This is a genomic window from Roseburia sp. CLA-AA-H209, from assembly GCF_020687575.1.
GTDB lineage: Bacteria > Bacillota > Clostridia > Lachnospirales > Lachnospiraceae > Roseburia_C > Roseburia_C amylophila.
This window is the reverse complement of record NZ_JAJEQU010000004.1, coordinates 1-209,844: the sequence shown is the minus strand read 5'-3', so window position 1 is coordinate 209,844 and position 209,844 is coordinate 1. Positions and strand designations below refer to the sequence as shown.

Genomic DNA, 209,844 nt, shown 5'->3' with positions numbered 1-209,844 from the left:
ACATCAGTTTAAACTCATAACTATAACGCATAAAAACACCCTCCTTACTGGTTGTCCAGTAAAGAGGGTACATATCACTATCAGATTTCTCCCATCGGGGCTTTGTTATTTCTTTTATTTCACATAATTTTTGTCTACGTTGACCACGATATGATACTGTTCGCCCAGCTTTTCCTTTACCTGATGCTCCAGTTCTTTTAACACTGCTTCATCACTGGAACGGTAGCCAAATGGAATCACTACATCAAAGATAAGATTGGTATGGGTCGGTCCCTGAACCATACGGAAATCATGCATAGTAATGACCTCATCAATATCCTTCAAAATACCTGTAACCGTTTCTTTTATCTCGGTCAGTTCCTTGCTTCCGGTAATCACCGGATCCATATGTATGACAGCCTCACAATTCAGTTCCTTTTTCAATTTCATTTCTACATTGTCTATCATATCATGTATTACAAGGATATTCATTTCTGCCGGCACTTCCGCATGTAGTGATACCATCAGACGTCCCGGCCCATAATCATGTACGACTAAATCATGAATACCGATAATCATTTTTTCTTCCAACACCAGATGTTCTATCTCTTTTACGAATTCTTCCTCCGGTGGCTGTCCCAGCAGTGGATTTAAAGTCTCCTTCGCTGCATTAATTCCACCATATAAGATAAACAGTCCTACCGCCACACCACAGTAGCCGTCAATATTGACTGACGTAAATTCTGCAATCAATGTGGTGATTAAAACCACAGATGTGGTAATGCTGTCGCTTAAGCTGTCCATGGCCGTTGCCCGCATAGCCGCTGAATTAATCTTCTTTGCGACTCTCCTGTTGTAGAAGGTCATATACAGCTTTACAGCAATCGATATCAGCAGAATCACGATAATTAATGCAGAGCATTCCGTTGCTTCCGGATGAAGAATCTTTCTGATGGAATCCTGTATCAGTTCCACTGCCATAATTAAAATAACTGCAGCAACCACAAGCCCGGAAACGTATTCCATTCTTCCATGTCCAAATGGATGCTCCGGATCCGGCTTTGCTGCTCCCAGTTTAAAGCCCAGCAATGTTACAATGGATGAGCCGGCATCCGACAGGTTATTAAATGCGTCCGCTGTAATTGCAATGGATTTACTGATGGTTCCCGCAATAAATTTTCCTGTAAATAATAATACATTTAGCAAAATACCTACAATACCACATAAAATACCGTAGGCAAGCCGTACCTTCTCCGGCTTATCATCTTCCCGGATAAATATCCTGGCTAATAATGTTATCATAAATCTTCTCCTTTTGCTCCCTTATTCGTTCCGCACTAATTCAATATTTTAAAATTCTTCAGTGGCCAATATCGGAAAATCGCTTTTCCAAGTATTTTACTTTTCTTCACATAGGTATTGGTCCAGTATCTTCCATCATAGGAGTTATTCCGGTTATCTCCCATTACAAAATAGCTGTCCTCCGGCACTTCAAAGGTATACGGTCCTGTAGCTACCGTCCATGTCTCTTTGAGATAATCCTCCTCTAAGAGTTCTCCGTTGACATATACTTTGCCACCTTCTATCTTTACCGTATCTCCCGGACAGCCAATGACACGTTTTACATAGTTCTGGCTCTCATCATCCGGAAACTTAAAGATAATGATGTCTCCCCGCTCCGGTCCGGAAAACAGATATGACCATCGGAATCCAATCAGCTTATCTCCGGTCATGATTGTATTTTCCATGGAACCGGATGGAATCTCTGCATTAATTAACACAAAACGATTTAAAAACATAGCAATCAGCACCGCTGCTACAATCGTAATTACCCAGCTTAGAAATTCCCCTGCCACAGAAGCTGCATTCTTTGTATCGGATTTTCTTCCTTTCTTCCTGCGTCTGCCGCCTTCTGAATATTCCTCTTCTGGTTCTTCTAATTCTTCCCGGTTGTCCTCTGGCTCTTCCGGTTCTTCGATATTCTCAAAGTCATCTATATATTCTAATTCTTCATTTCTTTCTTTTTTCTGCATCTAAATTGCCTCCGGTCTCTTTCCTTCCCGTTGTTCGTTCTATTATACTCCAAACAGGAAAGAAATTCCACCGGAAATGCTTTGCGAGTTTCTCGTGTAAATTAAAACATCCCCGAAACATAACGTTTCGGGGATGTTTTCTATGTGTTCAATGACATCCACTCGGCTAAGATTCAAACTTCGTCTGCGACTCGTTTTCATCAAGTCTCGGGATGGGCTTTCACACTAAGTTCACGCTTCGCCTATGGCTCGCGTTCTCTAAATGTTCAATGCCTAGCAAACGCCCTGGGCAAGCATCGCTTCAGCTACTTTTTCGAAGCCTGCGATGTTAGCTCCTGCTACATAGTTACCTTCCATGTTGTAACGTTTTGCAGCATCATCAATGTTATGATAGATATTTACCATAATCTGTTTTAACTTAGCATCTACTTCTTCGAATGTCCAGCTTAAACGCTCTGAGTTCTGGCTCATCTCTAATGCAGAAGTTGCAACTCCACCTGCGTTAGAAGCTTTACCACAGATGAACCATACTCCGTTATCCTGTAAGTATTTGGTTGCATCTAAGGTTGTAGGCATGTTAGCACCTTCACAAACTGCTTTACATCCGTTTGCTACTAACTGTTTTGCATCATCGATAAGGAGCTCGTTCTGTGTAGCACATGGAAGAGCGATATCACATTTAATCTGCCATACACCACGGCCTTCATGATATTCTGCACTCTTTCTTGCAGCAGCATACTCAGTAAGACGAGCACGTTTTACTTCTTTTACTTCTTTTAATAATGCAACATCGATTCCTTCCGGATCATAAATCCATCCGGTAGAATCAGAACAGGTAACAACTTTTGCACCCATCTGCTGCGCTTTCTGGATAGCGTAGATTGCAACGTTACCAGCACCAGATACAACAACTGTCTTACCTTCCATAGATTCACCATGGCATTTCATTAATTCTTCTGTAATGTATAAAAGACCATATCCGGTAGCTTCTGTACGAGCTAAAGAGCCACCATAGGTAAGTCCCTTACCTGTCAGAACACCTTCGTACATTCCACGGATTCTCTTATACTGTCCAAACATGTATCCGATTTCTCTTGCGCCTGTTCCGATATCTCCTGCCGGAACGTCAACGTCAGCGCCAATATATTTGCAAAGCTCGGTCATAAAGCTCTGGCAGAATGCCATTACTTCACGGTCTGATTTTCCCTTAGGATCAAAGTCAGAACCACCTTTACCACCGCCGATTGGAAGTCCTGTTAAAGAGTTTTTAAATACCTGCTCAAATCCTAAGAATTTGATGATTCCGATATTTACGGAAGGATGGAGACGAAGACCTCCCTTGTACGGTCCAATAGAATTGTTGAACTGTACTCTGTATCCTGTATTAACCTGAACCTGTCCCTTGTCATCTACCCAAGGTACACGGAATTTAAGCTGTCTATCCGGCTCGGTTATTCTCTCAAGTAATGCTTCTTTACGATATTTCTCCTCATTTGCTTCGATTACCGGTCTTAAAGACTCCAGTACTTCTTCTACTGCCTGAAGGAATTCTGGCTCAGAAGCGTTTTTTGCTTTTACTCTTTCTAATACTTCATCAACGTAGCTCATATTATATCTCCTTTACATATTAATTTGAGTATTATATATACATCAACACTACTATTTTAGTATGAAATGAATTTTTTCGCAACGTTTTTTTCATATTTGTGTCAAAAACTTTATACTTTTGTGTACTTTTTCTTCTTTTTTGCAAGTTTTGTACCAGTAAAATTCATTTTTATAATTAAAAAGAAGTAGAAAACAGTTTTTTATTTCCCTTCTCTACTTCTTTTTTTGTATAAATATACTATTTTTTATTTTTCAAATATGATTCATATTTCTTCTGGAAGAACTTCACCAGTTTTCCCAGTGTTCCCAGTGTTCCAATCAGAATCTCACTCTCCTGGTCAGTCAGGCTCTCCTTGATATCATGTATCATATTGCTGTGAAAACGTGCATGATGCTCATATGCCCGGACTCCGGAATCGGTGAGTGATACACGGACCACCCTTTTATCCCTGTCATTTCTGCAACGTTTTACATAACCTTTCTGTTCCAGTGCTTCAATTGCTTTTGTCAGGGTTCCTGTTGTAACATTCATCTTCGCCGCCACTTCCGACATCCGCTTTGGTTCATCCAGACCAATTGCTTCAATAATATGCATATCATTTCCGGAAATGTTCATGAATTCTCCGGAGATTAAGCATTTTTCCTCAATTTCCATCAAATCATTAAACAGCTTTACCAGAATGTCATTTAAGGTTTTATCCGCATTCATTCTTATCTCCTTTTACCAGACCAGTACCGCTGCGCCCCATGTGAGTCCGCCGCCGAAACCAGCCAGTACAATTTTATCTCCTCTATGTATCATACCATGCCGGTTGATATTATCAAGCAAAATCGGCACACTTGCTGCCGAAATATTGCCACATTCCGTCAAATTTACCGGGAATTTCTCCATCGGCTGTTTCAATCGTTTTGCTACCGCTTCAATAATTCTTAAGTTTGCCTGATGTAATACGAAAAGTGAAATTTCCTCTGCCTCTAAATCCGCCTCTTCCAGCACCTTTGTAATGGTTGCCGGAACTGTGCGGACAGCAAATTTATAAACCTCCTGTCCATTCATGCTTACATAACCCAGCGGACTTTCCATCTTATGATATGGATTATTGACCGGACGGTTCTCACATGCCAGTACCAGTCCATTCGCACCGTCTGAGCCCTGCACCACATGACAGATATTTTCTTCGTCTGCCCGGACTACCGCTGCTCCTGCGCCATCTCCAAAAAGAACACAGGTACTGCGGTCATTCCAGTCCATAATTTTAGAAAGTACTTCTGCTCCGATTAAGAGTGCATTTTTAAATCTGCCACTGGCAATATATGCCTGTGCTGTACTCAATGCAAATAAGAATCCGGAACATGCTGCACCAAGGTCAAAGGCTACGGCATTCACTGCTCCGATTTCCCTCTGCACTTCACAGGAAAGTGTCGGCACAAGATGATCCGGTGTTACCGTCGCTGCAATGATAAGTTCCACTTCTTCCGGCTTCATGTCTGCATCTGCAAGTGCTTTTTTTGCAGCTTCTGCGGCAAGTGATGTTGTTGTCTCTTCCGTTGCAAGGTGTCTTGTTTTTATTCCTGTTCTGCTGGAAATCCATTCATCGGAAGTATCCATAATCTGACTTAAATCGTCATTGGTAATTTTTCTTTCCGGTAACGCACTTCCAGTTCCACATATTCGAATGTTCATGCTCTGCTCCTTTAAAATTTACGGAAACGTTCATAACGTGCTTTTGCAATCTCTTCTCCGCTTTTTCCTTCATATGATTCTAAAAATTCGCGGATACATTTATGCATATAAACTGCAATGGAACTCAATGCCTCATCATCTGCTCCACCATACTCCGGTATAATTTTCTCGATAATGCCAAGTTCTAAAAGATCCTTTGCTGTTATCTTCATTACTTCTGCTGCTTCTTTGGCACGCTTGCCATCCTTCCAGAGAATAGATGCAAAGCCTTCCGGAGAAAGTACGGAATAAGTTGCATTCTCCATCATGCAGACTTCATTTCCAACTGCCAGTGCCAATGCACCGCCACTTCCGCCTTCTCCTATCATAAAGGTAATAACCGGAACTTTCAACCCTGACATTTCATAAAGATTTCTTGCAATAGCTTCTCCCTGTCCGCCTTCCTCTGCTTCCATACCGCAGAATGCTCCGGCTGTATTAACAAAGGTGATAACCGGACGATGGAATTTTTCGGCCTGCTTCATCAGGCGGATTGCTTTACGGTATCCTTCCGGAGATGGCATTCCGTAATTATGACGCATGCAGTCCTTCATGTCCTTTCCCTTCTGGATTCCGATTACCGTAACCGGTTGTCCGTCAAGGTATGCGATACCGCCCACAATTGCCGGGTCATCCCTGTAATAACGGTCTCCATGAAATTCTATGAATTTGGTAAAGATACTGTTGATATAATCCTCTGCGGACAGACGGTCTACCTTACGTGCCATCTTAACCTTTTCCCATGCACTCTTTTCTTTTGTATTGTAAGCGCGTTCCCGCATCAGCTCTGTCGGTCTTCCGTCTACTTCAGTTGCCGGGTCAAATTTGGCATATCCACTTACTTTATGCATACGAAGGATTTCATACAGACGTTTCTTTAAATCTTTCCGCTCTACAATGGCATCCACAAAACCATGCTCTAACTGGAACTCTGCTCTCTGGAATCCCTCCGGCAGTTTCTGTCCGATGGTCTGCTCAATTACTCTTGCTCCGGCAAATCCAATCAGTGCGCCAGGCTCTGCTAAAATAATATCACCTAACATAGCAAAACTTGCTGTTACACCTCCGGTTGTCGGGTCAGTTAATACGGAAATATATAAAAGTCCGGCATCGGAATGTTTCTTTAAAGCTGCCGCTGTCTTTGCCATCTGCATCAGGGATACAATACCCTCCTGCATTCTGGCTCCGCCGGAACAACAGAAAAGAATAACCGGAAGTTTTTCTTCCGTAGCACGTTCTACTGCCCCCGCAATTTTCTCTCCGACTGCATGGCCCATGCTTCCCATCATAAATCTGGCATCGCACACACCAATGACTGCATCTTCTCCGTAAATCTTACCTTTTCCTACGGTTACTGCTTCTTTTAATCCGGTTTTCTCACGGACTGCCGTCAGCTTATCGACATAGCCCGGAAAATCCAGCGGATTCGTTCCATGCTCTTCGGCAAACCATTCTTCAAAGCTCTGTGGGTCTAATACCATCTTCAGGCGGTTTCCGGTTTTTACGCGGAAATATGCTCCACACTCATAACAGACATAGCGGTTTCTTACTACCTCTGCTTTGTTTACCATTTTGCCACAGGCTTTACAAAGTACTTCCTCTTTCTTTTTTTCTTCCTGTAAAATACCTTCTGTGGCATCCTTTACAGCTCTATTTTCCTTGATTTTATCCAGTAATCTGCTCACTTTACTCACCACTTCCAATCGCAAATGTCAACTCTGCTGTTGCAGCTATTTTTCCATCTACTGTTGCAGTTGCCTTTCCAATTCCAATCGGTCCCTTTACTTTTATGATTTCTGTCTCTAAAACAAGTACATCCCCCGGAACCACCTTTTTCTTAAATTTTGCATTGCTGATTCCTGCAAAATATGCGGTTTTTCCTTTGAATTCATCCTGACAGAGCATTGCAACCGCGCCGGTCTGTGCCAGTGCTTCTATAATTAAAACACCCGGCATTACCGGTTCTCCCGGAAAATGTCCTGCAAAATAAGGTTCATCAAAGGTAACACATTTTTTCCCTACTGCACGAAGTCCCGGCACCAGTTCTTCAATCGTGTCAATCAGAAGAAACGGATGACGATGTGGGATGATTTCCATAATTTCTTTCGTTGTCAGTACTGACATTGTTCCCTTCTCCTTTATGCCTGATATTTTTTCAGAAGCAGACTTGCATTATGTCCGCCAAAGCCCAGTGAATTGCTGATGGCATATGGCACTTCTTCTTCATATGCCTCTTTGCAATAATTCAGATCCAGTTCTTCATCCGGTGTCTCATAACCTACGGTTGCATGAATGTAACCTTCCTCGATTTCCTTTACACAGGTCAGGCACTCGATGGCTCCTGCTGCTCCAAGAAGATGTCCAATCATGGATTTGGTGGAATTAATCCGGATATCCTTTGCATGCTCACCAAACGCCAGCTTGATTGCTCTTGTCTCAAATAAGTCATTATGATGGGTGCTGGTTCCATGGGCATTGATATAAGTAATTTCTTCCGGATTTACACCGGCATCCTTCATTGCATTTATCATTGCGGTTGCTGCGCCTGCACCATCCTCTGCCGGAGATGTAATATGGTATGCATCCGAAGAACATCCATATCCGGTTACTTCTGCATAAATCTTTGCTCCACGTTTTTTGGCATGTTCTAATTCTTCCAGAATTACGATTGCGGCACCTTCTCCCATAACAAATCCACTTCTGTTTTTATCAAACGGAATGGATGCATGTTTTGGATCATCTGAAGAAGTAAGTGCGGTTAAAGATGTAAATCCTGCTATTCCAAGCGGAGTAATGCAGCTTTCTGTTCCACCTGCTACCATCACTTCTGCATCACCATATTGGATGGTACGGAAGGCTTCACCAATTGCATTCGTTCCGGATGCACAGGCGGTACTGATATTTAAGCTCTTTCCTTTTAATCCAAACTGAATGGATACATTTCCTGCTGCCATATTGGAAATCATCATCGGGACGAATAACGGATTTACTCTTCCCGGTCCCTTTTCCAATAATTTGCTATGCTCTCTTTCGATTGCCTGTAAACTTCCGACTCCGGAACTGATGGAAGTACCCACACGGTATGCATCCTCTGCTTCCATGGAAAGTCCGGAATCCTCCAGTGCTTCTCCGGCTGCCGCTACGGCAAACTGGCAGAATGCTTCCATTCTCTTTGCAGAGCGGAAATCCATATATTCTTTTGCATCAAAATCCTTTACTTCTGCTGCAAGATGACATTTATAGTCTGTTGCATCAAAATGTGTAATCTCTCCAATACCTACCTTCTGCTGCTTTACTGCAGACCAGAATTCCGGCACATTATTTCCAATCGGGGTAATTGCACCCAATCCTGTTACTACAACTCTACGATTCATGTTCTTATCCTCTCTATCTAAACAATCCATCTCTCGTCATTCGTCATCCGCTGTTCTTTCTAGCTTTTTCATCAGCCAGTATTATTTCTGCATCTACATAGTCATTCCGCCATCTACAGCCAGCACCTGTCCTGTGATATAACCTGCCTCTTCGGATGCTAAGAATGCAACTGCTGCCGCAATTTCTTCCGGCTTTCCGATTCTTCCAAGCGGAATGTTATGAAGCATATTTTCTTTTACCGTATCCGGTAAATCCTTTGTCATATCGGTCTCAATCATTCCCGGTGCTACTACATTTGCAGTAATACCGCGGGAGGAAAGTTCTCTCGCAACACTTTTAGTCAATCCGATGACTCCGGCTTTGGCTGCACAATAATTTGCCTGGCCGGCATTTCCGGTAATTCCGGATACGGATGATATATTGATTATCCTTCCACTTTTCTGTTTTAAGAAATAGCGGGATGTATGATGAATGGTATGGAATACACCCTTTAAGTTTGTCTCATAGACTGCATCAAATTCTTCATCATTCATCTTCATCACAAGATTATCTCTTGTAATTCCTGCATTATTTACAAGAATATCCAGATGTCCGTATTTCTTTATGATATCTCTGAGCATGGTCTGACATGCCTCGTCGTCTGCCACATTGCACTGATAGGATTCTGCTCTGCCACCCATATCGGTAATCATTTTTACCACTTCTTCAGCCCGTTCTTTGCTGCCATTGTAATTTACAATTACCGTTGCTTTGTCTTCTGCCAGACGAAGTGCAATGGCACGACCAATCCCTTTGGCTGCGCCGGTTACCAGTGCTACTTTATTCTCCAACATAAGCTTTATAATCCTCCAGTTTTTCAATGCTTACCGTTTTGACATCCCGGTTGATTTTACGCATAAATCCAGATAAAGTATGTCCCGGTCCGATTTCTACGAATTCATCATAACCGTCTGCTATCAGACGTTCGATGCTCTGCTGCCATCTTACAGAAGAAGATACCTGCTTCTTTAACAGCTCTTTTACCGGTTCTGTTGTGGTAACGTAATCTGCTGTCACATTGGTTACATACGGAATGCTAAATTCCTGCAGCTTTGTATTTTCCAATACTTCTGCTAATTTTTCTCCGGCTCCGGTCAACATGGCGGAATGGAACGGTCCGCTTACTTTTAACGGAACCACACGCTTTGCTCCAGCTTCCTTTAATGCTGCACCGGCTTTTTCTACTGCCGCTTCTTCTCCGGTAATTACAATCTGTCCCGGACAGTTATAATTTGCTATAGATACAATTCCTTCGGTATTGCTGCATACTTCTTCAATTGCCTTCGCATCCAGTCCTAAAACGGCTGCCATTGCTCCGCCGGTTGGTACTGCTTCCTGCATAAAGATTCCTCTTGCACGAATGACACGGAATGCATCTTCCATACTCATGACACCGGATGCAATCAATGCACCGTATTCTCCAAGGCTTAATCCTGCACAAGCTGCCGGTTCTTTTCCAGCTTTCTTTAATGCTGCATAAATTGCTGCCTCTGTGGTCAGCATGGCAATCTGTGTATACTCTGTAATATTGATTTCTTCATTTTCTTCAAAACAAAGCTTTGCAATATCAAGTCCGGTTACTTTTGAAGCAAGCTCATATACGGCTTTACTCTCTTCACAGGCATCATAGAAATCTTTGCCCATTCCAATATACTGCGCTCCCTGTCCAGGGAACATGAATACAACCTTACTCATTTTCTTCTCCTTATTTCCGATTCATCAGACGTTCTGCCTCTGATACGATAGAAGTAATAATTTCCTTACAGGACAATTCATCCTGTATCATTCCGGCAATCTGACCTGCCATCAGACTTCCATTTACCACATCGCCGTCCATCACTGCTTTGCGGAGGGAACCAAGGGTAAGCTGTTCTAATTCATCTAATGTTGCACCTTCTTTTTCCATCTTCAGATACTCACGGCTCATCTTATTACGGATGACACGGATTGGATGTCCGGTACTGGAACCTGTTATTTCAGAATCAATGTCTTTGGATTTTATCAGCTTCTCTTTGTAGTTTGCATGTACGATAGATTCTTTGGCTGCCACAAATCTTGTTCCCATCTGAACTGCTTCTGCACCCAGCATAAATGCTGCAGCCATTCCTCTTCCATCTGCAATTCCTCCGGCTGCAATCACCGGTGCATCAATGGCATCTGCCACCTGCGGCACCAATGCCATGGTTGTAGTGGAACCGATATGGCCACCGGATTCCATTCCCTCTGCCACAACAGCATCTGCGCCACCGCGGACCATAAGTTTTGCCATAGCTACACTTGCTACTACCGGAATTACTTTAACACCTGCTTCTTTCCAGAGGCTCATGAATTTGGCTGGATTTCCGGCTCCTGTTGTGACAACCGGAACCTGCTCCTCAACTACCACCTTTGCCACTTCCGGTGCATTCGGATTCATCAACATGACATTTACACCAAATGGTTTGCTGGTGCGTTCCTTCACCTTGCGAATCTGCTCCCGAACCACTTCAGGTGGAGCACTGGCTGCACCGATAATACCAAGTCCACCTGCTTCAGATACTGCAGCAGCCAGATGATATTCTGCAACCCATGCCATTCCGCCCTGGATAACAGGCTCTTCTATTCCTAACAGTTCTGTGATTCTTGTTTTCATATTTTATTCCTCAACGCCCTTTGCTTTTAAGTAGTCAATAACATCTCCTACAGTTGCGATTTTCTCTAAATCTTCTGACGGAATCTCTACACCGAATTCTTCTTCCATGCTCATAACCAGTTCAAACAAGTCTAAAGAATCTGCTCCTAAATCATCCTTGAAATTGGATTCTGCTTTTACCTCTCCATCATAGTTTAACTGCTCTTTGATTAATTCTGCTAATTTCTCTAACATTATTTTGTTCTCCTTTTTTGTCTTTTCTTTGATAATACTTTGAGTTGCAAATATTTTGATTATCAAATTATTTGCAACTCAAAGTATATACATAAGCATTTCTGTTGTCAACTATATTTTTACCGACTCGCGTAAACTACGAGAAACACGCTTTGCGTATTTCTCGAGTTATCGCGGTGCTCGCCAAAATCTGCTGAGAAAAGAAATTCGCTCAGGCAAGCCTGGCTCTTTCTTTTCTCTCAGATTTTTTCTCGCTACTCGCGTAAAAAAGACAGTGTCGGAACTTTTCTGTTCTTTCACTGTCTTATGTTAGTTACTTCTTTTATTTTTTATCACTTATGCAGCTTTCTTACGATTTGATACTACAAAGTAAACACCTACTAATAATACTCCGATGCATAAGAAGAATACCGGATTGATACCGTCACCTGTCTTCGGTGTGCTGTCCTTCTCATGGCTGCCCGAAGTTACTGTCTTACCGGAATTGCTGTTCTTGGTTGCGCCAATCACATTTCCGCCAGTCACTGCTGTGCCTCCACCGGTTACTGTAGTAGCGGAACCACTTCCGTTGTTGCTGTTGGAAGTATCTGTTGAACCATTGCTATTGGAATTATTTCCATTATCCGGAGTCGGCTGTGGATTCTCTCCTCCAAGGCTCTGGAAACTGATTCCATTTCCGGTTGCATATACCTGTGCCTGTGTTCCTGAATAACCGGAAATTGTGGATGGACTCCAGCTGCTCTGGCTTCCAATTGACGTTACACTCGCCGGAATCAAAATTGTACTGATACTGCTGCCGCTGAACGCATCTGTTTCAATGGTATTAACAGAATCCGGAACTGTCAGTGAAGTAACCGACTTGCAGTTTGCAAAAGCACCTGCTCCGATGGTTGCAGTACTGGTCGCAATTTTTGCACCGGATTTTCCCTCCGGGCAACGGATTAACCTGGTCATTGCTTTGTTATATAGACATCCATCACTGGATGCATATGTACCATTTCCTGATGCAACACCGATGGATGCCAGTCTGCTGCAGCCGGTAAATACGTTGCTTCCGATGCTGGAAACGCCAGCCGGAATTGTAATTCCGGTTAAAGAAGTACAATCATAAAATGCTTTATCCCCGATGCTTCCTACGGATTCCGGAATTGTAAACTGGGATAATGAACTGCACTCTGCAAATGCCTGGGAACCAATGGATGAAATTGAAGTTCCAATAGATACACTGGTAAGGCTTGTACAGTTATAAAATGTCTCTGCCGGAATAGAACCGATATCTCCTTCTATGCTGACAGAACCAAGGCTTGTACAGTTATAGAAAACTGCGGTTCCCATTCCAGTCACATAAGATGGAATCGTTACACTTGTAATGGATGTATTGGATGCAAATACACCACTTGCAATTGTAGATACTGACTCTGGAATTGTAATTGCTCCACCGGCTCCGCTGTAGGCAACCAGTGTTCCACTGTCATCTACTGTAAATCCATTTTCATCTGTTGTCTCGTCTGCCCGGACTGTCTGTCCCGGCATCACTGCCAGCAGCAAACATACTGCTGCAAAAATAGAAAATCCTTTTTTCAATATCTGCATCTCTCATCTCTCCTAGCTTTATCTGCTTGATACATTATACTTCTTATCTGCTTACTGTACACGCTTTGCCAGTATAAACATTCTTCCGTCCTGTGTATAATTATTGCAGGTAGAAAGAGTCAGCAGCTGGTCTCCATAAGTACTGTCTATCTCTGTGCCATATACAGAAAGCTGTGCCACATTATTTAAATATTCCTGATATTCTTCTTCGGAATCTGCATTCAGAAAATTATAATACCGGAATACATTTTCATCCTGATACTGGACCTCCGATAATCCCACTTCAATAATTTCATAGACTCCTCTTTCATAAAGAGTATTAAATTCTATCGTCTTATGGGCATTGTAGAAATCTTCGTCCAGATATTTCTTTAATTCGCCAAACATCATTCCGCTTTTCATATTATGTCCGTAAATGATGATATTGGTATCCCTGTTTATGTAATCATTTCTGGCATCGATAAAAAGGGTGCCATTCAGGTCGTCATTTTTATCAAAATCATGTTTCAGATAATAATCCGGTTCTTCCTGTGAAGACTGCATGACCGGATAATCAATATCCGTATCCGGAATATGTAACCATCCGATTAATTCCGGATTTTCCGCATACAGGGAAACATAATCCTCTAACATAATCAGTGGCTGCTCTGTTGTCTCTCCTGTTTCAGTTGCATCTTCTGTGATTTCCGGATTTATCTGCTCCGTTCCTGTTACAAGGTGCTCTACTACATTATTCTGTTTCTTATTCTGTAAATCCTTAAGCCTGTTAGCAGCTTTATAATCCGCATATTCCGAAATCGCATAATATCCGATACAGGCTGTCGCAACAATGATGCATACTATGCCGACCACCTTCTGCCAGGTAAAATGAAATGGCAGCTTTGCTTCTGCTTCCGCTTCTTCCTTGGCAATTTTTTCTTCTATCATGTTCTGCGAACTATCCGCAACAATATCTGAAATGCACCAGAAGAACGATTTTCCGATTTCACTTTTAAAACGGATTTTCTTCGTGCGCATCATGGTATACAACCGGATTGCTACTTCCGGATCATAAATATCCAGTTCATCGGTAATATACTTGATTTTCTTTAAATCTTCCTGCGCCTGCCTGTATTCCCTTAAGGTTTCGAATTCATAATCACCTATTTTATAAATCTTTTCATCCATAATTTATGATTCATCTGCCTTATCTTCTCATGGTCCAGGTAGTTTTATTATAGGTCATTTTGTCATCTTTCGCAAGATTTTTCCGCAAGATATACACAATGTACCACTTCTTATTTTTATATCGTCTATATCTTGCGCTTTCTTTAGTCTAAATTGGATTTTTCCAGCAAATAACGGAACATCTGCTCCGCTGCTTCCTTATGTTCGGAGCCAAGGGCAATACCAAGAATACATTCCTTTTCATAATAACCGTGTTCAACCGGCCAGCTTCCGGCTCCAAGACGGATGCCTGCTGCAAAAGTATCTCCGGTGTCCTTATCCTCTACATAGAAGATATAATCCTTTAACTGTTCCAGCTCGTCTTTGGAAAAGTACTGCGTCAAATCTGCTATGGCACCAGACTGGGCAAGATTTTCAAAAACCATTTCATCGGCACCCAAAACATCTACTCCACCGCCTGCAATCACTGTCTGCAGGGACTGATAGGAATAGAGATTACTGGTATCTGTGCTGGTTAAATCCACATAATATGCATCATTTACCACAACCTCCTGGACTGCTGTATCATACCCATATTGCTCCATGAATTCTGAGAAATCCGGTTCTTCATCTGCCGGCATACTCTTTGCATTTACTAATACAATCTGGGAAATATCTTCCTTTGTGGTCATATAATGATGTACCGTCATACCAATCAAAATAATCACTGCAACTACTGCCAGTATTACAAGTCTGTAATAGTCCCAGACAAATCCGATCCGCTGTTTCCAGGTCATTGTCTTTAAATCAGCTTTCTTTTCCATATTATCGCCTTTCTTCCTCTGCCGGAGCTGTATTATCTCCTGTAGTGTCATTTTCTATGGTGTCATTCTCTGCTGCATTACCCTCTGTCACATCTGTGCCACTCTCCGCATCAGCATCATTGCCTGTGCCAAGAGGTGCCACAAAATCTGCATACGGTAATTCTTTATGTAAATTTTCCATATAATCATACCAGATTTCTCCCGGATAGCTGGCTCCTGTCAGTCCTGGAAGTTCTGCCGGAATATCATATCCAACCCAGACGCTGGTGGTGTAATACTTTGTATAGCCTACAAACCAGCCATCCTTATTGGAATTGGTGGTTCCTGTTTTCGCTGCACTGGCAGTCTCGGACAATGCCAGTCCCTTTGCTGTTCCCTGTGTCAGAACACCCTCTAATATATTGGTCATCCAACGGGCTGCATTGGTCTTATAAACCTGCTTTTCATCGACAATTTTCTGATAGATAGCGTTTCCGTCTGCATCCTGTATCTCTACAATGCAGGTAGGCTCCCGGTATTTTCCATCATTTTCTATGGTGGCATAAGCCGCCGCCATTTCTACAGGAGAGACTCCATTAGTAAATCCACCCAGGGATGCGGCAGGTCTTTCATCCTCCGGGGACAGCTTTGCGAAATTCATCTCCTTCAGATAGGAAATTCCTGTAACGGGAGTCATCTCTTCTAAAAGATTCCACGCCACTGTATTAATGGAATTTTCTACTGCATAACGTAAGGTTACGCTGCCAAGATACCTGCCACTGGCATTTTCCGGTCCATCCTCAATCGGTGCATCTTCCACCACAGTATCCGGGGTATAGCCCCGCTCCAACGCCGGTGTGTATACAATCAACGGTTTGATGGCACTGCCCGGCTGCCGGTAACTCTGATAGGCGCGGTTTAGCATATGCCCGTCATATTCCTGACTTCTGCCGCCTACGATTGCCTTTACAAAACCGGTCTCATTGTCAATGCATACTGCCGCACTCTGCAATGTATAAATGCCCTCTTCATTGACATCGGTAAAATCCTGCAGCTTCTCATCCACTGCATTCTGAAGCTGCTCTTCCATATTTAAATCAATGGAAGTATAGATTCTATAGCCTCCTGTATAAAGAGACTGTTCGCAGGTTTTATACTGCTCCTGATAGGCATCTTCATAGGTCTTTCGATCTTCCTCCGAAGAAAAATCTGTCCGGAATTCAAAGCCCTGCTGCTCCATCAATGCCCGTGTTGCACAATAGCAGGCATAGGTCTCTACTGCATCATAACGCTTTGTTGGCTCTGCTGTGCTGAGTACAATCGTTTCCTGTCTGGCATCCTTATATTCCCTGCGGCTGATTTTGCCATCCTCATACATGTTTTTTAAAATGCGGTCACGTCTTCCTAACGTATTATCCGGGTTCTTATAAGGATTATACATCGTCGGATTATTCGGTATCGCACAAAGATATGCCATCTGGGACAATGACAAAAACGAAACATCTGTATCAAAATATCCCCGGCTCGCCGCCTGAATGCCATAATATCCATTTCCAAAATAAATATTATTAAGATAAAACTCTAAGATTTCATCCTTGGTATATTTCTTTTCCAGCTCTGTGGCAATGAATATTTCTTCCATTTTTCGCTGCCACGTTCTGTCATTATTTAGGAAAATGGTTCTTGCAAGCTGCTGCGTAATGGTACTTCCGCCCTGGGTTACTTCTCCGTTACGCACCATTGCCCAGACTGCACGGATAATTGCCTTAAAATCGATTCCGCCATGACTGTAAAATTTTTTATCTTCAATACTTACCATAGCTTCTTTGACTTCTTCCGGTATCTCATCACTGGTCAGATAGCTTACATCCTTGGTGCCACGAAGTGACATGATTCTCGTTCCATTCACATCATAAACCTGGCTGGTCTGCTCCGCCCGAAATGTGTCCTTCGTCGACTCTTTTACAAACCGGACTGCCTCTTCATGCATGGCACTGACCTGACTGGCATACCCGCCAAAATAGTAATACGCCAGCCCGCCGATTACCAGAAGTATCAGAACTATCTGCAGCTTTACAAAAAGCCAGAAACCACGGTATTTCTTTTTCCTTTTTTTCTTCTCTTTATGGGACATGGGATTCCTCCATATTGCTCTATTTTACACTGTTCCATAAAAAGTTACAAGGCTACTGTTCCATTTGTCTTCCTAAAAATCCCGCCGCTGTAATAGCAAGCTTGCTTTCGGTTTCTCCCATTTTTGCAGTTTCATTTTTCTCATATAAAACAACTGCTCCGATGGCATCTCCTTCACAGATAATCGTGCTGATTGCCTGGTCATGATAGTTCCCGGTATCATCTAAGGTAATTCGTACAAATTTGCTGTCTCCCTGCTGTGCAAGAATATTTTTCCGGTCTTCGATCAGTTCCTCTAACTGCCTGCTGATTGGCTTTCCTTCGAATTCCTTCTTTCCGTTTCCTGCAGCCGCAATCACATGGTCCCTGTCGGTAATACATACCAGATGCCCGGTGCTCTGTGCCAGGCTCTCCGCATACTGTCCGGCAAACTGGCTCAGTTCTCCAATGGGAGAATATTTCTTAAGAATGATTTCACCTTCCCGGTCTGTAAAAATTTCCAGTGGGTCACCTTCCCGGATTCGCAGTGTCCTGCGGATTTCCTTTGGCACTACAACTCTCCCCAAATCATCTATTCTACGTACAATTCCTGTTGCTTTCATTAAAAATTCCTCCTGTTTCCTACATACTTTCCATTTTTGTGCTGTATGGGTAGTATGTGGAAAACAGGAGGAATTATGCAAGCCTTCCTCGTATTTACATTTTTAAATCACTGGTGTTTTTATTAGCCAAAATCAATCTTTTTTCATTTTTGGCTAATAGTTCATTTATCCAATAACCAATCCGCAATATCGACTATCTTGATTCCCTCATATTGATATGCATCATGTCTCGTTCTGGCAATAACATACTTAGGGTATGCATCTTTAATCTGCAGTAGTGGTGATACCTCTCTTTCAAAAGTCTTATCATCACTTATGTTATCAGATACCTGAATATAAATTTTTTCGCTACGTTTAATTGCAACAAAATCTATTTCCTTTTTATACAATATTCCAACGTAAACCTCATATCCCCTACGAAGCAGCTCAATTGCCACAATATTTTCAAGTATTCGACCATAATCCATGTTTTTTGTTCCAAGTTTTGCATAACGAAAAGTATGGTCACTCAGATAGTATTTATCATTGCTCGACAAATATTTTTTTCCTTTAATGTCATACCTTCTTACTTTGTAAAATGCGAATGCGTTGCACAAATACTGCATATAAGAGCCTACAGTCGTATGATGAATTTTTTCATGCATACTTCCTAATGTATTTGTAATACTACGGGCAGATGACAAATTTGAAATATTATCCATTAAAAAGTCCACAATTCTATCCATAAGCTGCACATTCCGTATTTTGTATTTTTTCTGATATCCCGTATAATCAGAGTATCAAATACATCAGCCACATAATCAAATTTAGCTTCCTGATCTTTATAAAGATAGGAACCTGCCATTCCACCTTCAAGCACATACTCATCTAATGCCTCATACTGATTCTTTAATTCAAAATACTCCATATATTCCCCGAATGAAAAAGGATACATTTTTATTTCAAAAGTACGTCCGGTAAATAATGTTGCCAAATCAGAACTTAGTAAAAAAGCATTAGAACCCGTAATATAAATATCATATTTTTCACTTGCATGCAGTCCATTTACTGCTTTTTCAAAATCCTTGCACATCTGCACTTCATCAATAAATACGAAGTTTTCCCTGCCTGCCACATAATGTTCATTTACATAATCATATAATGCACGATATGTTAGCAAGTCATCATAATCCGGTAAATTAAAATTAATCTGAATAATGTTGCAATCTGGAATTTCTTTTTCAACATATGTTCTAAACGCTTCCAGCAATTTAGACTTTCCACTTCGTCTTACACCTGTAACAACTTTGATATCCGGAGTTCCAAGTACATTAATTAACTTATTCAAATACTGTCGCCGTTCTATCAGTTTCATGTACACCCTTCCTTTATACATATTATGTGCTTATTATATTGTGTATATTAGCCAATATCAATCTTTTTTCAATTTTGGCTAACAGTTGTAACTAAACACATATTATATATTGTGAAATTAAGTTCCTACTTACTACTGTTTTTCTCTTCTCTTTAAAATCGCCATAAATCCAAGGCATAAAATCAACTGCACAATGGATGACATCGGTGTCGCCAGTCCAATTTCAAATAAGGACGGATTCGGACGAAGACTCATAAAATAGGACACCGGAACACGGACACCAAAGGCTCCGATGATTCCCTGAAGCATGACAAATCTCGTCCTGCCGATTCCATTATAAAATCCGGTGTAGCAGAAAAAGATTGCGGTAAACATGCAGTCAATGGCGTATGCCTTTAAGTAATCTGCCGCCGCCAGAATAACCGCTTCATCTGAAGAGAAAATGGATGCCAGTAAATCCTGCAGCGCAATCGGTGCTCCAAGCCCTGTCATTTTCTTAAGAGATGGCTGGTGCATTTCTGCCTTTCCTTCCGGTTTAAGATTGTAAATGCAACAACACAGATGATTGCGGAAAGCAGGGAGCCTGCTGCCGTTGCCAGTCCCATTGGGAATAAGGTATCCGGGAATAAAGTCGAAGTCAGATAAACGCCCGGAATTCTTACCAGTGTAATTGCAATGATATTATGTAAAAATGAGATGCCGGATTTGCCGCAGGCACAGAAATATCCGCTGAAGCTGAAATGAATTCCTGCGAACATGCAATCCCAGACATATCCCCTTAAGTATTGACCTCCCAGACGTACCACTTCCGCTCCCGATGCATCCGATGCATCTGTAAATAAGGCCACCACCGGACTGGCGAAGAACTGCATGAAGATTCCTACGATAATTCCAAAGCCCACTGTAATCATCACAGCATAGCGCAGTGTTTCATTGGCACGCTGCCTCTTTCCCGCTCCGATATTCTGTGCACCAAGTGCAGATACTGTTGATAACATGGAGGACGGAATCAGGAACAGGAAGCTTATTATCTTTTCCACGATTCCCACAGCCGCTGCATCATTTAATCCACGCTGGTTCGCAATGATGGTGATAATCATAAATGCCACCTGGATGAAACCGTCCTGCAATGCAATGGGAATACCGATTTTTAAAATCTGTCCCATTACATTTCGGTTCGGTCTGAAATCTTTTCTGCTAAGAGAAAATTTCTCCCGCTGTCTTATAATCATAACGAGGGAAATCATTACACTGATGACCTGAGCGCAGGTAGTTCCAAGAGCTGCACCTGCCGGTCCAAGATGCAGACCGCCGATAAATACATAATCCAAGACAATATTTGCTGCACATGCAATGGCAATAAAGTACATCGGACTCTTGCTGTCACCCATGCCACGAAAAATTGCACTGATAATATTATATGCTGTAATAAAAGGAATCCCGATAAAGCAGATGGTAAGATAGGATATCGTTCCCATTACTGCTTCCTGTGGTGTAGACATTACTGTTACAATTGGTTTTGTCAGCAAAAGCAGCACAGTCATCAGCACAAGGGCAACTCCCATAAATAGGATTACCGTGTTTCCAATTCCTTCTGCCACCCGTTTCTTATCTTTGCTTCCAATCGCCTGTCCGATACTGACCGTTGTTCCCATGGCAAGTCCCACCAGCATAACTGTTATCATATGCATGACCTGTGAGCCAATGGATACCGCCGTAGTGCTGGCAACTCCTTCAAACTGCCCGATGATAAATAAATCTGCCATTCCATACAATGTCTGTAAAAAATAAGATAAAAGGTATGGCAGCGAAAATATAATTACATTTTTAAATACACTTCCTGTAGTAAGATTCCGTTCCATCATTTCATTCTGCTTCCTCTATGCCAGCGCTGCGCCCAGATGACGGGTCAGCAAATCCACCAGCCATGCATGGTCTTCTGCTGACAGCTCACTCTGTCTTACCAGAATCACCTGATTGGACAGATTTCTGATATAAATATAATTTTCATAGAATCCCCAGTCCTTATAGGCAGTCCACAGATTCACACCCTCCGCTATTTCTGATTTTATGCTGATGCTTTCTTCACTGAAAATATACTTGCGGTGGCCACTTACCAGTGCCTTCTGTGCATTTGCGTAAAATCTCTTAAGTCGTGCTTTCTGCTGTACCTTTTTCCCGCCGCATGCAAAATATAGAAAAGCTGCCCAAAGAATCATAAAAAGTGAACCCATTTCTGCCCTGCCAAGCATAAAGCTTAACATTCCGGACGGCAGACAGATTATGCACATAATCACAGAAGTAATCGTTACCACTTTTCTTCTCTTCCGGTATACATCCGATTGCAAAGTTATTTCCAACAGCGCATCCTGCTCTTCTTTTCCGATTTCAATTTCATATTCTAACATCTCTGTTCCCCCATTTTCTTTTTTTCTAAAAACATTGTAATGAACACTGCTTATTCTGTCAAACACTATCGGTTGTTATCTTTGCTGTTCTGCTTTTGCATGAAACTCTGACTCCTTTTGAAATTCTGGGAGCACTGCTGATACTAATCGGTGCGATACCGACTTCTATAGAAAATGCCTCATAGACGCATAAAATGTCTATGAGGCATTATAACTTTACTCGGCAAATATCTGCTCAATTATTTTATCAAACTCCAATGTGTGATATCTTCTTTTTAATGAATCGAGATTGTAAAGTGCCTGACCATTTATCAGTCCATTACAAGTATCATTATCATCTCCTTTATTTTTTGCTACAGCTCCCGAAAATTCCAAATCATCTGTATCAGAAAGCCATAAGGATGTCAGAAATCCTTCACACTGAATTCCAGGCATTGTATATCCATACATTCTTTGTGGCATAGATAAACCGTGCTGCATTCCTAATGTTACAATTTTTCCCAATATAGCCAGTTTTTTATTCCCGCTATACTCTGCAATTCGCATTAAATCTGGTACGAATTCTACAAATTCATCGTCCACATAGCTACATCCCGGAATAACATCACACCCTGCCCAGCCAGTTGTTCCAAAATCATTCTTTCCAAGAAGTGTATTTTCATCAAACGGAATATCCCAAAGATAAGTCCATGATGCAAGAATCTGTGCTGCTGATTTTGCGCCATACAAATATCGTTCTTTTTTGGTAGTTTCATAAGCCAACAACAATGTCCGCATATTATACATTACTCCAACAGCATCTATCTTTACAGACTTTTTATGTGTTGTATCATTTAATCCTCCCAGATATAAAACATCTTCTATATAATGTTCCATAATAAAATCAGCAGCTTTACACAATGCACTTCTATATTTCTCATTACCGGTGTATTCATGTACTAATGCTAATACTTCTCCCGGAAAAATTGTTCCTGACCCCTGCTCTATCACATTACTTCCAAACCATTCTTCCGGATAAGTCATTGGAGTACCTTCCATCGTATATGCCCGATACCAGGAGCCATCTGTATTCTGAATTTCAATCATTTTATCACAAAATGCAACCACTACATCCAGCCAGTCTTTATGTAATGTTCCATTTTCCTTTTCCTCAAGAAAACAGAGCATTAAATAATACATAGCCTCCGTCATAGTCCGGCAATAATTTCCTTTTGTTCCTTTTAATTTTTCTGCAATTCCCATCATTGCACCTACGACCTGATTGCCCAGAAATTTTTCTAATTCTTCCCTGTTTTCCGAATACTGAAATGGCATTAATACGCCAGTCCACCAATAAACAAATTCTTCTTTTTCTACACTGTACATCGCATTCGGCAAACCACTTTCTGCAATACAGTGTTCCACAAAAAATTGTATTGTTTTTAATGCCCTTTCCCTATATTCTTCCTTTCCTGTTTCTTCTGCAGCCCGAAGCATTTCATAGCAAACCATAGTCTGATTTCCGGAAAATCCATATTCCAGTACGTTTTGATTTCCATAATTTTCTCTCGGCGAGAAATGACACACATAACCACAAGGATGATTTTTCTTTTCCGGAAAATCTCTAAAACTATTGTGTAATAAGTCTCTTCTGTATGGTATTGTTTCTTCTAAACTAAATGGATGCCTGATATCATCATTAAGAATTCGTTCCATCTGAAATACGCTCGTCTTCCACGATGCTTCTGTCAGATTTTCAGCTTCTCCAAACTGCAGGATATATGAAACTTCCAATTCTTCTCCCTGTTTTATCTTTCGATATGCAGCCCACTCCGATCCATCTACATTTAAGCAAAATGAATTTCTTTCATAAAATGGATAATCACAACGTAACAAAAATTCTTCCATTCTATTTGCAGACGGTGCAATTCCCAGGGATCCAATATCTGTATTATGAACAAAATGCCTTTCCGCTATCTGTTTTCTGGTTATTGTAGTATCCACCTTTGGAATATCTGCCCGAATTAGTGAAATAAATTGCTTGTCATTTTTTGCAAATCCTGTCACTGACAAATTTGGATTTCTATCATCCTTATAATCCTGCTCGAAAGTTCCAAGATAATCATCCTGTCCATTCTGGTCTGTATCATTCTTATTATAAAAAGCTCCCGGTATTACAAATTGATAATCGTCAAAATTTTTTGCATGTTTTGATTTACAATGGAATTCCGTAGATATCCGGATAGCAGTCTCTTTTTCTGCTGAAATGCAGGCCACCTTTCTGCTCAATTTTATATTATTTGTATTTTGTTCCCACATATCAGTAATATGAAATCTATTTTCTTTATTTACTTCTACGTCTGCTTCTGCAATATAAATGTTTTTTTCATTTCTTATTACATCATACTTTGCTTTCTTGTTTCTTTCCTTTAAAATCTGAATCTGAACCGGCCACGGTACTTCTATTTTTATTCCGTCCCTTTCTATTAAAACTTCATTTTTTTCTAATCCCACCGGAAATTTAAGTTCCATCACATCATCCCTTCCTTTCCACTAATTCGATACAAATTTGATTTTTCCTACCTGCTATAAGCTTTTCTTCCAGTTCAGCCTGATGTAGCACAACAGAGGTACTATTTATCTGATTCTTCCATACTTCTCCATTTATGCTAAGTTCACCCAACTGATATTCTCCATAATCCAAATGTTTTCTGTTATAAAAAGAAACACATACTTCTTTTTCCGCAAATAATGTGTCTACTGTTAAAACTTCACCGGAATCATACTGCTCCTTTACTAGTTTTGGTTCAATTAATAAGTCTCCAAGTTGCCCACGTATGCCATATACCTGTGTCAGCATCAGAAAAATTGTCCAGCTTCCTGCACCAGTAACATAGGAATACATTCCCCTTCCTCTGCTACTGATATACTCCGGCACACCAGGATATATTTGTGCTATTTGTGTATTTGTAGAAAGTTCATAAATAGATTTTATAATCTGATAACCTTCCCTTGCATACCCTCTGCTATATAACGCATAAGCATACATAGTTGTCATATGACTAAACATGCCACCATTTTCTTTTTCTCCATAAATAAGTGCAAATCCTCTTCCAAAATTCCAGGTATTATCTCCCAATGGTAAGGTCAGCCTGATTCCTCCGGTATTTTTATCTGGAAGATAATTATTTACAGCATGGATTGTTTTTTGAACCTGTTCATCCGTTGCCGCCCCTGACATAATAGAAAAGGTCTGGGCTGTCAATCCAAATCGCAATTTTCCATCTCCAAGAATTCCATCAACTGCATTTCCATCATTGTTATAATAACCATTAAAAAAGCCTTCTTTTGATGATAATTCAATCCATTCATTTTCTCGTACCTGCTGTAATAATTGTTTTCCTTTCCAGCGCAACATATCTTTTAATTCTAAAACCGGTATTTTTTTCTTTTTTCCGCTTATTCCAAATCTTATGTGTTCATAATATTTCTTTAATACTTCCACTTCTTTTTGGGGTTCCTTTTCCTTTAATCCCTCAAGCAGTATTTCCATTTCTTCAAATACAGAAATCGTTTTTCGGTCTTCTTTCTCTATTTGAATCTCAAGTAAATCTGCTATATCACATATATTTTTTCCATAAAAAGCCGTAAATGGTATTGTTTCCCCTTTATCCGGAGCCATATCCAACTGATCATTCCAATCTCCATCTTCAAGCTTTATATTCCCATGTTCTCCAATATTTAAGCTGCAAATTAAATTTTCTAAAAGTAAATGCTCTAATATTGTTCCGGTATAACATTCACCATCCTTTGTCTTTTGACTATTTCCATCTTCTTTTTTCCAATTTGTGTCAATCCTTTTCGCTCTTTCAATTTGTGCATCTTTCCAGTAAGACACTTCTTCATCTAATATAGAAATATCTCCAGTTTGATTCATATATAACAACAGTGTAAATAATGGCCAGACACCATGATCCATCCAAACTCTGGATATTTTGTTTCTGTCTGCCTGAAAATTGCCCTCACCGTCCAAAATAATAGTTGCATTACTTCCATCCAGTCTGACACCTTTCATGTTATGAACAAAAACACTTCGAACCCGCATTGGATTTTGTAATAATAATGTCAGATAATCCTGCCACAAATCTCTCCACCCGCGACCACCTCTTCCATAATCATGATATGGAAGAAATGAACAACCATATATTTTTCTTAAAACAGGCTGTATACTTACCCACCTTAACCAGCCATCAAACTTATCTGAATTGCCTTGAAATTTTATCTTGTCAGCTTCTCCATTCCAATGCTCTTCATTTTGTTTCCACGCAGCTTCAACCTTTTCTTTACTGTTATACTTTTCAAACTCCTTGTTAAAATTTTCTTTTTCAGTAATTCCAGCGCAGATAATATATTCTTTTTTTTCGCCTGGTGCTAACCGTACCTTTGCAAAACGCATTGCGCCAATGCATTCCATACCATCTTTCCGATATGTCATATCATGTTCTGGTATACTATTTTCTACTACTGTTCCAGGCCAGTCCAATGTTCCTCCCTTTCCAATAAACTCCTCTACTGTAGGGAACATTTCTACTGCTGCCTGCCCGCTTTCATCTGATCCATATACAAAATAACTTGTATCATTCGGTTCATGACCTCTTTCATCATGGTGTATCGTTGGCTTTACAACAATCCCGTTTTCTTCCAATGTTATCCTCTGCATCAGTGATGTTGCATGTCTATGATCTCTTAAATTATCTGCCGATCGTCCAAAAATAGGAAATGCCGCTGTTGGCACAAATTCCAGAATTTCTGACCCATAATTTTCCAGAATAACCCTGTTAATTTCTACTACATCCTCATTTGCCGGACAAAACGTTGTAAAAATACAGTTTAATTTCAATTCAGGGATTGTATAATACAAGCTGTGATATAGCAATCCGCACTCTATTTTATTCCATTTTTCTTCATCCTTAAAACAATGCTCTGCTCTCTGTCTTGCAGAATTTCCCACCACAGAAAATGCTCCCTGCTCTTTTGTATAAACCCAGAAATTTCTTCCAGAACGATTATTATGTAAGTCCTCTACTGAAACTGGCAGATACAAAAATTCATTTTGATTCTTTTTGGCATCTCCATTTAAGCAGGGTGTCACCGATGCTTTCATTCCAGCCTCATTGCATATAGGAAAATATAATTGATTTACTTCCCGGGCATTTTCACAAACAAACGTCCCTTTTTTGTCAATAAAATTCCACTTAAATCCGTGTTCCATTCTTTACTCCTTTTTCTTAACCCTTAACCGCTCCTGCCGTTAATCCTCCTACAATATATCTTTGGAAAATTAGTGCTAATACCATTGGTACAACTGTAGCCAGCAATCCTGCAGTCATCATCATTCCATAATCAATTCCATACTTTGTTCCAAACTCTGATACCGCAACCGTTAATGTCTTCGAAGTTTTTGATGTAGTAAAAATTAATGCATACAGAAATTCATCCCATGCCATAAGGAATGCAAGAACACCTACTGCAACATATCCCGGTAATGCTGTCGGCATAATAATTTTCCAAAACACCTGATTCCAACTACAACCATCTACCCGTCCCGCTTCTTCAAGTTCAAATGGAACCGATTTAAAATATCCGTTCAAGACCCAGATTACATAGGCAAGAACTGCATTTGTATTAATTAATATTAATGTTCCCAAATGATCCAGCAGCCCCATCCGGCTAATCATGATATAATACGGTATTACCAATGCAATTGGTGGTAGCAGCTGAAAAAACATTACTCCAAATAACATTGGTTTTTTCATTCGAAAGCGTAATCTTGCAAACGCATAGGATGCCACTGCACCTAATACAAGACTAATTACTGTTGTTGTACCCGCAACAATGCAACTGTTTTTTATTGCCATTCGGAATACTTCAACTTGTTTTGTTGGATTTTTATCCCACAATAACATTTTGTATCGTTCCCAGGTAATTGATGTAGGCAGTATTTTGTCACTACTTAACAATTCATTTTCTGATATGATACTGGATATAAACATCCAGATAATTGGCAATAGCGTCCAAAGAACCAATAATATCACTGCCAAATATAATAATATCCTTCCTATTCTTCTCTTTACCGTTCGATTCATATCTTAATCCTCCGTTTTTCCTGCTTTCAGGTAAAGAAGGCTCAATAACAATATAACAACTGCTATAATTACGCATATTGCCGAACCTTTACCATAATGTAAGTAATCAAAGATTTCATGATACGCATAAAAGCTTACTACCTGTGTACTGTCATTTGGTCCACCTGACGTCAACGAATATACAATATCAAAAACTCGAATCGTCTGAATTGTACGCAAAACAAGAACCACTATATACATTGGCTTTAATGCAGGAAAATACACTACCTTAAATCTCTGCCATGCATTTGCCCCGTCTATAATTGATGCCTCCTTTGCATCATTAGACACGGTCTGGAGTCCTGCAAGCAGCATAATGATAACAAGTGGAAGCATCTTCCATGTATCTGATAATATAATCATATTAATTGCAAGCTTACCACTTCCAAGCCAGACTATATTTTCATCTATCAAATGTAATTTTAATAATACTTTATTCAAAATTCCTGCGTTCGCATTAAAAATCCATTTCCACAAATTTGCATTTACAATCGTTGGCACTGCCCATGGAATCAGAATAATTCCACGCACAAAGCCTCTTCCCTTAAAATTTTGATTCAGCAATAATGCTGTAAGTGTTCCCAATATAATCTGAATTATCACTGATACAACTGAAAAATATAAAGTAATTTTTAAAGAATTCCAAAATGCATGGGTACTCATAACTTCTGCATAATTCTTTAATCCAACAAATTTCGTTACAAGACTACCTGGATTTACATCATTTAAGCTGAACCACAATGTAAACAAAACAGGAAATAATCCTAATCCCATGATAATCAGCATGGCAGGAGTAATCATTCCATAAGCAGTTCTTGCTTGTGATATACTTGATTTATTCTTCCTCTTCATATTCTTACCCTCATATTAAAAATGGCAGGCAGTTTACCTACCTGCCATTCTCTATTTAATTCACAAAACTTTCTGATACTTCTTCTGCCTGATTTAGTGCATCCTCTATTGAAGTTGAACCTGACAGTGCTGCCGAAAATAATGGTTGTACTGTATTAGACCACTCACTATAATCAGCAAGCTGAGGTCTTGGATGTGTTGTTGCAAACTGCGGATAAAACTTAGCCAGCTCTTCATGTTCAGCCACCAGATTCTCATCTTTATATAATGCATCAATTGTCGGCAGTACATTATAATTCTCATATGCATATTTCTGAATATCCTCACTAGTAAATAACTCAATATATTTATATGCATACTCCGGATATTTTGAGGTAGATAATACTCCGAAGCCACCGCCACCAGTTACTGAAGCACTTTCTGCTTTATCAGTTCCAGGCATTAAACATACATCTACATTTCCTGCAACAGTAGAATTTTCTGGATTATTTGCATATCCATACACATAAGCCCAATTCATAACAAATGCTGTATCTCCTGCCATGAATGGATCCAGGCAATCTCTGTCCGTGTAGGTAATTGATGCCGGATCTGCCCATCCATCCTGCATAGAATCATACATAAACTGTACTGCATTATTTGCACTTTCACTGTTGATGTCAAATGAGCCATCTTCTTTCTGCCATGTTCCGCCAAAACTGTAAATCATGGTTGTCAAATCACAAATCAAACCTTCTGCCTGGGATGCTCCCCACGCAATACCATACTTGCAAATGCCTTTATCCATCATATCCTGAGACATTTCTTTTAATTCATCCCATGTTTTTGGTGGCTCCTCATATCCAGCATCCGCTAACATCTGCTTATTATAAAACATCCATTTTCCACCATTTGCAAACGGAATTGCTTCTGTTTTTCCATTATAAATCATCTGATTTAACGAACTCTCAATCAAACTGTTTTTTACATCTTCATCCATATATTCACTTAAGTCTATGGTTACTCCCTTACTTTCAAATTCTGCAACCCATGGAATATCTACATAGCAAACATCCGCATCGCCTCCACCGGTCCATGTTGTAGTAATTTTTTCGTGTGTACTATCATAGGACTGACAAATCAGATTCACTTTTACACCATACATTTCTTCGTACTTCTTTCCAGCATACTCATAAAGTCCTTCTTCGTCGGTTGAACAAATAACGCTAATGCTTTCCGGTTTATCTCCGGCTTCTGTTCCTGCTACTTTGTTATTTTCTGTTTCAGCGTTACCACAAGCTGTAATTGATACTGCCATTGTCATACACAACAGTACTGCAACTAATCTCTTCATTCTTTTTCCTCCTTTTATACTAATACTTTTTTGTTCTTCTCCCCTGGCGCCTTTTACTTTATTCTCCTTGCTTTTTGTAGTTTAAATATAACGATTTTATATTCATGATTCAATTTCATTCTTGCTTTATTTTTGCACTATTTTGCGCAAGACATTTTTAATTAAAAAAAGACGAAATATACTAATCACATTTTGTATATTTCGTCTCCTTTATATACTACTATATTTTAAATTCTGGAATGATGATAACCCTCACAGTTGTTTATTTCTTCATTTCCACTTATTTTACGGTATCTGCTTGGTCCCATAGAATATACTTCCTTAAACTTCCGGTTAAAATAGCTCAATCCTGAGAAACCAGATTCATATGCCACTTCACTGATGGGGAGTTTTGTGGAAAGCAATAATTTTTCTGCAGATTTTAATCGGATATGATTTAAATACTCTACAAATGTATAATCTGTTGCCTGTTTAAACACTCTGCAAAATGTATACATACTCATGCAACACAATTCTGCTACATTTTGTAACTCTATATGATTTTGATAATTTTCTTCTATGTAAGACAACGCAGGTCTGACTTTTTCCAAGGCTATCATAACTTCTGTCGCAGGTCTTCTGGCACAAATATAATCATTTCGCATAAAGTATACCATTAGTTCCATAATATACGCAGGTATCCGAATCTCATATCCCAAAATCTTCTTTTTATATTCTCCCTCTATTTTCCACATAATGGATTCTACTTTTTTACTTCTCAAATTAAAATGTCCAACTTTTCGAAACGGATCTAATAATATACTTGGAATGTGTTGATATTCCTTTGCCACAGAAAAATAGGGTAAAATAGGTTCCATTTGAAACTGTAACAACAATATTTTATGTCGCTTTGTAATTTTTTCCGTTTCATGTGGTTCTTCCCCAGAAATGACCGTGATGTCGCCTGGTCTTGAAATAATCTTCTCCCCACCAAATCTTACATATGCTTCACCCTCTAACTGGCACAAAATTTCCCATGAATGATGCCAGTGCATCGCACACCCCGTTAAAGTATAAATTCCTGCTGAGAACGGTAATTTTGCCTCTTCAATATAAAAAAGCTCCGAAGAGTGAAACTTATTTGCAGTTGATATGGGTTCTTTGATTTTTATAATTTCTTTCCTGTCTTCCATTTTTCTCCTGTTAATCTCTCCCATCCAAGCTATAATTTTTTTGTCAAATCCACCAATTTTTCTACTCTGTAATCTGCCTGCTGCTCTAACTCTCTTAATTTTTCATTGGTTATGGCATCTTCCGGATGATACCAACAGGTTTTAAATCCTGCAGCATGCCCTCCTGCAATATCTGCTGTCAGGGAATCACCTATCATCAGGCATTCTTCCGGTTCAATTCCAGGCAATTCTTCCATACATTTTTCAAAAAAACGAAGGCTCGGTTTCTCTACGCCAACCTTTTCCGAAACAAAGCAATGTGTAAAATATTTACGCATGCCGCCTCGTTCCAGGCGGTTTAGCTGCTGCTCATACGGTCCGTTGCTTGCTGCACAGAATATGTATTTTCCTGCTAAAGCTTCCAATGTTTCCAATGCACCGCTCACCGGCACTGCACTATTATGAAGATAGCTTCGGAACACATGCTCCATTGCCACACCATCGGCTTTTAATCCCAGCCGTTTTAATATAATCTGCCAGCGGACATAGGGAAGGTCTTCCCTTGATAATTCACCCTTTTCGATTTTGTCCCAGATAATATGATTTTCTTCCTGAAAAACATCAAACATTTCCGGTTTAAACTCCAGCCCCAAATCTGCAAATGCCTGTTTCATGGAATCTTCTGCTCCCGCATCAAAATCAAGCAGTGTATTATCAATATCCCAAAAAAGGACTTTTATATTCTGGATTTTATTCATCCTTTATTTCCTCGTCATCCTAAGGTTTTATGCTATGCAAAATGCAATACATCTATCAACAGCAGCCAGACTAATCCATAATAGGTTACTACTGCTACCAGGTCATTAATTGTGGTAATCAATGGACCGGATGCCACTGCCGGATCAATCTTAATCTTATGAAAAAGCATTGGAATCAAGGTTCCCACAAGGCTTGATATTACCATTGCTATCATCAGTGCAAGGCCCACGCATCCTGAAATAATAAATGCATGACTCACCGGATTATTCTTTAACAACCAGACATATAATCCGATAAAGGAAAATGCCAGTATCCCCAAAAAAAGCCCGTTCATAAACCCAACACGCATTTCTTTTCCTACCAGATGACGTTTCTGTTTTGATGTAAGATTTTCATCTACCAGTACACGAATGGTTACAGCCAGCGACTGTGTTCCTACATTTCCTGCCATGTCAAGTATCAGCGACTGGAAACACATGACAATTGGAATTACGGCTACAACGGTCTCAAAAATTCCTACTACAGAAGATACGCCCATGCCAAGTACCAGTAAGATAATCAGCCATGGCAGACGTTTCTTCATACTCTCTACCAGCGTTTCCTGTAAATCTTCTTCGGCGGTCAGACCTGCTAACTTTGCGTAGTCATCACCCATCTCATCATCCACAACTTCTACGATATCCTGAGATGTGATAACACCTAAGATTTCATCATTTTCATCCAGTACCGGAATGGAGTCCTCTGCATAGTCCTTCATTCGCTCGATACATTCACTGATCTGTTCATGATCCCGCAAATACGGATAGGATGTACTGATGATATCTTCCAGTGCATTATTTTCACGGGCAATGATTAAGTCCTTTAAATCGATGGCTCCATAGAATTTGCCTGCTTCATCGGTAACATAAACTGTCAAAATGTTATCATTTTCTCCCGCCTGACGAATCAGCTCCCGCATAGCCTGCCGGATGGTAAGATCATTCTTAATCACAATGAAGTTCGTGGTCATCTTGCTACCAATTTCGTCATCCTCATAGGACTGAATCATCTTAATGTCATGACTGGATTCTTCATCCAGCAACTCTACCAGCTGTGCCTGCTTGGAATCATCCAGTTCGTCTAAGACATCTACCGCATCATCGGAGTCCATGTAGGAAATAACCCGTGCCGCTTTATCCAGATCCAATTCATTCAGATATAGATCCGGGTCATCAATATAAGTAAAGATTTCCGCAACCTGTTCCGCTCCCAGGATTGGGTATAATCTCTTTCGTTCTTCTTCGTCCAGACGCACAAATGCATCCGCAATATCATTTTCATGATAATCGGATAATTTATCCCGCAGTTCCTCATTGCTCTTCGTACTACGGATTATCTCTATTAACTCTTCTACATAATTCTGCTCTTTTAATTTCTCGTCCACTGCTTCTGCCTCCTTATATCATTTTCCTGCGGCAGCAGTCACGATGATACCCGCACAATTACAGGAAACACATATCGCATTTCCAGCGTAAAAAGAGCAATTGTCCTGTATGGATTCTTACCTGAAATCCATGGCCAATTGCGCCAAAATCATCTTCTGTCTGCCACCGCAGATACTACTTCGCCCAGTACTATCGCAACTGTCCATGCATTTCACCTCCTGATTCATTCTCTTTTTCCATTCTAATCCTCGGAATGAATCAAGTCAAGATTTGCTTTGTCTGATATTTGTATAATCTTTGTAAAATATATATTTTTTTATTCTATTTCTTCCATAAATATTCCAGGCAATTGTGAATGAGGGATTGAGAAGAGTTGCCACAATAATATTACGTTAATTCGCAGTGGATTTTCTTTCGCTACGAAATACCACAGTTCTAAAATGCGGGGTTTTCTTTTGGTTATAAAAACAGTCTTTCCAATGTTTGTCAGAATCGCTGTACGGTTCGTCGAAGTACAGATGCCTGATAAGGGCTGTTATGGGCATCTGCTCTCGACGGACGGTGCAGCGATTCTGACAAAGCAAGCGGAAAGACAGTTTACAAGCAAGAAAACCCCGCATTCTAAGAACTGTTGGCATTTCATATCGGATAAAGAAAATCCTCTGTGAATCAACATAATATTTTCCGTGCAAAATCTATCTCTCTTTCGCAATTGCCTGCTATATTTATCGAATATTTGTATAGTCTAAGAAAAAGCACATACAGCTTGCCCGCTCACTTCCTTCATTCCGGTAAATGTGCGGCTGGTCTGTTTCAAATTTGTAGACCTGGCTCTTTTCCACCTTCTGGCTGTGGTCATGGCATTCTATGGTCAGCGTGCCGTCAATTACCGTAATATATTCTCTCGTCCGCTCGCCGTGGCTTCCACTGGTGTATACACCGCCCGGCTCTACGTCAATCCGGTAGATTTCTACGGACTGGGAGTCCTCAAATGGAAAGCAGGTAAAGACCTTATACTGTCCCTCCAGTTCCTTGGTTGGAATCATTTCTTCCGGCTTCACCAGACAGAAATCCACACGGGGAGCTTCAATCAAAGTCTGAAATTCAATCCGCAGTCCGCTTGTAATCTTTCCAAGCACACCCAATGATGGATTTGCCGTTCCCTTTTCTATCTGCGCCAGCATACTCTTACTTACACCGGTCTGCTCTGCCACCTGATCAAGACTCATTCCCTTGGACTGACGCAGTCTCTTTAAATTTTCCGATACATTGTGCGACAGATAATCCATACATTTTCCTCTCTTTCCATTTGAAACTTTTCGCATCAAATTTTTATGATATTAACCGATGTTTTTGATAAAGATATCTGTTTTACAGTGCCTTGCGGTATAACATTTCTATATCACACTGACGGGATGACCGTGGGTTCACTGCAATATTGCCGCTCTTCATGGCATCTGCTGCCATTGCTTCTATTTTCTCTTCGATGGTCTTCCGGCTGATGCTTCCTGTTTTGCCTGCCTGATTGATGGCTTCCGTAAGATTTGCCGGAATTCCGATGGCTTTGCATAAGGAACGGATGGCATCCACTAACATCATCGGTTCAAATTCATCTTCATGGGCCGGAATTTCACTGATGTAGTTATAAATTTTATAATACCTTCCATGGTCAGCTAAGGCATTATACTCCGCTACTACCGGAAGCAATACTGCATTGGCAACTCCGTGTGGCACATCAAAAAATGCACTGACCGGATGGCTCATGGCATGTACATTTCCAAGTCTTGCAAAAGAAAATGCAATTCCAGCAAACAGTGAGCCTACCATCATTGCCTCTGCCGCCTCCACATCGGTGCGGTTTGCCACAAATCTCCGGATATTTTCTCCGATGAGCTCCATTGCTTTTTCTGCCATGGCATCGGAAAATGGAGAAGCCGCAGTTGAAATATACGCCTCTTCTGCATGGATAAATGCATCAATTCCGCAGGCTGCCGCCACACTGGCTGGTGCCGTTGTAATCAGGTCTGCGTCCAGAATAGCATATGCCGGCAGCAGTTCATAAGAAAATACCGTCAGTTTATAGTCTCTGCTGTGGTCAGTAATTACAGAAAATGCTGTTACCTCAGAACCGGTTCCTGCTGTAGTCGGCAGTGCCACCAATGGAATAATTTTGCCCGGCACTTTATGTGCTCCTTCGTATTCGGTAATGCTTCCACCGTATTTTGCTACTACACCGACTGCCTTTGCTACATCCATCGGAGAACCGCCGCCAAAAGCTACGATAAAGTCTGCACCGGAAGCCTGAAATGCTTCTGTCGCTGCTTCCACGGTTGTAACGGAAGGATTTCCTTCGATATCCGTAAAATCATCCACCAAAATTCCTTCGGCTCTTAAAGATTCTGCAGCTTTCTCCACCAGTCCCTTCTTCTTAAGATGCGGTCCGGATATGATAAATGCATGCTTTCCACCCATTTTTTTTGCAACTTCCGGAAGTTTTGCCATAGAGCCTCTTCCTACGATAATATTCTGTGGTACTGAAAAATTAAATTCGTTCATAGCTTTTCCTCTCATTTTCTGTCGGTATTTTCAGAACTTACTACTCGACTTTTCTATATTCTGCTTTCTTCACTCTATACATTCCATTATCCTGCCAGCCGCGCCAATACACGGTCGATTGCCACATCGATTACCTGATCCAGCTCCACATCATCTGCCTCCGGCATCAATGTTGCTGCATCTTCATCTGAAATAAGCTGTACCAGACTGCCAAAGGACTCTTTGTATTTCTTTTTACAGATTACAAAGAATACAACTCCAAGCAAGCTCCAGGCTCCAACCATCAACCACTCCGGAAGAATCAGGCTGCCGCCGGTTCCCGGAATGCAGTACATACATACCATAAATCCTGACATTAAAACTGCCATTACACCCACAAATTTATAACCAGGCACTTTATACGGACGAGGCATATCCGGTTCTTTCTTTCTTAAAATCAGAAATGAAATGGATACCATACAATAAGCAAGACAGCATCCAAAGTTACCTGCATCACAAATCCATACCATCATGACACGTCCCGCAAACGGTGCTAACATCGTAAGAATTCCCATCAGGATTAATGCATTTAACGGGGTCTTATGCTTTGGATGAAGTTTTGCAAAAGTTCTTGGAATCATATAGGATTCTGCCATGGAATATAAAGCACGGGAACCACCAATCATAAAGGAGTTCCAGGAAGTAATGATTCCGCACATTCCACCAACAATAATTACTTTTGCCATGACCGATGTTTTAAACGCTACTGCCATGGCATCTGCGGTTACAAGACCGGTTCCTGTCTGTGATGCTGCAATGGCATCCGGCTTTAATACCAGACCTACTGCAATGATAACCAGTGAGTAAAACAGCACTGCCAGTACAACAGATAATATCAGCATTTTTCCAATTTTCTTCGGTGGAACATTGATTTCCTCTGCCGCCTGCGGGATAACATCAAATCCGATAAAATAAAATGGAGATAATACCGCAACACTAAGCACTGCCTTGATTCCACCTCCGGTTGATGTGCCGGCAAACATCTGTCCGTTAAGATTATCCACACTTCCATTGATGACGGATGCAACAATCAACAAAATCCCTGCTCCACCAATGATAATAGTAAGAATGGTCTGTAAAATAGCTGCTGTTTTGGCTCCAAAAATGTTTATTATCATAATTAAAAATGCAACGATAATTGCTACAATCAGCCAGGAAGCATAGATATCAAATCCAGCTACCGTATAAAGATATCCCTTTAAAAATCCCGGCCAGAGATAGGTCAGAATCGTTGGAAATGCACATGCTTCAAAGCAGGTAACTCCGACATATCCCAGGACGATTGCCCATGTACAGATAAAGGAACCATTTGAGCCCATTGCCCGGTAACTGAACACATGCTCACCACCACACTGTGGCATGGCTGCCGTAAGTTCTGCATAAGTCAATCCCACAAAGAATATCATGATTCCACCAAGAACAAATCCGAGAGCTGCTCCAAGAACTCCGCCTTTCTGAATCCAGCCACCGGAGGATACGACCCAGCCCCATCCAATCATGGCACCAAATGCAATGACAAGAATATCCCAGGCATTAAATACTTTATTGAATTCTGTTTTCTTCTGTTCCATATTTACTACCTCCTATTCCTGAAATACTTTTCCGGCTACTTCTTCAATCAACTGTGCAGTTCCATCCACACCCAGCAAATCGCTGTTAATCAGCATATCCCTGTTATGTCTGTCTCCACGATTGCTTCCGGTCAGTGCCATATGTCTTTTGTGATAACGTTTATCTTTTTCCACAATCAGCAATTTTGCATCATCTGCCGAAAGATTGTGGCTTTCCATTACATTCTTTATCCGGATTTCATCCGGTGCATAAATGAAAATGCGTAATATTGGTTTCTGTTCTTTTAAAATATAATCAGCAGAACGTCCTATAATCACACAGGACTCTCTTGCTGCGAGTTTTCGAATAATTGTTTTCTGGACGTGAATTGCACGTTCTGTCAAATCAGCGTATTTGGAGAAAGAGCCCCTGACATCGCCTTCTGCTCCTTTACCGGCAATGGTCACTCCTTCTTCTACCTTTTCCATAATATCTTTGGGAATTCCTACTTCTTTGATAATCTCATCTACTGTTTCACGGTCATAAAACTTGATGCCTAAATCCTGTGCAACCTTTTTCCCAATCTGATTTCCTTTTGCGCCATATTCGCATCCTATTGTAATAACAAGATGTTCCATTTTGCTTCCCTTCCTTAATGTATATACATGCGTTTTTTCTCATCCATACGAACCTGCCACTGGCAGCTTCGTATGGATGCCTGACAACTATCTGCATAAAAAAGACGAGGGCGCACTTATTTTCTGTGACATCCTCGTCTTTTCTGTTTCTTATTTTTATCTTTCTGTTATTCTTCCGGTGCCCGGTTTGAAGGACACAGATTCCTAAAATTCTTATTTTTCCAGTGATTTTACCGTTTCTTCAATGATTGCATATGCCTTGTCGCATTCTTCTGCGGATACGATAAGTGGCGGCACCATACGAATGACATGTGCACCGATAGCTGTAATCAGAAGCTTTCTGTCTAAGCAGCCATGTTTTACATCTACACCGGAAATGGTATCATCAAATTCTACACCAACTAATAAGCCCTGATGTCTTACTTCTTTGACATGTGGTAATTTTTCTAATTTTGCTGAGAAATAATCTCCCATCTTCTTTGCATTTCCAGCCAGGTCATTGTCTAAGAGCTCCCCCACCTCAGCCAAAGCTGCTGCACAGCTGATTGGATGTCCACCAAAGGTTGTTCCATGGGAACCAGGTGTAAATGCTTTGGCGACCTCTTCCGTTGCACAGATTGCACCGATTGGCATTCCGCCGCCAAGACCTTTTGCCATGGATACGATATCCGGTTTTACGCCATAATTCATATAGGACATTACTGCACCGGTTCTGCACCATCCGGTCTGTACCTCATCTAATAATAAGAGCATTCCTTTCTCATCACAAAACTCTCTTAAGCCTTTCATGAATTCCATGGTTGCCGGATGTACTCCACCTTCACCCTGTACCGGTTCAATCATAATTGCGATTGTATTTTCGGTACATGCATTTTTAAATGCCTCCAGGTCATTGTATGGTGCATAGGAGAATCCGTAAGTCATTGGTCCGAATCCTACCTGGCAGCCATTTCCCGGCTGACCGGTTGCTGACATTGCTCCAAATGTTCTTCCATGGAATCCCATTTTAGCAGTTACGATATGATATTTATTTGGACCGTATTTTTCAATTCCATATTTACGGGCCATTTTAATCATTGCTTCGTTTGCTTCTGTTCCGGAGTTCTGATAGAAAATTTTATCCATGCCAATGGTCTTACAAACTTTTTCTGCTAACAGTGCCTGTGGAATAGTATATGGATAGTTGAAGGTGTGCATGATATCGTCTACCTGATCTTTGACTGCTGCTACTACCTTCGGATTACGGTTTCCTGCATTGTTTACAGCGATTCCTGCATAGAAGTCAAGATACGGTGTTCCTTTCTCATCATAGAGGTACATGCCCTCTGCTGTCTCAGCCAGAAAATCGAAACGCTCATAAGTCTCAATCATATATTTATTTACTTTATCTTTAATGTCCTGTACGCTTAATCCTGTGTCTTTTAATTTCATAATTGAATCCTCCTTGACATATTCTTTACTCTTTTTTGTTTTCTCTTTAAACCGGTTTGTTTTGTTCAATGGACTTTCTTTCGCAACTCTAGAAACACACTTTGCGAGTTTCTAGAGTTTTCGCGGTGCTCGCCAAATCTGCATGCAAGCATGCGATTTTTCTCGCTACTCGCGAAAAAAAGGCACTTACCGATTGGTAAGCGCCTTCGCTTTTGTTTGTCTATTATTTTGAACAGTTATACAATATCACGTCTTTTTTGCTCTGTCAATATTTTTTTACAAAAAGTTGTATTTTCCTGTTTTTTCTGCTTTTTTCAGTCTGTTCATTAGAATTAATAGAATATATTGTGTTACTTTGTGTATTATATTGTACATTTGTATTATTCATTCGTACACTATAGTATCGTTTTGTCTTTATACACTCTCTACTCCGATATAAGCTTCGATTCTATCCCGCTGTAAATGCTCTCCGATTACAATAATAACTTCCTGGCCTTCCTGAATCGGTTCCATCCGCACTCCGTTATGGGTAGCATTAAGTTGTATCCAGGAATTATCTTCTGCTTTTATAAATCCCTTAATCCGAAATACTGCTCCGCAGGAACTGTCTTCTAAGATTTCTTTTGCAACCTTCTGCATTTTTTCTGCCGTCATAGGTACATTCATAAAATACTGTGACTCGAAACCGGAGTGTTCCTCCAGATCCATTTTCTCATAATTTTCCATCACATAGCCACTGCTCATAATCCAATGTAAATCTTCCGAAGTAAGCTGCGGTGTACTCTTACGCAGAATCTCTTTTTCAATTCTTCTCTTACAGTGTATCTTCTCCAATGCTTCGTTGATGTGTGCAACCGTTGCATCCATTTCTTCTGCTGTAGCTTCATCGGCATGGCTTAATAGAATGCAGCCTGCATCTGCCACCTCTGATGCCAGAATAAAATCTGCCTCATCGGACAGCTCTTTTTCCAGCTTGGCATCTACGATTGCAATTACATTTCCAATCTCATACCACTGATCCAGCGGTTCTTCCCGCAATGCATCAAAGAATTCGTCCACATCAAAAATTCCGGATGGTTCCACCAATACTCTGTCATATCCGCACATGCCCATGGCAATTAGCTTTGTCTTAAAACGTCTTCTGTGGCAGTCCTTATCACAGCCTCCGGCTACCATTTCCAACTCACAGTTATCTCCCATCAAATCCTGCAGCAGCATCATGTCCACATTTACTGCGCCATAGTCATTCTCCAAGATTCCAATATTCATGCCCTGTTCCATCAGATACTGGGCGTATTTTCTTATAAATGTTGTTTTACCGGAACCTAAAAAGCCGGTAATTAAGTCGATTTTTACCATGTTTGTCCCTTTCCACTTTTCTGCTGACACACAAGCCTTTGAACTGCTCTTATTCTATCATATGGAAAAGGTATTGAAAATACTTCATGGCTTCATCCTATTAGATAAAGCCATGTTATCATTTCTTTTATGTAAAATTTCTTCTATGTAATATTTTTTCTATGCACACAATTTTCTTTTCAGTATTCCTATCTCATCTTCCGTCATTCCGATATTCGTAAAATACTGTTCCGCCGTGCCATATTTTTGCTGGAAGAATGCCAGTGTCTTTTGCATTTCCTCCTGGGGTGATTTCAGCATATACTCCGGGATTTCTACTCCATACTGCTTCATCTGTTCCCGTTGTCTATCAAATACTTCCTTCATATACTGTTCACTGACACTATAATCTTTTACGATAATGTCATCTTCCACACCTGCCAGTTTCAGCAGCAACATGGCTGTCACTCCTGTGCGGTCTTTTCCGGCTGTACAGTTAAACAATACACACCCCTCCGGATATCGGCACATGGTGTGGAAAATATGCGCATACTCTCGCTTGGAATGTTCCAGTAACTGAACATATAATGCTCCCATGCTCTCCGGCATTTTCCCCTGAAATCCGGACGAATTCATTTCATCCAGCATCGGAATATTATAATAATCTACTTTTTCATCCTGTTCTAACGCACATGGTGCCTTTTCCCGCTCCATTCTGCTACGTAAATCAATCACTGCTTTTACGCCATAAGAAAGCAGTGTCTCCTTATCCTTCTCATCCAGCTGATGCAGACTGTCTGCCCGCAAAAACTGATGTCTTCTTAACGGCTGATGGGATTTATTTTCATAAGTGCCCAAATCACGTACATTATGAGCTCCTTTGAGATTTAATGGTTTTGCAATTTCCTGCTGCACTATTTTAACCCCCATTTCATAAAAGAATTTACAATATTTTTCTGCATTACCAGATAGAATACCAGAATCGGTATACAGGATACTGTTGTTGCTGCCATCAGCGAGCCCCATAAGTTTACATCCGAACTTACAAACATTTTTAAGCCTATCTGAAGTGGTGCATCTTCAAGCCTCTTTGACAACAGCATTGGCCACATATAATCATTCCAGGAATTAATGAATAAAAGAATTCCCAGTGACGAAATGGATGCTTTCATTGTCGGTATTACAATATTCCACATAATCCGGAGTTCCCCGCTTCCATCCACTCTTGCAGCTTCAATCAATGCCCTTGGAAAAGATTCAAATGCCTGATACATGGAAATACATGCAAATGCAGATGCCGCATAAGGCAGAATAATTCCAAGAATATTTCCATTTAATCCGAGATTGTTAACCAAGGTATAATTTGGCACCATAATTGCCTGAAATGGTATCAGCCAGGTCAGTGTCAGGATTCCATAAATCAACTTTTTCCCTTTAAAATTCCAACGCATCAATCCATATGCTGCAAGCACGGATGTCACCAGCTGACATGCAGTTTCTGCTGCACTGATTGCAATAGATTTCCCCATCATTTTTAAAATCGGCATCTGGGTAAATGCATAAAAATAATTTTCCAGTGAGAATTTCTTTGGCAACGGGAGATAATTAAAAATTTCCGATTCTCCCTTTAAGGAGGATATTATCATCCAATAAAGTGGAAATACTGCAAAGAATGACAATGCAATCAAAAGCAGGTGTTTCATAACAGTACTGATACTTTTTCTCATCTCATTCACCTCCTAATTATCATAAAATGCCACTCTGTCCGAAAGCTTCTGCAACATCAGTGCAATAATTCCAAAGATTACCAGGAACAAGGTTGCCGCTGCCGCACAGGCACCTACATTCATATCTCCAAATGCAAATTTATACATCATATAATAAATATTCGTTGAAGTAGAGAATGGTCCTCCCTGCGTCAGCACATCAATGTATGCAAAAGACCACTGACTTGAAAACAGAATACTCATCATTAGCATCATCATGATTGTTGGAGATAATAATGGAATCGTAATATGAATAAAGCTCCGGAACCGTCCGGCACCATCCATTTTAGATGCTTCATAATACTGGGTATCAATTCCGCTTAATGCAGAAGAAAACATCAGTGTACTAAAACCTATCATTTTCCATCCGGAAATCAGAATAATCATTGGCATAGCATATTTCTGGTTGGAGAAAAATGCGATATTTTCCGTTGTGATTCCAAAAACCTGTAATAAATGATTGATAAGACCATTTGATGGATGTAACAACCATTGGAAAATAACACTGACTGCCACCGGTGCCATAATCATAGGAATAAAGAATAATGTCCGGTAAATTCTCTTTGCCGCGTTATTCAAATCCTGTGTAGCCGTTGCAATAAAGATTGGCAGAATAATGGAAAATGGTAACATTCCAAGCACATAAAACAATGTATTTTTTAATGCCGGAACAAAATCCTTATTCGTCAGCAATTTCTGGAAGTTCTGTAATCCTACATATTCCGGCACCGTACCCGGAACCATACTCCATTTGTACAAACTATACTGGATGGTTTCTAACAGTGGTTTATAATGCCAGAATAAAATCATAAGAATAGCTGGTGCCAGAAACAGATATGGCTTCAGTTTTTCTGCCTTCTTTTTCTGTTTTAAGAAAGCCGCTCCGGCTTTCTTAAGAGCAGCTTCCTTTCCTAATACTTTTTTATTTTCTAAACCAATTGTACTTACGCCTGTATGCATCTGTTTTTCCTCTTTTACTGTAATAGCTGGTTGATATCATCCTGTGCTTTGTCTAATACTTCTTTTACATCTGCATCCGTTGTAATAGCTTCTACTGTTGCATCACGGAAAATTGTGAATGCTTCTGTTGCCACATCTCCAGGCCAGATTGTTACCGGGCGGATTTCTTTCAACTGTTCCAGGTTAATTTTTAACAATGGGTTTTCATCTACATAAGATTTTAAGTATTTCGGGTCGTCTGCCAGTTCGGTACGCAGTGGTAAGTATCCGATTTCCGATGTAATAATGGTATAACCATCATTTCCTGTTGCATATTTGATGAATTCCCAGATTGCCTGTGCTTTCTGCTCGCTGTCCGGGCGGACTGCAAGACAGCTTCCTGAGTTAACCGGTACTGCATCATTGCCATTTAATCCAGGCATTGCTGCCCCATATAATTCCCAGTCGCCTGCTTCAGATGCACTCTTAAATCCACTTAACATGGAAGTTGACTGAATATGCATAGCAAGATTTCCTGCCATAAACTGCTGTGATAATTCAGAATCAGTTCCCTTTGCAGCACATCCTTCGGTATAGAATTCTTTCCATAATTCAAATGCTTTTACGGTATTATCATTTGCAAATACAGCTTCTGTTTTATCTTCATTTACCATATCTGAACCAGCTGTATATACAATACCTTCTGTTACCCAGCCATTGTCCGGAGCCAGTCCAAATCCATCCACGCCTGTTTTTTCCTTAATGGTTTTTGCCATTTCCAGCATTTCATCCCAGGTCTTTGGTGGCTGGTTCGGATCCAACCCTGCTTCTTCAAATAATTTTCCATTGATGTAAAGAATCGGTGTACTGAATGTAAATGCCAGTCCATAGGTCTTGCCATCAATTTTTCCAAGGCTTAATGCATTCTCAGAAATTCCTTCAAAGTGTGCCTTTAATTCATCCTCCGGAAATACATCTTCATATGCCTGAATTCCTAAGGATTCTCTAGAGCTATCCAGTGTTCCAAATGTATGCTGGATAATATCTACCTGATTACCCGCCTGAATATCTGTCTTAAACTTTGTCATGTCATCCGGAACGCCTTCCACGATAACACCCTTTTCTTTTCCAATCGTATCATTAAATTCATTAATCAGATGTTCCATTCCATCCTTCATACTCGGATAATTTAAACTGTAACTATAGAAAGTTACCTTTACCGGATTTTCCGGATCTAACAGGTTATCATCAAATGACACTTCACTGCTTTCTGCTGTTGTATCCTGTACTTCATTATTATCACTCTTGATTCCGGATGGTCCACATCCCATCATAGCCGGAACCATCATACATGCTGCCATTCCTAATGCAATTATCTTATTCCATTTTTTCATCTTACTGTTCTCCTCTTTTCTTCATCAGTTTCATCAACACTTCCATATCTATTGCTGCAAGCACTTTCTGCTCCTTTGCCTGCTCTACATGCATCTGCCAGCTGTCTTTTGTAAATGTATAAATGCTATAGCCGGTTTTCTCCACCATGCAGAATTTCTCCGGTGTAATTTCTGAACCAAATGCTGTAGAATCTGCTGTAAGCTGTGGTATCTTTTCCAGAAAATCCACGCTGTTTTCATGCGTATGGCCACAGAAAATTGCTCTTACATCACTGTTTTTTATTATTTCCTTCAACTCATCACTGACCTGCATGGAGAATGCATCTGTTCGCCACACAATCGGATGATGAAATGCCAGAATTGTTCCATATTCTGTTGTTTTATTCTTTAGAATTCCTGCAAGCCATTCTTCCTGTTCTTTGCTGATAGTTCCTGTTTCCTGCCCTTCTACTGCTGAATCCAGAACTACAATTCTTAAATTTGCAATTTCTTCCACATGGCAATAGGCTGTTTTTTCTTCCAATCCCATACTCTCAAAGAATGGCTTCTTCCGGTCATGGTTTCCCAGTGCATATACTGCCTTGGTAGTCGGCAATGACTCCTTTACAATCTCAAAGAAGTAATCATAATCTTCTTTTGTTCCTTCATGAATCAAGTCTCCGGTAAATAATACGAAATCCAGTTTCTGCTGCTCTAACTTTTCTAGACAGTTTCTTAACGTATTCGATGGACTTTCACATTTTTCAAACACATCCTTCATGGAACTGTTTCCATAATCTTTACACAGATGTGTATCCGAAACATGTGCAAATCGAATAGCTTCCATAATCTTGTTCCTCCTGTATTCTCTTAACCATTTCGTTTACAATATGGAGTATAAAGAGGCTCCGTAAAATATACACACTGTTTTATGTTAAATTCATGTAAAATATACACACTGTTTAATTTTTACTGTTTTAAGTTTTACGAGTATGAATGTCAACTGCCCAAAGCTCTCTTTACGATTTTTGCATAGAAAAAACTGGCGTAATACCATGTTGTATTACACCAGTTCTCTTCTGCTGTCATTTTTCTCTTATTTAAGTTTTTCCTGCTGAATTCCTTCCCAAATATGTTCTACTAAGGCAGAATGATAGTTCTCATTTCGAACTCCTTCCAAAAGCGTATTCATAGCTGCTACCAGCACATCAATTGCAGGAACTCCATATTTTACAGGAATTGCATCACTGTTACCACAGATAATCTGCAATGCCCCAAGTGCCCCGTAAACAACGGATATTCCTGTCTCTGTCTTCTTCAATCCTTCTCTTACGGAACCATCTTCAAAGTTCTCCACCAGACTTCCTACCATGGCACCTGATGTCATTCCCGTTGTCTCATACAGTTCTCTTGTATACTCCGTATCCGGATATAATTGATTATTTAAATATTCCTTGCTGAAATGAAAGAAAAACTTATAATACTCCGGCATCTGAAGATAAACATCCACCAGTCCCCGCAGATAAATTGCCATTTTCTCACAGGTAGTATATTCCGGTTCTCTCATCCTCTCTAAAATACTGCCTAATGCTTTTTCACTAAAATGAATATAGATTTCCCAGACAATTTCATCCCTGTTTTCAAAATAGCGATACAGTGTTGCCCTTGTTATCCCACATTCCTGTGCAATCCGGCTCATACTGATTTCTTTTATCTCATATTCCATAAACAACTGTTCCGCTGTCTCTAAAATCAGGAAACGCTGTTTATCACTGTGCTTTACATATTTATGTTCTTTCATACCTCAATCTCTCCTTATACCATTTTTCTTTTGCATGTACCATCTCATCCTTTTTTCCCGAAAAAAGAGTTATGTTAAGGATAATGAAACTATGTAAACTTTAATACCCTGCCCTTGTAAAGCAGGCGTAAAATAAATATCATTTGCAGCATTTAGCAGTTATCCCTTGTCACTTCTCAGATATCCCGCTCCAGCCGCCGTAAGAGCTCCTGGTATGCCTCCATTACTTTATCATGATGACTTCGGATATAAACCGTATCCGGAATGTCATGATTCTTGATGGCATACTCTAATCCCTTAAACTGCCCAGACAACTCCATGGCTCCGATATTCGCAGACATATTTTTCAGTCCATGCACATGAATCTGATACTGCGCCCAGTCCCCTGCCTCATAATCCTGCTGCAGAGTATCCACCATCTCATCTTTCAGATAGACTTTTAATATCTTAAAATAAAACGCTTCATCTCCCATGCATACGGACATTCCCTGCTTCGTATCAAGATACGGAAAACGCTCCTGCAATGATTTCTTATTTTCATCTGCTCCACCGTCAGAATTTTTCTTTTCCACTGCCTCTGTCTGCTTGTCCACCAGAAAACGTTCCAGTATCTTCCACATCTTCTCTTCAAAAATCGGTTTGGAAATATAATCGGCAAATCCATGCTGCAGATACATTTCCTTTGCTCCTTTTACCGCATTGGCTGTCATGGCAATTACCGGTGTAGTTTTATTCTGATGATTCATTCGCTTCATTTCCTCAAAGGTGGCAATGCCATCCATATCCGGCATCATCTGATCCATGAAAATAAGATCATAGTGCTGTTCTTTCATCAGAGTCAGTCCTTCTTCCCCACTGCCTGCCACATCCACGATTGCACCAGTCTGCAGCAGCATCTCTTTTGCCACAATGCGGTTCATTTCCATATCATCCACCACAAGGATATGCACGCCGGCAAACTGGGGTACCGGCATCATAGCACCGACAGAAAGCTCATAGTTTTCGAAAATCTGCTTCATATCACCAATGCCATCTTCGCAGATGACCTTCTGCGGTATAATTGCCGTAAATGTTGAGCCTTCACCATACCGGCTTTCTACCAGCACTTCTCCGTGCATCATATCTACCAGACGTTTCGTCAGGCTCAGTCCCAGTCCGGTTCCCTCGATATTGCGGTTCTTATGCTCTTCTAATCTTGTGAAATTCTGGAAAAGGTTCTCCATATCCTTCTTCTGGATTCCAATTCCGCTGTCCTTTACATCGATACGCAGGTTGATATTTTCCTCGTCTATCCTGCTATAAGAAATTTTTAAAATTACATGACCACGCTTGGTATATTTTACCGCATTGGACAGGAAATTATTTACAACCTGGCGGATGCGGACATCATCTCCATATAAAATGGATGGAAGATTCTCATCAATTTCCATATACAGATCCAGATTCTTTTTCTTGCAGTTAGAGGCAACTATCGTATAGCAGTCGTTAATGAGGGAAGCCAGCTCATAACCCTCGCAAAGCAGCTCCATCTTTCCGGATTCAATTTTGGAAATGTCCAAAATGTCATTTACAATGGCAAGCAGGGTTCTGCTGGCCCGCTGCATATTTCCTGCATACTCTGCAATCTTCTCCCTTGGCAGCGTATCAATCTGCCGGAGCAGGATACTGTTCATTCCCATAATACCGTTGATTGGCGTACGGATTTCATGGGACATATTCGTAAGAAAATCGGTCTTCGCCCGGTCTGACACCCGGAGCCGCTCTAAAAGTTCTTCTTCGTAAGTAATATCCACCAGTGTTACGATAGTGTTCTGCATCTCGCCATATTCATCGCAGACCATCGAAGACGTTACCGATAAAATCTGATTGCCCTGCAGGCATTTCACCTTGCAGTGCTCTAATTTTCCCTGATAAAGCTGTTCTGCAAATTCTTCCTTTTTGCCCCCGCAGGCTACCAGTTCTTCAAAAGGCTGTTCCACATCTGCGCCAAACAACACTTCTGCATTTGTATTATGTAAAATATGTGTTCTCTGATAATCATATACCATCACACCATAGTCAATCTGATTAAACAGATAATCTGAAACTGTTAATTTTGATATTCCAAAAGTATCATACCGGATACTAAAAAATACAGTCATTAAAAATGAAACTGTTACACCATAAACCGAACTGGGATAAGATTTAATTCCATAAAATGGCAACACCGTATCCGGAATTGCCGAAAGAAGCATAATTGTATTTCCCAGAATGATATATGCCACATATTTTCTCTGACTTTTACGCATAATTTTCTTCGACCAATATAGTACAATATAGATGCAGCACAAAAAGCAAAGCATAATATACATCCAGTGATAAAACACGCTGCCATGAAATTCTGTGGTAAAGCAGGTTCTTCCATTGACCCTGTAAAAATGGCGGATCCGCATACTTCCAAAAGAAACACCATCCACCAGAGATGTCAGTATTCCTAATCCAACCATCAGGCCATATCCCTTTATTTTTACACCAGTCAGACACGCCACATAAATTACAATCGCAATGACATATAAATTAAAGCCCACAATTGTCATGCAAAAGAAATCCTGTGCCAATCTGTCATCCGTACAATTTCCATACAATGCTGAACCCAGTGCCCAGATTCCTCCTCCTATTCCCAGAAGCAGGATACAAATCCGCCCCTTGTTTTTCGTATTATTAATAAAAAAATAAAAGATACCAACGCCAATACATATAGTTGCACATGCTACCAAAAGCACTGTCGTAATCATTCCTGCTTCCATCAATTTTTCTCCCGAGTTGTTTTACTTCATTATATATAAAATCCAGTTTATTCGCAATAAAACAATCCCTGTGGAAGCTGTCACCAGCATTTTCTTATTGCCGCAAAAAAGCAGGAGCTCCGTTCCTGTTTCGGTGTTCCTGCTTTTTTCTGTCTTTTTCTAATTTTCCAACTCTGTTCCTACTTTGAACTTTTATTTCAAACTTTTTACTTCAAACTCTTATCCCAAACTCTTATTTTAATTCTCCTGCCGGATGTATCATATCCGGTGTAATCAGCTCTTTGATAATCAGGTACTGCTCAATGGTTTTTACACAGTTCTGCACGCCGACCCGCTCACTGTTTAATGTCATGTCATAATTGACCGGGTTTGTCCAGTAATTTCCATGGGTGTAATATTCATAATAATCTGCCCGGAATTTATCCGTCCGCTCTATGGTTGCATTAGCAACCTCTTCGGTCACACCCATATTTTCCATGGTACGGTTCACGCAGAATGCTCTCGGTGCCTCAATATAGATGCTCACCACATTTGGTTTGCCCTTCAGTACATAATCGGCACATTTTCCGACGATGACGCAGGACTCTTTTTCTGCCAGATCTTTGATAATTTCACTCTGATATTCAAACAGCTTGTCATCCGATACGAATTTTTCATTTCTGGAAATGTAACGTCTTGACCGTGGCAGCCCTCTTAAAAAGCTGGAAAATCCACTGGTCTCCCTCATTTTTTCATTTACTTCCTGAAAAATATTCTCATCCAGTCCACTGAGCTGGCTTGCCAGTGTTAAGATTCGGTTTTCATAACAGTGAATACCTAACTCCTTTGCCAGCTGGGAAGCAATCGCCTTTCCACCTGTTCCGAATCCTCTTGCAAAGGTTATTACAAAATTCTCCATATTTTCTGTCCTCCTTTAACCTGCTAAATAACGACTTAAGAATTCCCGTGTTCTCGGATTCTTCGGATTGGTAAACAGTTCGGATGGTGCTGCATCCTCTGCCACATAGCCGGAATCCATGAAAATGGTTCTGGTGGACACATCCCTTGCAAATGCCATCTCATGAGTAACAATAATCATTGTAAGTCCCGTCTTGGCAAGCTCTTTCATAACATTTAATACTTCTCCTACCATTTCCGGGTCCAGTGCAGAAGTCGGCTCATCGAAAAGAAGTACTTCCGGATTCATGCAAAGAGACCTTGCAATGGCAACCCTCTGTTTCTGTCCTCCGGAAAGCTGTGATGGTTTTGCATTGATATAAGGAGCCATTCCTACATCCTTTAAATGTGTGATTGCCCGGTTAAATGCCTCTTCTTTGGAAATATGAAGCACTTTTCTGGTGCAGAGCATGCAGTTCTGCAATACAGTCATATTGTTAAATAGGTTAAAGGACTGAAATACCATTCCCACCCTGGAGCGGTATTCATTGATGTCCTTCTGTACATTCCGGACTTCCTTATCATGGTAAAGGATTTTACCAGAGGTCTGCCGCTCCAGTTTATTGATACACCGTAGCAGCGTTGATTTTCCGGAACCGGAAGAACCAACTATACAGATAATTTCTCCTGCTTCTATATCAATATCTATTTTTCTTAAAACCTCATGATTCCCAAATGATTTGCTCAAATCCTTGATTGAAATTACTGTCTCTCCCATATCCGTTCCTCCTACTGATTATCCATATACTCAATTGCCAGTGCGTAATCTGTCTTGCCCTGCATTTTCTTTTCAATAAATTTGAAAATCTTATCAAAGACAAAGCACAATACAAAGTAAATCACTGCAATTACCAGGTATGACTCGAAGTATTTGTAATAATTTCCTCCAACTGTTTTTGCAGCCATGAAAAGTTCCTGTACTGCAATTACATTTAATACAGATGTCATCTTCAGGTTTGTCAGGAATGTATTTGCCATCTCCGGGATAATATTTTTAAATGCCTGTGGCAATACCACATACAACATTGTCTTAAATGGCGACATTCCCATTGCCCATGCGCCTTCACGCTGCCCCATATCAATGGAGCCGATTCCGGCACGTACTGTCTCACCCATGTAAGCTCCGGTATTTAATACCGTTACCACAATACCGGCAAATACCGGTGTCATTTCTACTCCCAGCATTTTTATTCCATAGTATACAATCATTGCCTGAACAATCATTGGAGTGTCACGGAAGATTTCCACATATACGGTAAAAATGATTTTCAAAAGCCGCATCAGAAGCTTCTTGAAAACATTATCACCCTCGCTGATTTTTGCATCATTTACAAGTCCAACAATATAGCCTAACACAAAACCAACCAGCGTTCCGATTACAGCAATTTCCAGCGTAAGCCAGGTTCCTTTGATAAACATACTTGCATATTTCTGGGCTAAAAATATCATCCACTCTAACGAATTACTCGGATTTTCTACTAACATATTTCTCTACCTCACTTTATCTATTACTCAGCTCACGCTGGAAATATTTCTAGTTTGCTGCCGGCTGCTGTGTCAGAACAGTATCCATCAGCTCATCCATTTTGGCTTTATCATTCCAGCCAATGGCATCCATCGCATCCTGGATTTTATCTCTTAATGCGGTATCATCTTTTCTGGTAGCGATACATACATTTACCATTTCATCATCACCGGTGAAAGAATCATCTGCATCTAACTGAATAATCACAAGATCATCATTGGTAAGTGCTGCTGACTGTGCGGTTGGCAAATCTACGACACATACATCTGCAACACCATTGGATATTGCCATGAAACATTCGGATGTTGTCTCATAATTTCCTGACTGCTCTGCACCTTCAATCTGGTCCAAAAGAGGTACCCAGCCGGTTCCTAACTGTGTTGTTACTTTACATCCGGTTCCTGCCAGATCAGAAAGTCCTTTTACATTTTCATAAGCACTTCCCTTTTTTACTACGATACAGTTATCTCTGTAATAATATGGTTCTGTAAATGAATAAGAAGCTTCTCTTTCTGCTGTTTTTCCCATTCCTGCAATGATTACATCATAATCTCCTGCATCTAATGAGATTCCAATGGAAGACCATTCTACTTTATGAACCTCTAAATCCATTCCCATCTCATCAGCAAGCTTCTGGGCTACTGCCACATCATATCCATATGCATAATAGTCAGATCCATAAATCGGAACCGCCTTGCTTCCATCCGGTGTTGTATCACTGTCCTGTGTCCAGTTAAATGGAGCATATGCACATTCCATTCCAACTCTTAATACATTCTTATCAGATGTCTCTGCTGTCTCTGAGGTTTTCACATCTGTATCGGATGTTTTTGTATCTGATGAACCACATCCTGCCAATGTAGATATTGCCATAACTCCTGTCAGTACCAATGCTAATAATTTTCTTTTATTCATAATATGTTCCTCCTTAAATGCAAATGTGAAGCCGACTTTTGTTTCTCTAGAGTATCAAAAAAGACGCTTGAGATTTCTTTCTCTCAAAGCGTCTTTGCTGATAGACAGTATAGTATACTTTCTTTTTCTTCTTTTCAACTTTCAAAATGCACAATTTGATTGTGCACTTTGCACAGTATCTTAATTAAACATCAATCTTTTTACCAGAATACAGTTTACAATATCGAGATATTCCATGGAATCTTCCAGGTCAACCTCCAATATTTCTTCTATCTTCTTCAGGCGGTACTGCAGGGAATTCCGATGGATATACAAAGCCTCTGCTGTCTTTCCCACATTAAATCCACTCATATAATATGTCAGCAGTGTCTCCACCAGAAATGCCCCATTGGTCTGGTCATACATCTCAAGCTTCTTTAATTTGTCATTGCAGTAGTCCAATATCTCCTGCTGATTTCCATTGTTAAACATATATTTATAAATGCCCATGGAACTGGCACTAAGCACTTTTTTATTAGTAGGATTCGGCAGATAATCTTTCTTTGGGATCAGATTTTTTGCTTCCTGATAGCTCTTGCCAAATTCAGACGGATCCGTATAGGCTGCGCCCAAAATACAGGTACTGTGTATCAGCCCAGCGAACTGCGGGCGGCTGTCCAGTTTCTTTAGCAATTGTTCAATCTGCCGTTCTGTCTCCTTATCCTCCGTTGCCTCAAACAGCAGCACAAATTTATTTAAGAAACGCATATACATCGGACGATTTTCCATATGCATTACTTCCCGGTTCAGACAGTCCGTATAATAAAGATAAGTATGCTCATCCTGCTCCAGGTTAATTCCATATTTCCGGTCAATTACAATGATTCCAACACGGTATGCCCGGTCGAAAGCCAGTCCAAACTGGCTGGATATTTTTTCAATATATTTATCATTTACTTCATATCCAAACAGTAGATTATATAAATAGTCCCCGGTACGCTTATTTGTAATATTGGTTTCCAGTATCAGCTGCCCGATACTCTGTGCAATATCCACGAAGGTTGCGCCTTCCCAGCGGACATAGAACAGTGGCAATTTCAATTCAACCGCTTTGTCTATCATTTTCTGTGGAATCTTCTCCCGGTCATCCACAATCGATATTGCAAGCCCGGAAATTCCCAGTGCATTCAGTTCTACCATTGTTTCAAAGGTCTTCTCGATGTCAAACCGCAGATAATCCACTACAATCAGTGCAAAGTTGCCAGGATTCATATGATCTTCATATGGCTTCGTCTGCACAAAATATGTCCAGGACACCACTCTGTCCAGCCCCACTTCCCCTGTCAGCAGTTCTACTCCATCCAGATCCAAATTATTGACGTCTCTACAAGTAACCATAATGTCTCCCTCTGTTGGTTGTGTGCAAGTTGCAAAAAACCCGGAGAAGTGCGAACACTCTCCGGGTTAATTTTACTTATTTTAGCAATTCATTGCAAGAGCAAAGATTACTCGATAACTGTAGCAACACGTCCTGAACCTACAGTACGTCCACCTTCACGTTATTTGAATACCGTATTTCTTCGTATTTTCTATGCTTTTTGGTGGCAAATTTCGCAGAAAACTGCTGTTTTTGCATTCTGTATTTCAATTTGTTCGATTTCTTGGCACCGTTTTGGCACCGCATAGAAATTATTTATTTAAGTTAACTATAACATCCCAAGTACACATAAACAACTTGTCTTCTAATGGCATCTATGAACGATTGTTGGTTTCATAATATTATAATTCTCATTATTCATTCTATCTGTTTCAGTTAAAATTAATCACATACAAAGGAACAACAACAACAGTGACACAAAAGAGTAAAGTTCCTATTTTGTATATTACATTTCTTTTCCAAAAAAGGTAGTACATTATGAATTGCAACACCGTACACGTTGTAAAATAAATTATCCATTTTAGCTCCCACTGAACAATTTCTATTATTTGCTGAAAGTTAAATTCAGTAAAGACTACACTTACAATAAGTATCCAAACAAATGGTATTAACATAATAAATTCGTACATCACTAATGCCAATACTCCTTCTTTTACACTAAATTTCCGTATAAAAAATGTAACTCCCATTGAAAGTATACATAATAAAAATGTTCTATAATAATCTGAGAAAATTATTTCTACTATCATATTCCCATCTCCATGAACAGTAAGTTATTTACAAATTCAATTTGTCTTTTATTATCAATTATATACTATTGCCATCCACCCTTATCTTCATTCTGATACACAGTAAGTACACCATAATACTTTGCTACCACGCCTCCATCCTGCGTATACTTCCCTACATCTTCGATTCCATATCTCAAAAGGAAGTAATCCATATCATGCAGAATTTTATATATATCATTTGCATATTCCATTTCGTGAGTTTCGGTTGCCAAATTAGTCAAATCTATCAATCTCTGAAGGTCTGCGTACAGTTCCTCATTATGAATTGACTTCTGCATATCTTGAATCAAGTTTACAAAATTTGCTCCGTCAAATCTATTATAAACCATTACGGGTTTACCATACTTTTGATAAAATTCACTTTCCGTAATACCTTCTTCATTCATGACTGTTATTTTATTACTGTCATACGCCCACCCAACTTGAATATCACCTTTCTGGTCGAAATAATTCCAAGCAAGACTGTCTTTATCTTCTAGTTTATCAAAGATGCCATCATTCAGATATGCTCGTTCCATTTGAAGATTTGCAACTTTAATATTCTCTGTTAATCTTTCCTTCTCATCGTCAGTCATTCCGTCCAATACTTTTTCTCTCATAGCAAAAACTTCTTCTTTCGTAGGTGCTACTGGTTCTATTTGGACATTATTTTCCTCTGTTTCTTCTTCAATAATTAGACTGCTTTCTGTTTCCGTACTCTCCTCTATTACTGAATTTCTTATTTCTTCATTTTGTTCTGAACATCCAACCAAAAACATCATACACAGTATAAACAAAACACATCTCTTTTTCATAAATTACTCCTCTCGCTTTTAATAGGTATCCATTGATGCCAATATCTCAAGATTAGCTTTTTCGTACTCGTTTAACACACTATCATCAAAATCTTCTGCTTTACAAGTTGGATTATACCACACACAACCCATAAAATAATTATACAAATCTTCATTCTTAAAAATATAACCATGCCTTGCATATATTTCATTTTTTGCCAAGTGAATAACTAATTTTGGTTCATTTTCAAAGTTCTCTTTTGTATAGTATTGCTTATTAGTTGCAAATAGTGGTTCATTTACATTTGATACATCTCTGGCTTCTCTGACATTTTCCCAATAATCAACTATTTCCAAATAATATGCACTGGCTCTATAATATTGACTTCGTTCGTCAATCGTATTTTCTAACTCCTTTTCTCTACTTTCCGCTTCATTTTCCCTTATCAACTCATAATAACCACTAATACCATAGTCACTTCCTCCATCTGCCTCACAATAATTTAATATCTCTACATAAATGCTATCATTTCTAAATTGCATATGTAATGTGCCACTATTTCCCCAACCATCATCAGCATAATCAAAAAGCAGCTCGTTCTGTTCTATCTCTCCACTAATATCTTCAACAACAGCAAAGCGTTCAGTCATTTCCTGTTGAGCAAACAGCGTACCCGTAAGTCGATTACTTTCTGTAATTGTACAAGATAATTCTACTCCACCTTCTGACAAAATCTGGTCATGCGTTCTTCCATCATTTGACCAATTCCCCGTATACACTTCATAAATTACGCCATCTTCTTTATTTTCTATCTCATTCTCTGTCTCTGATAAAAAATTTTCTTGTTTTTCATCATTAGAACATCCTGTTCCAAGAACTATCACAAACAACAGTACAACTATATATTGAAATTTTTTCATAGTCTACCTCCGCACCACTTTTAACAGTATTATATCATTTAGCTCTTGTTTCTGCTATTCAAAATTATTAAGGGCAGTCTGAAAACTGCCCAACATCACACATACACTATATCTTTCAACACCACTTCTTCCGCACAGTGCCGGATATTGTTCATCATTCCTACCCACTGCATTTGATTCTCCGACTTCAACTGCGCCGTCACTCCCTGCTTTGCTTTCATCTGTTCCACCAGTCGCTCCATCATCTGATAACATTCTTCGTCCGTCTGGTGCAGATATTCATTTAAATTTCCATCCAACAGCAATTCCAGATACAATGCTCTATGGTACTCTTTCAGATACTCTGCTCTCATTCTTCCGTATCTGCCAATTTCATAATGCGTTCCCTCCGGGAGCCGGAGATCTGGATAATACAGACCATCCTCTCCCAAAGTGTAACTGATTCCGTTTTCTCCAATGATGTGCTTTCTCAACACTTCTGTTTCTTTGATTTTATCCGTCATATCCATCTATCTCCTTATCTGCTCATTCTGTTCTGATAGCTTCTCTGCAATCGCTTCTGCTCTGCCTGTAACCGTTCCGCTTCTTTCACATTGTCAATAATATCCTGTATTTTGTCAGCCCCGACATACTGTTTCACTCGTTCCAAATCCTCCGCTTTCTCCTGCAAATGCTCCATTGTGCTATTCTGCTCCTTGATTTTATTCTTATACCATGCAATATCCTCTCCCTGCTGATTTACCTTTGCAGTCAGCTTCTTCACCTGCTCCATCAGACCCACACACTTAATTGTTAGGCTTTTTACAAGTTCCTTTAATCTTGTAATCAATGGTAATGCCACCTTTTCACGATAGGATTTCGCCGACTGCATCACTCCCGGCTCTGGAAGCTGCCATTGTTTTTCCTCGTCATAGGCTCTCACATTACGCTCCAGAGCGACCTTAGAACCTGCCATAGCTTCCAGTTCTTTTTGAAGCTTCTGCTGTTGCTTTTCTAATTCCCGGTTGCCGGACAACCGCCTTTCCTTTTCCTGCTCCAAATCCTCATTCTCGAAAATCAACTGACTGTTTTTTGCCAACAAACTGTTATAACTCTGCTTTGTATCTACATACGTTTTTTCCAGTTCTGCATTATCTGCCTTAATTTCCTCGTTCTGTCTTTGAAACTTATCTCCCATCTCTGCCAATTCTTCCGCACGAGCAAGCTGACTGTCCACCATTTTACTTGCTGTCTGCAATGCAATTTCTGATTGTGCAAGCTGAGAATCTAGCTCTCCTGCTTCTCATAATCCAGCACCGACAGATGTTTATTGTGCGTACCCTTCTGCAGCCATTCAACACCATATCGTTCCATGACTGCCGCAAGTTCCTTTTTCTCTGATTCTATCCACTGGTTCCATTCTGTTGCTCCTCTGGTGCCGCCTTCAAATCCCTGCTCCGCCAATGCCCCTTTCAGCGAAACCCTTGTATCAAGTCCTCGCTTACTCCCGGTAATGACCGGAACAAAATCAATATGAATATGCGGTGTTTCCTCATCCATGTGCAGATGTGCCGAGAATACATGAAGATTCGGATTCCTGCTTTGAAAGTCTGTCATGAAGTCAATAAGTATCTGCTTTGCCAACTGCCCCTCCTCACTCCGTGCATTCATGTCATCTCTGTTACCTATCTGGAAAATCACTTCGTAAAACAGTTTCTCCTGCTTCCCCTGCCGGATTTTCTCATAATAGTTTTCAATCTTCCGGTCACTGCGTTTCTGCTTCGCATTGTACCGTTCCAGAGCTTCGTCAAACAGTTCATGATACACTGCCTTTATATCCTCGTGACAAAATTCCACATTGTCCCGGCTCCTTTCTTTATCTACATTCTTTGCTGAAAATGCTCTTGTATTGTGATTCACAGAGCCTTTCCCCATCATTCCGCTAATCGTTCTCTCCAATAAAACCACCTCTCATCTCTTTTTATCTGTATCTTTTAGTGCCGATAGGCACAGGCTTTGTTACTTTCGTCGAAAGTAACGCAAAAGCACTTTTGACAGCTTCGCCATCAAAAATGCAACCCGATAAATCGGGTTTTGCGTCCTGCCGGAAGCTTTTTCTGCCTGCGGCAGTTGTGCCCGTTCCGGTCACATTGTCATCGCTGTCACCGCACCATTTTTCCTTAATCGTTTCCTACGGGTGCGTGCCACGCTCCCGTTTTATTCGTCTAAGGAAATTACCATCGGAAGCTGTCCGGCACACCACGCCTGTCTAGATATTCCCTGCGTGCCTTTTCCTTTTCTTCCTCTGTCGGTGCAGTTTTATACTGCGTATACAGCTCTCTCATTACCAGGGCATCCATCTTTTTCTCCAATGCCTTAACTATCTCCGGCTCCGTTTCTTCCTGCCCTATGAGAAAATATCTCACGAGCAAAAAGAACAGTTCCTGCGAAATCTGCACATTCTTCATTTCAATCGACCAATCCTTTCTGCAAGACCGCAACAACGCAATGTCTATATCTTTTGCAACCTTGCAATCTTCAAGACCGCATTTCTGTATACTCTGCATTGTTGCGTTCTTCCTCTATTCCTGCTTTACCTTATCCAGTTCCCAGTACCAAGCGTTATTGATTTTTCTTGCCCGGATACCCAGCTCTTTCTTTGCGTTTTCCAGTGTTCGTTTGGAAATTCCCAGTTCTTCTGCCCGGTCAAAGATTTCGTTGCTCAAAACCGCATTCTGTGTTTCTGCAAGTTCCCGTAACATCTGCTTTGCCAGCTCCATTTTATTTGCCTTTGGTGCAATGCCGCCAAGCACCTCATCCACAGTAATCTCATAATCTCCAATCCACTGAAAGCCTTCCTCTGATAAGGCAAATGCCTTCGGGTGCCCGAATGCCGCAAGGTTATTTTTTATCTGGACAACAGCTCTGGTATTCGGTTCTCCCTCTACCCGTCCGACCAGTAACACGCTTCTTGCCACTGCAAAGAAATCTATGGAACCCATGCCCCGGTATGCCGCTTTATTGCCGGAAGCCTTATTCATATGACCGATAAGGATAATTGCACACTTTGTTTTCTCTGCCAATGCTCCTAATTTCTTTGTCATATCCCTTGCTTCGTTTGCTCGGTTCATATCCATGCCACCGCCCAGATAGGCTTGTATCGGGTCTAAAATCAAGAGCCTTGCACCAGTCCTTACAATCGCTTCTTCCAAGCGTTCATCTACCATAGACAGTGACTTGTCACTCTCATCAATAACGATAATTCTCTCGCAGTCTGCTCCGGCAAGTTCTAATCTTGGTTTTACTGTATCCGCAAGACCATCCTCCGCAGTCTGGTATATTACATTGACCGGCTCTGTGACTTTCATATTTTCATCCAGTGCTTCGCCCTTTGACAGCTTTGCCGCCAGATTCAAGACCATTGTTGTCTTTCCGTCACCCGGATCACCCTGAATAATTGTCAGCTTGCCATAAGGAATGAATGGATACCACAGCCACTCAATCTCCTGCGACTGTACCTCTGACATTCTAATCATCTTTAATTCAATCTTCTGTTCTGTCATTTTCTCCTCCAATTTTAATTTTATAATTGCTACCGGAGAAAACCTCTGCTATACTTAGCTTGTATATACATAGGATAACAGAGGTTTATCCGGTTATCTTTAGTCCTGACAGTTGCCGCTGTTGGGACTTTTTTCTTGTTCATTATCCAGCAAATCTGCAATTCTCCGTTGCTGATTCGGATATAAGTGACCATAAGTATTTAGGGTAATTCTTATATCCTTATGCCCTAATCTTTCCTTTATCAGAATCGGCTCAATCCCTTTGTTGATGAGATATGCTACATGTGAATGTCTTAAATCATGCACTCGGATTTTCTTTACTCCGGCTTTCACCATATTGTGCTTCATCTTATGCTGTACTGCTTCCTGCACAATAGGGAAAAGTCTTTCATTCTCCGGCATACCGTAATGTCCTTCAATAAATTGCTTTATTTCCTGCTTCAAAAATTCCGGTATTTCTATTGTTCGCACAGATTGTTTTGTCTTTGGTTCTGTAATCACATCCTTTCGTTCTGTCCTATAGTACGTTTTTGTGATGCTGATTTGATTTCTTTCAAAGTTTATATCTGCCGGAGTTAATGCAAGTAGTTCTCCAATTCTGCATCCAGTCCAGAAAAGAATTTCAAAGATGAGATAATATCTTGTTCCCGGTTCTATAGTTTGAATAAACTGCTGATACTCCTCTGTTGTCCAGAAATCCAAGCTTCTGCTGTCCGAGTTTCCCATCCGCTTTACCTTCTTGCAAGGATTTGTATGCAAATCGTAAATCCTTGAAGCATGAGTAAACAAGCTGGTTAGCTGATTTTGTATCATTCGCAGATATGATTCCGAAAAGCCTTTTGTCTGCATTTCATTCTGCCACTGAATAATCTGCGAAGCTGATATTTCACTCATCATTTGATTTCCAAAATACGGAATAATATGCTGTTCCATCATATAACGTTTGTTTTTCATGGTACGTTCTTTGAGTTCATTCTGTTTGTCCTCAAAATATACCTCCATAAATTCACTCAATTTCATATCCATACTTCGACTGCTATTGAGTTTTTTCTGTCGCTCATATTCCAGAGCTTCCTTTTTTGTGGAAAATCCTCTCTTTCTTCGTTTTTTCTTTTCGCCCTTTGCATTCGTTTCAAACCACTGGGCAGTCCATTTCTTCGTGTCTTTTTCTTTGTAAGCCATTCCTTTCTTCTCCTCTCTTAGTTCGCAGCCAGATCGTATCCGAACATCTTTTTTGCCCAATATGCTCTTGGAATCCGTCCTGCCATTGTGATATATCCCTGCTCCGCAAGTTCCTTATTCATTGCCTTAACCAACTTGTAAGCATACGACTTGGAACAATCCAGTTCCTTAGCCACATCATCCGCACTCATCATATATTGATAGTTCGCCATATATTCATCCTCCCTTCTCATTCTACAATTCCGTTACAACTCTTGTATTTTTGTTGTGTACGGTTTTCGTAAATTCATATTATCACTGTCCGTAAATAATGTCAATACTTCGTAAATATTATTTTACGGTTTTCGTAATTCTAAAATTATGTAATTTTTACTTTTATGTTTTTCGTAAATGTGATATGATAATAATTGAATTTATGTTTTTCGTAATTACTTTGTCTATGAAAATAGGAGGTTGCTTATGGGCGATGGAAAGAAATTAAAAGAGTACCTTGATGAAAAAGGTACAAATGTACGCAGAATTGCAAAAGAAACCGGCATTAGTGCCACCACGTTATACACGATTATTCAAAAAGATTCCAATATCCGCTTTGACTTTGCGCTCCGACTTGCCAATGCTTTAGATATTGATGTGAATGAGATATGCTCTGCAAGTCCTTTCTCTGGAGCTATTACCGAAGAAGAAATATATCCCACTCTTCCAGATGGATTGAATGGAGCCTTGGATGCAAGCAGAGTCAAAACCTACTTGAAAAACTCTCTCTATCCACTTATGTACCTATTCGGTAAAAATAGTATGCCGGATGTGGATAATCTTTTGACTTCCTTTTATCAGTTGGATGATGAAGCAAGGAAAGAAGTGGTCGAAACGATACAATTCAAACTACAATATCACAGAGACCCCGAACGGGCAGAACAGGTAAAACAGATTAAGGGATGGTAAGAAAAAAGCTCCGTTGAATAGCAAAATTCGACGGAGTTTTTTTTTGCACCATTTTGGCACCGCTCACACCCATCTTCATTATTATCGCATGTAAAAAGGGTTCCGGAGAAATCTCCGAAACCCTTGAATTTACTGAATAATATTTAATTACTCGATGATAGTAGCAACACGTCCTGATCCAACAGTACGTCCACCTTCACGGATAGCGAAAGTAAGACCCTGCTCCATAGCTACTGGATGGATCAGTTCGATAGTCATTTCTACGTTATCACCAGGCATACACATCTCTGTACCTGCTGGTAATTCACAAACACCAGTTACGTCAGTTGTTCTGAAGTAGAACTGTGGTCTGTAGTTATTGAAGAAAGGTGTATGACGTCCACCTTCATCTTTTGTTAAAACGTAAACCTGAGCTGTGAATTTTCTGTGGCAAGTAACAGTACCTGGTTTAGCAAGAACCTGTCCACGAACGATCTGGTCACGGTTAACACCACGAAGAAGTGCACCGATGTTATCACCAGCCTGAGCCTCGTCTAACTGTTTACGGAACATCTCGATACCAGTTACAACTGTCTTCTGAACATCTTCCTTAACACCAAGGATTTCAAGTTCGTCATTCAGATGTAATGTTCCTCTTTCTACTCTACCTGTTGCAACAGTACCACGACCTGTGATTGTGAATACGTCCTCAACTGGCATTAAGAAAGGTTTATCTGTATCACGCTGTGGATCTGGGATATAGCTATCTACAGTATCCATTAATTCCATGATCTTGTCGCCCCATGGTCCGTTAGGATCTTCAAGAGCTTTAAGAGCAGAACCCTGGATGATTGGGCAGCCTTCAAAACCATATTCCTCTAACTGCTCTGTAACTTCCATTTCTACTAACTCGATTAACTCTGGGTCGTCTACCATATCACATTTGTTTAAGAAAACAACGATGTAAGGTACACCTACCTGACGAGACAGAAGGATGTGCTCCTTTGTCTGAGCCATAACACCATCAGTTGCAGCAACAACAAGGATAGCGCCGTCCATCTGAGCTGCTCCGGTAATCATGTTCTTTACGTAGTCAGCATGTCCAGGACAGTCAACGTGTGCGTAATGTCTCTTCTCTGTTTCATACTCAACGTGAGCTGTAGAGATAGTGATACCTCTTTCTCTCTCTTCTGGAGCTTTATCGATGTTAGCGAAATCTGTAGCTGTATTACCTGCAACTCTTGCTGCTAAAACTGCTGTAATAGCTGCTGTTAAAGTTGTTTTACCATGGTCTACGTGACCAATGGTTCCGATATTACAATGTGGTTTGGTTCTTTCAAACTTAGCTTTTGCCATTTTAAAACGTCCTCCTTAATTTTATGCCCTTTCTGGGCGCTTATTTTTACATTTTAATAAGTCACTCGGCTATTTCTGATTATATAAAAAACTTGCGAGTTTTTCAAGCATTTTTATTATTTTGCTTTAGATGCAACAATCTTGTCCTGTACAGACTTCGGAACCTGCTCATATTTCTCGAAGAACATTGAGTAGTTACCACGTCCCTGAGTTCTGGAACGTAAGTCTGTTGAGTATCCAAACATCTCAGCAAGTGGAACATATGCTTTAACCATTTTTCCACCACCGATGTCATCCATACCTTCGATACGTCCACGACGAGAGTTAATGTCACCAATAACATCTCCCATGTACTCTTCCGGCATAGTAACTTCAACTTTCATGATTGGCTCAAGAATTACAGGAGCTGCTTTTGCCATAGCCTCTTTGAAAGCCATGGATCCGGCAATGTGGAATGCCATCTCAGAAGAATCGACCTCATGGTAAGATCCATCATATACGGTAGCATGAACACCTACTACTGGGAATCCTGCAAGGATACCAGCTTTGGTAGCTTCTTCGATACCTTCGCCTACTGCAGGGATGTATTCCTTAGGAATAGCACCACCAACAACTGCAGAATCAAACTTGAAGAGTTCATCTCCGTTGGCATCCATCGGCTCGAATTTAACTTTACAGTGTCCGTACTGTCCACGTCCACCAGACTGTTTTGCATATTTGTATTCCTGATCAACTGGCTTTGTAAATGTCTCTTTGTAAGCAACCTGTGGAGCACCTACGTTTGCTTCTACGTGGAATTCACGAAGCAGACGGTCAACGATGATTTCCAGATGGAGCTCACCCATACCAGCGATGATGGTCTGTCCTGTTTCTGTATTTGTATGAGCACGGAAAGTAGGATCTTCTTCTGCAAGTTTTGCAAGAGCTTCACCCATCTTACCCTGTCCAGCTTTTGTCTTAGGCTCGATAGCAAGCTCGATAACTGGCTCTGGGAATTCCATGGACTCTAAGATAACCGGATGCTGTTCATCACAGATGGTATCACCAGTAGTTGTAAACTTAAATCCAACGGCTGCTGCAATATCTCCAGAGTAAACTTTTTCAAGCTCTGCTCTCTTGTTTGCATGCATCTGAAGGATACGGCCTACACGTTCTTTTTTATCTTTTGTTGCATTCAGTACGTAAGATCCGGAGTTCATTACACCAGAGTAAACACGGAAGAATGCAAGTTTTCCTACGAATGGGTCAGTCATAATCTTGAATGCAAGAGCGGAGAATGGTTCATCATCAGATGAATGTCTCTCTACTTCATTTCCTTCAAGGTCAACACCCTTAATAGCTGGGATGTCTGTTGGAGCTGGCATATATTCTACGATAGCATCCAATAATTTCTGAACACCCTTGTTACGGTAAGCAGAACCACAACATACCGGAACTGCTGTACACTCGCAGGTACCTTTTCTGAGGGCAGCCTTCATATCTTCAACAGATGGCTCTTCTCCCTCTAAATACTGCATCATAAGGTCATCATCTAACTCGCAGATTTTCTCAACCAGTTCGGTATGATATAATTCTGCGTCGTCTTTCATATCATCTGGGATGTCTGTTACAGAGATATCATCTCCCTTATCATCATTGTAGATGTAAGCTTTCATCTCAAACAAATCAATAATTCCCTTAAAATCATCTTCCTTACCAATTGGTAACTGAAGAACAATTGCATTTTTACCTAATCTTGTACGAATCTGATCAACAGCTCCGTAGAAGTTTGCACCTAAGATATCCATTTTGTTAATGAATGCCATTCTAGGTACGTTGTATGTGTCAGCCTGACGCCATACATTTTCTGACTGAGGCTCTACTCCACCTTTTGCACAGAACACGCCGACAGCGCCGTCCAGTACACGAAGTGAACGCTCAACCTCAACCGTAAAGTCTACGTGTCCAGGAGTATCAATGATATTGATACGATGCTCTAAAGCACCTTTCTTTGGCTTTGTAAACTCTTCCAAAGTCCAGTGACATGTCGTAGCGGCTGAAGTAATGGTAATACCTCTTTCCTGCTCCTGCTCCATCCAGTCCATGGTAGCAGTACCTTCATGAGTATCACCAATCTTATAGTTAACACCGGTATAATAAAGGATACGCTCTGTCAATGTTGTTTTACCAGCATCGATGTGCGCCATAATACCAATGTTTCTGGTTCTCTCTAACGGATATTCTCTTCCAGCCAAGGTTTTTTCCTCCTAATTTTCTTAACCGAAAAAATATGCTCTCGTTCTGATTAGAAACGATAGTGTGCAAAAGCTTTGTTTGCTTCTGCCATCTTGTGCATATCTTCTTTTTTCTTTACAGATGCACCAGTATTGTTTGCTGCATCCATGATCTCATTTGCCAGTCTTTCTTCCATTGTCTTCTCGCCTCTCTTGCGTGAAAACAGTGTAAGCCAACGAAGAGCCAGAGCCTGACGACGGTCCGGTCTAACTTCGATAGGCACCTGGTAAGTTGCTCCACCGATACGTCTAGCCTTTACCTCAAGTACTGGCATAACGTTGTTCATAGCTTCCTCGAATACTTCAAGAGCTGGTCTTTCAGTCTTCTCTGCAACTCTGTCAAATGCACCGTATACAATCTTCTGTGCAATACCTTTCTTACCATCTAACATAATGTTGTTGATAAGCTTGGTAACCACTTTGTTATTGTACATCGGATCTGCTAATACGTCTCTTTTCTGAGTATGTCCTTTACGTGGCACGTTACTTCCCTCCTTAATCATGTTTTGCATCACAGGTCATTGTGCCTGTCATGTAGTATTTGTTTCGATTAATTCAACGGTACTCACATGTGTCTCTCTAAAATGTGTTCGTGCGGAAATATATCGTATGTGACAATAATTCCAACACTTACCTTTAGCTCTGTTTGTGATACTATTGGTGTACGCTAAGCTTATTTAGCGTCTTTTGGTCTCTTAGCGCCGTATTTGGAACGAGCCTGTTTTCTGTTAGCGACTCCTGCTGTATCAAGAGTTCCACGGATAATATGGTATCTTGTACCTGGTAAGTCCTTAACACGACCACCACGGATAAGAACAACACTATGTTCCTGTAAGTTGTGTCCCTCTCCTGGAATGTAGCTTGTTACTTCGATTCCGTTGGAAAGACGAACTCTGGCGATCTTTCTAAGAGCTGAGTTAGGTTTTTTAGGTGTAGCTGTCTTAACAGCGGTACAAACACCTCTCTTCTGAGGAGCAGAAGTATCAGTTGCTTTCTTCTTTAAAGAATTGTAGCCCTTCTGAAGTGCAGGTGCAGTAGACTTCTTAACAGATGTCTGACGTCCTTTTCTTACTAACTGGTTAAATGTTGGCATTATTTTCACCTCCTGTGCTATTATTTGATAAATGTGCATTTGTATGCACACTAATTCAGTATATAAGCCGATTCGCCACTTGTCAAGCAAATTTTTCGTGCAAGCTACGAGCCAGAGAAAAAAAGAAGGCTTTCAGCTGTTCAAATTTATTTGATAACGGCTGAAAGCTTTCTTTTTGATGTGGCGACAGCCACGACTGAGATGGAGCGCAGCGGAATCGAAGTTCTCTGGCTCGCTGGCTGAGGCTTTCTGATGATGTGGCGACAGCCATACTTCCATGCAGCGTCAGCGGAATCGAAGTTGCGGTTCTCGTTCTTATGCCTGAATCTTTCCGTTCATGTGGCGACAGCCATACTTCCATGCAGCGTCAGCGGAATCGAGGTTCTCTGGCTCGCCGGCTAAATCTTTCCTTCCAACCTCACCGGCTTCCTTACCTCTATCAGATTTCCATCTAAATCATAGAAGCGCACTACCTTTTCTTTATACCACATTTTTTACTCCCGCTGCTCCACTACTCTGAGGCTGTCCTTTTCCACCTTGCACATAAGAAACAATACTTTTACGCCTGCTGCCCGCGCTTCTTCTAACGCATCTTTAAACTCCGGGTGTGTCTCTTCATTTGCCCGGACTTCCGTTACGCCTTCCATCTGAATCACAAATGCCACAGCACATTCATAACCGGCTTTTTTTGCTCCAATCAATTCCCGTAAATGCTTTACCCCTCGCTCTGTTGGTGCATCGGGAAAATAACCGATTCCCTGCCGTTCTAAGGTACAGCCCTTTACTTCCATCAGATATTCCTGCATCCCTTTCTTCATATAGAAATCAATTCTGGAATTTCCATATTTATACTCCGGTTTCACTACATCATAATTCTGTGTTTCAAGCCATTCCTTTGCCACCTTATTCGGTGCCTGACTGTCAATATTTATTAAGCCAAAATTTTCTTTATAGACCGCAATCAGATCATAGGCTGTCTTTCGTGCCGGATTGTCTGCCACTTCCAGATAAACTTCCGCATCCGGAAGCAGCAGTTCCCGGCACCGCCCGGTATTCTTTACATGTACTGTCTGAATCTCATCGTCAATCTTAACATGGGCTATAAAACGATTCGGGCGGTCTACAAAGCTTCCTTTTACTACTTTTTTATATTTCAATATTCTGCCTCATTTCGTTTTTATAAGATATTCCATTTTTAAAAAGTCAGACGCATCTTGTTCCACACCACGTTTCCATGAGTAGATTCCGATACGCCTTCATTTTCAAAACCAAATTTCGCATAGTAATGTATCAGCTTATCCTTGCAGGTCAGCACCAGCCCTTTTCTTCCCTGGGCTTTTGCATCTGCAATAGCTCTTTTTAATAGCTGCTCTGCCAGACCGCATCTTCGATATGCCGGGATGGTATTCACACCGAAAATCATCTGCCAGTCACCCTGTTCCTCATGCAGGTCTGCTTTTTCATACATTTCATCTGTAAGGTCTTTCTGATTACTCACCATGCCATCTACAAATGCCACCAGATGTCCCTCATTGAACATCAGCCAGAAATGGTCTTTATAATATTTTAGACGTTCTGCAAATTCTTCCCTTGTTGCTGCTTCTGCCGGCGGAAAACATTCTGTTTCCACTGCTGTAATTGCATCAATATCTTCCATCTGTGCGGTACGGATTGTCATTTTGAGTACTCCTTTTATAAGTTTTTATAACCTTTTATAACTTTTATATTCTTTTATAAGTCTTTATAACTTTTTATAACTTCTCATATTCACTGCAATTGTACCATAATTTTTTCTTAAATCAACGCGAACTTCTCCCGTTGTTATAATGCTTTCCAAATACATCGGATAAGAATATATTTTTTCACTATTCGCATAAGCTACAAGAAAAGCACAGCAGCCTTGCCCTCCTCAGGCACATCCTGTTGTGCTTTTCTATAATATTTCCGTAAATACTTTTATTCCTTTGCCGGCACCAGACGGATATTCACTCCACTTACCTTTAAATCCACACCATCACTGAATTCCACATTTTTCACTTCAGAAGTATAAAGACCATTTCCGTCATCCACACCAAATATCTCATTCATTCCACCGTCAAGCAGATTGGATGAACTGACATTTCCGGTTCCGTCCACCGCTGTCACCGTATAGGTTCCTGCCGGAAAATCTGTTCCTGCGGTATAGTTTCCACTGCCTAATTCTACCGCCTGAGATTCATCATATTCTCTTCCGGTCATGCCACCAGTCACTTCTGTATAGCTGACCTGTACAACTACATCTCCGGAAATATGAAATACTACATTTTCTTTCATCTTAAGTCCGTTAAAGGATGATTCGTAAAGATCATTTCCATCATCCACGCCGAACATCTCATTGACTCCACCCTTCAGAAGATTGGAGCTGTTTATATTTCCATTTCCACTGACTGCGGTAAGGTTACATTTTCCAACCGGCAAATCAATACCTGCGGTGTAATAACCTGCTCCAAGGGTATATTCTGTTTCTACAGCGGATAAATCTTCTTCCGGTTCTGCATCTTTTGCATCGGAGTCCTTTGTCTTTGCGTCTTTGTTATCCGTCTGCTCTGTACCGGCAACAGAATTCTTTTTCGAATCCTTTTTGTCACTTCCGCTGCCGCCTGCTGCAATTGCAAATACAACTACTACAATAATTACCCAAAACCACCATTTCTTATAAATCGGTTTCTTTACTTTTTCCATTTTCTTGCCTCCCGGTTTTTCATCATTCTTAAGTATGAAATCATCATATACGAGTCGGAAGGCTTTGTGGTATGCCGGCAGCATACATTTTCAGCCGTGTTCAAAATCGGAGGCATCTTTCATAGCCCGATAACTTTCGATATTTTCTATTTCAGCGGCAGACCAAGTAAGGTTATTTTTACATAGTTTTCCAGCTTCATGCCAAAATAAAAGATAGTAAGTGCCAGTATAATCCGGATTATAATCCGTACCGGCTTCTGCAGGGAGCGGATTCCCGGCACTTTGGTGTCCCACAAAAGGAAATTAAATCCAACCCCGCAGGATATCCACGCATAGATGAATACCGCAATTGCTTCCAGGCAAAAAGTCAATGGAGTCTTACCATACAGCATCAGAAACTGTATGCTTCCCACAATCAGAAATAGATATACAAAAACTGCCACTATCTCTTTCCAGACAACTCCGGTCCGGAATCCCGGAAGAATCGTTTTCTTTTTTACAGCACCAGGATTTTCTAATTTTAATGCCTCCCGAAGTTCCCCGGCATTCTGATAGCGGTTCTGCGGGTCAATCTCTATACATCTTTTTATCACATTACAAAATGGTTTCCGGGCAGTCAGATGCACATTGGGCAGTGTCCCCTCCAGCATCACATTCATAAGAACGCCCAGTGCATAAATATCTGCGGTTGCATCTGTCTGAAGGAAGCCATACTGCTCCGGAGATGCAAATCCTACGGTTCCAAGAATTGTCGTGTCTGCATTCTGATTTCGCTTACGTCTCCTTGCAATATCAAAATCCAGTAATTTTACAACTCCATCCGTAGAAATGAGAACATTTTTCGGAGAAATATCACGGTGTACGATTCCCTGTGCATGAATCTGCTCCAATGCTTCCAGTAACTGTCGGATATAATATTTTACAAGCTCCGGCGGCATAACGCCCTGCCGGTGCAGCTTCTCATCCAGTGTCTCACCGCTGATATATTCTTCTGTTACCATGCCGATGTCCTGCTGCTCTTCACAGCTTATAATCTTTGCAAGATGTGGACTCTCTAATTGCTGCAGTTTCCGGTAAACCGGAATACTGTCTTTTTGTATTGCTTTTTGAACCAGAATCTTTCCTGTGGCAGCATCCTGTATCAACCGGGTCTGATAGGGCGGCTGGCCCCCCAGTACGGTAAGCGGTATCTGCCGCTGCCGCCGAAAATCCTGATATAATTTTTCACTCATTTGTTATCACTTTTTCCTTTTCTACTTGAATTTTCATTCCCACAATTCTATGATAATCAATATCACTATAGCAGAAATGAGAGGATTCGCCAAATGAAAAAATCAACCCAGGAACTTTTAGATATTTTGAAAAACACACCTGCTTTCTCCAACTATGCAGAGCAGGAGGAAGCTGAGCTGATCGAGGTCTCACTTTCGGATTATCTGAACCGGTTGATTCAGGCAAAAAATCAAGACCTGCCTTCTCTCATCCGAAAAAGCGGTCTTGACCGTACTTACTGTTATCAGATTTTTGATGGGCGCAAACGTCCTTCCCGTGACAAAGTGCTCGCCCTCTGCTTTGCCATGGACCTATCCTTTACGGAAGTGCAGCAGCTTTTAAAAGCTACCGGCTATCCGATTCTCTATGCCCGCATGGAGCGGGACAGTGCGATTATTTTCTGCCTGCAAAGAAACTGTGCTCTTTCCGATGCCAATGAGCTGCTCTATGAACTAGGGTACGAAGGGCTGGCATAGAAATTATTTTATATAACAGTTCCCAATCAGCCGGAATACCTGCTCTGCCGTATAGCTCATATTCTCATATGCCACAGTCTTCTGCATGGCTTCTTCCAATGTCATCACACCTGGTAAAATTGGAAATGCTCCATCTACAAGCTGCATTTCATCCTGCACTTTCCGGACGCCCTGTGGTTCAATGCTGCCGGCAAATACCAGTACCATGCAGTCCTTTTCTTTTGCCCGCTTTGCAATTCCAACCGGCGCTTTTCCCATAGCAGTCTGTCCGTCAAATCTTCCTTCTCCGGTCACTACGATATCAGCTTCACTTAATTCTTTCTCCGGCAATACCGCATCTAATACTATCTCTACGCCCGGACGTAAATCCCCGCCCAGATAAGATGCAAATGCGAAGCCCAGTCCGCCTGCTGCTCCGGCTCCCGGCATGTTCCGGTTGTCTACGCCTAAAGCCTTTTCTGTTACATCAGCAAAATGAGCTAATGCCGCATCCAGTTTTACTACCATGGTCTCGTCTGCGCCCTTCTGTGGTGCAAACACAGCACTGGCTCCTGTTGTGCCACATAATGGATTGGTCACATCACAGGCTATTTCAAAAGTACATTCTTTTAGCCTCTTATCCAACGCCTCCGTATCTATCGTTTCCAGGTCTTTCAGTTCTGTTGCTCCAAATCCTATTTCGATTCCATCTTTTTTATAAAAATGACACACCAAAGCCTGCAGCATTCCGACACCGCCATCATTGGTGGCACTGCCGCCAATTCCAACGATAAACTTACGGCAGCCTCTATCCATGGCATGGCTTATCAGTTCCCCCACACCATAAGTAGTGGTTTCCATTGGATTTCGTTTATCCACCGGCACCAGTGGCAGTCCGGCGGCTTCTGCCATTTCAATGACTGCTGTTTTATCCGGCAGGATACCATACGCTGCCTCGACCTTCTGTCCAAGGGGACCTGTTACCGCTACCTTTTCCAGACTGCCTTGCAATCCGGTGGTCAGGGCTGTTACTGTTCCTTCTCCACCATCTGCAACCGGCTTTATCATAACTTCTGCTGTTGGTATTGCTTTTTTAATACCATCTTCCACTGCTTTTCCTGCCTCTAAGGAACTTAAGCTGCCTTTTAATGAATCTATTGCTACGATTACCTTCATTGGATTTTCCTCGTTTGTTTATTCTACCACCTGTATAAAAGCTTAAAAGAATCTCTAACTCGAAAGGGAAACTCCGGCCTATTAAGCCAGAGCTTCCCTTCCTGTATCTGCATCAGTTCTTCGAACCTTACATTATTCTTCTGTAGAAGCAGTTACTTCTTCTTTTGCTTCTGTCTCTTCGATTTCATCTGTCACAGGCGCCTCATCGAATCCGTCAAAATCATCAAAGGAGAGTTCTTCCTCTTCGTTTACATCTGTGTTCAGTTTGATGTTACGATAACGCTTCATACCAGTACCAGCCGGAATCAGCTTACCGATAATTACGTTCTCTTTCAGACCAATCAATGGGTCAATCTTGCCCTTGATAGCTGCTTCTGTCAGAACCTTAGTTGTCTCCTGGAAGGATGCTGCTGATAAGAAGGAGTTGGTTGCCAAAGATGCTTTGGTAATACCAAGTAATACCTGTTTACCTTCTGCCGGCTCTTTGCCTTCTTCCTCTAACTGCTCATTCATCTCTTCGTAATCCAGATTATCTACTAATGTTCCTGGCAGGAACTCAGAATCTCCGTTATTTTCAATGCGAATCTTCTTTAACATCTGACGTACGATAACCTCGATATGCTTATCGTTAATTTCAACACCCTGCAGACGATATACACGCTGTACTTCCTGAATCAGGTAATCCTGTACGGCACGTACGCCCTTAATCTTAAGGATATCGTGCGGATTTACAGAACCTTCGGTCAGCTCATCACCAGCCTCTAATACTGCTCCATCCATAATCTTAATTCTGGAACCGTAAGGAATCAGATAAGTCTTAGCCTCACCTGTTTCATTGTTTGTTACAATGATCTCACGTTTCTTCTTGGTATCTTTAATGGTTGCAACACCACCAAATTCTGTGATAATTGCAAGTCCCTTAGGCTTTCTTGCCTCAAACAACTCCTCGACACGAGGAAGACCCTGTGTAATATCGTCACCGGCAACACCACCGTTGTGGAATGTTCTCATGGTAAGCTGTGTACCAGGTTCTCCGATAGACTGAGCTGCGATAATACCAACCGCTTCACCAACCTGTACCGCCTGACCGGTAGCCATATTGCTTCCGTAACATTTTGCACAAACTCCAATGTGGGAACGGCAGGTAAGAATCGTACGGATTTTAACCTTGGTTAATGGTTCTCCATTCTCATCTACACCCTTGCTCATAATTGCTGCAGCACGTTTTGGTGTAATCATATGGTTTGCTTTTACAAGCACATTACCATCTTTATCGCAAATTGTCTCACAGGAGAATCTTCCTGTAATACGCTCTTCAAGACTTTCGATTTCTTCTTTTCCATCCATAAATGCTTTGACATACATACCAGGAATCTCTCTTCCTGTGCCTGCGCAGCAATCAGATTCACGGACAATCAGGTCCTGTGATACGTCTACCAGACGTCTGGTTAAGTAACCGGAATCGGCGGTACGTAACGCAGTATCGGACATACCTTTTCGGGCTCCATGTGCGGACATGAAGTACTCCAATACTTCAAGACCTTCACGGAAGTTTGATTTGATAGGCAGCTCGATTGTTCTACCGGTTGTATCAGCCATCAAACCACGCATACCTGCTAACTGTTTAATCTGTTTATCAGAACCACGGGCTCCGGAATCTGCCATCATGAAGATGTTGTTGTATTTATCCAGACCGGAAAGCAGTGCTTCTGTCAGCTCATCATCAGTCTCTTTCCATGTTTCAACAACTTCTTTGTAACGCTCTTCCTCTGTAATAAGACCACGTTTGTACTGTCTTGAAATGCGATCTACCGTATCCTGAGCCTTTGCAATCATTTCCGGTTTCTGAGGCGGTACCGTCATATCTGAAATAGATACGGTCATAGCTGCTCTTGTAGAGTACTTGTAACCCATGGACTTAATATCGTCTAATACCTCAGCGGTCTTGGTTGCTCCGTGTGTATTAATAACTTTTTCCAGAATCTGTTTTAACTGCTTCTTTGCTACATGGAAATCGATTTCCAGTACCAGTTCATTTTCAGGCTTGCTTCTGTCTACGAAACCTAAATCCTGAGGAATGATTTCATTGAAGATAAATCTTCCCAGTGTGGACTCAACGACACCAGTCTTAACAGTTCCATCCGGCATGGTCTTATGAACACGCACATGGATTCTGGAATGTAAGGTCAGTGCCTGGTTCTCATATGCCAGAATTGCTTCGTTTACACTCTTATAGTATCCGCCTTCTCCTAAGGAACCTGGTCTTTCCTGTGTCAGATAGTAGATACCAAGAACCATATCCTGTGAAGGAACGGCTACAGGACCTCCATCAGAAGGTTTTAACAGGTTGTTCGGTGAAAGCAGCATGAAACGACATTCTGCCTGTGCTTCCTGTGACAGTGGCAAATGGGCAGCCATCTGGTCTCCGTCGAAGTCGGCGTTGTATGCGGTACATACCAATGGGTGAAGCTTAATTGCTTTACCTTCTACCAGGATTGGCTCAAATGCCTGAATACCAAGTCTATGCAGTGTAGGAGCACGGTTCAGCATAACCGGATGCTCCTTGATGACATCTTCTAAGACATCCCAGACTTCCGACTGTAATCTTTCAACCATCTTCTTTGCACTCTTAATATTGTGTGCAGTTCCGTTTGCAACCAGCTCTTTCATAACAAACGGTTTAAACAGCTCGATTGCCATTTCTTTTGGCAGACCACACTGATAAATCTTAAGTTCCGGTCCTACGACGATAACGGAACGTCCAGAGTAGTCTACACGTTTTCCAAGAAGGTTCTGACGGAAACGTCCAGATTTACCTTTCAGCATATCGGACAAAGATTTCAGAGCACGGTTACCAGGTCCGGTTACCGGTCTTCCTCTTCTACCGTTGTCAATCAGGGCATCTACTGCTTCCTGCAGCATTCTCTTCTCGTTACGAACGATGATATCAGGTGCACCTAACTCTAATAATCTTCTCAGGCGGTTATTTCTATTGATAATTCTACGATATAAATCATTTAAATCGGATGTTGCAAAACGTCCGCCATCCAGCTGTACCATAGGTCGTAAGTCTGGTGGAATAACCGGGATAACGGTCATAATCATCCACTCCGGTTTATTTCCGGATTCACGGAAGGATTCTACAACTTCCAGTCTCTTGATGATTCTTGCACGTTTCTGGCCGGTAGCATCTTTTAATTCTGCTTTCAGCTCTGCTGCATCTTTCTCCAGGTCAATTGCCTGTAATAACTCAAGAATGGCTTCTGCACCCATTCCAACACGGAAAGAGCTGCCATATTTTTCCCTTGCATCCTGATATTCCTGCTCGGATAATACCTGCTTTACAGATAAATCTGTAGAACCTGCATCCAGTACGATATAGGAAGCAAAGTACAGAACCTTCTCCAATGTTCTTGGAGAAAGATCTAAGATTAATCCCATACGGGATGGAATTCCTTTGAAGTACCAGATATGGGATACCGGAGCTGCAAGCTCGATATGTCCCATACGCTCTCTACGAACGCTGGCTTTGGTGATTTCAACACCACAGCGGTCGCAGACAACACCTTTATAACGAATCTTTTTGTACTTACCACAATGACATTCCCAGTCTTTGCTCGGTCCAAAAATCTTCTCACAGAATAATCCGTCTTTTTCCGGTTTCAAAGTTCTATAGTTAATGGTCTCAGGTTTCTTAACTTCTCCTCTGGACCACTCTCTGATTTTCTCAGGTGATGCCAGACCAATCTGAATTGCATCAAACTGTATCGGCTGGTAAGTTTCCTGTTTTACTGTTCCTGGCATTAATGACACTCCCTTCCTATTTATTCTTCGTCAAGAACTTCATCGGCAGCATCGTCAAAATCGAAGCCTGCGTCATCATCCTCTTCCTCTTCTTCTACGTTGTTGAGTTCTCCACTCTCAGAATCAAATTCCTGTTTGGTAAAGCCCATCTTTCCGAAGGACTCGCTGTCTTCAAACGCGAAATCTTTATCGCCTGAGATAATGGAATTCAAATCTGTGTTACCATATTCGCTGGTCTCCATCAGTTCAACTTCGTTACGGTCTTCGTCTAATACTCTGACATCAAGACCAAGGGACTGAAGTTCTTTGAGAAGTACCTTGAAGGATTCTGGGATTCCCGGTTCAGGGATATTGTCACCCTTAATGATTGCTTCGTATGTCTTCACACGGCCAACCACGTCGTCGGACTTCACAGTCAGAATCTCCTGTAATGTGTAAGATGCACCATAAGCTTCCAGTGCCCAAACCTCCATCTCTCCGAAACGCTGTCCACCAAACTGAGCTTTACCACCCAGAGGCTGCTGCGTTACTAAGGAGTAAGGACCTGTAGAACGTGCATGAATCTTATCATCTACCAGATGATGCAGTTTCAGGTAATGCATGTGGCCAATGGTAACCGGTGAGTCAAATTCTTCTCCGGTACGTCCGTCACGAAGCTGAACCTTTCCGTCACGGGAAATCGGAACGCCCTTCCATAATTCTCTGTGGTCTCTGTTATCGGAAAGATACTGCATTACATCTTCACGCAATGTATCTTTATATTTTGCTTCAAATTCTTCCCAGGTGGAGTTGACATAATCATTTGCCAGTTCCAGGGTATCCTGAATATCAATCTCTCGTGCGCCGTCAAATACAGGAGTCTCAATGTTAAATCCAAGTGCTTTCGCTGCAAGACTTAAGTGAATCTCCAGGACCTGACCGATATTCATACGGGAAGGTACACCCAATGGGTTCAATACAATATCCAGTGGACGGCCGTTCGGCAGGAATGGCATATCTTCTACCGGAAGTACACGGGAAACAACACCCTTGTTACCATGACGTCCAGCCATCTTATCTCCAACGGAGATTTTTCTCTTCTGTGCAATGTAAATACGAACTGCCTGATTTACACCAGGGGATAATTCGTCACCATTTTCTCTTGTAAATACTTTCGCCTCTACAATGATACCATATTCACCATGTGGTACTTTTAAGGAAGTATCTCTTACTTCTCTTGCTTTCTCACCGAAGATGGCACGTAACAGTCTCTCTTCTGCGGTAAGCTCTGTCTCTCCCTTTGGAGTAACCTTACCTACCAGAATATCACCGGCACGAACTTCTGCACCGATACGGATGATTCCTCTTTCGTCAAGGTCTTTCAATGCATCATCGCCGACACCTGGAACGTCTCTTGTAATTTCTTCCGGTCCTAATTTGGTATCACGGGCTTCTGCTTCGTACTCTTCAATATGAACAGATGTATAAACATCATCCTGTACTAATCTTTCACTCAGAAGAACAGCATCCTCGTAGTTGTAACCTTCCCATGTCATGAATCCGATTAACGGGTTCTTTCCAAGAGCAAGCTCACCATTAGAGGTAGATGGTCCGTCAGCAATTACTTCGCCAGCTTCTACATGATCACCTTTGAACACGATTGGTCTCTGGTTGTAGCAGTTGGACTGGTTGCTTCGTGAGAACTTGGTCAGTTTGTATACGTCTCTTGTTCCATCATCATTCTTCACGGTAATCTGGTTTGACTCAGATTTCTCAATAGTACCGGATTTTTTTGCAACTACACATACACCGGAGTCTACTGCGGTCTTGGTTTCCATACCGGTTCCTACTACAGGAGCTTCTGTGGTAAGAAGAGGTACTGCCTGACGCTGCATGTTAGATCCCATCAGCGCACGGTTCGCATCATCGTTCTGCAAGAACGGAATCAATGCGGTAGCAACAGAGAATACCATCTTAGGAGATACGTCCATATAATCAAACATCTGCTTGTCATATTCCTGTGTCTCGTCTAAGTAACGGCCGGAAACGGAATTTCTTACGAAATGTCCTTCTTCATCCAGTTTTTCATTCGCCTGTGCTACATGGTAATTATCCTCTTCATCTGCGGTCATGTATACAACATCTTCTGTAACACGCGGATTCTTAGGATCTGTTTTATCAATCTTACGATATGGTGCCTCAATGAAACCATATTCGTTAATTCTTGCATAACATGCCAGTGAGTTGATAAGTCCGATGTTCGGTCCTTCAGGAGTCTCAATAGGGCACATTCTTCCGTAATGGGAGTAGTGTACGTCTCGAACCTCGAATCCGGCACGGTCTCTGGACAAACCACCTGGTCCTAATGCGGATAAACGTCTCTTATGTGTCAGCTCACCCAGCGGGTTGTTCTGATCCATGAACTGTGACAACTGGGAAGATCCGAAGAACTCTTTCACTGCTGCGGTTACCGGTTTGATATTAATCAGGCTCTGTGGAGAAATTCCTTCCTGATCCTGGGTGGTCATACGCTCACGAACCACACGTTCCATTCTGGAAAGTCCGATTCTGTACTGGTTCTGTAATAACTCACCTACGGCACGGATACGACGGTTGCCTAAGTGGTCAATATCGTCATCATTTCCAATGCCCCACTCCAAGTGCATATTGTAGTTAATGGATGCGAAAATATCTTCCTTGGTGATATGCTTCGGAACCAGTTCAGATACGTTTTTACGAATTGCTTCCTTGATATCTTCCAAGGATTCATTTTCATCCAGGATTTTCTTTAATGCCGGATAATATACCAGCTCAGTAATACCAACTTCCTTCGGTACTACATCAACATAGGTAGTGAGGTCTACCATCATATTAGAAAGAACTTTTTCATTTCTTTCTTCTGTAGCAATATATACTGCCGGAACAGCTGCGTTCTGAATCTCTTCTGCAAGCTCTCTGGTCAGCTCTGTTCCTTTTTCGATTACCTCTCCGGTAGTCTCAAGAACAACATCTTCAGCCAGCACTTTTCCGCGTAAACGGTTCTTAAATGCCAGCTTCTTGTTAAATTTATAACGGCCTACTTTTGCCAGGTCATAACGTCTTGGGTCGAAGAACATTGCGGTAATCAGGCTCTCTGCACTGTCAACAGAAAGAGGCTCGCCCGGACGAATCTTCTTATATAATTCCAGAAGACCTTCCTCGTAGCTTGTAGCAACGTCTTTTCCAAAAGATGCTAAAATCTTTGGCTCTTCACCAAATAAATCTATAATTTCCTGGTTGGTTCCCAGTCCTAATGCACGCAGTAATACTGTGATTGGCACTTTTCTGGTACGGTCAACACGTACATAGAAAATATCATTAGAGTCTGTTTCATACTCTAACCATGCTCCACGGTTCGGGATTACGGTACAGGAATAGAGTTCCTTACCTACTTTATCATGCGCAATGCCATAGTAAATACCAGGGGAACGAACCAACTGGCTTACGATAACACGCTCTGCTCCATTGATAACGAAGGTTCCTGTCTCTGTCATGAGAGGTAAATCGCCCATAAAAATCTCATGTTCATTAATTTCATCTGTTTCTTTGTTATACAGTCTGACTTTTACCTTCAAAGGAGCTGCATAAGTTGCGTCTCTCTGTTTACACTCCGGAATTGTATACTTCACATCATCCTCACATAATGTGAAATCCACAAATTCCAAGCTAAGATGTCCGCTATAATCCTCAATCGGAGAGATATCTGCAAACACTTCTTTCAGGCCCTCGTCTAAGAACCACTGATAAGAATCCTTCTGGACCTCAATCAGGTTTGGCATTTCCAATACCTCTTTTTGTCTTGAGTAACTCATACGTATGCCTTTTCCAGCCTTCACCGGACGTATTCTGTTTTTCTCCATTGACGTTTCACCTCTCGTTTTTTATTCTCAATCCACTAAATTTCAGCAAATTATATTCTTCGGGCTTCATTTCCTAAAAAAGGATATAGTAAAGCCACCTCACCACAATAGTGCAACGTATATGATACCACAAGTAGTTTTCTAAAGTCAAGCATTATTTTCGCACAATATGCATATATTTTTCAATATTGGGGAATAATTTTCATCCTCGCAGTGATGCAGCCTGCCATCTGCGTTTTTTATAGCTGCCTAACATCAGAAAAAGCAGCCATGAAATGCTTTTTTCTTTGCATCCCATAGTTGCTTTTTTCTTTATTTTTCTATTCTATTACATATTTCATTATCTATTTTATTGCTTCCGGTTTTATTTTAAGTCCACATCCAGTTCTGCAATACTTTCACCTGCACCATTTTTGTTGGTTACGGATATATGGATTGTACTCTCTCCATTATAAAGCAGCATAATCCGTTCACTCTGGCTTCCATCCTCATTTGGGGTAAACCGGCCGCCTAACCACCACATTGCATTGCCTGCTTCGTCGGTAATAAATATATCCGGGTCATTATGTGGGTCATTGTACGGTGCGCCGGTAATATCCGGGAGCTGCATGTCAACGATCAAGACGGCACCGGTTTTGATCACCTGACTTACTACAACACCATTGTCTTCTTTATTTACAGCGATGGTCTCATTCTTGGAAGTATCCACATGCACCGGGAAGGAGAGCTGCCAGTCTCCGCTTACTTTTGTGGTGGTCTGATATTCTCCATTTTCATCCCATGCATCGGAAAGATAGCCTTCCAAGGTGTCTATGCTCCAGGTTACGGTAAAATCTTTCAAGTCCGAAATATCAATCGGATTATCATTTTCATCAGTCAATGTTGATAAATCAATTTGTTCCATCTTCACATAGCTTCCGTCCTCTGCTTTTTCAAAAGGCTGCCCGATTGCCGACTGAATCAGGGTTTCATTGATAGAAACATTTTCCATCACCTTATCACGCTGCGGTCCCATTATCCAGTCCGATTCATTCAGTTCTGCATTGTCTGTGTTAAGGGTGGTTGTGTAGTAAAGCAGGTAACCATCGCAATACACATCCGAAACGCTTATCTTTACTCCACTCCGGTCTGTTTCCAGCACACACTGGTCATCCGAAACCAATTCCGTGGACTCTTTTCCAATAGTAGAATAGATATCAGAAAGTTCCTTTTCATCTTTATCTCCCTGTGTTGCGCCAATCAGTTTTCCGATTGTGTTGCTGTAGATGCTGTCTGCCAGTGCAGAATTAGAAAATCCCGCCACTCCCACTGCGACCGCGCAGGCTGCTGCCATTCCTGCCGCAATTTTTCTTATATTTTTATTTTTCTTATTCCTTGTTTCCATGTTCATACGTTTTACCTCCATCCGGATTCTCGTTTTATACCGTTCCTTTTCTTCGGAGGATAACTCTTCTACTTCATATTCCTTCAAATCAATTTCCGCATCATTTAACATTTCATAGATTTTATCGTCTTTCATCTCTTCATGCCTCCTTCTGTTTCAAATACATGTTTCTCATTTTCCGCTTTCCTCTGGATACCCGGTTGTAAATGACATCTCTCGGAAGTCCGGTATCTTCGCTTATCTGCTCTACAGATTCTTCCTCTACAAATAATTTCATAAATATTTTCCGGTCAAGGGGTTTCAGGCACAAAAGCAATTGTTCTACTTCACGGCTTAATTCCCCTTCTATCAGTTGTTCTAACATCCTGTCATTTTCCGCCGCTGTCACATCATCCATACAAAGCTGTTCCAAGTCCCGCTTATATTTTCTAAGATAGTCAATTGCTTCATACCGGGCAATAGCTGCCGCCCAGTTTTTGAAGTTGTTCTTCTTATCATCAAAGGATGCTGCGTGTTCCCAGATGGAAAGCAGCACATCGTTCATGCATTCTTCCTGTTTGTGTGGCATGGTAAATAAGTGTTTCCGGATGACCGCCTTAAGCAATCCACCATACATATCTATGACATAAATCAATGCTTCTTCATTATGCAATTGTAATTGCTGAATATAATTCTTCTCTGTTATCTTCATTGTTATCCTGCCTTTTGCTTCATGCACCATGGTTTGCATTTTTGCAGCTACACTTATTATTACGAATCTGATGTCTTAAATCTATCACTTTTATAAAAATATTTTCTATAAAGCAAAGAACCTTCCAGCATTTCTGCCGGAAGGTTCTTCTTGTTGATGTCTCATTCTACTGGAAGCTGTCCCAGTCTTTCTGCATAAACAAATATGTAATTAATGGGCACAATACTGCGCTGATGATACTTTTTACGACTCCAACCCCGCCAAAGATGTTGATTACCAGACCGATTGCTGCACATGCAATCATCAGATAGAATCCAACCTTCTTCTGTGCAAACAAAATCAGACCGGCACCTACGATAATAAGCACTTCTGCAATGAGGCTGACAATCAGCAGTGGCTGAATGAGCATTAACGGAATCATCATTACTCCGGAAATGATATTGATTACAAATACAATCCAGAGCCATACCTTAAGTCCTGTGTTCATAACTAATCTCCTGTTCTTATATTGTTTTCAAGTTACGCTACTATTATTACATATTTCCTTTTTTCGTCAATAGGTCTAAAGTCCTATAAACTACAAGAAAATCGGATCCATATTTCTATGAATCCGATTCCTATCATTTCTAATTCAGTTGTGAATCAAAAATTATTTTAATGTTACTTTAGCACCTTCAGCTTCTAATTTAGCTTTGATGTCATCAGCTGTAGCTTTGTCAGCCTGCTCTTTAACGATCTTAGGAGCGCCATCTACTAAGTCTTTAGCTTCTTTTAAGCCTAAGCCAGTAGCTTCACGAACTACTTTGATAACCTTAACTTTGTTTGGTCCAACTTCTGTTAACTCTACGTCAAACTCAGTCTTCTCTTCTGCTGCTGCTGCGTCCCCACCTGCTGCTGCAACTACAACGCCTGCTGCTGCGGATACACCGAACTCTTCTTCACAAGCTTTTACTAATTCATTTAACTCTAATACGCTTAACTCTTTGATAGCGTCAATCATCTCAGCTGTTGTTAATTTAGCCATTTTAATTTACCTCCGTTTTTGGTTTTGTTTTCAATAAATTGATTGGTTTGCAGATTATTCTGCTGCTGGAGTTTCCTCTGCAGGAGCTTCTACTGGAGCTTCTTCTGCAGGTGCTGCCTCTTCTGCCTTAACTTCTACGTCTGCTGCGCCGCCTTTTTCAGCGATCTGATTAATAACACGAGCGAAGTTTGTAATAGGAGACTGAATACTTCCAAGGAATTTGGAAAGTAATTCTTCTCTGGATGGGATTGTAGCGATTGCTTTCATTCCATCTGCATCATAGAAGGTTCCTTCTACTACGCCGGCTTTAATCTCAAGTGCAGGAGCTGTCTTTGCAAATTTAGCAATTACTCTTGCAGGTGCTGTTGCATCTGTTGTTGAAATTGCGAATGCGTTTGGTCCTTCCAATACGTCGGAAAGGCTTTCGAAATCAGTTCCTTTGATTGCAAAATTAACTAATGTATTCTTATATACTTTATAAGCAACACCAGCTTCTCTTAACTGCTTACGCAGCTGAGTATCTTCTGCAACGGTAAGTCCACGGTAGTCAACGACTACTACTGACTGTGCATCTTTAATCTGCTCAGAAATTTCCTGTACGATAGGCTGTTTAAGTTCTACTTTTGCCACGAATCGTGCACCTCCTTCTTTATTTTTCATCTTGCGAAAGACAGGTACATTACCTAAAAAATCCTCTCTGTGGAAGACAGAGAGGATTTGAAATCTCATTTACAAATACATAAGTATCTGCATTTCCTCGGTAGGTTCTCTACGGTTACGCCTTACGGCACCTACTGTCTTCGGCAATATGCTTTGCTATTATAGCAATTAATATCTTGGATGTCAATAACAAAAACTAAACAAGCTTCAGTGGGTTGATTTTTACACCCGGTCCCATGGTAGGAGCTACAGAAACGCTCTTCATGTACTGACCTTTTAATGTAGCCGGTTTTGCTTTGTTTACGGCATCAATAAGAGTCTGGAAGTTGTCCGCTAATTGTTCTTCACTAAAGGATGCTTTTCCAATTGGCACATGGATAATATTTGCTTTGTCTAATCTATACTCGATTTTTCCGGCTTTGATATCGTTTACTGCCTTGGTAACGTCCATAGTAACAGTTCCAGCTTTTGGGTTTGGCATTAAGCCCTTCGGTCCAAGTACACGACCAAGACGTCCAACAACACCCATCATATCAGGAGTTGCAACAACAACGTCGAAGTCAAGCCATCCTTCGTTCTGAATCTTCGGAATCAATTCCTCTCCACCAACGAAATCAGCACCTGCTGCCTGAGCCTCGTCTAATTTGGTTCCCTTTGCGAATACTAATACTTTTACAGCTTTACCAGTTCCGTGTGGTAATACAACTGCACCACGGATCTGCTGATCTGCGTGACGTCCGTCACATCCGGTACGAATGTGAACTTCGATAGTCTCATCAAATTTTGCAACGGCTGCTTTCTTTGCAAGTCCGATTGCTTCTGCCGGATCATATAAAGTTGCTCTATCAATTGATTTTGCAGCTTCTAAATATTTCTTTCCTCTTTTCATTCTAAATAACCTCCTGTGGTATTATCGGGAGTGGTACCCTCCCACGTTTCCATTTAGTCCTCTACTTCGATTCCCATACTTCTTGCTGTTCCTGCGATCATGCTCATTGCAGCTTCAACAGATGCAGCATTTAAGTCTGGCATTTTCAGCTCAGCGATTTCCTGAAGCTTAGCTTTAGAAATCTTTGCAACTTTTGTCTTGTTCGGAGTTGCAGATGCACTCTTTAAGTTGCAGGCCTTTTTCAGCAGTACTGCTGCTGGAGGAGTTTTTGTAATGAAGCTGAAGCTTCTGTCTGCGTAAACAGTGATAACTACAGGAACGATTGTATCTCCCATATCTGCTGTTTTTGCATTAAACTGTTTTGTGAATTCCACAATATTCACACCATGCTGACCTAAAGCAGGTCCAACAGGTGGTGCCGGAGTTGCTTTGCCGGCAGGAATCTGCAATTTGATATATCCTTCTACTTTCTTTGCCATTTGAGGTTGCCTCCTTTAATTCATCTTCTTTACATCTGAAAAACTAATCTCGACCGGAGTCTCCCGGCCAAATAAATCCACATTAATCGTACAAATCTGTTTTCCGTGATCCATACGCTGGATAACACCGATGGTGTCCTTCCACACACCACCGATTACAACGACGGTATCGCCTTCATCGAAATCTACGACAATGTTGTCTGACTTGATTCCCAGTGGTCTCATTTCAGCGTCAGTGAGTGGTACCGGCTTAGATCCCGGTCCAACAAATCCGGTTACGCCTCTGGTATTTCTTACCACATACCAGGTATCATCATTCATGACCATATTGATAAGCACATATCCCGGGAACATTTTCTTCTGAACCTGCTTTTTCGCACCGTTCTTAAGCTCGACAACATCCTGCATCGGTACTCTGACTTCGAGTATCTGCTCTTCTAAATGCCGGTTCTCGATTGCCTTATCGATGTTCGCTTTGACCTTATTCTCATAACCTGAATAGGTATGAACTACATACCAGTGTGCCTCTGCCATAATCACCTATGCCTCCATTATAAATTCACTAGAAAATTCACACCGTACTGGATGATTGTATCCAGAAGTGTAATTATCAGACCAAGTACAACTGACACAATAACAACTGCTGTTGTCTGACGGGCAAGTGATTCTTTTGTAGGCCAAATGATTTTTTTGAATTCAGCCTTAAGACCGGCGAACCAGCTCTCTTTTACTGCTGTGTTCTTGTTTTCGGTTTCTCCCATTTTGTCACTTCCTTTTCTTTTTGCTCATTGTCACGCATTCACAAATTATTTTGTTTCTTTGTGTAATGTATGAGTCTTGCAGAATCTACAATACTTCTTTGTCTCCATTCTGTCTGGATGAGCTTTCTTGTCTTTTGTCATGTTGTAATTACGCTGCTTGCATTCTGTGCATGCTAATGTAATCTTTGTGCGCACAACTTCCACCTCCATTACTTTCTTTGTGTTTTCTATGCCTATTTTTAGGCATAAAAAAAAGACTTACTTCCAAGCTAGTCTATGATAGCACAAACCACATGGAGCGTCAACTCTTTTTTCACATTCTCTGTAAACTTGTAATCCAGTACATATATTACCACAAAATCTAGCGTTTTTGCAACATTTTTTGTATATCTTGTAGATGACTTTTTCTTATTTTTATGCTATATTAGATATGTATAAATGGATTTTACTATACCCGGCATCAAGAAGATGCACATTTCATGGAAGAAAGGAGGGGGTTATTTATGGCATCTGCTATTCTTGATAATATGTATAACTATTATCTTACAACTTATGGCAAGTCTACCGTTTCCCGGTATGATTCCCACAAGAAGAGTGAGTTGCGCTCTGTTTACAATAATATTGTAAAAATCAATAAAGAATCCCCTCTTTACAAAATAAAAGATTCTGCTGATGCACAGAAGTTTGCTATCGATATCAAAGAGCATGCCCGTGATTTAAAAAATGTCATTGCTTCTTTATCCACCGGTGACAGTCTTGCAGAGGCTTTTCAGAAAAAAATTGCCGTCTCTGACCAGAATGATATCGTTGATGCAGATTATGTTGGAAACGGAGATTCCGACGAGAATACCAACAGCTTTCAGATGGAAATTAAGAAGCTTGCTTCTCCGCAGTTAAACTACGGTAATTACTTAAAGGATGACCAGCTTGCTTTTAAACCAGGCAGTTATTCCTTTGATCTGAATACCAGCAGTGCTTCCTATGAGTTCCAGTTCAATGTAAATCCAGATGATACCAACCGGAGTGTCCAGGATAAGCTGGCAAAGCTTTTCAATACTGCCAGCATTGGCATTCACGCAGATGTTAAAGAAGACGACTCCGGCCACAGTGCCCTGGTCTTAACTTCCAGAAAAACCGGTCTTAAGGATGACGAAGATTTTCTGTTCCAGATTCTGCCGGGAACTTCCAACGAATCCATACAGGCAATGGATAAGCTTGGTATTAACAAGGTTACGGATGCAGCTTCCAATTCCGTTTTTCTGTTAAACGGTATGGAACACAGTTCCTATTCCAATACATTTACCATCAACAATACTTTTGAAGTACACCTGAAAGCAGTCAGCCCGGAAGGCAGACCTGCTACCCTTGGTTTTAAAGCAAATGTGGATGCCGTTGCCGATAATATTCAGGAACTGGTGGATTCCTATAATTCCATGGTGGATACCGCTAATGAATACCGCGAGTCGCAGCCGACCAGCCAGAAGCTGCTTTCTGATATGAGCGGTGTTGCACAGCATTTTAAAAATGATTTTGAAGCCATCGGACTTATTATAAATTCTGATTCTACTATTTCCGTTGACCGGGATTTACTGGCGGACGCTGTCGAATCGGATGATGCCGCCGAGAGTTTCCATGTATTAAACCGCTTTAAGAATGCCTTAAGTGCAAAAGCCAACCAGGCTTCCTTAAATCCGATGCAGTACGTGGACAAAGTAATTGTTGCTTACAAGAACCCGGGCAAGAATTTTGCCACACCTTATATTACGTCTATGTACTCTGGTTTGATGCTGGATAAATATTTATAAGACCTGACTTTTACATGTGGGAAAAATCAGGTCTTATTTTTTTGCTGCCGGTGGCAGGTTATGTTCTTTATTTTGCGAAGCTGGTGCTTTGTGTATCTCTTCTACTCCTCCCCAATCTTTTCCAATATAAACTTCAGACGTTTCCGATAGCTGCAGCAGTTCTTCACTTTCTCATAACCGTTCTTTGCTATCTGCTGCCGTTCTTCCTCATGGGTAAGATAGTAGCTGCACTTTTCTACCAGTTCTGCTTCGGATTCAAAGCAAGCCAAATCTTTTCCAATTTCAAAATAATCCGGTAATTCTGCCTGATAATTGGTCAACAGGAATCCACCTGCACCAAGTACATCAAAAATCCGTAGAGGCAGCCCGCTCTTGATATTCGGAATCGTAAAATTAAGATTGATTTTCGAATAGCGGAATACCTTCGGCATCTCCGACCAATAATCTACTGAGCCGCAATTCTTTACCCGAAGCAAAGTATCTCCGCCTGTATTTGTATAAAGGTTTACCGGGAATTTAGCCACCAGTGCCAGCAATGCACGCTGCCGCTGCAAAGAAGCAGTTTTAAATCCAAGCACCGTTGTTGCAAATACCAGCCCCAGATCAGAAAAAGAATCCTTCGATTTCTTCAGTTCAAAATATTCCGATACACGCTCTAAGATATCCGCAGTCAACATCGGTTCGATTATATTGCCGCCGCTGATATTAAGCTGTGCCTCCATGACAGCATCAAAATAACCCCGCAAATATTCCGGGAACCTTGTTTCCAGTTCATCATAGCTGTTCTTCTCATATAAATTTCCTACAAAAGAAATCCCGCCTGCAAAATCCCGCACCGAATGTTTTGAGGCATTCCCACTATCTGTTTCTGCCAACTGCATTTTATCCATAGTATCCTGTGCAAATAGCTCATCCAGCCGGTCCGTATCCACTGCCAGCGGCAGATGCCAGATATGTTTTACGCCCATTCCCTTGAATTCCAGATAATTGGTCTTATCAAAGAGGAAGAAATAATTGCAGTCCAAGAATACATTCTTGTGATACATGCTAAGCAGCGGGCTGTCACAGCTCCAGGATACATACTTTATCCCCATCTGCTGACATACTCCGGAAATCACTGCAAAATAATTCACCGTAAAGACAAAGTCATAGTTTTTCTGCTGCAAGATGCCATGCAAACGTGCCGCAAACACTCCATCCTCATCATAGCTTTCCAGTTCCTGCTCAATTACATCCACCTGATGTTCCATGGATTGGAATGTTGCAATGATGTCTATGTAGTTGTAGGAATTCCAGCGATAAACCAAAATATTCATGGGTGACTCCTTTGCTATCTTATAGTCTTCCTTCTCTGATAATTCTTACTGTATGTGCCGTACCTTCTTCTCCACCAAAAAGTCCCTGCCAGCCCAGCAACTCCAGCTTTTCCCCATTCAGGCTGGAATTATCCATGGGATTAAATGCTTGTCGTTCTTCTTCTTTGGGAATTTGAAGCTGCACCTTAACTCCAGCTTCCTTTGCCAATTGCTCTGCCAGCTCTTTTACAGACATAATGGAATTTCTATTTGAAATATTATATGCCAGTTCCTTTTTTCCTTTTAAAAGTAAAAATAAAATTGCTGATGCACAATCCAACGCATAGCAATAGGACCTTATCTGCGTACCATTACTTTTCATAATAAGATTTTTGCCATCTGCTGCATCATATGCAAACATGGAAGATACACGATTATCCTCTCTCCGAGCTGTAGGTCCATAAATATGTCCTGGACGTGCAACTGTAACATGAAGATCATATTCTTTTGCATAACTGATGCACATTGTCTCTGCTGCACGTTTTCCCATAGAGTAAGAAGATCTCGGATTCAGCAAATCTATATATCCATATTCCGACTCTTCCAATGGATTTTCACCTGCATGTTTTCCATACACTTCACTGGAAGAAATAAATACCATCCGCTGAATCTTCTGTTCCACTCCATACTTTAATATCTGATCTGTTCCATATAATGCTACCCGCATCGTTTCTACCGGACTTTGAGTAAACATTTTCGGATAGGCAATTCCTGCACCATGAATAATATAGTTCACCGGGCATTCAAATTTAATTTTTCCAGTAGCTTCATATGGAACAATATGGAACCAGGCTGCTTTTTCATAAGGCTCAAATTTTTCTTCTATCTGTTTCTCATTTCTACCGGCTGCATATAGTTCAACCGGCACATTTCTATCCTTGTTGTACCAGATTAATAAATCTGCAATCGCAGCACCAATCAATCCAGTTGCACCAGTCAGCAATACTTTTTTTCCTTCTAACGCCTTTAAGATATCATTGGCTGACTCAATTGTTTTTTGCAAATCTTTCCGATATGTCTCGCTGTTATATCTGCTCATTTTGCCTTCCTACTTTAACCACTCTGACCGTTTCGCCAGCAGCAGTGCCTTAAATATATCAACATCATCCACTGTTGTAATTTTTATATTCTTCTCTGAGCCCATGGAAAAATGCACCTGTTTTCCCAGTTCTATCATCAATGTACAGGAAGCCACCGAATTAGTTATTCCTGCTTTTTCTGCTTCTCGATGCAATTGGCAGATATCCCCTAATTTAAATCCATGCGGAGTTTGTGTCCGCTTTAATTTTTCCCTTGGATAACTTCCCGTAGATACCATGCCATCTTCTGTTTCAAGCATTGCCTCTGCACATGGAATAACCGGAATTGCATTTCCGAACTGTTTTGTCTTCACAATGCAGTCTAATATAATATCTGCCGATACCATTGGTCTGTTCGCATCATGTATCAATATAATATCATCTTTCTCATATTCTTTTTCCAATGCATAAATTCCATTTCGGATAGATGCCTGTCCGCAGTCTCCACCCGGGAAAATATGTTGTAATTTAGTTATATTAAATTGTCTGGCATATGCTTCTAATACATGTTCCCATCCTTCCAAACACACTACCGCAATAACATCTATTTCAACATGTTTCTGAAATGCCTCTAATGTATATACAATAACAGGTTTTTCATTTACCGTAAGAAACTGCTTCGGAATATCCTGTTTCATTCTTGTACCTGCACCACCTGCAATCAATAATGCAATATTCATTTGTTTTCCTCCCTCACATAATAACCCAGTCGATTTAATTCTTCTTTTGAGAAAATATCTTCCGGCTCTAGCAGTTGAATTTTGGATACACTTAAATGTGCCTTTCGTTCTTCTTTTGGAGGAAGTTTCCTGTAATCTCCATATAATTCCCTCAGATAATTATCATATTCCTTAAACACCCGGAAAGAATATCCTTCAAATTGCATATCCATCATTTCATCAAAGCACTCTGCCGGCATACCATATTTTCCATGCGGATAAGGATATGTCATATGACTGACCAATGTTGTCCTTTTCCTGTTACACCTTCCGGCAATTCGATTCCGCCAGGAAAATATGGTATCTCTTGGAACTACACGATATAAACAGCCAAACCACTTCCTTTTCAATCCGGAAGAAGCTGCCTTCATCCCCAATTCAGAATACAACAGTTTACGAATTACATAGCATGCCATATAATGCAGCCTTCTTAAAATATATCCATCCGGAACATTATCAACTACAAATATGTCAAGAAAAATTCCTCTTGTGCTCTGCATATGTTCCTGTCCCAGCCGGACAAATTCTGTTCCCTTACGCCGCAGCTTTGCATAGCCCCAGCGATAGTTCTTATCTGTCCGGTATTCCTGCAAAGTAAAACGTTTCTGATCCAGTTCTCTTTTACACGCTTTATAAAATCTCTGATATTCTTTTCTTCGCATAATGACATCTACATCATCATCCCATGGAATAAATCCTCCATGACGCACTGCCCCAAGCAGGCTTCCTCCGTCCAGCGAATATGCAATCTGATATTTCCGGCAGATACGGTCTACTTCTATCAGCATCTCCAATAAATTCAACTGCAACTTACGCAGTTCCTGATCCGATAATATGATTTCAGTGTTGTTCTGTTCTACTGTATCTTTCTTACGACCGTTCAACTTCAAGAAATGCCTCCCAAAACTGTTTCATGTATTTTTTTGCTCCGGTGGAAATCCGTATCCATCCACTCAATACACCCTTCTTATAATCCCGAATCCAGATTCCTTTTTCTTTTAATTCTGCCACAACCTCTGCCGATGGTTTTACCGGCTTCACCAGAATATAGTTCCCCTCTCCGGCATAACAGGTATACTCTTTCTTTTCCAGTTTCTTTAACAGCCACTGTCTGCCTTCCCGCTCCTTTTTTTTCAGTTTCTTTTCCAAATCACTGTCCTGGATCACTTCCAGTGCAAACAGAATCGCAACATTATTTACATTAAAAGTTGACTCAGCATTTTCAATATAGGAAATAAGTTGCTCACATCCCGCAACATATCCGATTCGAAGTCCTGCCATGGAAAATAGTTTGGAAAATGTCCGAAGCACCATAAGATTGTCATATTTTTTAACCAAAGAAATAGCACTCTTTTTATAAAAATAATGATAGGCTTCATCAATCACTACGAACGCCCCCATCTCTTGCGCTTTTCTTATAATTTCTTCTATTTCATTGTCCTTATATACCGTTCCAATCGGGCTGTTGGGATTCAGCAATACAACAATATTGGTCTGAGTGTCTATTTCTTTACAAATGTCATTTACATCAACCGTAAAATCATCGTGATATTCTACCATCACATGCTGCATTCCAAACATTTTGGCATATATATCATACATTTCAAAGGTCGGTGCAACTGTAACAACTTTCCCACCTGCTTTTGCAAAACATTGGAATATCAGCCGCATTGCCTCATCTGACCCCGCCGTTACAGAAATATTTTCACAAAGCAATGCATCATGTTTCGCAATTGCTTCCATAAGTCTATCTTTCTGTGGATATGTTGCAAGATACTCCGGTGTGATTTTTTCCATCACCCGCCGAAACACTTTTTCCGGAAGTCCGCCCGGATTTTCATTCATATCCAGTCGAAGTACACCTTCCCGGTTATCATGAAATTTTACTCTGTATAAATCCTTAATATTTTCATTGATGTAATACATATGTATTTCCTCATTAAATTACATATTTTCCAGTTCATTACGAACATATTCCAATGACAGCAGTTTTTCCTTTACCTGCTCTACATTCAGAATCGTGGTATTATCCGATGTAAATTCTTCTAATTTTGCTTTCTCTACCTGACCCTTTTCATAGTACTGTTCGTAATTTAAATCTCTGTTATCCGCCGGAACACGATAGAAATTTCCAAGGTCAAATGCATGCATACATTCTTCTCTGGTCAAAAGAGTTTCATACTTTTTCTCGCCATGTCTTGTTCCGATATAATGAATTTCATTGGTATCATGGAAAAGTTCTCTTACGGCCTGTGCCAGAACTCCGATTGTACATGCCGGAGCCTTCTGCACCATAATGTCTCCAGGCTTTGCATTTTCAAACGCAAACATTACCAAATCCACAGCCTCATCCAAGCTCATTAAAAAACGTGTCATTTCAGGGTCTGTAACTGTAATCGGCTTTCCGCTCTTTATCTGATCGATAAACAGTGGAATAACAGAACCTCTGGAGCACATTACATTACCATAACGGGTTCCGCAGATTGTAGTCACATCTGTTGTTCTTGATTTTGCCACAAAAACACGTTCCATCATCGCCTTACTGATACCCATCGCATTAATCGGATATGCAGCCTTATCAGTAGAAAGACAAATTACCTTCTGCACATCCGCCTGAATTGCTGCTGTTAATACATTATCTGTACCAATTATATTGGTTCGAACCGCTTCCATCGGGAAAAATTCGCAGGACGGAACCTGTTTTAATGCAGCTGCACTAAATATGAAATCTACACCATGCATTGCATCCTGTACGCTTCGTATGTCACGAACATCTCCAATGTAGAATTTAATTTTTGTATTATTATACAACTTTCTCATATCATCCTGTTTTTTTTCATCTCGTGAAAAAATACGGATTTCTTTGATATCGGTATCTAAAAATCTTTTCAGAACTGCATTTCCAAAAGAACCGGTTCCACCTGTAATCATCAATGTTTTGTCTGTAAAGAATCCCATCTATCTAATCCTCCTGTTTCTTAGCTGCTCTGCTGTCTCTTTTGCAATATAAAGTGTATTTTCTATCGTAGACATATAATGAACATAGCCTTTTTTCTCCATCATCTGTGAAAATTCAGCTTCCCGTCCCCATACTTCTACGCAAATCAGCTTTACTCGAAAACGTTCTGTATCTAAAGCTTCCAATATTTCAAAGTCCATGCTTTCTGTATCAATGTCAATAATATCCGGGGCTTTGGTACAGTTTTCTTCCAGAATACGATTGATATTCATTACCGGAACATCCTTATAATTGTCTGCAAATCCTTCTCTTTCTGCAACCTCCTGGTTAAATGTATTATAACCTTTCAAGCTGGACTGATGATTCATATAATAGCGGAGAATTCCACCTTCGTCACCACTGGCTCCTGCCTCAACAATTTTATTCTTTGGTCGATATATCTGTGCCAGTTCACACATATTTCCATTCGGCTCTATTAATATGCCATTGGTATAACCTTTTTCATATAGAAGATAAGTATTATTTCTGACTACCGGATGGCAGACCCCGATGTCAACATATAGTGGATCCTTTATTCCCAGTGCCTCTATCAATTGTGTAAAAATAATATCTTCATTTGCAGTTGCATAAGAATGTAAATACGGTGCCTGTGGACAGTCAATTAACCGGGATGCAATAAAATCATACTCTTTGAGGTATTTTTCTATTTCCGGCATTATCTCCAGTTCAATATTCGGATATATAATAAAGCAGACCTTTTTCCCGACAAGATTCTTTAATATTTCCTGGGATTCCATCTTTATGCCACAGCGGATTTTCCCCCAGTTCTCTTTGGCTGCATCAATCATATAATCCAATTGATACAGGCTTAAATTATATCGTCTGTCATATTCATCCCTTCCGGCACCCCAGCCAACCAGATAGTCATAGGAAGTTCTCAATTCATTTATGTTGGTTTTACAGGTGTATCTCATGTGCTATTTCCTCCAGACCTTATCGTCAATAATGCGTGTATAGCTCTGAACAATTCTTATTACAGTTGAAGAAACATTTACGGCTTCATAATCCGGAACTGTTTCTCCAAAATCTCCCAGTTCAGCCATTCTCACAGCCATATCAACAGACTGTAACAAAGATTCTTCTGTAATCCCACCAATTACAAAACAGCCCTTGTCCAATGCTTCCGGCCGCTCGGTAGAAGTGCGGATACATACTGCCGGGAAATGACTGACCGCCGATTCTTCCGGCATAGTTCCACTATCTGATACCACACAAAAAGCATGTTTCATCAACGCACTATAATCGGTAAAATTAAATGGCGGCATTTTCCTTACCAGTGGATGGAACTGATAATTACGCTGTTCTACAAATTTGGCACTTCTTGGATGCAAAGAATAAATAACCGGCATCTGATATTTTTCTGCCATCTTATTTACCGCATTCATCAGACTTTCAAAATGTTTCTCATTATCAATATTTTCTTCTCTGTGTGCTGAAAGAACAATATAATTCTTTTCTGTCAGTCCAAGAGTGGTCAGCACATTGCTTTCCTCGATTTCTTTCTGATGTGCCAGAATCACCTCTTTCATCGGAGAACCGGTTACATAAATATGTTCTTTTCGAATTCCTTCTGAAATCAGATATCTTCTTGCATGTTCTGTATATGGAAGATTGACATCCGAAATATGATCTACAATACGTCGGTTAGTTTCCTCCGGAAGATTCTCATCAAAGCATCTGTTTCCCGCTTCCATATGAAAAATCGGAACCTTTAAACGTTTTGCAGAAATTGCAGTCAATGCAGAATTGGTATCCCCCAGTATCAGCAATGCATCCGGTTTTACCTTCTGCATCAGTTCATAGGATTTTGCAATAATATTTCCCATCGTTTCTCCCAGATTGTCTCCAACTACATTCAGATAATAATCCGGCTTTCTTAATTTTAAATCATCATAAAAAATATCATTTAACCTTGCGTCATAATTCTGACCGGTATGCACAAATATATGTTCAAAATACAAATCTGCTTTCTTTATAATTTCTGATAATCGAATCAATTCAGGTCTTGTTCCGGCAATTGTCATCACTTTCAATTTTTTCATTATGCTATACTCCTTTATACTGTTGATAAAGCTGTGGATGTTTCTGTATCCATTCTGCCATTTCTTCTACCATCTTTTCATAAGACGGCACTTCAAAAATTTCATCCTGCGTATTAACCAATGACTTATTATTAACAATACTACAATTTTCTTTTATTTCAATCTTCTTTTCTCTGCAATATTGATTAAACAATCCTAATAATGCATACTTACTGATTTCTTCATTATTTACCAGATGGTAAAGTCCTTTTTGATTCTTCTTTCCATCTGCTTCAATTGCTTTTGCCAGCTGTAAGGTTGTAACACCGGACCAGATTACATTTTTATATCCGCTCACAGAATTTCTCTGCGACATAAACCAGTGAAAAAGTCCGATTCCATTTTCCTTTAATTCCGGTCCTACAATCGAAGTCCTGATTGTAAGATTACGGTTATCAAAAACTTCTCCCAATGCCTTAGAACGTCCATAATAGGATGTTGCATCCGGCAGATCTTCTTCTGTATACTTTCCTTTTGTACCTTCAAAGACACAATCTGTACTGATATGTATCAGCTTACTTTTTGTATTCTCTAACTTTTCTGCCAGAAAATGTGGGAATACGCTATTTAAATAAATTCCATCCGAAAGTTTCTTATCTACTGCCGTATTCAATACTCCAATACAATTTACCACCACATCAAAATCATCAGCTGTAATTGCATCCAAAAGCTCGTCTTTCCTGCAGGCATCACCTATGATTGTCTTACATATCGCACTTTCTTTTTTTGCAAATCCTGTTACATCATGTTTTTGTTCCAGCAGGTACTGTGCCACCATATGTCCTGCCATTCCATTCACTCCAAGGATTAAATATTTCACGTCAGTCTTCCTCCGATGCATCCATTATTTCATTACAAACATAATCAAAAATTCCTTTTCCAGCACTTCCATCATTCCGTGCAAAAGTATCCAGTACCGCATTTTTTCTCTGCTTTGCATAAATGTCTTTCTTATTACTTACCAAATCTGCAAAATAAGAAAATCCAAACAGTGAAGAACGGTAAATATATTCTTTTTCTCCTTTACATTCCAGAATTTGAGACACCAGTTCTTCTGTATGCTGCGTCTGAAAACATTCTTTTTTCAGACTGTTATCTTTCGTATCCAGCACATAGAAATCCGTAAGCATAAATGGTGGAAAATATATTTTATCTTCTACTGCAACCGCCTCTGAAAATGGCTGTTCATGCTGTCTTAAATATTCTATCACTTCAATATGGTCTATATCAATTCGAGTTGGTTTTCCATTTTTCTCTATTTTAATAAAATATGGGACATTTCTTGGTATCAGCCATAAATTCTCTTTCTGCAGTACCATCCGATAAAACAGAAATGTCTTATCCTTGTCTTCCATTGGTATAAATTCATCATATTCAATCTTATTTAACTGCCTAAAATCCTTACTACATTGCAGCAAATATTGTCCATCTGCTGGAAGTATCCACAGCTTATCATCCCAGAATATGCACTGCATGAATCCACCATCTATTTTTTCCAGTTTATGACTGATAACCTCTTCTCTCGTAATTTCCAATATCCGGTTTTCTGTCCGTATCGGAATATACAACTTTTCATTATTGATACAGCTTTGACCATAATAAAAGCTTCTCTGGTTATCGTTATATTCCGGAAGCTCTCTTTTCTTTATTTCTTCTGTCTCAAGATTTAAAACAAGCACCGGATCTCCAGAAAAAAGTGGTGTAATTACCAGTTTATTCTCCTGTCTTATTGCTGAAACACATTTTAAATCATCTTCTTTTCTGTAATAGTTTGGAAGATAATGTACTTCTTTTGTTTTTTTATCAACAACTGCGATATGTCTGGCAAAATTGGGCAGCATAAATATCTTCTCTTCTGTAGAAACCACATAACCATATGCATTTTCCTGCATACGATTTTCTTCTAAAATACTTCGTATATATTGTACCGTTTTCGTCTTCCGGTTGATTGCAAACAATGTATTGCAGGCTCTTCCTGTTCCATAACAGACTTCCTGCTCCAATTCCGTCAAATTCGCACAAGAGAACTGCTCTGCCGGTGTCACTTTAAGATTATCAACATCAGAATCCAGAAGATAAACCGGCTTTCCTGTGACTTTATACAAAGTCAGCAAAGAACCTCCATCGCCAAAGTATGCATCACTTACCGCTATTGCACAATGCATGTCCGGTGTATCATCATAAATCACATTCTCTATTTTTTTGAATTGCCGGATAACTGCCTCATATTTCTCATATATTTTCCGGTTCATTGCCAGTGCAGTGCTCTCACTTAATGGATGCGGTCTCCAAATCAGCACGATATCCTTGTGCTCTTCAAAGAACTCTGCAACCTTTCGCAAAAAAGTAAATGCTCCTGTCTTTTCATTGATAATCCGTGACACATGCGTATTCAAAAGAAATACTGTTTTTGTTCCAATTACTTTCTCCCACTGCATCGGAACTGTCACTCCATTTCTTCCTTTCAGAATCTTATCTATCTTCGGTGAACCCAAAGCAACCACTTTATCTGCCCCGACATATTTTGCATAGATTTCTCTCAATTTTTCAGACTGTACGAAAATCTTCCATGCATTTCTTACACCCGGCACAATACAATACGTCTCATTAAAACTGTTTTCATTTACGACATCATAGGGAACATAACACAAATGGCTGGTATATTTTATTAATTCACTGCTGTAAAACTGTTCCTCAACTCTGGTTACCCGGTTATATCCATCATAAGGATTATGTATAAAGATTACATCCGGTCGTTCCTCTTTAAGCTTATATTGATATGCATCTACAATGGGTAATCCTTCCGGGAATCGATTTCCTTCATATACTGCTGTTTTCTTTCCATCCTCCAAAAGGTAATAAGGAACTGGCATTACAGACACTCTACACTTTGAATTTTGTACGGCAGCCAAATATATGCTTTCCATAGAATCCCACATAGCTGCTTTATATGGCAGAAACAATATTTCATATTTTCTATACAGCAGATGCTTTACATAATAATCTTCTGCCTGCTCCAGCTTTTTTCCTGCTCTTTCATTTTCCACTGCTGCCTGAAGTCTGTTGTTTTTTTTCATGCTCTGAAACATCTGATATACAAGCTCACAATACTCTTCCAACATTCTGATAAAAGGTGCTGTCTGTCCCATATTCTGTTCCACATAATTTCCCAGTTCAATGATTGTGCCCTGATTTTCTTCCAGCAGAGCAAAGACTTCTTTCTCTGGCAGACTTTCCAATATATTATGCTGTTTTCGTATATTTTCAAGAATAGACTGTACTTTTTTTCTCTCAGACTGTTTCATAAATGCCTCCGTATAACCACTATTCTATCTGCTCTGCAACCTTCACTTTATTACAGTTTGCCTCTGACCAGCCTGCACATTTTTTACAAAAATCCACATAACCTTTTGTAGTATATTTCAGTAGGAATTCAAGTAACTCCGTTTTTCGGACTTCTGAATAATCTTTAAGGTCAAAGTAATCATTTTCTGTTTCTTCTATAATTCCTGCCTTCGCTGCAAAATGTGCAAAATTGCAGGAGTACAATCTTTCATTTTCCAGGCAGTTCCACGGGCTGCCGCAATTATCAAAATAGTTTTCCAGTTGTAAATCAGTCATATCACTGTGTTCTGTATGTTCCACATCCAGACTGAACCATTCCGGAACATAATTGTCAATCCACTCAATGCCATATTTTTCCAGTTTTTCTACTGTTTGTGTATAGGTTTCCCTTAACTGAGGTACATTCTCACGATAATCATCCAGATAAACCTTTATACGATGTTCTTTCATCAACCGGCATAGTTCATCACCCGGTACAATACTTCCATTAATTACAGTTTCTATACTTTCAATCCTGTTTCTGTAATTTTCATCCAGATAAACCAGTGTCCTTCCCAAATCTTTATTCAGCAAAGGCTCTCCCCCGGAAACCTGAAACCTTGGAGTATAATCAATCCACCGAAACAGCGTATCAATATCTCTTTTTACAAAGGTAAAATCATGTATAATATGCTTTTTAAAATATGGTGAAAAATTCAAACAATCCTTGCATTTTAAATTGCATACTGTACTTGGAATCATACAAACAGAAGAAATCATTAACTTATCGGCTGCAAAAAAAGCATATTGCTGATAGGTATAAAAATCCAGAAAGTCTTCGATATAAAAACAATCGAGAGCCTTTATATATCCTGCCGTTCTAAGCAGCCTCATAACCTGCTCGGCAGCCTTTTTTTCCATAGCAACAATAATAATATGTTCCTCATCTACTTTTTGAAGAATCTTTTCCGGTGCAATTACCTGCTCTCCCAGATAACCATTCTGTTGTTTTTCTACGTTGCGGTCTATAAAACCATCTATATTTCCAAGCCAATTGATTCTATGATACAAATCAGCTCCATAGATTCCTGCTCCATAAATATATATTTTAGTTTTCTCTCCATAGATTGATTTTACATGGTCTAACTGATGTCCCCGGTTTGTCCATTTCATTGCAATTACTCCTTTGCTTTCTGAATAGCTGCATCTTCCAGATTCGGATTAATGGATGTCCAGCCTGCACATTTTTTACAGAATTCTACATATCCCTTTTCATTGTATCGTAATCGGAATTCTAATAATGCTTTTTTGTCTACCTCACCTGTTAATACAAAGTAATTGTCTTCATCATCCGGTAAAATCCCTGCCTTTGCTGCATAATGTGCATAATTGCAGCCTGTTATCTTCTTCTTACGAAGTGTTGACCACGGATTACCACATCTTTCATAGAAACTTTCCAGTTTCTCTTCTGAATCTTCTTCATGGCTTGAATTTTCAGAATACATACGAATCCACTTTTCTGCATAATTATAAATAACAGAAATTTCTTCCTGATTAAGTTTATTTTTTACACGTTCATACAATGCTTCTCCATTTGGAAGGGTCTTTCTGTAATCATCTAAAAATACCGTTACCTTGCATTTCTTTAAGATCCGGCAAAGTTCATCAGATGGTACAATTGTTCCATTCGTCACTGTCTCAAGGCGAATCACTTTATCTTTATAATTCTCATAAATGTATTCCAATACATGTCCCAGCTCTTTATAAAGAAATGGCTCACCACCACTAATCTGAAGACGATAAATTAAATCCACCTGTCCAAAAAAGGCATCAATATCTGCTTTTACTTCTTCCAGACTGTCCACAATATGTTTCTTAATATATGGGTTAAAATTCAGACAGCTTCTGCAGTTCAAATCACAAACGGTACTTGGAATAATATTTTCCGATGTGAAAAACAGCTTATTCTTCACATACATAAAATAGATGGGAAGATATGTATAAAGGAAATAACTATAATCGTAAATATCTTCTTCCTTTATTTCATGTTCCAGTAAACCTTTTTTTATCTCTGTAGCTCCGGATGGTGTTGCACAGATTACTACAAAGTAATTCTCTTTCTCCTTCTTCCAGAGTTCTTCCGGAGACATTACACGATATCCTCTTTTTCCTTCCTGCTGTTTTTTTTCATCTCTATCTACCAGCCATAGTTTCCAGCTGTCTTTACATTCAGAACCCTCATACACATTCAGAATATCCTCTGCATAATCTCCTGCGCCATATATAATCATTGTTTTCTTATCCTTTAACTGATAGCCGATGCTTTCAAATTCTCTTCCCTTATGCTTCCACTTCATGCTCATGTTTCAAATTCTCCTTTAATACTGATTTTAATGGTTCACAATAGAATAATTTTTTGTATATCTCTGAATATTTTTTTATGTATTTTATGTTGTTTTTTTTCAGTTGAAGTTTTATCTCATCTTCTGCCAGTGCAGACACAATAACCGCTGTATGTTCCTGATGTTTCACCAGATAATCCATTCCATAGCATGGAATACCACAGATTCTTGTGTTCCATTTTTTCTCATCATTATCAATATAAGAATGTACCAAAAATCCTCTCAACTGTAATTCATTCAGCATTCTTTTCCCATAATCCCCTGCGCCAAACAAACATATTCTATCTACCCCTTTATCCTTCCATTCCGGGAACAGGAGATTCATATCTCCTGTTCCATCTGACATTATTTCATCCTCTACAAATGCCAGCAGCTTATCCTTAAGATATCCCAATATGGTATCCGCCTTCGGACTCTGTTTCAACAAAACATATAATCTGTAATAAAAGTTAAATACACTTCCACACATATTTATCTTTTCATCATCTGTCAGCCATTCACAGAAATTTTCAAACATTTTATTATATTCCGGTCTGTGACATGCCAAAGTCTGGCTGCCCTGCTCTCCATGAATTCTTCCCACAAAAAGACTCTCCGGCACAAATACAGATTTCTGTCCCCTCATTACATGAAACAAAAATACAGAATCCTGTGTTGCAATCAGTTCCGGATCGTATAAGCCGACTCTTTCAAAATGGCTTTTATGAATCAGGATACTGCAACCATGAATACACAGGAAAACCGGTGCAAAATTACTGTTCGTCAGTTGCTGCATATCATATTGTTTCAGCCAGTCCACACTGGTTTTTTCTCCTGTTGTCATATTTAAAAAATCAAAATTAGAATGGGCAATTGCTGTCTTATCTCCGGATTTTTCAATGGCTTCTATCTGTTTTTCTATTTTCTGCGGATAATAATAATCATCATGAGACAACCAGGAAAAATACTCACCCTTCATCTCCTTTATTCCTCTGTTTACCGCGGTTGCTACTCCACCATTTTCTTTTTTGATATAGCGGATTCTATCCCCATAGGATAATGCAATTTTCTCAGTGGCTCCATTATCATTTGAACCATCATTTATAACAATTACCTCGCAATTCGGATAAGTCTGATTTAATGCGCTATCAATTGCCTCCTTCATATAATTTGCTCCGTTATAAACCGGAATCACAATTGACACTATTGGCTTTTCCACTTTTTCTGCCTCCTGACCTAACTTCTTTCTTTTTGCTTTGCAGGTGATACGATATGATCATTGATATCGACATAACCACTACATCTTTTACAGAATTCCACATATCCCTTTTCATTATAGCCCATGCGGAATTCCATCAGTTCTTTCATTCGGCTTCTGTCATATTTCTTCAAATCAAATACTTCATCTTCCTGTTCTTCCATAAAACCTGCTACAACTGCATAGCTGGCATAATTACAACTGTATATTTTTCCGCCACGCAGTTCCTGCCATGGGACATGACATCCCTCAAACCACTTCTGCAGACGTAGTTCATTCCAGTCACTATGGTCTGTTGTCATCGGTGCAAGGTCAATCCAGTTGTCAACCTTGTTTATTTCATATACGATTCCATATTCTTTAAACAGCTTCTGAATCTCCTGAAATCTCTCTTCCGATGCCGGAACAGCCTCCCTATAATCATCTAAGGTAACATCCACATTATATTTTCTACAGGCTTCCAGTATCTCCTTTTTCGGCAAAACAGTTCCGTTTGTTACTGTTCGCAGGAAATGAACTTTATGTCTGTAATTTTCTCCGATATACTCTATCAACTGTGCCAGATGTGGATATAAGAATGGCTCTCCACCGCTGATATGGAATAGCATAATATAATCCACACACCGGAAAAACATGTCTACATCTGCCTTCACAATCTCCCAGGAACGAACCATCGGCTCTTTCATATATGGTGTAAAATTCAGACATGCTTCACAATTCAAATTACATTTTGTGCTCGGCAGAAAAGAAATGGATGGAATATACAATTCTTCTCTCTGATATGCAAAATAAACGGACATGAAGATTTCCATTGTAAAAAAGTCCTGATTATAAATATATCCACCTGTCATCAGCTGCTGTATCAGCGGCTTTCTGGTATAAGGTGATACGGTTATAATAATTCCTGCATTTTCATGTTCAATTTCCTCTAAACCATATACATGCTGTCCCAGATAATTTTCTTTTTGCTTTTCCGGATTGTTATCAATAAAACCGGCAATCGGAAGCTTATCTTCTAATTCCTGATAAACTGCTTCTCCATATTCACCAGCTCCGAATAAATAGAATTTATCCTTTTTTTCTATATTCTGATAAACTGTATCAAATTCGTGTCCTTTATTTGTCCACTTCATACTTTCACCTGTTTCCTGCTTCTATCTGTTAATATTCCATCAATCTCCTGCCGGATTATGATATTGGTAAAGCCAAGCTTTTGCAATTGTTCCAGCGCACTCTGGCAATTTCTGAGAGCCACTACAACCATAATATTATCCTTATCGTCAAGTACCGTTTCCGGTAATTGACAAGGCAATCCATCTATTATCTTTTGATTCTTTTCTGTGCTGTTATCTAAAAACAGTTCTGCCTCTATTCCCCTCTTCAGAAGTTCATAATGCATTCTTACCCCATACTGTCCTGCACCAAATATCACAATTCTTTTCCGGTTCTTCTGAAGTTTTTCCGCTAATATCTTGCGGTTTCTATTGTCAGAATCATTCGGACTGCATTCGGCAAGCATTTTTTCTATCACAGAAATATCTCCACCGTAACTCTTTATAAAAGCTGTCATGCGTACAAGAAAACGCCATGGTGAACCGAATACACGTTCCATTTCTGCCAAACTCATTTTCTTTATCAGTCTTATATACAGTGCACATGTCTCCGCATAATAAGACGGTATGGTTCTTGAGCCTGCTGCCGCATGTTCTCTTACCCGAAACAGTGCTTCCGGAACAAAACAGGATTTACGATTTCTTAACATACGAAACCAGAGTTCTATGTCCTGTACCGTATAAATCGTTTCATCAAAACAGCCTGCCCGGGTAAAATTGTCCCGATGTATCAGCGCTCCGCAGGCATGTATCTGTAACTGTAATACACTGAATACAGAATTGGTAATCTGTTCTAACGTGTAATATTTATGAAAATTTGTCGTAGTAAGGCTCCCGGATGCCATATCATAAAAATCATATTCACATTGCACTACTGTTGTCTTATCCGCAAGCGACTGTACTGCCTGCATTTCCTTTTCTATCTTCTCCGGATAATATAAATCATCGTGTGACAGCCAGGAAAAATATTCTCCCTTCATATTTCTAATTCCCATATTCAGTGCGCTCGCCACACCACCATTTTCTTTCTTCAGGTAGCGTATCTTATCTCCATAAGACAATGCAATTGCTTCTGTTTTTCCATCATCCTTTGAGCCATCATTTACAACCAGTATCTCAATATTACGGTACGTCTGATTTAACGCACTATCAACTGCTTCTTTTAAATAATTGCCCCCATTATAAACAGGAATTACAATTGATACCAAAGGCAGTTTACTCATCTTATTTCCTACTTTCTCTTGTATGTGCAACATAATCTATAATTCTTTCATAATCATCAAAATAATCTATTTCTGCCCAGAACTTACCGTCCACATCCACGGTATAAATATCCTGTTCTTTCTGATCCGTAAAGGAATATAATACATTTTCCCACCAGGCACTATGCTGCTGGCTTCGAATCATTTCCTCCATACGTTTTTTAAATAACGGCAGAAAACTCTTTTCCACTTTTGCCATACCTACATATTCGCAGCTGCGCAATTCAATCGGAAGTCCCTTTCCATACTTTTCAATTCGGCCATTCCATGCCGTCTTAAAAAAATAATCTCCCTCCTGCACCCGGGAACGGTCAATTGCCATAACCGGACTTCTTTTATCTTTAAGCAGTGCAGTTAATATCTCTTCAGTAAAGAACACATCTGCATTCATGATAATCAGATCATCATCCATCTCTTCTCTTGCAAACCAAAGACTTGCAAGGCTGTTTGTAACATCAAAAAAAGGATTGTAGCAATATGTAATTTTTTCCATTCCTTCTAATGCTTCTTTTACCTTTTCTTCTTTATATCCGGTACATACAATACACTGCATTCCAGCTTTCTGAAGCAATGCTACGGAACGCCGAATCAATGGTTCTCCATCTATCGGCAAAGTTGACTTTGGCACCATTTCAACATTTCTCGCTATTCTGGTTCCCCGTCCTGCAGCCAATAAAATAGCCTTCATAGTTCTCATTCTCCTTTGTATCTATTCACCCTTTGAGCATGCCCTGATTCTCGCCTGTGCTTTTGCATAATCTCCACATTTCCGATAATATTCCAATGCCTGTCCGATGTCTCCGAGGCACTCCCGGATTACACCTGCATTGTAATATGCCAGATAAGAATTTGTTCCTGTCATCCGTGCACTCTTATACTCCGTTGCCTTTAAGAACTCCGCTACTGCTTCTTCGTAACGCTCATTATTCATATAGATAAGTCCCATCAGAAACTTGAAATCTGCGCAGTCTCCAAACTCTTCATAAATCCCTTGAAACTGCAATGCCGTTTCAACCCGCCCGGTATTCAAAAGTGCGTATCCATAGCTTTCTACCATGTCAATTACATATTCCAGCTTTGGATTCAAGTCATAGCCCAATGCTTTTTCAAAATACCGGATTGCTTCTTCATAATCCTCTGCCATATAATAGCTTTTTCCAATCTGATACATGAAATAAGTATCATACGGATGGTTCTCCAACTCTTTTAACAATAACTTCAGATTACGTTCTGCTTTTTTCCTCCGCTCCTCCTCGGTGCCTTCATAACCATCATGCAAGATAACAACCGGAGCAAGGTAGGTTTCATACTCTTCTTTATTTTTTGCTGTAACCTGTTCGTGGATACTGCCCGAATATTCATATTGCTGTCTGGAGAATATCCGGTTAATCCGTTCTATGTATTCTGTTTCCTGCTCTCCTACGGAAACGCGGTTAATTCTTTTGATTCGCCCTACCATAGAAGGATGCTGCTTTAACAAATTTTCCAGCTCGCCTGTATCTATTTCCTGTAAATATTCATCACTGTCTATCATCATAACAATGTCATTGGACGCCTGAGTCAATGCATAATTCCGTGCTGCGGAGAAATCATTGCACCAACTGAAATAACATACTTTATCTGCATATTTTTTCGCCATGACAACCGTATCATCCGTAGAACCGGTATCTACTACAACAATTTCAAAGCCATACCCCATCAGTTGTTTCAGGCACTTTTTCAATTTTTCTGATTCATTTTTCGTGATGATACATACAGAAATTTTTCTCATGTTATAAATCCTCAAGTATTACTTTCATCCGTTCTTCAAATCGAAAATCTTCTTTTACCCGCTGTAAACCTCTGGCTGCAATCTCTTTTCGTTCTTCCTCATGCTGCAAATAGTAATTCACCAGATAATAAAGCTCTTCTATATCTCCATAAGTGATGATTTCTTCTCCCAGCCGGAAGTACTCTGCCAACTCTTCCTGAAAGTTTGAAATCACAAATCCGCCACTGGCAAGAATATCAAGTATACGCAGTGGAATTCCTGTCCGGATTGTTTTCAGCGAAATATTAAGATTCACTTTGGAGCATTTAAATGCTTTTGGCATCTGGGTATAATAATCGATATAATTCTTCTTTCTTATCTTTGGTATGGCTACATCCTGTTCTCCGGAATAGAGTGCTACATCAAAATGATTGGAAAGAAGTGTTAATATTTCCTGCCGCTCTCTTCGTGTAATCTCACTGGCCAGCAGAAATTCAATTTCACGATGATTTACCGTAATCTCTCCATTCCACTGTTTCTGATAAGCCGTATTCATTCTCTCTATCAAATCATCCGTTATAAAATCCGGCAGGAAATAGCCGCCATATACTTTTTTCTGCGCCGCAATCACACCTTCCAAATATCCTCTGTCATACTCTTTCAAAGGTGCCATATACTGTGGATAGACGGTCTGATATAATTTTCCTACCAGTGAAATCTCTGCTCCATATTCCTTTTTATCGACTTCTGTAACTGCAACCGGATAAAATGTTTCCACATCTGCTGCCAGTGGCAAATAGCCGGCATTGATTCCCTGTCTTTGATATTCTTCTGCCTGTCCACGGTCAAAAAAATACACTTTTGTATAGGAATTCTTCAGTGCCTGTACATTGCGGATATGAATCGGAGAATCATAGACCCACGCACGATAAGGCAGTTTATGATTCTGGCATACATCAGAAATAACCGGATTAAAATTTACAGAAATCACTGCATCATACGCCTGCTGCGAAATCCTCTTTTCCAACTGCTCTGCAAACCGATCATCCGATTCCCAGTCATTCATCTGATAAAAGAAGGTATCATAAGCAATATTCAATCTGTGTAACGCACGTTCCATTCCTTTTCCCATAAAAGAATGCCATTGCCAGAATAATATTTTCATCGTTCTCTCCTGCTTTGCAACGAAAAACACTGATACCTTTCGATATCAGTAGTTTTTTAATTCATCTTAACTTTGGCTACTTCTTCCAGTTTTTCAAAGAATGGTATCATGTCCTTCTCAAAGACTTCTGCAAGCTTCTCATCATCTTTTTCCTGATATATTTTGCTGAAATTTACAAACAAAGCATTTGCTGCCTGCTTATCAATAAGCTGCCCTGTTTCATTGAGATAGTCCATTGTTCCATTTAAGACCTGAATTTCCCAGTTCATACCTTTGATAATGCTCAAAAGATATTCATCGGTATCCGGCTGACGATTTCCATGTAATTCTTCCATTACATTTCTCATAGATTTTAATAATTTCGGGCTGTACTCCGTCAATACTTTTAACGCTTCTTTTTCTTCTCTTCTATTATCTTCCATGATATTTTCACCCTGGCACATCCTGTGCCGCCTTTCTATAGAATGTATATCGGTTCATTCCTTCATTTTCACAAGAGTATTTTCACTTTTCACTGCATTTTCTTTCCTTGGCATCTATTTCATCAATAAATGCAAGAAGCTTTTTTGCGCTCTGCTCCCAGGTATAATTTTCCTTTGCTTTCCTGTAAGCATTCTCTGCAATCATCTGCAGGTTATCTCTTCCTGCCCCTTCCAGATAATCCGCAAGCAGTTCCTGAATCTTATAAAGTTCATTCAACCGGTACATGAGAATATCTTTCCCATCTGTAAACTGCTCTTTCAGATAAGTGCTTTCATCGGTAAGTACCACGCTATGCTGTAACATGCTGTTTGCAATCCGTTCCGTAAATCCATCCTTATGCCAGGCCATCACATTAAAAGATATAAGGCTTTTTTCCATGACTTCAAGGCTTTCTCTCATATCCACCGCTTCATGGATACGAAGATATGGTGAATCCCCAAACGGGCTCTTCTTCCAACTGTCCCCGAATACTTCCAGTGTAATGCCTGCTTCCAAAATTACCTTTACTGCTTTTTCCCGGTAATAGGACATGATGCAATAAATCATTGGCTTGACGCCATCTAATACTTCTAAAAATTCTTCATCCGATAGTACAATTCCATCTTTTCGTAAGGATTCTTCCAATGCTTTCTCCGCAGTCTCTTCCGGGTGCTGTTTCATCCGAAACAGAAAATGGGCTGCTATCTTTTTAATGATTCCCTGGCTATTTCTGATCAGTGGCAGATAACTCCGATAGTCCGTATAGGTGCCAATAAAGGATATCTGATATTCCTTTTTATCCTGCGCTCCCCTCAAATTCCGCTCTGCTTCCTGTTTTCCATTCTCTCCTGCTGCCTTCTCACAACCTCCCGGAAAGATAATGGAACTTCCTGCAATTCTCGGATAATACTTTTCTATAAATGCCGCATAATTTCTGTCATGGGTTACAATATAACAATGCTCCGGCATTCTGATATAATGATTCTTCATCCAGATTGGATGGTCAAACTGGAAATTTATTTTGGGTCCTTTTATCAAATCATGCAAATAAACGCCTGCCTTTGGAAGATAAATATCAAAAAGATAACTCTGAAAGCCAATTACCGCCTGATATGTTTTTCCTGCATAAGCTGCCAGAGCTGCTTCGCCGCTCTGCTTCACATCAAAATATTCTACCTCTTCTCCAAGCCTCTGCAACGCTTCTCCCAGTTGCTCTGCAAATGTATTTAAAATGTTATAGCAGATTGGTTCTCCCTTATAGATTAAAATTGTCCCTTTCGCTTCTTTTATTCTATGCTCCATGTTATCTCCCGTCCGGATGCTGTACCTGCTTTTCCTGCCTTATTGTATAAGTTTCCACAAATTCACATAACCTTCGATAGTTTTCTTTTTCATCTACTGCAAGAATTTCCTCTGCTTTTCTGCGGCATGCTTCCTTCTTCTTCTCCATGAATCCTTTATCTTCACAATATTGATGTACCAGATTTACCATCGACTCAATAGAATCACAGGTGAATACCTTGCCCACATTTACCTGCACATCGCAGTTGTCCAGTGTCACTACCGGAATTTCCTGTAAAATTGCATACATGGCTCCGGTACCGCCGCCCTGTCTTGGCGGGTTCAAAAACAAATCTCCTATGGTCATGGTTTTCTGTAATTCTTCGGTATATCCAAGGAAATAAAAACGCTCCCGATATGTTTCTGCTATCCTTTTTTCCAGTGCCTCGCAATTTCCAATGACCGCCAGTACTGCTTTTGGATTTTCCTCTAGCATCGTATAAATCGTCTTAAGAAAATCCTCTGTTACTTCCTGCACCAGCCGGTTTCCTACCAGTAAAATCACAAATTGGTCTTCTGCAATACCATATTTTTCTTTCTTCTCTTTTTCGGCAATCACTGTTTTTCCCACAATGGAATGTTTTACTTCCACAAACTGCTGGTACGGTTTCAGCCAGCTCTGATATCGTCTTTCTTCCGCAATGGTATAATCCGAAGCCAGTACGATAATCGGTGCATTGGTCACAGGAATTGTCTTAACACACCTTCTGGTCAATACGGTGGTAAACTGCCGGCATAAATCTGCCAATATTGTTTTATCACCGACTTCAAGCACCCACTCAGGTGCTTCCTGCCATATCATTTCCGCCGCATCATAAAGCTGTTCCGGATAATGTTCTTCTGTAAAGAGCAGGTTATATCCCTTTATCTCCTCTCCTTCTATCTCGCCCTGAAATGCTCCGGCTGTATTCATAAAATTATTCCACAGACACTGCTTATACCACAACGGTGCTGTATTCCGATTTGGCATATAGGTAACATATAATACCACTTCGTAACCCAGTTCCTTTAAATAACGGTTCATCTGCAATGTTATTTCCGTCGGTGCATGCTGTCTTCCGATAAACTGTTTTGTTATCAGAACAATTTTTTTATTCCGTTTTTCCCACGGCAGATAGGAAAATTCCTTTTTATTCCGCTGTCTGATTTCATCCATCAATGCAGTATAAGCGTCACTGCTTCTCTTATATTCTGCCTCTTCATCCTTTATCATTTCACTGGCAAAAATTGTCCGCTGCAACTGATTCATTAATTCCACTTTCTGCCATAAATTCAAAGAGTCATCTGCCGTTAATTCTCCCATATAAGGAATGATTTTTTCATCCCGAAGAACTGCCAGCAGGGATGACCAGATGTAAATCTGCAATGTTATCGGAAACTTTGCCAATGACTGTTCTATTACGCGCAGCATATTCTGCTGCATCGCTGCATCAAATTTCTGGTAGCTTTCCTTTAACTCCCGCAGCGTTCCTTCTTCATATTCCCCTGTTGCATCCAGCTGCCCCAGTCCTCTTTGTAAAATCCCAAAAAACTGTTCCATATATTTTCTTTTCGTCCTGCGACGATTTCTCCTTATTCTAACCTTGTTTCTTTCCACCGATTTCGTTACAATAGTTATAGTTATTATACTCTATATCCAAGGAAGAGGAAAGTTTATCATGAAAATACTATTCTACCGTTATGGAAGCATTTGCGAACCGGATATTATCGAAGCCATGAAGCATTTAGGGCATGAAGTATTCTGTATTAATCTTGAAATTACCGATAAAAATATTCCCACACAGACAGTCATCAAGCATGTTTCTGATACACTGTTATCATCTTCCTTCGACTGCATTTTCTCAATAAACTTTTATCCTGTTTTATCGGAAATCTGTAATATCATGAAGCTTCCTTATATCTGCTGGACCGTAGACAGTCCTGTCATGGAATTATATTCGGATTCCTATTCGAATGAATGGAACCGTATTTTTCTTTTTGATTCCATGCAATATCAGGACTTTGCGCCATATAACCCGGCTCATACCTTTTTCCTGCCGCTGGCAACCAATGTAAAACGTTGGGATTCCGTTCTTGCTGATTCCAATCCCGATTCTTATAAAAGTGATATTTCCTTTGTTGGATCGCTCTATACGGAAAAATGTCCTTATGATGCCATCAAGAATCCTTCCCCTTATCTCGAAGGATATCTGAATGGAATTATGGATGCACAGGAACAGATTTACGGTGCATTTCTTTTAAATGAATTGCTGCCGGATTCTATTGTCAAAGAATTTATTGACTGTATGCCGGATTATTATATTCCGCCGGAAAAAGCCAGACGGGTTGACCGGGATATCATTGCACAGCAGTACCTTGGCATGAAGGTAACTGCCAATGAGCGGAAGCACCTTTTGTCCCTTCTTGGCTCCCATTTTTCAGTAGACTTATACACCGGAAGTGATGCAGACGCTCTTCCTGTCCACAATCGTGGACGGGTTAAGACTTTAACAGAAATGCCTCAGGTCTTTGCCCACAGCAAAATTAATCTGAACATGACCTGCAAATCCATCCGGAACGGTATTCCCCTTCGTGTCTTTGATGTTCTTGGATGCGGTGGCTTCTTACTGACAAATTATCAGAATGATTTAAGTGAATGTTTTACCATTGGAGAAGATTTAGACATCTATACCAGTCCTGATGACCTTCTGTCTAAATGCGAATACTATCTTTCCCATGAAAAAGAACGGAAAGAAATTGCTGCAAACGGCTATCAAAAAGTATTAAATCATTATACTTATGAGAAGCAGCTTCAGAAAATGTTATCATCTGCGATTTCTCTTTAATGAAAGGAACTCTATGAAAATATTATTTCTTGATTCACCGGCTTTTGCCAAAAAAGATATGTTAGAAGCATTTCATAACTGCAACATTGAAACCGATTTATTTATGCACGAGGATTATAATGTCCGCAAAAGTGCTGCCTATGATGCGGCTTTTGATGCCGTTGTAGAAAATACTTCCTACGACTTTGTATTTTCCTTTAACTATTATCCGATTCTGGCCACCTGTGCCCATCGGCATAATCTCCGTTATGTTTCCTATGTTTATGACAGTCCGCTGGTGGCTTTGTATTCCTTTACGATTACTTATCCCACCAATTATATTTTTCTTTTCGATTATCCGATTTACGAAGAGTTAAAGCAGGGGGGCATTGACCGGGTATTCTATCTGCCGCTTGCTGCAAATGCAAAAAGACTTTCCACCATGCAGGCAGCAGATTCTATCCTTGATATAATCTCTTCCGAGATTTCTTTTGTCGGTTCGCTTTATAACGAAGACCACCTGCTTTATGACCGCCTATATCAGAAGCTTCCTGCCTTTACGAAGGGATACCTTGATGCAATTATCGCAGCCCAGCAGCATGTATATGGTGAATTTCTAATTCCAGGTTTATTAAATGATACCATCTTAAGTGATATGCAAAAATCCGTTCCATATGCGCCTAATGAAGACGGCATCGAAACACCGTGCTATATTTATGCCAACTATTTCCTTGCCAGGAAACTGGCAGAATTAGACCGCACTGCAATCCTAAAAAAGCTTTCCGCAGCGCATCAGGTGAAGCTTTATACCAACAATCCTACTCCGCAGCTTCCCAAAGTTGAAAATATGGGAGCCATTGACTATTATGAGATTATGCCTCTGGTTTTCCAACATTCAAATATTAATCTTAACATTACATTGCGCAGTATCCAAAAGGGCATTCCTCTGCGGGCATTCGATATTATGGGAAGCGGTGGTTTCCTGCTGACCAATTATCAGGAAGATTTTCTGAATTACTTTGTTCCGGGAGAAGATTTCATTTATTATTCTTCCTATGAGGAAGCAGAAACTTATGCCGACTATTATCTTTCCCACGAAAAAGAACGTCAGCAGATTGCTGCCAACGCCCTTGGTAAAATTTTAGAGACCCACACCTTTGAGCACCGGATTAAAACCATGTTATCTGTTATAGACGGTCAATAAATTTTTCATGTAAATCTGCTATGAGTCGGTCTACCGCAGATTCATAGCCCTTGTACCAGGCTTTTGCACGATTGCATAAGTCTGGTATTGTTAAATCTGCAGATAATACATCATCCCCAATGGAAAATTCTATTTCACTGTTATAATATAGTAACAAATCCTGCACCGGCTCTTTCTGGATTTCTTCATTGAGATTTCCAAATTCTGTCAGAAGTTTCTTCTGCTCCTCTACATTTCCATCTTTGGATGCCTGTTCTAACTGCTCTGCAACTTTCGTTGCTTTCTTAATATTTTCCTTTACTTCTTCCAGACGCTTCGGCTCTTCCTTTATCTCATTGATAATATCCTGCCGTTCTTCCTCTGAAAATGCCAACGGTACTTCCTGCAATAATTTTTCGAAATCAATTTCTTTCGTGCAGGAATCAATGACTTCTTTTAATGTCATCACTTTTGCGCCTTCTATTTTCGCGCCACCCTCTGTTGCATTGATTACCGTAATATCCTCCGGCAATTTTAAGATTTCATTTTCAATCCATTTCCGGTACATATCCATCTGATAATCCGTATCCAGCATGGTTCCGTCATTACCTTTTACCTGTACGATGACACGTTTCTTCTGGTGCTGCTCATTTTCTTTTTCATCCATCTTCAGACCGCTGTTATAGCTCTGTCCTCCGGTAAAAGCCAAATCCTGACCGATAAATACAATTTTCTTAAAGCCCAGTGCCTTTACCAGTGAAAATGCGCTGGTCGAAATAGAGCCTCCGGTTAAAATATCATCTAAGACATAGCCTTTCTTTTCTATTACAGCCTTTGCAAACATGTTACACGGAAATTCATCATAGAAATGTTTGCCGGTATGTCTCTTTACGATTTCTTCTCTGGATATTGCCTCAAATACAAACGGAAATGTGCTGATATCGATTCCTTCAAAAAAGCGGTCTGCAACTCTTGCGTCTACCGTCATTCCCAAATCCGGTGTAATTCCGGCATTTACTACTGCCCGGAGTGCTGCATCCACCACAAGAATCAATGCTTTTCCTTTCGCCCGCTTCAGTTCCTGCACATTTTTATTTAAGGATGGTCCTGCCGCCACAATAATTGCCGGTACATCACTCAAATCCTCCTCCGCAAGACATTCTTTCAGATAATGGGTATCTGTCTGCCAGAGATAATCATACATATTACTGAGAGCATGCGCCGCAAACTCATCCCGGAAATTATAGATGGTATTCCGATATATTTTCGTCTTATTCATGAAATATATCATAGTCTCTAACATATGTTTACATTCCTTCGGATAAATAGAATCATAATTTGGAAGAATGCCAAGGCGCATCATCCGGATATTGTTAAAGCTGATACCGGATTCTAAATAATCCTGCAGCATATTCTCTGACTCTACTATCAAATACACATTTTTCTTCTTTAAAAGTTCAGTATAATCAAAGGTCTCTAATGTTTTTTGGAAAATAGCAGCGGATGGTTCATATACAATAAGTGTCATGGTCTCATCCAGCGTCTGCGCCAATGCTTCTATACTTCTTCCGTCTCCAAATCCCAAAAGAAAGAACACACTGTAGGAGCCTTCTTTTTCAAACTGGCTGACATACTGCATGGATGCTTCCTTTGGATTATATTTACTATTTAACCGGTATTCCAATCCGCCCTTTGTCACAATCGGATAAAGCATTTCATCTTCCGCTGCTTCATAGCGTATCTCTACTGATTGCTCCGGCTGTGCCGTTTCCAGATATTCATGAAGTCTTACATGGTGTTCCCGGATTGCCTGCATATTCTTTTCGTATATCGTCATATTATATCTCCCATCCCATATATCTGCCATATTCATAGTTCAGGCAATCTGCCAGTTCCATGATCTGATGATTCTGATATGCATGAATCAGATGCTCCAATATGGTAACTGCCTGTTCCTGTATTGCTACGTCGGTTTCACCTTTTTCTGTATAATATGTAATTTGTTCTAACAGGCTATCCTTTATCTCCTGAATATGTGCACCAATCCATGGATAAGTTTCCTCCTGCTGGTTCTGATACAGCTTCCGGATTACTGCTTTCATTTCCTCTTGTAACTGACTATACTTTCCTGCTTCCACTTTAGAGTACCTCGTCTTATCTCTTTTCTTCTATTCTACATGATACTAATCTTTTCGTCACTAAGAAAATAATTATCACTACCCGTGTAACAAAGAATGTGACTTGGCACATTCTCGCACCTGCGACATCTAGCTTATACGCACCGTGCGCATCCTCGCGGAGCGTTTTTTTACTTTACAGGAAAGCAATTTCCTGTAAAGTAAAAAATAAAGCCGACCCTTTCGGGTCAGCTTTACTTTTATGGTTGAGTACTTATGATTACTGAAGTAAGGATAATACACCCTGAGTAGACTGATTAGCCTGTGCTAACATAGACTGACCTGCCTGAGCAAGGATGTTATTCTTGCTGTATGTAACCATTTCAGAAGCCATATCTGTATCACGGATACGGGATTCTGCTGACTGGGTATTCTCAGATGTGGTATCCAGGTTGGCAATTGTATGCTCCAGACGGTTCTGGATAGCACCCATTGCGGAACGCTGTTTAGAAACAACTTCGATTGCATCCTGAACTGATTTCATGTAAGAACCAGCTTTTGTAAATGTACTTACACTTAAAGTTGTCTTAAGACCAATCTTTGTTGCGCACATATTAGCAATTGAGAAGTCGATAGACTGTCCGGAAAGGGCACCTACCTGTAATTTCATCTGATTTGTTGCTCCAGAGAATGTACCATCTAACAGGTTCATTGTGTTGAACTGTGTAGTAGACTGGATACGGTTGATTTCAGATGTTAACTGATCCAACTCAGCACGGATAGCGCTTCTATCTACAGAAGTGTTAGTTCCGTTAGCTGCCTGTGTAGCAAGTTCGTTCATACGCTGTAAGATAGAATGTGTTTCATTTAATGCACCCTCAGCGGTCTGTACTAAAGATACACCATCCTGTGCGTTTGAAGAAGCTTTGTTAAGACCACGGATCTGGCTTCTCATTTTCTCAGAAATGGAAAGTCCTGCTGCGTCATCTGCTGCACGGTTGATTTTGTAACCGGAAGATAATTTCTCAGTTGATTTTGCCTGTGCGCTTGTTGTGATACCTAACTGTCTGTTTGTGTTTGCTGCCTGTAAATTGTGCTGTACTACCATAATTAATTCCTCCTTGAATTTAACGTCGCTTCCTTGCGACTACTTGTTTGTTGTTGCAGATATCTTATCGGCCGTACGCTCCTCAAATCCATCTGCTAAGTAACAATATCTTGTTTACTTGTTATATATATCGGACGGTTGTCTCAATACTTTATAGTAAATGGAAAAATTTTTTAAATTTTTCCAGTCTACTTCTTATTATCCAGAAACGTAGAATCCGGTGTTCCCATTTTCATCATATTTCTGTAATAGGAATTCACCGCCTGTCTGGATTTCTTTACTTCCTTAATCTGCTTCTTCACGGAAGTAAATTTCTGCTGCATCAATACCTGATTGCGTTTTTCCTGGCTCTGGATTGCAGTGCTCTTGTCCATGATTGCGGTAATATCCCGCTTCATCTGAGCAATGTCTTCCGAATATGCCCCTCGGTTCTCTGTCAAATCAGCTCGAACCCGGTCATAAATCTGACTGAATCCGTCATCTAACTTTGATAACTGCTCTACCAGATCTGCCTTACGGTTCAGATTTTCTTCCAGTTCATCCGGATCTAAATCCGGATTTTCCAGCATGTCCTTCTGCAATACATTTAATGCCATAATTGTATCCAGCAGTTCTATTTTTTTCGTAAGGCTCTGTTTTAAGATTTCAATATAGCTGTTATTTGCTGTGTGCAAGCTTCATTACCTCTTTCCAAGTATCACGCATGGTGCGAAGGTGTACCAGTACTTCCTCTAAAATTTCTTTATCTTTTTTCATGTTTGCCTCAACCAGACGTTCCTGTAAGTACTTATACACATTTTCAAAGTCCTTTGCAACCGGATACTTATGATTTAAGGTTGCCTGAAACTCTTCTATGATATTTTCTACTTTTACAATATTTGTATGGGCTTTCTGGATATTATTCTCCTCAATTCCCATGATTGCAATATTACAGAATTTGATGGCACCTTCATAAAGCATCAGTGTCAATTCTGCCGGAGAAGCAGTCATAATCTTACTGTTCTGATATGCTGCATATCCATTGTTCATTGTCATCGTGTTACCTCCATGTATTTTCACATTATCACCGGTCTATACCTGTGACTGACATTTATCGGCACTTATGAACCTAAGAGACCTGACAGTGAGGATGTAGACTGCTGTAATTTTGCCAGTGCAGTTTCCATCGCCGCAAATTTCTTATAATAAGAATCTTCCATCGAAGTAATCTTATCTTCCCACTTCTTAATGGTGGTAGTGTAATTGCTATACTCTTTTGCCATCTGCTTATCATTATAAACAGTCATTGCACTGCTCAGAGAATTAGAGCGCATCTTGGTATCAATCTCATTGTATACACCGGTAACAAGCTGCTGCATGAATGCCGTAACTGTATCCGGGTCTTCCTGTAACATCTGTTTTAACTTATTGGTCTTAGAAGAAACGGCTGAATCATCTGCATCACCATCAATATGATAAGCATTTTCCTCATTCTCATCTGCATTGAGATATCCCAGGGTTGAAATACCAAAGCTGGAAAGGCTGTAACTCTTGCCATTCACAGTATATCCCTTATACATGGCACTGGTCATGGAATTTAAAAGATTACCTAAACTGTCATCCCGGCGAAGCAATGCACTCTTTACCTTCTTCTCCCATTCCTCGACTTCAGAATCTGTCATGGCATCTTTTTCTTCCGTTGTCAACGGCTCATATCCTTTGGCAGAATCTGCGTTATAAAGAGAAGTCATCTCATTAATCAGGGAATTATATTCTTTTAAGAAATCTTTTATTTTCTTGTATACACCGTCTACGTCATTCTTTACCGTTACGTTAATCTCGCTACCTTCGGTGGAAGCCAGCGCCTCAATCTTCAGTCCGTTAATGCTGAAGGAGTTAGAGGATGACGTATATTTTGCATTATTTACATAAATCTCTGCATCCTGACCATCTATGCGGGTTGCATCCGTATTGTACTGTGTCTTGTCAGCTGCATTGGCAAGCTGTTTTACCGCATAGGAAATACGTGCCTCCAATGCAGCCTGATCTTCCCCGTTATCTAACAGGGCATATTTTTCAAGAACAGCCTTATTATCACTGATAATCTGATTCTGGGCAGTAATACTGTCCTGCTCTTTCGTAATCTTATCATTGTATGCATTGGTAAGTTCTTCTATGGATGCATATTCTGAATCTGCTGCCCCCTTATAAGCATGCTGAACACTGGTAATGAAATCATTCATATCCGCTTTTTCATCAGCTGTCAGGGTGTCATCAGCTGCCTGGGCGTCATACTTGTCTACTGCTGCCTTTGCCGCCGCAAATTCTGCAATGGTAACCTGTTTTACATCTTCTCCGGCATTTTCATCCTTCTTCTCAACAAGACCTGCTTTGGCTGCAAGGGCATTCAGGCGGTCTGTACCGGTTGCTTTTTTATCATCTGCGACTGTATCGTCTGCTACAATCAGCTTTCCTTCTGAATCTCTTTTAAAGTTTCCATCATCATCCAATTCATATGTTTTGGATAAATCAGCTTTGGACATAGCTGCCAGTTCATCCAAATCACGGATTTCTCCTGCATTATCAAGTCCCTTATATGCATTCATCATGGTCTCATAGGAAGATGCATAATTTACCTTTGTTGTATAACCGGAAATCTTAGAGCGCGACTGTGTAATGCTGTTATTGGCTGCTGAGATTGCATCCTTTGAATTCTGCAGATCCGCAAGAATCTGCGCTATATCCTGTCCATCATACGCTGCCCATGACTTATAATTCTCTGTATTGCTCTTGGAAGCTACCCTCAAGCCCAGTGCCTTTAATGCTGTGCTTCCATTGTCATCTACTCCTGACAGGCTGAAATCATTGGCTGCTCCTGTGCCGGATGCTGCTACATAGATTCTCTGGTTCGTAGCATCATAAGATGCTTTTACGCCTGCGTCATTTAATTTGGAAACAAAATTACTTACGGTTGTATCTGCTGTCACTTCAATAGTGCTGGTCTTTCCGGCAGATGTCACTTCAATCTTTCCACCGGCAAAGCTGTCATCACCCAATAACTCGCTAAGCTTGGTTGCTCCGGTTGTAGAAGCTGCTAACCGGCCGCCGGTAAGATAACCGGACTTTGCCACCTGATTAATCTTTAAGCTGTAGCTTCCGTTTACAGCAGTACCCTCTGCACTGACACTTGCCTTGGTAGTATCCGACACCGACGCCATCTTGGTCTTATACGCAGAACTGTACTTTAAGCTTGTCATGTTACTGTAAAGACTCTTTACCTTTTTATTTAATGTCTTCCATGCATCCTGCTTCCAGGAAAGCTTGGTCCGTGCTTTTACATATGTATTTTTCTTTACATTATATGCAGATACGAGCTGTGTAACAATCGACTCGGTATCCATTCCTGACGCTAATCCTGATACTCGAATTGCCATCTTAAGTACCTCCTATCTCTTCTCGTCTACCATCAGCCCTGCCATCTCCCAGAGCTTCTGTATCATGTCAAGTGTCTTCTCCGGCGGATATTCTTTAATCACTTTCTTGCTCTCTTTATCCACAATCTTAATGGTAACACGATTAGTTCCTTCGTGGATACCAAAGATTGCTTCTGTATGAGACTGGCTGCGATTGATGCTTTCCACCGCCTTCTTAACCTGTTCCGAGGAAGAGGCAGTTGCTTTTTCTTCTTCTGCTGGATTCTGACCCTGTGCTGCTGCATTTTCTAATACACTGGCATTTTCCTGCTGCATTTCATCTGCACTTGTCTGTAATCCTTCTGTTGTTACTGCGGAACTTTCTCTTATTGTTCCCTGAACCGGAGAACTTCCCTGATACACCGATCCACTGTTTCTGATTGATTCAATTGACATTGCTTACACCTCCATGTGCTTCTTGTCATTTCCGTTTACCATTGTTCTAACTCTTATATCGGTAGAACCCGTAAATTTATTTAGCGGTTACAGTAAATTTTTCAAAGCTTCTAACCCATCGGCTTTAAGAGAAGCTTCATTCTCCTTCTGAATCTGTAAATATACTTCTTTCCGGTATACCGGCACATTCTTCGGTGCTGAGATGCCGATTTTAATCTGGTCTCCTCTGATCTCCAGTACTGTTATCTCAATATTGTTATTGACAACAAGGGATTCTCCCTTTTTTCTTGTTAATGCCAGCATCTTATTCACCTGCCTTCTTCTTTGCTTCTTCTAAAATTTCATAAATTCTGTATCTTACCGGCAGGTCATCCTCTACGATTATCTGACTCGCTTTTCTTGTGTCTGTATTAATTACAATCGGTGCTTTTAAGTTCACTGCAAGTTCTTTGATATTCTGCGGCACGGTAACTGTTACCAGTACATAAAGGTTATCCTCTTTTATGGTTCCAAGATTCTTTAACAATTCCTCTTCCACACTTGGATTATATGTTTCACAAACGAACAGCGGATCCATTACCGGAAATGCTATCTCTGGCTCGTCCATGGACTGTAACCAGGAAATGGATGGTCTGCCCTCTTTTTCTTCATCGAAGATTAAGGTAAACTTCTTCATATCCGGAAATCCAATGATTCCGTCCTCAAATGTTATGATTTTGCTTTCGTCAATTTCTATTTCCCCAAACAATCTTGTTGCTGCTTTCATGCCAGTTTCTCCTTTCTTACAGATAATCCAGTAAAGTCTGTCTTTCTAATTTAGCGGCCGCCTGTAAAGATGCCTGATATGCAGTATAGGAAGAAGTATAGTCAATGATAATCTCTGATAAATCCTTATCCTCATTGTCTGATTTTAACGCCTCTACCGTCTGCTGCTGATTAGACATGCGGTTCTTTGTAATATCAAGCTGCTGTCCCTTGCTTCCCACATCCGTGATTGCAAGGTTTACATCTGACATATAGCCTTCGAATTTCGTCAATCCCCTGTTAAATACTGTCTGCAGCTGATGGTCTGCATAATCTGCCTGTTTCTGGGCAGCAGCCAGACAGCTTTCTAAATATTCCTGGTCGTCCTTTGAGGAATACTGGCTTAAGCCTTTCATTTCCTTAATGTTATCCACTACACTATGTGCGTCAATCGCTGACTGCACAATGGAAGTAAGATTATCTAAATCTCTTGCGATATCAGAATTGAACACTGTGCTTGCCTGTGTATTTACCACCAGTGTCTGATTCGATGCAATGGTATATTCAATATCCTGCCGGACTCTCTTTCCGTTTTCAAAATTAGTATATTGGATTGGATTAGCTGCATCTGTATTATTGGTACAGTCAAAATAATTCTCCGGTCGTAATTCTCCTTTGGAAAATCCGGTCTTATCATAATTTACAGAAACCGTTGCTCCGAATGATTTCAGATTTGATGCCAGCGTTTTTCCCATCAGGAATTCACCGGTGTCTTTATTAAATACGATGTCATTATCTGCTATTGCATAAGAAGACGCTTCTAAATCACTGGTGGTAACAGTGGTAACATTCAGCTCTTTCGTGGTCATCTGTCCGGTTGCTGTGTCTTTATAACTGTAACTGATTTTTCCACCAGTAATATCGGTAATATTGTCATAGGAAAGGCGCAATCTGTGCAGTGTAGTATTCTCCGGTGTACCCGGTGCTGTCTTTGCAGCTACGTCTGCAGCTGTCGGGGTCTTAACATTTCCATAGGAATAATTATATTCTTCGATTTTATCTGCGGATAAATACTCGCTGATATTATAAGCCTCTTTGCTGTCTGCCTGGAATGTCAAGGTTGAATTCGTCTTATAACCGGTAAATACCGTTCTTCCCGCATAATCTGCATCACCTTCAGAATAAATCTGGTCACTTAAGGACTGTAACTGTTTTAAAATAGTCTTACGGTTTTCTTCCGTCAGCGTTCCATTGGCTCCTGCATCACACTGGGTGTGAATGGTAGTCAGCAGCTTTTTCATGTTAGTAAGAGAGGTTTCGGTAACATCTAACCACGCCTCTGCATCCGGAATATTTTTTTCATAATACTGATTAATCTGGCTTAAACTGCTGCGCAGCCGAAGTGCACGGATAGCAATAACCGGGTCATCGGATGGCTTGCTGATTTTCTTCTGTGAAGTCATCTGATTATTCAATGTATTCACATTGGTCTTGTTTCCATTGATATTTATTTTGGTATTGCTCATGATCATGTTATTGGTTACTCTCATTCTAACAAACCTCCTTATACTCCGGTCTCTAAGATTAATCTGTCATACATCTCTGCCATAACAGAAACCATCTTGGATGCCAGATTGTATGCATTCTGGAATTTTACTAAGTCCAGTGCTTCTTCATCTTCATCTACACCGGATACAGACTGTCTCTGCATATCGATAGTCGACTCTATATTGGAATAATTCTTGCTGAAAAGCTCCGCTTCTTCTGTATCTACAGAAATATCCGAAAGCAGACACTGTAAGAAATCATCCGCCCCCGTTCCACGGTAAAGCTTGGTATCACTCTCTAATTTCTTCAATCTATCCAGCAATGTATATTTATCCACACCATCGGTGTACTCTGACCTGGTTACTGCTGCAAATCTTCCCGGGTCTGTTATGGACTCTGAATTTACAGCAAAGTTTAATGCTGTCAGCTGATAATAGGTATTGGAACCGGAGGATATCTGCGTATCTGTAAAATCATATTCTCCGCCTAAAGCTCTCTTTCCTACAAAGAAGCTTCCCATTTCTTTTCCATTTAAATCTACTGCCGGATCAGCTGCGTCTCCGCGTTCAATATCATTAAATGCTTTGGTAAAGCTCCTTAAGAACTGGTTCATCTGGGACATATAGTACGGGATTCCCATGGCATCCACACTCTTTCCAATGCTGACACTTTCTCCTAAGAACTTGCTTCTCTGGGATGCATTTAACTCCTGTTTTAATGTAAAAGTATAACTTCCATCTGCATTCATGGTAAAATCGGAATAAAGGTAATCATTGTTTAATACGGTTATGATTCCCTGTTCTGCAATGGATAATTTCTCTACATCCGTCATAGATGGATTCTTTACGGTAATCTGTGTTACGGTTCTTCCATCTACCACAGTATTCTGGATACTTCCGGCTTCTGTTCCTATTTTACCGGTAAAGTTCTCTGCATTATTTCCATCCCGCATTTCAAACAAAGCTCTTAAGCTTCCACCCATAGATGCACTGGCTGCATTGAATTTAACTCCAGTATCTGACCAGGTCAGGTCATATAATCCATCGATATCAGTCTGGTTAATCTTCTGCTCTCTCGCTTCATAAGAGAGGGTACGGTAATCGTATCCGTCCACCATGGTCTGTCCATTGATTTTCACGGTGTATTTATTAATTCCAAGATCCATATCCGGATAGTTACTGTTGGTAATCGGCACTTCTGATATTTCAACCGGAACAATTGCGGAAAGTTCATCCACCAAAAGTGCTCTCTTATCTCTCAGCTCATTGGCATGTCCACCATTGATTTCCACCTGATTAATCTGCTTATTAATCAATGCAATTTTCTCTGCAATGGAGTTTACATTATCTACAGTAGACTTAATCTCATTGTTTAAGGTTCCCTGTAATTCCTGAAGGTTCGTAGCAACTCCGTTAAAATAGGTAGCAAGACTCTGGGCGCTTCCGATAAACTGCTTTCTTACATTCTCATCAAAGTTCGTATGCTGTGTGGTATCCAGATTATTAAACATGGTTTTTAATAATGTGGAAAAACCCTTTTCCGTATCATCATCTGTAAAATATGTCTGAATCTGTTCCATATAGTAAAGACGTTTCTGATACAATCCAAGGTTTCCATTATTATTCCAGTATTTCGTGTCATAATAGCTGTCCCGGAGTTGTGTGACAGAAACCGCATTTACTCCGGTTCCGGTGGTTCCGTATTTTGCATTGACACGCATTCCCTCACCGGCTTCTTTATTCGTTACCTGTTTACTGTAACCCTTGGTCTGTACATTGGATACGTTATTGGCAGCAGTATTTACAGATGCCTGAAATGCATTTAATGCAGATGCTGCTATATTTAATCCAAAAAATTGTGACGGCATATTCCCACCTCTTCTATATTACAATCCGTTAATTAATGTCTCTATCATGTCACTTACCACATTCATAAAACGGCTGGCTGCATTGTAAGCATTCTGGAACTGAATCATACTGGTCAGTTCCTCGTCAGAAGAAACTCCGATTACCTGCTGACGCTTATTATCAACGGTATTTACCGTGTTATTCAGTGTCTCTGACATGGTATTGTAAACAGAACCTGCTGTTCCTGTTTCACCAATCATCTGTGCATAATATTCCATAAAGGTACATTTACTGGTAGCATTCGGATTCAAAGAAATCTCACTCTTCTTCCACATCTCTGTAAATGCGGTACCAAGCTGCTGCGCTACCTGTTTATTATTACTATCCTGTGTCAGATGCGGGATGTAAGATGGCTGGCTGATAATTTCATCATTTACCTTAAGGCTGGACAAGGTATACATTTTAGAAATATCTGTTGCACTTTCCTCATTGTATACATAGTATGTCCTGGTATTTCCAGCCGCATCCGTTACATTCACCTCTGTATAGCGATCCGTTCCTACCCTGGAAAATAGCTCCTGTGGCGGAAGCTTTCCATCACTTCCTACTGCGCAGTTATCTGTATCTAAAACTTTCATCCCCTGTGTAATGGTAAACGCATTTCCATCTGCTGTTGTTCCGGTTAAATCTGTGCCGGCATATTTTACATTCGGACAGAAGATATCATTGATTGCTGTAACCAGTTTATGTACCAGCTGGTCTAATTCTGCTTCTGTAGAAAGCATTACAGACATTCCTGCATCATCATTATATTCCTGACGGGATTTTCCTTCTATATCACGGTAATCTGCCACATAATTTCCGCGCTGCATTACCAGTGCCTTCAATTCTCCGATGTCGGTGTTATAAGCAGATGAAATATCTACATTAAAGTTAAATACATTGGCTGTCTGTCCACGATTCGTATCTGACATCTGCGGCCAGTATGGTGTAATATAACCGGTCTCGTCATCTACGCTTTTTCCCATCTCATATACCTGGGCACGATTTACGAAATCAACACCTTCTATTGAAACAAATACAGTTCCATCGTATTTCTCATCATAGTCGATATGAACCAGACCTGCCAGTTCGTCCAGTGCGTTATCCCGCTGGTCTCTTAATTCCATTGCAGTCTCGACTCCACCAGCCTCGATTTTTACAATGTTTTCGTTTAAATCATAGATTTTCTTTCCCAGTTCATTAATCCGGTCAATATCTTTGGAAATTTTTGTATTTAAATTATTCTGATATTTCTGTAAACTTGTGTAAACGGCTTTCGCCCGGCTGATAAACAGACTCGATTTCTGCATTACAAGTTTCTGGTTTACCGAATCAGACGGATCTTTGGAGAACTCTTCAAATGCAGTATATAAAGACGAGATACTATCCTGGAATGCTTCTCCCTCCAGCTCCTGAAAATAAGTATAAATTTCATTTGTTGCAGAGTAGCATGCGGAATAAAAAGACTGTCTTCCAGTCTCTGTACGATATGATTTATCTAAAAATATATCTCTTGAATGAATGACATCTGCAATACTTACACCAAGTCCGGACTGCTGATTACTGATTGCTGCATTTTTATCAAATGTATTGTAATGGCGGTCCGCCTGAATGACCTGCTGGCGCACATATCCGGTTGTGTCAACATTCGCAAGGTTATTTGCTGTCGTATTCAAGGCATTCTGGCTTGTCCGAAGTCCAGAAGAACCAATATATAAACTTCCCATTCCATTTGCCATGGTACTTTTCCTCCTGCCTACTGTTTCGTGTCAAAAGCGCTGCTTCCTAACAAATCTCCGGTATTGTATGCAGATTTGTTATAATTTGCCGTTTCCGGTGCCTGTCGCAGGCTCTTAAACAAGGTCAGGTCAAACTCCACCATCTCTAAGGACTGTTTTATCAGTGCCTGATTCTGTGTGTTTAGCTGTGCCATTTCCTTTAACGTCCTGTGAAGTTTATCCCGAAGTGAAATAAGGCGGCTTTGTTCTTTTGGCTGTGATTCCAGTATCTGTATCATGGTCTCAATGGTAAAATCATCCTTTGATTTACCCAGTACATCTGCCATATCCTGTAAGATAGTTCTGCGGCGCACTTCATATCCATGAAGCACATCTGTCATTTCCTGCTCCATTGCAGTAATTTCTTCCAACCTCTTTACATTTCCGGCAACCAGTACATCTGTCTTCTCTTTTGAAAGAACAATCAACTCCTGATATTGTTTATCTTCCTGCAGAAGTACATCTGCCAAATCCTCCATCAAACTAGCCACGGCTTATCCTCACTTCTTACTTCTTCATTTCGTTATATTTTGCCAGTAACATACTTGCAAAATCTCCGGAATCCACATCATATTTTCCTGACTGGACACTTGTTTTCAGTTCTGCTACTTTATCTTCCCTGATATCCGAAGCTTCTGCGACTGCCTGTTTTGCGATCTGGTAATCTCTTCCCAACTGGGAAATCTGCACTTCATCCCTGCCTGTGCTTACACCATATGGCTGCTGTACTTTACCAGTCTTACTTGTTTTATATATGGATGCGATCTGGTTATAAGCTTCTATACGCATAACGGCATCTCCTTTCTTCCTTGAAATGATTCGCATTTCTGTTGTCTAATCTATTTATCGGACGTTTTTTTGGAAAACTTAGTGCAATTTTAAGAAAATATTTTTTCCTCCTGTTACCGGTCTGTAGTGCCTGCAGCAGCTTCTTGCGTAAAATAGCCCCGGCATCACCGACACCGGGGTTATCTCTTTTATTTTCATTCTTATATAATATCCTTAATGGATAAAATGTGACGTTTCATATTTTCAAAATACTGATTCATCATGCGATATGCATTTTCCATGCTGCAATAATGATTCTCTGCAAGATTAAGAAGTGCATCCTCCACCTGGTAAATTATCTTATCATTGATATGGTACTGTAATGCTCCTTTTTCTACCTGAAGATACTTTGTCTTAATCTCAGGCAGTCCCAATGTTTCATTGAGGCTGCTTCCTCTTGCATCTTCTTCCAGTAATATGGAGAGGTTTCTTCTGGAAAGGTTATAGATATGAGCATGTACCCGAAATCCGATATGCAAATCGCAGTCATCATATACTTTAAATCCTTCATCACTGCCTGATATATCCATAAAATGCACATTCAGTTCCTTCATAATTGGTTCTATTCCAAGCCTTGCATCCGGGAAGCCTCTATGGCAGACAAAGTATATTTCACAGTTTCCAAAGAATCTTCTTACAAACTGGGTCAATTCTACTGCCAGACCCCAATTCGCCATGTTTCCGCAATCCGAAATACAGATTTTTCTACAGGATGTCAGCCCTTTTCCGGTATATCTTGTAATTCCAATATGTTCCAAATCATACCATGCCGGACAACCTGTCATCGCTATATTATCGTAACCATTGTTGCGCAATACATTCACGGTTGCAATATCCCTGCATCCCATCTTCAGGCCTTTTTCCGTTGCTTTCTGAAACAGTGCCCTCATAGGTTCTTCAAATTGATAACTATACTGGCTGACCACATCTGAATTGTGTTCCCACCATCCCATGCCAAGGAGCATAACTGGGATTTTAATTTTATTTAAATCATCTGTAACTGGTGCCATCCTTGGATAAAATCCATTACAATATCCAGGTCCACCGGCAAACACTAAAATATCGCAGGCATTTATTTCTGGAAGTTTTTCTTCCAGACTCTGATTTCGATAATATTCCACGATTTCACTGTCTGGATAAAAATATTTCAGTAATGAAATTGCCCGGTTCTTTATCAAAAAATCGCCGGCATTAATAATTGCTCCGTGTAATACAGCTATTTTCATCTCCGTCACCTCTCTTCTTTTATTTTACGTTTCCTTTTAATAGTATCTGTAACTTCTCACCGGATGGCTTGCGGTATACACGATTGACAGGATTAAAAGCAGTACACTGATTCCCGCCAGCACAATGGTTGCAATTGCAAGTCCTTTTTTCTTCGTCTGTAAGCCCTGGAATCCACACCAGAATTCCAGCACAATTATAATTGCTCCGTATGTAATACCAAAGAAGGATAACAGCAGTCCCACCAAGCTGATTACAAAACCTGCAATCGTCCAGTTCTCCCTTGTCTTTCTGGATTTCTCCACAAACTGATTGGCACTGTTCTGTGGCGGGATATACCCCTGCTGTGGTGGCATGCCCTGCTGCATCGGTGCTCCCTGCTGCATTGGCATTCCCTGCTGCATCGGTCCTCCCTGCTGCATTGGCATTCCCTGTTGTGGTGTCATACCCATCATATCAATGCGATGCAGTTCTACAAACAGCGGTTCTAAATCATCCCGGAAAGATTTCTTTGGAACGGCACCTACAAAGCCTTCCAGCCCTCTTGGTTTCTCAAAAGTTCCCATATATGCCAGCACAATCACTTCTGTTCCATGAATGTAATATTCTATAGAACGTTTTCCCTTTATCCACGGGTCATTGAAGAAATAATAATTGGCATTTGGCTTTGGTATCTGTACATACTGGTTGGCTGCCAGATAATTCTGAATCACCTGGTTAATCACTTCCGGTGCCGCATGCACGCTAAATCTGTATTCTGTTTTTTCTTTGCTCATTTTTCCTTCTCCTTTATATTATGTAAACCACCTTTATTCCATCGGGCATCCCCGGCGTTCCGGTCCTTCCATGCCGCTTACATACCGGGCATTGAATTCCATATTAATCTCCCGGAGTTCCTTCTCTCCATCAATGTATGCCTGATACATTTCCACGATTCCGGCACTGCATCCATCGCAGGTTGCAGAAATATTTCCCAAGGATTCTGCAACAATTGCCTCACGTTCTTCTTTTGTTGTATCTTTGATTAAATATCCGCTCATCCTTATTCTCCTTACCAATCACTTTTACGCAAACAGCTTCTTCACATTTTCAGCATCAAAGGTTACGGATGGCACATGGTCTACTTCGATCTGATAAAGGGCATTGGCTGCCAAATGTTCTGCTGCCTGCTCTAAATCACGGATACCGGAAGTATGCTTAAACTGCTCTACGATTGCATCCAGTCCATCCTCTGTTACAACACATTCACCCTGATGCAGGCCGATTCGTTTTAATACCTTCGGGAGTGCAAACCGGGAGAAGATAATCTTCTTTTCTTCTGATGTATAATCCGGGATATCAATTACTGCAAAACGGGATAAAATCGGTGCACTGATATCGGCTTTATTGTTAGCAGTAGCAATCGGATAAACTCCCACGGTCGGAACCATACATTCCATATAGTTGTCGGTAAATCCAAGGTTATCTAACAAGGTTAACAACACATCTGCCGGGTTTCCATTTCCCTTGCCGGATGCTGCTTTATCCAACTCATTGATAATAAATACCAGATTGGATTCTCCTGCCATAGAAAATGCTTCCATGATAATTCCAGGCTTTGCATTGGCATAGATACGGGAGCTTCCGGTCAGCTGCTCCGGGTCATTGATGGAACTCATATCCAGTGTTGTCCAAGGCAGCTTCAAGATTCTTGCTACCGCATAGGCTATCTGGGATTTCCCGGTTCCCGCCGGTCCCACCAGAAGCAGTCCATATGCCGGCAGGGTATGGGTTCTGTTAATCTGAATGATGGTTTCCATGATACGCTGTTTTACTTTCTCCATGCCATATAACTCTTCATCGAGAATCTTTCTTGCTTCTACCGGATCAATTGCCTCAAAATAATTGCTCTTCCACTGGATATTCATCATAATAGACAATGCTCTCTGGGCATGACGGCGTTCCTCCGGTGATACCTCATGGGAGCGTGCTACTGCAAGGTTTCTTCTCGCCCAGAGGCGGATATTATCCGGCATGGTTCTGCCGGCACAGGTCATAAAATCGGAAATGCTCTGTAAGCTGGTCAGCTTCATATCATCTCCATTTTCATCCTCTTCTTCCTCGTCCATTTCCTCTGTCGGTGCACTGCTGGCAAGAAGTCTCTCTATCATAAACTGTAAAAATCCATCCTCTGCCGACAATTTGGTTCCTGCACCAAAGGTTGTCTCCCGAATCTTGTATACAGCATACCCGTCTTCCCGGTTTTCTCCGGAAAGGCGCACACTGATATGATTTTCTCCCAGCCATTTAATCAGGCTGACGAAACGTGCATCTACTTTTAAAATATCTGCGCTGTAAGTCTCGCTTTCTTCCTTAAATTCAAAAGCAGTCTGCTGGCTCTGGTTTGCAAACACACCACCGGAATGATGTTTCCAATGACGGCTCTTATTGTCCAGTATAAGAATCGGCTCCTCCGCTGTCTTCTCCTTCTCGTTGGACTGAAACGTTGTATAAGTGCATATGGACTCTGTCTTTTTCCCGCCCGGTGCATTACTAAAGTCAAAAACTGGCATTTTTCTCTCTCCTGTATTTTTCATTTGTCCTCTTAAACTGATAAAAAGACCTTTTCTCTCAGAATACCACAAGGGTTCTGAAAAGAAAAGGTCTTGCTGTTTTGTTTTATTATCTGCTGTTATTCTACGCCTTTTAAGATTTCAACCATATCAAGCTTGCGGATTCGTTTCGAGAACATGAAGCTTACCTGCATGGAAATAATCATAACAAAAATTCCTGCTATCACATAATCCACCGGTGCCAGCATCAGGTTGTAATCAAAATTCTCTCCGTTGGTATTAATCATGGCATTCAGCGAAACATTTCCAAGAGGTGCTCCGATAATAATTCCAATGATACTAAGCCACAGATTCTGCATGCTTAAAATTCTTCTTATCTTAGAGGAACGCAGTCCCAATACCTTTAAGGTTGCAAATTCTTTTACTCTTTCATGAAAGGAAAGTACGCCGGAATTATATAATACGACAACTATCATAAGTATGGAAAATACTGCCATCATACCTACCATCATATTCATGATTTGCATACTGCTTTCATAGGCCGCCTGCATTTCGCTCTTACTGTTTACTCCGGTTACATAATCAAGGTCGGTCTTGTCTTTTGCTGCTTTATCATCCGTCATCAGAAAGCTTGGTATATATTCCGCACCTATTTTCTCATAATCTTCTCTAAGATATGCAATTCCCTGGGACTCAAGGCTCCGGTAAATGGTTCCAACCTTTGCTTCATACCAGGTATTTTTCGTATAAAGATGCCAGTATACGGTATCTCCTACCTTTACATCAAGGTCGGCTGCCAGCTTACGGCTGATGCCGATGGTTCCCGGTGTCAGCTCTTTAATCTGATTATTTAAGTCAAGAATATTATATAAATTCTTTCCTTCTAAAACAGTGATGGTTTCTTTTTTCTTTTCATCGACTGGTGCATTTTTCTTCTTTGCCACTTCCACCTGATTTACCATTACCACTTCGCCGTCCAGTTCCTCTGCCATATCGTCTACAGTTTCTGTCTTGGCATCTTCTGAAAATTTAATCTGGTACTCACCTACGGTTACGCGGTTAAAGTTAATCTCTATCATACTGCCTAAGAGTTCATTACAGCCGACTGCATATATCATCAGCAGCATACCGACTGCCGTTCCGATTACACACATAAAACTTCTTAACTTGGCTCTGGAAATATCCCTGAGATTGTACTGGCTGGTAAAGGAAAGTTTTTTCCAGAATGGCAGTCTCTCAAAAATGCATTTCTTTCCCTTCTTCGGTGCTGCCGGCCGCAATGCTTCTGCCGGCTTAATACGAAGCAGTTTCCTGCAGCTGATATAGGAAGCAAGTACACATACTGCCACAATGCCTGCTGCAATGATAAAATACATCGGATGGAATACAGAATGTAATCCCGGTACGATATACCAGTTTGCAAACATGCCAATGACTGCCGGGCTTCCCCACAAAGTTCCCACTAACAGTCCAAGAACGACTCCAACTACCGAAACAACAAGACTGAAGCTGATATAATGCAGCATGATTTTATGCCGTTTCAAACCAAGGGCATTCATGGTTCCTATCTGGGTACGCTGCTGTTCTACCATTCTCCCCATGGATGTTGCAATTACTAAGATTGCGATTCCCACAAATATAATGACAAATAAATAGGAAAATGACTGATGCTGTTCTAATTCACTGTCTAATCTTGCCAGTCCAGGAATGGATTTTCTATCCACAATGGCAGAATAATCACGGTCAATGCTTTCTGCCAAAGCCTCCTCATGGGCAAGCCCGCCGCCATCGGTGGTTACAATAATCATCTGGGTATATGGCATTATTTTGGCAAGCTTTTCATCGCTGATTTTATCTATCATCTGACCTAACATTTCCTGGGTAATGTCATCTTCTGTAAGTCCTGCCTCTTTTAACTGCTCTACTTTTTCATCTAAAGCAGTGGTATTTTTCTTAACATCCTTCCAGGTGATTTTTCCGGTATCAACCATGTGGTTGATATGATCACGGATTGGGAATGCATCATAAGACATGTATACAATTGCAATATTTTCAAGATACATATCTGCATCTCCGTCAGCTTCACGGAATTCGTATTCTGCACTCTCTACCAATCCTTTTACTTCTCTGGTAAAGGTAATTCCATTGTATTCAATGGTAAAATCATCGCCTACTTTAATATTTCTAAGCTTGGCAAATGCATTGGCAAGCCAGATTCCATCGGTATCCGTCGGGTCAAAAGGTTCTCCCGAAATATAATATGGTGTATCTACAAGGTTTTCACGTTCTAAATAAATATCCACCTGCGCACCATCACAATCCGGTGCACTTCCGGTCACGGACATACGAAGCTGTGCATCTTTTACAAAATCAAGGTTTCTTACGGTATCAAGCTCATCATCGGAAAAGCCTTCTCCATACATCCAGACATCGGAAAGATTACATTCTTTATGGTAATTTTCTCTGGCAACCTTCTGGGATAATACATGTCCCTCAAAGGTACAGAATAATGCCATCGCTAATGCAGCCAGCAGAAATACGGAAAAGAATGCGCCAAAATTCGCCTTGTAATCACGCAGCATTTTGCGAAATAACATTACCACGCCACCTCCTCTACAGCCAGTGGATATTCATTTTCCACAATTTCACGTATTTTTCCGTTTTTCATGCGAATGACTTTGTCTGCACATTTTGCAATATCTGCATTATGGGTTACTAAAATTACAGTATCCTGATTCTCTCTGCTTCGTTTCTGTAACAACTGTAATACAATCACTCCGGTCTCGGAATCCAATGCACCAGTCGGTTCATCGCCAAGAATAATTCTTGGTTTCTTGGACAACGCTCTTGCAATGGAAACACGCTGCTGCTCTCCACCGGAAAGCTGTGCCGGGAATTTATTCTTATGGTCAGCAAGACCTACGGCTTCTAACATTTTGCCCGGGTCTTCCGCATCCTTTACGATACTTTTTGTCAATGCCACATTTTCATATGCGGTAAGACTTGGCAGCAGATTATAGAACTGGAAGATGAATCCAATCTTATCTGCCCGGAAATCGGATAGCTGTTTATCGTTCATGGAAGAGACTATTTCCCCATCAATAATAACCTCTCCCTCTGTTGGCTGATCCATTCCGCCCAACATATTAAGCACGGTTGATTTTCCTGCACCGGACTGTCCTAAAATTACCACGAATTCCCCTTCTTCAATGGTAAAGTTCACATGATTGACCGCATATTGCAGTGCTTCTCCCTCTCCATAGGTACGAACCACATCTTTAAACTCAACAATTGTTTTTTTTGTTTCTTTTTTCATAGTTCCATATTCTCCTTTTTTGCACGAGTTAGTCATGTCTAATCGGAATTATAGCATAAAAATAAGGATAACCAAGTTCCGGTTATCCTCTTGAGAAATATTATCATTAATTTTCAAAAAAATTTATTCTATTAATCCTTTGATTTCATCCACAGATAATCCTGAAATTTCTGCTATCTGCTCCAGAGAAAAGCTACCCATCTGGAGCATCCGGGTTGCTGTTTTAACAGATGCCTGCTTTTCACCACGTTCGATGCCTTGTGCTAAACCTTTCTCTATACCCTGTTCTACCCCTGCCTCAAACTCCGCTTTGCGAAGTTTCTTTTCTTCTTCCACTTTATCATATTCGAAAATACTCATCGCAACTACCTCCGCACGATTCTTTTTCAGGAAATCAGCAAGTATATTCTCCCGGATGCATTCTGTAACCGCTCGTTCCACAGCATCCTCCAACGGAAGCTGCTCTGCATACTTTCTGACTTTCGCCACATACTGCGCATACTCCTTTAATTTTCGGCAATGCTGCATTAATTCGCAATTATGTCCTTCATTGATATTTAATGTTGTCACAATCAGTTCCAATGCCGGTTCTGCTCCGGTATGTAAAAAAGCATCTGACAACCGGCTGATGCAACAGTCCTCTAACGGCTCTATTCCATTATAAAAAACAAAAAAGCCGGGAGTCGGAATCTTTTGGATTGCAGATGAATATAACGATTTCCGGTCGATGAGTTTCTGGTATTCTGCTGCAATATAAAACAAGTCCCGAAGAGGAATATTGGGATTTACTGTAGACTGATGTTCATAAAGATAGAGATTCATGTCTAAAATAAATGCCAGATCATTTTTCATTCCCATATAAATAGCATTTTCCAATGTTACAATTTCCAAGTCATCGGGATTGGTATAATTCCGTTTGTTTACCGCATTATAGAGTGACAGAAGTGACTCCCTGTCTGAAAAAAGCATACGAAAAATCGTATCCTTATAATTGCGGTTTGCTGCTGGTACTTTCTTTGTCATATGTAGTTCCTCCTTTGATTTGCAGGAAGCTGCTACATACTCCTTTTCCTGTAACTTCTCCTGCTTTTTATTTAATAAATGGTATAAAAAGCATAGATAGATACAGAAATGTCATAACGCTTAAGACTGCCAGAATGGAATAATAGAAAATGCTATCTGGATTGTATTTCATGCTTTGGATTATTGTATCACAAAGATTTTGTCCCCAGCAATCCTTTTATGAATATTTTAGATTTCTAAGAATCTCTTAAGTCTCATTAATGGGTCCGTTCATATTCTAAGAATTCTTTTGTCTTAGACCAGTACTTGATTCCCCAGTTTTCAAAATTCCATTCTTCCATATAGGCATTACACTCATAATCCACATAATAGAGGACATTTTGCCACAGGATAAAATTTGTAGGAAAATAATCAATATTTGTATGTGCAGTATATAACTTTGTGCACATTTCTTTTACCTGTTGCAGACAGATTTCCGGCAGTGCGTCCTTTTCCACCTGCTGATAGACAGTGTCTCCCGGAATGTATTCCTTTAAAATGCGTTCCTGTGTCTCATCTATATCAAGCAGCTTTGGCATGGTAATTCCAATTTCCATAAGCCGTTTATAATCCCTTTTTTCAGCCTCTAACTTATTATCAAACTGATAATAACTGCATGGTTCATGGTGAATCTGTTTCAGGACATATTCCTTCTCCCCATCTGTCACAAGATAGGAATAGCCGCCTTTCCCCTTTCCAAACAGTTTTTTCACTTTATATTCTTTTCCGTTTAATGTCATTATCTCTTCTTCCGGCAGCTCCATTTCCGCTCCGATATCCAGTTTCTTTTCATAAGCCAGCTTATCTGCCATACGGATGCTGCGCTGTTTTCCGGTATCATCCACTAGAAGAATCGTAACCATCGGTTCTTCCCCTTCCGGCCGTCCTTCACAGCCGAATTCATCCTCAATAATATCTGTGATTTTGTATTTTTTCATCTGTTGATTCCTTTCCTGTTACTTCCTTTATTTCTTTTGAAATATCTATGCTTCTATTACGAGACCAACTTTTAACTGCTCCTCCATATCGCCTAACTCCTGCTGTAGAATCCGAAAAGCTCTTCCTCCCGTACAGTGACCGGTATAAATCTTTTTTACACCGGTTGCCTTTATTTTTTCTGCCAACTGCCGAATTTCAGTTTCCCCCTTTTGAAAAATGTGGAAGCCACCAATCATCATTTTTGCCGGCTTTTCAAACAGTTTGCTGACCTCATTTATAATATTGTCTGCGCCACCATGCGAACAGCTGTTAAAAATAATAAGACCATCCTCTTCCTCTATTACAAGACTTTGTTCATGGGCGAAATCGTCCGGTCGCCAACGTCTGCCGTCTCTGATATACATTTTATTGGCGGCTCCGATTGTCTCAAGACCTTTTGTCGTATGGGGAATCAGATATACATTTTCATAAAGTTTGTACTTTCCGGTCACATATTCAATTCTATCCTTCTGTCTGGTTAAGATATGTTTTGGAATTCCAATATATTTATGAATAAACCACTTCTTAAAATAACAGTTTTCACCGGTTCCCTTTTGAAGATAAAATTTCGCATTCTCATTTTCTTCAAAAAATGCCTGCATCCCATTTGCATGGTCATAATGGGCATGGGACAATACCCCATAATCCACTGCCCCGATATCCTTTTCCAATGCTTTTGCATTTACCAGAAAACGGTTTGATGCACCCGTATCAAGCAGTATATTTTTTCCTGCCTGTTCGATATAAATGCTCAACCCCCATTCTCCAGTTGCAATTTCCGTTCCTATATTATCTACTAATACAGTTGCTTTCAAATTGAATCCCCCTTTTCTTATCTCATTACTTTTCATTATACCAATTTCCACTATTTCTACAATCATATCCTGGCAGCTTTCTTCCTGCAATTTTCTTCATGCATCTATCATCCATTGTAGTTTCTCCTGTTTCTCGTATTGTTAACTCATATCTTATTTCAGGTTGACATTCAGTTAATTTTTGTTTATCATAAAGAACTGTAAAATTCACACAGATACAAAGGAGACAAACCATGGATGCACTGACACTGGCACAGGAAATTATTGACGGACGACGCATTACGAGAGAGGATGATTTATCCTTTTTTCTTACCTGCGATTTAAAGGAATTATGCGAAGGAGCCGACAAAATCCGTGCTGCAAGAATCGGAGATAAAGTAGATTTATGTTCTATCATAAACGGACGAAGCGGACGCTGTCCGGAAGACTGTAAATATTGTGCCCAGTCTGCACATAACCATACCAACTGTGAAGTATATGACTTCCTGCCGGAAGAAGATATTATCAAAGCCTGCAAAATGAACGAAAGCGAAGGCGTTGACCGATTTTCTATCGTAACTGCAGGAAAAGCGCTGACCGGTCCGGAGTTTGAAAAAGCCATTCACGCCTTTGAATCCATGCATCGGGAATGCAAAATCGATTTATGTGCTTCCATGGGATTTTTAGATGAGGAACAACTGCACCGCCTTCATGAGGCAGGCGTTACCAGCTATCATCATAATATAGAAACATCACGCCGGAATTTTCCAAATATCTGCACCACCCATACCTACGATATGAAAATTGAAACTTTAAAGAAAGTAAAAGCGGAAGGCATGTGCGCCTGCTCCGGTGGTATTATCGGAATGGGTGAAACCTGGGAAGACCGTCTGGATATGGCAGTAAGTTTAGCTGAACTGGGAATTGATTCTATTCCAATCAATGCTTTAATGCCAATCCCGGGAACTCCATTAGAAAATCTGCCGCAGTTAAGTGAAGATGATATTCTGCGTACCATCGCATTCTTCCGTTATATCAATCCGGATGCAAATATCCGTCTGGCTGCCGGCCGTGCACTGCTTACCAACGATGGTGAAACTGCTTTTCAGGCTGGTGCATCTGCAACCATTACCGGAAATATGCTGACTACCGTTGCCTGCGCTACCATAAGAAGTGACCGGAAATTGTTAGAAGATTTAGGCAGGGATGTAACTCCGGATTACTGGAAAGAAGCATAATAGATTCTTATGGACCTTTGATAGAAAAAAGGAAGCCGTTCCATCGGAACTGCTTCCCTTTTTTTATGCGGATAACCCACAAAATATTTTCCCGCGTTTATACGATTTTCCTACACCTGTATTCGGTCTGCAATTTCATTTCCCATTGCAAATCTGCTGTCTTTTGCCCCAATAATTACACAGTCACGCATTTTCTGGATGAGCTGTATGCGTTCCCCCTCATCTACAGAGTGGCTATGCAAGAAATCAAGCACTTCCGGCTGACCAAACATCCACTGAATGGTATAGGTTTCACCTGGTGTTGCTTTTGACAATGCCTGCATAGAAATTCCTCCTTTTCTCCTATTGTAGTTTTCACCTGCCCTGTTAGTCAATTGCTATCTTAGTTGCAATCTTCCAACAAATAGTATACGTATATAACAGGAGTAAGATACGGATTTTCTCTTTTATCTTTTTAAAATATCTTCCAAATCCAGACCATAACGTTTGGCAATATCTCTTGCATAACTTAAGCCATCCGGTGTCGTCCGGATGACCCGGTAACTCCGGGTACCCTCTTCTTTACTTTCCATCATTGCCACCAGATTATCGATTTTGCCTTTATTCTCCGGATGCTCATTATAGGTATCCAGCTGTTGTGTCAAATCATGAATATGGGTCACATAAAGGCCACAGCAGCCGATAATTCCGATTCCGGTCAGCACCTCTGATGCTATGTAGCCTGCCTCAAGTCCACTGGTACTGGAAAAAGATTCATCCATCAACAGCATATCCGTATCTGACAGTTGTTTCATGATTTCACTCAGTCTTACACACTCACTTTCCAGTCTGCCCATTCCATAATTATTCTCATCAGAGGATGGAAAATGTGTAAATATTCCAGACACCGGACTCATTACCGCCTCTTCTGCCGGAACAAACAGCCCCAGTTGGAATAACGCCTGCGCCATTCCGATGGAATAGGCAAAAATAGATTTCCCTCCGTGATTTGGGCCGGTTATCAGATAGAATCTTCCTTTTTCATCCAGCTCAAAGGAATTAGACACAATTGTTTCCTCTACGGAATTCACTGCCAGCATGGGATTGTATACATGCTTTAACTCACAGCGTTTCTCCTGCATGGATGCAATCTTCGGTCTGCACATGGCAAATCCCTTTTCTTTCATGGAACGGATAAATTTTACTCCGGCAGTCAGAAAACGGATATCATCCAATAAAGCAATAAACATATTTGTATTAATGTGATAATAATTCTGCACCAGCGGTTCAAACTCCCTCAGCGGCTTTGCAAAAATAGTCTGCAAAGCTGCATTCATGGAATAGTCTATAGCATCCTGTTCATCATTGTGCAGCACCCGGCTCAGTGGATAGAGTGCCGACATCAGATGCCATTTATCTTTTTTCCCTTTTTTCAAAAGCCGGTCCATGATAGTTCCTGGATGGAACTGCTCCTCATTGACAGAAATCAGTCCGGCTTCTTTCGGTCTTAAATTGCCATCAAGATTAATACCTACGGTTACGCTTTTGATATGCCCGAAGTTCAGTTCCATTTTCGGAAGTTCCTCATTCAGGCTCTGGTACTCGCTGCTTGCTACGATTGAGTGAATTTCTTTTTTGAAATTCTGCATACCTTCCGAATGAATCTCTGCTTTTTCCAATGCATCCGCAAACAGATTTACAATTTCCTGATACATTTCAAGATATCGCACCGAACGCAGGGCTGAATCCGTCGTAAAATCACTGTTTAATACTCTTCGCATATCATTGATATTATAAATAATGGATACCGCCTTGCAAAATGCCTCGTAAAGTGATGGATTTTCCACCAGATCTTCTACTACGCCCAGACGATACTCTAATACCCGCTCATCTGTAGAGAAGAAATTTTCCAGTGAAAGGTCTGCCACTCCCCGGTAACTTTCCTTAATCAGTATTACCATAGCATCAATTTTTAATGCGTGGATAAATTTATAATCCTTCATGGGAACGGCTTTGTTCCGGTCATAATCCGGTGGATATAATAAATGAAAATCTGTCTGCATTCCACTTACGCTCCTTTTCTCTATTGTGTCCTTCTCTGTCATGCATCTGAGCGTGAATATGCATTTTTCATCTGGCTGCTTAATTCAAACAGCACTTTATCCAAAGTATCCTGTGTCTCTTTCTTAAGCATTTCTGCTATCGCATTATTTGCCTGCTGCATCAGTTTCTGTCTGTTTGCTGCGTCCTTTTCTTCTGCCAGAAGTGCATCATAGGTATGCAGCAGTTCCCGCCCTTTTGCCATCACATGCATCTGGTAGCGTTCGATGTGAAAAAGGGATCTGTGATAAGAGGCATCTGCCATAGCTGCAATCATACGGCTTGCCCAGTAGAAATTATCTGTAGAAACTTCTCCGGTGGTATTGGATACATATTCCGGCGTTGTCTCCACTTCACCGTAAAACGGAACCAGCACATTAAATACATTTGATGCAAATGCTACCCACTGTATGATGTTTCCTGTATTTTCGGTAATGTCCGCCTGCTCCGGCCGCATTTCAATCACAGAAAGAAAATCATTCCGGTTAACTCCAATGGAACGGAATGCGCCTTTCATGGATTTTTCCCCATAAGAACCATATGGGTCATACGGTGTTCCCTGAAAATGTGCGGATAATACATATTTTACATCTTCGATTGTTACCTTTTTCTCCGGTTTCAAGCACCATGGAATATCATCGGATGCCGGCGTATAATCAGCCTGCTCCCCATCCCATTTATAGGTATGTGGGTTGAGATAACGCTCCATAAACCAGGCTCTTGGTGTATTGTATACATGATCGGAATCATCATGGGAACCAAATGCATCTCTTGGATTTAAGCTGCCATCCAAAGAAAGATTCAGATGATTTTCCTCAATAAATTCCCGCAAATCCTTTGAGCACATATAGTCCTTCTGTGTAGTAAGGGCATCCTCTAAATCAAAGGTATCAAGTCCCAGCTGGTTTGGCATTACCACATAGACATCATCCGGCACTCTTCCTGCCATCCAGTGATGTCCGCCAATGGTCTCAAGCCACCAGATTTCATCCTTATCCTGAAATGCAATTCCATTCATCTCATAGGTTCCATACTGCTCCAACAAACTGCCCAGGCGAATGACACCCTCTCTTGCACTGTGAATGTACGGAAGCACAATGTATACAATATCCTCTTCTCCAATGCCGCCGATAATCTCTTCCCTGCCATTTTCTGCCGGATGGTAGGTCACCAGAGGATCTGCTCCTAAGACGCGGGGATTGGAAGTTATGGTCTCTGTTGCAGTCATGGCAACCTTTGCCTCATTGACTCCACAGGCAGCCCAGACACCTTCCCCGTCTACCGCATTCGGCATTGCCGTGTAACGCATCGGATGCTCCGGCAATTCTATTTTCACATGAGATAATACAGACTGATAGATTGTCGGCTGTTCTTCCGGATGAATTACCACATATTTCTTAGGTGTAAAATGTCCGGCACCGGAATCATCATTTCGTGCAATTATGGTTGCTCCATTATAAGAAGCTTTTTTCCCTACTAAAATAGTTGTACATGGCATATCTGTTCTACCCCTTTTCCTGTTTCATTGAATGTTATTTCTAACGATAGCCCATCTTCGTCTCATAATTTACGATGGTATCCTCATTGGTTCTCTCTATTTCCGATAACATATCTTCTTTGAAATCGTCCGGTTCAATGGTTCCGTTGTACCAGGATTTTCCATTGAAATATTCCTGTAGTCCTTCATCTAAGAATTTTCTTCCATGTCTTGCATAGATTTCATTTCTGGCAATCCGAAGGTCCTCCTGGGTCAGATTCTCCAAATCAGCTTCCGTTAATAATCGGCTGGCACTCTCCGGAAGAATATATTCTGCTTCCTCTTCTCCAACTGCTCCGTCTGTTCCCATGTCCTCATTTCCGGTTGTATCTTCTTTATTTATTACTTCGGAAGTTTTCTCAGATGCTTCCTGCTGTCCGCTTACATCTTTCCTATCTGTCTGCTCTGTAGACATTTCCGTCTCTGTGGTCTGCTCCGTTGTAACCACCGGCTTATCGGTAATATCATCCTGCTTTGCCGGCTGATTGCCCTTGATAAATAACAATACTATAATTGCAATCAGAATAATAATAAGAACTGCTGCACCGATTAATAAATATACCATGGCACCGGAGCCGGATTTCTTCTCAGTTTCATTCTTATTTTTATTTGATACTTTTTTACTGTTCTTTGTTTTTGTTACTTTCTCATTCTTTTTTTGTTGTGGCTGTGGTGCTGGGCTTGCCTGTCTTACCGGGGTCTGCTGCTGTGTCGGTTCCTGCTGTGGTACTGAAGCTCTCTGCGGTGTCGGATTTGGCTGGATTGCTCCTGGCTGAAAAGCTTCTACTTTCGTTCCGCATTTGGTACAGAATTTTGCATTTACCGGTAATTCATTTCCACATTTTGTACAAAACATTTTTTTCCTCTTTTCTGCTATTTTATGTTTCTTTTGTTTCAAATTTTCAAATTATTTTTATTATAGATTCTATTGTACAAAAATGCGGGACACCAATTCCGTATCCCGCATTATCTTTTTTATCTTTTAAATTTCTTCCCGTCCTGTTCTGGAACGAATTACGAATAATACGCCAATTAATACCACGATACAAACCGGAAGTGCCAGCCATGAAATTCCTGCCAGTCCTGCTGCCTGCAGGATACCAATCAGGAAATAGCCCAGTAAGCAGACTGCTGCAACTGTCAATGCATACGGAAGCTGGGTTGCTACATGGTTAACATGCTCACAGTGGCCACCGGCAGATGCCATAATTGTGGTATCTGAAATCGGTGAGCAATGGTCTCCACAAACTGCTCCTGCCAGACAGGACGCAATGGAGATTACCATCATCTGTCCGCTTGGGAATACACCAAGGACAATCGGAATCAGAATACTGAAGGTTCCCCAGGAGGTTCCGGTTGCAAATGCTAAGAATGCAGCTACCAGGAAAATAATCATTGGCAGGAAGCCCTGCATTGCATTTGCTGAATTTGCTACCAGATCAGCCACGAATACTTTTGCTCCTAAGAGATTGGTCATTCCGGATAAGGTCCATGCCATAGTCAGAATCAGAATCGGAGCAATCATCGCCTTAAATCCTTCCGGAATACATTCGGTAAATTCCTTAAAGGATAAAACATCACGCAACATGTAATAGATAAAAGTAAATACAAGTGTTACTGCGCCGCCAAGAACCAGTCCGACGGAAGCATCACAGCCAGAGAATGCCTCTACAAAGGAAGTTCCGCTGAAGAAGCCACCGGTATAAATCATGGCTACGATACAGCTTACAATCAAAACAGCTACCGGAAGAATCAAATCCAGTACGTGCGAGTTTTCTTTTACAACTTCCTCTTCATTATCTTCATACGGTCTTCCCGGTGTGGTAAACAAATCACCTTTGATTGCATTCATTTCATGGGTTTTCATCGGTCCGAAATCCACGCGCAAAAGAGTAATTCCAATTAACATTACCAATGTCAGCAATGCATATAAGTTATATGGAATTGTCTGGATAAATACCGCAAATCCATTGATTCCGGAATCTGCCGGAACAGAAGAAGTAACTGCTGCTGCCCAGGAGCTGATTGGTGCGATAATACATACCGGTGCTGCCGTTGCATCAATAATATAAGATAATTTTGCACGGGACACCTTGTGACGGTCTGTGACCGGACGCATTACACTTCCTACGGTCAGACAGTTAAAATAATCATCCACGAAAATCAATACACCAAGAATCATAACAGAAATCTGTGCTCCGATTCTGGTTTTAATATGCCGGGATGCCCACTTTCCAAATGCGGCAGAACCACCTGCCCGGTTAAGAAGGGATACCAAAATGCCAAGCATGACAAGGAATACTAAAATTCCCACATTTCCTGCATCTGACAGTTTGTATATCATACCACCTTCTTCCTGGAATAAAATGGTATTTAACATTAATTCAAGGTTAAAATTGGAATACAGTAAACCACCTACAATAATTCCTGCCAGAAGTGAGGTATAAACCTCTTTGGTAATCAATGCCAGTCCGATTGCAATAACCGGCGGAAGCAATGCTAAAAATGTCGCATAAGTTTTGCACTGATAGCTGTCAGCATCAGCAATTGTTCCCGGTGTCTGGCTTGTTACGACCATAAGTATCACAATAATCGCAATAAATACCAGCATACCAATCTGTTTTCTTTTCATTTTCACTGTTTTCGTCTCCATCTCATTGTATTTTCAAAATAATCTACTCTGCCTTAATTGCCCAGCGCATCTTAGTAGAACGTGCCCGTCCGTTCTGTGCACACTCCTGTGCAGATGGGCGGATTACATCTTTGGCATAATCGGCATAAATGCCTGCCCGATAGCCTTCTTTTAATGCTTTCTTTACTAACTTGTCTTCGCCGGAATGGAAAGTTAAAATTGCGGCTCTTCCGCCCGGTTTCAATGCATCCGGCAGTTTCTCCATGAATTCATACAGCACTTCAAATTCACGGTTCACATCAATACGAAGTGCCTGGAAGGTTCGCTGGCAGGTCTTTTTTATCGTATCCTTCTTCTCTTTTTCCGGTAGAAAATCAAGCGTCTTTTCAATGATATTCCTTAACTTTGTGGTGGTATCAATCCGGTTGCCTTTTCGAATCTCATCGGTAATCGCTTTTGCCAGTTCTTCACAGTATGGCTCATCCGAATTTTCATAAAGCATTCCCGCCAGTTCATCCTTTGTAATGGCAGCCAGGCGTTCTGCTGCACTGATTCCGGCTTCCTGGTTCAGCCGTAAATCCAGTGGACCATCCACTTTAAAAGAAAATCCACGCTTCGGATTATCAATCTGCATGGAAGATACGCCTAGATCTGCAAGAATAAAATCAAATCCGCCGGCTTCTTTTGCAATTTCATCTATCGTACAGAAATTCTGTAATCGTATTGTCAGAATATCTTCTCCAAAACCGGCCTCTTCTAACCGCTTTCTTGTCCTGGCTGATTCCTCTGGGTCTACATCCGTTGCATAGATGTGTCCCTGCCCTTTTAAGCACTGCAGCATGGCTTTCGTATGACCGCCATATCCCAAGGTCGCATCAAAGCCTGTTTCTCCCGGCTGGATTTTTAAGAAATCCAGAATTTCATTTACCATTATGGAAATATGCATTCCGGCAGGTGTGTTTCCTTTTTTTATTACATGCTCAATCGTATCTTTATATTTTTCCGGCTGAAGTTCTTTATATTTTTCTTCAAATTTCTTCGGATATTTTCCACTGTAACGCACCCTGCGTTTGTGGGTTGTCTGGTTTTCCTCTGCCATAATTAAAGAGCCTTCTTGATTGCTTCCATTAACTCATCATAAGTCTCAAATGCAGGCAGTTCCGGATGGTCTTTCTTAATCTGCTCGGTGCTGCGGAATAAGAATCCTGCTTTACTTGCCTCAATCATTCCAAGGTCATTGTGGCTGTCTCCGCTGGCAATCGTCTCATAACCAATGGACTGTAATGCTTTTACTGTAGTCAGCTTGGAATTTTCAATTCTCATCTTAAATCCGGTAATCTCACCGTCCTCTGCCACTTCCAGAGAATTACAGAAAATGGTAGGCCAGCCTAATTTCTTCATCAGAGGTCCTGCAAACTGGGTAAAGGTATCACTGATGATGATAACCTGTGTCATGGAACGAAGTTCATCTAAGAACTCTTTTGCTCCCGGCATCGGGTCAATTTTTGCGATGGTTTCCTGAATTTCTTTTAATCCAAGTCCATGTTCTTTTAAGATGCCAAGTCTCCATTTCATCAATTTATTGTAATCCGGTTCGTCTCTTGTAGTTCTCTTTAATTCAGGGATTCCGCTTGCTTCTGCAAATGCAATCCAGATTTCCGGTACCAATACTCCTTCCAGATCAAGGCATACAATGTTCATGTCCATAATTAATCCTCCATACAAACATATTTAATTCAACAAATTACTTCCCTAAAGTATACCTTATTATGAATAAAAGTACAAGAAAGAACCTCATTTTTCAGAAAGCCAAAGCTTTTCTCATAGCCAATATGTGACAAGCTATGTTAATCTTACCAGAGGTATCGGTACACCATACAAACATTCCGCCATCCGGCTCAATACACTTTATCTCCTTTGGAAGCTTTTCCCTGATTAATTTGCACATATATTCGCTCTTTTTCGCATAGAAAGCGGATACCTCTGCAATATGTTTCTTAATATTATAATTCTTATAATACTCATAAACAATCATCTGTACAAGAATATTTGTATGTACATCGGTAAACTGTTTTAACAGTGTTCCACGTTCTATAATCTTCTTGTTGGCAATCATAAATCCCACACGAAGCCCCGGTGCCACAACCTTGGAAAAGCTGCCGGAATAACATACAATTACCTCTGTTGGAAATGTAAGCTTCAGTCTTGCGCTGATTTTCCTGGGTGCAACTCTTTCTTATATTTCCTTAAAGAATCTCGACTTTATTTATGATTATTTCTTTCTGGTAATTGTCAAAATGATTCTGATTCCGGCTGGTGTTGCAGCCGTGGTATCACATTTCCTTACTCCGACCGAAACAACCATTCTTACCCTGATGGCATGTATGCCAGCCATGTCCGCCATTCCGATGATGGCAGAAAACTACCATTCCGATGCGGAATTTGCTTCTAAGACCTGCTTTGTCATGACACTTTGCTCCGTCTTTACGATTCCGCTAGTCTTCTTCCTCAAAACCATGCTGTAGGAATTCATTCCATGCAGCATTGGTTTTTTCTAATTCTTTTTTCTGCATAATCGCATTCCGGTCACTTAAAATGGCAAGCATTTCATCTACAATTTCACCCTCCGGCAGATATTCATAGTGTGATAAATACCATAACATCCTCTGTGCCGTAAAATCCGTATTCAGATTCCGGGTAATGACATCACAGAATTCTTCCGGATACCCCCGCTCTGTCATGATATGATAAAGCTCTATACTCTTTTCCGACTTCGGTTTCATTTTTCATTCCTGCCCTTCGTCTCTTAGAATTCATATTTTAATATGGCACAATTCTTCACGCCAAATGCAGCATATTCTTCATTGGTCATTTCATAAAAATAGGACTGCACAACTCTTGATATGCCATTGTGTGCCACCAGAATATAAGTCTTATCGGAAGCTGTTACTTCATCCAGAAGATTGTAAATTCTCTGTGCCAGATGCAGCATGGATTCTCCGCCGTCATAGCGGGTGATAAACTGTCCCTTTGCAATCTTAAATTCTGTTCCATCCCGCGGTGTGGATTCAAATCTGCCAAAGTTCTGCTCCTTTAAACGAAGCTCTTCCCTTGCCGGAATTCCGGTAATTTCTGAAATATGCAATGCAGTATCTTTTGCCCGGATTAATGGGGAATATAATATTTCATCCGCCTTTATGCCTTCTTCTAATATTTTCTTTCCGGTCTCAATTGCCTGCTTATGTCCAAGCTCAGTCAGTGCAATATCTGTTGCACCACATATCCTATTTTCTACATTCCATATGGTCTGTCCGTGCCGGACAAAATATACGCATCCCATACTGTTTTCTCCCTTAATGCCTTATTTATGTTCTTCGTCATTTTAGCGGTTCACCGGAAAAATGTCAATTTTCATATGTTTAAACAAATTTGAGGAATAATCAGTTTCCAAGTCACTTATTATCTGAATAATTTTGACATATTTCCAATAAAGTAGTAAAATTATGATAAATATTTAGATTTTCGCTTTTACTTTTACTGTTGCATAACGCAATTGGTGCCATAGTGCCATTGTATATAACGAAGGAGGAACGTTATGTTTGAGAATCTTAAAATTAGAAACCGTCTGGGGAAGGCATTCCGTATTATCGTGACAACCTGCTCCATCGCAGCCGTCCTTGGTGTGGTTATGCTGATTGTAACCATGACTCTGTATAAGAATGCCCTGAACAATTATGGTTTTTCACAGGGTGACATCGGCAAAGCATTGGTTGCCTTTACCGATACCAGATCTGCCACCCGTGCTATTGTCGGATATGATGATGACAGTCTGATTAGTCAGATGTCCGATACCCATGACGAAAGAAAGGCCACTTTTGAACAGTATTGGGAAATTGTAGATGAAGTTACTACCACCAGCAAAGAGCAGGAAATCTATGATTCCATTGATGCCAAGCTGGAAGATTACTGGACTACTGAGCAGAAAGCAATTGATACCGGCAAAACAACCGACCCGGGTCAGAGTGCAAAAGCCCAGAATATAATGATTGATGAAGTAGCCCCATTATATGACGAAATCTATTCCGGAATGAGGGACTTGATGAATACCAAAGTAACAGAAGGAGATCATTTAGCAGATACACTTTCTGTTGTTACCCTTATTTTTATCATTATCATTGCTGTAATTATTATTGTATCCATCCTTGTTTCTTCCAAGATGGGAGTTTCCATTGCAAAGGGAATTTCAAAACCTTTAGTCGCACTGGAGAATCGTCTTAGCACTTTTGCACAGGGTAATTTACATGACCCTTTCCCGGAGGTGAAATCCAACGATGAAGTTGCAAGTATTGCAGCCACTTCTACTGAAATGGCTGAAACACTGAACGCAGTCATCACTGATGTAGGTGTTCTGATGGAGGGCATGGCAAATGGTGATTACACCATTCAGTCCGAGCATTCCGACAAATATGTCGGTGACTTCGAACAGTTACTGACCGCAATGCGTGGCATGCGTGATGCAATGGTACATACTATCCAGATGATTGGAGAAGCTTCTTCCCAGGTTTCTGCCGGTTCCATGAACCTTGCAGAATCTTCCCAGAGTATGGCAGAAGGTGCTACTGAGCAGGCCGGTGCCGTACAACAGCTTCAGGCAACTATCACTGATATTACAAGTAATATTGAACAGTCCGCTGATCAGGCTCAGATTGCTTATGATCAGGCAAAGCAGTATGCTGCTGAAGCAGAAGACAGCAGTGCTGAAATGAAAGCCATGGTTGATGCTATGGCACGTATTGATGAAACTTCTAAGAAGATTGGAAATATTATTTCTGAAATCGAAGATATTGCTTCCCAGACCAACTTACTTTCTCTGAATGCTTCTATCGAGGCTGCAAGAGCCGGCGAAGCAGGACGTGGATTCGCCGTTGTTGCTGACCAGATTCGTCAGCTTGCAGAGCAGACAACCAAATCTGCTGTAGATACCAGAGACTTAATCGAAGGTGCCCTTCAGGAGATTGCTGAAGGTAATGCTGCTGCAGACCATGCTGCTGAATCTATCGGAAACGTTGTAAATGGTATCCAGCAGATTGCAGAATCTTCCAAGCACATCAGTGATGTTGCTAAGACTCAGGCAAATGCCATGGATCAGGCAGAACAGGGTGTAAACCAGATTTCTGAGGTAGTTCAGTCCAACTCCGCATCCGCAGAAGAGACCTCTGCTACCAGCCAGGAGTTATCTGCACAGGCAACTTCCTTAGATGAACTTGTCGGAAAATTCATCTTACCGGAAGACACTGAACAGTAAAATATACCAAAGCCCGTGAAATCATAAAACAGCTTTGATTCCACGGGCTTTTCTTTTATTCCAATTTCTTTATTTCAATTTTCCCTGTTCTTCTGCCAGGCTTCGCAGTTCTTTATTTAACATATTATAAGGTCCGAAATTCTCGCAGGTGCAAATACAGGTTTCACAGCCTGCAAGTATTTTCTTTGCTTCTTCCAGCTGTGCTTCTTCCATCGGATAAAATGCTTTTGCAGTAATGACTTTTGATGCCAGTGCCGTTGCAACAGGATATTCTACGTCATTTTCAAATAAGATTCCTGCTGCAAATGGAATATGTTCTCTCTGCAATCTGTAATAAGTTGGTATTGCAGCACCACCGCCTCCGATTACGAATACGTTCGGGGCAGCTTTATTTCCCGGCATCTGCATGATTCCAAGCATGGAATCAAAGTTCTTTTCCTCAATTCCATAAAGCTTCTGTACCAGCGAACCCTGAAAGATTTCCTCCGGTGGTCCAATATGGCTGACGGTGGTCCCATCTACACAGGCTACCGTATCCGATACTTTCTGTACCAGGTCAAGTTCATGCAGTGACATAATTACTGCTATATTCCGTTCCCTTGCCAGTTTCCGGATGCTGTTTAAAATATCAAGCTTATAGCGGATATCCAGATAAGAGGTAGGTTCATCTAATACCAGGATTGCTGTATCCTGACAGATGGCTCTCGCCAACATAACACGCTGTCTTTGTCCGTCACTGATTCTTGTAAATGACTGCTCTGCCACCTCCTCCGCATGAACCATGGTAATTGCCTCATCCACCAGTTTCCAGTCCTGCTTATCTAAAATTCCAAGTCTTCCGGTATAGGGATATCGTCCGGTTGCAACCACATCCCGGCAGGACATCAGTTCCGGATGAATATGCTCTGTCATTACCATGGAAAGGCTCTTTGCGATTTCTGCCTCTTTCATTTCCGAGGTTGCTTTCCCGTTCAGGTATACTACACCACCAAGGGATTTCAACTGCTTTACAATACTCTTTAGAATCGTAGATTTACCGGAACCATTTGGGCCAATCAACGTCAATACCCTTCCCGGTTCTGCCATCAGATTAACATTCGAAAGAATGACCTTTTTTCCATATCCAACTTTGAATTTGTCTGTTACAAGCCCCTGTTTTCTTTCAGAAAATTTCATTTTTCCTGCCATGCGTTCTTTCTCTGTGTACTCTGCTTTTCCTGCCATCTGTTTTGTCATCCCCGCTCCTCCTGTCTGCGCAGCATCATTACAATTACCACCGGAACTAAAAAGACCGCTGTAACGGTACTGATACTTACTTCTGTCGGTGCAAAGAGTGTTCTTGCGATTCCATCACAAAACAGTGTCACTACCGCTCCCCCCAGAAAGCAGCCCGGTATCAGCACCAGTGGTTTTGCTGTTCCTGTGGCAGATTTTATCAGATGTGGCACCGCAATTCCTACAAAGGAAATCGGTCCTGCAAAAGCTGTTACACAAGCCGACAATAAGCTGGATAACAGAATCAGGCTTACCCGGAGCACAGTTATATTAACACCCATATTTCTGGCATAAGTCTCTCCCATCTGATACGCACCAATCGGCTTTGCAAGAAACATTGCCGCAAGAAAGGACAGCAAGGTCAGGATAAATATCATCAGAATATTCGACCAGTTCATTCCGGAGAAGCTGCCCTGGGACCAGTTGTGCAAATTTACGATATTCGAATCATCTGCAAAAGTAACACAGATGTCTGTAATTGCCGAGCAGATATATCCGATTAGAATTCCGCATACAATCAGAAGAGACATTCTATGTACCTTCATGGAAATTAAAAGTACAAATCCCATTGCCAGAAGTGAGCCGGCAAAGGCTGCTGCTACCATTCCAAAAGAACTGATTGTAATTCCCCTTCCCAGAAGATAAATCATTGCCAGTGCTACCATAAGTTTGGCACCGGAAGAAATTCCCAGCACATACGGACCTGCAATTGGATTTCCAAAAAAGGTCTGCAGTAAAAATCCGGAAATGGACAATGCTCCCCCCAGCATGACAGCAGCCAGAATCCGTGGCAGTCTGATATCCCAGATAATATGATAAGCGGTACCTTCTTCTGTCTGTTTCAGTAAAATATTCCAAAGTTCATCCCAGGAAATCGAAATACTTCCAGAACCAATATTCCAGAAAATTAATCCCACCAGCAATATAATAATTGTTATAAAAGAGACTGCATACCGCTTCATTTTCTTTTACCTCAGCTTCTTTAAATATCCTGCTTCTTCTGTATCTGTATTCCGAATTATTTTATTCAGATCTTCCATAAAATCTCCGATTGCCGTGGATTTCTGGAAGAAATTATTTGTGGTACAATAGACATTTCCATCCTGTACTGCCTGAAAATCTGCAAACAGTGCATTCTTCTGCTTCAATTCCTCCAGCGTACTGATTTCGCCTTCAATTGTACTGTTATATATTAAGATATCGGCATTCTTTGCATCTGCATAGAAATCCTCCATCTGTATGTTCATTGTGGAAAGTGCATTTTCTTCTTCGCCCGCCAGTTGTTCCGGCACATAGGTTCCACCGGAAAGAGCAATCATCTGCGCTACATAATCATTTGATTTCCGCACACTGATTGTTCCGTTTGCTGTCACACTGAAAAATGCTACTGTTACATTGCAGCTTTCTTTCTTCATAATCGGCTCTAATTTTTCTAATTCTGCTTCATAGAAAGAATCTGCTTCTTCCTCTTTATCAAATAATACTCCATATAAACGGATCCATTCCAGTCTGCCCAATGGGTGTGATTCATAGCTGGAACGCTCCACAAGTACAGGGATTCCAAGTTCTTCCAACTTTTCTTTTACTTCCGGGTTATGATAAATCATTGTATTTTCAATTGCCAGATTACAGCCTTCATCCAGAATCATTTCATAGTCCGGAGCACTGTATTTTCCTGCATATAAAATGTCTCCTTCCTCCATGGCTTCCCTGGCTTCTTCTACATACCAGCCATCTTCCTTCGTTCCGGAGAGCCGGATATCTGACATGGCATCAATCTGTCTTACCAAATCCATGACAGAAGTGGATACCAGATATGTTTTATCCAGCGGCTGCTGTAAAACCGTAACATCCTCCGGGATATTCTGCGGCACCACCACGCCCTCCGGAATAAGCAAAAAACGACCGTCATCCACGATCGTAATCATTTTGTACCCGTCATATTCATCGACACTATACTGTGTTGCATAATTTAATTCCATACTCCCAGTCTTGCTGAGAGAACTAAAATCTACGGTATCTGCTTTTTTCTCCTGCTTCTTTGTACCACAGGCACAAAGAGTCAGAAGAAGTATACAGATAACGCTCACTATCATAATTCGTTTTTTCTGCATTTTATTTTACCAGTTTAAAATTCAATGTATATTCAATTTCATGAGGTGTGCTCATTGCAACAGTATCACCCACTACTGCAATGTCACAGTCAAAGCCGGATACCGGAATCGTAAAGGTAGAATTTCCGCCCTTGTTCTCATTCAGATACTTTGTTCCATCTACTAACATGTAATCATAGTTTGGACTGCTCCACACAACGGTTGCAGTAATTTTTCCATCTTTTATCACAACCTTCGCCGGTGAATCCACCGTTGCTCTTCCGGTTCCGCCCCCTAAAGTTACTTCTGCCTCATAAGAGCCATCAGCTAATTTTTTTTTTTCAGGATTAGAAACAGATACTTTGTGGTCGTACCATTTTCCCTTTGTTCCAATTAATGCAAGGTCAAAGTCTTCATCCACTGCAGGAACCGGAACATCAAAGCCGTATACTTCTTCGCTGGTTCCATCACTGTATTCTACCGTATCTGTAGTAGGATCAAGAAGCTTCGCACCATCTTTCTGTGCATCTGCTGCTGTTCCAACAAATAAATTTACAATGTTCTTAGATGGAAGTGTGATATGTGCTGTCATTTTTCCATTCTTTACCGTAAGTTCTGCCTTGCCTTCTTTTGCTTCATTTACGTGAAACATTGTGCTGTCTGTGTTGAAGTCTACGGTATAAGTTCCATCCTCTAAGGCTGCAGAGGAATTGGAACCACCTGCTGTTGCAAGTGGTTCTGCCTCTAAAGCAGCCTTTGTATGTGCTACATAAATATCCTGGACTGCTTTGATTCTTCCAAGACCTTCAATCTGTGTATCTACACTGTCAAATGCTTTGGATGCTTCAAACTGGCTCTTCCAGGAATCTTCATCATCTCCAGCCATATCGTTGTTTGCATGGTCTCCAGCAACAACCATTAACGGACGAAGAATTACTTTTTTGTATCCTGCTTCTTTTACTTTTTCAATAACAGCTTCACATGCGGTATCTTCCGGTTCACCTTCTACGGTTCCAACGAATGCATTCTTATAATTCAGTTTTTCTAACTGGGTCTGCATCTGGTCATAAGTTACATTTGCTGTATGGGAAGTACCATGTCCCATAAATACAAATGCTGTTCCGTCTTCTGCTGCAGCATCCATGCTGTCATATCCAGCAAGTTTAACTGCTTCTGCTGTAATTGCTTCTGCAACGGCAGCCTTGTCTTCGTTGATTACAGTTGCATCGCTTCCAACTTCACCTAACAGAGGTTCTGCGATACGGACTGTTTCAAATTTATCCTGATACTTCTCAATTGCTTCTGCCAGTTCATCATATTCTGCACCATGCATTAAGTGAGTCGGCTGTACCACAAGATTCTTAACGCCATTGTCTACCGCACGCTCTAATGCCTGATCCATGTTATCGATTTTTTCATCATCACGAGCCTGTATATGGTTAATAATAATCTGTGCTGTAAATGCTCTTCTTACAGACCAGTCAGGATTTGCTTCCTGTAATGCTTTTTCAATGCCGCCGATATCTGTTGCGCGGCTGTCATTAAAGGATGTACCAAAGCTTACTACCAAAAGCTCATTCTCTCCAATATCATCCTGATTTAAAGGATCATCCTTTGATGCATCTCCGGTATCTCTTCCAAAGTAATCCGGGTCTGCATTTTCTCCGGATACCAGTTCCTTCTGAGCATCTGTCAGTGCATCCCATGCTTCTTTTGCTGCCTTACACTGTGCATCTGTCTCATCAGTTCTTTCCTGCACATAAATTGCATCAATCAATGCTGCTACCTCATCTGCTTTTGCCTGATCATCCTTTTCATCTTCTGTCGAAACAGCTTCTGTTGTTTCAGTTGTCCCTGTTGTTTTCTTATCACCACATCCCGCAAACATGGTTGCTGCCATAGTAAGTGTAAGAACTACAGTCAATGCTTTCTTTTTCATTTTTTTCTCCTTTTCTCATGTTCTGGTTTCACTTACACATGAAAAAACTCCGTTCCATATTGCTATGAACGAAGTAAATGACATACTAACTACAGGAAATACGCTTTACGGATTTCCCTTGTTATCAAACAGTACAGCCAATTACTCGTGACCCGGAATCTCTTCCCGTACCAGATAAACGGCAGGTTTCCTGACTCAAAGATTAACGCTCCGTAATCACCTTCCCAATGTCTGTGCATCAGTGGCGCTTTTAAAAGCCTGACTACGTTACTCCCTTCTTACAGTGACGAGTTCGTACAGGATTTACACCTGTTTCCCTTTTACCCTGCATATGAATGAATTTCATTGCAGGCACCGGTTATCTTTCTATGAAATCGCTACTATACTAACACACTTTTTATTTTTTCACAAGCCATAGTTCACCCAGCCTCAACAAACTTCACCCTTAAAAAGTTCTCTAGCCTTTCAGCCGATGGGTCAGTGCCTTCATAATGGCATCATAATGTTCTGCCTGATGGGGATACGTGCAGTTAGTACAAATCTTAAGTTTTCTGCCATTTGTCTCTTTATATTCCGGTGTTCCCGGACAATGCTCCATTTCATACATCGGGCAGTAGCAGAACATACAGTTAATCTGCTCAATGTCCCTATGGCAGGGATAATAAGCGCATGCACGATTCTCAAAAAAGCGGCTGCTGTTATGCACCGGCTCATCTTTGGTCTTTACAATCACGATGGTAAAATATCCGCTGTTTTCCGGTATGTTATCCACACCGGAAAAGACTTTTTCTTCCTCTTTTCCACAATCGGAAACACTATACACTTCTAACGGACGGATAGTGCTTTCCTTTTGCAGCATTTCTTTTAACTGCTTCAGCTTCCTTCCGGACTTCATATAGATTCTGGTGCCGGAAAATTGTCTCGATTCTTCTATCTCATAGGAACCGGGAATAATATGAATCTGCTCTTCCTTTTCTCCCAGCGAAATGCCAAGTCTTGCTGCCACTGCACAAAAAGACGGTACCCCGCTTACCATTTCCGTATGGCCACCATGCTCTTCGATTTTCTGTGAAAGATAAGTATAGGTGGAATAAATTGCCGGATCCCCCAGCGTTAAAAAGGCAACCTTTTCTCCCTTTGCAAGATATGCTTCTATATTTTCGCATATCTTATCATGGGCTTCTTCTAACTTTTTCTCATCTCTGGTCATGGGAAAATTCCATGCCACAAGCTGATGCTTCCGGATGTCCGGCACCAGTTTTTCTACAATCTGAAAAGCATTACACTCTTCTATCGGTTCGGACGGCACTACTATGGTATCGCAGCATTCTATCACCTGAACCGCTTTATGGGTCAAAAACTCCGGCTCCCCCGGTCCTACTCCGATTCCATATAAAATTCCACCCTGTGCTTTTTCTTTCTGCATCTGTCTTCCTCTTACTTCAAATTATCTTTTTGCTTCAATTTCGATTGTTGATACAATCCTGCCTGCTGATAGAAATGCTCTACAAAAGAAGGGTTGGACGGATAATAAAGATGAGGAAATCCCCACCAGTGGTTTTCTCCTTCCCAGACACATTCCCACCTTCTGTTTCCGGTCGGTTTTTTTGCCACGCAGTCCGTTCCATTTTCCGTGCTGTCAAAATAATGGAATTCGTGTCCCCGGATTCCTTCTTTTTCCGGCAGGAAACAGCTCTCTTTCTCGGTAAGCTCCACATAGCCAAAACGCACCAGCTTTCCCCGGTAATCTGCATCTGCATCAATTACGCCCGCCATGGAATATTGTCTGCCTTCCATATCCTTCAGTGATTTATGAAGATAAAGAAAACCCCCACATTCTGCCAGTGACGGAAGTCCGCCCCGGATGGCTTCCCGGATGGCTGTCTTCATGCTGTCATTTTCGGATAATTCCTTTGCAAAAAGTTCCGGATATCCTCCGCCTAACAGTAATCCGCTGATATGCTCCGGCAATTTCTTATCATGCAGGGGAGAAAACGGCACCAGCTCAAAGCCCCTTTTTGAAAGCAGTTTCAGGTTCTCCTGATAATAAAAACAAAATGCCTCATCTCTTGCGATGGCAAGGCGGAGTTTACTTTCATGGGTGTCATTTTCTTTGATATCTGCTCTCTGATATGTCACTTTGTTTTCATGACTATCAACTTTTGGGGATGCCGCATCCTTTTCTCCGGCTCCCCCAATTGCTAAAATCCGCTCTATCGATACCGTTTCTTTTAAGCTGTCTGCCCCGCGGCATACCTGTTCTTTTAAATCACGCTTTTCTTCCGGAAGTTTTAAGCCTAAGTGGCGGCTCTCCAGATGAAGCTCCTTCTGTTCGGTAAAACAGCCCAGCACTTCTATGGATAATTCGGTTTCGATTAACTCTTTTAATGACGCATAGAACATTTTGCTGACCCGGTTTAGTATCACGCCCTTTATGATTCCGGCTTTGTCATAGGATAAAAGTCCCTGTATCAGCGGAAGTATCGTTCTTCCCATGCCATGTGCATCAATTACCAGAATCACCGGCAGAGAAATTGCTTTTGCCAGGTGATAGGTGGAACCTTCTTCTAAAATTCCGCCAAGTCCGTCATAAAGCCCCATGACACCCTCTACCACTGCAAATGCATCTTCCGGTGTCTCTTCCATAAATATCTCTTTTGTCTTTGCTTCGCCGGTAAAATATGTATCCAGATTCCCGCCCGGTACGCCTAAAATCGTACGGTGAAACATCGGGTCTATATAATCCGGTCCGCACTTAAATGTGCAGACATTGACTCCTGCTTCTTTCAAGGCTTCGATTAACGCACAGGCAATCAATGTCTTTCCACTGCCGCTTTTGGGTGCTGCAAGAACTACTCCTTTACGCTTCTGCATCCGCTTCTCCTCCCTGCAAATCAAAGGAACATATCATAACCGGATTTTCTGCCTTTGGCATATAATAAGAACCAAGCTCATGATAACGGCTGACCTGCATCTGAATCATTTCAAAATTGCATACCGAAAACCGTTCTTTTACCTGTTTGAATTCTGCCACCGTCTCAAGACTTATAGCATTCATTACAACTCTTATTCTTCTCTTTTTTGCTGCCAGTACTTCTAAAATTTCCATCAGGTGTCCACCGCTTCCCCCGATAAAAACATGTGTCGGTTCCTCTAATCCATTGCATGCCTCCGGTGCCGTTCCCCGGATAATCTCCATATTTGCTACCTGAAACTTCTCTTTATTCTGTGCCAGAAGTGCTAGCGCCTCTTCTTTCTTTTCAATGGCATAGACTTTGATTCCTTTGGATAAATGGGCTGCTTCCACAGCAATCGAACCCGTTCCGCTTCCAATATCATAAAGCACCGAATCTTTCTGAAGCCGCAGGCTGCAAAGGCTGACCTGACGCACTTCCCCTTTGGTCATTGGAACTTTTCCGCGAATAAAGGCTTCATCCGGGATTCCCGGTGACAAAGTTGCCGGCTCTTCCTGCGTTTCCTGTTCCCTGCGCTTTCCCTGCTCCGCATATTCTTCATTCGCTTTCTGTTCTTCCTTCTCTATCATGACAACATACAATCCTTCCTGTTCTGTCTCCCTGCACGCTTCCGGTGTAAGCACCATCAGCTTCTGCTGCGGATAAGATAACTGGTACCCCACTGTAATTCTGCAATTCTCTTTATCCGAAAAAAGTGCTCCTAATTTCCGGATATCTTCTGCTCCGGATACCAAAAGAAACAGCCGCCCATTTTCATGCAGCCTGTGCAGCACTTCTGCCTGCCAGCCACCCGTATCTGTTTTGCCATGTATACTGTAAATTCCGGCATTTTCCCAGCTTACGCCACAGGCTGCTGCCATCATCTGAATGGAAGAAATGCCCGGAATGCTTTGCAAGGTTCCATGAAGTATGCCCTTTTGCAGTGCTTCCTGCAGACAGATTCTTACCTTGCTCCAGCCACTATAAAAACCAATATCCCCGGAAAAAAGGATGACTACCTTCAGTTTTTCATGCACCGCATACTGTCTGCTCTTTTCCTTAAGCCATGTAAGGATTTTATCCGGCAGATAAAGTGCCTCTTTTTCAAGCTTCGGTGTCACTGCCTCTATCAGACGTTTCGCACCTAATACAAGGTCCGCTTCTTCCAATGCTTCCTTTAACCGGACGATCATCATATCTGCATCCCCCGGTCCGATTCCTGCCAGCGTAATCATAAGCTCCGCCGGTCTTAAGGAAAGGTTTACTCCTGTTAATGTTTCGATTTTCTCACAGACTGCATCAAAGGAAAGTCCGTCTTCCTCTGCTGCCTCCCGACGAATGATCAAAAGCGGGATACGATTTTTTAAAGCTGCTTCTTTTTTCTCTAAAAAGCCTCCGGTAATGCCGCCCTGCTTTGTTACCATACATTTTATCCCATACTGATGAATCAGTGCATCATTCAATTCTTCGGAAAAAGGTCCCTGCAGTGCCAGAATCTGTTGTGGCAGAATTCCTTCTCTCCGGCAGATTTCAAGACTTTCCATCCCCGGCAGTACCCGGACGTAAAGACGTTTTTTTACTTCTTCGGATGCGGTATATACGGAAAGTTCCTTACTTCCTGTGGTAAGAAGAATGTTTCCCTTGATTTCCTTTAATGCTTCTGCGCAGGCTTCATTGCTGTCAAAGAAACGAAGTCCCGTTTCTTCTGACGCCTGGATGCTCCGTTTCAGCCGTAAGTAAGTGACCTCAAGTCCATCCGCTTTCATTCCGGCAACGCAGCTTTTTATGGTTCTGGTCACTTCCACCGCATAGGGATGAGTGGCATCAATTACAACGTCAAAGGATTCTTTCCTTAGAAATTCTGACATAGCTTCTTTGGAAAGGCGTCCTTCCTGAATCTTCACCTTCGGATGCGCCTTCATAACCAGCTTTCCATAATCGGTTGCCACCGATACGGTGTGGGCTATGCCTGCTGCCGCCATCAGCTCCGATAATTTTCTTCCTTCTGTTGTTCCTGAAAAAATGATGATCTTTTTCATTGCTCTATCTTATAGCCTCTTGGTGTGATTAATTTTCCATCCTGAATTCTGGTTCTGGAATTTCCGACAAAAACGGTAGTAAACATATTTACTGATTTACTCTGTAATTCTTCTAAAGTACAGGTAATTGTGCTTTCTCCGTCTCTTCCGATATTTTCCACATAACCGCATGCGCGCTCCGGTTCTATCTCCTGAAGCAGAATCTTACATGCTCTTTCCAAATAGTCTGCCCGCTTCCGGCTGGACGGATTATAAAGTGCAATAGCAAAATCTCCCCGTGCTGCCATAATCAGCCTCTTTTCAATTAACTCCCATGGTGTCATAAGGTCACTGAGACTGATAACACAGTAGTCATGATTTAATGGTGCTCCAAGAACTGCCGCACCGCTGTTGGCTGCGGTAATTCCCGGTATCACTTCCAGTGAAATCGCCGAATATTCTTTTCCAATCTCATACATCAGTGATGCCATTCCATAGACACCGGCATCGCCGCTGCATACCATTGCCACGCTTTTGCCTTTTTCTGCTTCCTCAAAACACATTCTGCAGCGTTTTTCTTCCTGCCGCATCGGCGTGGAAAGAAATTCCTTGTCTTGAAAACGTTCTCCTAACAAATCAAGATATACGGTATATCCGATGATTACGTCCACCTGTTCTAATACTTCGATGGCTCTGCCTGTCATCATCTCTTCATTTCCCGGTCCCATTCCAACAATCCATATTTTATTCTTCATATAAAGTCAGTCTCCAATCTTCTTTTGCTATAGCAAGTGTCATTCCATTTTCCGCTCTTTTCTGAAGCACCAGCCTTCCATTATCCCGGCAGGCTGCCATGGCTGCCCGCTCGCAGACATTATCCACGCCCACCTGGCTTGCCACGAATGCCGATGTATCAAATGTCCCGGGCACCCGGCTTAAGGTCTCTGCGTCAAAGACAAGAAATGGAATGCCATGTTCTGCCGCAAGTTTTAGAATTGCCTTCTCATCCTTCTTTTTATCAATCGAAGCAATCGCCCGTATCTGTTTCCAGTCTACTCCGGCTTCCTTTAAACAGCTTTCTGCAAATGCCTTAAGTTCCTGTTCTTCTTTATTCCTTCTGCATCCGATTCCAAGAATATATTCTTTGGGGATTAAGGTCAATAATGGCTCCGGCTTCTGTCCATCCTCTGGTGTGCCGATTGCCACATCCACTTTTGCGGCATATTCCGGAGCGATGGTCATGGAAAGCTTCTTTTTTTCCAGCACCTTTGCAGAAACCTTCTTAATGCCTTCTTTTTTATCAATGGATAGGTCATGCTTTTTTGCAAATACATCTATGGCAAAGGCATTATTAATGTCGGTCGCTGTGGTAATTACCGGAACTGCTCCTAATAACTCTGCCAGTAAAAGTGCTATCTCATTGGCGCCTCCTACATGCCCGGATAAAAGAGGAATGACATAATTGCCCGCCTCATCCAGTACCAGCACCGGACTGTCTGTCAGCTTGTCCTTAAGAAATGGGGCAATTGTCCGCACTGCAATTCCGCATGCTCCGATAAAAATGATTGCATTTCTTAGGGAAAACTGCTCCTTTGTCCACGCGTTCAGATTTTCCACCTGTTTTCTGCCATGATAAGTATGAATTTCACAGGGAAGCTGCTGCTCTTTGGAAAGTCTTTTTATCTTTTCGGCAAGCTCTGCTCCCTTTTCGGTAAAGCTGATGACACTCCATTTCAATGACTGCATTTTCTTTCCGCCTTCTTATGATTTTTTTGCTGCCCGGAATTCTGTGGAGAAATCTTCTGCATACAGTCTGGATTTGCTGTATCCGCTCTTGTTAATAACATCTCCAACGAGAACCAGTGCCGTTTTGGTAATTCCATGTTCTGCCGCTGTCTGTGCCAATGTTTCTACCGTGCAGATATATATTTCTTCCTCCGGCCAGCTTACCTTATAAGCCAGTGCCGCAGTGGTATCCTTTGAATAGCCACCCTTTATCAGTCGCTCAGATAACTTCTCCAACATTCCGGTGCTTAAATAGATTGCCATGGAACACTGATGGGCAGCAAATGCCTCAATGCTTTCTTTCTCCGGAACCGCCGTCCGTCCCTCCATTCTGGTAATGATAAGGGACTGGGAAATATCCGGCAGGGTATACTCCAGATTCATGGCTGCCGCTGCTCCAAAGCAGGCACTTACTCCCGGCGTAGAATCATAGGCTAGCTTTCTTGCATCCAGCTCCTGCATCTGCTCCTGCACCGCTCCATATATGCTTGGTTCTCCGGTATGCAGCCGCACCACATCTTTTCCTTCCTGCTCTGCCTCCACCATAACTGCAAGGACTTCTTCCAATGTCATCACTGCACTGTTATATACCTGACAGTCTGCTTTGGCATAGTCTAAAAGCTTGGGATTTACCAGTGAACCGGCATAGATAATCACATCCGCTTTCTCCAAAAGATGCACTCCTCTTACGGTAATCAAATCCGGTGCTCCGCACCCTGCTCCAACAAAATGAATCATTCCTTTTCCTCCAACAGTTCTTTTAATAATGCCTCTGCTCCCGGCGTTACACCTAAAAGTCCGATATCATTACTATAAACCATACATTCTATTTCAAGTCCATCTCCGGCACGATGCTTAAGATGGTCTTTAATTTTTTCCATGACATATTCCATGGCAGGTTCTAAAAATCCGGCTTTTTTAATCCGGTCTACCGCATCCTCTGTACCAATGCAGTCTAATATTTCCCGAAGCAGTGTCACTTCTGCACCCGCCCGGATTGCCGCCGCCGCCAGAAGCTCCATCCGGCAGTCTGCCTCTTTGGAATGGGTGTTCATAATGCCGCCGGATACTTTTATCAGCTTTCCGATATGACCGGTTAAGAGCATTTTGGAAAATCCAAGTTCTTTTACCATGTCAATGGTCTGTCCGATAAAGTTGCTGCATTTTACACTGCGCTCCAAATCATAACCATAGGTCCGTTTCATAAATTCCAATCCGTAGTTGCCCGGTGATATGGCAACAATAGAATGACCTTCTGCCCGCTTCTGTTTCAATTCCACTGCTATGGTATCCAGCAATGCCTTATCACTCATAGGCTCCACAATCCCGCTGGTTCCAAGTATCGAGATTCCGCCCTTTATTCCAAGTCTCGGATTAAAAGTCTGCGCCGCAAGATGTTCTCCTTCCGGCACTGAAATTACGACTTTGATTCCGCCCTGAAAATCAAACAGATGGCAGACCTCTGATACTTCTTTTGCAATCATCTGCCGTGGTACCGTATTAATTGCGGCATTTCCTACCGGCTGGTCTAATCCCGGCCGCGTAACCCTGCCAACACCGATGCCGCCATCTATTTCTATCTGATTGTTATTTTCTTCACAAATGCTCACCGTTGCATAAATCCATGCCCCTGTTGTCACATCCGGGTCATCCCCGCCGTCCTTTTGTACCGCGCAGGAAACTTCTGTTTCCTGAATTTTGATATGCTCCACCTTTGCATGGTAGGGAATTCCCTTTGGTGTCTCAATGGTAATCTCTGTTTTTCTTCTTCCACTCAGCAGCATATAGACTGCTGCCTTTGCTGCGGCTGCGGCACAGCTTCCGGAGGTAAACCCGTATTGCATCTTTCTTCCCCCTGATTTTACCATCGTCTTAATTGATACAAAATTGCATTGCAGATAGCTGCGGCAACATTGCTCCCGCCCTTTCTGCCCCGGTTAATGATATAAGGTACTTCTGTTTCCATAATCAATTCTTTTGCCGGTACCACATTTACGAAGCCTACCGGAACTCCGATAATAAATGCCGGCTGGTAGCGTCCCTCCGTTATCATTTTATGAAGCTCGATTAACGCCGTCGGTGCATTTCCCACCGCAAAAATAACCGGTTTTTCAATGGCTGCGGCTTTCTCCATGCTGATGGTGGCTCTTGTTACCTGCCGCTCTCTGGCAAGCTGTGCTACATCCAAATCCGCCATAAAGCAATGGGCTTCTCCGCCAAATGATGCCAGTATTTTCTTATTGATTCCGGCAAGTGCCATGTTGGTATCCGTTACAATATCGGCGCCCTTAAGAATCAGTTCCTTTGCAATTTCTACTGCATGGTCAGAATAACACATTGTCTCTGCATAATCAAAATCTGCGCTGGTATGTATCACACGCTTGGTAACAGGCTCCTGCTCTTTAGGCAATACAATCTGACGCTTTTCTAATTCCTCTGAAATAATCTCAAAGCTGCGTTTTTCAATCTCTCCCGGCAATACAAATTCGATGGGATTCATTTCTCTGTCACCTCTCTTAATGCGCTTATCAGCCGCTCATTCTCTGCCTGCCCTCTTACTGCAATCCGGTAATATCCTTTGGACAGACCTCTGTAATTTTCACAATTTCGAATCAAAATCTGTTTCTTTAAAAGTAACTCATATAATGGCAGCTCTGTGTAAAATAAAATATAATCTGCCCGGGAAGGATACAGCCGGAAGCCTAAGGATATCAGCTCTTTTGTCAGAATACTCCGCTGCTCTTTAATGAGTTTTCTGCTTTCCCCGATAAATTCCGTTTCTTTTGCTGCAGCGCATCCTGCCATCTGAGCAAATACCGATAAGTTCCATTCCGGAAGCTGCCTTGCAATCTTCTGACAGACTTCCCTGTTCCGGCAGATAAGATAACCCAGCCGGACTCCCGGTATGGCAAAGGTCTTGGTAAATGCTCTCACCTGAATCAGATTCCCACATTTCATGCCTGCTTCCATTTCTTCATAAAACCCTGCTTCTTCACAAAACGGCAGAAAGCATTCATCTACCACCACTATTATATCAAGCTCCTGACACCGCTTTAAAATCCCTTTTAAAATCTCCGGTGGAATTAACTGTCCGGTGGGATTATTGGGATTAGCAAGGTATATAAGCTCCGTTTCTTTATCTAATGCCTCAATAAAGTCCTCTCCCAGCACAAAATTATCCTGTTCCCGCAATGGAAAATAACTTACTTCACACGCTTCCGTTCCGGCAGCCCACTCATAACCATAAAAAGAAGGAACCGGAATCAGTATTTTCTTTGGTTTTAATGCATGAAGAATTGCAGGAAAAAGTTCAGAAGCTCCATTTCCGCACAATATCTCATCTGCCGATACCTTATCCATCTCAGCAATGGCTGCCTTCAGCTTCTCCTGCCTGATATCCGGATACCGGCTGCATAAAGGCACCGCTTCCCGAAGGGCTTCCTCTACGGATGCCGGCATCCCCAGCGGATTGATATTTACAGAATAATCTAACGATATGCAATTACGGTAGATGTCTCCTCCATGTACCATATTCCTGTTCCTTTCCTGAATTTTCATCCTTTCAATCATATAAAGAATAACAATCCCATCACCAAAAGGCAAATGCCTTCACATAAAAATGCAGTCGCATACAAAAGCCGGTTTGCTCTTCTGATGTCCTCGTATTCCACCGGACGCAATGCATCTCCGATAAACGGCTTTTTCACCAGTTTGCCAAAATACCAGGCATCTCCTGCAAGCTGTATGGACAGTGCTCCTGCACAAACTGCCTCTGTCTGGGCAGAGTTCGGGCTGGCATGATGATACCGGTCCCTTTTATAAATGTAATATGCATGCTTCCCGTCATATTCCTTTCCAAGGAAATACGTCCCTGCAATCATCAGGTATGCACTGATACGGGATGGGATATAATTACAGATATCATCGAATTTTGCGGCAGCTCTGCCAAAATGAAGATAACGTTCATTCTTATATCCTACCATGGAATCCATCGTATTGACTGCCTTATAAAAAAAGCCCAGAACCGGTCCGCCAAGTGCGGTATATAGCATCGGTGCAATGACTCCATCCGAAGTATTTTCCGCCACCGTTTCAATGGCAGCCTTTGCCACTCCGGTTTCATCCAGCCGCTCGGTATCTCTGCCTACAATCATGGAAACAGCATGTCTTGCCGCTATAAGGTCATTCTCCTTTAAACAATTATATACCTTCATGCTTTCTACTTTCAGGCATTTTGCAGCAAGAATCTGATAGGTCATAATCATTTCCAAGATAACACCTGCCACCGGATGAATCCGGTACGCAAGAATCAGAAGAAGTGCGGTCACCATAAGAACTGTCAGCAAAACAAGCGCAACCATTCCAATGCCTGCTCTTACAAGGTATTTCTCACTGCACTCCTTTTTATTCATTCTTTTTTCCAATATCCCTATAAAATTTCCAATCACCCGGATGGGATGTGGCAGCCAGTATGGATCTCCCAAAAGAAGGTCCAGGCAAAATCCCAGTCCGAACGCAATCATGTGATAAATCATATTGTAATCTCCTCAAGGGAATCTAATTTCCATTCTTCCCCGCAAAGTCTGAGCTTACAGCAGTAGCCGCCTCCATTTTTCACCTGATAATCAAAATAATTTCCGCCTGCAAGGATGTGAAGCAGTGCCATAATTGTGCCGCCGTGTACAACCGCAGTTATATTCCGGGGCTGACTTTCTGTCATCTGATTTTCTGCTATTTGATTTTCTGCTATTTGATTTTCTGTCATTTGATTTTCTGCTATCAGTTTTTCAGGCTCCCGGAGTTCTGTTATTCGACTCTTCGATAACGGCATTGCAGCATCTGCGATTTCTCCGGTGATTTTTTCCTCTATGATTTTTGTTGCGGCATGAAGTCCCCTTTGGCAACGTTTTATATATTCCTGCTGGCTCTCGCCTTCCGGAAAAGGCAGTGTGCCATTGCTGTCAATCCATTTCTGATAATAGGAATCATTTTTCAAATCTTCGTAATTCTTTCCCTCATATGCACCAAAATTCATCTCCCGCCATTCTTCTATCGGATAAGCTTTCTTTCCCGGAAAAAGTATACCAGCACTCTCCTGACAGCGCAGCATCGGACTGATGAAAAGCAGCCATGGTTTTTTTAAAATGTCTTTTTCTGCAAGAATCTCCAACTGCTTTCTGCCTTCCCCGGATAAAGCTTCTTCTGTTACACCCAAATACCGGTGTTCCCGATTTGACGGGGTCTTTCCATGACGGATAAGCAATAAATTTATTTTAATCTCTGGCTGATTCCACATACAATACGTTCTACCCTTTCTGCCTTCTCTGCAATCCGTATCTGTAGTCTTCCGGTCCGCTCCCTGTAATCCCGTTCCAGAGCATCCATCGGTACAATTCCGTTTCCAATCTCATCACAGATGAAAATAAGTCCCGGATATGTTTCCAGCAGTTTATCAGCCAACAGTTCCACATCTGTCTGCTGCTCAAGACATTTCCGAATCCACAGGTGTAAATGGTTGATGACCGGATTCTCAAATTCCTGCAGTTCTTTTATCATTCCATCCCAGTCTGCAGGAAGGTTTTCGCCCTCTATCACCTGACCTTTACATTCCGGGTGAAGCTTTAACACATATTTCTTTTTTCCCTGGTAACATCCGCCCAAAAATAATTCCATGATTTTTCCTTTCCAGCCTGCTATAAAACAAAGAATGTGCCTTGGCACATTCTCGTGCCTGCGGCGGTCGCTTGCGGCATCTACCTTATACGCCGCAGTGCGCATACTCGCGGAGCGTTTTTTACTTTACAGGAAAGCAATTTCCTGTAAAGTGAAAAACAACTACCACTGCAACTGCCATGGCATTTTCGCATAATGACACAAAATATCCTGCGGTATCACCATTGATTCCGCCAAATTCCTTCCGGCTTTTCCAGCTATAATAACCATAACAGAGCAATGCCACAACTACTGCTGCAAGCCCTGCCCACAGGTTTACATAAATCATACATCCACTGTAGACAACTGCCTCTATGATGAGGACTGCCAGCACTCTTTTTTTCTGGGCACTGTCTGCAAAATAAGCAAGCATACCGTCTTTTTTTGCCGCCTTCAGGCTTACCACACCAATTCCGCTTAAGCTTCGTGATAACGCAAAGCCAATTCCCACTACAAGAATTGCAGACAATTCCGTAAGCTCCGCATATGCTGCTCCATAAATAAGATAATATAAAACCAGCATCAATACGGAAAATGCTCCAATATGCGGGTCCTTTAAAATTGCCAGCTTCTTCTCCTTATCCTGATAAGAATGAAATGCATCCATGGTATCCATAAATCCATCCATATGAAAGCCACCGGTAACAAGCAGTGGAATTGCCACCGCTATCAGCGTTTTGCAAAGATGGCTTATCCCAACTGCATTTCCAAGAAAGAACCAGCCGGCTTCCAATGCACCAATGATAAGACCAATCAATGGGAAGAAGCAGAGGTGATACTGCATATCTTCTTCCTTCCAGTCAAACTGTGGCACCGGTATTTTTGAATATATGGAAAATGCAATGACGAATCCTTTTATAATTTTCATGTATTCCTCTTCTTTCTTAAATTCCATCCTTTTTTATTAAAATCGGAATCCCTGCTACTACTTCAATAACCTGCTCTGCCCGCTCTGCAATCTGCCGGTTTATATCTCCTAACAACCGGATATAAGCCATTGTGGATGCGTCATAACGGATTCCGTCTTCAAATATCTGATTCGTGACAATAATCAGTATATCACAGGAATCCTGCAATGCTGTTACTCCACTTATAATTTCATGGGAAAGCTGCTTTATTTTCGCATCATCCATCACAGCAGACAGATTCTCTTCCGAAAACATTTCGTTGGCAACGAGGTTCGACATACATTCCAGCAAAACTATTTTCCCGGCTGGCACTCTTTCTGCTGCAACTTTTCCTGCTGACACTTTTTCGGTTGCCACTTTCTTTGCTGCCTCTTTAAGTCTTCTCGGCTGCTCTATCGTAAGAAAGCCTTTTCCTGCCCGCATTTTCTGGTGACGCTCTACTTTTTTCTTTCCTTCTTCATCACACACCTGCATGGTGGCTACATAATAAAGGCTGCCGTTGCCTGCGGCTTTCACTGCCATTTGTTCTGCATATGCGGATTTTCCGCTACCGCTTCCGCCGATTACCAATGTAATCATTCTTCATACCTCTTGTACTGTTCTATCTCAAAATTTGCAAAGGATGCTCCCTGCAAATACACGCCCAGTGCCACATCCAGCAGGGACATCATCATCACTGCACCGGTTCCCTCACCCAGTGCCATATCCGCATCCAGTACCGGATCTAAATGCAGCTTTTTCATAATCGCTGTCTCTGCCAGTTCCCGGCTCTTATGGGATGGTATCATATAATTTACGGCACCCTTGCAAAGAGTCTCTGCCAAAAGTGCTGCAACGGCACTGATGACGCCATCGATGACAACCGGTATCTGCTCGATTGCTGCTCCGATAAATACACCTGTCAATCCGGCTATGTCCAGTCCTCCTACCGTCTTTAATATGGTAAATGCATCCGCATCACGAAGGGAATATTTTTCTATTGCTTCTTCAATTACCCTGCATTTTCTTTTTAATGCTTCATCCGTTAATCCGGCGCCCTTGCCGGTCACCTGCTCTACCTCTAAGTCTAAAAGTGCTGCTGCAACGGCTGTACTTGTGGTTGTATTTCCGATTCCCATCTCTCCTGTGGCAAGTATCTCATACCCTTCTCTGTGGCATTGCTGCACCAGTTGTATTCCGGTTTCTATTGCCTTTAAAACTTCTTCTTCGGTCATTGCAGGTTCCTTGGCAAAGTTTTTCGTTCCCTTTGCAACTTTTCGTGGCAATACTCCGGGAATCACTTCATCTGTATCAATTCCAATGTCCACCGGAATTACATCCACGCCTGCCACTGCTGCCATCTTTCCTACAGAAGAATTATTTACTCCCATGGCTTTTGCCACTGCAAGCGTTACTTCTTTTCCACTCTGGCTGACCTGCTCTTCCACCACGCCATTGTCTGCACACATAACAAGAACTGCTTTTTTCTGAATGGATATTTTGGTCGTCTTCTCTATGGCTCCAATCTGTGCAATCAGATGTTCAAACTTTCCAAGCCCATCCAATGGTTTGGCGATTCCATCCAGCTTCTCTTTTACCCTGCGATACCAACTATCCTCCAAAGGCAAAATCTTTATGCTATCCAATTCTGCTTTTGTCATATTCTGCCTCCTGCAGCATTCCATAAACCGCTTCCATATCAAGATATTTCCGCAGTGTATCCGCCAGCAAATCGTACTGGCTCTCCTTATACTGCTGATAATTCATGCCCTGATTATCTTCATAATGCACTCCCTTTTTCTCCGCTAATGCCCGGATAAAAGTGGATGCGATATCTCCTTCATCAAAAATACCATGGACATACGTTCCGTAGACATTTTCCTTCTGCACAACGACTGCATCCTGTGTACTGGATTTCTCCTGTGCATGCGCATGAGCTTGAGACTGTGCCGGTATCTGCTCTGGCTCCCGGGTCTGTCCTGGCTCCTGGTTTTTTCTGGTATGTCCCATATGAATCTCGTAGCCTTTGTATTCTTTACCGGAAAGGGCGACTAACGTGCCGGTGAGAGAGTCTATGGTTCCCGTTACCTGACGGCGTACCTTTTCCCGGCTCATCACCGTCTTAAGCGGCAATAGTTCCATACCCCGTAAGCTGCCGCCTTCCTCTACCGAATAAGGGTCTTCGAGGCATTCTCCTAACATCTGGTAACCGCCGCAGATTCCAATGACCGGAGTGTCTGCGGAGAGTTTCTTTATCATAGCTTCCATGCCATTTTCGCGCATCCATTTTAGGTCACCCATTGTATTCTTACTGCCCGGCAGAATAATGGCATCCGGATGATGGATTTCCTGCACCGAAGTCACATAGCGCACCGATACTCCCTCCATATGCTCGAAAACATCAAAATCCGTAAAATTAGATATTCTCGGATAACGGATAACTGCCAGGTCTATCAATGCCTCTTTCCGATGCTTGAATTTTCCGGTCAGGCTGTCTTCATCCTCAAGCTGTATCTTCATATAAGGCACCACTCCGCAGACCGGAATGCCGCCTTTTTCCTCTAACATCTGAATGCCCGGTTCCAATATGGATACGTCTCCGCGGAATTTGTTGATGATTAAACCTTTTACACGGGATTTTTCCTGCTCTTCTAAAAGCATCAGTGTTCCTAAAAGCTGTGCAAACACACCGCCCCGGTCAATATCTCCTGCCAGAAGAACCGGTGCATTTACCATCTCCGCCATGCCCATATTTACAATGTCATTTTCCTTGAGATTAATTTCTGCCGGACTTCCGGCTCCTTCTATTACAATAATATCCGCCTGCTCTTCCAGTTTGTGAAATGCCTTTAATATATCCGGGATAAGCTTTTTCTTATAGTTAAAATATTCCCGCGCCGGCATATTGCCAATGACCGTACCGTTGACAATCACCTGGGAGCCAATATCATTGGTTGGCTTTAAAAGAATCGGGTTCATGCAGACCTGCGGCTCGATTCTAGCTGCCTCTGCCTGCATAACCTGTGCCCGTCCCATTTCAAGCCCTTCTGTTGTAATATAGGAATTCAATGCCATATTCTGCGACTTAAAAGGCGCCACGCGGTATCCATCCTGATAAAAGATACGGCATAAGCCTGCTGTAATCAGGCTTTTTCCGGCATTCGACATTGTTCCCTGTATCATAATCACTTTTGCCATGTGATAAGTTCCTCGATTTCTTTTGTTTTCTATACTATCTTGCTTCCAGTCCCTGAAGCAGTACCACATAACATGCGAAGTCTCCGATTCGTTTTCGCTCTTCCCCTAACCAATCATCCCAGTCATTGCCCAGCTTATGCTCATACATATAGACGGACAGTTTGTTTTTCGCACTGATCACAAGATTATGACAGCGGGTGCGCTCCGCATCTGCCTGTCCTTTCTCTGCCAGAGATTTCTGGTTCCAGCCGTTTCTGATTCGCACATAGTCTACTGCACATTTCAAAAAACGGTCTATGAGTTCCCTGCAGGCTGCATCCGCTTCCCCCCGCTCTGCAATCTGGTTCCAGATCTGCATGGCTTCTTCAAAGGGCAGTGACGTCTCCTGTTTTAAGTACTCTTTGTATGTTGTATACATTGGACATCCTCCGCATATTTTTATCTTAACAGATATATTGTATAACATTCCTTGTTTTTAGAAAAGATACTTTCCTTTTTGATTTATGATTCTGCTTTTCATATTCCGCTTCATCTATGCACGCTTACTCCAAAGGAATATGTTAAACATCTGTAATCTGCTACCGGTAGTTTTTATATTTATTTAGCTATTTATTTAGCTACTATTATGGAGATGTCCATTGACCATATAGCAAAATTTTCGTATAATTTTGTTATCAAGCAGGAAGGGGTTATTATGCAACAATTAAATCAAGTGCTGATTTAAGGAATCTGTTTTTGCAGGTTCCTTCTATTTTTCCAATATATATCTTCCTTAAATTCAGAGCACAAAACCTCCGACTTAACTGGAGTCACGCAAATAAGATTCATTGGTGTCTCAAGTTTCTGTAATGCAGCGATTGGAATTTTCTTATAGGCTGCATGAGGCAAGCTCCGGATCTTTTCCACGAAATACCGTACAAAGTCCGCACATGTCGCAATCTGCAATACATGAAAAAGTATTTTTGACATACTGTCTTCTTTCCTCTTCTGTAGAGGTCTCTATCTCCGGTGGTCTCATATTACCACCTACCTAACGGTACCGGAATTGCTCCGGTATTCCTCATGGATTTCCAGCAGTTCCTTTTCGCCGTTGATATATGGCTCATAAAATGCATCCACGGAGCCGCTCTTCTCTGGTAGTATCTTTGATCAAAATACTTTTTATTTCCATTCACTATCATCCTCTCCCATTTTTCTCTTTCCATATGGTTCAAATAATTTCTCTCTTAAGTTAAAGTGTAGTGGCAAGCGGCATACCACCATAAGTATAATAATCCTGCCACGTTTATCTCCTTTATATTCATTATAGAATTCTGCAAAGGGAAGAGGATACACCCGTATCTCATCACCCCTGTCCCTGAACTGGGTCAGTATATCGTAAGATAGCATTTTGGAATTGCTTCCGGTCACATATACATCCGCATTTTTCATTTGCATAAATCCAAGGACAACATCAATAAATGTTATCTTAGCATCAGCATTATCTACATTATATTCCATCATATTCCGCCAGCAAATGTATTAAGGTTCCACTTTCGCCTCTATCCCTCAACACAGTTTTGCACTTATGCTGTGCAAAAACAACAACTTATAATTTGTCTTTTTTGCTTTACAATTACCTTGTAACTATACAAAAATATTCCTTAAAGGAGGATTCTTAATAATGAAATATGAACTCTTATTTAAACCACTACAGGTACGTTCCCTGATTTTAAAAAATCGTATTGCCTGTGCACCAATGACCGGTCCGGGAGAAGGACAGCCATCCATCAAGCCATCCGCTTTGGAATATGGCGGTTTCAGCATGTTTGACCGCTCTATTGGCGGCGCTGCTTTGCTCTACCGGGGATTAAATATTCCATTGTCCCTCGAAAATCCAGCTTCAGATAAAGAATACGGTCTGTCAAAATACAAACGCGAAATGGTCAAAGAACATCTTTCTGTTATCCGGCAGAAAGGCGCCAAAGCTGGTGTAGAATTGTGTCACCAGGGAATCTATGGACACGAAGCGGATGGCAAAGTCTATGGTCCAAGTGCCGGATTTACTGACAAAGGAGAACCTATCATCCCTATGGATGAAGCCAAAATGCAGGACATTTCAAACCGTTTTGCATATGCTGCCAGAGAAGCAAAGCAATATGGATTTGATTTAATACTGCTTCATTTTGGTCACGGCTGGCTGATTCATCAGTTTCTTTCTCCTTTTTTTAATTCCCGTACGGATGAATACGGCGGCAGTATCGAGAATCGTATCCGCTTTCCGATGATGGTCATAGAAGCAGTCCGAAATGCTGTTGGTAAGGATTTTCCCATCGAGATGCGTATTTCAACAGAAGAATGTATTTCATCCGATAAACGCCTGCCTCTCGATGATGTAATCACATTTATCCAGCATGCAGAACCATATATTGATATTGTCAACTGTTCCCGTGGATTAGATATGATCCGCGAGGCAAATATTCATCATGCTGCTACTATTTTTGAACCACATATTACAAACCTGGAAGCATTACGCAAAATCCGGGCAAATACCTCCTGCCTTCTATCCGTTGTCGGCTCGATTATGACTCCGGAAGAAGCAGAAAGTCTTTTGGAAGAAGGCAGTGCTGACTTAATCATGCTTGGCCGTTCCACACTGGCAGATCCATTCTGGCCGGTAAAAGCCCAGATGGGACACAGCGAAGATATCGTACCTTGTATACGCTGCCTGCAGTGTTATCATGTTTCCACAGACCATAAAAATGTACAATGCTCTGTAAATCCTCGCTTCAACAGGGAAAAACGTGTTCCTTTGATACTTCCGGTTACCGGACACCCAAAACATCTTGTAATTGTAGGAGGTGGTCCAGCCGGCATTACCTGTGCCCTTACTGCATCCCGCCGTGGACATCAGGTCACCCTTTTAGAAAAAGAACCTGTATTAACCGGTAAGCTTAATATTGCCTGCCATGGGGAGCACAAAGCAGATTTACGTCGTTTTCGTGATTATCTGCTGACCCAGCTTCGGAAATCTTCTGTAACTGTTCATACCGGAGTTCTGGCAGACACTGATGTAGTCCGTGACCTAAAGCCTGATGCTCTTGTCATTGCAGTAGGAGCAACTCCTTCCAGAATTCCGCTTCCAGGCGTTGATGGTGACAATTGTATACAGATTTCTGAATTTCTCCAGTCCCCTGATACTTCCCTGCAGCACTACATTATCATTGGTGGCGGCAGTGTCGGATGTGAAACCGCATTAGATCTTGCAGAAAAGGGCAAAGATGTTTCTATCATTGAAATGGCTGACTGCCTGGCATCTGCCAGCAATGATTTATACCGTCTGGCTCTTTCAGAACATTTTGCCAGATATGACAATCTCCATACTTATCTCAATTCTGCCTGTCAATCCATTGATGCAGATGGCGTAAATGTTTTAACAAATGGAGCATCTACGCATATCAGTGGTGATAAAGTTCTTCTTTCACTGGGCTTCCGGCCAGATGCAAAACAGGTATCCTCTCTTTATGGCATTGTACCGGATACTTATTATGTCGGAGATTGTGAACGTGTTGCAACTGTCGCAGAAGCAGTAAATAATGCATATTTTATCGGAGCAAACGTTTTCCAGGAACAGGATATCATCTAACATCCTCATAAAACATTTTGTGTGATAGAAAATTCCTGTCACACAAAAATGCCCAGACCATAAGGTCTGGGCATTTTTGATGTAATGAATGAATATCATTTTCTTTTACAGATTCTCTTCAAAAAAGGATTTTACTTTTTCTTCTGCAATATTCTCATCTTCACCTTCAATGACAATATGTACTTCATCACCATGTGCTACTGCAAGGCTCATAAGTGCCAGAAGTTTCCTTGCATCTGCTTTTTTACCCTGTTTTTCAACTGTAACAACACTCGCAAGACCTTTCACTGTATTTACCAGCTGCGTTGCCGGTCTTGCATGCATTCCAATCGGGTCTTTCACCGTATAATAAAATTCTTTCATTTTTTCCTCCTTTTACTACATCTGTACAGTTTTTTCTATATTACAGATTATTTCTAGTATTATTATATTCTGTAACACCACGTTTTCCCACTTTCATATTTGCACCAGTCTGGTGCAATTTCTCATATTGTGAAAAATTATTTTTTTAATATAATAAAATAATATAAGTATAATTATGTCGAAAAATGGAGGGTTTGTTATGACGAACAAGAAACTTGATGTTCTGGATTATCTTCAAAAAAACTCAACATGGAAAACAGCAGCAGAAATTTCTTCTGCACTTGGCTATTCTGTACGCAGCATTAAATCTTATATTCATGAACTGAACGAAGAAAAGCCTGATATGATTCTTTCTTCTAAGAAAGGTTTTCTTCTTAAAGATTACCCCGCCGCAAATGAACTAACCAGTGGTCTGCAGTCCATACTTCCCCAGACGAAAGAAGAACGGATTTCTTATATTATAAAAAAACTGGTTGCGGAAGATACTCCATATGATCTGGACCAGTTTGCGGATGATTTATACATTTCGCCTTTGACATTGCAAAATGAACTTTCGGATTTAAAATCAGAACTTTCGGAATATGATCTGGTTTTAAAAACCAAGAATAATATCGCCTTCGTAATTGGAAATGAGCGTAATAAAAAGCGTCTGATTTCTTCCATGATTTACCATGAAACCAAATCATTTAACTGTACCTTAAGTTCCATCCAGCCTTATTTCCCGGCATATGATCTTAAAATTTTAAAAAAGCTTATTACAACCGACATGGTAACTAATAATCTTTTTATGGACGATTTTTTACTATTTAACTTTATCATCCATGTTGCCATTTCCATGCAGCGTTCCTCTTACGAAAATCAGTTGAATGTAGAAAACAGTGAAATGACTTTTCCGGAGGATATTCAGAATACCATACACAGTCTTGTGGAAGAAGTCCGGAAGTATTTCTCTGTTACACTCTCTGCAGGAGATCAGCAGGAATTGTCTGCACTTCTGATGTCACAGACCTATCCACGAGAGATTATCACCTCCTGTGCCCAGAATTTTGAAGATATGATTACGGATGAAGTTAATACTTTGTTTGAGCTTATCCAGAATAAAGTACGGCATCTTTTTTCCATCAATCTTAACAGTGAGAAATTTTCGCTGCGCTTTAAATTGCATTTAAGGAATTTGCTGATTCGTATCCGCAATAATATCAGCCTGCGCAATCCGCAGATTGCAACAATTAAAAGTTCTTATCCTTTTATTTATGAAATTGCTGTATCCATTGCCAATGTAATCAACCAGCAATATCAGGTGGAACTAAACGAAGACGAAATCGCATATATCGTACTTCATATTGGTGTCCTTATCGAAGAGCAAAAAGCTTATTCCAATAAGATTTCTGTTCTTCTGGTTCATCCGCAGAATGGTCTGTATCAGCTTAATCTGGCTGATAAAATCAAGCTATTACTGGAACAGGATGCTATTATCACAGGAATTGTTTCTTCTACTGATGAACTCGGCTTTTATCGGGATTATGATGCGGTTATTTCTACTATTCCACTTTATCCGCTTCCGGCTGTACCAGTCATTTATATTTCGGAGCAGCTCCAGACAAAAGATATTTCTAACATCATTGATAATATCAACCGGATAAAATCATTACATATGAAAATTATTGTAGAGCAAAAGCTTCGCTATCTTTTCCGGGATGACTTGTTTTTCTGTCAGGAACCTTTTCATTCCGAAAATGAAGCCATTGACTTTCTTGCCGGGCAGCTAGAAGAAAAAGGTATGGTATCTTCCGAATTTAAACAACTTATTTTGGAACGGGAAAGCATCTCTCCCAGCTCCTATGGAAATATCGCCATTCCACATCCACTGGAGCGTTGTGCAGAAAGCTCCGCAATTGCGGTATCCATTCATCCGACCCCTATACGCTGGGGTTCCAATAATGTAAACATTATTTTTATGCTGGCAATCCATCCTTCCGACCAGATGTTATTTAATGATATTTTTGCATTTGTCACCCAGATTATAGCCAACAATCATTATTTGCAGACACTGATTACAGCATCTTCCTGTCAGGAATTTATTGATCTTCTGTTATCTTATTTATCCTGAATTCTTTAAATATACTGTATACATTGTCCTGCTGCCACATATACTAAGATACCCCGGAGAGATTCATATAGGAATTTCTCCGGGGTACTTTAAAGAGGTTTATTATAAAATTTTTCCGTTTGTCTTAATCAGATTCTGATACCAGTAAAATGACTTCTTCCGGGATCGTACAAGACTGCCATTTCCCTTGTCATCACGGTCTACATAAATCATGCCATACCGTTTACTCATTTCTCCTGTACCGACACTTACTAAATCTATGCAGCCCCATACTGTATATCCGAAGCAATCTACTCCATCAATCAGTATTGCATCCTTCAGTGCCTGAACATGTTCTTTTAAATATGCGATCCGATAATCATCCTGAATGGTTTCTTCCGGGACGTCAATTGCACCGAATCCATTCTCTGCAACAAAAAGCGGAATATGGTAACGTCCATACAATTCATTTAATGCAATTCGCAATCCCATTGGATCTATCGACCAGCCCCATCTGCTTTCTGTAAGATACTTATTTTTTACAGAATTTATCATATTTCCATCGATAAGCTGAATATCTTTCCGGCTCGTTGCTACATTGCTGTTATAATAACTGAATCCAATATAATCAACCGTTCCGGCTTTCAGCACCCCTTCATCCCCAGGTTCCATCTTGATGGAAACATCGTGACGTTTTAAATACAGCTTCATATTAGAAGAATATTCTCCCCGCACCATTACATCGCTAAATGCATAATGTTTATTCATTTCTTCCATTCTTACCAGCTGGTCTTCAGGATTACATGTTTCTGCATAAAAGGTAGGATAAAGCATCATCATTCCTATCTTATTGTCCGGATCAATAGAATGTCCAATCTGAACTGCTTTTGCACTTGCAACAAACTCATGATGGGAAGCCTGGTAAATCACCTGATACGGATTTTCATCCGGCTTAATTTCTATGCCCAGTGCATGCTCTGGATGAAGCATATTGACATTAATTTCATTAAATGTCATCCAGTATTTTACTTTTCCTTTGTATCGTTTAAATAATACCTCACAATATCTGCAATAAAAATCAACCATTCTACGGCTGCTCCAAGAACGGTATTCTTTTACCAGATGATAAGGTATCTCATAGTGTGAGATTGTAACCACCGGAGTAATATGGTATTTGAGAAGTTCATCAAACACACGGTCATAGAATTGAAGTCCTTCTTCATTCGGCTGTTCTTCATCTCCATTCGGGAAAATTCTGCTCCATGCAATTGACATCCTGTAACAGCGGAATCCCATTTCTGCAAATAATGCAATATCTTCTTTATAATGATGGTAAAAATCAATTGCCGTATGAGAGGGATAATAATATCCCTCTACGACACCATCTGTTCGTTTTCGCGGCACTCCACGTTGTCCTGCAAGAACAACATCTGCTGTTGAGAGCCCTTTTCCGCCTTCCCGATAGGCTCCTTCACATTGATTTGCCGCTGTTGCACCTCCCCATAAAAATGTTTCACTCAATCCCTGTCCCATATCTTATTCCTCAATCTGCATCTGCTCTTCTCTGCATGTTTTCTTGTCAATCATTTTGAAAAATGGATACCAGATAAGTGCTGTAATAATAATCAATACTACCTGCAGTACTGCTGTCTGCCATCCCTGGGATAAAAATCCGGAAATTACAGGTGGTACAGTCCAGTTAACTTCTGTTCCGGTTAATTTTGGCACTATGCCGGATGCATATGCAAAATAACTCAGTAATGTACATACAATCGGGCTGATTATGTATGGGATAAACAAAAATGGATTAAGCATAATCGGGACGCCAAAAAGTACCGGTTCTGTAATTCCAAAAATGGATGGAATAAGACCAATTTTTCCTACTGATCTTAAACGTTTGCTCTTTGCACGGAATGCTAACATAAATGTAAAGCCTAATGTACATCCAATTCCACCAATCTGTGCTACAATACCAAAGGTATTTGCAAAAATCTGTGGCAGTTCCTGTCCTGCAGCAAGTGCGGCAAGATTTTCAGAACTTGCTGCCATTGTCAGTGGTGTAAAAAGAGAAGTCACGGTTGAACCATGGATTCCACAAAACATAAATACAGTTGTAAAAATCTGCATCAGCAAATATGCCGGTAATGATAATCCAAGTCCCATAAGCGGTGTCTGAATAATTGTATAAACAAGCTGGTGGAAATTACCAAAACTTGTCTGCTGTAATAATACTGCGATAATAACTGCAATCACTGCTGCAAGGAATCCTGGAACAAGTGAAGCAAATGAATCTTCTACTATTTTAGGCATACCTTCCGGCATGTGGATGTAGATGTTCTTTTCTTTGCATAACCACATAAGACGGCAGACAAATATGCTTACCAGCAATACACCAAACAAACCTGCATGTCCCAGCCACTCTGCCGGAATAGATGCGAACAGCTCTGTTGGTGTCAGAATCAGAAATACCATTACTGATATAATAACTGCTGAAATCCGGTTAATTTCCAGTTCTTTTCCATACTGATATGGAAGTACTAAAAGCAGATAAAATCCTATCAACTTCATTGTTACGAAAAATAATGTGTTAAAAATATTGACCAGACCTGTTGCTTCAATAAATGATGTCCATGCCGGTATATCTATATACGCTCCCAGGCAGGCAAATGATCCAATGATAATAATCGGTAATAATAACTGAAAAGATTTTCCCAATGCATTCAAAAATTTAATAGATGAAATCTTATTTGCTATTGGCATCAATTTCTTCTCTAATACATTAATCAGTTTATCCATTTGATTTTCCCCCTTCAATCAGATTAAGTGCATCTTTCAAAATTTTCTCCCCATTCATCATTCCAAAATCCATTGCCGGAATAACCATGATCCGTTCTGCTGCCTCCGGATATTTTTCAATAAACGTATTTTTCTTAAATCCAATCTGCGGTCCAAGTAAAATACAATCTGCAAGCTGTACTAAGGTACCCATTTCCGAATCCGGATAAGCTGCAATTGTACATTCAATATTATCTTTTGCTGCAGCCTGCTTCATCTTCTCCACACATATTCCTGTGCTCGCACCATGCTGACATACTAATGCAATTTTTAACATTCTATTTCTCTCCTTTCTTTGTCTGCTTATATACCCGTATAAGCTCTTCCACTAATACTTTGATTGTGTCCGCACTGTTTAAATGGTCGCCTGCATGCATCATAAGCAAAGTTACTTTTAAGTCTTCCTCCTGCGCTTCACAAAAAAGAAGCTTTGTATGTGCTGCATGTGCCTTATTTAATGCGTCCTCTGAATCCTGCAATACTTTTTCTGCTTCTTCAAACGCTCCCTGTCCTGCAAGTGAAAGTGCATTTAAAGCAAGTGTTTTTGCCTCTCCAGCATTTGCAATCATTTCCATACATTCTTCTGAATGGTCCATTGTTCCACCTCTTTTCTAGTCCTTAATTGATATCATAGTCATATCTTATCTTATTTTCTTCCAGATGTATTCTTCTGCTTTTGCACGGTATGTGTGCAAATGATGAAAATCTGATGTAAAAAAAGAGGTGCTGCATCGTGCTAACACCTCTTTGATAGATTTTTAAACGATTCTAAATTTCTATTATCGGCTGCTTTGCCTTGTCTTATAATAAAAGCCATCCTTGAAAGACTATCGTTTTGTCTTTCTTAGGATGACTCTATTATTGCAAATTACAAGTCCATAAATCTTCTCTTGTGCATCGAATCTTCGTTCTTTATTTGCTTTTATACATTCTTTTTAGTCCTATTATTTTTCTACCCTTATCTTTGGCTTATTAGCCTCTCTGCCTTCCAACCAAGGCACTGTAGCATTTGCAAATATTGCAATTTCAACAAATGCAAATATCGCAACGATTATCACCTTCACAATTATCCTTACTGTAATAACCATAATTTCTATCAATTCTTTTTATTATCTTCTGAAGTTCTTCACTTTCAGATTGTATAATGCCGTCACTTTCAACCATCACCTAATAGGAGAGCTTGTGGGGTTTTATCCTATTTTCTACTTTAGAATGTTATAAAATATAATGGGACAGGAACTCAAATAATTTCTGATTCGTTTCTTCATTCAGTTCTTCAGCCTGTAAATATTCCGGTAGTGGAATTCCCTGCTGACATTCTCCACAGATATCAATGCCAAGTATATTTCCGTTTTCCAGAAAATGTGAGAGCAATCGCTCCAGCATCGGAAGTGACATATTCCCCTGACTCCAGTTAGTCTCTGTATATTGTTTATCCAAGATGTCTTTATCTATGGAAATATAAACCGGCAGATTCTTTTTCATTTTCTATATAAAATGGATAGATATCCACCTTATTAACTTAATTCTGTTGTGTTATTCCTAAGCCATTCTGTAATGTCATCAATTACCTTATCCGGATCACAGTAATAACGACGGTCACATATTTCAAACGAAATTGTCCCCTCATATCCTCTGCGCTTCAGATCTTTATAATACTTTTTCATTGGAAAATCTCCGTCTCCGGGAACTGTATGTCCCCGATCGTTAAAATGCACATGAACAAGCTGAGCACCTAAATTATCCATATAGTCATCTATGCTTTCTTCGGCGTAGGTCATCTGATCCAGATCTACCATACCATGTATGTGAGATGAGCCTATCTCTTCTATCATTCGTTTCAGATCTGAACTTTTTATCAGCACATTTGTTGTTGTTACCTTCAACTCCTCCAGCATCAGCTCCACATTCTTTTTCTCACAATAAGCACCCAACTGCTGCAGAGAATCCCTGCAATACTTCCATGCATCTTCCGGTGACTGATCGAAATATCCAAATCCGGTACTGATCTGAACTTTATGGCAGCCAAGAAATTCCGCCGTATCAATAGCTCGCTGATAATAACGAATACTGGACTCACGTGTTCCTCTATCCTGTGTGCAGAAGTTAACCGGGTATGTACAATTCTCCGGTGTCATTGCCATAACACTTAGGTCTCTTCTCCTAATCTCCTTTTCCAATTCAAGTAATGAAAAAAGAGAATAATCAAATATATTAAACTGTGGTGCACTACAATACAGATCAATACTGTTAAATACTGACTGTTCTACCTTGTCCAGGAATTTCTTCAGCGAATATCTCAAATAATGATAATTCATTGGTGCAAATTTCATTTTTTCCTCCTGTATTCTCCATAATAATTCTAAGATCATGCGCATGTCTTTATTGGTAGTACGTACAATAGTAATTTCATATCTCGCATTTGATATGTATCACTTTGTATCTAATACAATAGTATATCTGCACAACTTCTTTGTCAATACTATCTATTTTTTTCGTTAAATTGACTATTTTCCCTTATTGTTTTTTATTGTATCTGCATAACAAAAATACATTGTAATATATATTCTATTTCAAAATGTATCTTTTTGATACTTGCAAATGTGCTCATAGATGCATTTATCAATATCATCCAACTCATTTTTGTATTATATTGTTATACTAAAAGCATAGAAGTTTGTATTTTATTTTTCAATATTTTTTCTTTTTTTTGCTACAAAAGAACAAATCTGCATATACAAATAGTCTCAAATGTATTATTATATATACACAAAAGTATTCAACTATAAAATCAGATTACAATATCTGTTTTTTTATTTACCGGAAAGGAATTTTCATTAAATGGAACTTGATAATGCCATAGCCACACCACTTTATAAACAGCTTGAAAAACTGATTCTGGACAAGATCACCAATGCAACACTTACTCCCGGCAATAAACTCCCGACAGAAAATGAACTAAGCGAACAATACCATGTCAGCCGTGTTACTGTAAGAAAAGCCCTTGCCGCACTGGACAGTCAAGGATACCTGGAGAAAAATCAGGAAAAGGAACATTTATCGCAGAAAAGAAAATGCAGCGTTCCCTTTACGTCAGATTAAGGAAGGAATGGACGATATTGCCACAGGCAATACCAGACTATTTTCCGAAGCTATGACTGATATCAGGAGCCACCGCAGTCGATGAGCTATCAGTTTTATATCACTTCCACCGCAGAACACGATATTATGCGTGCTGCGGATTACATCGAATTTACCCTCAAAAATCCTGATGCTGTAGATAATCTGTTAGATGCTGCGACCGAGCAGATAGACTCATTAGCCGACCTGCCACAGAAGTTTCATCCGGCAGAGGATCCAATACTGGCAAGCTGGGGCATTCGTTTTGTGAAAATTAATAATTACCTTGCCTTTTATACGATTGATAAAGAAAAACAGACTGTAATCATCGTCCGTTTTCTCTATCAGAAAAGTAACTGGACTTCCATTCTTCGACAGGGATTTCCCCTCGTTTAAGGAATCTGTTTTTATGCAGGTTTCTTTTATTTTTCCAATATATATCATGAGCAAAATTTACTCATAATTAATATTCGCTGCTCATTATATTACCACTCCATTGCAGTGGTCGATCTCTGCTTGTGTCAAGTAAAGACCAAAAAAATTTATTTTCAAGAACTATCAAAAAACGATAGTTCTTGAAAGCTTTCTTGTATAAAGTATATCATTTAACCTGTAAAAAATCATCCACATTCCACTCAAATTGAATGTTGCCGTCATCATACATTGTGATACGCTTTACAACCTGACGAATAAGATCCAAGTCAAATGTCTCCATTTTGGACAACAACTCTATTGTTTCTTCCTCACCAGCTTTATTAATACATTGTTCCAACTGTATTTTAGACTCAAGTTCGTGAAGCTCTATCTCAATTTCACCAATACGCTCAGTAAGCGTTGTCCTTTCCGATACCATAATATCTCTCTGGACAATTCCTTTCGTATAATCATCATACAACTGAAACTTCTTAGCTTCAGCCTTGCTTTTCATTTGATGCAGCTTATCAATTTCTTTTTGCAACTCAACACTACTGCTTCTTTTCTTTTTGTATATCTGCAAATGTTCAAGCATACCTGCCGCTGTTGTATTAATATATTGCATAACACCTGCCTCAAATTCTTCCGTTTTCATTCTGACATTGCGACAGTTATATTTACTCGGATCATAATCACAGCTACACTTATAATACCCATAAGAATTTACAAGTCCTTTACCACAGCAACCACATATTATTATAGATTTTTTATATGAACCCTGCTCTTTAGTTCGATTACAGGTTGTCTTATTAATCACTTTATGTGCTTTCTCAAATGTCTGTTTCGACACTATCGGCTCGTGACAATTTTCTACTATAATCCAATTATCAGGATTCATTTTTTTCGACTTATAACCAGTTTGAGCATTACATGCTGTCTTTCCATAAACAATTGTTCCGGTATAAATCTCATTAAACAATATATTCATAACTGCTGTGGCACTCCATTGTTTTATTTCATAATTTCTTGGGTGATTCCACTTTTTACCATGCTTTTCTTTATATTGTACACGGGTATCAATGTTGTTAGCATTCAAATATCTGGCAATTTGCTTATATTTTTTCCCATCGATAGCCATCTCAAATATAAGTCTGACCACCTCTGCAGGTTCTTCATCAATAACGAGCTTTTGTTTATCACTTTCAGACCTCTTATAACCATATGGAGCCTGCGGTCCTATAAACTTACCAGCCTTTGCTAATGTCGTTCTTGCACTTCGTACCTTTTTTGATGCGTCTCTGCTATACATCATATTTATAACATTTTTTACCGCAACCTCCATTCCTCCTGTTGCTCCTGTAAAATTATTACTGTCATAATTATCATTTACTGATATATACCTTACTTTTAGCACCGGAAATACAAACTCCAGATATCTTCCAACTTCCAGATAATCTCTACCCAGACGGCTATAATCTTTTGTAATAATAACTTGTATATTGCCTTCTTTGACCTGTGTCATCATTTCTTCAAATGCTTCTCTGTCAAACCTTGTTCCGCTTATACCATCATCAATATATTCTCTAACAGTATAAGTTGAAAGAACTGCGTCAGATTTGATATATTCCATAATAAGATTTCTCTGGTTGGTAATACTATTACTTTCATCTTTGCTATTAATATCTGTATCTTCACAAGAAAGGCGAAGATATATTGCAATTACATTATCTGCCATTACACTCTGCCTCCCTTACATCAGCTATAGATACTAACTGATCCAGCATATCATCATAGTACAACTTCACTTCCATATTCTTGTCCGGATATATCTTTATCTCAGATACAAAAGCGTCTACAATCTCCCGAGTCAGTATTCGTTTTCCTTGAAACTTTGATATAATACTTTCCCACGATTCATCTAAATGGAAATCTTTCCTATACTTACTAATGTGATTTTCATATTCCGTAATCTGAATATCTATAACATTCTCATTAATCGTCATTTGCTCTACATCATGTCCAAGTTCTATATTATTTAACTCTTTGGTTTCTAAGTTATATATAGATATACTTCCACCTTCTCTTTTTACCAAGTCAAAGTGAGAAACGATAAGTATGTTATCCCATACGGCCAAATCTAGTGGATAATATTGATCAAATGAAATTGTTTCTATCGTCTTGTCATTTATCGAATATATGCAAACGGTATTACATGGATGATCACCAGAATCTACTGAGTTTGAAAACAATATGTTGTTGTCGAAAAGAATTGCTTTATAATGAGTACCTCCATAATTTGTAATATCAATTTTCTCATCAAAACTCAGTTCTTCAGCATCATAAATGTAAATGTAAGAATTCATCTCTTTTCCGTATTTTGTAGTAGCAAATGCAAATAACATATCTTTACTACACAATAGCTTGCTTACATAAACACCTTCAATTTTCTCACTTACGACTTGATTATTTTCTTTACTACATTTATTAATGTACGAATCACCGTTTAACGTATTGCAATCATTACTGTCATACCTCCTAAAGCAGATTTTAATAAGTGCATCAGAAAAAATGTCATTATACCTGCTAAAACACATTGAAAAAATATAACTGGTACATTAAAAAAGTATTTTTCACTTATTAATGCAAGAATAATGGCATACGGTAAGAATAAAACTACTGATAAAATCGTATTACTACTAAACCACATATTCTTTTTAATACGCATATTACAATATGAAATTTCTTTTAACTCTGGACTAAGAATCCATCGAAATCCCAAATATTGAAACCAGATTTCAATTAATATTAAAAACTCCTGTGCTGAATCAAATATCTTAATTAAGATAGACTCATCTGCATTTCAAATCATATTGAGGTGTGTACAAAAGATGAACAAGAATTAATGTTGGAATTAGCTATGCGTCCAAATTGGATAAAAGCACATATTATGAGCGATAGACGAAAGCTGTCGCTAAATACAATTATGATAGCAGTTGATATTTCGGCATATTTTGGAGAAGTATTTATTAAGAATAATCCCAACATATATTGGGGCTACTTATCAAAACCAAAGAAACTTCATGGTGTAAATAGACCTAGACTATTGGGGTTTGCTGGAGATATGTCAGTTTATGTGTATGGTCGAGTTGAGGTGTGTATTTGGAAGACAATAGAGACAGTAGATAATATGCATTTGTTTAATATGTATCAAGTATGTTTGAAAATGATATAATCATAACTTCTTTGGATTGAAATTGTAATATTTAACATAGTGCAGAGGGGCTGTAAAAAAGTCCCATTGTTACGAACATAATGCCGTATCCGGCATAACCTTAAATGCGACAGCATTTGTATAAGTCACGCATCATCATTCAGAACTTTGCCCAGTTAAAGGCACTTTTCAAAGATACCTGGGAGACAATTCCCGGCAACTGCGATACTTTCATTTATCTTGGAGGCAATGAGCAGAGTACACACAAGTATGTCTCGGAGCTTTTGGGCAAAGGGACGATTGATAAGAAGTCAAGCGGGGAGACAAAGGGCAGACAGGGAAGCTCTTCAAGAAACTATGATGTATTAGGAAGAGAACTGTTTACACCCGATGAGGTCAGAAAGCTGGATAACAAAAAGTGTATTATCTTTATCCGTGGTTTTGTTCCTATCATGGACAATAAGTTCATACCATTCAATCATCCGATGTTTAACCAGACAGCAGATGGCAAGGGAGAGCCTTATGTTCATCAGATAAGGGGAGCAGATAATCTTATCGGTCCACCATTTGAGATTCTGTCAGATAAGGCAGTTAAGTATTATGAAAAACTGAAGGATAAGGGCGAGAATGTGTATATAGACTCTCTTACCTATGAGCAGTTTATGATGCTTGGTGATGCGGAATTAAGCAGAAGATTCTCAATGCAGGATGAAGCAGAGCAGAAGGCAAAGATTGACAGGGAGCAAGCAAATGAGCTTGAGTATGTCGATGAATCGCAGAAGTCTGATGCTGCAGAAAGTGCCAATGCGTCTAATGGAAGTACTGGAGCTAAGCCTGTAAGGAATCCTGAGAGGGAAAAGCCTAAGTGGGAGGATACCATCACAAACAGAATGCTACACTGGTCATATACACCGGAGCAGAAGGAAGAGGTGAAGAAAGCACTTGCTGCAGGAGTTCCGAAGGCAACGATTCTTACTTACTTTTATGCGGAGGTAACTGTGGAGAAGATGAGTTCATATCGGAATAAGCATTAAATGATATCGCATAGGCACAGGAATTATGTTATACTGTGTCTATGTAAATGAAAATGATGTTAAATTCGTTGATATTTTAGGTAAGTAAAGCGTACAACTAAATTTAAAGAATAAGTAGAGTGAACACATTAATTGTTGTATAACGTTTTTATGCAATTAAGGGTTACAATTTCGATAGGAGATATTTATGAAAAAAATTATTTTTACTGTTTTTTCAATACTAATTATATTGACTACTATATTTTTTATTGCTATTGGAACAGTTCGTGATTCACGATACTATATATTGATTTTAGTTTATATTATTGTGTACAAAATTATTTTGTCATTTACAAATAGAAGCAAAAAAAAGTAAACAATATTTTTCAACATTAGAATTAAATTTTTTTGTATAATAATTATTATGGTTTTTATACAGAGAAATATATGAATAACTAAATGAATATATTATGCATGATGAGAGGTGAGAACAATTTGAAAGTTTACTATTTAGCGCTATCATTATTTTTAACGTTCTTCTTCGCACATCAGATAACGCATGTAATGTGCTTTGGCAGATATAGAGATAAAAAATGCAAAAAGAAAAAATTTTATTTTATCTATGGATTTTGGGTGGTATTTTTTGGAATATTGTGTACAATGATGGGTTCGGCATCAGGGGTGGATCATACATTTGATTATGGAATGAACTCCTTAGAATTGTATTTGGGCAAAAAAAATTATTTTGAGGGTAATGTTATTTATGCGGAAGATGACTATAAGCATAATGGTGATTTTATACTAGAGTATTATGTAAAAAATACAGAAGACATAGAAATAATATCAAAACAAATTGTGGAAGAAAATGTATTTATATTTAGAGCTTACAATTTAAGTGATATAAATGTTGTATGGAAATCGGTTGATGATGAGCTTTATGTTTATGGAGGTGATGAACTTTATGCAACTATAGATGTGGAAAGAAAAGGCTTGCTAGTAAAATTAAGTTTTTATTGGAATCAAGAAAAACTGAATCAAAACATGGGAGGATAAAAGTATGGCAAAAACAAAGATTGTAAAATTTATGTGTTCAATTGTGCTTGCGGTCAGTCTGGTACTTTCTCAAAGTTATACCGCAATGGCTTCAGGTTCGTCCACAATAACTGAGCAACAGTTGGGAGTTCTATTTGATGGGATGGAAAGCATAGTAGTACAGTTGGAAGAGATGGGATTGACAGAAGAGGATATAAGTGATTTATTTGGTGTACTACCAAGAGAAGACTCTTTTTACCATGAAATAGAACCACAGTCAATAGAATATAACGGAACTTTTGTATGTGAAGGAAGTTTACTTGATGTTTCACCAGAATCATCTAATACCAGAAGTTATAACGGAAATTTACCAAGTTCAGATGTAACGCAAAAAGAAAGAATAGAGAATATTTATGGTATTGCATTACAGTATTATAGGACAAATTATTATGAGGGTTCTAAAGTAGATGGTACAGCATTTGGAAACTATTTATCATATCTGTATCTGTCACATTATATAGACGGACCGGGGAGAGCACCAACTGCTGCAAGAGTGAGAAGATAAAAGCTGTCATCTTCTACCTTGGTATCCTTTACCTCCTGCCTCACAGTTCCGACCTTATAAAACTTTCCTTCATACTCAAGTACATCGCCGAAAAGCGCCGGAGTTGTTGTAATCTCCTTAACACCTGTGACAAATACCTGAGAGATTGTTTTCATCATTGACCAGCCATGATCAATACCGATTACTTCTAACTTGTTATTCATTTTCTTCTTCCTCCATAATCTGCATATTCTTTTCATACATCTACCCATACCTTTCGGTCTGTTCGCCTTTTCTCTCTTCTTTGCTGCTGAAATGTTTATAAGCAAGTTCATCATATATGCGATCACCCTCTGCTTTAGCTTTCATAAGGCATGCCAAACAGATTGTTACAATAATTACTGCTACTACTATAAATACTTTCATATCCAGCCACCTCTCTTTTTGTGAGATGACTTACATTCGGACCAAATCAGCTTCCTTTCTGCCATCTCCTGCTCCTTTCCAATAAAAAAGGCAGGACAAACAGCCGGATACACTTTTCAGTGCAAAGCTAATTTAGTCCTACCTAAAATTATTACTATTCAATTTTCACCTCTCTTGTGTACACAAATTACATTCAGAATTTATATTCTGAAGCAACTATGTATTCTCATAAATTTCGGATTTTAAATAACAGCGCTGCCTTATCTACCGATTAAATGGTATAAAAAATAGGGACTAAATCAGCGTGAACCCCTTGTTTTCAAGGTTTTCTTCTAACTTGTCCCTATTATATCGCATTCATCGTGCTGGATAATCTGCGCGGTAAAGCCGGAATATTTTCCATGTTGTGGTTTAAAATCACCATTCAGATAATCCACCTCTATCTCCTGGTATCTTGTGCAGGCTTTGGCTCCATCCAGCGAAAGACAGCTTTCCTCTGTGCTGTAGCCGCCTGACTTCTTCGTAATCACCGGATTCACCATTGCAAATTGAAATGGGCCTGCTGCCACTACAATAATCGCTTTGTTTATGCCAATCATATTTGCTGCCATTCCAACGCAGGTTTCCCGGTTCGCCCGAAGGGTATCCAAAAGGTCTGTTATTACCTGCTTATCTGCAGGCGTTGCCGGTATTGCTTTCTCTAAAAAAATGTGTGTTCCTTTTACTATTTTCCTAACCATAATTTATCTCCAATATCTGAAACTACTCATTGAGCAAAATGCAGACTTTCAAGCCACAATTTTGTTCGGTGCTAATTTAAAATAAATACGTCTGCCTGCTGCAAAGCCTCCTTTGGCATTGCCGTCTGCTCTTTGCGGTTCCAGTATTGCGCTGCCTGTTCAAATTCTTCATGTGTCATATAAAGTTCATCTCCTGATTCTGGCTTTATTTTTTTGCCTTTTCTTTTATCCCGTCATTTTACCCTTTTATTTCTCCACGTTTCTTTTATCAATATTCCTGGGATACCTCTAAATAGCTTCGCTTTCCACTGATATAATCTGCATAGGCAAGTTCCGGGTCTTTTCCACGAAATACCGTGCAAAGTCCGCACATCTCGCAGTCTGCAATACATGGAAAAGCATTTTTGATATACTGTCTTCTTTCCGCTTCAGTAGAGGTCTCTATTTCCGGTGCTCTCATATTGCCACCTACCTGACGGTGCCGGAATTGCTCCGGTATTCCTCATTGATTTCCCGCAACTCCTTTTCGCCGTTGATATATGGCTCATAAAATGCATCCACGGAACCGCCACCTAAATTATCGCAGCCATTGCAAAAATCACAGGCTCCTCCGCACTGGTTCAGGCCCTCCTGCACGATATGAATCCGCTCTTCCCTGGTTGTATCTTTGATTAAAATACTTTTTATTTCCATTCAGCCATCATCCTCTCCCATTTTTCTCTTTCCATATGGTTCAAATAATTTCTCTCTTAAGTTAAAGTTTAGCACGAAAAAAGAGGTGCCGCAACCGAACCTCTTGTGGGGTTTTATCCTATTTTCTACTTTAGAATGTTATAAAATATAATGGGACAGGAACTCAAATAATTTCTGATTCGTTTCTTCATTCAGTTCTTCAGCCTGCAAATATTCAGGCAGTGGAATTCCCTGCTGGCATTCTCCGCAGATATCAATGCCAAGTATATTTCCGTTTTCCAGAAAATGTGAGAGCAATCGCTCCAGCATCGGAAGTGACATGTTCCCCTGGCTCCAGTTAGTCTTTGTATATTGTTTATCCAAGATGTCTTTGTCTATGGATATATAAACCGGCAGATTCTTTTTTATTTTGGAAATCTTATTTTTGTCTTCTCTGGTATGAATTTCTTCTGCGGAAAAAGTAAGGAGTTTTTCTGATATTTCTTTACGATTCATCAAGCCATCATTTTCCCAATAAAGCTGCTCTATATCCTTCGCCTGCGGTCCGATTAATACCAGTTGCTGCAACCATGGATTCGTCTCTAACACCTTTTCTGCCCAGTCTCCGCAGCTTGTCATGTGCTCAATCATCGGCTTTTGCATGTCCGTATGATGGTCAAATACAACAAGCTGGAATTCCTTTTGAATCTGGCTTGTCATAATTTCTGTCACATAATGATAATTTCCGGAATCCAGAAAATGGATTCCATGAATTCCATATGGCTTGATTTTTTCTCTGATTTTCTCTTCTGCCTGTCTGGAACAATACAAATCACACTCTTCAATTTCAGAGCAGTCCAGCCAGTGTATGCCGATATTCTTTGGTATGTTTTCATCGCAATATACATGCGAAAAATCTAAAATCAGATGATTGGTTGTCATTGTTGTGCCTTTCTTAGTCTTGCTACTTTTCCAAAGGGTGGATTCACATCTTCATTATCAATCAACCAGAGAACCGGAATATCAAGTATATCTGCTTCTTCTGGAAATAAACCATATCCATCAGTAAATATAATAATGACAGATGGCAGGTTGTGTTTCATATTACTTTTTATATAATGAAACACAACCGTAAAATCAGTACCACCTCCACCATATGGTATTATTTTTTCTAATTCATTGATATTTTCAAACGAAATTGGTGGGGTTACATCTGTATCAAAGAACCCAAACTTTCCCTTTATTTTACCATTAAATTGCTCAATAATACCTCTAATTTCTGCATATACTGCTTCAAGCGCATCTTGATTTACTGAAGCGGAAGTATCTGCCCAAAACCAAATTTCTTTTGTGACAAAATCTCTTTCGTTGAAATCCGGCAAGTCTGAACTGTTATATCCAAACAATATCTCGTTTCTTACGAAATCATAAATGGCAGCTATTTTGTTATATTCATCTAATTCTATCCATTTACGATTTTTTATGAGAGACTGTATACTCTCTACATCGAAATTTAGCATTTTAGTCATTTCAAGATATTTCTTCTCCATAATATCGCCTCTCTTTCTTCTTATGGCTCTATTATAGAAAACAAACCTCTAATAAACTTTCAAAAATTCGCTATCTTTTACTGTACTTCTCGCCGGAAGCCCCATCATCCTTTTTACTGTAGATGCAAAATGTGATGGTGAATCAAATCCTGCGTTTAATGCTGCTTCTGTTATCCGTTTCCCAGCTAATAAATCTTGAAATACTCTTTCTAACTGATGCAGTGTTAAATATTTTTTAAGCGTTATCCCTACCTGTTCACTAAACAAATGAGATAATCGGCTTGCTGAAATACACAATTTTCCAGCATATTCCTCTATCGAATGTTCTTCACAACTACATTGTTCCAATTAATGACACGATTCGTCCGTTTAGGATATAAATACTTATCTACTAAAACTTACGCCAACACTTCTCTTTCAAAAATGCCTTAATCTCATCTTCATTTCGACCTTCATAATAAGCTACAAGAAGACTCTTGAATTCAGGCACAATATTCTCCGGCACAACTAACAATCCAATACCTTTTCCAATCATAAAATGATTAGCAAAGATAATAGAAGCTCTCTTATTACCATCAATAAAAATCTGTGTCTTCATACAATAAAGCGTAAGCTCAATTGCAATATCAACGTCCTCAAGTCCTGAGTTTATAATTTCATCTATTTTCTCTTTTACATCCAACTCATTTGGAATTGGAGGCACATAGCTTGAACCACCAATCGTAACAGGAACAACTCTAACGGAACCACCATTTTCGAAGAACCCTTCATTTACCAGGCGTGCTATATGACTTACCATATAATAATTGCAAGGAGAAGCCACTACATCCGGATCCACAATAAACTCCCACGCATGCTTCAAATTTAAGATTTTTTGAACATCAGTCGCTTTTACTCCGTTAACTTCGCCATTTTCCAAAATAGTTTCTGTCTGTGGAAATGTAGTGGAAACACCTTCCAATACAGCCTGATCATAAATCAGACTTTTGACATTAGCTCTAGCAAAGTCAATATTAAGCTTTACTCTTGGTGACAGTTCGCTTTCTGTATATCCAAGCTTTGCTAAGTCCTTTTCGATTTTTCTAAGTTGCTTTTTAACCGCTCTTATTTGCTGCGATTGATTAACTGCAAGTGCGTAGAGCTCCTCAGAATATTTATCTATATAATTTGATTTGTATTTTCCAGCTTCTCTTTTTCTAACATAAATATATTTCTGATCATTTACAGTCTTGACTTCAATACTTCCATCAAATGCAGAGATATTAATTTGAGCCTGCAAATCAGCTTTTTCATTTAGTAATCTTTGGATTTCTGTTATATTACTCATTCATCCATCTCCTTTTAGGGTTATTTTATGATTATATATTGGCACTTTTTCACCCTAAATTCAATATATTTTTTAAATTTAGGGTGATTTTTTATTATATTTTTTTCAAATTCACCCTAAATCATATCGGACAGGTTTATTTCTTACTCGCCACCTGTAGAGGTGGGAGTCTTCTCCGATGAGATAAAAATGTTTTAGATTCGTTTCTATCTTTTGTATTCGAAAGCATCCCCTGTGAATTTAGTGCTAATTGTGTTGGATCCCTGGGACATCCGCGATTTACAACTCTAGTAAATGAATCTCCTGTACTAATCATCATAACATTATAATTCCCAGTTTCCTTATTAGTTATTTCAACCATTCGGTAATGATGTTCTTCATTATTAACCCTTGTAATTTTTGAACTTCCACTGTCATCCTTTACATATTAGATAAAAGCATGTAAAATTTCTTTTACATAGCTTAATTGCGGTCTATTTAGCTTGTTTCTTGACTACTCAGGAAAAATATTTCTACCCTCGCCCCACCTGTATTTTCAGAATTTGAAAGTTTAATACCTCCACCATATTTTTCAGCCACAGTTTTTGCAAAAAATAGTCCCATCCCATAATGGGCTTCGCCATTTCTACTTGTGTCATCCATAAAAAACTGCTCTGTGCCATGCAATAATGCTTCTTTTGTAAATCCTGATCCGCTATCCTCCACAATGAATGTCAGCCGGCCATCCTGCTCCTTTGCGTCAATATAAATGATTCCATTTTCTTTTGTATGCTCCACTGCATTCTGAATCATATTCATTACGGCCCGGAACATTGGATCATAAGCAATCGTTACCTTTTTATCACTTTGTCCCGCCTTCCAATCTATTTTCTGGTGATAGATTTCTACCAGTCCGAGTGCCTGTTCCTTTATATCTGCGAAAAAATCTTCTAACCTCACCGTTGTATAGGTAACATCACTGCAATTCCATGATTTTGTGACATCTATCAACTGTTTTACATAACTTTGTATCTGTGTTGTGCCGTTCAAAACATAAGTGATATTATTCTTCTGTTCTGTGGTCAGTTCAGTCTCTGAAAGTAGTTCTGCATTTCCCCGTACAATCGTAAGAGGTGTTTTAATATCATGCGCCAAAGCAGACATCTGTTGTTTCTTTTCCTGCTCTGTTTTCCACTGCTTTTCTAAAGATTCTCGCAATGCATCTCGCATATCATCGATTGCCGATAAACAGTCATCAAACTCTTTGATACCGGAACAGGATGTCTCATATTCCAGATTTTGATCCTTTATTTGTCTGATTGCGTCTAATACAGGCTGCATCTGCTTTTTGATTCTTTTTCCAAAACGTATGGACGGAATGATGATAATCGCTACCGCTCCAATCACTGACATAATACTCATCACATTCTGTGGTCCTATAAAATGCTCCCTCAAAAAAGCTGAATGATATTGAGGTGTCAGGCGATATTGCAATACAACATATTCATTTTCCCTTACAATTACTTTATAAAAATATTTCCCGGATGCGTTTCCGTACTTTGCAACATTCCATGCTATCTGTTCGTATTGTTCTGACATATCTCCACCTATTTTCTCTCCATTCTCTGAAAAGATTACATAATCACAAAGTGCAGGAATCATCTCAGCAGTTACTTTATCCGCACGTAAAATCGTATCATATGCTTCATTAATCTTTTGCTCTGCATAATTCGCCGGATAGATACAGCCCACACTAATCAAAAGGGACAGCAGCAGCCAAGCAACAATCACCAAACCTACTAATGATCCAAGCATGACCAGTACATATCTCATAAAAATCCAGCTGAGTGCATTGCTTCTCTTTACTCTTCCCATTTATATCCAATCCCCCAGACTGTTTTTATCGGTGTATAATCATAATCCGCAAATTTTGCTCTTATATTTTTGATATGCGTGATAATGGTACTGTCATTACTCTCACTGTCAAAACCAAAGACCTCTTCTAAAATCTGTTCTTTCGAGAAAACCTGTCCCCTGTTTTTAGCCAGGAATTCACAAATTTCGTACTCCGCTTTCGTAAGAGGAAGTTCCTTATCATCAACCAATAGTTTCTTTTGAGATATTTGAATACAGACCCTCCCCAAAACCATCCGGACAGAATGTTCCCTGTGCTCTCTTCTAAGATGTGCATTGATCCTTGCCCGAAGTTCCATCACTCCAAATGGCTTTGAAATATAATCATCTGCTCCTAAAGAAAGTCCGTTTACCAGACTGTTTTCCTCCGTTTTTGCCGTAAGAAACAAAATCGGACAATCCACAAGTGCCCTGATTCTTTTGCATAATTCGAAGCCATCAATTCCAGGCATCATAATGTCCAGTAAAATCAGGTCATAACGATGTAATTCTTCCATATTAAGTTTCAGCGGATTACTTACTTTGGTAACCAGATGTCCATCCTTATTCAAAATGCTTTCTATCATTTCCAGAATTGCCGGTTCATCATCAACTGCCAGTATTTTTGCCATAGTTTCCCTCGATTCTATTCCGATATTCTGTTTCCTTCCCAGTGGTTTACCCACCAAAAATAGTATACCATACTAATCCCTGTAAATATTAAGCAACCTGGTATGAATGACAACCATTCACCTACACTAGTTTCTCCCAATATAGATTGCAGATAAGTATATGGTACTCTACCCGTCCAGCAGACAAATACATATTTCCACACATAATCTCCAAGTCCGGTAAGCATCAATGCACTAATTAGTCCTGATATAATCCCTGCTCCAATGGATACCCCTTTTCCAAACTGAAAAGCCAGAATCAGCTGCCACAGATAAAGTGGAACACTGCTTCCCCACAGTAGCAATGCTGCAAATATACATCCTTTCATGATTTCGATATCGCTTGATGCGATTCTTCCAAATCCAATTCCGAATATGATTGCTGTCAATAGGATAGAGCACAGACACAAAACCAGTAGCATCAACAGTTTCGATAAAAATGCTGTAAGTTTATCTGGTAAAGACAACAGGTTTTGAAAATTACCTGCATTTTGTTCCTGTTCCATCACACTTGCTGTAAAAATTCCAATAAGTACCGGAAGTCCTGCTCCTATTGCCTGATAAAATGCAATCACTTTCATATTTTCATTCCATGGTGAAAAAAAGTAATATATTAAAAATATAACGCTGGTTATAATCGGAATCAGTAAGTGTGCCAGAATCACAGATGTTCCTTTCATCTTTCGCAAGTCTGCATTAAGAGATCTTCCAATCATCTTATTTCACCTCTCTTCTCTCAAACCATTTCAAAAACAGAACCGTTACAAAAACAAACCAGATGATTGAGAGACACATTCCCGGAACAATGACTCCCATATCCAAAAGAGGATTCCCTGCTTCTGCGGCAAGTCCATTTGGTAAAACATGAAGCAACGGGCACATCATTCGCATAGGGATTGCAGAAACAAGTACATACCAGATTCTGGTTTGTGATATTACCACACCGCTGACGGTAATAAATAGGCAGACGAGCAGGTTTACAATCATTCCAAATCGTTCACTTAAAAATAAAGCTACCGGAATCTCCCATAACTCAGAAACCGTCAGAAACAATACTGCAATCAACGCTCCTCCAACTGGAACATGTGTCGTTAGAAGAAAGCCTCCAAGCGTTGCTCCTGCAAACACAATCACATTAGAAAACAAAATCATGTACCCAATATAAATAATTTTCCCCAGCAACAATTTTCTTCTGTCTGTGGGAATAGTCATTAAATGATAGTATTTTATCTTTTTCTCCTGCGCCACAGAAAGATAACAAAATAGAGCAATCATCCCCGGCAGCAAAAGTGTATACCACCAGTTCCAAACACTTTCTGCATAAGCATTTGTCATCCCAAGAGTAAATATAAATGCCATGACAAATGTAAGAAGAGGAAATCCCCAGATAAACTTTTTTCGCATGGTTCTTTTGGCTTTTTGATGTTCTGCTTTTATAATATTAACCATGGATTTCACCTGCTTTCTGGTTTTTTCTTACCACATTCATAAACAAATCTTCAAGATTATCTCCCTGCTTTAATGCTCCTTCGTATCCTAAGATTCCACCTGAAATAATCCCGACTTTATCTGCAAGTAACTGTACCTCTGAGAGAATATGACTGGAGAGAATTACAGTGATTCCCTGTTCCGGAAAAGACCGGATCAGCTCTCGTAATTCCTCGATGCCTATTGGATCTAATCCATTCGTAGGTTCATCCAATATCAAAAGTTCCGGTTCTCCAAGCAATGCCATTGCAATGCCTAGTCTTTGCTTCATCCCCAAAGAAAACTGTCCTGCTTTCTTCTTTCCGGTGTTTGTAAGTGATACAATCTGCAAGACCTCATCAATTCTGTTTTCATCCGTACCAAGCAATAATTGTCTTACCTTCAAATTCTCTCTGGCGGAAAGATTTTCATAAATAGGCGGATTTTCAATTAACGCTCCTATTTTTGATAAATCTTTCCTATCCAAAAGTTTTCCATCAAAGTAAATCTTTCCTGCAGTTGGTTTCATCATACCGGTCAGCATTTTCAATGTGGTAGATTTACCAGCGCCATTCGGTCCAAGCAGTCCATAAATCTGTCCCTTTTCGATATTAAGTGAAACATTATTTACCGCTTTCTGTTTTCTAAAATATTTACATAGATTTTGTGTCTGTAACATCATTTCCATCTTTACTATCCTTCCTTCTATATTTCATTTCTTATTGAAATATAACCTAACAGAAAAAAATAAAGATTTGATGAAGATTTATTCCCGTATCCATAAAGTGCTTTCCACCATTTTTTAATGCTTTCGCAATGACAGAAAAAATCTTATGATTTTCCCCATCGTCTTCAAGATATCCTATTGCTCCATCCGCCATATTCAGCACAACATCAAATTCCTTATCAAATGTGATCGTGCGAATGTCCTGACAAATGAACTTTGCATTCAAATTTTCTTTTTTTGCCTGCTCGTTTGCATAATCTATGTACGCCGGTGTAATATCAATACCGGTATATGAAGTTTTGGCTTTATCTTGTAGTTTGCGAATATCCGTATAAATAGAAAAAAACCTTTGAGAAAAGGATTTCTCCTCTCTCAAAGGGCAAGTTGGCAAACTGGAATTTATCTATTAACTCTCTTAACTTTCCCCTATTTTCAAGGCTTCCCGCCATTGAAAATTCTATATATGTATCCTTTTCCCTTGTTTTTGCCCTTATGGGATAATTACAAGGGAAAATTCATTATTCAGTTGTTTAATCGTTGCCTGCCACTTTATCAAGAAGTCTTGCGGAAGTCCGCTTTGCTTCCCTTGTAGCATGGGCATAGACATTCATGGTGGTACTCACGTCTGAGTGTCCTAACAGTTCCTGCACATCCTTAGGCTGAGCCCCGTTGGATAAGAGGTTTGTCGTGTAGGTATGCCTCAGTGTGTGGAAATGGAAACCTTCAAGCTCCGGTACTTTTCTTCCTGCTGTCCGGCAGGCTGTTTCTATGGTTGCCGGAAGTTCCAGACAACCATCCTCCCTTAAGCATACAAAGAAGATTTCGGTGTAATCTTCCGGCACATTCTCTGTCATTCCCAAATGATAATACTCGTAATGCACCCGATTCTTTTCCATTACTTCTCTGTAAAAATTCCGCTGGTAGAGTTCCCCATACTGAAAACGGTTTTTGTGCTGTTCCTTTTTTGCATTCCTCAAAATATCTGCGAGGGTATCGCCAAAGTCAACAACCCTGATCTTTTTCCACTTTGTCGGACCGATTTCGTGCTTATGGGTAGCACCATTGTAGCGGATGCTCCTGCGTACAGTGAGATACTGTTCTTCAAGGTTGATATCCTGCCATGTCAGACCTGCTACCTCTCCAAGTCTGAGACCTGTAAAGTATGCTATCTGAACCGGAAGAATCGCATCCCCACTTCGTTTTCCAAGCTGTTCAATCAGTTTCCGGTACATTTCAAAGGAAAGCGGTTTAACCTTGTCTCTGTCTGTGGCTGTTTCATCCGCAAACAAATCTGTTTCTTCCTTTTTATGCCTCATCACCACATACTGCATTGGATTGAAGGTAATAAACTGTTTCGGAAATACCGCAAACCGGAATGACTGTTGCAATACTGCTGAAAATGACCTTACATAATCAATGGAATATCCTTTTGATATAAAATCTCCCACAGTGCCTCCAAATGAGAGCAAATCCATAAACTCCTGCAGGTGTACCGAAGTCACCGTTTTCAGTTTCCTTTTGCTGATAGGGTGTTGTTTGATTCTCCCAATTGTCTGAAGATAATTGCCAACCGTTCCATTACTCAATGTGCCTGTCTTTAATTCTTCCTCAGCCCACAGGTCAAGCAACTCTCCGAGTGTGATGTTTTCAGCCTTTGCAACAAACCGCTTGGCTTCATAATCCTCCATTGCCTGCCTCAACAGCTTTTCCGTCTCGCTTTTGTTTTCCGTACCTGCAAATTCCTTCTGCACCAGATTACCGCTTGCATCTTCCACATAGAAGCGGTAGTACCATTTCTTGCCTTTCTTTCTTACAGAACCTTTTGCCATAATCGTTACTCCTTTCGATATCGACAATCGGAACTGATGAAATGCTTTCTGCGTGTAGATATCTTACGGACAAGTCCGTAAGCCAATTCGTCGCTCGTCAAATCTGTAAACAGCTTGACTCGCTTGCACTCATTGTATCATAACTCCGGTTGTCTATCTATACCGGTTCGGAGTCTTTCTCTGAAAGAAGATTTGCAAGCCTTACGGCTGCCGTTTCGGGATTCTTGGAATAGAGCCTTACAATGTCGCCCATGTCGTTCAGTGCGTTTACCGTATGGGTGATTTCCCTAAGGAACATAATCTCATTATATTCCTGATTGGATTCAAACCCCATTACTTTTGCAATTGTGGCATCTTCCGTATTCCCTTTAAAATTCTTACAGGCATATTGAAAGGAATCAACGAATAATTCGTATTCCTTCAACATCAGCAGCAGTAAATCTTTGGAAAAATCCGCTTCGTCTGCCTTCATATCATAAGGCAGTTTGGAGAGAATGGAAGTCATGGTATCACGAATCTGTAATTCCCTTTTATCCGTAACATCACTTGTCATTTCTTCCGTCTCGCCCTTCAGCCACTCCACTGATACATGAAGTGCTTCCGACAGACCATCCAGAACAAGCTTCTTGGTGTTGTCAATCGTTCCTGCCTCATACCGCTGTATGGTGGAAGCGGTAACTCCCATCTTTTCTGCTATATAAGGCTGGTTGACACCTAATTCCAGTCTGCGTTGTTTTGCCCTGCTACCGATTAACTTGCGTAATTCTTTATCTTTCATTCTGATACGCCTCCTTTTTCGGTATGGCTAAAGTATAACACAGTAAAAGTAGCATTGCAATATGCAAGTTAATAATTACTTTTAAAATTTCGTAACGCTTGACAAGAAGATATAAAAGTTATATAGTAGGCATAGTTACAAAATTGCATTATGCAATTCAAGAGGAGGTGTTTTAATGACAGAAGTGAAGATTGCACTGTCCATTGAGGAAGCTGCCGACTATACGGGTATCGGCAGAAATACCCTGCGGAAACTGGTAGAATGGAAAAAGCTTCCGGTATTGAAGGTAGGACGGAAAGTCCTTATCAAAACGGATATGCTTGAAAAGTTCATGACCGCCAATGAAGGCAGGGACTTAAGGGACAAAGGAAATGTCAGAGCTGTCACAAGAAATGTGACAAATTAAATAGGGACAGTCCTAAGACCATCCCTAAGGTATGTATCTGACCGAAGCCATGATATACCTACACGCAAATAGATTATACCATGTGCTTCCTCTAAGATACAACCGGAAATTTAAGAAGTGGGGAAGAAACTTTTTTATACAAGCCCTCGGCGTTTGAGAGCGAAATACACCCCTCGCACAAATCTTACGATTTGTACTCTGTGTATTTCGCCCTGCTGGGAGCTTTTCGCCGACAGGCGGATATGTTCGTAGACAGGCTACCTATGTAGCCTACTCACTTTCACATTAGAAAGTTTCCCATCCTCATTTCTTGCAGCTTCGTACTTGGCAGATACGGAAAGGAGGAAGCACATGCCAAGAAATTCATTTATTCAGATGACGAAGCTCCACAATGTCCGGGGAAGAATTTATTATATTTCAAGCCCAAAGAAGCAGGAAAATCTGTATGCGGTATATGAAACCACAGACCGTAATTTTTGGACTGACCTTGCAAAATATAATCAGGCAGAATTTAAAAAAAACGGTACGGAGGGGAAATGTATTGAGGCAAGGGAATTGATCATAGCCCTGCCGGAATCTTTTACGGAGTATCCTCCAGACAGACTGTTGCAGATATTTACAGACCATTTCAGACAGACTTACGGAACGGACTGTATCGCAGCCCTGCATCACAATAAGCGGAAAACCAACTATCACATCCATCTCATTTTTTCGGAGCGTACACTCTTGGAACAGCCCATAGAAAAGGTTGCCACCCGCAATATGTTCTATGACGAAAAGGGAAATCATGTACGCACCAAGAAAGAGATACTTGATGAAGAAGGAAATATCCGTAAAAGGTGTAAGGTGATTCACAAAGGTGAGGTATACGAAAGACAGATTTTCTCCATTAAGGATAAACACTTCAAGGCTGAAAATTTCCTTGATACCGTCAAGCAGGATTATACCAATCTTATCAATCAGTATGTGTGGGATAAAAGCCAGCGGTTAGAAGTTTTTGAGCGTGGCGGTATGTATCTTGCCACCAAAAAGATTGGTAAGAACAATCCGAAAGCCACCGAGATTGAGGCAGACAACAGTAAACGCACCTTGTGGAATCAGACTGTTGACAGAGCGATTGTAACGGGTGTTTCCAAGTCAGAAATCATGCAGATAAAAAAGGAACGGATAACGGACAAGATTGTGGAATCCGTATGGCTTTACGGAAACAGACCGAATCTGTTATCTTCCATTATCGGTACTGCCATTGCAGTATTAGAACTGTTAATCTCCAAAGTATTTCTCAAAACTCTGGAGCTTGCAGATAAAGTAATTTCCAAAGAGCTTGAAGCAAGACCGGAGAACACAGATTTCAAAGAGCAGAAAGCTGTACCAGAAGAAAGCAGAAAGCAGACAGATACACCAAAGCCTGCCATACCGCCAAGACCACAGCCATCACCGGAAGCAGTTTCTTACAAGCACTTATGCGAAATTTATCAAAAGCTGCAAGAACAGAATAAAGCAATTTTTGCACTCGAGAAACAGCGAAGTGACCTTGAAATTGAACTGTCCGACAGCAAAGGTATCTTCAAAGCAAAAAGGCGTTCCGAACTTTCAACAGAGATAGCCGGATTGGAGGAACGTATTTCCCGAATGAAAGCCCGATTATCCCATATCGTAAAGGAATACGGGTATCAGAATGCGGAAGCCTTCTACAAAGCATTTCATAAGTCAGAGACAGCTTATGGGGATTATCAGGACAGCCTTAAGAATTGGAAACAACGGTATGGAGAAAAGCCACAGTCTCTACACGATAGGCTTATATCTAAGAAACAGGACATAAAGGAGCGAGAGTTAACAAGACCATATTCTCCACCAAACCGTGGAAGGAGTAGATAACAAACGAAGGGAGGCAATTGCCTCCCTTCGTTTGTTATCTCTCCGTAAAAGACTGGAATTTCACCCTCTCGCATAAAGATACAAATTATTTTTTTATTTCCTTATCATATATCTTTTTTGAGTATACCACAGTTACAATTGTTGCTAATAATAAATAAATCAACATAAAGATTGTGCCAGTCATCCCACTTGTAAATACGGTTGTAATGATAGTCAATAACCCCGTAATAATAATACATATTGCACCAAAGCGGTTACTCTTTCTCCATGTATTATCATTGTGCATACTCCAAACGGTTCGAACTCCCACTACTGCATTTCGTTTTGCCTTTGTCATAAAATTTCCTAATACAATAAATATAATACCACACAAAATACATGAAACTTTTGCAATGTCAATAACCGCATGTTCACCACCTGCATTTGCCTGTATCCAAGAAGAATAAAGAATAAAATAATGCATAATCCCGAACATGATTGCTTGCGAAATTCCTACAACACATAATACCTTTGCAGAAGATTTTGCTTCCATCTGTTCCTTTTCTGTATTTGCATTTTTTGATTTTTTCTCAAACACATAGATTAGCAAGTGCCAAAACAGTGTAATAAACAAAATAATTACCGGAAAAATAAAGCTTTCTGTTTTACTTCCCCATCTGTCAGTGTTTCCCTCCAAGTCATGATGCATAGGTATAATATCAGGCATAAACTGTAGTACAACACTTGTAACTACAACTGGTATCATTGCTACTATCCACATTATTTTTTTCATACTTTTTTTCCTCCAAACTGGTTAACCCATATAATTAATTCATCGAAAACCGTAGTGTTGATTTCATAATAAACAAAGTTTTTCTCTTTATATTCAGATATCAAGTCTGCGTTTTTAAGTAATTTTAAATGATAAGAAAGAGCAGCCGGTGTAATCTGTAATTTTTCAGCAATCTCTCCGGCATTTAATCGTTCATTTCTCAACATAATAAGAATGTCTCTTCGCTGGCTATCTGCCAATACTTTAAAAATGTTAGTTTCTCCCATATCTTTTACCTATTTAAAACTTTCTTTAAATAGATTTTAGCATGCTATTTGTTTTTGTGCAAGAACTATTTAAAAATAATTTTAAATAGAGGGGATACACTGAAAAATCAATGTGTCCTCTCTATTTACCTTAAGGCAAAATTCAAACATCTAGAAACTTAAGATTCCTGCCTCTTATTATGGAATAACCGTACGTTCTATATATTTTTCTGGAATTTTTAGTACTAGACCTCTATCATGATATTATATTAGCAAAATCACCACGTATCTAAACGATCCTCTGCATCAACCCATACTTGCATTTCTCCATCCAAGTATAATCTTGCATATTCTAATGGATTATCAATAGCCAAAGCATTCAACGAACACTGGGAGCCGGGAGTAGTTCTCAATCCTTCCTCTGCCTTATTGCAATCAATTCTAAGAGTAATAATAAGGCTATTGCACCAGCTGTCTTAGGACCTCTCTCTACTGTATAGATGTTACTCCCCTTAATCTTGGCTCCCTTCGGTTCGTGGGCATGAATCTTGGCTTTCTCCTTGGTGTGAATGACCATCGGTTTGTCATCAACCTTTCTAATTTTCAATTTTCTCACCTCCTACTTTGAAAAATAAAATAAGCCGCTAGGGAGCAAAAATTACTCCTTAACGGCTATGTAAAATCATTCAATATTCAATTATTAAAAGCAACATGAAACTGAAATTTCACGCAGACTATTCCTATACCGTAATGTCTATTCTGACCGATGATTTCTTCTCACCAAAATGCTTTATTTCGATATCCTTCATTTCCTCTATAACATCTTTTTCAATTTGGTGAACATCACTTAATTGTAAATCTCGCTTCGAATCATTTACTATTTTTGCTGCCTCATCTACTGAAACAGTTGTATCTGATGTTAACTGTTCAGACATTTCAGTATCGTTTGAATCCTCTGCAACCTGCCCCTTTTCTATAGATGTCTCTACAATTTCCTCTTCTGTTGGCAAATCCCTATATTCTGTACTTTTTACAAATCTTGTGAATGACTCTACAGCTCTAAAAGTATTTCCCATGATACGTTGAGCTTCCTTAAGCTTTTCACTCTTTGGAATATTTGGATTATTCACGATACTTTTTAGTTCTGCCAAATTTCCATTCATCTCATTTACTTGAAGCCTTTGAGCCTCTTCTTTTGTCTTACATCTCTCCAACCTACGCTCATAAGCTTCTTGTTCCATTCTTGCCGCTTTATATTCCATATAGGCTTTAGGGTCTTTCTGACGAATAGCATCTTCTTCTGAAGCTGTTAATTCTTGACCGCTTGCAATCTTGTTATAAATCTGACTATATGCAGAACTTTCTTTGTCTCGCTCAAGTTGCTCTCGGAAATGCTGAATCATGCTTTCTTCCTGACTTGTTACAGTCATACCCTCTTGCTTCTTTACAACATCCCCGGTAGCCTTCTTTTGCTCCCAATCATTTACTAACTGCATCTGATTCACAGCGTTTCGTATTGTACCTGCAATCATAGCACACCTCCAATTCCCGGTTAATGCTACGATTAAATAGTGATATCAAACTTCATACCCTGTGTTGCCTTTTCTTCTGTTATCTTACTCCAATCCAGTTCAGAAATCTTTTCAAGTAATTCTTCTTTTGAATTTGCCTGAATTGTAGTCCGCTTAACAGTTACATCCTTCTTTTCCTGCTTTTTCTCCTCTGCACGTTTTTCCTTTAATTCTTCAAGCCGTTCTTTCTGCTTTTCTGTAATCTTCTCCAAATCAGCAAAAAGTGTCATCTTTCCATCATCATCAAAGGACATAGTTAACTTATTTAATACAGTTCCACTATTGTCTGTCGTTCCCCAAGCACGTTCAAACCCAAACTGTTCATTGATTTTATCTGACATCTCAACTGCAGTTTTTACCGTAGACAATTTTTCCCGTGCATATTTCTCATCGGATGCCATTCTTTCAAGTTCAGCACTTGAAAAAACAACTGTAAATTCCTTATCGCTTTGGTCTACTAATCCTCTGAAATCATCGCCTTTATCAGCAATAATAAAATCGAAATCCGCATTATCCTTACGCAATGTTTCCAGATATTTCTGTGCCTTAGAAGATAACTTATCTTCGCTGGATTTTATTTTCTGTGCATTGGGCTGCACATCTTTTGCTTTCTCTGTGTTATTTTGCTTACTAACAGTATTGCTCTTATAATAATCTGTTACCTGTGTTAAATTAGCTGCTCTAATCATGGTATCATCCTCCTTGAAAATTGATACAGAAATCCGTTTCTATATCTGTAATATCGGCACTTTATATCCAAAAGTTAATAGTGCGTAAAATTCAAATTTTCTTTTCCCTAATAATTACAAATATTCCTTGGAAATTGCTTCCACACCATACATTTCCATAAATGCATCCAGGTCCGCTGCATCCCCAATCAACATATTCTCGTCAAAGTGTACGATAAGCATATCTTAAAATCCAGCCACATGTTCTCCGGTACAAATGATACATTTTAGAACTGCTTCCTTATTTATTTTTCATATCGAATCTTATATGCTTTCTTCTTAAAAATAGGGAATATCTAATTTATTATCATCAAGGTCGGACATTCATCCGACCTCTTGATTATACTATAGATTCTATAAAAATTCATCTGTTATCACTGCAGCATTGCTTCTTTTTTCTTCTGTTCCGCAATCTTCTCATGAATGTTGGTATTATACAGCCTGTACAAATCCGTATCCTTGCTGATCTGATTATCAAAGGGAATTACTACCGAACCACACTTAATAAGTCCCATTCCAGAGGCGGTATTAGTTACGAACCGAAGCTGTGCCTCTGATACCCCGATAACCTCCGCCATCTTTACCCTGCTTATCAAACACTCCCCGCATACTTGCAAATCTTGTCACTCCATTTTTATCATTTCCTTTGAAAACAACATTGTGATAATGCCTGCTCTCATAAATCAGTCCTTCTTTTAAAAACAAATCTATGACTGCTCTGCTGATTCCTCTCTCCTGATTCAGATAGGAAATAAGATAGGAATTATCTCCTGCCGGTTCCGGTAGGACAAATGGCTTTCTCTCTTCTGCCTGCTTCTGCGATACCTGATGAACAAGTGGCTGCTTTACAGGATTCTCGATTCTTCTGTATCCTGCAAAATCTAAAAGCCAGAATACAGCCTCTTTTACACTCATTCCACAGAATACCCGTAAGAAATCTATCTGTGAGCCGCCATTGTTGCCTTTGTCAAACTGCCTTGACCATCTGTACCAATGGCT

Annotated in this window: 196 protein-coding genes, 9 pseudogenes, 1 riboswitch and 1 other annotated feature; of the genes and pseudogenes, 17 read left to right on the top strand and 188 right to left on the bottom strand. The window is 40.5% G+C overall.

Going from position 1 to position 209,844, the window contains the following annotated elements:
* Positions 1–114 precede the first annotated feature (114 nt).
* The 56 genes and pseudogenes from LKD41_RS05875 to LKD41_RS05595 all read right to left on the bottom strand — a co-directional run bounded on the left by LKD41_RS05875 (position 115) and on the right by LKD41_RS05595 (position 61,777).
* Entirely contained in the window at positions 115–1,281 is a 1,167-nt protein-coding gene (locus LKD41_RS05875; protein WP_227700685.1) for a cation diffusion facilitator family transporter, read from the bottom strand.
* Positions 1,282–1,316: 35 nt separating this feature from the next.
* Positions 1,317–2,012 (bottom strand): signal peptidase I, encoded by a 696-nt coding sequence (lepB, locus tag LKD41_RS05870; RefSeq protein ID WP_255669446.1) that lies wholly within the window; start codon positions 2,010–2,012, stop codon positions 1,317–1,319.
* A 273-nt stretch (positions 2,013–2,285) separates the two neighbouring features.
* Positions 2,286–3,620 (bottom strand): NADP-specific glutamate dehydrogenase, encoded by a 1,335-nt coding sequence (gene gdhA / locus LKD41_RS05865; RefSeq protein ID WP_022243643.1) that lies wholly within the window; start codon positions 3,618–3,620, stop codon positions 2,286–2,288.
* Positions 3,621–3,858: 238 nt separating this feature from the next.
* On the bottom strand, positions 3,859–4,329 hold the full coding sequence (locus LKD41_RS05860) for a MarR family winged helix-turn-helix transcriptional regulator (RefSeq protein ID WP_227700684.1): 471 nt from the start codon (positions 4,327–4,329) through the stop codon (positions 3,859–3,861).
* Between the two features lie 12 nt (positions 4,330–4,341).
* A complete protein-coding gene (locus tag LKD41_RS05855) occupies positions 4,342–5,304 on the bottom strand; it encodes a beta-ketoacyl-ACP synthase III (RefSeq protein ID WP_227700683.1) in 963 nt (320 codons plus the stop codon).
* An 11-nt stretch (positions 5,305–5,315) separates the two neighbouring features.
* Entirely contained in the window at positions 5,316–7,028 is a 1,713-nt protein-coding gene (locus LKD41_RS05850; RefSeq protein WP_227700682.1) for an acetyl-CoA carboxylase carboxyltransferase subunit alpha, read from the bottom strand.
* 1 nt (position 7,029) lies between these two features.
* Positions 7,030–7,467 carry a 3-hydroxyacyl-ACP dehydratase FabZ gene (gene fabZ / locus LKD41_RS05845; RefSeq protein ID WP_117698965.1) on the bottom strand — a complete coding sequence of 146 codons (438 nt, stop codon included), beginning with the start codon at positions 7,465–7,467 and terminating at the stop codon, positions 7,030–7,032.
* A gap of 14 nt (positions 7,468–7,481) precedes the next feature.
* A complete protein-coding gene (gene fabF, locus LKD41_RS05840) occupies positions 7,482–8,717 on the bottom strand; it encodes a beta-ketoacyl-ACP synthase II (protein ID WP_117698966.1) in 1,236 nt (411 codons plus the stop codon).
* A 93-nt stretch (positions 8,718–8,810) separates the two neighbouring features.
* Positions 8,811–9,551 carry a 3-oxoacyl-[acyl-carrier-protein] reductase gene (gene fabG / locus LKD41_RS05835; protein WP_227700681.1) on the bottom strand — a complete coding sequence of 247 codons (741 nt, stop codon included), beginning with the start codon at positions 9,549–9,551 and terminating at the stop codon, positions 8,811–8,813.
* Positions 9,538–10,452 carry an ACP S-malonyltransferase gene (gene fabD, locus LKD41_RS05830; RefSeq protein ID WP_227700680.1) on the bottom strand — a complete coding sequence of 305 codons (915 nt, stop codon included), beginning with the start codon at positions 10,450–10,452 and terminating at the stop codon, positions 9,538–9,540. The genes fabG and fabD overlap by 14 nt, the downstream gene beginning before the upstream one ends.
* A 10-nt stretch (positions 10,453–10,462) precedes the next feature.
* On the bottom strand, positions 10,463–11,389 hold the full coding sequence (gene fabK, locus LKD41_RS05825; protein WP_022243651.1) for an enoyl-[acyl-carrier-protein] reductase FabK: 927 nt from the start codon (positions 11,387–11,389) through the stop codon (positions 10,463–10,465).
* Between the two features lie 3 nt (positions 11,390–11,392).
* Positions 11,393–11,623: an acyl carrier protein gene (gene acpP, locus LKD41_RS05820; RefSeq protein ID WP_022243652.1), complete on the bottom strand. Its 231-nt coding sequence runs from the start codon at positions 11,621–11,623 to the stop codon at positions 11,393–11,395.
* 336 nt (positions 11,624–11,959) lie between these two features.
* Positions 11,960–13,216, bottom strand: a complete 1,257-nt coding sequence (locus LKD41_RS05815) for a leucine-rich repeat domain-containing protein (RefSeq protein ID WP_227700679.1) — start codon at positions 13,214–13,216, stop codon at positions 11,960–11,962.
* A gap of 51 nt (positions 13,217–13,267) precedes the next feature.
* The gene (gene srtB / locus LKD41_RS05810) at positions 13,268–14,383 is read right to left on the bottom strand and encodes a class B sortase (protein ID WP_227700678.1); all 1,116 of its coding nucleotides are present in this window, start codon (positions 14,381–14,383) and stop codon (positions 13,268–13,270) included.
* 143 nt (positions 14,384–14,526) lie between these two features.
* On the bottom strand, positions 14,527–15,186 hold the full coding sequence (locus LKD41_RS05805) for a hypothetical protein (RefSeq protein ID WP_227700677.1): 660 nt from the start codon (positions 15,184–15,186) through the stop codon (positions 14,527–14,529).
* A gap of 1 nt (position 15,187) precedes the next feature.
* Positions 15,188–17,299, bottom strand: coding sequence for a transglycosylase domain-containing protein (locus LKD41_RS05800; protein WP_227700676.1), 2,112 nt, complete (start codon positions 17,297–17,299; stop codon positions 15,188–15,190).
* 52 nt (positions 17,300–17,351) lie between these two features.
* On the bottom strand, positions 17,352–17,900 hold the full coding sequence (spoVT, locus tag LKD41_RS05795; RefSeq protein WP_022243657.1) for a stage V sporulation protein T: 549 nt from the start codon (positions 17,898–17,900) through the stop codon (positions 17,352–17,354).
* 161 nt (positions 17,901–18,061) lie between these two features.
* Positions 18,062–19,254, bottom strand: a pseudogene (locus LKD41_RS15945) (ATP-binding protein).
* Between the two features lie 132 nt (positions 19,255–19,386).
* Positions 19,387–19,770: an MATE family efflux transporter gene (locus tag LKD41_RS05785; protein WP_227700675.1), complete on the bottom strand. Its 384-nt coding sequence runs from the start codon at positions 19,768–19,770 to the stop codon at positions 19,387–19,389.
* Complete coding sequence (locus LKD41_RS05780; protein WP_331470896.1) at positions 19,743–21,119, bottom strand: MATE family efflux transporter; 1,377 nt, start codon at positions 21,117–21,119, stop codon at positions 19,743–19,745. The genes LKD41_RS05785 and LKD41_RS05780 overlap by 28 nt, the downstream gene beginning before the upstream one ends.
* Positions 21,120–21,134: 15 nt before the next feature.
* Positions 21,135–21,662, bottom strand: a complete 528-nt coding sequence (locus LKD41_RS05775) for a hypothetical protein (protein WP_022243661.1) — start codon at positions 21,660–21,662, stop codon at positions 21,135–21,137.
* A 216-nt stretch (positions 21,663–21,878) separates the two neighbouring features.
* Complete coding sequence (locus LKD41_RS05770) at positions 21,879–24,173, bottom strand: hypothetical protein (protein WP_227700674.1); 2,295 nt, start codon at positions 24,171–24,173, stop codon at positions 21,879–21,881.
* Between the two features lie 4 nt (positions 24,174–24,177).
* Positions 24,178–26,097, bottom strand: a complete 1,920-nt coding sequence (locus tag LKD41_RS05765; protein WP_227700673.1) for a GH36-type glycosyl hydrolase domain-containing protein — start codon at positions 26,095–26,097, stop codon at positions 24,178–24,180.
* 832 nt (positions 26,098–26,929) lie between these two features.
* Positions 26,930–27,787 (bottom strand): carbohydrate ABC transporter permease, encoded by an 858-nt coding sequence (locus LKD41_RS05760; protein ID WP_022243665.1) that lies wholly within the window; start codon positions 27,785–27,787, stop codon positions 26,930–26,932.
* Between the two features lie 3 nt (positions 27,788–27,790).
* Positions 27,791–28,678, bottom strand: coding sequence for a carbohydrate ABC transporter permease (locus tag LKD41_RS05755; RefSeq protein WP_022243666.1), 888 nt, complete (start codon positions 28,676–28,678; stop codon positions 27,791–27,793).
* A 55-nt stretch (positions 28,679–28,733) separates the two neighbouring features.
* Positions 28,734–30,011, bottom strand: coding sequence for an ABC transporter substrate-binding protein (locus LKD41_RS05750; RefSeq protein WP_227700672.1), 1,278 nt, complete (start codon positions 30,009–30,011; stop codon positions 28,734–28,736).
* 227 nt (positions 30,012–30,238) lie between these two features.
* On the bottom strand, positions 30,239–31,183 hold the full coding sequence (locus LKD41_RS05745) for an AraC family transcriptional regulator (protein ID WP_227700671.1): 945 nt from the start codon (positions 31,181–31,183) through the stop codon (positions 30,239–30,241).
* Between the two features lie 29 nt (positions 31,184–31,212).
* Positions 31,213–31,920, bottom strand: a complete 708-nt coding sequence (locus tag LKD41_RS05740) for a YjjG family noncanonical pyrimidine nucleotidase (protein WP_227700670.1) — start codon at positions 31,918–31,920, stop codon at positions 31,213–31,215.
* A gap of 32 nt (positions 31,921–31,952) precedes the next feature.
* Entirely contained in the window at positions 31,953–33,344 is a 1,392-nt protein-coding gene (mgtE, locus tag LKD41_RS05735) for a magnesium transporter (RefSeq protein ID WP_227700669.1), read from the bottom strand.
* A 726-nt stretch (positions 33,345–34,070) separates the two neighbouring features.
* Positions 34,071–34,634 (bottom strand): helix-turn-helix domain-containing protein, encoded by a 564-nt coding sequence (locus tag LKD41_RS05725; protein WP_117841435.1) that lies wholly within the window; start codon positions 34,632–34,634, stop codon positions 34,071–34,073.
* Positions 34,635–34,716: 82 nt separating this feature from the next.
* Positions 34,717–35,901: an iron-containing alcohol dehydrogenase gene (locus LKD41_RS05720; protein ID WP_227700667.1), complete on the bottom strand. Its 1,185-nt coding sequence runs from the start codon at positions 35,899–35,901 to the stop codon at positions 34,717–34,719.
* Between the two features lie 86 nt (positions 35,902–35,987).
* The gene (locus LKD41_RS05715; RefSeq protein ID WP_117946084.1) at positions 35,988–37,511 is read right to left on the bottom strand and encodes an APC family permease; all 1,524 of its coding nucleotides are present in this window, start codon (positions 37,509–37,511) and stop codon (positions 35,988–35,990) included.
* A 12-nt stretch (positions 37,512–37,523) separates the two neighbouring features.
* Positions 37,524–38,129 (bottom strand): cytidylate kinase-like family protein, encoded by a 606-nt coding sequence (locus tag LKD41_RS05710; RefSeq protein WP_022243674.1) that lies wholly within the window; start codon positions 38,127–38,129, stop codon positions 37,524–37,526.
* A 213-nt stretch (positions 38,130–38,342) separates the two neighbouring features.
* The gene (locus tag LKD41_RS05705; RefSeq protein WP_117697227.1) at positions 38,343–39,560 is read right to left on the bottom strand and encodes an aspartate aminotransferase family protein; all 1,218 of its coding nucleotides are present in this window, start codon (positions 39,558–39,560) and stop codon (positions 38,343–38,345) included.
* A gap of 414 nt (positions 39,561–39,974) precedes the next feature.
* Entirely contained in the window at positions 39,975–40,919 is a 945-nt protein-coding gene (locus tag LKD41_RS05700) for a GTP-binding protein (RefSeq protein WP_227700666.1), read from the bottom strand.
* 159 nt (positions 40,920–41,078) lie between these two features.
* Entirely contained in the window at positions 41,079–41,813 is a 735-nt protein-coding gene (locus LKD41_RS05695) for a tyrosine-protein phosphatase (protein WP_227700665.1), read from the bottom strand.
* The gene (locus LKD41_RS05690) at positions 41,813–42,625 is read right to left on the bottom strand and encodes a carbohydrate ABC transporter permease (protein WP_227700664.1); all 813 of its coding nucleotides are present in this window, start codon (positions 42,623–42,625) and stop codon (positions 41,813–41,815) included. Before LKD41_RS05690 ends, LKD41_RS05695 begins: the two co-directional genes overlap by 1 nt.
* A 12-nt stretch (positions 42,626–42,637) precedes the next feature.
* Positions 42,638–43,624 carry a carbohydrate ABC transporter permease gene (locus tag LKD41_RS05685; protein ID WP_227700663.1) on the bottom strand — a complete coding sequence of 329 codons (987 nt, stop codon included), beginning with the start codon at positions 43,622–43,624 and terminating at the stop codon, positions 42,638–42,640.
* Between the two features lie 14 nt (positions 43,625–43,638).
* Positions 43,639–44,997, bottom strand: coding sequence for an ABC transporter substrate-binding protein (locus LKD41_RS05680; RefSeq protein WP_227700662.1), 1,359 nt, complete (start codon positions 44,995–44,997; stop codon positions 43,639–43,641).
* Position 44,998: 1 nt separating this feature from the next.
* Positions 44,999–45,823, bottom strand: coding sequence for a metallophosphoesterase family protein (locus LKD41_RS05675; protein WP_227700661.1), 825 nt, complete (start codon positions 45,821–45,823; stop codon positions 44,999–45,001).
* 249 nt (positions 45,824–46,072) lie between these two features.
* Complete coding sequence (locus tag LKD41_RS05670) at positions 46,073–46,777, bottom strand: TetR/AcrR family transcriptional regulator (protein WP_227700660.1); 705 nt, start codon at positions 46,775–46,777, stop codon at positions 46,073–46,075.
* A 176-nt stretch (positions 46,778–46,953) separates the two neighbouring features.
* Positions 46,954–49,563 (bottom strand): ATP-binding protein, encoded by a 2,610-nt coding sequence (locus LKD41_RS05665; RefSeq protein WP_227700659.1) that lies wholly within the window; start codon positions 49,561–49,563, stop codon positions 46,954–46,956.
* Between the two features lie 232 nt (positions 49,564–49,795).
* Complete coding sequence (locus tag LKD41_RS05660) at positions 49,796–50,461, bottom strand: cytidylate kinase-like family protein (protein ID WP_227700658.1); 666 nt, start codon at positions 50,459–50,461, stop codon at positions 49,796–49,798.
* Positions 50,462–50,476: 15 nt separating this feature from the next.
* On the bottom strand, positions 50,477–51,217 hold the full coding sequence (locus LKD41_RS05655) for an amino acid ABC transporter ATP-binding protein (RefSeq protein WP_022243679.1): 741 nt from the start codon (positions 51,215–51,217) through the stop codon (positions 50,477–50,479).
* 11 nt (positions 51,218–51,228) lie between these two features.
* Positions 51,229–51,984: an amino acid ABC transporter permease gene (locus LKD41_RS05650; protein WP_022243680.1), complete on the bottom strand. Its 756-nt coding sequence runs from the start codon at positions 51,982–51,984 to the stop codon at positions 51,229–51,231.
* A gap of 49 nt (positions 51,985–52,033) precedes the next feature.
* Positions 52,034–52,939: a transporter substrate-binding domain-containing protein gene (locus tag LKD41_RS05645; RefSeq protein ID WP_022243681.1), complete on the bottom strand. Its 906-nt coding sequence runs from the start codon at positions 52,937–52,939 to the stop codon at positions 52,034–52,036.
* Between the two features lie 180 nt (positions 52,940–53,119).
* Positions 53,120–54,316: a PucR family transcriptional regulator gene (locus LKD41_RS05640; protein ID WP_022243682.1), complete on the bottom strand. Its 1,197-nt coding sequence runs from the start codon at positions 54,314–54,316 to the stop codon at positions 53,120–53,122.
* Positions 54,317–55,170: 854 nt separating this feature from the next.
* Positions 55,171–55,941 (bottom strand): hypothetical protein, encoded by a 771-nt coding sequence (locus LKD41_RS05635; RefSeq protein WP_025482773.1) that lies wholly within the window; start codon positions 55,939–55,941, stop codon positions 55,171–55,173.
* Between the two features lie 18 nt (positions 55,942–55,959).
* A complete protein-coding gene (locus tag LKD41_RS05630) occupies positions 55,960–56,841 on the bottom strand; it encodes a YARHG domain-containing protein (protein WP_025482771.1) in 882 nt (293 codons plus the stop codon).
* 95 nt (positions 56,842–56,936) lie between these two features.
* Positions 56,937–57,344: a TnpV protein gene (locus LKD41_RS05625; protein ID WP_063827372.1), complete on the bottom strand. Its 408-nt coding sequence runs from the start codon at positions 57,342–57,344 to the stop codon at positions 56,937–56,939.
* A gap of 14 nt (positions 57,345–57,358) precedes the next feature.
* Complete coding sequence (locus LKD41_RS05620) at positions 57,359–58,078, bottom strand: hypothetical protein (protein WP_227700657.1); 720 nt, start codon at positions 58,076–58,078, stop codon at positions 57,359–57,361.
* Between the two features lie 35 nt (positions 58,079–58,113).
* Positions 58,114–58,758, bottom strand: a pseudogene (locus LKD41_RS05615) (plasmid recombination protein); the annotation flags it as partial.
* Positions 58,759–59,054: 296 nt separating this feature from the next.
* A complete protein-coding gene (locus LKD41_RS05610; RefSeq protein WP_308804207.1) occupies positions 59,055–59,387 on the bottom strand; it encodes a complexin-2 in 333 nt (110 codons plus the stop codon).
* A 15-nt stretch (positions 59,388–59,402) separates the two neighbouring features.
* The gene (locus LKD41_RS05605) at positions 59,403–60,383 is read right to left on the bottom strand and encodes an AAA family ATPase (RefSeq protein WP_025482764.1); all 981 of its coding nucleotides are present in this window, start codon (positions 60,381–60,383) and stop codon (positions 59,403–59,405) included.
* A gap of 99 nt (positions 60,384–60,482) precedes the next feature.
* Entirely contained in the window at positions 60,483–61,565 is a 1,083-nt protein-coding gene (locus LKD41_RS05600) for a tyrosine-type recombinase/integrase (RefSeq protein WP_025482762.1), read from the bottom strand.
* A 17-nt stretch (positions 61,566–61,582) separates the two neighbouring features.
* Positions 61,583–61,777 (bottom strand): DNA-binding protein, encoded by a 195-nt coding sequence (locus tag LKD41_RS05595; RefSeq protein ID WP_227700656.1) that lies wholly within the window; start codon positions 61,775–61,777, stop codon positions 61,583–61,585.
* 247 nt (positions 61,778–62,024) lie between these two features.
* Here LKD41_RS05595 and LKD41_RS05590 point away from each other — a divergent pair, with 247 nt between their 5' ends.
* Complete coding sequence (locus tag LKD41_RS05590) at positions 62,025–62,507, top strand: helix-turn-helix domain-containing protein (protein ID WP_006859045.1); 483 nt, start codon at positions 62,025–62,027, stop codon at positions 62,505–62,507.
* Between the two features lie 147 nt (positions 62,508–62,654).
* Here the strand turns inward: LKD41_RS05590 and tuf are convergent, their stop codons facing one another.
* The 8 genes from tuf to LKD41_RS05550 form a co-directional block, all read right to left on the bottom strand.
* Positions 62,655–63,842, bottom strand: a complete 1,188-nt coding sequence (tuf, locus tag LKD41_RS05585) for an elongation factor Tu (RefSeq protein ID WP_227700655.1) — start codon at positions 63,840–63,842, stop codon at positions 62,655–62,657.
* 116 nt (positions 63,843–63,958) lie between these two features.
* Complete coding sequence (fusA, locus tag LKD41_RS05580; protein WP_117697237.1) at positions 63,959–66,076, bottom strand: elongation factor G; 2,118 nt, start codon at positions 66,074–66,076, stop codon at positions 63,959–63,961.
* Between the two features lie 50 nt (positions 66,077–66,126).
* Complete coding sequence (gene rpsG, locus LKD41_RS05575; protein ID WP_207659146.1) at positions 66,127–66,597, bottom strand: 30S ribosomal protein S7; 471 nt, start codon at positions 66,595–66,597, stop codon at positions 66,127–66,129.
* Positions 66,598–66,788: 191 nt separating this feature from the next.
* Positions 66,789–67,208 carry a 30S ribosomal protein S12 gene (gene rpsL, locus LKD41_RS05570; protein ID WP_022242941.1) on the bottom strand — a complete coding sequence of 140 codons (420 nt, stop codon included), beginning with the start codon at positions 67,206–67,208 and terminating at the stop codon, positions 66,789–66,791.
* 494 nt (positions 67,209–67,702) lie between these two features.
* Positions 67,703–68,365, bottom strand: a complete 663-nt coding sequence (gene sfsA / locus LKD41_RS05565) for a DNA/RNA nuclease SfsA (RefSeq protein WP_227700654.1) — start codon at positions 68,363–68,365, stop codon at positions 67,703–67,705.
* Positions 68,366–68,403: 38 nt separating this feature from the next.
* Positions 68,404–68,886, bottom strand: coding sequence for a GNAT family N-acetyltransferase (locus LKD41_RS05560; protein ID WP_118088088.1), 483 nt, complete (start codon positions 68,884–68,886; stop codon positions 68,404–68,406).
* Positions 68,887–69,164: 278 nt separating this feature from the next.
* Positions 69,165–69,929, bottom strand: a complete 765-nt coding sequence (locus tag LKD41_RS05555; protein WP_022242937.1) for a hypothetical protein — start codon at positions 69,927–69,929, stop codon at positions 69,165–69,167.
* 146 nt (positions 69,930–70,075) lie between these two features.
* The gene (locus LKD41_RS05550; protein WP_227700653.1) at positions 70,076–71,161 is read right to left on the bottom strand and encodes a serine/threonine protein kinase; all 1,086 of its coding nucleotides are present in this window, start codon (positions 71,159–71,161) and stop codon (positions 70,076–70,078) included.
* A gap of 93 nt (positions 71,162–71,254) precedes the next feature.
* Here LKD41_RS05550 and LKD41_RS05545 point away from each other — a divergent pair, with 93 nt between their 5' ends.
* Positions 71,255–71,677 (top strand): hypothetical protein, encoded by a 423-nt coding sequence (locus LKD41_RS05545; RefSeq protein ID WP_022242935.1) that lies wholly within the window; start codon positions 71,255–71,257, stop codon positions 71,675–71,677.
* Positions 71,678–71,680: 3 nt separating this feature from the next.
* Here LKD41_RS05545 and LKD41_RS05540 read toward each other — a convergent pair whose 3' ends face one another.
* From LKD41_RS05540 to rpmG, 13 genes are all read right to left on the bottom strand, one after another.
* Positions 71,681–72,832 carry a glycerate kinase family protein gene (locus tag LKD41_RS05540; RefSeq protein ID WP_227700652.1) on the bottom strand — a complete coding sequence of 384 codons (1,152 nt, stop codon included), beginning with the start codon at positions 72,830–72,832 and terminating at the stop codon, positions 71,681–71,683.
* Between the two features lie 132 nt (positions 72,833–72,964).
* Entirely contained in the window at positions 72,965–76,636 is a 3,672-nt protein-coding gene (gene rpoC, locus LKD41_RS05535) for a DNA-directed RNA polymerase subunit beta' (protein ID WP_022242933.1), read from the bottom strand.
* A gap of 20 nt (positions 76,637–76,656) precedes the next feature.
* A complete protein-coding gene (rpoB, locus tag LKD41_RS05530; RefSeq protein WP_022242932.1) occupies positions 76,657–80,514 on the bottom strand; it encodes a DNA-directed RNA polymerase subunit beta in 3,858 nt (1,285 codons plus the stop codon).
* Between the two features lie 364 nt (positions 80,515–80,878).
* Positions 80,879–82,033, bottom strand: coding sequence for a DUF4179 domain-containing protein (locus LKD41_RS05525; RefSeq protein ID WP_227700651.1), 1,155 nt, complete (start codon positions 82,031–82,033; stop codon positions 80,879–80,881).
* 4 nt (positions 82,034–82,037) lie between these two features.
* Positions 82,038–82,589 carry a sigma-70 family RNA polymerase sigma factor gene (locus LKD41_RS05520; RefSeq protein WP_227700650.1) on the bottom strand — a complete coding sequence of 184 codons (552 nt, stop codon included), beginning with the start codon at positions 82,587–82,589 and terminating at the stop codon, positions 82,038–82,040.
* Between the two features lie 166 nt (positions 82,590–82,755).
* Entirely contained in the window at positions 82,756–83,076 is a 321-nt protein-coding gene (locus LKD41_RS05515; protein WP_022242929.1) for a hypothetical protein, read from the bottom strand.
* A gap of 162 nt (positions 83,077–83,238) precedes the next feature.
* Positions 83,239–83,613: a 50S ribosomal protein L7/L12 gene (gene rplL, locus LKD41_RS05510; RefSeq protein ID WP_117697286.1), complete on the bottom strand. Its 375-nt coding sequence runs from the start codon at positions 83,611–83,613 to the stop codon at positions 83,239–83,241.
* Between the two features lie 54 nt (positions 83,614–83,667).
* Positions 83,668–84,243 carry a 50S ribosomal protein L10 gene (gene rplJ / locus LKD41_RS05505; RefSeq protein WP_227700649.1) on the bottom strand — a complete coding sequence of 192 codons (576 nt, stop codon included), beginning with the start codon at positions 84,241–84,243 and terminating at the stop codon, positions 83,668–83,670.
* Between the two features lie 46 nt (positions 84,244–84,289).
* Positions 84,290–84,435, bottom strand: a sequence feature (ribosomal protein L10 leader region).
* Positions 84,436–84,469: 34 nt separating this feature from the next.
* Positions 84,470–85,162, bottom strand: coding sequence for a 50S ribosomal protein L1 (gene rplA, locus LKD41_RS05500; protein WP_022242926.1), 693 nt, complete (start codon positions 85,160–85,162; stop codon positions 84,470–84,472).
* A gap of 53 nt (positions 85,163–85,215) precedes the next feature.
* Complete coding sequence (rplK, locus tag LKD41_RS05495) at positions 85,216–85,641, bottom strand: 50S ribosomal protein L11 (RefSeq protein WP_022242925.1); 426 nt, start codon at positions 85,639–85,641, stop codon at positions 85,216–85,218.
* 15 nt (positions 85,642–85,656) lie between these two features.
* Positions 85,657–86,175, bottom strand: a complete 519-nt coding sequence (nusG, locus tag LKD41_RS05490) for a transcription termination/antitermination protein NusG (protein ID WP_022242924.1) — start codon at positions 86,173–86,175, stop codon at positions 85,657–85,659.
* A 17-nt stretch (positions 86,176–86,192) separates the two neighbouring features.
* A complete protein-coding gene (secE, locus tag LKD41_RS05485) occupies positions 86,193–86,402 on the bottom strand; it encodes a preprotein translocase subunit SecE (RefSeq protein ID WP_022242923.1) in 210 nt (69 codons plus the stop codon).
* Between the two features lie 45 nt (positions 86,403–86,447).
* Positions 86,448–86,597: a 50S ribosomal protein L33 gene (gene rpmG / locus LKD41_RS05480; protein ID WP_117697288.1), complete on the bottom strand. Its 150-nt coding sequence runs from the start codon at positions 86,595–86,597 to the stop codon at positions 86,448–86,450.
* A 308-nt stretch (positions 86,598–86,905) separates the two neighbouring features.
* On the opposite strand from rpmG, the gene fliD (LKD41_RS05475) reads away from it, so the two are divergent.
* Complete coding sequence (fliD, locus tag LKD41_RS05475) at positions 86,906–88,207, top strand: flagellar filament capping protein FliD (RefSeq protein WP_227700648.1); 1,302 nt, start codon at positions 86,906–86,908, stop codon at positions 88,205–88,207.
* A 101-nt stretch (positions 88,208–88,308) separates the two neighbouring features.
* Here the strand turns inward: fliD (LKD41_RS05475) and LKD41_RS05470 are convergent, their stop codons facing one another.
* The 21 genes from LKD41_RS05470 to LKD41_RS05370 all read right to left on the bottom strand — a co-directional run bounded on the left by LKD41_RS05470 (position 88,309) and on the right by LKD41_RS05370 (position 112,055).
* On the bottom strand, positions 88,309–89,523 hold the full coding sequence (locus tag LKD41_RS05470; protein WP_227700647.1) for a CgeB family protein: 1,215 nt from the start codon (positions 89,521–89,523) through the stop codon (positions 88,309–88,311).
* 19 nt (positions 89,524–89,542) lie between these two features.
* Positions 89,543–90,601: an NAD-dependent epimerase/dehydratase family protein gene (locus tag LKD41_RS05465; RefSeq protein ID WP_227700646.1), complete on the bottom strand. Its 1,059-nt coding sequence runs from the start codon at positions 90,599–90,601 to the stop codon at positions 89,543–89,545.
* Positions 90,602–90,610: 9 nt separating this feature from the next.
* On the bottom strand, positions 90,611–91,321 hold the full coding sequence (locus LKD41_RS05460; protein ID WP_117841468.1) for an IspD/TarI family cytidylyltransferase: 711 nt from the start codon (positions 91,319–91,321) through the stop codon (positions 90,611–90,613).
* Entirely contained in the window at positions 91,318–92,250 is a 933-nt protein-coding gene (locus tag LKD41_RS05455; RefSeq protein WP_227700645.1) for a LicD family protein, read from the bottom strand. The genes LKD41_RS05460 and LKD41_RS05455 overlap by 4 nt, the downstream gene beginning before the upstream one ends.
* Positions 92,231–93,286: a pyridoxal phosphate-dependent aminotransferase gene (locus LKD41_RS05450; RefSeq protein ID WP_227700644.1), complete on the bottom strand. Its 1,056-nt coding sequence runs from the start codon at positions 93,284–93,286 to the stop codon at positions 92,231–92,233. Before LKD41_RS05450 ends, LKD41_RS05455 begins: the two co-directional genes overlap by 20 nt.
* Positions 93,287–93,304: 18 nt before the next feature.
* Positions 93,305–94,318, bottom strand: coding sequence for a polysaccharide biosynthesis protein (locus tag LKD41_RS05445; protein WP_117841470.1), 1,014 nt, complete (start codon positions 94,316–94,318; stop codon positions 93,305–93,307).
* Positions 94,319–95,293 carry an FkbM family methyltransferase gene (locus LKD41_RS05440; RefSeq protein ID WP_227700643.1) on the bottom strand — a complete coding sequence of 325 codons (975 nt, stop codon included), beginning with the start codon at positions 95,291–95,293 and terminating at the stop codon, positions 94,319–94,321.
* Positions 95,294–95,296: 3 nt separating this feature from the next.
* A complete protein-coding gene (gene wecB, locus LKD41_RS05435) occupies positions 95,297–96,421 on the bottom strand; it encodes a non-hydrolyzing UDP-N-acetylglucosamine 2-epimerase (protein WP_227700642.1) in 1,125 nt (374 codons plus the stop codon).
* Positions 96,422–96,425: 4 nt separating this feature from the next.
* Positions 96,426–97,280 (bottom strand): dTDP-4-dehydrorhamnose reductase family protein, encoded by an 855-nt coding sequence (locus LKD41_RS05430; RefSeq protein ID WP_227700641.1) that lies wholly within the window; start codon positions 97,278–97,280, stop codon positions 96,426–96,428.
* Position 97,281: 1 nt separating this feature from the next.
* The gene (locus tag LKD41_RS05425; RefSeq protein WP_227700640.1) at positions 97,282–99,765 is read right to left on the bottom strand and encodes a hypothetical protein; all 2,484 of its coding nucleotides are present in this window, start codon (positions 99,763–99,765) and stop codon (positions 97,282–97,284) included.
* Positions 99,766–99,784: 19 nt separating this feature from the next.
* Positions 99,785–100,957, bottom strand: a complete 1,173-nt coding sequence (locus tag LKD41_RS05420; RefSeq protein ID WP_117841475.1) for a radical SAM protein — start codon at positions 100,955–100,957, stop codon at positions 99,785–99,787.
* 5 nt (positions 100,958–100,962) lie between these two features.
* On the bottom strand, positions 100,963–102,147 hold the full coding sequence (locus tag LKD41_RS05415; RefSeq protein WP_227700639.1) for a radical SAM protein: 1,185 nt from the start codon (positions 102,145–102,147) through the stop codon (positions 100,963–100,965).
* Complete coding sequence (locus LKD41_RS05410; RefSeq protein WP_227700638.1) at positions 102,125–103,384, bottom strand: glycosyltransferase; 1,260 nt, start codon at positions 103,382–103,384, stop codon at positions 102,125–102,127. Before LKD41_RS05410 ends, LKD41_RS05415 begins: the two co-directional genes overlap by 23 nt.
* A 17-nt stretch (positions 103,385–103,401) precedes the next feature.
* The gene (locus LKD41_RS05405) at positions 103,402–104,556 is read right to left on the bottom strand and encodes a radical SAM protein (RefSeq protein WP_227700637.1); all 1,155 of its coding nucleotides are present in this window, start codon (positions 104,554–104,556) and stop codon (positions 103,402–103,404) included.
* A complete protein-coding gene (locus LKD41_RS05400) occupies positions 104,553–105,758 on the bottom strand; it encodes a glycosyltransferase family 2 protein (RefSeq protein ID WP_158565971.1) in 1,206 nt (401 codons plus the stop codon). Before LKD41_RS05400 ends, LKD41_RS05405 begins: the two co-directional genes overlap by 4 nt.
* A gap of 1 nt (position 105,759) precedes the next feature.
* Positions 105,760–106,485 (bottom strand): phosphocholine cytidylyltransferase family protein, encoded by a 726-nt coding sequence (locus tag LKD41_RS05395; RefSeq protein ID WP_117841480.1) that lies wholly within the window; start codon positions 106,483–106,485, stop codon positions 105,760–105,762.
* Positions 106,486–106,506: 21 nt separating this feature from the next.
* Positions 106,507–107,568: a glycosyltransferase gene (locus LKD41_RS05390; RefSeq protein ID WP_227700636.1), complete on the bottom strand. Its 1,062-nt coding sequence runs from the start codon at positions 107,566–107,568 to the stop codon at positions 106,507–106,509.
* Position 107,569: 1 nt separating this feature from the next.
* Entirely contained in the window at positions 107,570–108,712 is a 1,143-nt protein-coding gene (locus LKD41_RS05385; protein WP_227700635.1) for a CgeB family protein, read from the bottom strand.
* A 56-nt stretch (positions 108,713–108,768) separates the two neighbouring features.
* A complete protein-coding gene (locus LKD41_RS05380) occupies positions 108,769–109,134 on the bottom strand; it encodes a molecular chaperone (protein ID WP_227700634.1) in 366 nt (121 codons plus the stop codon).
* Positions 109,135–109,216: 82 nt separating this feature from the next.
* The gene (locus LKD41_RS05375; protein ID WP_227700633.1) at positions 109,217–110,476 is read right to left on the bottom strand and encodes a glycosyltransferase family protein; all 1,260 of its coding nucleotides are present in this window, start codon (positions 110,474–110,476) and stop codon (positions 109,217–109,219) included.
* A 1-nt stretch (position 110,477) separates the two neighbouring features.
* Complete coding sequence (locus LKD41_RS05370; RefSeq protein ID WP_227700632.1) at positions 110,478–112,055, bottom strand: glycosyltransferase; 1,578 nt, start codon at positions 112,053–112,055, stop codon at positions 110,478–110,480.
* A gap of 118 nt (positions 112,056–112,173) precedes the next feature.
* Between LKD41_RS05370 and LKD41_RS05365 the strand changes: the two genes are divergently transcribed.
* Together LKD41_RS05365 and LKD41_RS05360 are read left to right on the top strand one after the other, a co-directional pair.
* Positions 112,174–113,340 carry a CgeB family protein gene (locus tag LKD41_RS05365; protein ID WP_227700631.1) on the top strand — a complete coding sequence of 389 codons (1,167 nt, stop codon included), beginning with the start codon at positions 112,174–112,176 and terminating at the stop codon, positions 113,338–113,340.
* 13 nt (positions 113,341–113,353) lie between these two features.
* Entirely contained in the window at positions 113,354–114,523 is a 1,170-nt protein-coding gene (locus tag LKD41_RS05360; protein WP_227700630.1) for a CgeB family protein, read from the top strand.
* Here the strand turns inward: LKD41_RS05360 and LKD41_RS05355 are convergent.
* The 23 genes from LKD41_RS05355 to LKD41_RS05245 form a co-directional block, all read right to left on the bottom strand.
* Positions 114,507–116,339: a motility associated factor glycosyltransferase family protein gene (locus tag LKD41_RS05355; RefSeq protein WP_227700629.1), complete on the bottom strand. Its 1,833-nt coding sequence runs from the start codon at positions 116,337–116,339 to the stop codon at positions 114,507–114,509. The two genes, LKD41_RS05360 and LKD41_RS05355, sit on opposite strands and share 17 nt — an antisense overlap.
* Position 116,340: 1 nt before the next feature.
* Positions 116,341–116,640, bottom strand: a complete 300-nt coding sequence (locus LKD41_RS05350) for a hypothetical protein (protein ID WP_022242370.1) — start codon at positions 116,638–116,640, stop codon at positions 116,341–116,343.
* Positions 116,641–116,899: 259 nt separating this feature from the next.
* On the bottom strand, positions 116,900–117,727 hold the full coding sequence (locus LKD41_RS05345; RefSeq protein WP_022242369.1) for a flagellin N-terminal helical domain-containing protein: 828 nt from the start codon (positions 117,725–117,727) through the stop codon (positions 116,900–116,902).
* A 188-nt stretch (positions 117,728–117,915) separates the two neighbouring features.
* Positions 117,916–118,401 (bottom strand): flagellar export chaperone FlgN, encoded by a 486-nt coding sequence (gene flgN, locus LKD41_RS05340; RefSeq protein ID WP_227700628.1) that lies wholly within the window; start codon positions 118,399–118,401, stop codon positions 117,916–117,918.
* Positions 118,385–118,762, bottom strand: coding sequence for a flagellar export chaperone FliS (gene fliS / locus LKD41_RS05335; RefSeq protein WP_022242367.1), 378 nt, complete (start codon positions 118,760–118,762; stop codon positions 118,385–118,387). The genes flgN and fliS overlap by 17 nt, the downstream gene beginning before the upstream one ends.
* 65 nt (positions 118,763–118,827) lie before the next feature.
* The gene (gene fliD, locus LKD41_RS05330) at positions 118,828–121,140 is read right to left on the bottom strand and encodes a flagellar filament capping protein FliD (RefSeq protein ID WP_227700627.1); all 2,313 of its coding nucleotides are present in this window, start codon (positions 121,138–121,140) and stop codon (positions 118,828–118,830) included.
* Between the two features lie 12 nt (positions 121,141–121,152).
* Positions 121,153–121,575, bottom strand: a complete 423-nt coding sequence (locus LKD41_RS05325; RefSeq protein ID WP_227700626.1) for a flagellar protein FlaG — start codon at positions 121,573–121,575, stop codon at positions 121,153–121,155.
* Positions 121,576–121,662: 87 nt separating this feature from the next.
* Positions 121,663–121,878, bottom strand: coding sequence for a carbon storage regulator CsrA (gene csrA, locus LKD41_RS05320; protein ID WP_022242364.1), 216 nt, complete (start codon positions 121,876–121,878; stop codon positions 121,663–121,665).
* 1 nt (position 121,879) lies between these two features.
* Positions 121,880–122,341: a flagellar assembly protein FliW gene (gene fliW / locus LKD41_RS05315; RefSeq protein ID WP_022242363.1), complete on the bottom strand. Its 462-nt coding sequence runs from the start codon at positions 122,339–122,341 to the stop codon at positions 121,880–121,882.
* A 16-nt stretch (positions 122,342–122,357) separates the two neighbouring features.
* Positions 122,358–123,869, bottom strand: a complete 1,512-nt coding sequence (locus LKD41_RS05310) for a flagellin N-terminal helical domain-containing protein (protein WP_022242362.1) — start codon at positions 123,867–123,869, stop codon at positions 122,358–122,360.
* Positions 123,870–123,883: 14 nt separating this feature from the next.
* A complete protein-coding gene (gene flgK, locus LKD41_RS05305; RefSeq protein ID WP_227700625.1) occupies positions 123,884–125,734 on the bottom strand; it encodes a flagellar hook-associated protein FlgK in 1,851 nt (616 codons plus the stop codon).
* A gap of 18 nt (positions 125,735–125,752) precedes the next feature.
* Positions 125,753–127,495, bottom strand: coding sequence for a flagellar hook-associated protein FlgK (gene flgK, locus LKD41_RS05300; RefSeq protein WP_227700624.1), 1,743 nt, complete (start codon positions 127,493–127,495; stop codon positions 125,753–125,755).
* Positions 127,496–127,512: 17 nt separating this feature from the next.
* On the bottom strand, positions 127,513–128,025 hold the full coding sequence (locus LKD41_RS05295) for a flagellar protein FlgN (RefSeq protein WP_022242359.1): 513 nt from the start codon (positions 128,023–128,025) through the stop codon (positions 127,513–127,515).
* Between the two features lie 16 nt (positions 128,026–128,041).
* Positions 128,042–128,323: a flagellar biosynthesis anti-sigma factor FlgM gene (gene flgM, locus LKD41_RS05290; protein WP_117841495.1), complete on the bottom strand. Its 282-nt coding sequence runs from the start codon at positions 128,321–128,323 to the stop codon at positions 128,042–128,044.
* 200 nt (positions 128,324–128,523) lie between these two features.
* Positions 128,524–129,588 (bottom strand): polysaccharide pyruvyl transferase family protein, encoded by a 1,065-nt coding sequence (locus LKD41_RS05285; protein ID WP_022244115.1) that lies wholly within the window; start codon positions 129,586–129,588, stop codon positions 128,524–128,526.
* A gap of 36 nt (positions 129,589–129,624) precedes the next feature.
* On the bottom strand, positions 129,625–130,362 hold the full coding sequence (locus LKD41_RS05280; protein WP_022244116.1) for a DUF4190 domain-containing protein: 738 nt from the start codon (positions 130,360–130,362) through the stop codon (positions 129,625–129,627).
* A 33-nt stretch (positions 130,363–130,395) separates the two neighbouring features.
* On the bottom strand, positions 130,396–130,626 hold the full coding sequence (locus LKD41_RS05275) for a hypothetical protein (protein WP_022244117.1): 231 nt from the start codon (positions 130,624–130,626) through the stop codon (positions 130,396–130,398).
* Between the two features lie 24 nt (positions 130,627–130,650).
* On the bottom strand, positions 130,651–132,138 hold the full coding sequence (locus tag LKD41_RS05270) for an AAA family ATPase (RefSeq protein WP_227700623.1): 1,488 nt from the start codon (positions 132,136–132,138) through the stop codon (positions 130,651–130,653).
* Positions 132,139–132,257: 119 nt separating this feature from the next.
* Entirely contained in the window at positions 132,258–134,735 is a 2,478-nt protein-coding gene (locus LKD41_RS05265) for an ABC transporter permease (RefSeq protein WP_227700622.1), read from the bottom strand.
* Entirely contained in the window at positions 134,735–135,454 is a 720-nt protein-coding gene (locus LKD41_RS05260; RefSeq protein WP_227700621.1) for an ABC transporter ATP-binding protein, read from the bottom strand. The genes LKD41_RS05265 and LKD41_RS05260 overlap by 1 nt, the downstream gene beginning before the upstream one ends.
* 123 nt (positions 135,455–135,577) lie before the next feature.
* Positions 135,578–136,477: a hypothetical protein gene (locus LKD41_RS05255; RefSeq protein ID WP_227700620.1), complete on the bottom strand. Its 900-nt coding sequence runs from the start codon at positions 136,475–136,477 to the stop codon at positions 135,578–135,580.
* Positions 136,478–136,734: 257 nt separating this feature from the next.
* Positions 136,735–137,454 (bottom strand): hypothetical protein, encoded by a 720-nt coding sequence (locus tag LKD41_RS05250; protein WP_331470894.1) that lies wholly within the window; start codon positions 137,452–137,454, stop codon positions 136,735–136,737.
* A gap of 45 nt (positions 137,455–137,499) precedes the next feature.
* Positions 137,500–138,309: an MBL fold metallo-hydrolase gene (locus LKD41_RS05245; protein ID WP_227700619.1), complete on the bottom strand. Its 810-nt coding sequence runs from the start codon at positions 138,307–138,309 to the stop codon at positions 137,500–137,502.
* Between the two features lie 233 nt (positions 138,310–138,542).
* On the opposite strand from LKD41_RS05245, the gene bioB reads away from it, so the two are divergent.
* Positions 138,543–139,526, top strand: a complete 984-nt coding sequence (bioB, locus tag LKD41_RS05240) for a biotin synthase BioB (protein WP_022244125.1) — start codon at positions 138,543–138,545, stop codon at positions 139,524–139,526.
* Between the two features lie 110 nt (positions 139,527–139,636).
* Here bioB and LKD41_RS05235 read toward each other — a convergent pair whose 3' ends face one another.
* The 8 genes from LKD41_RS05235 to LKD41_RS05200 form a co-directional block, all read right to left on the bottom strand.
* On the bottom strand, positions 139,637–139,849 hold the full coding sequence (locus LKD41_RS05235) for a FeoA family protein (protein ID WP_022244126.1): 213 nt from the start codon (positions 139,847–139,849) through the stop codon (positions 139,637–139,639).
* Between the two features lie 123 nt (positions 139,850–139,972).
* A complete protein-coding gene (locus LKD41_RS05230; RefSeq protein WP_227700618.1) occupies positions 139,973–141,568 on the bottom strand; it encodes a MutS-related protein in 1,596 nt (531 codons plus the stop codon).
* A 38-nt stretch (positions 141,569–141,606) separates the two neighbouring features.
* Entirely contained in the window at positions 141,607–143,103 is a 1,497-nt protein-coding gene (locus LKD41_RS05225; protein ID WP_227700617.1) for a C69 family dipeptidase, read from the bottom strand.
* Between the two features lie 40 nt (positions 143,104–143,143).
* Positions 143,144–143,998 carry a YARHG domain-containing protein gene (locus LKD41_RS05220; RefSeq protein WP_227700616.1) on the bottom strand — a complete coding sequence of 285 codons (855 nt, stop codon included), beginning with the start codon at positions 143,996–143,998 and terminating at the stop codon, positions 143,144–143,146.
* Positions 143,999–144,124: 126 nt separating this feature from the next.
* Positions 144,125–145,774: a Na+/H+ antiporter NhaC family protein gene (locus LKD41_RS05215; RefSeq protein WP_227700690.1), complete on the bottom strand. Its 1,650-nt coding sequence runs from the start codon at positions 145,772–145,774 to the stop codon at positions 144,125–144,127.
* 43 nt (positions 145,775–145,817) lie between these two features.
* Entirely contained in the window at positions 145,818–146,873 is a 1,056-nt protein-coding gene (gene rsmH / locus LKD41_RS05210) for a 16S rRNA (cytosine(1402)-N(4))-methyltransferase RsmH (RefSeq protein ID WP_022244131.1), read from the bottom strand.
* A 2-nt stretch (positions 146,874–146,875) separates the two neighbouring features.
* Positions 146,876–147,475, bottom strand: a complete 600-nt coding sequence (gene thrH, locus LKD41_RS05205; RefSeq protein ID WP_117841963.1) for a bifunctional phosphoserine phosphatase/homoserine phosphotransferase ThrH — start codon at positions 147,473–147,475, stop codon at positions 146,876–146,878.
* Between the two features lie 100 nt (positions 147,476–147,575).
* Positions 147,576–147,950: an aminotransferase class I/II-fold pyridoxal phosphate-dependent enzyme gene (locus LKD41_RS05200; protein ID WP_227700689.1), complete on the bottom strand. Its 375-nt coding sequence runs from the start codon at positions 147,948–147,950 to the stop codon at positions 147,576–147,578.
* Here LKD41_RS05200 and LKD41_RS15785 point away from each other — a divergent pair.
* Complete coding sequence (locus LKD41_RS15785; RefSeq protein WP_331470899.1) at positions 147,949–148,299, top strand: AEC family transporter; 351 nt, start codon at positions 147,949–147,951, stop codon at positions 148,297–148,299. The two genes, LKD41_RS05200 and LKD41_RS15785, sit on opposite strands and share 2 nt — an antisense overlap.
* Here the strand turns inward: LKD41_RS15785 and LKD41_RS05190 are convergent.
* Both LKD41_RS05190 and LKD41_RS05185 read right to left on the bottom strand, forming a co-directional pair.
* The gene (locus tag LKD41_RS05190) at positions 148,270–148,557 is read right to left on the bottom strand and encodes a hypothetical protein (RefSeq protein ID WP_022244134.1); all 288 of its coding nucleotides are present in this window, start codon (positions 148,555–148,557) and stop codon (positions 148,270–148,272) included. The genes LKD41_RS15785 and LKD41_RS05190 overlap by 30 nt on opposite strands.
* A 23-nt stretch (positions 148,558–148,580) precedes the next feature.
* On the bottom strand, positions 148,581–149,114 hold the full coding sequence (locus tag LKD41_RS05185) for a histidine phosphatase family protein (protein ID WP_227700614.1): 534 nt from the start codon (positions 149,112–149,114) through the stop codon (positions 148,581–148,583).
* Positions 149,115–149,369: 255 nt separating this feature from the next.
* Between LKD41_RS05185 and LKD41_RS05180 the strand changes: the two genes are divergently transcribed.
* Positions 149,370–151,079, top strand: coding sequence for a methyl-accepting chemotaxis protein (locus LKD41_RS05180; protein ID WP_227700613.1), 1,710 nt, complete (start codon positions 149,370–149,372; stop codon positions 151,077–151,079).
* Between the two features lie 69 nt (positions 151,080–151,148).
* Here LKD41_RS05180 and LKD41_RS05175 read toward each other — a convergent pair whose 3' ends face one another.
* From LKD41_RS05175 to LKD41_RS15935, 22 genes and pseudogenes are all read right to left on the bottom strand, one after another.
* Positions 151,149–152,255 (bottom strand): ABC transporter ATP-binding protein, encoded by a 1,107-nt coding sequence (locus tag LKD41_RS05175; RefSeq protein WP_227700688.1) that lies wholly within the window; start codon positions 152,253–152,255, stop codon positions 151,149–151,151.
* Positions 152,256–152,311: 56 nt separating this feature from the next.
* Positions 152,312–153,316: a FecCD family ABC transporter permease gene (locus LKD41_RS05170; RefSeq protein WP_022244138.1), complete on the bottom strand. Its 1,005-nt coding sequence runs from the start codon at positions 153,314–153,316 to the stop codon at positions 152,312–152,314.
* Between the two features lie 6 nt (positions 153,317–153,322).
* Positions 153,323–154,468: an ABC transporter substrate-binding protein gene (locus LKD41_RS05165; RefSeq protein ID WP_022244139.1), complete on the bottom strand. Its 1,146-nt coding sequence runs from the start codon at positions 154,466–154,468 to the stop codon at positions 153,323–153,325.
* 715 nt (positions 154,469–155,183) lie between these two features.
* A pseudogene (locus LKD41_RS15940) lies at positions 155,184–156,386 on the bottom strand (sirohydrochlorin cobaltochelatase); the annotation flags it as partial.
* Positions 156,387–156,549: 163 nt separating this feature from the next.
* A riboswitch (cobalamin riboswitch) is annotated at positions 156,550–156,760 on the bottom strand.
* Positions 156,761–156,843: 83 nt separating this feature from the next.
* Positions 156,844–157,812, bottom strand: coding sequence for a precorrin-2 C(20)-methyltransferase (gene cobI / locus LKD41_RS05150; RefSeq protein ID WP_227700612.1), 969 nt, complete (start codon positions 157,810–157,812; stop codon positions 156,844–156,846).
* Between the two features lie 11 nt (positions 157,813–157,823).
* Positions 157,824–159,260, bottom strand: a complete 1,437-nt coding sequence (locus LKD41_RS05145; protein ID WP_227700611.1) for a cobyrinate a,c-diamide synthase — start codon at positions 159,258–159,260, stop codon at positions 157,824–157,826.
* Positions 159,247–161,379 (bottom strand): precorrin-6A reductase, encoded by a 2,133-nt coding sequence (gene cobK / locus LKD41_RS05140; protein WP_227700610.1) that lies wholly within the window; start codon positions 161,377–161,379, stop codon positions 159,247–159,249. The genes LKD41_RS05145 and cobK overlap by 14 nt, the downstream gene beginning before the upstream one ends.
* Positions 161,376–162,113, bottom strand: a complete 738-nt coding sequence (gene cobJ / locus LKD41_RS05135; RefSeq protein WP_227700609.1) for a precorrin-3B C(17)-methyltransferase — start codon at positions 162,111–162,113, stop codon at positions 161,376–161,378. The genes cobK and cobJ overlap by 4 nt, the downstream gene beginning before the upstream one ends.
* Positions 162,103–163,104, bottom strand: coding sequence for a cobalt-precorrin 5A hydrolase (locus LKD41_RS05130; protein WP_227700608.1), 1,002 nt, complete (start codon positions 163,102–163,104; stop codon positions 162,103–162,105). The genes cobJ and LKD41_RS05130 overlap by 11 nt, the downstream gene beginning before the upstream one ends.
* A gap of 15 nt (positions 163,105–163,119) precedes the next feature.
* Complete coding sequence (gene cobM / locus LKD41_RS05125) at positions 163,120–163,881, bottom strand: precorrin-4 C(11)-methyltransferase (protein ID WP_227700607.1); 762 nt, start codon at positions 163,879–163,881, stop codon at positions 163,120–163,122.
* Positions 163,878–164,987, bottom strand: coding sequence for a cobalt-precorrin-5B (C(1))-methyltransferase CbiD (gene cbiD, locus LKD41_RS05120; RefSeq protein ID WP_227700606.1), 1,110 nt, complete (start codon positions 164,985–164,987; stop codon positions 163,878–163,880). Before cbiD ends, cobM begins: the two co-directional genes overlap by 4 nt.
* Before the next feature lie 17 nt (positions 164,988–165,004).
* Entirely contained in the window at positions 165,005–165,643 is a 639-nt protein-coding gene (locus LKD41_RS05115) for a precorrin-8X methylmutase (RefSeq protein ID WP_227700605.1), read from the bottom strand.
* A complete protein-coding gene (locus tag LKD41_RS05110) occupies positions 165,640–166,674 on the bottom strand; it encodes a pyridoxal phosphate-dependent aminotransferase (protein WP_227700604.1) in 1,035 nt (344 codons plus the stop codon). Before LKD41_RS05110 ends, LKD41_RS05115 begins: the two co-directional genes overlap by 4 nt.
* A 35-nt stretch (positions 166,675–166,709) precedes the next feature.
* Positions 166,710–167,678, bottom strand: a complete 969-nt coding sequence (gene cbiB, locus LKD41_RS05105) for an adenosylcobinamide-phosphate synthase CbiB (RefSeq protein WP_227700603.1) — start codon at positions 167,676–167,678, stop codon at positions 166,710–166,712.
* Complete coding sequence (locus LKD41_RS05100) at positions 167,675–168,439, bottom strand: histidine phosphatase family protein (RefSeq protein ID WP_227700602.1); 765 nt, start codon at positions 168,437–168,439, stop codon at positions 167,675–167,677. Before LKD41_RS05100 ends, cbiB begins: the two co-directional genes overlap by 4 nt.
* Positions 168,412–168,816, bottom strand: a complete 405-nt coding sequence (locus LKD41_RS05095; RefSeq protein WP_227700601.1) for a bifunctional adenosylcobinamide kinase/adenosylcobinamide-phosphate guanylyltransferase — start codon at positions 168,814–168,816, stop codon at positions 168,412–168,414. Before LKD41_RS05095 ends, LKD41_RS05100 begins: the two co-directional genes overlap by 28 nt.
* Positions 168,817–168,937: 121 nt before the next feature.
* Positions 168,938–169,723 carry an adenosylcobinamide-GDP ribazoletransferase gene (locus LKD41_RS05090; protein WP_227700600.1) on the bottom strand — a complete coding sequence of 262 codons (786 nt, stop codon included), beginning with the start codon at positions 169,721–169,723 and terminating at the stop codon, positions 168,938–168,940.
* A gap of 16 nt (positions 169,724–169,739) precedes the next feature.
* Entirely contained in the window at positions 169,740–170,342 is a 603-nt protein-coding gene (locus LKD41_RS05085; protein WP_227700599.1) for a bifunctional adenosylcobinamide kinase/adenosylcobinamide-phosphate guanylyltransferase, read from the bottom strand.
* A complete protein-coding gene (cobT, locus tag LKD41_RS05080; protein ID WP_227700598.1) occupies positions 170,339–171,403 on the bottom strand; it encodes a nicotinate-nucleotide--dimethylbenzimidazole phosphoribosyltransferase in 1,065 nt (354 codons plus the stop codon). The genes LKD41_RS05085 and cobT overlap by 4 nt, the downstream gene beginning before the upstream one ends.
* Positions 171,381–172,940 carry a cobyric acid synthase gene (locus tag LKD41_RS05075; RefSeq protein WP_227700597.1) on the bottom strand — a complete coding sequence of 520 codons (1,560 nt, stop codon included), beginning with the start codon at positions 172,938–172,940 and terminating at the stop codon, positions 171,381–171,383. Before LKD41_RS05075 ends, cobT begins: the two co-directional genes overlap by 23 nt.
* A gap of 34 nt (positions 172,941–172,974) precedes the next feature.
* Positions 172,975–173,358 carry a hypothetical protein gene (locus LKD41_RS05070; protein WP_227700596.1) on the bottom strand — a complete coding sequence of 128 codons (384 nt, stop codon included), beginning with the start codon at positions 173,356–173,358 and terminating at the stop codon, positions 172,975–172,977.
* Positions 173,359–174,189: 831 nt separating this feature from the next.
* A pseudogene (locus LKD41_RS15935) lies at positions 174,190–174,371 on the bottom strand (AAA family ATPase); the annotation flags it as partial.
* Between the two features lie 232 nt (positions 174,372–174,603).
* Between LKD41_RS15935 and LKD41_RS05060 the strand changes: the two are divergent.
* The gene (locus tag LKD41_RS05060; RefSeq protein ID WP_227700595.1) at positions 174,604–176,565 is read left to right on the top strand and encodes an FAD-dependent oxidoreductase; all 1,962 of its coding nucleotides are present in this window, start codon (positions 174,604–174,606) and stop codon (positions 176,563–176,565) included.
* A 105-nt stretch (positions 176,566–176,670) separates the two neighbouring features.
* On the opposite strand, the gene LKD41_RS05055 is transcribed toward LKD41_RS05060, so the two are convergent.
* A complete protein-coding gene (locus LKD41_RS05055) occupies positions 176,671–176,928 on the bottom strand; it encodes an HPr family phosphocarrier protein (protein ID WP_227700594.1) in 258 nt (85 codons plus the stop codon).
* A 199-nt stretch (positions 176,929–177,127) separates the two neighbouring features.
* Between LKD41_RS05055 and LKD41_RS05050 the strand changes: the two genes are divergently transcribed.
* Positions 177,128–179,038: a BglG family transcription antiterminator gene (locus tag LKD41_RS05050; RefSeq protein WP_227700593.1), complete on the top strand. Its 1,911-nt coding sequence runs from the start codon at positions 177,128–177,130 to the stop codon at positions 179,036–179,038.
* A gap of 102 nt (positions 179,039–179,140) precedes the next feature.
* Here LKD41_RS05050 and LKD41_RS05045 read toward each other — a convergent pair whose 3' ends face one another.
* The 7 genes from LKD41_RS05045 to LKD41_RS05015 form a co-directional block, all read right to left on the bottom strand.
* On the bottom strand, positions 179,141–180,550 hold the full coding sequence (locus tag LKD41_RS05045) for a 6-phospho-beta-glucosidase (RefSeq protein WP_227700592.1): 1,410 nt from the start codon (positions 180,548–180,550) through the stop codon (positions 179,141–179,143).
* Between the two features lie 3 nt (positions 180,551–180,553).
* Positions 180,554–181,813 carry a PTS sugar transporter subunit IIC gene (locus LKD41_RS05040; protein WP_227700591.1) on the bottom strand — a complete coding sequence of 420 codons (1,260 nt, stop codon included), beginning with the start codon at positions 181,811–181,813 and terminating at the stop codon, positions 180,554–180,556.
* Positions 181,806–182,129 (bottom strand): PTS sugar transporter subunit IIB, encoded by a 324-nt coding sequence (locus LKD41_RS05035; protein WP_227700590.1) that lies wholly within the window; start codon positions 182,127–182,129, stop codon positions 181,806–181,808. The genes LKD41_RS05040 and LKD41_RS05035 overlap by 8 nt, the downstream gene beginning before the upstream one ends.
* Position 182,130: 1 nt before the next feature.
* Positions 182,131–182,448, bottom strand: coding sequence for a PTS lactose/cellobiose transporter subunit IIA (locus LKD41_RS05030; protein WP_227700589.1), 318 nt, complete (start codon positions 182,446–182,448; stop codon positions 182,131–182,133).
* 348 nt (positions 182,449–182,796) lie between these two features.
* The gene (locus LKD41_RS05025; protein ID WP_227700588.1) at positions 182,797–182,952 is read right to left on the bottom strand and encodes a hypothetical protein; all 156 of its coding nucleotides are present in this window, start codon (positions 182,950–182,952) and stop codon (positions 182,797–182,799) included.
* Between the two features lie 115 nt (positions 182,953–183,067).
* Complete coding sequence (locus LKD41_RS05020) at positions 183,068–183,292, bottom strand: hypothetical protein (RefSeq protein WP_227700587.1); 225 nt, start codon at positions 183,290–183,292, stop codon at positions 183,068–183,070.
* Between the two features lie 77 nt (positions 183,293–183,369).
* On the bottom strand, positions 183,370–184,185 hold the full coding sequence (locus tag LKD41_RS05015) for a sugar phosphate isomerase/epimerase family protein (RefSeq protein WP_178060880.1): 816 nt from the start codon (positions 184,183–184,185) through the stop codon (positions 183,370–183,372).
* Between the two features lie 508 nt (positions 184,186–184,693).
* On the opposite strand from LKD41_RS05015, the gene LKD41_RS05010 reads away from it, so the two are divergent.
* On the top strand, positions 184,694–184,954 hold the full coding sequence (locus LKD41_RS05010; protein WP_227700586.1) for a GntR family transcriptional regulator: 261 nt from the start codon (positions 184,694–184,696) through the stop codon (positions 184,952–184,954).
* 81 nt (positions 184,955–185,035) lie between these two features.
* Positions 185,036–185,368, top strand: coding sequence for a type II toxin-antitoxin system RelE/ParE family toxin (locus tag LKD41_RS05005; RefSeq protein WP_227700585.1), 333 nt, complete (start codon positions 185,036–185,038; stop codon positions 185,366–185,368).
* Between the two features lie 205 nt (positions 185,369–185,573).
* Here LKD41_RS05005 and LKD41_RS05000 read toward each other — a convergent pair whose 3' ends face one another.
* Both LKD41_RS05000 and LKD41_RS04995 read right to left on the bottom strand, forming a co-directional pair.
* Positions 185,574–187,121: a recombinase family protein gene (locus tag LKD41_RS05000; RefSeq protein ID WP_227700584.1), complete on the bottom strand. Its 1,548-nt coding sequence runs from the start codon at positions 187,119–187,121 to the stop codon at positions 185,574–185,576.
* The gene (locus LKD41_RS04995; RefSeq protein WP_227700583.1) at positions 187,111–187,788 is read right to left on the bottom strand and encodes a hypothetical protein; all 678 of its coding nucleotides are present in this window, start codon (positions 187,786–187,788) and stop codon (positions 187,111–187,113) included. Before LKD41_RS04995 ends, LKD41_RS05000 begins: the two co-directional genes overlap by 11 nt.
* Positions 187,789–188,743: 955 nt before the next feature.
* Between LKD41_RS04995 and LKD41_RS04990 the strand changes: the two are divergent.
* The 3 genes and pseudogenes from LKD41_RS04990 to LKD41_RS04980 all read left to right on the top strand — a co-directional run.
* Positions 188,744–189,631 (top strand): annotated as a pseudogene (locus LKD41_RS04990) (type IV secretory system conjugative DNA transfer family protein); the annotation flags it as partial.
* 474 nt (positions 189,632–190,105) lie between these two features.
* A complete protein-coding gene (locus tag LKD41_RS04985; protein WP_227700582.1) occupies positions 190,106–190,663 on the top strand; it encodes a hypothetical protein in 558 nt (185 codons plus the stop codon).
* A gap of 4 nt (positions 190,664–190,667) precedes the next feature.
* Positions 190,668–191,207, top strand: coding sequence for a hypothetical protein (locus LKD41_RS04980; RefSeq protein WP_227700581.1), 540 nt, complete (start codon positions 190,668–190,670; stop codon positions 191,205–191,207).
* On the opposite strand, the pseudogene LKD41_RS04975 reads toward LKD41_RS04980, so the two are convergent.
* The 17 genes and pseudogenes from LKD41_RS04975 to LKD41_RS04895 all read right to left on the bottom strand — a co-directional run.
* Positions 191,183–191,410, bottom strand: a pseudogene (locus LKD41_RS04975) (ParM/StbA family protein); the annotation flags it as partial. The gene LKD41_RS04980 and the pseudogene LKD41_RS04975 overlap by 25 nt on opposite strands.
* A gap of 40 nt (positions 191,411–191,450) precedes the next feature.
* Complete coding sequence (locus LKD41_RS04970) at positions 191,451–191,612, bottom strand: hypothetical protein (protein ID WP_012744162.1); 162 nt, start codon at positions 191,610–191,612, stop codon at positions 191,451–191,453.
* A 332-nt stretch (positions 191,613–191,944) separates the two neighbouring features.
* Positions 191,945–192,352: a peptide deformylase gene (locus LKD41_RS04965; RefSeq protein WP_227700580.1), complete on the bottom strand. Its 408-nt coding sequence runs from the start codon at positions 192,350–192,352 to the stop codon at positions 191,945–191,947.
* 268 nt (positions 192,353–192,620) lie between these two features.
* Positions 192,621–192,812 carry a hypothetical protein gene (locus LKD41_RS04960; RefSeq protein ID WP_227700579.1) on the bottom strand — a complete coding sequence of 64 codons (192 nt, stop codon included), beginning with the start codon at positions 192,810–192,812 and terminating at the stop codon, positions 192,621–192,623.
* Positions 192,813–192,820: 8 nt separating this feature from the next.
* Positions 192,821–193,045, bottom strand: a complete 225-nt coding sequence (locus tag LKD41_RS04955) for a hypothetical protein (RefSeq protein WP_227700578.1) — start codon at positions 193,043–193,045, stop codon at positions 192,821–192,823.
* Between the two features lie 138 nt (positions 193,046–193,183).
* Entirely contained in the window at positions 193,184–193,966 is a 783-nt protein-coding gene (locus LKD41_RS04950; protein WP_227700577.1) for an arginase family protein, read from the bottom strand.
* A complete protein-coding gene (locus LKD41_RS04945; protein ID WP_227700576.1) occupies positions 193,963–194,574 on the bottom strand; it encodes a VWA-like domain-containing protein in 612 nt (203 codons plus the stop codon). Before LKD41_RS04945 ends, LKD41_RS04950 begins: the two co-directional genes overlap by 4 nt.
* Before the next feature lie 48 nt (positions 194,575–194,622).
* Entirely contained in the window at positions 194,623–194,922 is a 300-nt protein-coding gene (locus LKD41_RS04940) for a helix-turn-helix transcriptional regulator (protein WP_227700575.1), read from the bottom strand.
* A gap of 43 nt (positions 194,923–194,965) precedes the next feature.
* The gene (locus LKD41_RS04935) at positions 194,966–195,901 is read right to left on the bottom strand and encodes a Fic family protein (protein WP_118057627.1); all 936 of its coding nucleotides are present in this window, start codon (positions 195,899–195,901) and stop codon (positions 194,966–194,968) included.
* Positions 195,902–196,378: 477 nt separating this feature from the next.
* Positions 196,379–197,755, bottom strand: a complete 1,377-nt coding sequence (locus LKD41_RS04930; RefSeq protein ID WP_227700574.1) for a sensor histidine kinase — start codon at positions 197,753–197,755, stop codon at positions 196,379–196,381.
* Positions 197,743–198,405 (bottom strand): response regulator transcription factor, encoded by a 663-nt coding sequence (locus LKD41_RS04925; RefSeq protein ID WP_008370149.1) that lies wholly within the window; start codon positions 198,403–198,405, stop codon positions 197,743–197,745. The genes LKD41_RS04930 and LKD41_RS04925 overlap by 13 nt, the downstream gene beginning before the upstream one ends.
* A gap of 14 nt (positions 198,406–198,419) precedes the next feature.
* Positions 198,420–199,160 (bottom strand): lantibiotic immunity ABC transporter MutG family permease subunit, encoded by a 741-nt coding sequence (locus LKD41_RS04920; protein ID WP_227700573.1) that lies wholly within the window; start codon positions 199,158–199,160, stop codon positions 198,420–198,422.
* A gap of 1 nt (position 199,161) precedes the next feature.
* Positions 199,162–199,893, bottom strand: a complete 732-nt coding sequence (locus LKD41_RS04915; protein WP_227700572.1) for a lantibiotic immunity ABC transporter MutE/EpiE family permease subunit — start codon at positions 199,891–199,893, stop codon at positions 199,162–199,164.
* Positions 199,886–200,599, bottom strand: a complete 714-nt coding sequence (locus LKD41_RS04910) for a lantibiotic protection ABC transporter ATP-binding protein (RefSeq protein ID WP_005609481.1) — start codon at positions 200,597–200,599, stop codon at positions 199,886–199,888. Before LKD41_RS04910 ends, LKD41_RS04915 begins: the two co-directional genes overlap by 8 nt.
* Positions 200,600–200,645: 46 nt before the next feature.
* The gene (locus tag LKD41_RS04905; protein ID WP_227700571.1) at positions 200,646–201,014 is read right to left on the bottom strand and encodes a class I SAM-dependent methyltransferase; all 369 of its coding nucleotides are present in this window, start codon (positions 201,012–201,014) and stop codon (positions 200,646–200,648) included.
* A 154-nt stretch (positions 201,015–201,168) separates the two neighbouring features.
* Complete coding sequence (locus LKD41_RS04900; RefSeq protein ID WP_012744117.1) at positions 201,169–202,467, bottom strand: tyrosine-type recombinase/integrase; 1,299 nt, start codon at positions 202,465–202,467, stop codon at positions 201,169–201,171.
* Between the two features lie 157 nt (positions 202,468–202,624).
* Entirely contained in the window at positions 202,625–203,245 is a 621-nt protein-coding gene (locus LKD41_RS04895) for a helix-turn-helix domain-containing protein (RefSeq protein ID WP_005604344.1), read from the bottom strand.
* A gap of 175 nt (positions 203,246–203,420) precedes the next feature.
* Between LKD41_RS04895 and LKD41_RS04890 the strand changes: the two genes are divergently transcribed.
* Both LKD41_RS04890 and LKD41_RS04885 read left to right on the top strand, forming a co-directional pair.
* Entirely contained in the window at positions 203,421–203,651 is a 231-nt protein-coding gene (locus LKD41_RS04890; protein ID WP_005604346.1) for a helix-turn-helix domain-containing protein, read from the top strand.
* A 351-nt stretch (positions 203,652–204,002) separates the two neighbouring features.
* On the top strand, positions 204,003–205,529 hold the full coding sequence (locus LKD41_RS04885) for a MobA/MobL family protein (RefSeq protein WP_005604347.1): 1,527 nt from the start codon (positions 204,003–204,005) through the stop codon (positions 205,527–205,529).
* Between the two features lie 85 nt (positions 205,530–205,614).
* On the opposite strand, the gene LKD41_RS04880 is transcribed toward LKD41_RS04885, so the two are convergent.
* From LKD41_RS04880 to LKD41_RS04845, 8 genes and pseudogenes are all read right to left on the bottom strand, one after another.
* The gene (locus LKD41_RS04880; RefSeq protein ID WP_005604349.1) at positions 205,615–206,301 is read right to left on the bottom strand and encodes an SdpI family protein; all 687 of its coding nucleotides are present in this window, start codon (positions 206,299–206,301) and stop codon (positions 205,615–205,617) included.
* Positions 206,298–206,567: an autorepressor SdpR family transcription factor gene (locus LKD41_RS04875; RefSeq protein ID WP_005604351.1), complete on the bottom strand. Its 270-nt coding sequence runs from the start codon at positions 206,565–206,567 to the stop codon at positions 206,298–206,300. Before LKD41_RS04875 ends, LKD41_RS04880 begins: the two co-directional genes overlap by 4 nt.
* A gap of 257 nt (positions 206,568–206,824) precedes the next feature.
* A pseudogene (locus LKD41_RS04870) lies at positions 206,825–206,992 on the bottom strand (DUF6061 family protein); the annotation flags it as partial.
* Positions 206,956–207,153, bottom strand: a complete 198-nt coding sequence (locus LKD41_RS04865; protein ID WP_227700694.1) for a hypothetical protein — start codon at positions 207,151–207,153, stop codon at positions 206,956–206,958. The gene LKD41_RS04865 and the pseudogene LKD41_RS04870, both read right to left, overlap by 37 nt.
* 133 nt (positions 207,154–207,286) lie before the next feature.
* Entirely contained in the window at positions 207,287–208,078 is a 792-nt protein-coding gene (locus LKD41_RS04860) for a hypothetical protein (RefSeq protein WP_012740998.1), read from the bottom strand.
* A gap of 32 nt (positions 208,079–208,110) precedes the next feature.
* Complete coding sequence (locus LKD41_RS04855) at positions 208,111–208,806, bottom strand: DUF6033 family protein (protein WP_015521659.1); 696 nt, start codon at positions 208,804–208,806, stop codon at positions 208,111–208,113.
* A 413-nt stretch (positions 208,807–209,219) separates the two neighbouring features.
* Positions 209,220–209,426: pseudogene (locus LKD41_RS04850) on the bottom strand (hypothetical protein); the annotation flags it as partial.
* A pseudogene (locus LKD41_RS04845) lies at positions 209,425–209,844 on the bottom strand (DUF3991 domain-containing protein); the annotation flags it as partial. The pseudogenes LKD41_RS04845 and LKD41_RS04850, both read right to left, overlap by 2 nt.

Bases quoted from the DNA above. Each gene is read 5' to 3' on its own strand.
- LKD41_RS04945 (WP_227700576.1), bottom strand. From the start codon at position 194,574: ATGGAGAAGAAATATCTTGAAATGACTAAAATGCTAAATTTCGATGTA.
- gdhA (WP_022243643.1), bottom strand. From the start codon at position 3,620: ATGAGCTACGTTGATGAAGTATTAGAAAGAGTAAAAGCAAAAAACGCT.
- LKD41_RS04950 (WP_227700577.1), bottom strand. From the start codon at position 193,966: ATGACAACCAATCATCTGATTTTAGATTTTTCGCATGTATATTGCGAT.
- LKD41_RS05395 (WP_117841480.1), bottom strand. From the start codon at position 106,485: ATGAAGGCTATTTTATTGGCTGCAGGACGGGGAACCAGAATAGCGAGA.
- LKD41_RS05525 (WP_227700651.1), bottom strand. From the start codon at position 82,033: ATGAAAGACGATAAAATCTATGAAATGTTAAATGATGCGGAAATTGAT.
- LKD41_RS05555 (WP_022242937.1), bottom strand. From the start codon at position 69,929: ATGGAAAAAGTAAAGAAACCGATTTATAAGAAATGGTGGTTTTGGGTA.
- fabD (WP_227700680.1), bottom strand. From the start codon at position 10,452: ATGAGTAAGGTTGTATTCATGTTCCCTGGACAGGGAGCGCAGTATATT.
- LKD41_RS04860 (WP_012740998.1), bottom strand. From the start codon at position 208,078: ATGATTGCAGGTACAATACGAAACGCTGTGAATCAGATGCAGTTAGTA.
- rsmH (WP_022244131.1), bottom strand. From the start codon at position 146,873: ATGGCAGAGGAAAACCAGACAACCCACAAACGCAGGGTGCGTTACAGT.
- LKD41_RS05710 (WP_022243674.1), bottom strand. From the start codon at position 38,129: ATGGAACATCTTGTTATTACAATAGGATGCGAATATGGCGCAAAAGGA.
- LKD41_RS04890 (WP_005604346.1), top strand. From the start codon at position 203,421: ATGACAGAAGTGAAGATTGCACTGTCCATTGAGGAAGCTGCCGACTAT.
- LKD41_RS05085 (WP_227700599.1), bottom strand. From the start codon at position 170,342: ATGATTACATTGGTAATCGGCGGAAGCGGTAGCGGAAAATCCGCATAT.
- LKD41_RS05655 (WP_022243679.1), bottom strand. From the start codon at position 51,217: ATGGGAGAGACAGTAATTTCAATCAAGGATTTGAGCAAATCATTTGGG.
- LKD41_RS05670 (WP_227700660.1), bottom strand. From the start codon at position 46,777: ATGAAAGAACATAAATATGTAAAGCACAGTGATAAACAGCGTTTCCTG.
- fabZ (WP_117698965.1), bottom strand. From the start codon at position 7,467: ATGTCAGTACTGACAACGAAAGAAATTATGGAAATCATCCCACATCGT.
- LKD41_RS05415 (WP_227700639.1), bottom strand. From the start codon at position 102,147: ATGAGCATGAAGTGGAAGCATAAGGGAAGAGAATTTGAAAGCATCGGC.
- LKD41_RS05310 (WP_022242362.1), bottom strand. From the start codon at position 123,869: ATGAGAGTAACCAATAACATGATCATGAGCAATACCAAAATAAATATC.
- LKD41_RS04895 (WP_005604344.1), bottom strand. From the start codon at position 203,245: ATGAAAGATAAAGAATTACGCAAGTTAATCGGTAGCAGGGCAAAACAA.
- LKD41_RS04855 (WP_015521659.1), bottom strand. From the start codon at position 208,806: ATGATTAGAGCAGCTAATTTAACACAGGTAACAGATTATTATAAGAGC.
- cobI (WP_227700612.1), bottom strand. From the start codon at position 157,812: ATGCAGAAAGAAAAAGCACAGGGTGGAATTTTATATGGAATCGGAGTA.
- LKD41_RS05860 (WP_227700684.1), bottom strand. From the start codon at position 4,329: ATGAATGCGGATAAAACCTTAAATGACATTCTGGTAAAGCTGTTTAAT.
- LKD41_RS05760 (WP_022243665.1), bottom strand. From the start codon at position 27,787: ATGAATCGAACGGTAAAGAGAAGAATAGGAAGGATATTATTATATTTG.
- nusG (WP_022242924.1), bottom strand. From the start codon at position 86,175: ATGGCAGAGGCACACTGGTATGTAGTTCATACCTATTCAGGTTATGAG.
- LKD41_RS05250 (WP_331470894.1), bottom strand. From the start codon at position 137,454: ATGAAAAAATACAAAATCACAGATATTATTGAGGATGAATTCGGCTGT.
- LKD41_RS05550 (WP_227700653.1), bottom strand. From the start codon at position 71,161: ATGAGTGAAAAATTATATCAGGATTTTCGGCGGCAGCGGCAGATACCG.
- LKD41_RS05015 (WP_178060880.1), bottom strand. From the start codon at position 184,185: ATGAAATTTGCACCAATGAATTATCATTATTTGAGATATTCGCTGAAG.
- LKD41_RS05630 (WP_025482771.1), bottom strand. From the start codon at position 56,841: ATGAAAAAATTTCAATATATAGTTGTACTGTTGTTTGTGATAGTTCTT.
- LKD41_RS05005 (WP_227700585.1), top strand. From the start codon at position 185,036: ATGAGCTATCAGTTTTATATCACTTCCACCGCAGAACACGATATTATG.
- LKD41_RS05070 (WP_227700596.1), bottom strand. From the start codon at position 173,358: ATGTATACAACATACAAAGAGTACTTAAAACAGGAGACGTCACTGCCC.
- LKD41_RS05610 (WP_308804207.1), bottom strand. From the start codon at position 59,387: ATGCAGAGTATACAGAAATGCGGTCTTGAAGATTGCAAGGTTGCAAAA.
- cbiD (WP_227700606.1), bottom strand. From the start codon at position 164,987: ATGCAATACGGGTTTACCTCCGGAAGCTGTGCCGCAGCCGCAGCAAAG.
- LKD41_RS05720 (WP_227700667.1), bottom strand. From the start codon at position 35,901: ATGAACGAATTTAATTTTTCAGTACCACAGAATATTATCGTAGGAAGA.
- LKD41_RS05605 (WP_025482764.1), bottom strand. From the start codon at position 60,383: ATGACAGAACAGAAGATTGAATTAAAGATGATTAGAATGTCAGAGGTA.
- LKD41_RS05700 (WP_227700666.1), bottom strand. From the start codon at position 40,919: ATGGTAAAAATCGACTTAATTACCGGCTTTTTAGGTTCCGGTAAAACA.
- LKD41_RS04955 (WP_227700578.1), bottom strand. From the start codon at position 193,045: ATGGAAATAAAAAGTATTTTAATCAAAGATACAACCAGGGAAGAGCGG.
- LKD41_RS05275 (WP_022244117.1), bottom strand. From the start codon at position 130,626: ATGAGCGGATATTTAATCAAAGATACAACAAAAGAAGAACGTGAGGCA.
- LKD41_RS05745 (WP_227700671.1), bottom strand. From the start codon at position 31,183: ATGGAAGACAGGAAAGAAATTATAAAAATCAAAGAACCCATATCAACT.
- rpsL (WP_022242941.1), bottom strand. From the start codon at position 67,208: ATGCCAACATTTAACCAGTTAGTAAGAAAAGGACGTCAGACATCTGTT.
- LKD41_RS05515 (WP_022242929.1), bottom strand. From the start codon at position 83,076: ATGAACACAGGACTTAAGGTATGGCTCTGGATTGTATTTGTAATCAAT.
- flgK (WP_227700625.1), bottom strand. From the start codon at position 125,734: ATGCCGTCACAATTTTTTGGATTAAATATAGCAGCATCTGCATTAAAT.
- LKD41_RS05355 (WP_227700629.1), bottom strand. From the start codon at position 116,339: ATGACGATATACGAAAAGAATATGCAGGCAATCCGGGAACACCATGTA.
- LKD41_RS05650 (WP_022243680.1), bottom strand. From the start codon at position 51,984: ATGTTAGTAGAAAATCCGAGTAATTCGTTAGAGTGGATGATATTTTTA.
- rplL (WP_117697286.1), bottom strand. From the start codon at position 83,613: ATGGCTAAATTAACAACAGCTGAGATGATTGACGCTATCAAAGAGTTA.
- LKD41_RS05220 (WP_227700616.1), bottom strand. From the start codon at position 143,998: ATGTTTTGTACAAAATGTGGAAATGAATTACCGGTAAATGCAAAATTC.
- LKD41_RS05805 (WP_227700677.1), bottom strand. From the start codon at position 15,186: ATGGAAAAGAAAGCTGATTTAAAGACAATGACCTGGAAACAGCGGATC.
- LKD41_RS05680 (WP_227700662.1), bottom strand. From the start codon at position 44,997: ATGAAAAAATGGAATAAGATAATTGCATTAGGAATGGCAGCATGTATG.
- LKD41_RS05180 (WP_227700613.1), top strand. From the start codon at position 149,370: ATGTTTGAGAATCTTAAAATTAGAAACCGTCTGGGGAAGGCATTCCGT.
- LKD41_RS04930 (WP_227700574.1), bottom strand. From the start codon at position 197,755: ATGGGAAGAGTAAAGAGAAGCAATGCACTCAGCTGGATTTTTATGAGA.
- LKD41_RS05780 (WP_331470896.1), bottom strand. From the start codon at position 21,119: ATGATGGAACGGAATCTTACTACAGGAAGTGTATTTAAAAATGTAATT.
- LKD41_RS05165 (WP_022244139.1), bottom strand. From the start codon at position 154,468: ATGCAGAAAAAACGAATTATGATAGTGAGCGTTATCTGTATACTTCTT.
- LKD41_RS05075 (WP_227700597.1), bottom strand. From the start codon at position 172,940: ATGGCAAAAGTGATTATGATACAGGGAACAATGTCGAATGCCGGAAAA.
- LKD41_RS05400 (WP_158565971.1), bottom strand. From the start codon at position 105,758: ATGAGTAAACTGCCTTTGGTATCAATTGTAATTCCTGTTTATAATGGG.
- fabG (WP_227700681.1), bottom strand. From the start codon at position 9,551: ATGTTGGAGAATAAAGTAGCACTGGTAACCGGCGCAGCCAAAGGGATT.
- LKD41_RS05190 (WP_022244134.1), bottom strand. From the start codon at position 148,557: ATGAAACCGAAGTCGGAAAAGAGTATAGAGCTTTATCATATCATGACA.
- LKD41_RS05390 (WP_227700636.1), bottom strand. From the start codon at position 107,568: ATGAGAAAAATTTCTGTATGTATCATCACGAAAAATGAATCAGAAAAA.
- LKD41_RS05000 (WP_227700584.1), bottom strand. From the start codon at position 187,121: ATGGCAGATAATGTAATTGCAATATATCTTCGCCTTTCTTGTGAAGAT.
- LKD41_RS05370 (WP_227700632.1), bottom strand. From the start codon at position 112,055: ATGGAACAGTTTTTTGGGATTTTACAAAGAGGACTGGGGCAGCTGGAT.
- LKD41_RS05740 (WP_227700670.1), bottom strand. From the start codon at position 31,920: ATGAATAAAATCCAGAATATAAAAGTCCTTTTTTGGGATATTGATAAT.
- LKD41_RS05100 (WP_227700602.1), bottom strand. From the start codon at position 168,439: ATGTGGAATCAGCCAGAGATTAAAATAAATTTATTGCTTATCCGTCAT.
- LKD41_RS05050 (WP_227700593.1), top strand. From the start codon at position 177,128: ATGACGAACAAGAAACTTGATGTTCTGGATTATCTTCAAAAAAACTCA.
- fliD (WP_227700627.1), bottom strand. From the start codon at position 121,140: ATGGCAATTCGAGTATCAGGATTAGCGTCAGGAATGGATACCGAGTCG.
- LKD41_RS05600 (WP_025482762.1), bottom strand. From the start codon at position 61,565: ATGGCTTACAAAGAAAAAGACACGAAGAAATGGACTGCCCAGTGGTTT.
- LKD41_RS05785 (WP_227700675.1), bottom strand. From the start codon at position 19,770: ATGCACCAGCCATCTCTTAAGAAAATGACAGGGCTTGGAGCACCGATT.
- LKD41_RS04915 (WP_227700572.1), bottom strand. From the start codon at position 199,893: ATGGTTAATATTATAAAAGCAGAACATCAAAAAGCCAAAAGAACCATG.
- LKD41_RS05640 (WP_022243682.1), bottom strand. From the start codon at position 54,316: ATGGTTACTTGTAGAGACGTCAATAATTTGGATCTGGATGGAGTAGAA.
- LKD41_RS05460 (WP_117841468.1), bottom strand. From the start codon at position 91,321: ATGAATATTGCATTATTGATTGCAGGTGGTGCAGGTACAAGAATGAAA.
- fabK (WP_022243651.1), bottom strand. From the start codon at position 11,389: ATGAAAACAAGAATCACAGAACTGTTAGGAATAGAAGAGCCTGTTATC.
- LKD41_RS05815 (WP_227700679.1), bottom strand. From the start codon at position 13,216: ATGCAGATATTGAAAAAAGGATTTTCTATTTTTGCAGCAGTATGTTTG.
- LKD41_RS05095 (WP_227700601.1), bottom strand. From the start codon at position 168,816: ATGGAATTATTTTTGGGCGGATGTTACCAGGGAAAAAAGAAATATGTG.
- LKD41_RS05800 (WP_227700676.1), bottom strand. From the start codon at position 17,299: ATGTCCCATAAAGAGAAGAAAAAAAGGAAAAAGAAATACCGTGGTTTC.
- LKD41_RS05725 (WP_117841435.1), bottom strand. From the start codon at position 34,634: ATGGATTATCTGTCGCACAATGTATCGGAAAATTTAAAGAGACTGCGT.
- LKD41_RS05750 (WP_227700672.1), bottom strand. From the start codon at position 30,011: ATGAAGAGATTAGTTGCAGTACTGTTGTGTATGACAATGGCAGTATCA.
- LKD41_RS04920 (WP_227700573.1), bottom strand. From the start codon at position 199,160: ATGATTGGAAGATCTCTTAATGCAGACTTGCGAAAGATGAAAGGAACA.
- cbiB (WP_227700603.1), bottom strand. From the start codon at position 167,678: ATGATTTATCACATGATTGCGTTCGGACTGGGATTTTGCCTGGACCTT.
- LKD41_RS05590 (WP_006859045.1), top strand. From the start codon at position 62,025: ATGGGCGATGGAAAGAAATTAAAAGAGTACCTTGATGAAAAAGGTACA.
- LKD41_RS04910 (WP_005609481.1), bottom strand. From the start codon at position 200,599: ATGGAAATGATGTTACAGACACAAAATCTATGTAAATATTTTAGAAAA.
- LKD41_RS05285 (WP_022244115.1), bottom strand. From the start codon at position 129,588: ATGAAAATAGCTGTATTACACGGAGCAATTATTAATGCCGGCGATTTT.
- secE (WP_022242923.1), bottom strand. From the start codon at position 86,402: ATGGGAGAAACCGAAAACAAGAACACAGCAGTAAAAGAGAGCTGGTTC.
- csrA (WP_022242364.1), bottom strand. From the start codon at position 121,878: ATGCTGGCATTAACAAGAAAAAAGGGAGAATCCCTTGTTGTCAATAAC.
- LKD41_RS04970 (WP_012744162.1), bottom strand. From the start codon at position 191,612: ATGAAAGTATTTATAGTAGTAGCAGTAATTATTGTAACAATCTGTTTG.
- LKD41_RS05440 (WP_227700643.1), bottom strand. From the start codon at position 95,293: ATGAGATACACCTGTAAAACCAACATAAATGAATTGAGAACTTCCTAT.
- LKD41_RS05545 (WP_022242935.1), top strand. From the start codon at position 71,255: ATGAAAAAATCAACCCAGGAACTTTTAGATATTTTGAAAAACACACCT.
- LKD41_RS04980 (WP_227700581.1), top strand. From the start codon at position 190,668: ATGGCAAAAACAAAGATTGTAAAATTTATGTGTTCAATTGTGCTTGCG.
- LKD41_RS05595 (WP_227700656.1), bottom strand. From the start codon at position 61,777: ATGGCGAACTATCAATATATGATGAGTGCGGATGATGTGGCTAAGGAA.
- spoVT (WP_022243657.1), bottom strand. From the start codon at position 17,900: ATGAAAGCAACAGGAATTGTACGTAGAATAGATGATTTGGGGAGAGTT.
- srtB (WP_227700678.1), bottom strand. From the start codon at position 14,383: ATGGATGAAAAGATTTATAAAATAGGTGATTATGAATTCGAAACCTTA.
- LKD41_RS05045 (WP_227700592.1), bottom strand. From the start codon at position 180,550: ATGGGACAGGGATTGAGTGAAACATTTTTATGGGGAGGTGCAACAGCG.
- acpP (WP_022243652.1), bottom strand. From the start codon at position 11,623: ATGTTAGAGAAATTAGCAGAATTAATCAAAGAGCAGTTAAACTATGAT.
- cobT (WP_227700598.1), bottom strand. From the start codon at position 171,403: ATGACAAAAGCAGAATTGGATAGCATAAAGATTTTGCCTTTGGAGGAT.
- LKD41_RS04935 (WP_118057627.1), bottom strand. From the start codon at position 195,901: ATGAGTAATATAACAGAAATCCAAAGATTACTAAATGAAAAAGCTGAT.
- rplA (WP_022242926.1), bottom strand. From the start codon at position 85,162: ATGAAAAGAGGAAAGAAATATTTAGAAGCTGCAAAATCAATTGATAGA.
- thrH (WP_117841963.1), bottom strand. From the start codon at position 147,475: ATGAACATTGTATGCCTTGATCTGGAAGGAGTATTGGTACCGGAAATC.
- LKD41_RS05705 (WP_117697227.1), bottom strand. From the start codon at position 39,560: ATGAAATTAAAAGACACAGGATTAAGCGTACAGGACATTAAAGATAAA.
- LKD41_RS05470 (WP_227700647.1), bottom strand. From the start codon at position 89,523: ATGAATATTTTGGTTTATCGCTGGAATTCCTACAACTACATAGACATC.
- LKD41_RS04885 (WP_005604347.1), top strand. From the start codon at position 204,003: ATGCCAAGAAATTCATTTATTCAGATGACGAAGCTCCACAATGTCCGG.
- rpoC (WP_022242933.1), bottom strand. From the start codon at position 76,636: ATGCCAGGAACAGTAAAACAGGAAACTTACCAGCCGATACAGTTTGAT.
- LKD41_RS05665 (WP_227700659.1), bottom strand. From the start codon at position 49,563: ATGGAAGCAGGAATGATTACGACAGTGCTTTTGGTAGCATGTGCAACT.
- LKD41_RS05385 (WP_227700635.1), bottom strand. From the start codon at position 108,712: ATGAAAATATTATTCTGGCAATGGCATTCTTTTATGGGAAAAGGAATG.
- LKD41_RS05235 (WP_022244126.1), bottom strand. From the start codon at position 139,849: ATGCAGGCATTGTCAAAAGCAACACCAGGTGAAACCTATACCATTCAG.
- LKD41_RS05560 (WP_118088088.1), bottom strand. From the start codon at position 68,886: ATGACAATCCGTACCGCACAGATGGAAGATATTGATGCAATTACAGCA.
- cobM (WP_227700607.1), bottom strand. From the start codon at position 163,881: ATGATTCATTTTGTTGGAGCAGGGTGCGGAGCACCGGATTTGATTACC.
- cobK (WP_227700610.1), bottom strand. From the start codon at position 161,379: ATGAAAAAGATCATCATTTTTTCAGGAACAACAGAAGGAAGAAAATTA.
- cobJ (WP_227700609.1), bottom strand. From the start codon at position 162,113: ATGAAGAATAAAATATGGATTGTTGGAATGGGACCGGGAAATGAAGAG.
- LKD41_RS05660 (WP_227700658.1), bottom strand. From the start codon at position 50,461: ATGGAGAATTTTGTAATAACCTTTGCAAGAGGATTCGGAACAGGTGGA.
- LKD41_RS05255 (WP_227700620.1), bottom strand. From the start codon at position 136,477: ATGACAAAGAAAGTACCAGCAGCAAACCGCAATTATAAGGATACGATT.
- LKD41_RS05270 (WP_227700623.1), bottom strand. From the start codon at position 132,138: ATGCCAGTTTTTGACTTTAGTAATGCACCGGGCGGGAAAAAGACAGAG.
- flgK (WP_227700624.1), bottom strand. From the start codon at position 127,495: ATGGCAAATGGAATGGGAAGTTTATATATTGGTTCTTCTGGACTTCGG.
- bioB (WP_022244125.1), top strand. From the start codon at position 138,543: ATGGATGCACTGACACTGGCACAGGAAATTATTGACGGACGACGCATT.
- LKD41_RS05325 (WP_227700626.1), bottom strand. From the start codon at position 121,575: ATGTCAATTGAATCAATCAGAAACAGTGGATCGGTGTATCAGGGAAGT.
- LKD41_RS05635 (WP_025482773.1), bottom strand. From the start codon at position 55,941: ATGAAAAAGAGATGTGTTTTGTTTATACTGTGTATGATGTTTTTGGTT.
- LKD41_RS05465 (WP_227700646.1), bottom strand. From the start codon at position 90,601: ATGAGCAGATATAACAGCGAGACATATCGGAAAGATTTGCAAAAAACA.
- LKD41_RS05130 (WP_227700608.1), bottom strand. From the start codon at position 163,104: ATGCAGTCATTGAAATGGAGTGTCATCAGCTTTACCGAAAAGGGAGCA.
- fabF (WP_117698966.1), bottom strand. From the start codon at position 8,717: ATGAATCGTAGAGTTGTAGTAACAGGATTGGGTGCAATTACCCCGATT.
- LKD41_RS04995 (WP_227700583.1), bottom strand. From the start codon at position 187,788: ATGTTATTTGCATTTGCTACTACAAAATACGGAAAAGAGATGAATTCT.
- LKD41_RS04960 (WP_227700579.1), bottom strand. From the start codon at position 192,812: ATGAGAGCACCGGAAATAGAGACCTCTACTGAAGCGGAAAGAAGACAG.
- LKD41_RS05185 (WP_227700614.1), bottom strand. From the start codon at position 149,114: ATGGGATGCGTATATTTTGTCCGGCACGGACAGACCATATGGAATGTA.
- LKD41_RS05055 (WP_227700594.1), bottom strand. From the start codon at position 176,928: ATGAAAGAATTTTATTATACGGTGAAAGACCCGATTGGAATGCATGCA.
- wecB (WP_227700642.1), bottom strand. From the start codon at position 96,421: ATGAAAAAATTGAAAGTGATGACAATTGCCGGAACAAGACCTGAATTG.
- rplK (WP_022242925.1), bottom strand. From the start codon at position 85,641: ATGGCAAAGAAAGTAGAAGGATATATCAAATTGCAGATTCCTGCCGGC.
- LKD41_RS05115 (WP_227700605.1), bottom strand. From the start codon at position 165,643: ATGAATCCCATCGAATTTGTATTGCCGGGAGAGATTGAAAAACGCAGC.
- tuf (WP_227700655.1), bottom strand. From the start codon at position 63,842: ATGGCAAAAGCTAAGTTTGAAAGAACCAAACCACATTGTAATATCGGA.
- LKD41_RS05625 (WP_063827372.1), bottom strand. From the start codon at position 57,344: ATGACGGATAAAATCAAAGAAACAGAAGTGTTGAGAAAGCACATCATT.
- fliD (WP_227700648.1), top strand. From the start codon at position 86,906: ATGGCATCTGCTATTCTTGATAATATGTATAACTATTATCTTACAACT.
- LKD41_RS05775 (WP_022243661.1), bottom strand. From the start codon at position 21,662: ATGTTAGAATATGAAATTGAAATCGGAAAAGAAGAGCAGGATGCGCTG.
- LKD41_RS05090 (WP_227700600.1), bottom strand. From the start codon at position 169,723: ATGAAAATTATAAAAGGATTCGTCATTGCATTTTCCATATATTCAAAA.
- LKD41_RS05450 (WP_227700644.1), bottom strand. From the start codon at position 93,286: ATGTATTACATCAATGAAAATATTAAGGATTTATACAGAGTAAAATTT.
- lepB (WP_255669446.1), bottom strand. From the start codon at position 2,012: ATGCAGAAAAAAGAAAGAAATGAAGAATTAGAATATATAGATGACTTT.
- LKD41_RS05520 (WP_227700650.1), bottom strand. From the start codon at position 82,589: ATGAAGATAACAGAGAAGAATTATATTCAGCAATTACAATTGCATAAT.
- LKD41_RS05715 (WP_117946084.1), bottom strand. From the start codon at position 37,511: ATGGAACAGAAGAAAACAGAATTCAATAAAGTATTTAATGCCTGGGAT.
- LKD41_RS05420 (WP_117841475.1), bottom strand. From the start codon at position 100,957: ATGAAATGGACAAACCGGGGACATCAGTTAGACCATGTAAAATCAATC.
- LKD41_RS04900 (WP_012744117.1), bottom strand. From the start codon at position 202,467: ATGGCAAAAGGTTCTGTAAGAAAGAAAGGCAAGAAATGGTACTACCGC.
- LKD41_RS05175 (WP_227700688.1), bottom strand. From the start codon at position 152,255: ATGAAATTTTCTGAAAGAAAACAGGGGCTTGTAACAGACAAATTCAAA.
- LKD41_RS05855 (WP_227700683.1), bottom strand. From the start codon at position 5,304: ATGAACATTCGAATATGTGGAACTGGAAGTGCGTTACCGGAAAGAAAA.
- LKD41_RS05405 (WP_227700637.1), bottom strand. From the start codon at position 104,556: ATGAAGTGGACAAATAAAGGACACGAATTTGATACAGTTTATCAGAAT.
- LKD41_RS05360 (WP_227700630.1), top strand. From the start codon at position 113,354: ATGAAAATATTATTTCTTGATTCACCGGCTTTTGCCAAAAAAGATATG.
- LKD41_RS05265 (WP_227700622.1), bottom strand. From the start codon at position 134,735: ATGTTATTTCGCAAAATGCTGCGTGATTACAAGGCGAATTTTGGCGCA.
- LKD41_RS05380 (WP_227700634.1), bottom strand. From the start codon at position 109,134: ATGGAAGATAATAGAAGAGAAGAAAAAGAAGCGTTAAAAGTATTGACG.
- LKD41_RS05280 (WP_022244116.1), bottom strand. From the start codon at position 130,362: ATGAGCAAAGAAAAAACAGAATACAGATTTAGCGTGCATGCGGCACCG.
- LKD41_RS05770 (WP_227700674.1), bottom strand. From the start codon at position 24,173: ATGGAACTTAAATTTCCGGTGGGATTAGAAAAAAATGAAGTTTTAATA.
- LKD41_RS05875 (WP_227700685.1), bottom strand. From the start codon at position 1,281: ATGATAACATTATTAGCCAGGATATTTATCCGGGAAGATGATAAGCCG.
- LKD41_RS04925 (WP_008370149.1), bottom strand. From the start codon at position 198,405: ATGGCAAAAATACTGGCAGTTGATGATGAACCGGCAATTCTGGAAATG.
- LKD41_RS05145 (WP_227700611.1), bottom strand. From the start codon at position 159,260: ATGCAGAAGCGTAAAGGAGTAGTTCTTGCAGCACCCAAAAGCGGCAGT.
- LKD41_RS05110 (WP_227700604.1), bottom strand. From the start codon at position 166,674: ATGGTACATGGAGGAGACATCTACCGTAATTGCATATCGTTAGATTAT.
- LKD41_RS05225 (WP_227700617.1), bottom strand. From the start codon at position 143,103: ATGCCATGTACAACTATTTTAGTAGGGAAAAAAGCTTCTTATAATGGA.
- rpoB (WP_022242932.1), bottom strand. From the start codon at position 80,514: ATGGAGAAAAACAGAATACGTCCGGTGAAGGCTGGAAAAGGCATACGT.
- LKD41_RS05540 (WP_227700652.1), bottom strand. From the start codon at position 72,832: ATGAAGGTAATCGTAGCAATAGATTCATTAAAAGGCAGCTTAAGTTCC.
- fliW (WP_022242363.1), bottom strand. From the start codon at position 122,341: ATGAAAGCAGCAACAAGATTGTTTGGGGAAATAGAAATTGACGAAAGC.
- LKD41_RS05260 (WP_227700621.1), bottom strand. From the start codon at position 135,454: ATGAAAAAAGAAACAAAAAAAACAATTGTTGAGTTTAAAGATGTGGTT.
- fliS (WP_022242367.1), bottom strand. From the start codon at position 118,762: ATGACAATGAACAATGGATATGCAGCATATCAGAACAGTAAGATTATG.
- LKD41_RS05690 (WP_227700664.1), bottom strand. From the start codon at position 42,625: ATGAGAAAAAGTATCAGTACTGTTATGAAACACCTGCTTTTGATTGCA.
- LKD41_RS05215 (WP_227700690.1), bottom strand. From the start codon at position 145,774: ATGAAAAGAAAACAGATTGGTATGCTGGTATTTATTGCGATTATTGTG.
- LKD41_RS05375 (WP_227700633.1), bottom strand. From the start codon at position 110,476: ATGGAGCATAGAATAAAAGAAGCGAAAGGGACAATTTTAATCTATAAG.
- LKD41_RS05765 (WP_227700673.1), bottom strand. From the start codon at position 26,097: ATGCGTTTTGCAAAGGTACGGTTAGCACCAGGCGAAAAAAAAGAATAT.
- LKD41_RS05425 (WP_227700640.1), bottom strand. From the start codon at position 99,765: ATGAAACAGTCTGAGAGAAAAAAAGTACAGTCTATTCTTGAAAATATA.
- LKD41_RS05170 (WP_022244138.1), bottom strand. From the start codon at position 153,316: ATGAAGCGGTATGCAGTCTCTTTTATAACAATTATTATATTGCTGGTG.
- LKD41_RS05755 (WP_022243666.1), bottom strand. From the start codon at position 28,678: ATGAAGAGGAAGAATAAATCAAGTATATCACAAGCAAGAACTGCTTAT.
- LKD41_RS05040 (WP_227700591.1), bottom strand. From the start codon at position 181,813: ATGGATAAACTGATTAATGTATTAGAGAAGAAATTGATGCCAATAGCA.
- LKD41_RS04965 (WP_227700580.1), bottom strand. From the start codon at position 192,352: ATGGTTAGGAAAATAGTAAAAGGAACACACATTTTTTTAGAGAAAGCA.
- LKD41_RS04875 (WP_005604351.1), bottom strand. From the start codon at position 206,567: ATGGGAGAAACTAACATTTTTAAAGTATTGGCAGATAGCCAGCGAAGA.
- LKD41_RS05010 (WP_227700586.1), top strand. From the start codon at position 184,694: ATGGAACTTGATAATGCCATAGCCACACCACTTTATAAACAGCTTGAA.
- LKD41_RS05445 (WP_117841470.1), bottom strand. From the start codon at position 94,318: ATGGGATTCTTTACAGACAAAACATTGATGATTACAGGTGGAACCGGT.
- LKD41_RS04880 (WP_005604349.1), bottom strand. From the start codon at position 206,301: ATGAAAAAAATAATGTGGATAGTAGCAATGATACCAGTTGTAGTTACA.
- LKD41_RS05035 (WP_227700590.1), bottom strand. From the start codon at position 182,129: ATGTTAAAAATTGCATTAGTATGTCAGCATGGTGCGAGCACAGGAATA.
- LKD41_RS05345 (WP_022242369.1), bottom strand. From the start codon at position 117,727: ATGGTAGTACAGCACAATTTACAGGCAGCAAACACAAACAGACAGTTA.
- LKD41_RS05675 (WP_227700661.1), bottom strand. From the start codon at position 45,823: ATGGAAGCTATTCGATTTGCACATGTTTCGGATACACATCTGTGTAAA.
- LKD41_RS05030 (WP_227700589.1), bottom strand. From the start codon at position 182,448: ATGGACCATTCAGAAGAATGTATGGAAATGATTGCAAATGCTGGAGAG.
- flgM (WP_117841495.1), bottom strand. From the start codon at position 128,323: ATGCGTATAGAAGCTTATAACCAGATCGCATCCATATATAAAACAAGT.
- LKD41_RS05685 (WP_227700663.1), bottom strand. From the start codon at position 43,624: ATGCATACAGGCGTAAGTACAATTGGTTTAGAAAATAAAAAAGTATTA.
- LKD41_RS05365 (WP_227700631.1), top strand. From the start codon at position 112,174: ATGAAAATACTATTCTACCGTTATGGAAGCATTTGCGAACCGGATATT.
- LKD41_RS05060 (WP_227700595.1), top strand. From the start codon at position 174,604: ATGAAATATGAACTCTTATTTAAACCACTACAGGTACGTTCCCTGATT.
- LKD41_RS05230 (WP_227700618.1), bottom strand. From the start codon at position 141,568: ATGCAGACAGATTTTCATTTATTATATCCACCGGATTATGACCGGAAC.
- LKD41_RS05645 (WP_022243681.1), bottom strand. From the start codon at position 52,939: ATGAATAAAAGAAAATTATTAGCATTGGTACTGACAGGAGTTATGGCA.